This window comes from Gordonia sesuvii (genome assembly GCF_036350415.1).
Taxonomy (GTDB): Bacteria; Actinomycetota; Actinomycetes; order Mycobacteriales; family Mycobacteriaceae; genus Gordonia; species Gordonia sesuvii.
Window position 1 is genome coordinate 864,477 of sequence record NZ_JAZDUF010000001.1, and the last position, 230,686, is coordinate 1,095,162.

Annotated in this window: 213 protein-coding genes and 2 pseudogenes (2 of these 215 only partly in view); 88 read left to right on the forward strand and 127 right to left on the reverse strand. The window is 65.0% G+C overall.

Annotated elements, in window-relative coordinates; translation table 11 throughout:
* The 4 genes in view from VZC37_RS04000 to VZC37_RS04015 are tightly spaced (at most 17 nt apart) and all read left to right on the forward strand, a layout consistent with a single transcriptional unit that may run on beyond the window.
* Positions 1 to 652, forward strand: partial view of a phosphotransferase family protein gene (locus VZC37_RS04000; RefSeq protein WP_330431108.1) — the 3' portion only. Its footprint begins 368 nt before the window's first position; only the last 652 of its 1,020 coding nucleotides appear in the window; its start codon lies off the left edge, out of view; it ends in the stop codon at positions 650 to 652.
* On the forward strand, positions 649 to 1,431 hold the full coding sequence (locus tag VZC37_RS04005; protein ID WP_330431109.1) for an enoyl-CoA hydratase/isomerase family protein: 783 nt from the start codon (positions 649 to 651) through the stop codon (positions 1,429 to 1,431). Before VZC37_RS04000 ends, VZC37_RS04005 begins: the two co-directional genes overlap by 4 nt.
* A 7-nt stretch (positions 1,432 to 1,438) precedes the next feature.
* Positions 1,439 to 2,413: an NADPH:quinone oxidoreductase family protein gene (locus VZC37_RS04010; RefSeq protein WP_330431702.1), complete on the forward strand. Its 975-nt coding sequence runs from the start codon at positions 1,439 to 1,441 to the stop codon at positions 2,411 to 2,413.
* Between the two features lie 17 nt (positions 2,414 to 2,430).
* A complete protein-coding gene (locus VZC37_RS04015) occupies positions 2,431 to 3,135 on the forward strand; it encodes an SDR family oxidoreductase (protein ID WP_330431110.1) in 705 nt (234 codons plus the stop codon).
* A 116-nt stretch (positions 3,136 to 3,251) separates the two neighbouring features.
* Here the strand turns inward: VZC37_RS04015 and VZC37_RS04020 are convergent, their stop codons facing one another.
* Together VZC37_RS04020 and VZC37_RS04025 are read right to left on the reverse strand one after the other, a co-directional pair.
* Entirely contained in the window at positions 3,252 to 3,869 is a 618-nt protein-coding gene (locus VZC37_RS04020) for a hypothetical protein (protein WP_330431738.1), read from the reverse strand.
* Entirely contained in the window at positions 3,764 to 4,381 is a 618-nt protein-coding gene (locus VZC37_RS04025; RefSeq protein WP_330431111.1) for a TetR/AcrR family transcriptional regulator, read from the reverse strand. The genes VZC37_RS04020 and VZC37_RS04025 overlap by 106 nt, the downstream gene beginning before the upstream one ends.
* Positions 4,382 to 4,587: 206 nt before the next feature.
* Between VZC37_RS04025 and VZC37_RS04030 the strand changes: the two genes are divergently transcribed.
* Both VZC37_RS04030 and VZC37_RS04035 read left to right on the forward strand, forming a co-directional pair.
* The gene (locus VZC37_RS04030) at positions 4,588 to 5,490 is read left to right on the forward strand and encodes an LLM class F420-dependent oxidoreductase (RefSeq protein WP_330431112.1); all 903 of its coding nucleotides are present in this window, start codon (positions 4,588 to 4,590) and stop codon (positions 5,488 to 5,490) included.
* Positions 5,491 to 5,505: 15 nt separating this feature from the next.
* A complete protein-coding gene (locus tag VZC37_RS04035) occupies positions 5,506 to 6,390 on the forward strand; it encodes an SDR family NAD(P)-dependent oxidoreductase (protein WP_330431113.1) in 885 nt (294 codons plus the stop codon).
* A gap of 4 nt (positions 6,391 to 6,394) precedes the next feature.
* Here the strand turns inward: VZC37_RS04035 and VZC37_RS04040 are convergent, their stop codons facing one another.
* The 13 genes from VZC37_RS04040 to VZC37_RS04100 all read right to left on the reverse strand — a co-directional run bounded on the left by VZC37_RS04040 (position 6,395) and on the right by VZC37_RS04100 (position 20,036).
* Positions 6,395 to 7,894 carry an AMP-binding protein gene (locus VZC37_RS04040; RefSeq protein ID WP_330431114.1) on the reverse strand — a complete coding sequence of 500 codons (1,500 nt, stop codon included), beginning with the start codon at positions 7,892 to 7,894 and terminating at the stop codon, positions 6,395 to 6,397.
* 91 nt (positions 7,895 to 7,985) lie between these two features.
* Positions 7,986 to 9,134 (reverse strand): acyl-CoA dehydrogenase family protein, encoded by a 1,149-nt coding sequence (locus VZC37_RS04045; protein WP_330431115.1) that lies wholly within the window; start codon positions 9,132 to 9,134, stop codon positions 7,986 to 7,988.
* A 13-nt stretch (positions 9,135 to 9,147) separates the two neighbouring features.
* Complete coding sequence (locus VZC37_RS04050; RefSeq protein WP_330431116.1) at positions 9,148 to 10,293, reverse strand: thiolase family protein; 1,146 nt, start codon at positions 10,291 to 10,293, stop codon at positions 9,148 to 9,150.
* Between the two features lie 83 nt (positions 10,294 to 10,376).
* Positions 10,377 to 11,189: an enoyl-CoA hydratase/isomerase family protein gene (locus VZC37_RS04055; RefSeq protein WP_330431117.1), complete on the reverse strand. Its 813-nt coding sequence runs from the start codon at positions 11,187 to 11,189 to the stop codon at positions 10,377 to 10,379.
* The gene (locus VZC37_RS04060) at positions 11,186 to 12,397 is read right to left on the reverse strand and encodes a CaiB/BaiF CoA transferase family protein (RefSeq protein ID WP_330431118.1); all 1,212 of its coding nucleotides are present in this window, start codon (positions 12,395 to 12,397) and stop codon (positions 11,186 to 11,188) included. Before VZC37_RS04060 ends, VZC37_RS04055 begins: the two co-directional genes overlap by 4 nt.
* The gene (locus tag VZC37_RS04065; protein ID WP_330431119.1) at positions 12,397 to 13,158 is read right to left on the reverse strand and encodes an SDR family NAD(P)-dependent oxidoreductase; all 762 of its coding nucleotides are present in this window, start codon (positions 13,156 to 13,158) and stop codon (positions 12,397 to 12,399) included. Before VZC37_RS04065 ends, VZC37_RS04060 begins: the two co-directional genes overlap by 1 nt.
* Positions 13,158 to 14,336 (reverse strand): acyl-CoA dehydrogenase family protein, encoded by a 1,179-nt coding sequence (locus tag VZC37_RS04070; protein WP_330431120.1) that lies wholly within the window; start codon positions 14,334 to 14,336, stop codon positions 13,158 to 13,160. Before VZC37_RS04070 ends, VZC37_RS04065 begins: the two co-directional genes overlap by 1 nt.
* Positions 14,337 to 14,411: 75 nt before the next feature.
* Entirely contained in the window at positions 14,412 to 14,729 is a 318-nt protein-coding gene (locus VZC37_RS04075; protein WP_330431121.1) for a hypothetical protein, read from the reverse strand.
* A complete protein-coding gene (locus VZC37_RS04080) occupies positions 14,695 to 15,114 on the reverse strand; it encodes a hypothetical protein (RefSeq protein WP_330431122.1) in 420 nt (139 codons plus the stop codon). The genes VZC37_RS04075 and VZC37_RS04080 overlap by 35 nt, the downstream gene beginning before the upstream one ends.
* Positions 15,111 to 15,821 (reverse strand): ABC transporter ATP-binding protein, encoded by a 711-nt coding sequence (locus VZC37_RS04085; protein WP_330431123.1) that lies wholly within the window; start codon positions 15,819 to 15,821, stop codon positions 15,111 to 15,113. The genes VZC37_RS04080 and VZC37_RS04085 overlap by 4 nt, the downstream gene beginning before the upstream one ends.
* Entirely contained in the window at positions 15,818 to 16,531 is a 714-nt protein-coding gene (locus tag VZC37_RS04090; protein WP_330431124.1) for an ABC transporter ATP-binding protein, read from the reverse strand. The genes VZC37_RS04085 and VZC37_RS04090 overlap by 4 nt, the downstream gene beginning before the upstream one ends.
* A complete protein-coding gene (locus VZC37_RS04095) occupies positions 16,509 to 18,650 on the reverse strand; it encodes a branched-chain amino acid ABC transporter permease (RefSeq protein WP_330431125.1) in 2,142 nt (713 codons plus the stop codon). Before VZC37_RS04095 ends, VZC37_RS04090 begins: the two co-directional genes overlap by 23 nt.
* Positions 18,651 to 20,036, reverse strand: coding sequence for an ABC transporter substrate-binding protein (locus VZC37_RS04100; RefSeq protein WP_330431126.1), 1,386 nt, complete (start codon positions 20,034 to 20,036; stop codon positions 18,651 to 18,653).
* Between the two features lie 354 nt (positions 20,037 to 20,390).
* Between VZC37_RS04100 and VZC37_RS04105 the strand changes: the two genes are divergently transcribed.
* The 7 genes from VZC37_RS04105 to VZC37_RS04135 are packed head-to-tail and all read left to right on the forward strand — an operon-like array spanning position 20,391 to position 26,080.
* Positions 20,391 to 20,939 (forward strand): carboxymuconolactone decarboxylase family protein, encoded by a 549-nt coding sequence (locus tag VZC37_RS04105; protein ID WP_330431127.1) that lies wholly within the window; start codon positions 20,391 to 20,393, stop codon positions 20,937 to 20,939.
* Positions 20,940 to 20,943: 4 nt separating this feature from the next.
* Positions 20,944 to 22,215 carry an aromatic ring-hydroxylating oxygenase subunit alpha gene (locus tag VZC37_RS04110; protein ID WP_330431128.1) on the forward strand — a complete coding sequence of 424 codons (1,272 nt, stop codon included), beginning with the start codon at positions 20,944 to 20,946 and terminating at the stop codon, positions 22,213 to 22,215.
* A complete protein-coding gene (locus tag VZC37_RS04115) occupies positions 22,196 to 22,522 on the forward strand; it encodes a hypothetical protein (protein WP_330431129.1) in 327 nt (108 codons plus the stop codon). Before VZC37_RS04110 ends, VZC37_RS04115 begins: the two co-directional genes overlap by 20 nt.
* Complete coding sequence (locus VZC37_RS04120) at positions 22,522 to 23,733, forward strand: metal-dependent hydrolase family protein (RefSeq protein ID WP_330431130.1); 1,212 nt, start codon at positions 22,522 to 22,524, stop codon at positions 23,731 to 23,733. Before VZC37_RS04115 ends, VZC37_RS04120 begins: the two co-directional genes overlap by 1 nt.
* Positions 23,720 to 24,151 carry a nuclear transport factor 2 family protein gene (locus tag VZC37_RS04125; RefSeq protein ID WP_330431131.1) on the forward strand — a complete coding sequence of 144 codons (432 nt, stop codon included), beginning with the start codon at positions 23,720 to 23,722 and terminating at the stop codon, positions 24,149 to 24,151. Before VZC37_RS04120 ends, VZC37_RS04125 begins: the two co-directional genes overlap by 14 nt.
* A gap of 53 nt (positions 24,152 to 24,204) precedes the next feature.
* The gene (locus VZC37_RS04130; RefSeq protein WP_330431132.1) at positions 24,205 to 25,302 is read left to right on the forward strand and encodes an acyl-CoA dehydrogenase family protein; all 1,098 of its coding nucleotides are present in this window, start codon (positions 24,205 to 24,207) and stop codon (positions 25,300 to 25,302) included.
* Positions 25,295 to 26,080 carry an acyl-CoA dehydrogenase family protein gene (locus VZC37_RS04135; RefSeq protein WP_330431133.1) on the forward strand — a complete coding sequence of 262 codons (786 nt, stop codon included), beginning with the start codon at positions 25,295 to 25,297 and terminating at the stop codon, positions 26,078 to 26,080. The genes VZC37_RS04130 and VZC37_RS04135 overlap by 8 nt, the downstream gene beginning before the upstream one ends.
* 222 nt (positions 26,081 to 26,302) lie before the next feature.
* On the opposite strand, the gene VZC37_RS04140 is transcribed toward VZC37_RS04135, so the two are convergent.
* The 4 genes from VZC37_RS04140 to VZC37_RS04155 all read right to left on the reverse strand — a co-directional run bounded on the left by VZC37_RS04140 (position 26,303) and on the right by VZC37_RS04155 (position 29,992).
* Positions 26,303 to 26,815 carry an MTB12 C-terminal domain-containing protein gene (locus tag VZC37_RS04140; RefSeq protein WP_330431134.1) on the reverse strand — a complete coding sequence of 171 codons (513 nt, stop codon included), beginning with the start codon at positions 26,813 to 26,815 and terminating at the stop codon, positions 26,303 to 26,305.
* A gap of 206 nt (positions 26,816 to 27,021) precedes the next feature.
* Positions 27,022 to 27,801 carry an enoyl-CoA hydratase gene (locus VZC37_RS04145; protein WP_330431135.1) on the reverse strand — a complete coding sequence of 260 codons (780 nt, stop codon included), beginning with the start codon at positions 27,799 to 27,801 and terminating at the stop codon, positions 27,022 to 27,024.
* 30 nt (positions 27,802 to 27,831) lie between these two features.
* Positions 27,832 to 29,007, reverse strand: coding sequence for an acyl-CoA dehydrogenase family protein (locus VZC37_RS04150; RefSeq protein ID WP_330431136.1), 1,176 nt, complete (start codon positions 29,005 to 29,007; stop codon positions 27,832 to 27,834).
* Complete coding sequence (locus VZC37_RS04155; protein WP_330431137.1) at positions 28,991 to 29,992, reverse strand: acyl-CoA dehydrogenase family protein; 1,002 nt, start codon at positions 29,990 to 29,992, stop codon at positions 28,991 to 28,993. The genes VZC37_RS04150 and VZC37_RS04155 overlap by 17 nt, the downstream gene beginning before the upstream one ends.
* A gap of 197 nt (positions 29,993 to 30,189) precedes the next feature.
* Between VZC37_RS04155 and VZC37_RS04160 the strand changes: the two genes are divergently transcribed.
* The 3 genes from VZC37_RS04160 (at position 30,190) to VZC37_RS04170 (ending at position 32,837) form a co-directional block, all read left to right on the forward strand.
* The gene (locus tag VZC37_RS04160) at positions 30,190 to 30,846 is read left to right on the forward strand and encodes a TetR/AcrR family transcriptional regulator (RefSeq protein ID WP_330431138.1); all 657 of its coding nucleotides are present in this window, start codon (positions 30,190 to 30,192) and stop codon (positions 30,844 to 30,846) included.
* Positions 30,847 to 31,041: 195 nt separating this feature from the next.
* Complete coding sequence (locus tag VZC37_RS04165) at positions 31,042 to 31,764, forward strand: acyl-CoA thioesterase (protein ID WP_330431139.1); 723 nt, start codon at positions 31,042 to 31,044, stop codon at positions 31,762 to 31,764.
* Positions 31,761 to 32,837 carry an NAD(P)H-dependent amine dehydrogenase family protein gene (locus VZC37_RS04170; protein ID WP_330431140.1) on the forward strand — a complete coding sequence of 359 codons (1,077 nt, stop codon included), beginning with the start codon at positions 31,761 to 31,763 and terminating at the stop codon, positions 32,835 to 32,837. The genes VZC37_RS04165 and VZC37_RS04170 overlap by 4 nt, the downstream gene beginning before the upstream one ends.
* A gap of 24 nt (positions 32,838 to 32,861) precedes the next feature.
* Here the strand turns inward: VZC37_RS04170 and meaB are convergent, their stop codons facing one another.
* The 3 genes from meaB to VZC37_RS04185 are packed head-to-tail and all read right to left on the reverse strand — an operon-like array spanning position 32,862 to position 36,355.
* Complete coding sequence (meaB, locus tag VZC37_RS04175) at positions 32,862 to 33,758, reverse strand: methylmalonyl Co-A mutase-associated GTPase MeaB (protein ID WP_330431141.1); 897 nt, start codon at positions 33,756 to 33,758, stop codon at positions 32,862 to 32,864.
* On the reverse strand, positions 33,751 to 34,890 hold the full coding sequence (locus tag VZC37_RS04180; protein ID WP_330431142.1) for a thiolase family protein: 1,140 nt from the start codon (positions 34,888 to 34,890) through the stop codon (positions 33,751 to 33,753). Before VZC37_RS04180 ends, meaB begins: the two co-directional genes overlap by 8 nt.
* Complete coding sequence (locus tag VZC37_RS04185; RefSeq protein ID WP_330431143.1) at positions 34,883 to 36,355, reverse strand: class I adenylate-forming enzyme family protein; 1,473 nt, start codon at positions 36,353 to 36,355, stop codon at positions 34,883 to 34,885. The genes VZC37_RS04180 and VZC37_RS04185 overlap by 8 nt, the downstream gene beginning before the upstream one ends.
* A gap of 52 nt (positions 36,356 to 36,407) precedes the next feature.
* On the opposite strand from VZC37_RS04185, the gene VZC37_RS04190 reads away from it, so the two are divergent.
* Both VZC37_RS04190 and VZC37_RS04195 read left to right on the forward strand, forming a co-directional pair.
* On the forward strand, positions 36,408 to 37,169 hold the full coding sequence (locus VZC37_RS04190; RefSeq protein ID WP_330431144.1) for an SDR family oxidoreductase: 762 nt from the start codon (positions 36,408 to 36,410) through the stop codon (positions 37,167 to 37,169).
* Positions 37,166 to 37,921: an SDR family NAD(P)-dependent oxidoreductase gene (locus VZC37_RS04195; RefSeq protein ID WP_330431145.1), complete on the forward strand. Its 756-nt coding sequence runs from the start codon at positions 37,166 to 37,168 to the stop codon at positions 37,919 to 37,921. The genes VZC37_RS04190 and VZC37_RS04195 overlap by 4 nt, the downstream gene beginning before the upstream one ends.
* Before the next feature lie 76 nt (positions 37,922 to 37,997).
* On the opposite strand, the gene VZC37_RS04200 is transcribed toward VZC37_RS04195, so the two are convergent.
* Genes VZC37_RS04200 through VZC37_RS04215 form a run of 4 tightly spaced genes read right to left on the reverse strand, consistent with a single transcriptional unit; the run spans position 37,998 to position 42,128 of the window.
* A complete protein-coding gene (locus VZC37_RS04200) occupies positions 37,998 to 38,765 on the reverse strand; it encodes an enoyl-CoA hydratase/isomerase family protein (protein ID WP_330431146.1) in 768 nt (255 codons plus the stop codon).
* A gap of 1 nt (position 38,766) precedes the next feature.
* Positions 38,767 to 39,852 carry an acyl-CoA dehydrogenase family protein gene (locus VZC37_RS04205; RefSeq protein ID WP_330431147.1) on the reverse strand — a complete coding sequence of 362 codons (1,086 nt, stop codon included), beginning with the start codon at positions 39,850 to 39,852 and terminating at the stop codon, positions 38,767 to 38,769.
* A complete protein-coding gene (locus VZC37_RS04210; RefSeq protein ID WP_330431148.1) occupies positions 39,839 to 40,744 on the reverse strand; it encodes an acyl-CoA dehydrogenase family protein in 906 nt (301 codons plus the stop codon). The genes VZC37_RS04205 and VZC37_RS04210 overlap by 14 nt, the downstream gene beginning before the upstream one ends.
* Positions 40,722 to 42,128 (reverse strand): class I adenylate-forming enzyme family protein, encoded by a 1,407-nt coding sequence (locus VZC37_RS04215; RefSeq protein ID WP_330431149.1) that lies wholly within the window; start codon positions 42,126 to 42,128, stop codon positions 40,722 to 40,724. Before VZC37_RS04215 ends, VZC37_RS04210 begins: the two co-directional genes overlap by 23 nt.
* A gap of 161 nt (positions 42,129 to 42,289) precedes the next feature.
* Here VZC37_RS04215 and VZC37_RS04220 point away from each other — a divergent pair, with 161 nt between their 5' ends.
* Together VZC37_RS04220 and VZC37_RS04225 are read left to right on the forward strand one after the other, a co-directional pair.
* Positions 42,290 to 43,330: a ferredoxin--NADP reductase gene (locus tag VZC37_RS04220; protein ID WP_330431150.1), complete on the forward strand. Its 1,041-nt coding sequence runs from the start codon at positions 42,290 to 42,292 to the stop codon at positions 43,328 to 43,330.
* Between the two features lie 85 nt (positions 43,331 to 43,415).
* Positions 43,416 to 43,730, forward strand: coding sequence for a hypothetical protein (locus VZC37_RS04225; protein WP_330431151.1), 315 nt, complete (start codon positions 43,416 to 43,418; stop codon positions 43,728 to 43,730).
* On the opposite strand, the gene VZC37_RS04230 is transcribed toward VZC37_RS04225, so the two are convergent.
* The 5 genes from VZC37_RS04230 to VZC37_RS04250 all read right to left on the reverse strand — a co-directional run bounded on the left by VZC37_RS04230 (position 43,714) and on the right by VZC37_RS04250 (position 50,502).
* Entirely contained in the window at positions 43,714 to 45,594 is a 1,881-nt protein-coding gene (locus VZC37_RS04230; RefSeq protein WP_330431152.1) for an HNH endonuclease signature motif containing protein, read from the reverse strand. The two genes, VZC37_RS04225 and VZC37_RS04230, sit on opposite strands and share 17 nt — an antisense overlap.
* Positions 45,595 to 46,250: 656 nt before the next feature.
* Positions 46,251 to 47,306 carry a CaiB/BaiF CoA transferase family protein gene (locus VZC37_RS04235; protein WP_330431153.1) on the reverse strand — a complete coding sequence of 352 codons (1,056 nt, stop codon included), beginning with the start codon at positions 47,304 to 47,306 and terminating at the stop codon, positions 46,251 to 46,253.
* On the reverse strand, positions 47,303 to 48,259 hold the full coding sequence (locus VZC37_RS04240; RefSeq protein ID WP_330431154.1) for an LLM class F420-dependent oxidoreductase: 957 nt from the start codon (positions 48,257 to 48,259) through the stop codon (positions 47,303 to 47,305). The genes VZC37_RS04235 and VZC37_RS04240 overlap by 4 nt, the downstream gene beginning before the upstream one ends.
* A 258-nt stretch (positions 48,260 to 48,517) precedes the next feature.
* A complete protein-coding gene (locus VZC37_RS04245; protein WP_330431155.1) occupies positions 48,518 to 48,925 on the reverse strand; it encodes a cobalamin B12-binding domain-containing protein in 408 nt (135 codons plus the stop codon).
* Positions 48,925 to 50,502: a methylmalonyl-CoA mutase family protein gene (locus VZC37_RS04250; protein WP_330431156.1), complete on the reverse strand. Its 1,578-nt coding sequence runs from the start codon at positions 50,500 to 50,502 to the stop codon at positions 48,925 to 48,927. The genes VZC37_RS04245 and VZC37_RS04250 overlap by 1 nt, the downstream gene beginning before the upstream one ends.
* A gap of 163 nt (positions 50,503 to 50,665) precedes the next feature.
* Here VZC37_RS04250 and VZC37_RS04255 point away from each other — a divergent pair, with 163 nt between their 5' ends.
* Both VZC37_RS04255 and VZC37_RS04260 read left to right on the forward strand, forming a co-directional pair.
* Entirely contained in the window at positions 50,666 to 51,388 is a 723-nt protein-coding gene (locus VZC37_RS04255; RefSeq protein WP_330431157.1) for a metal-dependent transcriptional regulator, read from the forward strand.
* Between the two features lie 49 nt (positions 51,389 to 51,437).
* Positions 51,438 to 52,700 (forward strand): amidohydrolase family protein, encoded by a 1,263-nt coding sequence (locus VZC37_RS04260; RefSeq protein WP_330431158.1) that lies wholly within the window; start codon positions 51,438 to 51,440, stop codon positions 52,698 to 52,700.
* Positions 52,701 to 52,949: 249 nt separating this feature from the next.
* Here VZC37_RS04260 and VZC37_RS04265 read toward each other — a convergent pair whose 3' ends face one another.
* Positions 52,950 to 54,029, reverse strand: a complete 1,080-nt coding sequence (locus tag VZC37_RS04265; protein ID WP_330431159.1) for an NAD(P)H-dependent amine dehydrogenase family protein — start codon at positions 54,027 to 54,029, stop codon at positions 52,950 to 52,952.
* A gap of 138 nt (positions 54,030 to 54,167) precedes the next feature.
* Here VZC37_RS04265 and VZC37_RS04270 point away from each other — a divergent pair, with 138 nt between their 5' ends.
* A complete protein-coding gene (locus VZC37_RS04270; RefSeq protein WP_330431160.1) occupies positions 54,168 to 55,025 on the forward strand; it encodes a glycerophosphodiester phosphodiesterase in 858 nt (285 codons plus the stop codon).
* A 76-nt stretch (positions 55,026 to 55,101) separates the two neighbouring features.
* On the opposite strand, the gene purL is transcribed toward VZC37_RS04270, so the two are convergent.
* Positions 55,102 to 57,390: a phosphoribosylformylglycinamidine synthase subunit PurL gene (gene purL, locus VZC37_RS04275; RefSeq protein WP_330431161.1), complete on the reverse strand. Its 2,289-nt coding sequence runs from the start codon at positions 57,388 to 57,390 to the stop codon at positions 55,102 to 55,104.
* A gap of 144 nt (positions 57,391 to 57,534) precedes the next feature.
* On the opposite strand from purL, the gene eccA reads away from it, so the two are divergent.
* Positions 57,535 to 59,316 carry a type VII secretion AAA-ATPase EccA gene (gene eccA, locus VZC37_RS04280; RefSeq protein ID WP_330431162.1) on the forward strand — a complete coding sequence of 594 codons (1,782 nt, stop codon included), beginning with the start codon at positions 57,535 to 57,537 and terminating at the stop codon, positions 59,314 to 59,316.
* Between the two features lie 315 nt (positions 59,317 to 59,631).
* Here eccA and VZC37_RS04285 read toward each other — a convergent pair whose 3' ends face one another.
* Genes VZC37_RS04285 through cysD form a run of 3 tightly spaced genes read right to left on the reverse strand, consistent with a single transcriptional unit; the run spans position 59,632 to position 63,184 of the window.
* Positions 59,632 to 60,390 carry a 3'(2'),5'-bisphosphate nucleotidase CysQ gene (locus VZC37_RS04285; RefSeq protein WP_330431163.1) on the reverse strand — a complete coding sequence of 253 codons (759 nt, stop codon included), beginning with the start codon at positions 60,388 to 60,390 and terminating at the stop codon, positions 59,632 to 59,634.
* Between the two features lie 8 nt (positions 60,391 to 60,398).
* Positions 60,399 to 62,237 (reverse strand): adenylyl-sulfate kinase, encoded by a 1,839-nt coding sequence (cysC, locus tag VZC37_RS04290; protein ID WP_330431164.1) that lies wholly within the window; start codon positions 62,235 to 62,237, stop codon positions 60,399 to 60,401.
* Entirely contained in the window at positions 62,237 to 63,184 is a 948-nt protein-coding gene (gene cysD, locus VZC37_RS04295) for a sulfate adenylyltransferase subunit CysD (RefSeq protein WP_330431165.1), read from the reverse strand. Before cysD ends, cysC begins: the two co-directional genes overlap by 1 nt.
* A gap of 46 nt (positions 63,185 to 63,230) precedes the next feature.
* Here cysD and VZC37_RS04300 point away from each other — a divergent pair, with 46 nt between their 5' ends.
* The 5 genes from VZC37_RS04300 (at position 63,231) to VZC37_RS04320 (ending at position 68,461) form a co-directional block, all read left to right on the forward strand.
* Positions 63,231 to 64,169: an IclR family transcriptional regulator gene (locus VZC37_RS04300; protein ID WP_330431166.1), complete on the forward strand. Its 939-nt coding sequence runs from the start codon at positions 63,231 to 63,233 to the stop codon at positions 64,167 to 64,169.
* A 124-nt stretch (positions 64,170 to 64,293) separates the two neighbouring features.
* A complete protein-coding gene (locus VZC37_RS04305) occupies positions 64,294 to 65,226 on the forward strand; it encodes an enoyl-CoA hydratase (RefSeq protein WP_330431167.1) in 933 nt (310 codons plus the stop codon).
* Position 65,227: 1 nt separating this feature from the next.
* Positions 65,228 to 66,394 carry an acyl-CoA dehydrogenase family protein gene (locus VZC37_RS04310; protein ID WP_330431168.1) on the forward strand — a complete coding sequence of 389 codons (1,167 nt, stop codon included), beginning with the start codon at positions 65,228 to 65,230 and terminating at the stop codon, positions 66,392 to 66,394.
* 4 nt (positions 66,395 to 66,398) lie between these two features.
* Positions 66,399 to 67,364, forward strand: coding sequence for an acyl-CoA dehydrogenase (locus tag VZC37_RS04315; RefSeq protein ID WP_330431169.1), 966 nt, complete (start codon positions 66,399 to 66,401; stop codon positions 67,362 to 67,364).
* 5 nt (positions 67,365 to 67,369) lie between these two features.
* Positions 67,370 to 68,461 (forward strand): acyl-CoA dehydrogenase family protein, encoded by a 1,092-nt coding sequence (locus VZC37_RS04320; protein WP_330431170.1) that lies wholly within the window; start codon positions 67,370 to 67,372, stop codon positions 68,459 to 68,461.
* A 14-nt stretch (positions 68,462 to 68,475) separates the two neighbouring features.
* Here the strand turns inward: VZC37_RS04320 and VZC37_RS04325 are convergent, their stop codons facing one another.
* Complete coding sequence (locus VZC37_RS04325; protein ID WP_330431171.1) at positions 68,476 to 69,099, reverse strand: TetR family transcriptional regulator; 624 nt, start codon at positions 69,097 to 69,099, stop codon at positions 68,476 to 68,478.
* Positions 69,100 to 69,216: 117 nt separating this feature from the next.
* Between VZC37_RS04325 and VZC37_RS04330 the strand changes: the two genes are divergently transcribed.
* Complete coding sequence (locus VZC37_RS04330; protein WP_330431172.1) at positions 69,217 to 70,755, forward strand: MDR family MFS transporter; 1,539 nt, start codon at positions 69,217 to 69,219, stop codon at positions 70,753 to 70,755.
* Here VZC37_RS04330 and VZC37_RS04335 read toward each other — a convergent pair.
* Genes VZC37_RS04335 through VZC37_RS04345 form a run of 3 tightly spaced genes read right to left on the reverse strand, consistent with a single transcriptional unit; the run spans position 70,699 to position 72,352 of the window.
* Positions 70,699 to 71,307 (reverse strand): TetR/AcrR family transcriptional regulator, encoded by a 609-nt coding sequence (locus VZC37_RS04335; RefSeq protein ID WP_330431173.1) that lies wholly within the window; start codon positions 71,305 to 71,307, stop codon positions 70,699 to 70,701. The two genes, VZC37_RS04330 and VZC37_RS04335, sit on opposite strands and share 57 nt — an antisense overlap.
* Entirely contained in the window at positions 71,267 to 71,974 is a 708-nt protein-coding gene (locus tag VZC37_RS04340) for a hypothetical protein (RefSeq protein ID WP_330431174.1), read from the reverse strand. The genes VZC37_RS04335 and VZC37_RS04340 overlap by 41 nt, the downstream gene beginning before the upstream one ends.
* 6 nt (positions 71,975 to 71,980) lie before the next feature.
* Positions 71,981 to 72,352, reverse strand: a complete 372-nt coding sequence (locus VZC37_RS04345; RefSeq protein ID WP_330431176.1) for a hypothetical protein — start codon at positions 72,350 to 72,352, stop codon at positions 71,981 to 71,983.
* A 757-nt stretch (positions 72,353 to 73,109) separates the two neighbouring features.
* On the opposite strand from VZC37_RS04345, the gene VZC37_RS04350 reads away from it, so the two are divergent.
* Positions 73,110 to 73,793: a helix-turn-helix domain-containing protein gene (locus tag VZC37_RS04350; protein WP_330431178.1), complete on the forward strand. Its 684-nt coding sequence runs from the start codon at positions 73,110 to 73,112 to the stop codon at positions 73,791 to 73,793.
* A gap of 30 nt (positions 73,794 to 73,823) precedes the next feature.
* Here the strand turns inward: VZC37_RS04350 and VZC37_RS04355 are convergent, their stop codons facing one another.
* Complete coding sequence (locus VZC37_RS04355) at positions 73,824 to 75,290, reverse strand: MFS transporter (RefSeq protein WP_330431179.1); 1,467 nt, start codon at positions 75,288 to 75,290, stop codon at positions 73,824 to 73,826.
* Between the two features lie 61 nt (positions 75,291 to 75,351).
* Here VZC37_RS04355 and VZC37_RS04360 point away from each other — a divergent pair, with 61 nt between their 5' ends.
* Positions 75,352 to 75,990 (forward strand): TetR/AcrR family transcriptional regulator, encoded by a 639-nt coding sequence (locus VZC37_RS04360; protein ID WP_330431180.1) that lies wholly within the window; start codon positions 75,352 to 75,354, stop codon positions 75,988 to 75,990.
* Positions 75,991 to 75,999: 9 nt separating this feature from the next.
* Positions 76,000 to 76,842 carry a sulfurtransferase gene (locus VZC37_RS04365; RefSeq protein WP_330431181.1) on the forward strand — a complete coding sequence of 281 codons (843 nt, stop codon included), beginning with the start codon at positions 76,000 to 76,002 and terminating at the stop codon, positions 76,840 to 76,842.
* A gap of 53 nt (positions 76,843 to 76,895) precedes the next feature.
* On the opposite strand, the gene VZC37_RS04370 is transcribed toward VZC37_RS04365, so the two are convergent.
* The 7 genes from VZC37_RS04370 to hsaA form a co-directional block, all read right to left on the reverse strand.
* Positions 76,896 to 77,516 carry a TMEM175 family protein gene (locus tag VZC37_RS04370; RefSeq protein WP_330431182.1) on the reverse strand — a complete coding sequence of 207 codons (621 nt, stop codon included), beginning with the start codon at positions 77,514 to 77,516 and terminating at the stop codon, positions 76,896 to 76,898.
* A gap of 49 nt (positions 77,517 to 77,565) precedes the next feature.
* The gene (locus tag VZC37_RS04375) at positions 77,566 to 78,711 is read right to left on the reverse strand and encodes a sulfotransferase family protein (protein WP_330431183.1); all 1,146 of its coding nucleotides are present in this window, start codon (positions 78,709 to 78,711) and stop codon (positions 77,566 to 77,568) included.
* Complete coding sequence (locus VZC37_RS04380) at positions 78,704 to 79,492, reverse strand: SDR family oxidoreductase (protein ID WP_330431184.1); 789 nt, start codon at positions 79,490 to 79,492, stop codon at positions 78,704 to 78,706. The genes VZC37_RS04375 and VZC37_RS04380 overlap by 8 nt, the downstream gene beginning before the upstream one ends.
* Positions 79,489 to 80,703, reverse strand: a complete 1,215-nt coding sequence (locus tag VZC37_RS04385; RefSeq protein WP_330431185.1) for a hypothetical protein — start codon at positions 80,701 to 80,703, stop codon at positions 79,489 to 79,491. The genes VZC37_RS04380 and VZC37_RS04385 overlap by 4 nt, the downstream gene beginning before the upstream one ends.
* Before the next feature lie 8 nt (positions 80,704 to 80,711).
* Positions 80,712 to 81,284 (reverse strand): 3-hydroxy-9,10-secoandrosta-1,3,5(10)-triene-9,17-dione monooxygenase reductase subunit, encoded by a 573-nt coding sequence (gene hsaB / locus VZC37_RS04390; protein ID WP_330431186.1) that lies wholly within the window; start codon positions 81,282 to 81,284, stop codon positions 80,712 to 80,714.
* A gap of 1 nt (position 81,285) precedes the next feature.
* A complete protein-coding gene (gene hsaC, locus VZC37_RS04395) occupies positions 81,286 to 82,194 on the reverse strand; it encodes an iron-dependent extradiol dioxygenase HsaC (protein ID WP_330431187.1) in 909 nt (302 codons plus the stop codon).
* A 180-nt stretch (positions 82,195 to 82,374) separates the two neighbouring features.
* Positions 82,375 to 83,565: a 3-hydroxy-9,10-secoandrosta-1,3,5(10)-triene-9,17-dione monooxygenase oxygenase subunit gene (hsaA, locus tag VZC37_RS04400; protein ID WP_330431188.1), complete on the reverse strand. Its 1,191-nt coding sequence runs from the start codon at positions 83,563 to 83,565 to the stop codon at positions 82,375 to 82,377.
* 235 nt (positions 83,566 to 83,800) lie between these two features.
* Between hsaA and VZC37_RS04405 the strand changes: the two genes are divergently transcribed.
* From VZC37_RS04405 to VZC37_RS04415, 3 genes are all read left to right on the forward strand, one after another.
* Positions 83,801 to 85,015, forward strand: coding sequence for a 3-ketosteroid-9-alpha-monooxygenase, oxygenase component (locus VZC37_RS04405; protein ID WP_330431189.1), 1,215 nt, complete (start codon positions 83,801 to 83,803; stop codon positions 85,013 to 85,015).
* A gap of 2 nt (positions 85,016 to 85,017) precedes the next feature.
* On the forward strand, positions 85,018 to 85,398 hold the full coding sequence (locus VZC37_RS04410) for a hypothetical protein (RefSeq protein ID WP_330431190.1): 381 nt from the start codon (positions 85,018 to 85,020) through the stop codon (positions 85,396 to 85,398).
* Between the two features lie 123 nt (positions 85,399 to 85,521).
* Entirely contained in the window at positions 85,522 to 86,034 is a 513-nt protein-coding gene (locus VZC37_RS04415; protein ID WP_330431191.1) for a C40 family peptidase, read from the forward strand.
* On the opposite strand, the gene VZC37_RS04420 is transcribed toward VZC37_RS04415, so the two are convergent.
* Together VZC37_RS04420 and VZC37_RS04425 are read right to left on the reverse strand one after the other, a co-directional pair.
* Positions 86,009 to 86,533 (reverse strand): hypothetical protein, encoded by a 525-nt coding sequence (locus VZC37_RS04420; protein ID WP_330431192.1) that lies wholly within the window; start codon positions 86,531 to 86,533, stop codon positions 86,009 to 86,011. The genes VZC37_RS04415 and VZC37_RS04420 overlap by 26 nt on opposite strands.
* Positions 86,530 to 87,135 (reverse strand): TIGR03086 family metal-binding protein, encoded by a 606-nt coding sequence (locus VZC37_RS04425; protein ID WP_330431193.1) that lies wholly within the window; start codon positions 87,133 to 87,135, stop codon positions 86,530 to 86,532. Before VZC37_RS04425 ends, VZC37_RS04420 begins: the two co-directional genes overlap by 4 nt.
* A gap of 159 nt (positions 87,136 to 87,294) precedes the next feature.
* Between VZC37_RS04425 and VZC37_RS04430 the strand changes: the two genes are divergently transcribed.
* Both VZC37_RS04430 and VZC37_RS04435 read left to right on the forward strand, forming a co-directional pair.
* The gene (locus VZC37_RS04430; RefSeq protein WP_330431194.1) at positions 87,295 to 88,095 is read left to right on the forward strand and encodes a VOC family protein; all 801 of its coding nucleotides are present in this window, start codon (positions 87,295 to 87,297) and stop codon (positions 88,093 to 88,095) included.
* A 167-nt stretch (positions 88,096 to 88,262) separates the two neighbouring features.
* Positions 88,263 to 89,189: a hypothetical protein gene (locus VZC37_RS04435; RefSeq protein ID WP_330431195.1), complete on the forward strand. Its 927-nt coding sequence runs from the start codon at positions 88,263 to 88,265 to the stop codon at positions 89,187 to 89,189.
* Between the two features lie 131 nt (positions 89,190 to 89,320).
* Here VZC37_RS04435 and dmpG (VZC37_RS04440) read toward each other — a convergent pair whose 3' ends face one another.
* From dmpG (VZC37_RS04440) to VZC37_RS04455, 4 genes are all read right to left on the reverse strand, one after another.
* Positions 89,321 to 90,397 (reverse strand): 4-hydroxy-2-oxovalerate aldolase, encoded by a 1,077-nt coding sequence (gene dmpG, locus VZC37_RS04440; protein WP_330431196.1) that lies wholly within the window; start codon positions 90,395 to 90,397, stop codon positions 89,321 to 89,323.
* Positions 90,394 to 91,299: an acetaldehyde dehydrogenase (acetylating) gene (locus VZC37_RS04445; RefSeq protein WP_330431197.1), complete on the reverse strand. Its 906-nt coding sequence runs from the start codon at positions 91,297 to 91,299 to the stop codon at positions 90,394 to 90,396. The genes dmpG (VZC37_RS04440) and VZC37_RS04445 overlap by 4 nt, the downstream gene beginning before the upstream one ends.
* Before the next feature lie 348 nt (positions 91,300 to 91,647).
* Entirely contained in the window at positions 91,648 to 92,436 is a 789-nt protein-coding gene (locus VZC37_RS04450) for a 2-keto-4-pentenoate hydratase (RefSeq protein ID WP_330431198.1), read from the reverse strand.
* Positions 92,437 to 92,557: 121 nt separating this feature from the next.
* On the reverse strand, positions 92,558 to 94,846 hold the full coding sequence (locus VZC37_RS04455) for a DUF3376 domain-containing protein (protein ID WP_330431199.1): 2,289 nt from the start codon (positions 94,844 to 94,846) through the stop codon (positions 92,558 to 92,560).
* Between the two features lie 235 nt (positions 94,847 to 95,081).
* On the opposite strand from VZC37_RS04455, the gene kstD reads away from it, so the two are divergent.
* Together kstD and VZC37_RS04465 are read left to right on the forward strand one after the other, a co-directional pair.
* The gene (gene kstD, locus VZC37_RS04460) at positions 95,082 to 96,833 is read left to right on the forward strand and encodes a 3-oxosteroid 1-dehydrogenase (protein WP_330431703.1); all 1,752 of its coding nucleotides are present in this window, start codon (positions 95,082 to 95,084) and stop codon (positions 96,831 to 96,833) included.
* A gap of 5 nt (positions 96,834 to 96,838) precedes the next feature.
* Positions 96,839 to 97,699, forward strand: a complete 861-nt coding sequence (locus VZC37_RS04465; RefSeq protein WP_330431200.1) for a MaoC/PaaZ C-terminal domain-containing protein — start codon at positions 96,839 to 96,841, stop codon at positions 97,697 to 97,699.
* A gap of 12 nt (positions 97,700 to 97,711) precedes the next feature.
* On the opposite strand, the gene VZC37_RS04470 is transcribed toward VZC37_RS04465, so the two are convergent.
* Positions 97,712 to 98,404 (reverse strand): SDR family NAD(P)-dependent oxidoreductase, encoded by a 693-nt coding sequence (locus tag VZC37_RS04470; protein WP_330431201.1) that lies wholly within the window; start codon positions 98,402 to 98,404, stop codon positions 97,712 to 97,714.
* Between the two features lie 98 nt (positions 98,405 to 98,502).
* Between VZC37_RS04470 and VZC37_RS04475 the strand changes: the two genes are divergently transcribed.
* Positions 98,503 to 100,026, forward strand: coding sequence for an ANL family adenylate-forming protein (locus VZC37_RS04475; RefSeq protein ID WP_330431202.1), 1,524 nt, complete (start codon positions 98,503 to 98,505; stop codon positions 100,024 to 100,026).
* A gap of 85 nt (positions 100,027 to 100,111) precedes the next feature.
* On the opposite strand, the gene VZC37_RS04480 is transcribed toward VZC37_RS04475, so the two are convergent.
* Complete coding sequence (locus VZC37_RS04480) at positions 100,112 to 101,734, reverse strand: AMP-binding protein (RefSeq protein ID WP_330431203.1); 1,623 nt, start codon at positions 101,732 to 101,734, stop codon at positions 100,112 to 100,114.
* Between the two features lie 238 nt (positions 101,735 to 101,972).
* Here VZC37_RS04480 and VZC37_RS04485 point away from each other — a divergent pair, with 238 nt between their 5' ends.
* The 5 genes from VZC37_RS04485 (at position 101,973) to VZC37_RS04505 (ending at position 108,233) form a co-directional block, all read left to right on the forward strand.
* Complete coding sequence (locus tag VZC37_RS04485) at positions 101,973 to 103,199, forward strand: amidohydrolase family protein (RefSeq protein ID WP_330431204.1); 1,227 nt, start codon at positions 101,973 to 101,975, stop codon at positions 103,197 to 103,199.
* 61 nt (positions 103,200 to 103,260) lie between these two features.
* Positions 103,261 to 103,473: a hypothetical protein gene (locus VZC37_RS04490; protein ID WP_330431205.1), complete on the forward strand. Its 213-nt coding sequence runs from the start codon at positions 103,261 to 103,263 to the stop codon at positions 103,471 to 103,473.
* A 49-nt stretch (positions 103,474 to 103,522) separates the two neighbouring features.
* Positions 103,523 to 105,025 carry an acyl-CoA carboxylase subunit beta gene (locus VZC37_RS04495; RefSeq protein WP_330431206.1) on the forward strand — a complete coding sequence of 501 codons (1,503 nt, stop codon included), beginning with the start codon at positions 103,523 to 103,525 and terminating at the stop codon, positions 105,023 to 105,025.
* Positions 105,026 to 105,124: 99 nt separating this feature from the next.
* A complete protein-coding gene (locus VZC37_RS04500; RefSeq protein WP_330431207.1) occupies positions 105,125 to 106,429 on the forward strand; it encodes an amidohydrolase family protein in 1,305 nt (434 codons plus the stop codon).
* A gap of 133 nt (positions 106,430 to 106,562) precedes the next feature.
* A complete protein-coding gene (locus VZC37_RS04505) occupies positions 106,563 to 108,233 on the forward strand; it encodes a thiolase C-terminal domain-containing protein (protein ID WP_330431208.1) in 1,671 nt (556 codons plus the stop codon).
* A gap of 12 nt (positions 108,234 to 108,245) precedes the next feature.
* On the opposite strand, the gene VZC37_RS04510 is transcribed toward VZC37_RS04505, so the two are convergent.
* Positions 108,246 to 109,298 carry an LLM class F420-dependent oxidoreductase gene (locus VZC37_RS04510; protein WP_431309347.1) on the reverse strand — a complete coding sequence of 351 codons (1,053 nt, stop codon included), beginning with the start codon at positions 109,296 to 109,298 and terminating at the stop codon, positions 108,246 to 108,248.
* A 114-nt stretch (positions 109,299 to 109,412) separates the two neighbouring features.
* Between VZC37_RS04510 and VZC37_RS04515 the strand changes: the two genes are divergently transcribed.
* Both VZC37_RS04515 and VZC37_RS04520 read left to right on the forward strand, forming a co-directional pair.
* Positions 109,413 to 110,420, forward strand: coding sequence for a Rieske 2Fe-2S domain-containing protein (locus VZC37_RS04515; protein WP_330431210.1), 1,008 nt, complete (start codon positions 109,413 to 109,415; stop codon positions 110,418 to 110,420).
* Complete coding sequence (locus tag VZC37_RS04520; RefSeq protein WP_330431211.1) at positions 110,417 to 111,043, forward strand: cysteine hydrolase family protein; 627 nt, start codon at positions 110,417 to 110,419, stop codon at positions 111,041 to 111,043. The genes VZC37_RS04515 and VZC37_RS04520 overlap by 4 nt, the downstream gene beginning before the upstream one ends.
* Here VZC37_RS04520 and VZC37_RS04525 read toward each other — a convergent pair.
* The 6 genes and pseudogenes from VZC37_RS04525 to VZC37_RS04550 all read right to left on the reverse strand — a co-directional run bounded on the left by VZC37_RS04525 (position 111,026) and on the right by VZC37_RS04550 (position 117,740).
* The gene (locus VZC37_RS04525; RefSeq protein ID WP_330431212.1) at positions 111,026 to 111,328 is read right to left on the reverse strand and encodes a hypothetical protein; all 303 of its coding nucleotides are present in this window, start codon (positions 111,326 to 111,328) and stop codon (positions 111,026 to 111,028) included. The genes VZC37_RS04520 and VZC37_RS04525 overlap by 18 nt on opposite strands.
* Before the next feature lie 14 nt (positions 111,329 to 111,342).
* Positions 111,343 to 112,857 (reverse strand): class I adenylate-forming enzyme family protein, encoded by a 1,515-nt coding sequence (locus VZC37_RS04530; protein WP_330431213.1) that lies wholly within the window; start codon positions 112,855 to 112,857, stop codon positions 111,343 to 111,345.
* A complete protein-coding gene (locus VZC37_RS04535) occupies positions 112,857 to 114,347 on the reverse strand; it encodes a coniferyl aldehyde dehydrogenase (protein WP_330431704.1) in 1,491 nt (496 codons plus the stop codon). Before VZC37_RS04535 ends, VZC37_RS04530 begins: the two co-directional genes overlap by 1 nt.
* 64 nt (positions 114,348 to 114,411) lie before the next feature.
* Positions 114,412 to 115,242, reverse strand: a pseudogene (locus VZC37_RS04540) (NAD(P)-dependent oxidoreductase); the annotation flags it as partial.
* A gap of 37 nt (positions 115,243 to 115,279) precedes the next feature.
* Positions 115,280 to 116,128, reverse strand: coding sequence for a mycofactocin-coupled SDR family oxidoreductase (locus VZC37_RS04545; protein WP_330431214.1), 849 nt, complete (start codon positions 116,126 to 116,128; stop codon positions 115,280 to 115,282).
* 67 nt (positions 116,129 to 116,195) lie between these two features.
* Positions 116,196 to 117,740: an aldehyde dehydrogenase family protein gene (locus VZC37_RS04550; RefSeq protein ID WP_330431215.1), complete on the reverse strand. Its 1,545-nt coding sequence runs from the start codon at positions 117,738 to 117,740 to the stop codon at positions 116,196 to 116,198.
* Between the two features lie 111 nt (positions 117,741 to 117,851).
* Between VZC37_RS04550 and VZC37_RS04555 the strand changes: the two genes are divergently transcribed.
* Complete coding sequence (locus VZC37_RS04555; RefSeq protein WP_330431216.1) at positions 117,852 to 119,072, forward strand: CaiB/BaiF CoA transferase family protein; 1,221 nt, start codon at positions 117,852 to 117,854, stop codon at positions 119,070 to 119,072.
* 58 nt (positions 119,073 to 119,130) lie between these two features.
* On the opposite strand, the gene VZC37_RS04560 is transcribed toward VZC37_RS04555, so the two are convergent.
* The 8 genes from VZC37_RS04560 to VZC37_RS04595 all read right to left on the reverse strand — a co-directional run bounded on the left by VZC37_RS04560 (position 119,131) and on the right by VZC37_RS04595 (position 129,545).
* Complete coding sequence (locus tag VZC37_RS04560) at positions 119,131 to 120,390, reverse strand: ABC transporter substrate-binding protein (RefSeq protein WP_330431217.1); 1,260 nt, start codon at positions 120,388 to 120,390, stop codon at positions 119,131 to 119,133.
* Positions 120,391 to 120,489: 99 nt separating this feature from the next.
* Positions 120,490 to 121,206, reverse strand: coding sequence for an ABC transporter ATP-binding protein (locus tag VZC37_RS04565; RefSeq protein ID WP_330431218.1), 717 nt, complete (start codon positions 121,204 to 121,206; stop codon positions 120,490 to 120,492).
* Positions 121,203 to 123,989 carry a branched-chain amino acid ABC transporter permease/ATP-binding protein gene (locus VZC37_RS04570; protein WP_330431219.1) on the reverse strand — a complete coding sequence of 929 codons (2,787 nt, stop codon included), beginning with the start codon at positions 123,987 to 123,989 and terminating at the stop codon, positions 121,203 to 121,205. Before VZC37_RS04570 ends, VZC37_RS04565 begins: the two co-directional genes overlap by 4 nt.
* Positions 123,990 to 124,219: 230 nt before the next feature.
* On the reverse strand, positions 124,220 to 125,410 hold the full coding sequence (locus tag VZC37_RS04575) for an acyl-CoA dehydrogenase family protein (protein ID WP_330431220.1): 1,191 nt from the start codon (positions 125,408 to 125,410) through the stop codon (positions 124,220 to 124,222).
* Positions 125,411 to 125,428: 18 nt separating this feature from the next.
* Positions 125,429 to 126,514, reverse strand: coding sequence for an acyl-CoA dehydrogenase family protein (locus VZC37_RS04580; RefSeq protein ID WP_330431221.1), 1,086 nt, complete (start codon positions 126,512 to 126,514; stop codon positions 125,429 to 125,431).
* Between the two features lies 1 nt (position 126,515).
* Positions 126,516 to 127,349, reverse strand: coding sequence for an amidohydrolase family protein (locus VZC37_RS04585; protein WP_330431222.1), 834 nt, complete (start codon positions 127,347 to 127,349; stop codon positions 126,516 to 126,518).
* Positions 127,350 to 127,430: 81 nt separating this feature from the next.
* Entirely contained in the window at positions 127,431 to 128,636 is a 1,206-nt protein-coding gene (locus tag VZC37_RS04590; RefSeq protein WP_330431223.1) for an amidohydrolase family protein, read from the reverse strand.
* A 69-nt stretch (positions 128,637 to 128,705) separates the two neighbouring features.
* A complete protein-coding gene (locus VZC37_RS04595) occupies positions 128,706 to 129,545 on the reverse strand; it encodes an enoyl-CoA hydratase (protein ID WP_330431224.1) in 840 nt (279 codons plus the stop codon).
* A gap of 278 nt (positions 129,546 to 129,823) precedes the next feature.
* Between VZC37_RS04595 and VZC37_RS04600 the strand changes: the two genes are divergently transcribed.
* The 5 genes from VZC37_RS04600 (at position 129,824) to VZC37_RS04620 (ending at position 134,805) form a co-directional block, all read left to right on the forward strand.
* On the forward strand, positions 129,824 to 130,555 hold the full coding sequence (locus tag VZC37_RS04600) for a TetR/AcrR family transcriptional regulator (protein WP_330431225.1): 732 nt from the start codon (positions 129,824 to 129,826) through the stop codon (positions 130,553 to 130,555).
* Between the two features lie 53 nt (positions 130,556 to 130,608).
* Positions 130,609 to 131,373, forward strand: coding sequence for an enoyl-CoA hydratase-related protein (locus tag VZC37_RS04605; RefSeq protein WP_330431226.1), 765 nt, complete (start codon positions 130,609 to 130,611; stop codon positions 131,371 to 131,373).
* Positions 131,374 to 131,495: 122 nt separating this feature from the next.
* Complete coding sequence (locus tag VZC37_RS04610; protein ID WP_330431227.1) at positions 131,496 to 133,184, forward strand: acyl-CoA synthetase; 1,689 nt, start codon at positions 131,496 to 131,498, stop codon at positions 133,182 to 133,184.
* Positions 133,185 to 133,226: 42 nt separating this feature from the next.
* Positions 133,227 to 133,655, forward strand: coding sequence for a Zn-ribbon domain-containing OB-fold protein (locus VZC37_RS04615; protein WP_330431228.1), 429 nt, complete (start codon positions 133,227 to 133,229; stop codon positions 133,653 to 133,655).
* A 4-nt stretch (positions 133,656 to 133,659) separates the two neighbouring features.
* Positions 133,660 to 134,805: a thiolase family protein gene (locus VZC37_RS04620; protein ID WP_330431229.1), complete on the forward strand. Its 1,146-nt coding sequence runs from the start codon at positions 133,660 to 133,662 to the stop codon at positions 134,803 to 134,805.
* An 86-nt stretch (positions 134,806 to 134,891) separates the two neighbouring features.
* On the opposite strand, the gene VZC37_RS04625 is transcribed toward VZC37_RS04620, so the two are convergent.
* Entirely contained in the window at positions 134,892 to 136,097 is a 1,206-nt protein-coding gene (locus tag VZC37_RS04625; protein WP_330431230.1) for a cytochrome P450, read from the reverse strand.
* Between the two features lie 168 nt (positions 136,098 to 136,265).
* Between VZC37_RS04625 and VZC37_RS04630 the strand changes: the two genes are divergently transcribed.
* Positions 136,266 to 137,051, forward strand: a complete 786-nt coding sequence (locus VZC37_RS04630; RefSeq protein ID WP_330431231.1) for a coniferyl-alcohol dehydrogenase — start codon at positions 136,266 to 136,268, stop codon at positions 137,049 to 137,051.
* Between the two features lie 79 nt (positions 137,052 to 137,130).
* Here the strand turns inward: VZC37_RS04630 and VZC37_RS04635 are convergent, their stop codons facing one another.
* The 7 genes from VZC37_RS04635 to VZC37_RS04665 form a co-directional block, all read right to left on the reverse strand.
* A complete protein-coding gene (locus tag VZC37_RS04635) occupies positions 137,131 to 137,925 on the reverse strand; it encodes an SDR family NAD(P)-dependent oxidoreductase (protein WP_330431232.1) in 795 nt (264 codons plus the stop codon).
* A gap of 15 nt (positions 137,926 to 137,940) precedes the next feature.
* Positions 137,941 to 138,711 carry an SDR family oxidoreductase gene (locus tag VZC37_RS04640; RefSeq protein ID WP_330431233.1) on the reverse strand — a complete coding sequence of 257 codons (771 nt, stop codon included), beginning with the start codon at positions 138,709 to 138,711 and terminating at the stop codon, positions 137,941 to 137,943.
* A 67-nt stretch (positions 138,712 to 138,778) separates the two neighbouring features.
* Complete coding sequence (locus VZC37_RS04645; protein WP_330431234.1) at positions 138,779 to 139,540, reverse strand: crotonase/enoyl-CoA hydratase family protein; 762 nt, start codon at positions 139,538 to 139,540, stop codon at positions 138,779 to 138,781.
* 9 nt (positions 139,541 to 139,549) lie between these two features.
* Positions 139,550 to 140,737 carry a thiolase family protein gene (locus tag VZC37_RS04650; protein ID WP_330431235.1) on the reverse strand — a complete coding sequence of 396 codons (1,188 nt, stop codon included), beginning with the start codon at positions 140,735 to 140,737 and terminating at the stop codon, positions 139,550 to 139,552.
* A gap of 129 nt (positions 140,738 to 140,866) precedes the next feature.
* Entirely contained in the window at positions 140,867 to 141,772 is a 906-nt protein-coding gene (locus tag VZC37_RS04655; protein ID WP_330431236.1) for an enoyl-CoA hydratase/isomerase family protein, read from the reverse strand.
* A gap of 16 nt (positions 141,773 to 141,788) precedes the next feature.
* Positions 141,789 to 142,985 (reverse strand): CaiB/BaiF CoA transferase family protein, encoded by a 1,197-nt coding sequence (locus VZC37_RS04660; protein ID WP_330431237.1) that lies wholly within the window; start codon positions 142,983 to 142,985, stop codon positions 141,789 to 141,791.
* A complete protein-coding gene (locus tag VZC37_RS04665) occupies positions 142,985 to 143,680 on the reverse strand; it encodes a hotdog family protein (protein WP_330431238.1) in 696 nt (231 codons plus the stop codon). Before VZC37_RS04665 ends, VZC37_RS04660 begins: the two co-directional genes overlap by 1 nt.
* A gap of 122 nt (positions 143,681 to 143,802) precedes the next feature.
* Here VZC37_RS04665 and VZC37_RS04670 point away from each other — a divergent pair, with 122 nt between their 5' ends.
* The 7 genes from VZC37_RS04670 to VZC37_RS04700 are packed head-to-tail and all read left to right on the forward strand — an operon-like array spanning position 143,803 to position 150,990.
* On the forward strand, positions 143,803 to 144,621 hold the full coding sequence (locus VZC37_RS04670) for an enoyl-CoA hydratase/isomerase family protein (protein WP_330431239.1): 819 nt from the start codon (positions 143,803 to 143,805) through the stop codon (positions 144,619 to 144,621).
* A 57-nt stretch (positions 144,622 to 144,678) separates the two neighbouring features.
* Positions 144,679 to 145,482 (forward strand): enoyl-CoA hydratase/isomerase family protein, encoded by an 804-nt coding sequence (locus VZC37_RS04675; RefSeq protein WP_330431240.1) that lies wholly within the window; start codon positions 144,679 to 144,681, stop codon positions 145,480 to 145,482.
* Positions 145,473 to 146,276, forward strand: a complete 804-nt coding sequence (locus VZC37_RS04680) for an enoyl-CoA hydratase/isomerase family protein (RefSeq protein WP_431309348.1) — start codon at positions 145,473 to 145,475, stop codon at positions 146,274 to 146,276. The genes VZC37_RS04675 and VZC37_RS04680 overlap by 10 nt, the downstream gene beginning before the upstream one ends.
* The gene (locus VZC37_RS04685) at positions 146,276 to 147,811 is read left to right on the forward strand and encodes a class I adenylate-forming enzyme family protein (protein ID WP_330431242.1); all 1,536 of its coding nucleotides are present in this window, start codon (positions 146,276 to 146,278) and stop codon (positions 147,809 to 147,811) included. Before VZC37_RS04680 ends, VZC37_RS04685 begins: the two co-directional genes overlap by 1 nt.
* Complete coding sequence (locus VZC37_RS04690) at positions 147,804 to 149,426, forward strand: class I adenylate-forming enzyme family protein (RefSeq protein ID WP_330431243.1); 1,623 nt, start codon at positions 147,804 to 147,806, stop codon at positions 149,424 to 149,426. Before VZC37_RS04685 ends, VZC37_RS04690 begins: the two co-directional genes overlap by 8 nt.
* A gap of 23 nt (positions 149,427 to 149,449) precedes the next feature.
* A complete protein-coding gene (locus VZC37_RS04695) occupies positions 149,450 to 150,577 on the forward strand; it encodes an NDMA-dependent alcohol dehydrogenase (RefSeq protein WP_330431705.1) in 1,128 nt (375 codons plus the stop codon).
* Positions 150,574 to 150,990 (forward strand): PaaI family thioesterase, encoded by a 417-nt coding sequence (locus VZC37_RS04700; protein ID WP_330431244.1) that lies wholly within the window; start codon positions 150,574 to 150,576, stop codon positions 150,988 to 150,990. The genes VZC37_RS04695 and VZC37_RS04700 overlap by 4 nt, the downstream gene beginning before the upstream one ends.
* Before the next feature lie 57 nt (positions 150,991 to 151,047).
* On the opposite strand, the gene VZC37_RS04705 is transcribed toward VZC37_RS04700, so the two are convergent.
* From VZC37_RS04705 to VZC37_RS04720, 4 genes are read right to left on the reverse strand one after another with little or no spacing between them, the layout of a single operon-like run.
* Positions 151,048 to 151,986: an alpha/beta hydrolase gene (locus VZC37_RS04705; RefSeq protein WP_330431245.1), complete on the reverse strand. Its 939-nt coding sequence runs from the start codon at positions 151,984 to 151,986 to the stop codon at positions 151,048 to 151,050.
* Complete coding sequence (locus VZC37_RS04710; RefSeq protein WP_330431246.1) at positions 151,983 to 153,359, reverse strand: flavin-containing monooxygenase; 1,377 nt, start codon at positions 153,357 to 153,359, stop codon at positions 151,983 to 151,985. Before VZC37_RS04710 ends, VZC37_RS04705 begins: the two co-directional genes overlap by 4 nt.
* Complete coding sequence (locus VZC37_RS04715; protein WP_330431247.1) at positions 153,359 to 154,456, reverse strand: phosphotransferase family protein; 1,098 nt, start codon at positions 154,454 to 154,456, stop codon at positions 153,359 to 153,361. The genes VZC37_RS04710 and VZC37_RS04715 overlap by 1 nt, the downstream gene beginning before the upstream one ends.
* 46 nt (positions 154,457 to 154,502) lie before the next feature.
* Positions 154,503 to 155,228, reverse strand: coding sequence for an SDR family NAD(P)-dependent oxidoreductase (locus tag VZC37_RS04720; protein ID WP_330431248.1), 726 nt, complete (start codon positions 155,226 to 155,228; stop codon positions 154,503 to 154,505).
* Positions 155,229 to 155,398: 170 nt separating this feature from the next.
* Between VZC37_RS04720 and VZC37_RS04725 the strand changes: the two genes are divergently transcribed.
* From VZC37_RS04725 to VZC37_RS04775, 11 genes are all read left to right on the forward strand, one after another.
* Positions 155,399 to 156,325, forward strand: coding sequence for a TIGR03619 family F420-dependent LLM class oxidoreductase (locus tag VZC37_RS04725; protein WP_330431249.1), 927 nt, complete (start codon positions 155,399 to 155,401; stop codon positions 156,323 to 156,325).
* Between the two features lie 372 nt (positions 156,326 to 156,697).
* Positions 156,698 to 157,432 (forward strand): MlaE family ABC transporter permease, encoded by a 735-nt coding sequence (locus VZC37_RS04730; protein ID WP_431309349.1) that lies wholly within the window; start codon positions 156,698 to 156,700, stop codon positions 157,430 to 157,432.
* A 2-nt stretch (positions 157,433 to 157,434) separates the two neighbouring features.
* Entirely contained in the window at positions 157,435 to 158,295 is an 861-nt protein-coding gene (locus VZC37_RS04735) for an MlaE family ABC transporter permease (RefSeq protein WP_330431251.1), read from the forward strand.
* A 4-nt stretch (positions 158,296 to 158,299) separates the two neighbouring features.
* Positions 158,300 to 159,346: an MlaD family protein gene (locus VZC37_RS04740; RefSeq protein WP_330431252.1), complete on the forward strand. Its 1,047-nt coding sequence runs from the start codon at positions 158,300 to 158,302 to the stop codon at positions 159,344 to 159,346.
* A gap of 17 nt (positions 159,347 to 159,363) precedes the next feature.
* The gene (locus VZC37_RS04745; RefSeq protein ID WP_330431253.1) at positions 159,364 to 160,344 is read left to right on the forward strand and encodes an MlaD family protein; all 981 of its coding nucleotides are present in this window, start codon (positions 159,364 to 159,366) and stop codon (positions 160,342 to 160,344) included.
* A 74-nt stretch (positions 160,345 to 160,418) separates the two neighbouring features.
* Complete coding sequence (locus VZC37_RS04750; RefSeq protein WP_330431254.1) at positions 160,419 to 161,303, forward strand: MlaD family protein; 885 nt, start codon at positions 160,419 to 160,421, stop codon at positions 161,301 to 161,303.
* Entirely contained in the window at positions 161,297 to 162,391 is a 1,095-nt protein-coding gene (locus VZC37_RS04755; protein ID WP_330431255.1) for an MlaD family protein, read from the forward strand. Before VZC37_RS04750 ends, VZC37_RS04755 begins: the two co-directional genes overlap by 7 nt.
* Before the next feature lie 53 nt (positions 162,392 to 162,444).
* A complete protein-coding gene (locus tag VZC37_RS04760; RefSeq protein ID WP_330431256.1) occupies positions 162,445 to 163,455 on the forward strand; it encodes an MlaD family protein in 1,011 nt (336 codons plus the stop codon).
* Complete coding sequence (locus VZC37_RS04765; RefSeq protein WP_330431257.1) at positions 163,452 to 164,429, forward strand: MlaD family protein; 978 nt, start codon at positions 163,452 to 163,454, stop codon at positions 164,427 to 164,429. Before VZC37_RS04760 ends, VZC37_RS04765 begins: the two co-directional genes overlap by 4 nt.
* Positions 164,430 to 164,436: 7 nt before the next feature.
* On the forward strand, positions 164,437 to 165,099 hold the full coding sequence (locus VZC37_RS04770) for a hypothetical protein (protein ID WP_330431258.1): 663 nt from the start codon (positions 164,437 to 164,439) through the stop codon (positions 165,097 to 165,099).
* A 137-nt stretch (positions 165,100 to 165,236) separates the two neighbouring features.
* Positions 165,237 to 166,628, forward strand: a complete 1,392-nt coding sequence (locus VZC37_RS04775) for an MFS transporter (RefSeq protein ID WP_330431259.1) — start codon at positions 165,237 to 165,239, stop codon at positions 166,626 to 166,628.
* Between the two features lie 65 nt (positions 166,629 to 166,693).
* Here the strand turns inward: VZC37_RS04775 and VZC37_RS04780 are convergent, their stop codons facing one another.
* Both VZC37_RS04780 and VZC37_RS04785 read right to left on the reverse strand, forming a co-directional pair.
* Entirely contained in the window at positions 166,694 to 167,476 is a 783-nt protein-coding gene (locus VZC37_RS04780) for an SDR family NAD(P)-dependent oxidoreductase (protein WP_330431260.1), read from the reverse strand.
* Between the two features lie 43 nt (positions 167,477 to 167,519).
* On the reverse strand, positions 167,520 to 169,259 hold the full coding sequence (locus tag VZC37_RS04785) for a class I adenylate-forming enzyme family protein (RefSeq protein WP_330431261.1): 1,740 nt from the start codon (positions 169,257 to 169,259) through the stop codon (positions 167,520 to 167,522).
* Between the two features lie 131 nt (positions 169,260 to 169,390).
* Here VZC37_RS04785 and VZC37_RS04790 point away from each other — a divergent pair, with 131 nt between their 5' ends.
* Positions 169,391 to 169,582, forward strand: coding sequence for a ferredoxin (locus VZC37_RS04790; RefSeq protein WP_330431262.1), 192 nt, complete (start codon positions 169,391 to 169,393; stop codon positions 169,580 to 169,582).
* A 185-nt stretch (positions 169,583 to 169,767) separates the two neighbouring features.
* A complete protein-coding gene (locus VZC37_RS04795; RefSeq protein WP_330431263.1) occupies positions 169,768 to 170,631 on the forward strand; it encodes a TetR/AcrR family transcriptional regulator in 864 nt (287 codons plus the stop codon).
* A 54-nt stretch (positions 170,632 to 170,685) separates the two neighbouring features.
* Here the strand turns inward: VZC37_RS04795 and VZC37_RS04800 are convergent, their stop codons facing one another.
* Positions 170,686 to 171,921, reverse strand: coding sequence for a cytochrome P450 (locus tag VZC37_RS04800; RefSeq protein WP_330431264.1), 1,236 nt, complete (start codon positions 171,919 to 171,921; stop codon positions 170,686 to 170,688).
* Positions 171,922 to 172,016: 95 nt separating this feature from the next.
* Positions 172,017 to 172,415, reverse strand: a complete 399-nt coding sequence (locus tag VZC37_RS04805; RefSeq protein ID WP_330431265.1) for a pyridoxamine 5'-phosphate oxidase family protein — start codon at positions 172,413 to 172,415, stop codon at positions 172,017 to 172,019.
* A gap of 149 nt (positions 172,416 to 172,564) precedes the next feature.
* On the opposite strand from VZC37_RS04805, the gene VZC37_RS04810 reads away from it, so the two are divergent.
* Both VZC37_RS04810 and VZC37_RS04815 read left to right on the forward strand, forming a co-directional pair.
* The gene (locus tag VZC37_RS04810; RefSeq protein WP_330431266.1) at positions 172,565 to 173,179 is read left to right on the forward strand and encodes a dihydrofolate reductase family protein; all 615 of its coding nucleotides are present in this window, start codon (positions 172,565 to 172,567) and stop codon (positions 173,177 to 173,179) included.
* Between the two features lie 110 nt (positions 173,180 to 173,289).
* Positions 173,290 to 173,721: a DUF6918 family protein gene (locus VZC37_RS04815; RefSeq protein WP_330431267.1), complete on the forward strand. Its 432-nt coding sequence runs from the start codon at positions 173,290 to 173,292 to the stop codon at positions 173,719 to 173,721.
* 31 nt (positions 173,722 to 173,752) lie between these two features.
* On the opposite strand, the gene VZC37_RS04820 is transcribed toward VZC37_RS04815, so the two are convergent.
* Positions 173,753 to 173,893, reverse strand: coding sequence for a hypothetical protein (locus VZC37_RS04820; protein WP_330431268.1), 141 nt, complete (start codon positions 173,891 to 173,893; stop codon positions 173,753 to 173,755).
* Between the two features lie 173 nt (positions 173,894 to 174,066).
* Between VZC37_RS04820 and VZC37_RS04825 the strand changes: the two genes are divergently transcribed.
* Entirely contained in the window at positions 174,067 to 175,728 is a 1,662-nt protein-coding gene (locus tag VZC37_RS04825) for an MFS transporter (protein WP_431309317.1), read from the forward strand.
* A 158-nt stretch (positions 175,729 to 175,886) separates the two neighbouring features.
* Here VZC37_RS04825 and VZC37_RS04830 read toward each other — a convergent pair whose 3' ends face one another.
* The 7 genes from VZC37_RS04830 to VZC37_RS04860 all read right to left on the reverse strand — a co-directional run bounded on the left by VZC37_RS04830 (position 175,887) and on the right by VZC37_RS04860 (position 184,997).
* The gene (locus tag VZC37_RS04830; protein WP_330431269.1) at positions 175,887 to 177,530 is read right to left on the reverse strand and encodes an AMP-binding protein; all 1,644 of its coding nucleotides are present in this window, start codon (positions 177,528 to 177,530) and stop codon (positions 175,887 to 175,889) included.
* Positions 177,531 to 177,569: 39 nt separating this feature from the next.
* Positions 177,570 to 178,748 (reverse strand): lipid-transfer protein, encoded by a 1,179-nt coding sequence (locus tag VZC37_RS04835; protein WP_330431270.1) that lies wholly within the window; start codon positions 178,746 to 178,748, stop codon positions 177,570 to 177,572.
* Entirely contained in the window at positions 178,748 to 179,161 is a 414-nt protein-coding gene (locus VZC37_RS04840; RefSeq protein ID WP_330431271.1) for a hotdog family protein, read from the reverse strand. The genes VZC37_RS04835 and VZC37_RS04840 overlap by 1 nt, the downstream gene beginning before the upstream one ends.
* The gene (locus VZC37_RS04845; RefSeq protein WP_330431272.1) at positions 179,158 to 180,171 is read right to left on the reverse strand and encodes a bifunctional MaoC family dehydratase N-terminal/OB-fold nucleic acid binding domain-containing protein; all 1,014 of its coding nucleotides are present in this window, start codon (positions 180,169 to 180,171) and stop codon (positions 179,158 to 179,160) included. The genes VZC37_RS04840 and VZC37_RS04845 overlap by 4 nt, the downstream gene beginning before the upstream one ends.
* Before the next feature lie 265 nt (positions 180,172 to 180,436).
* The gene (locus tag VZC37_RS04850; protein ID WP_330431273.1) at positions 180,437 to 181,600 is read right to left on the reverse strand and encodes an acyl-CoA dehydrogenase family protein; all 1,164 of its coding nucleotides are present in this window, start codon (positions 181,598 to 181,600) and stop codon (positions 180,437 to 180,439) included.
* Entirely contained in the window at positions 181,590 to 182,702 is a 1,113-nt protein-coding gene (locus VZC37_RS04855; RefSeq protein ID WP_330431274.1) for an acyl-CoA dehydrogenase family protein, read from the reverse strand. Before VZC37_RS04855 ends, VZC37_RS04850 begins: the two co-directional genes overlap by 11 nt.
* A gap of 117 nt (positions 182,703 to 182,819) precedes the next feature.
* Positions 182,820 to 184,997, reverse strand: coding sequence for an acyl-CoA dehydrogenase (locus tag VZC37_RS04860; protein ID WP_330431275.1), 2,178 nt, complete (start codon positions 184,995 to 184,997; stop codon positions 182,820 to 182,822).
* A gap of 118 nt (positions 184,998 to 185,115) precedes the next feature.
* Between VZC37_RS04860 and kstR the strand changes: the two genes are divergently transcribed.
* Positions 185,116 to 185,763, forward strand: a complete 648-nt coding sequence (gene kstR / locus VZC37_RS04865; protein ID WP_330431276.1) for a cholesterol catabolism transcriptional regulator KstR — start codon at positions 185,116 to 185,118, stop codon at positions 185,761 to 185,763.
* A 268-nt stretch (positions 185,764 to 186,031) separates the two neighbouring features.
* On the opposite strand, the gene VZC37_RS04870 is transcribed toward kstR, so the two are convergent.
* On the reverse strand, positions 186,032 to 187,027 hold the full coding sequence (locus VZC37_RS04870; RefSeq protein ID WP_431309318.1) for an alpha/beta hydrolase: 996 nt from the start codon (positions 187,025 to 187,027) through the stop codon (positions 186,032 to 186,034).
* Positions 187,028 to 187,258: 231 nt separating this feature from the next.
* Positions 187,259 to 188,569 carry an NADH:flavin oxidoreductase gene (locus VZC37_RS04875; RefSeq protein ID WP_330431277.1) on the reverse strand — a complete coding sequence of 437 codons (1,311 nt, stop codon included), beginning with the start codon at positions 188,567 to 188,569 and terminating at the stop codon, positions 187,259 to 187,261.
* Between the two features lie 170 nt (positions 188,570 to 188,739).
* On the opposite strand from VZC37_RS04875, the gene VZC37_RS04880 reads away from it, so the two are divergent.
* Both VZC37_RS04880 and VZC37_RS04885 read left to right on the forward strand, forming a co-directional pair.
* Positions 188,740 to 190,116 (forward strand): alpha/beta fold hydrolase, encoded by a 1,377-nt coding sequence (locus VZC37_RS04880; protein WP_330431278.1) that lies wholly within the window; start codon positions 188,740 to 188,742, stop codon positions 190,114 to 190,116.
* Positions 190,117 to 190,351: 235 nt separating this feature from the next.
* Positions 190,352 to 191,635 carry an MFS transporter gene (locus VZC37_RS04885; RefSeq protein ID WP_431309350.1) on the forward strand — a complete coding sequence of 428 codons (1,284 nt, stop codon included), beginning with the start codon at positions 190,352 to 190,354 and terminating at the stop codon, positions 191,633 to 191,635.
* A gap of 262 nt (positions 191,636 to 191,897) precedes the next feature.
* Here VZC37_RS04885 and VZC37_RS04890 read toward each other — a convergent pair whose 3' ends face one another.
* The 14 genes from VZC37_RS04890 to VZC37_RS04950 form a co-directional block, all read right to left on the reverse strand.
* Positions 191,898 to 192,725, reverse strand: a complete 828-nt coding sequence (locus VZC37_RS04890; protein WP_330431708.1) for a MaoC/PaaZ C-terminal domain-containing protein — start codon at positions 192,723 to 192,725, stop codon at positions 191,898 to 191,900.
* 133 nt (positions 192,726 to 192,858) lie between these two features.
* Positions 192,859 to 193,428 (reverse strand): PaaI family thioesterase, encoded by a 570-nt coding sequence (locus VZC37_RS04895; protein WP_330431280.1) that lies wholly within the window; start codon positions 193,426 to 193,428, stop codon positions 192,859 to 192,861.
* 48 nt (positions 193,429 to 193,476) lie between these two features.
* A complete protein-coding gene (locus tag VZC37_RS04900; RefSeq protein WP_330431281.1) occupies positions 193,477 to 195,096 on the reverse strand; it encodes an AMP-binding protein in 1,620 nt (539 codons plus the stop codon).
* A gap of 103 nt (positions 195,097 to 195,199) precedes the next feature.
* Positions 195,200 to 196,747, reverse strand: coding sequence for an FAD-binding protein (locus VZC37_RS04905; RefSeq protein ID WP_330431282.1), 1,548 nt, complete (start codon positions 196,745 to 196,747; stop codon positions 195,200 to 195,202).
* A 104-nt stretch (positions 196,748 to 196,851) separates the two neighbouring features.
* Complete coding sequence (locus tag VZC37_RS04910; RefSeq protein ID WP_330431283.1) at positions 196,852 to 197,763, reverse strand: VOC family protein; 912 nt, start codon at positions 197,761 to 197,763, stop codon at positions 196,852 to 196,854.
* Positions 197,764 to 197,854: 91 nt separating this feature from the next.
* On the reverse strand, positions 197,855 to 198,157 hold the full coding sequence (locus tag VZC37_RS04915; RefSeq protein WP_330431284.1) for an antibiotic biosynthesis monooxygenase family protein: 303 nt from the start codon (positions 198,155 to 198,157) through the stop codon (positions 197,855 to 197,857).
* Between the two features lie 90 nt (positions 198,158 to 198,247).
* Positions 198,248 to 199,462, reverse strand: a complete 1,215-nt coding sequence (locus VZC37_RS04920; RefSeq protein WP_330431285.1) for a cytochrome P450 — start codon at positions 199,460 to 199,462, stop codon at positions 198,248 to 198,250.
* A gap of 106 nt (positions 199,463 to 199,568) precedes the next feature.
* A complete protein-coding gene (locus tag VZC37_RS04925) occupies positions 199,569 to 199,994 on the reverse strand; it encodes a nuclear transport factor 2 family protein (protein WP_330431286.1) in 426 nt (141 codons plus the stop codon).
* A gap of 147 nt (positions 199,995 to 200,141) precedes the next feature.
* Complete coding sequence (locus VZC37_RS04930; RefSeq protein WP_330431287.1) at positions 200,142 to 200,405, reverse strand: hypothetical protein; 264 nt, start codon at positions 200,403 to 200,405, stop codon at positions 200,142 to 200,144.
* A gap of 21 nt (positions 200,406 to 200,426) precedes the next feature.
* Positions 200,427 to 201,593 carry a 3-ketosteroid-9-alpha-monooxygenase, oxygenase component gene (locus tag VZC37_RS04935; RefSeq protein WP_330431288.1) on the reverse strand — a complete coding sequence of 389 codons (1,167 nt, stop codon included), beginning with the start codon at positions 201,591 to 201,593 and terminating at the stop codon, positions 200,427 to 200,429.
* A 109-nt stretch (positions 201,594 to 201,702) separates the two neighbouring features.
* A complete protein-coding gene (locus VZC37_RS24675) occupies positions 201,703 to 202,182 on the reverse strand; it encodes a Zn-ribbon domain-containing OB-fold protein (protein ID WP_431309319.1) in 480 nt (159 codons plus the stop codon).
* The gene (locus tag VZC37_RS04940) at positions 202,182 to 203,315 is read right to left on the reverse strand and encodes a thiolase family protein (protein ID WP_330431289.1); all 1,134 of its coding nucleotides are present in this window, start codon (positions 203,313 to 203,315) and stop codon (positions 202,182 to 202,184) included. Before VZC37_RS04940 ends, VZC37_RS24675 begins: the two co-directional genes overlap by 1 nt.
* 95 nt (positions 203,316 to 203,410) lie before the next feature.
* A complete protein-coding gene (locus VZC37_RS04945) occupies positions 203,411 to 204,598 on the reverse strand; it encodes an alpha/beta fold hydrolase (protein WP_330431290.1) in 1,188 nt (395 codons plus the stop codon).
* A 495-nt stretch (positions 204,599 to 205,093) separates the two neighbouring features.
* Positions 205,094 to 206,473, reverse strand: coding sequence for an MFS transporter (locus VZC37_RS04950; protein ID WP_431309351.1), 1,380 nt, complete (start codon positions 206,471 to 206,473; stop codon positions 205,094 to 205,096).
* A 382-nt stretch (positions 206,474 to 206,855) separates the two neighbouring features.
* Here VZC37_RS04950 and VZC37_RS04955 point away from each other — a divergent pair, with 382 nt between their 5' ends.
* Positions 206,856 to 207,605 (forward strand): PadR family transcriptional regulator, encoded by a 750-nt coding sequence (locus VZC37_RS04955; RefSeq protein ID WP_330431291.1) that lies wholly within the window; start codon positions 206,856 to 206,858, stop codon positions 207,603 to 207,605.
* A gap of 173 nt (positions 207,606 to 207,778) precedes the next feature.
* Here the strand turns inward: VZC37_RS04955 and VZC37_RS04960 are convergent, their stop codons facing one another.
* On the reverse strand, positions 207,779 to 208,513 hold the full coding sequence (locus VZC37_RS04960) for an FAD-binding protein (protein ID WP_330431292.1): 735 nt from the start codon (positions 208,511 to 208,513) through the stop codon (positions 207,779 to 207,781).
* An 85-nt stretch (positions 208,514 to 208,598) separates the two neighbouring features.
* On the opposite strand from VZC37_RS04960, the gene VZC37_RS04965 reads away from it, so the two are divergent.
* Complete coding sequence (locus VZC37_RS04965) at positions 208,599 to 208,916, forward strand: transposase (protein WP_330430959.1); 318 nt, start codon at positions 208,599 to 208,601, stop codon at positions 208,914 to 208,916.
* Complete coding sequence (locus VZC37_RS04970) at positions 208,913 to 209,806, forward strand: IS3 family transposase (protein WP_330431293.1); 894 nt, start codon at positions 208,913 to 208,915, stop codon at positions 209,804 to 209,806. The genes VZC37_RS04965 and VZC37_RS04970 overlap by 4 nt, the downstream gene beginning before the upstream one ends.
* A 14-nt stretch (positions 209,807 to 209,820) precedes the next feature.
* Here VZC37_RS04970 and VZC37_RS04975 read toward each other — a convergent pair whose 3' ends face one another.
* The 8 genes from VZC37_RS04975 to VZC37_RS05010 form a co-directional block, all read right to left on the reverse strand.
* The gene (locus VZC37_RS04975) at positions 209,821 to 210,567 is read right to left on the reverse strand and encodes an FAD-dependent oxidoreductase (protein WP_330431294.1); all 747 of its coding nucleotides are present in this window, start codon (positions 210,565 to 210,567) and stop codon (positions 209,821 to 209,823) included.
* Between the two features lie 90 nt (positions 210,568 to 210,657).
* Positions 210,658 to 211,836 (reverse strand): NAD(P)/FAD-dependent oxidoreductase, encoded by a 1,179-nt coding sequence (locus VZC37_RS04980; protein ID WP_330431295.1) that lies wholly within the window; start codon positions 211,834 to 211,836, stop codon positions 210,658 to 210,660.
* Positions 211,837 to 211,878: 42 nt separating this feature from the next.
* The gene (locus VZC37_RS04985; RefSeq protein ID WP_330431296.1) at positions 211,879 to 212,073 is read right to left on the reverse strand and encodes a ferredoxin; all 195 of its coding nucleotides are present in this window, start codon (positions 212,071 to 212,073) and stop codon (positions 211,879 to 211,881) included.
* A 152-nt stretch (positions 212,074 to 212,225) separates the two neighbouring features.
* Complete coding sequence (locus VZC37_RS04990; protein WP_330431297.1) at positions 212,226 to 212,969, reverse strand: SDR family NAD(P)-dependent oxidoreductase; 744 nt, start codon at positions 212,967 to 212,969, stop codon at positions 212,226 to 212,228.
* A gap of 165 nt (positions 212,970 to 213,134) precedes the next feature.
* Positions 213,135 to 214,181, reverse strand: coding sequence for a 4-hydroxy-2-oxovalerate aldolase (gene dmpG, locus VZC37_RS04995; protein WP_330431298.1), 1,047 nt, complete (start codon positions 214,179 to 214,181; stop codon positions 213,135 to 213,137).
* Positions 214,178 to 215,137: an acetaldehyde dehydrogenase (acetylating) gene (locus tag VZC37_RS05000; protein WP_330431299.1), complete on the reverse strand. Its 960-nt coding sequence runs from the start codon at positions 215,135 to 215,137 to the stop codon at positions 214,178 to 214,180. Before VZC37_RS05000 ends, dmpG (VZC37_RS04995) begins: the two co-directional genes overlap by 4 nt.
* Positions 215,138 to 215,161: 24 nt before the next feature.
* Positions 215,162 to 215,956, reverse strand: a complete 795-nt coding sequence (locus tag VZC37_RS05005; protein WP_330431300.1) for a 2-keto-4-pentenoate hydratase — start codon at positions 215,954 to 215,956, stop codon at positions 215,162 to 215,164.
* Positions 215,957 to 216,045: 89 nt separating this feature from the next.
* Entirely contained in the window at positions 216,046 to 217,188 is a 1,143-nt protein-coding gene (locus tag VZC37_RS05010) for a ferredoxin--NADP reductase (RefSeq protein WP_330431301.1), read from the reverse strand.
* Positions 217,189 to 217,605: 417 nt separating this feature from the next.
* Between VZC37_RS05010 and VZC37_RS05015 the strand changes: the two genes are divergently transcribed.
* The 3 genes from VZC37_RS05015 to VZC37_RS05025 all read left to right on the forward strand — a co-directional run bounded on the left by VZC37_RS05015 (position 217,606) and on the right by VZC37_RS05025 (position 221,609).
* Positions 217,606 to 218,472, forward strand: a complete 867-nt coding sequence (locus tag VZC37_RS05015) for an alpha/beta fold hydrolase (protein WP_330431710.1) — start codon at positions 217,606 to 217,608, stop codon at positions 218,470 to 218,472.
* 77 nt (positions 218,473 to 218,549) lie between these two features.
* Entirely contained in the window at positions 218,550 to 219,728 is a 1,179-nt protein-coding gene (locus VZC37_RS05020; protein ID WP_330431302.1) for an acyl-CoA dehydrogenase family protein, read from the forward strand.
* A 171-nt stretch (positions 219,729 to 219,899) separates the two neighbouring features.
* Complete coding sequence (locus VZC37_RS05025) at positions 219,900 to 221,609, forward strand: 3-ketosteroid-delta-1-dehydrogenase (protein ID WP_330431303.1); 1,710 nt, start codon at positions 219,900 to 219,902, stop codon at positions 221,607 to 221,609.
* Between the two features lie 258 nt (positions 221,610 to 221,867).
* On the opposite strand, the pseudogene sucB reads toward VZC37_RS05025, so the two are convergent.
* The 6 genes and pseudogenes from sucB to VZC37_RS05055 all read right to left on the reverse strand — a co-directional run.
* Positions 221,868 to 223,175 (reverse strand): annotated as a pseudogene (gene sucB / locus VZC37_RS05030) (2-oxoglutarate dehydrogenase, E2 component, dihydrolipoamide succinyltransferase); the annotation flags it as partial.
* Between the two features lie 195 nt (positions 223,176 to 223,370).
* Positions 223,371 to 224,246: an amidohydrolase family protein gene (locus tag VZC37_RS05035; RefSeq protein ID WP_330431304.1), complete on the reverse strand. Its 876-nt coding sequence runs from the start codon at positions 224,244 to 224,246 to the stop codon at positions 223,371 to 223,373.
* Positions 224,240 to 225,220, reverse strand: a complete 981-nt coding sequence (locus VZC37_RS05040; protein ID WP_330431305.1) for a Gfo/Idh/MocA family protein — start codon at positions 225,218 to 225,220, stop codon at positions 224,240 to 224,242. The genes VZC37_RS05035 and VZC37_RS05040 overlap by 7 nt, the downstream gene beginning before the upstream one ends.
* 45 nt (positions 225,221 to 225,265) lie before the next feature.
* Complete coding sequence (locus tag VZC37_RS05045) at positions 225,266 to 226,435, reverse strand: mandelate racemase/muconate lactonizing enzyme family protein (protein WP_330431306.1); 1,170 nt, start codon at positions 226,433 to 226,435, stop codon at positions 225,266 to 225,268.
* Position 226,436: 1 nt separating this feature from the next.
* Entirely contained in the window at positions 226,437 to 227,258 is an 822-nt protein-coding gene (locus VZC37_RS05050; protein WP_330431307.1) for an SDR family oxidoreductase, read from the reverse strand.
* 26 nt (positions 227,259 to 227,284) lie between these two features.
* Positions 227,285 to 229,282 (reverse strand): alpha-ketoacid dehydrogenase subunit alpha/beta, encoded by a 1,998-nt coding sequence (locus VZC37_RS05055; RefSeq protein WP_330431308.1) that lies wholly within the window; start codon positions 229,280 to 229,282, stop codon positions 227,285 to 227,287.
* A 496-nt stretch (positions 229,283 to 229,778) separates the two neighbouring features.
* On the opposite strand from VZC37_RS05055, the gene VZC37_RS05060 reads away from it, so the two are divergent.
* The gene (locus VZC37_RS05060; protein WP_330431309.1) at positions 229,779 to 229,970 is read left to right on the forward strand and encodes a hypothetical protein; all 192 of its coding nucleotides are present in this window, start codon (positions 229,779 to 229,781) and stop codon (positions 229,968 to 229,970) included.
* A 140-nt stretch (positions 229,971 to 230,110) separates the two neighbouring features.
* On the opposite strand, the gene VZC37_RS05065 is transcribed toward VZC37_RS05060, so the two are convergent.
* On the reverse strand, positions 230,111 to 230,686 hold the end of the coding sequence (locus VZC37_RS05065; RefSeq protein WP_330431310.1) for an alpha-amylase family protein. It continues 1,545 nt past the right edge of the window; the window shows 576 of its 2,121 coding nt (coding positions 1,546-2,121); its start codon lies beyond the right edge, outside the window; the stop codon is at positions 230,111 to 230,113.

The window sequence follows — 230,686 nt, forward strand, 5'->3', positions numbered from 1 at the left end:
GCTCCGGCCGCAACTCGGTTACCAACTCGCCGAGGGCATCGCACTGTTGTCCAAAGTGGACTGGCGCGCCAAGGGACTCGACGATCTGGGCCGGCCCGAAGGGTTCCACGAGCGCCAGGTGGGCCGGTGGACGTCGTTCTTCGAGCGCATCAAGGGGCGCGACCTCGACGGTATGGATGTCGCCACCCGCTGGCTGCAGGACAATCGTCCGATCGACTACGTCCCCGGTCTCATGCACGGCGACTACCAGTTCGCCAATGTCATGTTCCGCGAGGGAAATCCGGCCCGCATGGCCGCCATCGTCGACTGGGAGATGGGAACGGTCGGCGACCCCAAACTCGACCTCGCCTGGATGGTGCAGGGCTGGCCGGAGGACACCTCGGCCGAGGCCGCGTCGACCTCCAGTTACGTCGACCTGCGGGGGATGCCCTCCCGGGATCAGATGGTGCAGCACTACGCCGAGGTGTCGGGTCGTCAGGTCGACGACCTCGACTACTACCTGGTACTCGCGAAGTGGAAACTGGCGATCGTGCTGGAGCGAGGATTCCAGCGTGCCGGCGACGACCACAAGCTGCAGGCGTTCGGCAGCATCGTTCCCGATCTCATGGCCTCGGCCGCCGAGCTCGCCGAGTCCACGGAGTACCGGTCATGACCACGGCGACCGACGAACTCGTCCACGACCGGCGCGGCGACGCCCTCGTACTGACGCTCAATCGTCCGGATGCATCAAATGCACTCACCGGCAGCCTCATCCGATCCATCGGCGATGCGGTGACCGCGGCCGAGGCAGATCCCGACACCCGGGTCATCGTGCTCACCGCCAGCGGCGACCGGGCCTTCTGTGCGGGCATGGACCTGCGGGCGTTCTCCGAGGGCGGCGACATCGGCAGCGGGAGCGACCCGTCGACGGAGGCCTACTACCGACTGACCCGTGGCGAGAGCACGATCCCGGTCATCGCGGCGGTCAACGGCGCCGCCATCGGGGGTGGTCTCGAACTCCTCCTCGGGTGTGATCTCATCGTCGCATCACGGAAGGCCCGATTCGGGCTCCCCGAGGCCAGGCGTGGGCTCTTCCCGGGCGGGGGCGGAACCAACATCGGTACCCGCATTCCACTCAACGCCGCCCTCGAGATGACCATGACCGGCGAGTTCATCAGTGCGCAAAGAGGTTACGAGCTTGGACTGGTGAACGCGGTGGTGGATGCCGATGATCTACCGGCAGCGGCAATCGATTACGCGGGCCGGGTCAGCGGCAGTGCTCCGTTGAGCCTCACCGCGTGTAAGGAACTCGTCCGGCTGGCGGTGACCGACCCGGCACGCGTCGACGATCGGCTCTCGCACTGGCAGTCCGTGGTCTTCAGCAGCGAGGACGCCGTCGAGGGCGCGACGGCGTTCATGCAGAAACGCGACCCGCAGTGGAAGGGCCGGTGAGGTGCCGATCCACGCCGCTGTCTGTGCGAGTCACGGCCCGCCGGAGAACGTCTCCCTACAGCAGCTCCCGACACCGGTGGTCGGGCCCGGCCAGGTTCGCGTCCGGGTCGACTACGCGGCCGTCAACTTCCCCGACGTCCTCGTGGTCGCAAACGAGTACCAGGTCAAGGTCCCGACGCCGTTCGTTCCCGGAAGCGAGTACGCCGGGGTCGTGACCGAAGTGGGCGGCGAAGGCACCGGTTTCTCGGTCGGCGACCGAGTGATGGGGACCGGGCTCTTCGGCGCCTTCGCCGATGAGGTGGTGGCCGAGACGCGTTCCCTGCACCACATACCGGCCGGTATCGACGCGCGTCTCGCAGCGGCTGCCGGTGTCGCGTACCGCACCGCGTACCATTCGCTGCGCTCGGTGGCGCGGATTGAACCGGGTGATCCGGTCGTGGTTCTCGGCGCCGGCAGCGGTGTGGGCCTCGCCGCGGTAGCGCTGGGGGCTGCGCTGGGAGCAGAGGTGATCGCCGTCGCGTCGTCGGACGAGAAGCTCGCCGCCGCAGAACGCTGCGGCGCGACCGGCCTGATCAATCACCGGGCGACCGATCTCCGTGCTGCACTCAAGACTTCCCTCGCCAACAGCGCGGCTGCGGTGATCGATCCGGTCGGTGGGGCACTGTCGGAGCCGGCACTGCGCTCCCTGCGCCGCGGCGGACGCTTCGTGACGATCGGTTTCGCATCCGGCGAGATCCCGCGAATCCCCCTGAATCTTGTTCTGGTCAAGGGAATTCAGATCCTCGGTTTCCAGTTCGGTGACATCGAGCCGGACGAGTTCACCCGAAACGAAAGCGAACTGCGCCATCTCATCGGCTCTGGCGAGGTGATACCCCACGTCGGCGCGGAATACGCCCTCGCCGACGCAGCACAAGCCCTCCGAGTCGTCGCCGACGGCCGCGCAGTCGGGAAGGTCCTCCTCCGGGCCGGAGGTACGACGTGACCAGGCATGGAGAACAGATGACCACAGCTGTGATCACCGGCGCGGCTGGCGGCATCGGCGCCGCCATCGCGCACCGTTTGTCGACGCGCGGCACACGCTGCGTCGTGGTCGACCGCAACCCGATTGTCGAGCAGGTGGCCGAGAACATCGGCGGGACTGCCGTGGTCGGGGATCTCGCCGACCCGGCGACGTCCGAAACCGCGGTCGCCAGGGCCGGCGAGCGGGTTGACCATCTCGTACTGAACGCCGGGATGAACTGCACGGAGAAGGATCTGGCGACGTTGGACCCGGACCGCTATCACACCGTCGTCGCGATCAACCAGCACGCGGTCGTGTGGGGCCTGCGCGCGGGCTTGCCGGTGATGCGGCGCCAAGGCCACGGATCCATCGTCATCACGGCGTCACTGGCAGCTCTGCACGGTGTCGAACAGGATGTCGTCTACACCATGACCAAGCATGCGGTGATCGGCCTCGTGCGTGCGTCGTGGCGGCCACTTGCGCGCGAGGGCATCGCACTCAACGCGATCTGCCCCGGTCTCGTCGACACTCCCCTGACTGCGCCCGCACGAGAACGCTTCACCCAAGCCGGAATTCAGATGCTCACCGCAGACCGGGTGGCCGAAGCAGCGGTGGGCCTACTCCACGGCGACAGATCCGGGGTCGAACTGGTCATTCGACCGGGACAGGACCCGATGCCCTACGTCACCAACCCAGTCCCCTGATCTCGCCCTGAAGCGGCCACACGCCGACGGTATCCGGTGGACGACAGGCGGACTACCGCACCGATCGCATCTGCTGTTCGCCGGATCGAGGATCGAGGAACCCGCCAACAGCCGGTTCAGCTCGCCGGGACGAGATCGATGTTCGGCGGCGTCGTCGCCTGATCGGCTGCGCTCCGGAACGACTCCACGTTGGTCACGGTCGCCGGGTCGATGTGGGCCGCCGCAAATGCACGGCGCTTGAAAGCCTTTGCGGCAACGCTCAATCGGTGCGACATCGGCAGACAGCGATGGTCCAGCTCCGACGGCAGGTCGTCGCCCCACAGTTTGACGTCGAGGAGATGCTGATCAATCGAAACCATCGTCGCCGAACGCAACCGCTCCTCTGCGGCGAACACCTTTCCGGAGACCACCACCGCTTGCGGCCACGGGCCGATGGTGCGGTGATCGAGCGAATCGCGCGACGACAGCGAGCTGCTCAGATCGAACAGCGGAGCGCCGAGGATCTCGAGGGGGCGGGTGTCGCCGCCCTCGGCGACATGGACCGAGACATCCCAGCCGGCCATCGACTGGTCGAAGAGCAGTCCGCCGGCATACTCGATGGCCTCCAGCGGGTCCGCGGCGATGACCGCTAGGCGGTAGCGGAGGGGACGTCGTCGCGCGACAGCTCGCGCCCTAGTGACCTCGCGTACTCCCGGAATACGCGTACCAGTGGAATTGACGGGTCCAGCAGCCATGATGTTTCCATTCCATTGATGAATGCGATGACTTCCACGGCCTTGTCGGCCGCGTCCAGGTCGGAACGGAAACGCCCATCACGCTGACCGCGCCGGATGCCCTCGGCGACGGTCTCCAGCGCTGCGTGATAGCGGAACAACAGACGATCATGCAGTGGTGTATCCGGATCGAGGTTCTCCGCCTGCAGGACGGTGAACATGCGAACCTGATCCGGCGAGCGCTCGAAGCGCAGCGCGACGTTCTCCAGTTGCTCGAGAAGGTCGCCCTCGCGATCCGCGTGCCTGTCGTCATCGTCGTCGCGGAGCTCCAACACTGCGTGGAGCAACTGCGCCTTCGACTCGAAATGATGCAGGAGTCCCGCAGGCGTCACGCCTGCCTCTGCCGCGATCTGGGCCAAGCTCGTATTTCGCCATCCATTGCGGCCCAGCAGTCGCTGAGCCACCTCGAGGATCCGCCGCTTGCGCTCCTCACCCTTGGTGAGCAACGCATCGTACGGGCGAGTTCCAGTCACCTGTTTTGCCACCACTTGCTTCGTAAACCTGTCGTCGGGGAGCTGTCCCGAACCAACCTAGTGAACACATAGTAGGTAGGTTTGCGTGCTGTGACAAGGGTCTCATTTATCAATAATTGGTGGCGAGGTCACAACCCCGCGGCCATCCGTATTCCCACCAACGAGAATCATACTTCTGAATGAGGAAGTGCTATTCTCGCACCACAATGCGATTCATCTACCACTACCCGGAGACCACCGGTCCCGACGGCGATCTCTTCGCCGCTGGTGGGCTATATGAGGTAGCCGCCGCCGTCGAGCACGCCGGCTTCGATGCCTTCTCGCTCAGCGAGCATCCCGCACCCGGAGCTCGTTGGCTCGCGTCTGGCGGCCACCAGACCGTCGACCCGTTCGTCGCGCTGGGGTTCATCGCCGCGGCAACACGGCGTCTGAAGCTGCTGACCCACCTGACAGTCGCGCCCTACCGAAATCCGATGTTGCTGGCCAAGGCTGCTTCCACGCTCGACAACCTCTCGGGGGGCCGACTGATCCTCGGCCTCGGTACCGGCTATCAGAAAAGCGAGTTCCATGCACTCGGGGTCGACTTCTCCGAGCGCAACGTCCTGTTCGACGAGACGCTCGACGTTCTGCCGCTGCACTTCAGCGGCGAACAGTTCAGTTACGAAGGAACCCATTTCAGCGCGCGAGATGTGATGTGCCGTCCCCGTCCTGTCCAGAACCCGATCCCGATCTGGATCGGCGGCAACTCCCGGCTCACCCGCCGACGGGTCGCGCAGCGCGCGCACGGCTGGATGCCGATGACCGGTGGTGCTCAGTTGAGTTCCACGGCCCGGACACCGATGCTCGGTGCCGGCGGGGAACTCGGCGACGCCATCGCGGAGTTGCGAGCGTCCGCCGATGCCGCCGGTCGTACCGAACCGATCGATGTTCTCTACTCGTATCAGGAACCAGAGATGGCCGACCCCGCAGCGGATCCCGACCGGCATCGAGATGCCTTTGCCCAACTGGAGAAAGCCGGAGTCACCTGGATCGTGGTCTCCAGCGGTACCACGAGTCCGTCAGCGACGGCCGACTGGCTCGGCGCCTTCGGCTCCACCTACCTGTCCTGAGCGATCGGTGATCGCATGAGCTGGTTCGACGACCGGAGCGGACTGAACGGCGCCGTAGCGGTGATCACCGGCGGCGCCGGTGGACTCGGCGAGGCCATCTCTCTCGATCTGGCCGCCAACGGGGTGACGCCGGCGGTGATCGACATCGACGGCACAGCAGTCCAAGCGTTGCGCGCCAGATTCACAAAGCGCCATGTGGACGGCCTCGTGCACAACGCCGACGCACGCGACCCACAGGCCCTCGATGATCTTTTCACCGCGGCTGTCGACCGCTGGGGCCGCATCGACATCCTGGTCAACATCGTCGGCGGGACCTTCCGCGCCCCCTTCGCCGACAGCACTCCCAAGGGTTGGGATGCGCTCCTCCGCACCAATTTCCACCACGTCCTGCACGCCTGCTCACTGGCCATTCCCCTGATGCAGGCAGGCGGTCGCGGCGGCAGCATCATCAACATCACCACGATCGAGGCTCATCGCGCGGCTCCCGGCTTCGCGGTGTACGCCGCCGCAAAGGCGGCGGTCGAACAGTTCTCGCGAACACTGGCGGTCGAGGTCGCACCCGATCGGATCCGCGTCAACAATGTGGCTCCGGACTTCGTGCCCACGCCGAATCTCGAGAAGTTCTCACACGGTGTGACCCCCGCGATGGCCACACCGACCGGCGCCCGCGTCGCGATCCCGATGGGACGCGTCGGTGAGGTGTCCGACGTCTCGAACGCGGCGGTCTTTCTCGCCTCCGGCTTGTCGAGTTACATCACCGGCACCACCCTGCATCCCGACGGCGGCACGCTGGCGTCCTCGGGGTGGTTCAACTGGCCCGAGAGCGGGTGGGCCAACTACGCACCCACCGGCGTTCTGGAACAGCTGGGTTCGGAAGCTGCAGGCGCACCTGACATGTAGGGAGCTATTCGCCGCCCGCCCTGGCGACGAGCTCACGGACCCGATGCTTCTGCACCTTGCCCGACGGAGTGCGCGGGAAGTCGTCGACCTCGTGGATCTCCTCCGGCCACTTCTGCCGAGCGACACCAGTCGCATCGAAATGCTTCCGCACCTCGTCGATGGTGGGCATGAGATGACCACTGCGAAGACGCACCACTGCCGCGACACGCTCACCGAGTCGCACGTCCGGAGCGGACACGACGACCGCGTCCGCGACTGCGGGCAGGGTCAGGAGCACTTCCTCCACGGCGGCGGCACTCACGTTCTCCCCGCCACGAATAATCATGTCGGACTTGCGATCCACGATAGTGAGATAGCCATCGGCGTCCAGCACACCGATATCTCCGGTGTGGTACCAGCCCTCGTCTTCGAAGACTTCGGCCGTCAACGTCGTGTCCGTGTATCCGAGACAAAGGTCCGGGCCTCGAGTCAGTATCTCACCGTCCTCACCGAGTCGTATCTCGACCCCGAGCCGGGGCGTCCCATCGGTACTCAGTCTCTTTTCCTCCGGCGCAGAGATTTTGGTCCCGGTGACGGACGGATGTTCCGTGCTGCCATAGGCTCGGGTGGCCGTGATGCCCAGATCGGTGAGGCGCCGGGTGAACGCGGCCGGAATGGTCGATCCACCGAGTCCGATGTACTTCAGGTACCTCAGGTGATCCCTGCGGAAGTCGGGGTGATCGAGCAGACTCGTCACGAAGTATGTCGGGCCACCCCCGAAGCCGACCCCATCCGAGTCCATCAGGCCGATCACCAGTTTCGGATCCCATTCATCGCACAGATCAACGGGCGTGCCGTCCAGAACAGGGACCAGAAAGGCCGTCAACATCCCCATGAAGTGACCGACCGGCAGTGCGTTGAGCTGCCTGCCCCGATCCGTTTGATAGTTCGCAATCTGCTGGCGCGTCTCGAAACCGAGGGTCTGATGGGTGTGCACCACGCCCTTGGGGTCGCTCGTCGTCCCTGACGTATGCGCGATCAGGGCCGCCTGACCGGGATCCACGTCGAGCACGTCACACAGCGGCTCGTCGTCGAGCAGTTCGTCGAAACCACCGCCGACCACGCCAACGATCGGTACGCCCGCACTCACCGTCGGGTCGTAGGTCATCCGCCCGAAACTCTCGGCGGTGATGAACACTCTCGGGCGTGCATCCGCGAGGATGAACGCCACCTCTTTCGGGCCGTAGAAGTGCACGATGGGAACCACTACGGTGCCCAGAATCGATGCGGCCCAGAAGGTCGCGGCCGCCTCCATCCAGTTGGGCAACTGGAAGGCGATGACGTCGCCCGGCCTCACACCACGCGCGTGTAGGCCCGCCGCCAGGCGACGGGCGACGACCTCGACGTCGGCGAGAGTCCCAGAATACGGCCGTGTCTTCGAGTGCACATGAAACCCGAGGGCGCCATGCTCGTGCAATCCGCGCCCCAGCACCGTCCCGAGCGACTCGTCGGTCCACCACCCCATCGCCACGTAGTGTTGCCGGAGGTCCTCAGGAATCGATCGAACCGGTACCGCACCATTCACATGGACCCCCTTCACGACGGACCTCGAGGATTCACAACCCCAATGATTTGGCGATGATGGTCCGCATGACCTCACTCGTACCGGCATAGATCCGGGCAACCCGCGCATCGGTGTAGAGCCGTGCGATCGGATACTCCATCATGTAACCGTAGCCACCGAAGAGCTGTAGGCAGCGATCAACGGCGCGGGCCTGCATCTCCGTGCAGAACAGCTTCACTCGCGCGGCGTCAGCGCCGGACAACTCTCCATCCACCAGTTCGAGGACGGCCAGGTCGAGCATCGACTGAGCCGCCTCCACCTCGGCAGATATCGACGCGAGTTCGAACTTCGTGTTCTGGAATCCGGAGACCGGCTTGCCGAAAGCCTTGCGTTCCTTCACATAGTCGATCGTCGCCGTCAGCGCGGCACGCGCCTGCGCGACCGATCCCGCAGCGACGGTCATCCGTTCCTGGGGCAGGTTGCTGCCCAGATACCCGAAGGCGACCCCCTCGTCACCGAGGCGGTTCGCCGCCGGCACCCGGACATCGGTGAACGAGAGCTCCACGGTGTCCTGGACCTTGCAGCCCATCTTGTCCAGCACCCGGCCCCGTTCGAAACCCTCCATGCCGTCCTCGACGACGAGCAAACTCAGTCCGGCACGACGGTTCTCCGGATCGGTCGAGGTTCGCGCGACGACGATGACCAGATCGGCCAACAACCCGCCCGTGATGAAGGTCTTCGCCCCGTTCAGGACGTAGTGATCGCCGTCGCGGACGGCGGTACTGGTCATGCCGGCCAGATCGGAGCCGGTACCGGGCTCGGTCATCGCGATAGCGGTCAGCAAGTTACCCGCGGCCATCCCCGGGAACCAACGCCCCCGCTGCTCCGCGTTGGCGTAACGCAGGAAGTAGGGCAGGATCACGTCGAGTTGGGTACGGACAGTCGACAGCGTGACCAGGGCGCGGGCGGCCTCCTCCTGCAGGATCACGTTGTATCGGAAGTCCTCCTGGCCCGCTCCCCCGTACTCCTCCGGTATCGCCATCCCGAGGACGCCGAGCTCACCGAGCCGAGTGAAGACCTCGCGGGGCATCTGCCCGGCCTTCTCCCACTTGGGATAATCGCCCGCGACCTCTTTGGTCACGAAGTCACGTACCAGTGCGCGAAACGACTCGTGGTCGTCGTGGTAGACCCCACGTCGCATATCTGTTGTCCTCTCAGGAGATCAGTTCGACGAGGGTCGCGTTGGCTGTGCCGCCGCCTTCGCACATCGTCTGCAGTCCGAATCGGATGTCGTTGTCGCGCATGTGGTTGATCATCCGGGTCATCAGGATCGCGCCCGACCCGCCGAGGGGGTGGCCGAGCGCGATGGCGCCGCCGAGCGGATTGACTCGATCCGGATGCGCGCCGGTCTCGGCGAGCCACGCGAGGGGCACCGAGGCGAATGCCTCGTTGACCTCGAAGGTGCCGACATCACCCACCGCGACACCGGCCTTCGCGAGCACCTTCTCCGTCGCCGGGATAGGGCCGGTCAACATCAGGATCGGATCGGCGCCGGCAACGGCCCCAGCGACGTAACGCGCGATGGGCGCCAGTCCCAACTCGCGGGCGCGATCGGCTGTCATGACCAGCAGGGCCGCCGCTCCGTCGGAGATCTGGGACGAGTTGCCCGCGTGGATCACCCCGTCGTCGCGAAAGGCCGGTTTCAGGCCCGCCAGCTTCTCCACGGTGCTGCCACGACGAACACCCTCGTCCACCGCGATGTCCCCCGCGTCCGTCTGCACCGCGACGATCTGCTCGGTGAACGCACCCCGGTCGATCGCCGCTGCAGCGAGTTCATGGGAACGAACCGCATACTCGTCGAGCGCCGTCCGCGACAACCCCCATTTCTCGGCGATGAGCTCGGCCGAAATCCCCTGGTTGAACGAGAAGTCCTCGTATCGGGCAAGTACTTTCGGTCCGTACGGCATGCCGGTCGAGCGAGCCGACCCCAACGGCACCCGGCTCATCACCTCGACGCCACCGGCGACCACGACATCCTGCTGCCCCGACATGACCGCCTGGGCGGCGAAGTCCAGTGCCTGCTGGCTCGAACCGCACGCACGGTTGATGGTGGTGCCGGGGATCGACTCGGGCCATCCGGCCGCGAGAACGGCATAGCGGCCGATGTTGCTCGATTGATCGCCGACCTGTGACACGCATCCCCACACCACGTCGTCGACGATCGCCGGGTCGATCCCGCTGCGGCGCGCCAATTCCCGCAGGACCACGGCGGACAGATCCGCGGCATGCATGTCCGACAATCCGCCGTTGCGTTTGCCCACAGCGGTGCGGACGGCTTCGACGATGACCACTTCACGCATGTGCGTTGTCTCCGTTCTGGCATGGTATGCCCGGATGGTTGTGCTGGCTTGGTTGTGCTGGTTGGTATTTCGTGATTCCGGCGTCACGCGGTGCCGGGCGGCGACACCGCCCACCGACCGGTGAACACCGGGTCGGTCTTGCGGGCGAATGCCGCGTATGCCTCGGCGGAGTCGGATGTGCCGAAGTTGATCACCTGCGCTCGGGACTCGCCGGCGAGTGCTTCGCGCAGCGTGGCATCGACACCCTCGTTGAGCAGCGATTTGATCTGCGCCAACGCCACCGGTGGGCCGGCGGCGAGGCGATTCGACTGCTCGTCGACAAACGTGTCGATGTCGTCCGCATCGACCACCCAGGTGACGAGTCCGAGCGCGAGCGCCTCGTCGGCGTCGATCATGTCGGCTAGCAGCGCAAGCCGTTTCGCCTGCTGCAGCCCGACCAGCCGGGTCAGCAGCCACGAACCTCCGAGATCCATCGACAAGCCTCGTCGCGCAAAGATCTGACAGAACCTGGCGTCCGGTGTCGCCACGACCAGGTCGCAGCCGAGCGCGAGATTCCAGCCCGCGCCGACTGCTGTTCCGGAGACCTTGGCAATCGTCGGAATGGTCAAGTCGTGCAGGGCCATCGCGACATCGGCGAGGATCCGCATCTTGTCACTGGGGTGCCGGGAATCCGGTTTCGAGATGTCCGCGCCCGAGCAGAACGATCCGTCGGCGCCGGTCAGGATCAGCGCGCGGATGCGTCCCGAACGGGCCGTCTCGACGAGGATGTCGCGCAGTGCACACCAGGCCGGCCAGTCCAGGGCATTCTTGCGTTCCGGCCGGTTCAGGGTCACGGTCCGGACTCCGGTGTCGCTGTCGGAGAAGATCACTCCGGCGTCACCGCCCGACGCGGTCATCGTTCGAACGCGGGGCCGACTGCACCCCGGGTTCGTAGATCGGCGATGTCCTCGGGGTCCAGTCCCACGCCTGCCAGAATCGCATCGGTGTGCTCGCCCAACCCGGGGATCGCGCCCATCCGAGGCTCGAAGCCGTCGATGACCGGTGGCGGGAGTATCGCCGGGATCGGTCCGTTCGGTGTGTCGACCGAACGCCAGCGGTCGCGTTCGGCGAGGTGCGGATGTGCGATCACGTCGCTGGGCCGGTTGAATCGCGCATTCCCGATTCCGGCGTCGTCCGCAGCCTTCTGGATGTCGAGCAGGTCATGCCGGCTGCACCATTCGTTGAGCACGGTGTCGAGGACGTCCCGGTGTTCGACGCGTGCGGAGTTGGAGGTGAACCGGGGATCGGTGGCGAGATCGTCGCGCTGCAGGATCTCGGTCGCCAGGCGTTGCCACTCACGGTCATTGGTGGTGCCCAACACGACGGTCTGCCCGTCTGCTGTCGGATACGCCCCGTAGGGCGCGACGGCCGGAGATCCCATGCCGCGCGGCTCCTGATCGACGCCGGTGCGGCCGGTGTAGTTGAGCGCATAGCCCATCAGGTCGGTCATCGTGTCGAACAGGCTGACGGCAACCGCACCGCCCCGTGATTCCCCTCGTCCACGTGCCACCAGGAGGGACAGGATCGAGATCGCCGAATAGAGGCCTGAACAGACGTCGGCCATCGGAGGGCCCGGCTTGGCGGGCGCATCCGGCCCGCCGGTGATCGCGCATGCACCCGATTCCGCCTGAGCGAGGAGGTCGTAGGCCCGCTTGTGGGACAGCGGTCCGCCGGCACCGTATCCGTCGATCTCGACGGCGATCAGGTCCGGATGCCGCTGCGCCAGATCGGCCGGCGTGATGCCCAACTTGCGTGTGGACCCGGGGGCGAGATTGGAGACAACCACATCGGCGGCCGCGAGGAGACGATGCAGGACATCGAGCCCCGCCTCGTGCTTGAGGTCAAGGGTGATCGATTCCTTGCCGCGGTTGACCCAGACGAAGTGGGCTGCCATACCGTTGACGACGTCGTCGTAGTGGCGCGCGAAGTCGCCACCCCTCGGGTTCTCCACCTTGATCACCCGCGCACCCAGATCTGCCAGCGTCCGCGTGCACATGGGAGCAGACACCGCCTGCTCCAGGGCGACGACGGTGATTCCGGCGAGCGGCCCCGCAGGGTTGTTCATCACATCACCATACCGCCGTCGACGGGCAGCACCTGCCCCGTCACAAAGGACGCGGCATCGGACGCGAGGAAGACGAATGCCCCTGCGACCTCAGCAGGTTCGGCCCAGCGACGCAACGGGATCCGATTGAGCATGGTGGGCGCGAATCTCTCGTCGGTGCGGATCGTCTCGGTCATCGGCGTCGCCGCCAACGGCGCGATGGCGTTCACGAGGATGTTCTTGCGGGCGAGCTCTCGCGCCAGCGACTTGGTGAGGCCGATGATGCCGGCCTTGGCCGCCGAATAGTTCACCTGCCCCAGGGTTCCGGTGATCCCGGCCGATGAGGTCACGTTGATGATGCGCCCCCGACCGTCAGTGGCCAGGTACGGCAGGGCGGCCTGCGAGGCGTTGAAGGCACCCATGAGATGGATGTCGAGCATCCGTCGGATGCTGTCCTGGCTGGTGTCGCCGAACATGGCCGGCGCCGTCACTCCCGCGTTGTTGACGACGATGTGCACCGCGCCGTCACCCAACCCTGCCGCACGCCCCATCACCGCGTCGGCCGCGTCGCGGTCGCTGACGTCGAACGCCATGCTGTCGGCCTTGCCGCCGTCGACGGCGATGCGCTCGGCAACCGTTGCCGCCGCCGTTCCGTCGATGTCGGTCACCATCACGATCGCCCCGGCGGCGGCCAATGCCGTGGCCACCGCCGACCCGATGCCGCCGGCCGCGCCGGTCACCACCGCCGAACGGCCTGTGAGATCGAACAGATCGTTGGTCATCAGTAGCTCCTCGGCAGTCCCAAAGTGTGTGATCCCAGGAAGTTCAGGATCATTTCCTGGCTGATCGGGGCGATGCGCATCACGCGCGCCTCCCGGAAGTAGCGGCCCACGTTGTACTCCTCGGAGTACCCCATGCCGCCGTGCGTCTGCAGCGCCCGGTCGGCGGCAGTGAAACCGGCCTCGGCGCACAGGTATTTCGCGGTGTTGGCCTCACGGCCACAGGGCTTTCCGTGGTCGTACAGCCAGGTGGCCTTGCGCAACACCAGTTCCGCGGCATCCAGGTGTGCCAGCGAATCGGCGAGCGGGAACTGGATACCCTGATTCATGCCGATCGGTCGATCGAAGACCTCACGCTGCTTCGCGTAGGTCACCGCACGGTCGAGCGCCACCCGGCCGATGCCCAGAGCCTCGGCAGCGATGAGCATCCGCTCCGGATTCAGACCGTCCAGCAGATACTTGAACCCCATCCCCTCCTCGCCGACCCGGTCTTCCTCGGGAACGTACAGGTCGTCGATGAAGACCTCGTTGGACGTGACCGCATTGCGGCCCATCTTCTTGATCGGCCGGACGTCGACTCGGTCCCGGTCGATGTCGGTGAGGAACAGTGTCATCCCGTCGGTCTTCTTCTCGACCTCGTCGTACGGGGTCGTGCGGGTGAGCAGAAGGATCTTCTCCGACTCGACGGCCTTGGAGATCCAGACCTTTCGACCGTTGACGACATACCCGTCACCCTTGCGCCGCGCCGAGGTGGTGATCCTCGACGTGTCCAGGCCGGCACCGGGTTCGGTCACCCCGAAACACACGTGCAGGTCACCGGCGGCGACACGAGCCAGTGTTCGCTTCTTGAGTTCTTCGGAACCGTGCACCACCACCGGCTGCATCCCGAAGATCGACAGGTGGATGGCGGTTGCGGCGTTCATCGCCCCACCTGAACGGGCAACCTCCTCGAGCAGGATCGAGGCCTCGGTGATGCCCAGGCCATGCCCGCCGTACTCTTCCGGGATCGTCATACCCAGCCACCCGCCGTCGGCGATGGCCCGGTAGAACTCTGTCGGGAACTCGTGGGCGAGATCCTTCTCCATCCAATAGTGGTCGTCGAATCGGCCCGCCAGTTCGGCGACCGATTTGCGGATCAGCTCCTGATCCTCGGTCAGCTCGAAACTCATCCCCTCGGTCATGTACACCTTCCTGTCACTCATCACGGACGCGGCGTCGCACCGGCCCTCGCCGAGAGCCGGTGCGACCTGAAGGAATCAATCCGATGCCGGAAGTGCCTTTGCCGACTTGAGTTCCATCACGGTGCCGTCACACGTCAGCACTCCCGACCCCGACGACGTACACAGCAGTTCGACCGTCCCGTCGGCATTGACGTAGCGCTTACCGATCAACGTGCCGGGGTCGGCACCGTCCTTCGGTGGCTGGGTCACGGACTTCGCGGGCTGCAGCGGTGTGTCACCGCAGACGATGTCGGATGTCCCGTCGGCCGGCGCCGACACCACCACCACCTTCGTGGTGCATGCCGAGCACGCCAGTTGCTCACCCGCGCGCAATTGCGGCACTTTCGTGGTCATCGATGTTCTCCTCCCTGGTATCGGTGGTGTGCTTGCCCGTGGTCTGGGAGACCGGACGGACCTGCTCGCCGAATCCGGCGAGATCGAACGACTGCCGGGCCAGCCAGAACCGCAGGAAGTTGGTCAGCGAGTAGCGCAGGAACACTGCAGAGCCCACGACCGCCACGGAGATGCCCGTCAACGCGATGATCAAGGCGTCGCGCTGGACCAGCGGGTCGGATGTGTTGTGCGACATTAGATATGCAACGACACCCAGTGCTATCCCGAGAACCATCGCCGCGATCCCGAGGCGAACCCAGAGTTGGGACCTCGCAGCAGCGGGATCCGGGATCTTCAGCTTCTCCAGTTCCTCGGTGAAGCGTTGTGCGCGATCGGATGTGGTCATGTGGAACTCCCTAGGTAGAGGTTTGCGAGCTCTTTTCTCAGCGATTCTCCCGGCGGCCCGTCGTACTCGACCTGGCCACGCACCATCACCGCCGCGTGATCGGCCATGTCCAGTACCGCCGAGGCGAACTGCTCGACGACCAGGACCGCGACACCGTCACGGGCGATCTGGGCGACCTGCTCGTACAGCCTTTCCACCACGAGCGGGGCCAACCCCATCGAGAGCTCGTCGAGCAGCAGAACCGCGGGATCGGTTGCGAGGCCGCGGGTGAGGGCGAGCATCTGCTGTTCGCCACCGGACAGTGTGCCCGCGGTCTGCGACGCCCGCTCGGACAGGATCGGGAACCTCGAGAATGCCAGATCCTCGATCTCTTCCCGCGACTTCCCGGTGAACGTCATCATCCAGAGGTTCTCCCGGACGGTCAGATTCGGGAACACTCCGCGGCCTTCTGGGATGAGGCAGACACCCGCCCTCGCGGCGTCGCGCGGGCCGATCCCGGTGACATCCCGGCCGCCGTACAGGATGCGACCCGAATCCACCGGGTGGACCCCGCCGGCAACCTTCTGCGTCGTGGTCTTCCCCGCGCCGTTGGGGCCGAGGAGAGCGACGACCTGGCCCGCGCGAACACTGATGTCGACGCCGCGCAGTGCCGAGATGCCATCGTATCCCGCTCGGACATCACGTAATTCGAGCAATGGTGGAATCATGATGTCCCCAGATAGGCGTCGAGGACCGCGGAGTGTTGCCGCACCGCGTCCGGTGGACCGGAGGTGATGATCGACCCGAGGTCGAGAACGTGCACGACGTCGCAGACGTTCATCACCAGTTCCATGTCGTGCTCGACCAGCAGGATAGCGACGCCGTCGGCGGCCACCTTGCGCAGGATCCCGGCGAATCTCTCGGTCTCCTCGGCGTCCTGGCCGGCGGCCGGTTCGTCGAGCAGGATGATGTCCGGCCGGGTGGTGAGCGCGCGTGCGACCTCGACCTGCCGGCCGACGCCGGTCGGCAGCGAGTCCGCGAGCCGGTCGGCGTACTTCTCCAACTGTGCGCTCTCGATCACACCGTCGACCAGCTTCCCCGCCTGACGACGACCACGGCTCATCTCCGCGGCGACCAGCAGGTTGTCACGAACACTCAAGCGCCCGAACAGCTCCAATCCCTGGAAGGTCCGTGCCATACCGCGCTTGGCTCGCTGGGCCGGACCGAGCCGGGTGATGTTCTCATCGCCGAGACGGACCGAGCCGGAACTCGGCCGCCGTAGTCCGCAGACCACGTCGAACAGGGTGCTCTTGCCGGCTCCGTTGGGTCCGATCAGCCCGGTGATGTGCCCCTGGCTCGCGGTGATGTGTACTCCGTCGAGCGCCTTGTGCGCCCCGAAAGTCACACTGACATCGTCAACTTCGAGTAGCGACTGCACGATCGAGCACCTCCTCATCCTCTGGTTGCCACGGTCGCGACACGCCCCACCACTCGACCGGGATCTCGACTTCTCGTTCTTCTGGCGGTGTGGTCTGCGAGCGCCGCTTCTTCCACATGGCGAACAACGGCGTGAGCAGACCGGCGGCGAGCATCACGAAGAAGAACACGTAGCCGTTGATCACATCGGACATCCGGAGCACCCAGGCGACCAGGGTCACCCCGACGAGTGTCGCCATCACCGCCGGATCGGCGAATGCGACGTTCCACTGCTTGCGCAGCTCGGCGATACCTCCTTCCTTGACCGCCTTGGCGCCGAAGGCGACACCGGCGATGGCAGGGAGCGCCTGCGAGACCTCACGCAGTGACGGCCAGAGCGCGCCGATCGCATGCAGGGGTCCCGCCAGTGCGGCGCCGGTGAAGATGCCGGTGCCGACTGCACCGAGGCCGGCGAGGACGGCGACGAGGAATATGGGGAGTCCGCTGATGAAGTTGAACTGATCCGGTGTGACCGAGCCCAGCTGCATCCCGTACAGGGCACCACCGAGTCCGGCGAGGGCCGAGCTGAAACCGAAGACGATCACCTTGCTGATCAACAGATTTCCGCCGAGCGTGGCGAACGCGGCCTCGCTGTCGCGCAACGCGATCAACCGCCGGCCCATCCTGCCGCGACGCATCGCCGCCACTCCGAGTGTGGCCAGCGCCAGGATGACCGCGGCGAAGACCGTCACCCGTTGCGGCGTGTCGAACGTGAACCCGAACAGGGAGGGCCCCAGGACCTCGATCGACCCCTGATCGAAGAACGAGATCTCGATGCCGAACAGTTCGAACCGCGGGAGCGTGAAGATCCACCGGTCGAAGATGACCGCGATCGCCGCGGTACCGAGCGCGAGGTAGACGCCGGACAGCCGGAGCGCCGGCACGGCGATGACCGCGCCGACGACACCCGCCACGACAGTGGCCATCACGATCGCCCACCACTGCCCTTCTCCGCCGAGCTGCGAGCACACGATGGCCCCGATCGCGGCCAGCGTGATCTGACACAACGAGATCTGGCCGGCGTATCCCGCCAACGGGACGTACGACAGTGCGATGAGACCCAGCGCGAAGATCTGGCCGTAGGAGATCAGGTCACTCTCGCTGAGCACCGTGGCGAGAATCAGGCCGCACCAGGCGATCGACGCCGCGAGGAAGATCGCTCCTCGCATGCTGGGTAACGGAACCGGGCTGAGCTGCCGGTCCCGCCCACGCAGGCGGCCGTGCGGGAAGGCCAGCAACACCAACAGCAGCAGGATGGCCGGCGCGGCGAGCCGGACGCCGATCAGGTACTGATTCTGCGGGAGGTACCCGGTGAGGTAGCTCTCCAGACACCCGACCACGATCGCACCGACGAAGGTCAACGGCAGGCTCTTCAGCCGGCCGAAGATCGCCGCCGCGTATGCACTGACGATCACCAGCGACAGCGAAGTCGCGTCCAGTGCCACGGTCGGCGCGATCAGCACACCGCCGATCGCGGCGAGCTCGATGCCGAGAATCCACGCAATCCGGTTGGCACGCAGCGGATCTGCTCCCGTCAACCCGACCAGGGAACGGTCGTCGACGGTCGCGCGCATCTCGGTCCCCGTGCGGGTCTGGAACAGCAGGACCCGCAGGCCGACGGCAACCAGGATGGCCACCAGCATGGTGAGTGCCTGATGCCAGGTGACCGTCGCCCCGGCGAGCTGGATCGGATCTCGGTCGGCGAAGAAGGTCGGGAGGGTGCGTGCCTCGTTCGGATCCCAGATCCATCGGACCATCGCGATCAGTCCGCTGAGCAATGCGACTGTCATGACCAGCTTCTCGGCCTCGCCGAGCGCCTGCGCGGGCCGCATGGCCATCTCGACGAGGTATCCGAACAGTGGGGCCATCACCCCCAGCACCACCACCAGCGATAGCCACACCGGCCAGCCCCAGCCGATGCTGAACTGCCAGTAGGTGAAAGCCGCGACCATACCTGCGGCACCGTGGGCGAAGTTGAACACACCTGTGGTGGTGTAGGTGACCACGAGGCCACCACTGATCACGGCGTAGATCGCCGCGGTGCTCAGCCCGACGATGCCGAAGGCCAGGAACTGGTCCATCTACTTCACGTCACCCATGCTCAAGCCGACGTCGGACAGCGTCATTCCGCTTCCGTACCGCGCCGTGTCGGCCATCTCCTTGACCGGGATGTCGCACCGGAAGGCGCCGTCATCCGGCTGGAAATCGGCTGCGACCCAACCGTCACCCGTGGCCTTCTCGACGTTGAAGCACGGTGACGGCGCGGCATCGGGAGCAAGGTTCTGCGCTGCCTGCAGGCCGCCCGCCGTCCATTCCGATTCCTGCGTCGCGGTGTCGTAGACACAGCTTCGCGTCAGGTCGTCCCCACAGCTGACAGCCGACTTCGCGAACAGCAGCCATGCCGAGAACGCTCGCACCGCCGGCATCGTGATCTCCGCGCCCGGCGCGTACTTTGCGTACAACTCCTTGAGCTGCTCCATCGCCTCGGCATCGGATTCCAGCGGCAGAACGCCACCCAGGTCGACCACATTGTTCTGGTAGTCGGCCGACGGACCGAGCAGGGGGATGAACTTCTCGCCGTATGCGTTGTTGTTCGCGTCAATCCAGTCGAGCTTGTAATTCATTCCGGTCAAAACGCTTTCGAGCTTTGCGAGCTGACTGTACTGCCCGTAGAAGATCAGGCCCTTCACACCCTTGTCCTTGATGGACTGGGCGTATGGAGTCCAGTCGGAGACCCCGGATGCGGGGTAGAGATCGTTGTATACGAAGGTGCCACCGGCCGCTTCGGTCGATTCGAGCTGCATGTCGCCGAGGACCTTGCTCACCGGCGAGTCGGCGTTGATGATGCCCACGGCATTTGCCGAGTCCGGGTAAGCCTCCTGCACCAGCCAGTAACGGAACTGGTAGTAGGGCATGTACCCGAATGTCTGTGACGGTGACGCCTGCACGATCAGGTCCGAGTCGAGTTCGGCCACCTGTGAGGTCTGCGCCGGGAAGTTCGGCAGCAAGCAGGTCAGTCGTTCCTTGGTGCCCAACGCATCGAGGGCGGCGCCGCCGCCCACCAGAGCGAAGTCCTCTTTGCACGCCTTCGTCATCTCCTGACGCACCGCCATGAACTTGGTGTCACGCACCGTGGCGGTCAGGGTCCGGCCGTTGATTCCGCCGTTGTCGTTGCACCAGGATGTGAAAACCTTGGCGGCGTCGCCGAACTCGGAGACCTTCGTGAACCCGACGTCGGAGAACGTGCCGACCTTGATCTCGGAATCGGTGACGCCCTGCGCCGACGCGCCACTCGCCGAGCCGTCGGTGCACACCTCGGACAGATCTCCGAAGGAACTCGAGACCGACGACTCGCCGCCCCCTTCGCCTCCCGTCGACTCGGTGCCGCCGCCTTCACGACCCCCGCACCCCGTGGCGACGAACGCGGTGATCACGACCGCTGCCGCGAGAATTCGTTGTGCTCTCACCTGTTTCTCCTCAATCACTTCTCCGGGGCTTCTCCAGGGCCGGCCCCGCCAGGTAGTCGAGTGCATCGTCAGACTTGCCGACCTGCACAGAGACGTGGGTCCGGCATCGCTGCTCTCGATAATGAGAAACTAGCTTCTCCTAAACGAAGAATCAACAGATTTCGGAGATCCAGGTCACATCGAGTCCGGCAAGTCGCCGTTCGACGTCGCACAACACGCCCGATCCCCGACACGCGCGCCGACGGCCGGGCATCGACGAAGCGACCAAATGAGGGCCAGACCATTGACTGGCGAAGCACTTCGTGAAAACGTAGTATCCGTGAATGAGAATACGATTCTCGGAAGGAGCTCAGGATGCGGCTGACGCCCTTGCCGGAAGAACGGTGGGACGACGACGTCGACGCCGCCTTGGCGGGCATGCTGCCGCGGCGGCGGCGCAACCCCCAGGGTGCGGGGAACGCACTGGCGACGCTCGTGCGGCATCCGGATCTCGTCCGCGCCTTCATGCCGTTCAACGTGCACCTGTTGTTCCGGTCCACCCTGTCGGACCGGATTCGCGAGATCACGATCCTGCGGGTCGCCGAGCTCAACGCATCGCCCTACGAGGTCGAGCACCACACCGGGATGGCGCTGGCCGCCGGCCTCACCCTCGAAGAGATCGACGACGCTCGCCGGGGCACGGCCGCAGATCCGCTGGAGCAGCACATCCTCGACGCCGTCGGCGAGCTCCACCGGGATCACGGAATCGGCGACGAGACCTGGGCCGCCCTCGGCGTCGACCTCGACGAGCGGCAACTGATGGATCTGGTGTTCACCGTCGGCGCCTACTCCACCCTGTCCATGGCATTCAACACGTTCGGCATCGAACCCGATCGCGAACTCCAGCCTGAGTACGAAAGGTAAACCGTTGGCACACTTCAAGAAACCCGAAGTCGGCAGTTGGACCGAGAGCTTCGACGGACTCGGCACCGAGCCCGTCGACTACACCGATTCCATCGACCCCGAGTTCTACGAGGCGGAACGGGAGGCCATCTTCCGCAAGACGTGGCTGCACGTCGGCCGAGTGGAGCGGCTCCCCAAGAAAGGCAGCTACTTCACCCGGGAACTCCCCGTCGTCAACACCTCGCTCATCATCGCGAAGGGCAAGGACGAGGTGATCCGGGCGTTCCACAACGTCTGCCGGCATCGCGGGAACAAGCTGGTGTGGGACGACTTCCCCAACGAGGAGACCTCCGGGACCTGCCGGCAGTTCACCTGCAAGTACCACGCGTGGCGATACGACCTGACCGGCGATCTCAGCTACGTCCAGCAAGAAGGTGAGTTCTTCGGTCTCGACAAGGACCAGTTCGGGCTCAAGACCGTCCGATGCGAGATCTGGGAAGGATTCATCTTCATCAATCTCGACCCGAACGCCGAGTCTCTCGCCGATTACCTCGGCGAGTACGGCAAGGGCATCGAGGGTTACCCGTTCCACGAGATGACCGAGGTGTACAGCTACCGCTCGGAGATCGGCAGCAACTGGAAGCTGTTCATCGACGCGTTCGCCGAGTTCTACCACGCGCCGGTGCTGCACCAGAAGCAGGCGGTCAAGGACGAAGCCGACAAGCTCATGAAGGTGGGCTTCGAGGCCCTGCACTACGACCTGCAGAGTCCGCACTCGATGATCTCCTCGTGGGGCGGCATGTCGCCGCCCAAGGACCTGAGCATGGTCAAGCCCATCGAACGCATCCTGCGCTCGGGCCTGTTCGGTCCGTGGGACCGGCCCGACATCGACGGGCTCGAGCCGTTGCCGCCGGCCATCAACCCGGCCGGTGCGGTGCCCTGGGGCGTCGACGAATTCGAGTTCTTCCCGAACATGTCGCTGCTCTTCTGGGCGCCGGGCTGGGTCATCACCTACCAGTACTGGCCGACGGCGGTGAACAAGCACATCTTCGAGGCGAACCTGTACTTCGTCCCGCCGACGACCGTCCGTGAGCGACTCGCCCAGGAACTCGCAGCTGTCACCTTCAAGGAGTACGCGCTGCAGGACGCGAACACCCTCGAGGCGACCCAGAAGATGCTCGAGACCCGAACCGTCACCGAATTCCCGCTCTGCGACCAGGAAGTCCTCCTGCGTCACCTGCACAAGATGGCCGTCGACTACGTGGAGGAGTACCGCAATGCCAAAGCTGCCAGCTGAATTCGCCGATCTGGAGAAGTACGCCGACTGGTGTCTGGCGACCGAGCCGGAGCGCTACGCCAAGCGGCTCGCGTCGAGTATGGACGAGATGCAGGAGTTCTACGATGCGGCGATGCCGCGCCTCGACGATGCCTGCGCCTTCGGCGACAAGTTCCCCCTGGACGATCTTCCCGACGACGTCCGCGCCCTGGTCCATCTGATGCAGTCGCTGGTCATGGTGTCGTTCCCGGTCGAGGTGTGGAAGCAGCCCCGTGTCCCCGACAGTGGCGCCGCCTGGGCCGATCTCATCCGCGAACCAGTGGTCTGATGATCACGATCAAGGCAGCAGGTCTCGTCGACGTCGACGCGGGCGAACTCGTCACACCGGGTATCGTGCGCGTCGACGGCGACCGGATCGTCGGGGTGGGTGGCCAACCCGACGGCGAGGTCATCGATCTCGGGGACCAGATCCTGCTTCCCGGGCTGATGGACATGGAGGTCAACCTCCTGATGGGCGGCCGGGGCGAACGTCCCGTCTACTCGACTGTGCAGGATGACCCGCCCACCCGAATGCTGCGGGCGGTCGGCAACGCGCGCCGTACACTGCGGGCCGGATTCACGACCGTCCGCAACCTGGGTCTGTTCGTCAAGACCGGTGGGTACCTGCTGGACGTCGCGCTCGGCCGAGCCATCGACAAAGGCTGGATCGACGGTCCGCGAATCGTGCCCGCGGGCCACGCAATCACGCCGACGGGCGGTCATCTCGATCCGACGATGTTCGCCGCGTTCGCACCCAACGTCCTCGACCTGACCCTCGAAGAGGGCATCGCCAACGGGGTCGACGAGGTCCGAAAGGCCGTGCGCTATCAGATCAAACACGGTGCGCAGCTCATCAAGGTGTGCGTCTCCGGTGGCGTCATGTCCCTCACCGGCGCACCCGGCGCGCAGCACTATTCGTTCGACGAACTGTGCGCCATCGTCGACGAGGCACATCGGCGCGGACTGCGCGTGGCGTCCCACACGCACGGCGCCGAAGCGGTCAAGGAGGCCGTACGTGCCGGGATCGACTGCATCGAACACGGTTTCCTGATGGACGACGAGGCGATCAAGATGCTCGTCGCCAACGACACCTTCCTGGTCCCCACAACTCGGCTCGCCGACGCGATGGACGTCTCGCACTCCCCGCCGGAACTGCAGGAGAAGGCGGCCGAGATGTTTCCCAAGGCCCGGATATCGGTGAAGAAGGCCTACGACGCCGGCGTCAAGATCGCGGTAGGCACAGATGCACCCGCGATCCCGCACGGCAAGAACGCGGACGAACTCGTGGCGCTCGTGGAGCGTGGGATGCCGGAATCCGCAGTGCTGCGGGCCGCCACCGCGACCGCGGCCGAACTCATCTGCGCGGACGATCGTGGTCGCCTGGCCGAGGGAATGCTCGCCGACATCATCGCCGTACCCGCAAACCCCTTGTCGGACATCACCGTGACACAGGATGTTCGCTTCGTGATGAAAGGCGGAAAAGTGTATGTCCGGAACTGACAGCTCCAGGACCGACGACATCATCGAACTCGAGCAACTGCTGGCCAAGTATGCCGTGACGATGACACGAGGCGACATCGACGGCGTCATCTCGGTGTTTACCCCCGACGGCACCTACAGCGCCTTCGGGGAGGTCTATCCGCTCGACCGTTTCCCTCAGCTCGTCGAGGCCGCACCGAAAGGTCTGTTCCTCACCGGAACACCATGGATCGACCTGGACGGCGACCGCGCGACCGGCACCCAGCCCCTCTGCTTCATCGATCACACCCAGCAGGACCAGCGGATCGGTTACTACGAGGACACCTACGTCCGAACCGACGACGGCTGGCGTCTGCAGACCCGGGCGATGACGTTCATCCGACGCAACGGTGAACACAACTCCGGTCGCCCGCATGCGATCTCATTCAATGGACAATGAGCAGAACAGGTTGAACAGCCCAGGTTGAACAGCAGGGAAATGAACAGTAGGGAATGAACACCGACCGATTCCGCGACGAGGTCCGGCACTGGCTCGACAGCCATGACCTGACCCCCGGGGACGACCACTCGTTCGACGCCCAGGTGGCCCAGCTCTCGCGCGTACGACGGGCTCTGTTCGATGCGGGCTGGATGCGTTACGGCTGGCCCGAAGAGGTCGGCGGACTCGGTGGCGCACCGATTCTCCGGGCAGTCCTCGGTGAGGAGGTCGCCACGAGGAACCTGGCCGAACCCGGCATCTATTCGATGATCGAAGTGCTCGCGCCGACCATGATCTCCTACGCGGCCCCCGAACTCGCAGCCGACATGGTCCCCCGGCTGCTGAACGGTGACGAACAATGGTGCCAAGGGTTCTCCGAACCCGGCTCGGGCAGTGACCTCGCATCCCTGACCACCCGGGCGGTACAGGCCGGCGACACGTGGATCATCAACGGGCAGAAGGTCTGGACAAGTCTCGCCCAGTTCGCGCAGCGGTGCGTGCTGCTCACGCGCACCGGGCCGGGTCATGACGGCATCACCGCCTTCTTCGTCGACATGGACACCCCCGGTATCACCGTGCGACCCCTGCGCACCCTGCACGGTGTCGACGAGTTCGCCGAGGTCTTCTTCGACGACGTCGTCGTGCCGGCGCACCGGATGCTCGGACGCCCCGGCGATGGTTGGCGTCTGGCGATGGATCTGCTTCCGCACGAGAGGTCGACGTGCTTCTGGCACCGCATCGCCTACCTGTTCTCCACGATGGACAAGTTGATCGGAGACGCCGAACAAGTGGACGACCTCCGGCTCGGCGAAGCGTATCTGGCCGCGCACACCGTTCGTTGTCGTTCGTACGCAACCCAACAACGGCTTGCCGCGGGTGCGGCGCTCGGACCCGAGACGTCCGTGGACAAGGTTCTCCTCGCTACCACCGAACAGCAGATCTTCGACACATACCGCGATCTCGTGCCCGGCGCGGTCGAGTGGGACGACGAGACCCTGCGATCGGAGTACCTGTACTCCCGGGCGGCGACGATCTACGGCGGCACGGCCGAGATCCAGCGCAACATCATCGCCCGCCGTCTGCTCCATCTGGGAAGAGGGGACAGTGGATAGCTCAGATCAGGAACTTCTGGCCGAGACGCTGCGCAAGGTGATGTCGACGAGCAGCGGGCCAGACCTCGACAAGAAGCTCGACGAGCTCGGCTGGCAGGAGATGCTGGCCGAGCACCCCGACGTCTCGATCTCGCTGGTGTTCCGACTGCTCGGCGAGACCGGTTCGCACAGTTCGGTTGTCAACGACGTGCTGCTGCGCGCCCACAATGGCGCGCCCGGCGAGTCGGTTTCGATGCCGTTCGCAAACGGCCGGTGGGTGCAGTGGTCGCGCGATCAGATCTGCTCGGTCGACACGGTGGACCCCGAACTGCCGCTGCACGAGGTCGCGACCGGTGACGACATACCTTGGGGCGCAGCGAGGGTCGCACTCGGATGGTGGCTGATCGGGTCGAGTCGGGCGATGTTGGAGCTCGCACGCACCCACGCGCTGGACCGCCAACAGTTCGGTCGTCCGATCGCCGCATTCCAGGCGGTGCGCCATCGCCTCGCCGAGGCCTACGTGGCCATCGAGGGCGCAGAGGCGACCCTGGCCGTCGCCGACGGCGAACTGGGCGCGATGCTCGCGAAGGCGGCCGCCGGCAAGGCCGCGTCGACCACCTCGCGACATGTGCAGCAGATTCTCGGTGGGATAGGTTTCACCGCCGAACACGCCTTCGCCGGACATGCGCGTCGTGTCCTCATGCTCGACGCACTTCTCGGAAGCAGCCGCGAACTGACCGGTGCAGCCGGCACGATGATCCGGAACGCCGGTCACGCACCGCGTCTCGTCGATCTCTGACCCCGCACCCCGGTCCCTGAGGAGGATCGGAGCGCTAGCGGAGATCCGTCACGAAGGGCCCTTCGTGACGCCACTCGCAAGCTCGCGGCTCCTCAGGGACCGAGTGGTCACCCCGCAAGCTCGCGGCCACCAGGGACCTCCCCTCTCATGACTTCGGGCCGGCCTCGATGGAGGCCGGCCCGAAGGAGATCCGCGGGGACACCCGTCGGTCACATCAATTCGTCACACGCAGTCCGGCACCCGGTCGGCACCGCCCTGCACTGCCAGCAGCGCACAGAAGGTGTCCGCCGAGACCTTCCAGGTTCCGTCCTCTTCCACCGCCTGCCCGGTCTGACCCGGCATCACAGGGTTGCCCTGCATCAGCAGGTCGTAGTTGACGTCTGCCATCCCCTCCTCGGTCACCGTGACACCGGTGACCGCGACCTCGGTCTGCGTCGCCTGCGGATCCTGGGTCATGCCCTGCAGGATCGGTTCGAAGGCCTGGCCGTTCTCGATCAGCGCCACGCGCTCGGCGGGTGGCGTCTTCCCGTTGAAGAACACCACAAAGGCGTCCGTGATCTCCTGGGTGGTGGCCTCGTCGGTAGTGGCTTCGGCGGCCGAGGTCGCCGCAGCCGAGCTGGTGCCGGCAGCCTCGGATCCGCCGGAGTCGTCGTCGCTACAGCCGGCCACGACCCCGACGATCAGGACTGCTCCGGCACACATGGCGGCGACCCGCCCCGTGAGGGTTCTGCGCATGATTGTTCCTTTCCCGTGGGCGACCGAAAAGCAGAGGCGCCCAGCAGATTCAAACGGAGGGATCGCCGGCATCGGTAGCCGGCGACCGAGATGATAATTACATTCTCACTTCAGAGAATACGACATACGAGAGTCGTTCACGTGGCGTTTTCGCAAATCCCGTCGCGCCGATCTCCCGGGCCTGCTGCCCACCCGGATCGAGCGATTCAGACCCGGCCCTTCATCTCGTCGAGTTGCGCGAGAATCGGGAACCCACTGACGCTCAGCGCATTTCCGTGGCCGGTCTGATGGATGTCGAACACCGACTGAATCGCGGCGTAGAAGCCCTGCACGTCGAGCGTCTGATTGACGGCCCGTTTGGCCTGGCGCAACGCGAATGGCGGCATCGCAGCGATCCTGCGCGCCATCTCCTCGGTGCGCGCGTCGAGTTCATCGCGGCCGACGACCAGGTTCACCATCCCCGTCTTCTCCGCTTCATCCGCGGTGACCGGCCGTCCGGTGAACAGGATCTCCTTCGCCTTGCGTGGTCCCAGTTCCCAAGTGTGCCCGTGGTATTCGACGCCACCGATACCCATCATCACCACCGGATCGGAGAACTTGGCGTCGTCGGCGGCGATGATCAGGTCACACGGCCAGCACAACAACAGCCCGCCGGCGATGCAACGGCCCTGAACGGCGGCGATGCTGGGCTTCGGTATGTTGCGCCACCGCAGGCTGTACTCCAGATACCGTCGCGACTCACCGTTGTAGATCAGTTCCAACGTGATCTTGTCCGGGCGCGGCTCACCACTGTTCAGGTCATGTCCCGACGAGAAGTGCTTGCCCTCGGCACGCAGGACGATCACACTCACGTCCGGGTCAGCGGCGGCAGCGGTCCAGGCGGCATCCAGTTCGTCGAGCAGCGCCGCGTTCTGCGCATTCGCCACCTCAGGTCGGTTGAGGGTGATTGTGGCGATCTTGTCCTTGACCTCGTACAGGATGTTCAACTTCGCCTCCGTGGTTGGGTCGGTGTTCGGTCAGCGCCTGGGTAGGCCGAGAACCCGCTCGGCGATGACATTCCGTTGGATCTCCGACGTGCCACCGGCGATGGTGTATCCGAAGCTGCGCGCATATCGTTCGAACCAACTCGCGTAGAGCATCTCGAGATCCATGTGGTGGTAGGGGGCCGTGAGACCCGGGTGAGCCAACCCGTCGCCGCCCGCCGCCGCCAATGCGTGCTCGGTGGCATTCTGGACCGCCTCGGATCCCAGGAGCTTGAGCACGGAGAGCGCGGGTACATCCTGCTCCCCGCGAGCGGCCCGGCCCAGGGCCTTCGATCCGAGCAAACGCAGCGCGTGCGAGTTCATGACGAGCGTGGCGTACCGGTCACGGTCCAGAACCGTTTCCGGCCGGTAGTCACGGAGCAGGTCCTCGAGTCGCTCGGCAAAACTGAGCCACAACAGGGTTCGCTCGTGCCCCAACGACCCGTTGGCGACGTGCCAGCCGCCGTTCAGCTCGCCGATCAGGTTTTCCTTGGGCACCCGGACGTCCTCGAAGAACACCTCGTTGAAGTCGAGGTCGGTGCGCTGCGAGATCGCGCCGAACGGTCTCCGGGTGACACCGGGTAGATCTGTCGGGATCAGAATTGCACTGATGCCCTTGTGTTTCGGCGCATCCGGGTCCGTTCGGACGAAGGTCAGCAGTACGTCGGCGTCATGCGCGCCGGATGTCCACACCTTCTGTCCGTTCACCACGAACTCGTCGCCTTCCAGGCGCGCCTTCGTGCGCAGTGACGCAAGGTCGGAACCCGCACCTGGCTCGCTCATCCCGAGCGACGCCGTGATCTCGGCACGGAGAATGCGAACGGCCCATCTGCTCTTCTGTTCGGGCGTGCCGAACGTCAGGAGCGATGCCGCGATGATGCCCAGGCCCTGCGGGTTGTAGCTGTGGTAGATCCGCCGGCGCGACAGCTCGACAAGATGGACGTACTGCTGCAGGATTCCGGCGTTGCGACCACCGAACTCAGGTGGATTGCCCGGCTGCAGCCATCCGTTGTCGAACTGAAGCCGTTGCCACTCCCGCGCCCAATCCGGGATGTCGGAACTGGATTTCGTCCGCCGAGCGGCCTGCGCCTCGGTCGGCAGATGTTCGTCGAGAAAGGCGACGAACTCGGCTCGGAACTCCTCGACGTCGCTGTCAAAGTTGAGTTGCACGGTACTCCTCGGTGATCAGTGCCCGATGCTCGTCGGATCCGCCGAGCATCAGCTCTCCCGCCTTGGCTCGCTTGAGCGGGAACTGCAGATCGTTCTCCCACGTGTAGCCCATCGCCCCGAACAGTTGGTAACCGTTGCGGAAGACGAGCGACTGGCATTCTCCGGCAGATGCTTTCGCCATCGACGCAGCCAGCATGAGGTCAGGGCCGTCGGTCGCGATGGTCAGCGCGCTGTAGTACGCGAGCGCCCGCGCACGTTCGATCGCCACGTGCATGTCGGCCGCCTTGTGCTTCACCGCCTGAAAGCTGCCGATCGCCACCCCGAACTGCTGTCGATTGGTGACATGTTCCAGGGCCAGGTCCAGAATTCGTTGCGCGGCGCCGACCATGGTGATGGACATTCCCATCAGGGCCGTCGCCCGCGCCCGGTCGACCCGGGGCTCCGGATTCCTGCGTGAATCGCTCACGCGTACGGATGGGAACGTCACATCGGCGACGTGGAGTAGCGGGTCGAAACACGGAGTCCGAGTGACGATCGCATCCGCCGCGGGCACCACGAACACCCCGGCAGCGGTCAGGACGGCGAACTGCGTGGCGCGGTCGCCGTCGAGCACCGACCTGCACGTACCGGAGAGCAGCCAACCGTCGTCGTCGAGTTGGGCCGTCACACCGGAGTACACGGCAGCACCGGGCTCCCCGGATTCCAGGAGGGCACCGGCAAGAGGCGCGCACTGCGTGGCTGTGGCCAGGAACGGCGTCGGGTCGGTCGCCGACCCCATCGCCTCGAGCGCGATCGCCAACTCCACCGCGTCGGCAGGCTCGACCAACTCCGTCCACCCCTGCTCGACGTAGGTTGCCCAGAGGGGCGACGCGTCGACTCCGTCGTCGACGACCTGGCGAATCCATGCCGGCGAGCACTCTTTCGCCAGCAGTTCCCGCACGGTCTTCCCCCAGAGCCGCTGGTCGGAATCAAACTCCACGAGCACTCCGCACACTCCTCTCGGCGTCACCGAGTCTCGTCGACCACCGCGGTCGATGAGACTGATCTATTCCAACAGTGAGAATAGCGTTCTCCGCAGATGAATGGAATACTTTCACTTTCCGAAGCCCCCTTCGCCGCAATGGGCGGTTCGCTCAGCTAAACTCGGCCTATGCATGTGCACCTCCGCGGGGAATCACGCCGATGACCAGCGCCAACGAAGAGCCCGCATGGAAGCAGCGGGCGGTCGAACGGTCCATCAAGACCGCGAAGCTACGCGCTGAGCAACGCGTGCAACGCTTCCTCGATGCCGCCCAGGCGATCATCACGGAGAAGGGCACGACCGAGTTCACCGTCCAGGAAGTCGTCGAGCGCTCCAAGCAGTCACTGCGCAGCTTCTACCTGCAATTCGACGGTAAGCACGAGTTGCTGCTGGCGCTCTTCGAGGACGCCCTGAGCAAGTCCGCCGAGCAGATCCGCGCGGCCGCAGCGACCGAGTCCGATCCGGTGGCCCGACTCCAGGTCGCGGTGTCGCTGCTGTTCGAGTTGTCCCGTCCGGACCCGAATGCCAAGCGGCCGTTGTTCAGTGACTTCGCACCACAGCTGCTCATCACCCACCCGACCGAGGTCAGGGTCGCGCACGCGCCGTTGATCGCATTACTCACCGAGTTCCTCACCGAGGCAGCCGAGGCGGACGAGCTCCGCGCCGACCTGCAACCACGCCGAGTCGCGGCGATGGTCATGCAGACCGTCATGTTCATCGCCCAATCCAGCGTCGCCACAGAGGATCCGGACAATCATCCGATCACCGCGGACGAGGTCTGGGAATTCTGCGCACAGGGGTTCGTCCGCCAGAGCTAACGCGAGAATGATGTTCTCATTTTCGTAATCTCCGATTACACTGCACGCATGGCCGCAGACTGGCGTGAGTTGTTATCCGTTCTCGAGTTGCGCGAATGCGTCCCGATCGGGGTAGGAGGCGGCGAGGCGCCGCCACGACCCAACCGGGCGGCACCTGGCCAGACCGCGGATGGGGTCTGTTTCCGGGGAGCCAACATGTCACTCCCCTACAAACGACTGTTCGGTGGACAACTGCTGGCCCAGTTCGTGGCGGCCGCAGCGATCGCCAGCCCCGACAAGACGATTCGGTCCCTCCACACCAACTTCATGCGTGAGGGTCTCGTCGATGAGGACGTCCACTACGAGGTGCACCACTGCCATCGAGGCCGATCCTTCGACACGCTCCAGGTCAGCGCCACCCAGACCGACAGGTCGATCGCCGTGGCGACTGTCGCGATGCATGTCCCCGATGGCGGCCCCGACGTGCAGACCCTGGACACGGTGCCGGATCTCCCCGGAGCCGACGATCAGCGGCAGATGAGTCTGCTGCCCTGGGAGGTCCGCTCGCACGACGATCTCGACGATCCGGCAAGTGGCCCACCTCATTACGAGATGTGGATGCGCACTCCCCCGGCCGACGACGACAGCGCGTATCCGTCGGTGGCCGCCTACGCGACCGACCTGACCGTGATCGGGACGGCACTTCGCGCACTCGACGGCTACAGCCAGGGCGGCAACGGCACTGCCTTTCACTCCGCGGTCACGTCGCACACCATGTGGTTCCACCGCCCGTTGCGCACCGACGACTGGCTGTTGATCCGGCAGGACAGCCCGATCATCGCCTCTGGTCGGTGTTACGGACGCGGCGACATGATCGCTCGAAACGGCGATCTCCTGGCCTCTTTCGCGCAGGAGGCTGTGGTGCGGATCCCGACATGACCGCTGTCGACCACGCGACATCCCGCACGGCGGACGAACCCAGAAGCGGACACCGGTGTGTCCAGTGGGCGACCGGGAACATCGGTTCCCGCGCGTTACGCGGCATCATCGGGCATCCGAGTCTGCAACTCGCCGGCGTGTACGTGACCTCTGCGGAGAAGGTCGGGGTCGACGCCGGTGTTCTCGCCGGGACGTCCACCACCGGGGTGACCGCAACCGACAGGATCGATGACATCATCGCCCTGCGTCCCGATTGTGTTCTCTACATGCCGGCGGTTCTCGACGTCGACGACGTCGAACGACTTCTCCGTTCCGGAATCAACGTCGTCACCACACGAGTCGAGTTCCACCGCCCTCGCAGCATGGATCCGGTGGTCCGCGAACGCATCGAACGGGCGTGCCGCGACGGCGGCGCGTCGATCCACTCGACCGGCAGCAGCCCCGGATTCATCACCGAGGCGCTCCCGATGACCCTCCTGTCGTTGCAGCGACATGTCGACGAGATCCGGATCGACGAGTACGCCGACCTGTCCGAGCGCAACTCACCGGATCTGTTGTTCGGGATCATGGGGTTCGGGCAGCACCCGGCCGCCTTCGACCAGGGCCGATTGGAGCATCTGCGCGCGAGCTTCGGTCCGTCGCTGCAACTCCTCGCCGAGTCCGTCGGATTGACCGTCGACACCATCGAGGTCTCCGGGGAGGTCGCCACCGTCGGGTCCGCGGTGTCGATCGCGGCAGGCATGCTCGAGTCCGGTACCGTCGGTGCCCAACGGATCACGGTGTGCGGCTGTGCGGATGGCCGCCCTGTCGTTCGCTTCCGACCGACCTGGTATTGCACCGAGCAACTCGATTCGAACTGGGATCTCCTGCCGACGGGCTGGCGAATCCGGGTGGACGGTGACGCGCCCCTCTCCGTCGACATCCGGATGCCCTTGGCCCCCGAGGATCTCGCCGAGACGACCCCCGGCTACACGGCCAATCGTGCGGTCAACGCCGTCGCCCACGTCTGTGCCGCACCACCGGGTATACGCACGAGTCTCGATCTGCCGCAGTTCGTCCCGGAGTTCGCCTGACCTCACCGATGACGGTCGGGTCGACTACCGCGGTATCACGAGGTGTTCGACGGCCGAATAGACGTCACACCGCCCGGTGACGACGTCGTCGACGACGTCGCCGAGCGCCGGATGGGTCCGCAGCCGTGTCATGGCCAGCGACAGGACCTGCGAACGCACTCGCGCGGTTCGGCGCGTCGCATCGTCGTCACGGCGGTGTCGGTCGATCGTGTCCACCAACTCGTCGATGCCCTCGGAGCGCGAGGCGACGAGCGTCAACACCGGTGCATGCGACTCCATCCGCAGGTCACGCACGGTTTGCTGGGCGCCGTCACGGTCGGCCTTGTTCACGACGAGGATGTCGGCCGCCTCGAGCAAACCCGCCTTCGCGGCCTGGACGGCGTCGCCCGCGCCGGGATTCAGAACGACGACAGTGGGATCCGCGATCGCGGACACCTCGACCTCGGACTGCCCGACACCCACCGTCTCGACGAGGACGATATCGTGCCCGAGCGCTTCGAGTAGCCGGATTGCTGCCGGCACCGCAGAGGTGAGGCCCCCGAGGTGTCCGCGGGTGGCCATCGACCGGATGAGTACATCGGGGTCATCGATGTGCTGGGTCATCCGGATACGGTCGCCGAGGAGCGCACCCCCGCTGTAGGGCGAGGTCGGGTCGACCGCGAGCACGGCCACCCGGGTGCCCCGTGCGCGGTAGGCGGCCACCAGGGCGGTGATCGTGGTCGATTTGCCCGCCCCCGGCGGTCCGGTGATGCCGATGACGGAGATGGTCCCGCGTGGGGGACCGATGGCTTCGAGTACCGATGCCCGGCCCTCGCCTTCCACATGGGTCAGCAGCCGTCCGGCCGCGCGTGCCGAGCCGCCGCGCGCGGCCGCCAACAACTCCCCGATCGGCCGGGCGTTCGTCGGCCGGTCGTCAGCCATGGACCTCGATGACCGTTGCCGATCCGAGTCCGCCGCCGGCGCACATCGATGCGACGCCGATTCCGCCTCCCCGCCTGCGGAGTTCGTAGACGAGAGTGGTGAGCATGCGGGCTCCGCTGGCGGCGACCGGATGCCCCAACGAACAGCCGCTGCCGCTGACATTCACCCGGTCGGGGTCGATGTCGAGCAGGCGCACGCATGCAAGACAGTTCGCGGCGAACGCTTCGTTGATCTCGAAGAGGTCGACGTCGGCGAGACCGAGGCCTGCTCGCTCCAGGGCCTTCGGAATCGCGGTCACCGGCGACAACCCGGTCCGTGCCGGATCGACACCCACCGACGCCCAGGACCGCACGGTGGCGAGTGCCGGCAGGCCGAGTTCGTCACTGGCCACGGCGAGCACCGCGGCCGCATCGTTGGCCCCGCAGGCGTTTCCGGCGGTGATGGAGAACCCGTCGATTTCCGGATGCAGCGGTTTGAGCGAGGCCAGCTTCTCGATGCTGGTGTCGCGGCGCGGATGTTCGTCGACCGAGAACAGACCGTGCACCGTCTTGATCGGCACGACCTCGTCGGCGAAGCGGCCTTCGTCGATCGCGGTGATGGCGTTGCGATGTGACCGCAGCGCCCACTCGTCCATCTCGGTGCGCGAGATCCCCGCCTCGACAGCGGCATTCCAGCCGACGGTGATGGACATGTCGCGGTTCGGCGCATCCGGCTGATTCGGGTGGGTCGGCGACATCCACGGGTCGATCCAGTCGTCGCCCACGCGGAACTTCGATTTCGGCGATGTGGATGCGGAGTTGACACCGCCGGCGAGGATCAACGTGTCCATCCCGGCGCGGATGCTACCGGCGGCCGTCTGCACGGCGGCCAGACCCGCAGCGCAGTGCCGGTTCACGGCCAACCCGGGCACCTCGCCGAGGCCTGCGGTGATCGCCGCGTGGCGTGCGATCACGCCGCCACCGTAGAGCCCCTCACCGAGGATGACGTCGTCGATCGGCGCCGAACCGAGATCCTCGACAACGGCCGCGACGGTGTGCTCGGCGAGATCGAATGCGTCGGTGTCGCGCAGCGTCCCCTTGAACGCGGTTCCGATCGGCGTACGCCGAGCGGCGACGATGACGGCTTCAGGCATTGTTCTTCTCCAGTTCTGGTGTCGTGTCCGAGGCTGTGAGGTCCGCCAAGAGCTTGCGACGAACCAGTTTTCCCGTCTCGGTGCGCGGGAGTTCGGTGGTGATGACTATGGAGTCGGGCGTCTTCGACGAACGCAGGCGAGCTTTCACCCAGGACCGGATCTCCTCGGGATCGCCGTCGCCGACGATCACCGCAACCAGACGCTGGCCCCATTCCGGGTCGGGGACACCGACAACCGCGGCCTCGCTGACCGCCGGGTGAGCAACGAGGACGTCTTCGATCTCGGCCGGGGCGATGTTCTCGCCCCCACGGATGATCGTGTCGTCGGCCCTGCCCTCGATGTAGAGGTAGCCATCGGCGTCGAGTCGGCCGAGGTCGCGGGTGGCGAACCAACCGCCGTCGTCGAGCACACTGCGATCGCCGTACTCACCCGAGATCTGGTCACCACGCACGTAGACGAGGCCGTCCTGCCCAGGAGGAAGGAGCGCGCCCCTCTCGTCGCGGATCTCGACGTCGATCCCCGGCAACGCACGGCCGACGGAGCCGAGCCGCGCACGTACCGCGGGATCGGATGATGCTGCGGCGCTGCGATGATCGTCCGGAGCCAGCACGGCGATCGACGAGGCGGTCTCGGTGAGGCCGTAGGCGTTGACGAATCCCGTCTCCGGCAACACCTCGAGCGCACGTTCGATCACCGGCCGCGGAGTCCGCGCGCCGCCGTAGGCGAGACTAGCCAGCGAGGGGATGCCGCCGCCGTCCTCGGCGAGGACGTCGACCACACGTGCGAGCATCGTCGGCACGAGCATGGCATGGGTCACCGACTCCTCCCGCACCGTGTCGATCCACTGCCGGGCGTCGAAACTGCTCGCATAGACGACCCGGCGTCCCGTGTAGAGATTCGACATCAGGTTCGTGAGACCGGCGATGTGATATGGCGGAACAGCGATGAGCGTTGCGTCATCCACTGCAGCGGAGGCGAACTCGAGAGTGTTCAGCACATATGCCATGAGATGCCGATGGCGCAGGACCGCAGCCTTGGGTTCCGAGGTCGTGCCACTGGTGTAGATCACCACCGCGATCGCGTCCGGGTCGGTGAGGTCGCCGTCGAGATCCTCGTCCGCCGGATCGGGTCGATCGTCGAGTTCGGCGATCCACCCGTCGACATCCGCCGACCGCAGGATTCGCGCCCCGTCGTGTTTGGCTTCCAGAGCGGTGAGAGCAGCGTCCCCGAGCCGGTAGTTCAGCGGCACGAACGGGATTCCGGCGTAGACGGCGCCGAACAGGGCCACCGGATAGGCGAGGTGGTTGACCCCTTCATAGACGATGGCGGTCGCACCACGAACCGAATCAGCAGCCCTGCGTGCCAGTCGCTGCAGCTCGGACGCCGTGACGGAGCGTTTGCCCGACGTCACGACCAATCGGTCGTCGAGGCTTGACGCCATATCGAGAATCATGGTGATGTTCATGAGAACATTATTCTCTCAGAGTGAGAGCACAAGTTGCAAGAAGGGAGATCTCATGGAGATCAGAGGGAGCTCTGCGGTCGTCGTCGGTGGCGCCGGGGGCCTGGGCGAGGCGACCGTGCGACGCCTCCATGCCGCAGGCGCCCACGTGGTGATCGCCGACCTCGCGGATGAGAAGGGCAAGGAACTCGAGGCCGAGCTCGGGGTGCGCTACGTGCGCACCGACGCAACGGTCACCGAAGACGTCAACGCCGCGATCGCGGAGGCCGAGGAGAAGGGTCCGTTCCGGATCTCGGTCGACACGCATGGTGGTCCCGCGTCGGGTGGCCGCCTCGTCGGCAAGGACGGCAGCCCACTCGATCTCGACGGCTTCCGCACCACCATCGACGTCTATCTGACCGGCGTCTTCAATGTGATGCGATTGTCGGCGGCCGCCATCGCACGTCAGGAGGCCGGCGAGACAGGCCGTGGCGTCATCGTGAACACCGCCTCGATCGCCGCGTACGAGGGGCAGATCGGTCAGCTCCCCTATTCTGCCGCCAAAGGCGGTGTGGTCGGCATGACGCTCGTCGCGGCCCGCGACCTGTCGCCACTCGGTATCCGCGTGGTGACGATCGCGCCCGGGACGTTCAACACACCGGCCTACGGGAAGCATGCCGACATGCTCGAAGAGCATTGGGGCAAGCAGGTTCCGTGGCCCAAGCGGATGGGCCAGTCGCCGGAGTACGCGGCGCTCGTCGAGCACATCTGCAGCAACGACTACCTCAACGGCGAGGTGATCCGCCTCGACGGCGCCCTGCGGTTCCCACCGAAGTGAGCGGCCCGCTCGACGGGCAGGTCGCCTTCGTCGCCGGGGCCAGCCGCGGTATCGGCGCCGCCATCGCCACCGCGCTGGCCTCGGCGGGCGCCGCCGTCGCGGTCGCCGCCCGGACCGAGACCGAAACCCGGGTTCCGGGAACGATTCACACCGTCGCCGACGGCATCAACCGCGGCGGTGGTGTCGCGCTGCCGGTGGTGTGTGACGTGACCGACGAGGGGTCGGTCACGGCTGCTGTCGACGATGTGGTCCGCGAACTCGGTGGCATCGACATCGTCGTCGCCAATGCGGGGGTCCTGTGGCTCGGCCCGGTGGAGACCACGCCCGTCAAGCGCTGGCAGCTGTGTCTCGACGTCAATCTCACCGGCACCTTCCTGGCGACGAAGGCGGCCATCCCGCATCTGCGGGCGCGGGGCGGCGGTTCGCTCATCGCGGTCACCACGAGCGGGGTCGGCATGCTCGATCGCGGTTCGAACGCCTATTGGGTGTCGAAGGCTGCGGTGGAACGTCTCTATCTCGGCCTGGCACAGGATCTTCGCGCCGACGACATCGCGGTGAACTGTCTGAGTCCGTCGCGGGTGGTCCTCACCGAGGGCTGGCAGGCGGCCGGCGGTGGGCGGGAGATCCCACCGGACATGGTGGAGCCGCCGGAGACGATGGGCGCCGCGGCGGTTCAGCTCGCCACTCAGCGCGCCGACGGTATCACCGGCACGGTACAGCGATCCGAACAGCTCCTCGCACAGGTCATCTGAGTTTCGAATGCGGTAGCGGTGCCGCCCGGTCCTGAGAGGGATCGACCGGGCGGCACCGCGCCCCGCGGGGAGCCGATCAGCTCTTCGGTGCGGTCAGCCGGGCGATGGTCGCCCGGAAGTCCTCGGTCTGGAACGACTGGTCCTCGGCGACATTCGCGTAGTCGAGGCTGGCCAGCACGGCCCGCTCCAGATGGATGTTCAGCATCCGCTTGGTGGACTCGACCGCCTGCTGCGGCAGTTCCATCATCTTCTTCGCACAGGCGATCGCCTCGCTGAGCGGGTCGTCGACGACGTGGTTGGCGAGGCCGAGCGACACGGCGCGTTCGGCGTCGATGCGGGTGCCGGTGAGTGCGAACTCCTTGGCCTGCAACAGACTGATGTGCAGCGGCCAGGTGAGCGGTCCCCCGTCTGCGGCGACGAGGCCCACCTGCACATGCGGATCGGCAAGGTAGGCAGTCGGATTCATGTACACCATGTCGCTGAGCGCCACGAGGCTGCAGCCCAGCCCCACCGCCGGGCCGTTGACGGCCGCGATCACCGGCACCCGGCAACGCGCCATACCCAGGACCAGTTCACGACCGTGCCGGATGGTCTTGGCGCGCAGCGCGGAGTCGCCGCCGAGCGCCTTGAGATAGCCGAAGTCGCCGCCGGCGGAGAAGGCCTTTCCGTTGCCGGTCAGCACGGCGGCGCGGACCTCCTGATCCTCGCTGAGCCTCGTCCACAGCTCGGCGAGTCCGGAGTGCAGCGGGTCGTTGACCGCGTTCAGCGCCTCCGGCCGGTTGAGGGAGATGATCCGCAGCGCGCCCTCAGCTGCGACGTCGATCTCCTCGGGCATCCCGTACATGTCACACTCCCAATCCGAGCAGTCTCGATGCGATGATGTTCTTCTGGATCTGCGAGGTCCCGCCCATCACGCTCTGGGCGCGGCTGTAGAGATACGAACCGAACAGTTCGGGATCGCGGGTGCCGCCTGCCGACAGCGCCGCGTGGCCGACCGACTGATCCACCCAGGTCATCAGCAGTTTGTCGAGCGACCCCTCCGACGTGTGCGACAACCCGTCGAGCTGCTCGGACAGGCGACGCCGCACGTGCAGCCGCAGCATCTCGGTCTGTACGGCGGCCCAGGCGATCTCGTCGGAGTGCTCGTCGGAGCGGGCGGCGAGGTGCCGGACCAGTTTGCCGTAGCGCGCGACGTACCCGAGGGTGGACGGTTCGCGTTCGTGGCCGACCACCGTCATCGCCAGCGGCCATCCCTCACCCGGGGCGCCGACCATCTGATCGGCCGGCACCCGCGCACCGTCGAAGGCCACCTGACCGAACTCGGTGGTGATGCCGCTGATCATTTTCAGAGGTCGCTGTTCGATGCCGGGTTGATCCATGGAGACGATGAACGCGGAGATGCCGCGGTGACGCGGCGCCTCGGAGTCGGTGCGGGCCAACAGCAGACACCAGTCGGCGACGTCGGAATAGCTCGTCCAGATCTTGTGCCCGTTGATGACGTACTCGTCGCCCTCGAGGGTCGCGGTGGTGCGCAACGACGCGAGGTCCGAGCCGGCGCCGGGCTCGGAGAAACCCTGGCACCAGCGTTCGGTCCCGTTGATCATGCCCGGCAGGAAGCGTTGCTGCAGTTCGGTGCTCGCATGCCGGCCGAGGCCGTGCAGCAGGTAGCCCAGGCTGGGACGCGGTGGGGCGGCGGCACGGGCCAGTTCCTCGTCGAGGATCACGTCGTAGACGGCGGGAAGGTCCTGGCCACCGAACTCGGCCGGCCAGGACAGCCCGAAGAAGCCGGCACCGTAGAGCGCCTGATGCCATTCACCTTGGCGTTCCCAGTACTCGTCACCCGATGTCGGGAAGTCACTCGCGTTGTCGGCCAGCCACGTTCGCAGCCGATCGCGGAATGCGGCTTCGTCGGCGGAATCACGGTAGTCCAATGTTGATCTCCTTCAGGCTCACCGGGAGCGTCTCGGTCGCCACCAGCACTCGTCGCAGGTACACGTGGGCCAGGCATTCCCAGGTGTTGCCGATGCCGCCGTGGACCTGGATCGCGTTCTCACACACGGTTCGGGCGGCGCGTGCGGCATAGAGCTTGGCCATCCGCGCGGCGTTCTCGGCCACGTCAGGCTCGAGTTCGTCGACGGCCCAGGCGGCGTGCCGCACGATGCTCGTGGTCCCCTCCAGCAGGGCGAGGCTGTCGGCGAGCATGTGGGCGATCGCCTGATACGAGCCGATCGGCTTGCCGTACTGTTCGCGGATCTTCGCGTAGTCGCAGGCCAGTGCGTGCGCACCGCGGGCGGCGCCGAGCATGTCTGCGGCCGTGGTCGCGAGCACGAGCACGCGCCACCGGCGGGCATGTTCCTCGGACAGGACACCGATAGGCTCATCATCCAGTACGGCAACGGGTTTGGCCATGCGGGTGAGGTCGGGAGAGGCGACCGCGGCGCCCGCGCTGCCGGATCGCACACGGCGATCGTCGAGCGTCATCACCCGCTCGTAGCCGTCGGAATCCAAGGCAATCGAGTCGATCGCCACGGTGGCCGGCACCTCGTCGTCGAAGTGCCGGGCGAGATCGTCGGCGAGGATGGGCCCGAGGAAGGCCGCGTCGACGAGGCCGCGGCCGAACTCCTCGGCGACTATCGCCACCTCGACGCCTGATGCGCCGTCGGAGCGCAACCGGCACCATCCGGTCCGGCCGATCGCCGCCCTCAGCCGTTCGCGGCGGGCCGCGTCGTCGAGGTCGGCCACCGAGCCCGGCCCGAGATCGTCCGCGAGCTTGGCAGCGGCGTCACGCAGCAACGCCTGTTCACTTGTCAGCCGGACATCCATGGTTCTCCTTCAACACTCGACGCAGCACCTTCCCGGAGGGCAGACGCGGGATGTCGTCGACGACGACGATCTCGCTGGGACATTTGTAGGTGGCCAGCCGCTCGGCGACGGCCTCGATCAGTTCGTCGTCGGCGGCGGGGCCGCTCAGCGCGACGGCCGCCACGATCCGCTCACCGATGACGCTGTCGGGCACGCCGAACACCGCGCAGTCGGCGACCGCGGGATGCGTGTGCAGCACCGACTCGACCTCGGCGGGCGCGACCTGGAAGCCGCGGGTCTTGATCATCTCCTTGGACCGGTCGGTCAGGAAGATCCAACCGTCGTCATCGACGTATCCGACGTCGCCCGTGCGGTACCAACCGTCATCGAAGGCCTCGTGATTGGCATCGGGCGGGAGGTAGCCCGTCATCAGCGATGGGGCGCGCAGCTGGATCTCACCTGGAGCACCCAGCGGCACAGGACTTCCCGTGTCGAGATCGACAATTCTCAGCTCGACCCCGGGCACGGTCTTGCCGACACTGTCGAGCCGCGGCCCGTCGAGCGGATTGCAGGCGATGACCGGTATCTCGCTGGCACCGTAGGCCGGGACCCACTCCACCCCGGTGCGCCTGGTGACCGTATCGGCCACGCTGTGCGTCACCGGTGTGGCGCCCCACATGATGTAGCGCAGCGAGGACAGGTCAAATGTCTCGAGGGCGGGATGCGACGCGATGGCGAGCGCGATGGGCGCGACCGCCATCTCGATGGTGATGCGGTCCTCGGCGATGCGGCGCAGCAGCAGATCGAGATCGAAGCGCCGTTCGAGGCGGATTCGGGCGCCGACATCCATCGCGGTGACGATGTTGAGCAGACCGAGAATGTGCGATGGCGGGGTCACCACCTGGATGCGATCCGCCGAGGTCATCTGCAGCGCATCGCGCCAGTGCACGATCGCGGCACGCAGTGAGCGGTGTGAATGCCGCACCGCCTTGGGCATACCCGTGGTGCCCGAGCTGAAGACCAGGACCGCGTCGGCTTCGGGATCGGGTTCGGACGACCGGACCGGTTCCGGCGACGGAGTGACCGGCTCGTCGAGGTCCAGCATCGGGGCCAACGAGGCGAGTACAGGGCTGTCGCCGACGCCGATCGTCGCCTCGGAGACCGCGAGCGCATGCCGCACCTCCGTGGCCTTCCATGCCGGACTGATCAGCACGACCGCTGCGCCCAGCTGCCAGATCGCATAGGTCGCCGCCACGAACTCGGGGCGGTTCGACGACATCAACGCGACACGTGCACCCGCTTCCACGCCGTGGGCGGAGAGGCTGCGCGCATAGCCGTTGACCAGCGCGTCGATCTGCGACCGCGTGTACTCACGATCGTCGAAGACCAGCGCCGCCTCGGCCACCTGCCACCTCGATCCTGGTCCACCGGTCGCCGGCGACCGTCTCCGCACACCCTTGAGAAGTTGATCCGTTCAATGAGAGAATATAATTCTCATCTAGACAGAATTGCAATGCCCGACACTGATACCGTCATCCGTGACCGGACCGTTGAGAGGAACCAATCGTGGCCAGACCCCCGCTGTTCCAGCGAGCCACCGTGACCCGGGTCGTCAAGGAGACCGACGACGCGCGGACGTTCACGCTCGAACCGGAGTCAGGCCCGTTGAGTTATCGCGCCGGACAGTTCTGCACGTTCCGGGTGACCGTCGAGGGCGAGGTCCTCTACCGCTCGTACTCGATGTCGAGCGCGCCCGAGTCCGACTCCGAACTCACCACCACGGTCAAGCGGGTTCCGGGCGGTCGGGTGTCAAACTGGATTCTGGACAACGTCGGCGAGGGTGATGTGCTGGAGATGACGCGCGCCGCCGGCACGTTCTGTCTGCAGGCCACCGATGTCCCGCTACTCGGTTTCAGTGGGGGCAGCGGCGTGACTCCGGTTCTGTCCCTCACCAAGAGCGCGCTGGCCACCACCGACCGGCCGGTTCGCCTGCTGTGTGCGGACCGTGATCGCGAGTCGATCATCTTCGAGACCGCGATGGCCGAGCTGCAACGTCAGTACCCCGACCGGTTCTCGGTGGTGCGCAGCCTCGACGACGACGGCGGCTTCCTGACCGAGGCCGCGGTGCGCGAGTTCGTCGGTGACGACACCCACGCGGACAGCTATGTGTGCGGGCCCGAACCGTTCATGGCGCTCGTCGAGTCGGCGTTGACGGGGTCCGGGACCGTGTTTGTCGAGCGGTTCGGTACGGCCGCACCGATACCGGACGCCGATGCGGAGGATGCCGCGGAGTCCGCCGCACCCGCCGACGAGATGCCGGAGGCAGATGATGCGGGCAGCCTCACGATCAAGCTCGGCCGCAAGAAGATCACTGTGCCCCGCGTCCCCGGCGAGACCATCCTCGAGGCGGCGCGGCGCGGTGGGCTGACGCCACCCTTCTCCTGCGAGGCCGGCAACTGCGCGACGTGTATCGCCCATCTCGACGAGGGCACGGCGACGATGCGCGTCAATGATGCCCTCGAGGACGACGAGATCGAAGACGGATATGTCCTCACCTGCCAGGGTGTTCCGGACACGCCGAATACCGTCGTCGATTACGAAGACTGACGTTTCGGCCAACACGTTTCACCCGAATATCGTTTCACTGCATCATATTTCAACCCGTATCACCGTTGATCAGGAGGAAGTAGCCATGGCCAAGGGCGCACTGCTCGTCGAGAGTCATCCGAGTTCACCGGACCGCGCGGACGAGTTCGTCACGTGGTACCGGGAGGTCCACATGCCGGAGGTGCTCGCCCTCGACGGATTCGTGTCGGCTCGGCAATTGACGCCGATCGACGGCACCGGCCCGTATGTGTCGATCTACGAGATCGACTGCGACGACATCGGCGGGGCCGCCAAGGCCCTGTTCGCGGCGGCACGCAACGGCACGTTCACCATGTCCGACTCCATGCAGATGGACCCGCCGCCGGCGATGCGATTCCTCGAGGTCACCGCGGGTAGGTGATGATCGTCTCGCCGGTGCGCAGGTTACGCCAGGTGATGGTGCGGTCGGTGTGCATGGTGGGTATCCAGCCGCCGTCGTGCTTGCGGCGGTGGTCGGGTCGGCAGAGCGGTGCGAAGTTGAAGGGCACGCTCCAGCCGCCGGCCAGTGGGTCGGCATGGTTGAACTTCACCAGGTGGTCGAGCTCGCACTCGTGCGATGGTCGGCTGCAGTAGGGGTAGCGGCAGCGTCGATCCAGGTAGGTGATCTCGGCACGCATCCGGTCGGGTGGTCGATAGATGAGCGCGCCGGGTGGTGGGATGTCGAATCCGCCGTGTCCGGTGGGGTCGATGGGTGGTGCCAGGGCTCGATCGCCGATGACGATCAGTCGGCTGGCCGGTTTCGGGGTCGCGACGGTGGGGACGGTGATGATCTTCGCCTGCGGGGCGAGTCTCTCGGCGTGGGCGGGATCTATGGCGCCGTAGCCCTGCAGTCGGGTGGGTTCGACGCCGGTGGGGTCGTGCAGGAGAGTCCAGGCCGGTGGGGTCGGGAGGTCGGCGGGCGCTCGGTCGGGGGCTGGCCGTCCGGTGCTGTCGGTGTCGTCGTCAGCGTTGCCGGTGTCGTCAGCGGTGCCGGTGTCGTCAGCGGTGCCGGCGTCGGTCTCGCTGCCGGTCTCGGTTGTGTCGTCATCGTCGGTGCTGTCGACGTCGGCGGTGTCATGGTCCTCGGCGGATGCGGCCGGCTCGGCGTCGGTGGGATCGGTGTCGGTGGGCGCGGTGATGGACGCGCTGCTCGGCGACCGACCATTCTCGTCGTCACCGTCGCTCGGGTCGATCTCACGGCCGGTGCTTTCGGCTGTCTCCGGGTGGGTCTGACTCGCTACATTGCCGCCGGCGGTGGGCGCCGCCGTCTTCCGCTTGCCGCGCCTGGCGCGGACTTGTCCTGCGGTGCAGGTGTCCTCGCCGCATTCACACGCCAGGCTGGCGCCGGGGATGCCGACGATCTCACCGAACGCGAGGATGCGTTGGCGGCCGAGGGTGCGTGGGTCGCTTTTACACACGCGTGCGGCGACGAGCTTGGTGATGCGGTCGCGTAGATGCACGCCGTGCTCGGCAGGCATGCAGGCATCGAGGTTCATGTGCCCGCCGGCTTCGTTGCTGAAGGTGATGTTCTCGAACGCTTCGGCGATCGCATCCCGGGATTCGGCAGCACCGTCGGGGTCGAGGCTGATGACCGCGTCGGCGAGGTCGTCCCGCAGGGCGGTGTCGGTGGAGGCCCGGTTTCCCAGCTCCAGGGCGAGGTCTTCGAAGCTGACTGGCCCATCCTGGTCGGGTTGTGGTTCTGGTTGCACCTCGGCATCCGGGTCGGTGTCGTCGGCCTCGTCGTCTTCGTCGAGGAGGTCGTCGAGGGTCGGATCGGTCGGCTCGTCAGCCGGCTCAGCGGCGTCGGTGTCAGTGGTGTCGGGGTCGGGGAGTTGGTCGCGCAGATCGCCTTTGGGCGCGATGTCGGCGGCATGCACCATCACCGACATGCGGTGGGTGCTGAACTCGCCGGCCAGATAGGCCATCCGAATCTTCGGATACTCCTGCAGGGAGGCGCCGAGTGAGTACCATTCGCCGGCTTTGGTTTTGTTGATCCGCAATGCCAGGGAGATCTCCCCGACCGCGGTGTTGCGGGCGGTTTGGCCGAAGATCATGCGGTGGCGGCCGTCGGCTCCGAACAGTCGCTCGTTGTAGGCGCTTTCGCCGATGTGGTAGGCCATCAGCAAGGCGCGTGCTTCGGCTTGTCGACTCAACCGCAACGCATCCCGCGCGAACGCCCCCAAACCCTCAGCACCCACCGACGACAACAGGCTGTCGTCGGCTGCGGGGTCGGTGTAGGTGAACACGCTAGGCCTTTCGTGAGTGGGAGGTGCTGTGCGGGAATGGGACTGATATCAGAGTATCGGGTGGGTCTGACAGTTTCGGTTGCTGATCCAGTGCCTGTGGACAACAGGCTATTGCTGCGGCTTCTATTTGACTTCAGGATATCGGTTGGGTGTGACAAGAACTGTGGTGCAGTCAGATTGGTGGGTGCCGGAGGTCTCGATAACGTCCTCGCCTAGCGGCTCGGACTACTCGACCAACGAGTGGGGTGCGGCTCGGACTACTCGACCAGCGGACGGCGTGCGCTCGGACTACTCGACCAACGGTGGGCGGAGCTGCGGGATCGGTGTAGGTGAACACGCCAGGCCTTTCGCGGGTGGGAGATGCTGTGCGGGAACGGGACTGATATCAGAATATCGGGTACGTCCGACACGTTTGGCGGGTCAGCGGCGGCCTGTGGATAACGCAGAGTCTGAGCTATCGATTGCGTTCAGGATATCGGGTGTGTGTGACACGTTCGGTGGTGCAGGATGATTCGCTCGTTCCGGAGGTCTCGATAACGTCCTCGCCTAGCGGCTCGGACTACTCGACCAGCGGACGGCGTGCGCTCGGACTACTCGACCAACGGATGGGGGTGCGGCTCGGACTACTCGACCAACGGTTGAAATCGCGGCTCGGACTACTCGACCAACGAGTGGGGAGTCGGCATCTCGCCCAGCATCGGCGCCGGACGGTACCGAGGAACGTAGTCGGACACCGCGATCGGACAGCGGACGGTCCTGGCTCCGCCCGCCTCCACGACCACCTCCGGCGTCTCCGCCAAGGCTTCTGGAAGGGTCCGCACCGCGGCGACCGGAACGCCCAGTGGCTTCAGCCGCTTCTCCCAGTTCTCGGCGGTGTCGGTTGCGAGCGTCGAGGTCACCACGGAGAGGACTTCCTCGCGTCGCTGCGCGCGTTCGGCCATCTGCCAGAACCCGTCGATGCCCGCCTCGGTCGCGAATGAGCGCCAGAACCCGTCGTGGGTGATGAACAAGGCGATGTGACCATCGGACGTCGGGAACATCTGGGCCGGTACATAGTACGAGTGTGCACCGCCGGCCCGCCGCACCGGAGAGACGCCGTCGTTGAGGTACGCGGATGCATGATAGTTCAACTGCGACAGCATGACATCGCGCAAGGACACGTCGATCTGTCCCCCGCGTCCCGAGATGATCTGCGCCAGGAGGCCGAGGGCCGCGGTGAGACCGGTGGAGTTGTCCGCCGACGAATAGCCCGGCAGTACAGGCGGACCCGCCGGATCACCGGTCAGGGCAGCGACGCCGGTGGCGGCCTGGATCACGTAGTCGAAGGCCGGGTCGTCACCCGCATTCAGTCCGTAGCCGGTGATCGCCACGCAGACGATCTTCTCGTTGTACTTCCGTAGTGCGTCATACGTGAGCCCCAGTCGGTGGATGGCCGACGGCTTCAGATTGACCAGCAGTGCGTCGGCGTCCGCCACGAGTTCGCCGAGAACACGCCGGCCGTCGTCGACCGTGAGATCCAGACACATACTGCGCTTCCCGCGATTCAGACTGGCGAAGTAGGCGTCACTGACCTGGCGGGATATCTCGCCTGTGGTCGGCTCGATCTTGATCACCTCGGCACCGAGATCGGCCAGCGTCATGGTGGCGTAAGGCCCAGCCAGCATTGTCCCCACCTCGAGGATGCGGATGCCGGACAGCGGACCCTCGGTCACCTCAACTCCTTCGCCAGCTCTGCCATGACCTCGCGCGTACGGTACTTCGAGGCGACCAATTCGTCGCGCGTGTCTCCGATGGGCAGCAGCCGCATGGAGATGTCGGTGACACCGGCCTTCTCGAAGTCCCGCAGGCGGGCAAGAATGGCGTCCTCGTCTCCCGCGACACACAGATCGCCGACGTCGCGGGCATCACCGCGCTCGAGCAGCTTTTGATAGTTGGGCGAGAACTCCGCTTCGGCGAGAATTCGGTTCGCCCGGGACCGCGCCTCATCTACTTCCGTAGGGCGACAGAGGCATACGGGAACACCCGCGACGATGCGGGGCGCCGGCCGACCGACGCCGTCGGCAGCTTTGTTGATGCTCGGTGCGATGTGCTCGGCGATGGCCCGCTCATCAGCCATCCACAGGATCGTGCCGTCCGCCCGCTCCCCGGCCAGGCGCAACATCACGGGCCCCAGGGCCGCGAGGAACACCGGCATCGGTGCGACCGGACCCAGTTCGAGTGGGTTGTGCACCGTGAACGAATCGTTCTCGACGTCCACCGGACCTGGGCCGTGCAAGGCCTGGTCGAGTACATCGAGATAGTCGCGGGTGTATCGCGCCGGCTTCTCGTAGGGAATGCCGAGCATGTCCTGCACGATCCAGTGATGCGATGGGCCGAGTCCGAGAGCGAGACGTCCGGCCGATGCCGCGTGCGCAGACAGTGCCTGGCGCGCAAGTGCGATCGGGTGTTGCGCCTGCAGGGGCACAACGGCGGTGCCGAGCTCGATCCGGCTGGTACGTGCGCCCATCAAGGCGATGGTGATGAGGGCGTCGAAGTCCGTCGGGACCTGAGGAATCCATGCCGTGTCCATCCCGGCGGACTCGGCCCACTCGATGTCCTTCATCATCCGACCGACCTTGCGCGCGGAATCACCACGTTCTGGACCGATCATCACGCCGACGCGCATGCTGCCTCCGATATTTCAGGTTCGTGAGCTGTGAATGCTGTTATGTGGCCCTTCGTGACGCTCGCAAGCTCGCTCCTCAGGGACCGGGTGGTGACGCTCGCTCCTCAGGGACCAGGGTGAGAGTCCGCCGATCCCTGAGGAGGGCCGGAGCCTGCGGAGGCCCGTCACGAAGGGTCGCCCTTCGTGACGCTCGCAAGCTCGCTCCTCAGGGACCGGGGTGACAATCGCAAGCTCGCTCCTCAGGGACCGGACGGCGTCTCACGACTCAGACGGCACGGTCACGCCCGTGAGCGCACGGACCTCGGTCACCAGCGCCTCCAGCGGGGTTCCGGTCGGGAAGACTGCTGCCGCACCGGCGTCGAGAAGTTTCTTGACGTCGCCCTGCGGAATCGTCCCACCGACGACGACCCCGATGTCCCCCGCGTCGGCGGCCCGTAGCGCGTCGATGGTCCGCGTCGTCAGGGCGACATGGGCCCCCGACAGGATGCTCAGGCCCACCACCGAGACGTCCTCGTGCAACGCGATCGAGACGATGTCCTCGATCTTCTGCCGGATACCGGTGTAGATGACCTCGAATCCGGCGTCGCGCAACGTGCGCGCGACGATCTTGGCACCGCGGTCATGTCCGTCCAGCCCCGGCTTGGCGACCAGAATCCGGGCGGTCATCAGAACACCACCGGCTGGGAGAACTCGCCCCAGACATCCTTGAGAGCCGAAACCATCTCGCCCACCGTGCAATAGGCCTTGCAACAGTCGATCAGTGGATGCATCAGATTCTCGTCCCCTTCCGCTGCGCGGGACAGTGTCGCCAGCGTCGTCGCCACCGCGCCGGCGTCGCGCTCCGCCTTCACCTTTGCCAGGCGTTTCAACTGCAGTTCCCTACCCTCGGCGTCGAGTTCGTAGGTGGCGATCTCCGGAGGCTCCTCCTGCGAGGTGAACCGGTTGACCCCGACGACCGGACGGTCGCCCGCCTCGATCTCCTGATGGATTCGATAGGCCTCGTCGGCGATCAAACCCTGCAGATACCCGTCCTCGATGGCACGCACCATGCCGCCGTGATTCTCGAGATCCGACATGATCTCGACGATGCGCTCCTCGGTGGCATCGGTCAGCGCCTCCACGAAATACGAGCCGCCGAGTGGATCGGCGACCCTGGTCACGCCGGTCTCCATGGCGAGAATCTGCTGCGTCCGCAGCGCCAGGGTGGCCGACTCCTCACTCGGCAACGCGAAGGGCTCGTCCCATGCGGCGGTGAACATCGACTGCACCCCGCCGAGGACCGATGCCATCGCCTCGTAGGCGACACGCACCAGATTGTTCTGCGCCTGCGGCGCATACAGCGATGCACCTCCGGCGACGCAGCCGAACCGGAACATCGACGCCTTGTCCGACGTCGCGCCATAGCGCTCGCGGACGATGGTCGCCCAACGTCGCCGTCCTGCGCGGTATTTCGCGATCTCCTCGAAGAAGTCACCGTGGGTGTAGAAGAAGAACGAGATCTGCGGCGCGAACTTGTCGATCGACATGCGCCCTCGCTCCACGACGGTGTCGCAGTAGGTCACGCCGTCGGCGAGGGTGAAAGCCATCTCCTGCACCGCATTCGCGCCCGCATCGCGGAAGTGGGCTCCCGCCACCGAGATCGCATTGAACCGCGGAACCTCGGCAGCGCAGAACTCGATGGTGTCGGCGATCAACCGCAGGGACGGCTCCGGCGGCCAGATCCAGGTCCCGCGGGAGGCGTATTCCTTGAGGATGTCGTTCTGAATGGTGCCGGTCAGCTTTTCGCGCGGCACCCCTTTTCGCTCCGCTGCCGCAACGTAGAGGGCGAGCAGTATTGCCGCGGTTCCGTTGATCGTGAAGCTGGTGCTGATCTTGTCCAGCGGGATGCCGTCGAAGAGGATCTCGGCGTCGGCGAGGGTGTCCACGGCGCATCCGACCCGGCCGACCTCCTCGGTGACCTCGGGATCATCGGAGTCGTATCCGCACTGTGTGGGGAGATCGAGCGCGACCGACAGACCGGTTCCACCTTGGTCGAGCAGGTACCGGTACCGACGGTTGGATTCCTCGGCGGTCCCGAACCCCGAGTACTGACGAAACGTCCACAACCGACCCCGGTAGCCCGTCGGGAAGTTGCCGCGTGTGAACGGATACTCCCCCGGGTTCGGCGGCGTGGTCGGCCGATCGGCCGGTCCGTAAGAACTCTCCAACGGGATGCCGGATGCGGTTTCAGTCGTGTAGTCCATCAGCGGATACGTTACTTCCATTTTTGGAGAATGCCAATACCGCTCTCTGCGAACCATTAGTCGGCTCGTGGCCGATCGGGACCCACAGTCCCTGCAGTTCCGATGGTCCGACCATCCGGAGAACAAGATTCTCATCACAGGAGATCAGTGTTACGCTCCTCACATGAGCGTCGAGATCTCCATGGCACCTGAACCGAACGCATCGATCCTCACCGACCTGTCGACGTCGTCGTGCGACTACCTGACCGCCATCTGGAAAGCCGGCGAGTGGGCGGCCGCCAAGGTGACGACATCGACGGTTGCCGATCAGCTCGGCGTCGCGCCGTCGACGGCATCGGCCGGCCTGCGTCGACTCGCCGAGCGCGGGTTGGTGATTCACGAGCGCTACGGATCAGTTCAACTGACCGCCCTCGGCACGACCGTCGCGCTGGCGGTCATCCGACGGCAGCGGCTGTTCGAGACGTTCCTGGTCCGGGAACTCGGCTACGGATGGCACGAAGTTCACGACGATGCCGTGGCCCTGGCGCACGCCGCATCCGACCGAGCCGTCGACCATATCGACGCGCGACTCGGCCACCCGACGCGCGATCCGCACGGCGATCCGATCCCGGACGCCCACGGCGTGCTTCCACCCCTGGAGCTCACCCGGCTGGCCGAATGCTCGGTCGGTGACGTGGGTGTGATCGCGAGGATCGATGACTCCGACCCGGACATGCTCGAGTACTTCGATCAGGTGGACCTGAATCTCGACGCCGTCGTCACCGTCGGAGTGATGCGCCCGTTCGCGGGAACCATGTCGATCTCGACGCTTGAGGGAAGCACCGACATCGTGCTCGGCGACGTTGCCGCACGCTCGATCTGGATCACCCGGCGCGATCACCCATGACGGCGCCGACCCGCACACCCGCCCCAGCCCCGCGACGAAGGAGACGAGGATGAACATTGACGACCTTGTGCTGATCAGCATCGACGACCACGTCGTCGAACCGCCGGATATGTTCTTGCGCCACGTACCCGACAAGTACCGCGACGACGCGCCGGTCGTGGTCACCGACGACAAGGGCGTGGACCAGTGGATCTACATGGGCAAGCAGGCCGGCGTCAGCGGCCTCAATGCGGTGGTCTCCTGGCCCGCCGAGGAGTGGGGTCGCGATCCTGCAGGTTTCGCCGAGATGCGACCCGGGGTCTACAACGTCCATGAGCGCGTGCGGGACATGAGCCGCAACGGGATCTGGGCCTCGATGTGTTTCCCCACCTTCGCCGGATTCTCCGCGCGCCACCTCAATCAGCACCAGAGCGACATCACCCTCGTGATGGTGTCGGCCTACAACGACTGGCACATCGATGAATGGGCGGGCGCCTACCCCGACCGCTTCATCCCGTTGGCCCTGCTGCCCACTTGGAACGTCGAAGCGATGTGTGCCGAGATTCGACGGGTGGCAGCCAAGGGTTGTCGCGCGGTGACCATGCCCGAACTCCCTCACCTCGAGGGACTGCCGAGCTACCACAACATGGACTACTGGGGACCGGTGTTCGAAACCCTCTCCGACACAGGCGTGGTGATGTGCTTGCACATCGGCACCGGATTCGGCGCGCTCAACCTGGCCAAGGACTCGACGATCGACAGCCTGATGGTCCTGGCGAGCCAGATCTCCGCACTCGCCGCGCAGGATCTGCTCTGGGGACCGGCGATGCGTTCCTATCCTGATCTCAAGTTCGCCTTCTCCGAAGGCGGGATCGGCTGGATACCTTTCTATCTCGACAGGAGTGACCGCCACTACACGAACCAGAAGTGGCTACGCCGCGACTTCGGCGACAAGCTACCCAGCGAGGTCTTCCGCGACCACTCGCTGGCCTGCTACGTCACCGACAAGACTTCGCTGCTGCTGCGCCACGAGATCGGCATCGACAACATCGCCTGGGAATGCGACTACCCGCACTCCGATTGCTTCTGGCCGGACGCGCCGGAACAGATGCTGAGCGAACTGCAGAACGTGGGCGCCGACGACACGGACATCAACAAGATCTCCTGGGAGAACTCGGCTCGCTTCTTCAATTGGAACCCTCTCGACAACCACACACGCGACGAGATCACTGTGGGTGCACTGCGACGCTCGGCGGCCGACGTCGATGTGTCGATCCGCTCGCGCGACGAGTGGAAGCGGCGCTACAACGAGAAGAACATGGCAAAGGCGTGACACCACCCGTTGATTGAGTAGCGACGAGCGAGCTTGCGAGCCCGACGCGTCAAACTGCTGATTGAGTAGCGACGAGCGAGCCTGCGAGCCCGACGCGTATCGAAATCCCCTCTGCCAATTCAGTATCGACGAGTCAGCTCGGAGGTCTCGATACATCACTCGCTGCCGCTCGCGACTACTCGACCAGCGGAAGGGGAGTCGCTCCTCACCGCTCGCGACTACTCGACCAGCGGAAGGTCGAAATCCCCGTCACGCCCCCGCCACGAGCCCCCGACCACTCACCGGAGGCAGATCCAGCGCTGTCACCAGTCCGGGTTTCGCATCCACCACGGCGGCAACGGAATTGACCAACCGCATCGCGGTGACGATCATGCCGGACACGTTGTGGTCGCCGTTCTCGCCGTGGTGGGTGAACTCGACCTTCATCTCGGGTTCGCCGGAGACCAGGATGCGGTAGCAGCCGTCCCCCTCGTTCGGCGTCGGCCAGTCAGGGCATTGGTCGGGGTGGGTGCGGGTGTAGTGCTCGAGCACCACTCTGTCGACCCCGTTGACCTGGCCGACCACCTCGAAGTGCAAGGCGGCCATGCTCCCCTGGGGGATCTCGACCGAGACCGTGGAGTAATCGCGTTCTGCCGGAACACGATCGAAGCGTTCCACCAGAGGCTCGTCGAGGGTCAGCCCCAGACCTGCGGCGACCTGACGGACCACGCTGCCCCACCCCATCGAGAGCACCCCCGGATGCAGCAGCATCGGGGTCTCGTCCATCGACTGGCCGAAACCGAAGATCGTCTTCATCACCACCGGCTGGTAGTAGGTGGAGTAGTCGGCGATCTCGAGACACCGGACCTCGTCGATCCGCTGCGACAGGCTCGTCATGGCCAGCGGCAGCACGTCATTGGCGAATCCCGGGTCGATCCCGTTCACGTGAAGGCTGGCATTGCCCGTGCGGCCGGCCGCCTCGATTCGCTCGATCAGGTCCCGGTCGAGGATGCCCTGCGGGAACTGCAACAGCACGGGGCCACTGGACACGACGTTGATCCCGGCCTCGACGAAGGCGATCAGATCGTCGATCGCTTCGAAGATCCGGTCATCGGTCATCGCCGTGTGCACGATGCAGTCCGGATTCAGCGCGAGGAGCGCATCGCGATCGTTCGTCGCCGTCACACCCAGTTCTCGGCCGAGTCCGGCCAGCTCACCGGCGTCGCGCCCGACCTTCGCCGGATCGGACACCCATACCCCGACGAGCTCCAGGTCCGGGCGGGCATCAATTCCCGCGATGGCATGCTTCCCGACGGTTCCGGTCGACCACTCGACCACACGAAGTGTCATGTGCCCAAACTAGAACATGTTGCAGTTTCGGGTGTGCGGTTTCGTGCGGACGCCGGCACGCGACATCACCCGATCCAGCGCCCGATTCTGAACCGCACCGATGCCTCCCGTTCATTCACCCGGCGTAGCGTCACGTCGATGCAGACCGATCCGTCTACGGCTTTCACGGTGCCACCGGTCGAGGTGATCCACGAGGGTCACAAGACCTCGATCAAGTGGCATCGCGCGCGGCGTCGGCCCGACGACCCGCCGTTCACGTCGCGGCGCATCGTCGAGGGCATGACGGTGGGGGCCAGCGTCGAGATCGACCTGGTGGTCCACGGCGAAAACGGATTCGCCGTCCTGCACGATCTCGACCTCGGGCACGCCACCACCGGTCGCGGCCGGGTCTCCACAGCGACAGCCGAGCAACTGCGCGCCCTGCGTATCCGCGACAACGACGGCGCCCCGGTGGACGAGCCGGTCCTTCTACTCGACGATCTCCCTGAACTGCTCGCGGAGCACGACGTCCACCCCGATGCCCTACTCCAGCTGGACTTCAAACAGGACGCCACTGCCCTCGACGACCTGACGGTGCGCAATTTTGCCGCCGCGGTCGCACCGATGGCATCGAGTTCGATCCTCTCGTGCGGGGTCGCCGAGGCCGTTCGGACACTGACCGATGCGGTACCCGGCATCCGAATCGGCTACGACCCCTGCCATCACGGCGCCCTTCGCCGGGTGTTGCGGTCGGAGGATTTCGACGGGTTCGTCCGCCGCGCGATCACCGCATCGCCGCACGCCGAGATGGTCTATCTGGAACGTCGCCTGATCCTCGAGGCGGACCGCCGTGGGTTCGACATGGTCGGCGTGTTCCACACCCACGACCGGAGGGTGGACGCGTACACGATCTCCGGCATCGACGCGGACTCGATCCGGCAGGCCCGCCGCCTCATCGAGCTACGGGTCGATCAGATCACCACCGACGATGCCGAGGGGCTCGTCGCCGCATTGTGACTGGTTCCGGCCGCAGTTTCGGACTCTGGCCGCAGTTCCCGCTCCAAGCCGGAACCTGAAACTGCGGCCAAAAGTGTCAGCCGAACAGCTGCGGCAGCGTGCCCTCGTGCGTGGCGCGGAGCTCGGCAAGGGTGACCTCGAAGTGGTCCTGCACCGTCACCGAGTCACTGCCCTGATCCACCACGCCGATCCGCGTCCACGGCATCCCACGCGCGTCGAGCATCGAGCTGAAACGCGATTCCTCGGTGCGCGGCACGGCGACGATGGCACGCCCGGCGGACTCGGAGAACAGCCACACGAAGGGGTCTGCACCTTCGGGAAGCAGGATGCGGCAACCGGTTTCACCGGCCAGCGCCGATTCGACGACGGCCTGGAACAGGCCGCCCTCGGACAGATCGTGGGCGGCCGAGACCAGCCCGTCGCGCGAGGCGGCGACCATGATCTCGGCAAGCAGCCGTTCATGGGCGAGGTCGACCTGCGGCGGCACACCACCGAGGTGATCGTGGGCGACCTGCGACCAGATGGAGCCGTCGAACTCGTCGCGGGTCTCGCCGAGCAGAATCAGCGTCTCCCCCGGCTCGGTGCCGAAACCTGTCGGCACCCGACGATGGACGTCGTCGATGATGCCGAGCACACCGACCACCGGTGTCGGCAGGATCGCCGTCGACCCGGTCTGGTTATAGAAGCTGACGTTACCGCCGGTCACCGGGATGCCGAGTTCGGCGCACCCGTCGGCGAGGCCACGGACCGCCTGCTGGAACTGCCACATCACGGCGGGATCCTCGGGTGACCCGAAGTTGAGGCAGTTGGTGACGGCCTTGGGCGACGCCCCCGACACGGCGACGTTGCGGTAGGCCTCGGCGAGCGCGAGCTGCGCCCCCCGATAGGGATCGAGATAGGTGTAGCGGCCCGATGCGTCGGTGGCGAGCGCGATGCCTCGTCCGGAGTTCTCGTCGATGCGGACCATGCCCGAGTCGGCGTGCTCGGCGAGCACGGTGTTCCCGCGCACGTAGCGGTCGTACTGCTCGGTGATGAACTTGCGGCTACACAGGGCGGGCGACGCGAGCAGCTCGAGCGCGGTCGCGCGCAGTTCGTCGGCCGTGGCGGGCCGCGACAGATCCGCGGTGGTCGACCCGATGACACCGTCCTGCCAGTCCGGACGGGCGACCGGGCGCTCGTAGACGGGGCCCTCGTGGGCAACGGTGCGTGGCGGCACGTCGACGACGGTCTCGCCATCCCAGGTGATGACCAGGCGCTCTCCGTCGGTGACCTCTCCGATCACGGTGGCCAGCACATCCCACTTCTTGCACACGGCCAGGAATGCGTCGACGTTCTCCGGCGTCACGACCGCGCACATGCGCTCCTGCGACTCGCTGGAGAGCACCTCGGCCGGGGTCATGCCCTCGGCGCGCATCGGCACCTTCTCCAGGTCGATGTGCATGCCGCCGTCGCCGGCCGCGGCCAGCTCCGACGTCGCACAGGACAGTCCGGCGCCGCCGAGATCCTGGATGCCGACGACGAGGCCTGCGTGATAGAGCTCGAGGCAGCACTCGATGAGCACCTTCTCGGTGAACGGATCGCCCACCTGCACGCTGGGCAGCTTCTTCCGATTCGGACCAGAATTGTCGCCGTCGTCGTCAAAGGTCTCCGACGCCAGCACGGACACACCACCAATGCCGTCGAGACCGGTGCGCGCGCCGAACAGGATGATCTTGTTGCCCGCACCCGACGCGAACGCGAGGTGCAGGTCTTCGGTGCGCAGGACGCCCGCACACAGCGCGTTGACCAGCGGATTACCCGCATAGCTCGCGTCAAAGACGGTCTCGCCGCCGACGTTGGGCAGGCCCAGCGAGTTGCCGTAGCCGCCGACGCCGCGGACCACGCCGTCGACGACCCGGCGGGTGTCGGGGGCATCGGCCGGCCCGAAGCGCAGCTGGTCCATCACCGCGATCGGTCGGGCGCCCATGGCCATGATGTCGCGGACGATGCCACCGACGCCGGTCGCGGCACCCTGGTAGGGCTCCACGTAGCTGGGGTGATTGTGCGATTCGACCTTGAAGGTCACCGCCCATCCGTCGCCAATGTCGACGACGCCGGCGTTCTCGCCGATCCCGGCGAGCATGCTCGCGCGCATCTCCTCGGTGGTGGTCTCACCGAAGTAGCGCAGATGCACCTTCGACGACTTGTAGCTGCAGTGCTCCGACCACATCACCGAGTACATCGCGAGTTCGGCGTCCGTCGGACGTCGACCGAGGATCTCCTTGATCCGCGTGTACTCGTCGTCCTTCAGTCCGAGCTCACGGAACGGCTGCGGTTGGTCGGGGCTGCCGGCAGCGGCTGAAACGGTATCCACCTGCGCACTCACTCTGACGAGTGTAGGTCAGTCGACGATGCGGGCGCGTGCGGGCGTGACCGGCGACACCGCTACGCTGAGCACCTGACACCGGCAGGTCGCGCACCACGCTTTCCTGCACGGAGCCATGCAGGAAAGCACGGACTGGGGGACCCGATGGCTGACGTCCGCAAAGCGAGGCAGTTGTTCGAGCTCGGGGTGTTGTCGTTGGGCATCGCCGTCGAAGGCCAGGAGCCGATCAACAACCCTCAACAGGCGACCAAGGCCTTCACCCGAGCCAGCGAATGGGACCCGTCGATGGCCGACGCTTGGCTCGGCCGACTGGTGTGCGGCGAGGAGACCGACGAGGTGTTGCTCGCGCTCTACCGGAACCGGTCCGGTATCGGCCATGAGCAGCGACGTCTCGGGTTGCCCGCACGCACGTTGTCCGGTCGCTGGACGGTCGCACACATCAACTACCCGATGACCGATGCGACCGAGGCCGCTGCCGCCTACGCGGCGTCGTTGACCCGCGGTCAGGACTACGCCGGCGCACAAGAGGTTCTCGACGAGATCCCGGCGGCGCATCGGACCTCGATCGTCGAGTTCGTCCAGGCGTTCCTCTACGTGTCGACACAGAGGTGGCCCGATGTGCTCACCGCGCTCCGACGGTCGGACCGATGGAACGACACGTTTCTGCAGGCCGCGGCCGACAACATGGTCGGCATGGCGTGCGTGCAGATGGGGATGTTCGGCGAGGGCATCCGGCGGTTGCAGAACGTGATCGACGGGCCGATCCCGGCGCTGGCCACTCATGCGATGTTCCTGCATGGTCTCGCGTTACGCGAGCAAGGCCAAGAAGACAAGGCCCGCACGATGTTCGAGCAGGCCTACGCCCGCGATCCGAACTCGCCGGCCGGTCAGGCGTTGAAGTCGCCGACCTACCGCTTGGTCATCACATCGCCAGACCAGATCGCCGAGCGCCGTGACCCGTGGGATCCAAACTCCGTCGACGACCCGACGGAATCCCTGGTCTCGGAAACCGCCGATCACCCCGAGATGGCGGAGATGGTCACCGACGCTCAGCGCGAACTCTCCGACCAGATCGGCCTCGAATCGGTGAAAGAGCAGGTGGCGAAACTCCAGTCGGCCGCGACGCTGGCAAAGGTGCGCGCCGACCGTGGCCTGAACACGGCGGCCCGCAGCCTGCATCTGGCCTTCACCGGTCCGCCCGGGACCGGCAAGACGACAGTCGCGCGGATCGTCGCCAAGATCTACTGCGGCCTCGGATTCATCAAGACCGACAAGGTGATCGAGGCGACGCGACGTGACCTGGTGGGTGAACACCTCGGCTCCACCGCCCCCAAGACGTCGGCGGTGATCGATTCCGCGATGGACGGTGTGCTGTTCATCGACGAGGCCTACACGCTCATCCAGCAAGGACTCTCCGGCGGCGACGCATTCGGCAAGGAGGCCGTCGACACCCTGCTGGCCCGCATGGAAGACGACCGGGATCGCCTCGTGGTGATCATCGCGGGCTACGATTCCGAGATCGACCGTCTGCTGTCCTCCAACGACGGTCTCGCGTCCCGCTTCGCCAGGCGTGTCCGCTTCGAGTCCTACACCCCCGACGAACTCGCGCGTATCGGCGACTTCATCGCTCGTAGGCGCGACTCCCTGCTCACGCCCGAATCCGTGTCAATGCTCGAGCAGGCGTGTACGCCGCTGTATCACGATGTGCGCGAGGGACCCTCGGGTCTCCGGCGAGCCAGCGACGTCGCGGGCAACGGACGATTCATCCGCAACATCGTCGAGGCGGCTGAGGAGGAACGCGAGTATCGGCTGTCGACGTCTCCTGATCTCGCGGCGCTCTCCGAGGACGAACTGATGCGTATCGAGGTCGACGACGTCCGCACCGCCCTCCGCAATGTCCTTGCCGGACTCCAGCGCTCACCCTGACCGTTCGCCCCTCCGCTGATCGAGATCCCCTCCGCTGATCGGTCCCCCTCCGCTGATCGAGTAGCCCGGAGCGCTAGCGGAGGGCGTATCGAGATCCGGCGCACCAGGTTTCGATACGCGATGGGCTCGCAAGCTCGCACAACGCTACTCAACCAGCGGTTGAGTCACCAGGTTTCGATACGCGATGGGCTCGCAAGCTCGCACAACGCTACTCAACCAGCGGTTGAATCACCAGGTTTCGATACGCGGTGGGCTCGCAAGCTCGCACACCGCTACTCAACCAGCGGTAGCCTACTCTTCCAGCGTCGTGGGGCGCTAGGACGCAGCGGTCACGCCGAGAATCGCGTCACGCAATTCCGGTCGGCAGATGATCAGATCCGGCAGATAGGTGTCGTCCTGGTTGTAGACCAGTTCGCTGCCGTCGATCCGCCCGCACCACAGCCCCTTCGCCGCGGCGACGGCGACCGGAGCCGCCGAATCCCATTCATACTGTCCGCCGGCATGCACGTAGGCGTCCGCCTCGCCGCGCACCACCGCCATCGCCTTCGCACCTGCCGAGCCCATCGGCAACACCTCCCCGCCGACAGCGTCGGCGACAGCCTGCGAAAAGTCCGGTGCGCGTGAGGCACTCACCACCACTCGGGGATGCTCGCCCCTCGGGGACGCCGCCAGTCCGGTCACCGGGCTCACGGGTTCGGAGTCGTCGACATAAGTGATGCCGAGCGCAGGCAGCGCCACCGCCCCCGCGATCAGCCCCCGGTCGGCGTGCCACAATGCGACGTGCACCGCCCAGTCGGCGTGATCGTCGGTTCCGTACTCCCGTGTGCCGTCCACCGGATCGACGATCCACACCCGTTGCGCGTCGAGTCGGCGCTTGTCGTCGGCGGACTCCTCGGAGAGCACGGAGTCGTCGGGCCGTTCGGCCGCCAGCCGCGCCAGCAGCAGGTCGTTGGATCGCCGGTCGCCCTCCGCGCCGAGTTCCTTTCCACGCAAGCCGCTCTCGGCTCGGATGTCCATCAGCAGTCGACCTGCCGCGGTGGCGAGGTCACCGGCGAGGTCCCGATCGTCCGACACGCTGTCTCCTACAGTCCCAGGTTGCGGATGACCGATTCGGCCACCTCGGCGGGTGAGCCATCCGATGGTGTCACGACGATGTCGGGGTCGGCGGGACGTTCGTACGGCGAGTCGATTCCGGTGAACTGGCTGATCTCGCCGCGCCGCGCTTTCGCATAGAGCCCCTTCGGGTCTCGCTGCTCACACATCTCGAGCGGTGTGTCGATGAAGATCTCGTAGAACGGCAGCCGCCGTTCGGCATGGATCTCCCGTGCACGCTGGCGTTCCTCGGCGAACGGGCTGATCAGCGAGACGATGGCGATTGCCCCGGCATCGGCGAACAGCGCCGCCACCTCACTGGTTCGGCGGATGTTCTCGCGACGGTCGTCGTCGGAGAACCCGAGGTCGGCGTTGAGCCCATGGCGAAGGTTGTCGCCGTCCATCAGATAGGCGGGTCGACTCTCTGCCACCATCCGTCGCTCGAGTTCAACGGCCAGCGACGACTTCCCGGACCCGGACAACCCGGTCAACCAGATGGTCGCTCCCTGGTGGGTGCGCTGTTCGCGTGTCACCTTGGTGGTCTGCCACACCACATGGCTGTCCTTGCTCACCGGTGCCGTGATCATCCCGGCCGCGACGGTCTTGTTGGTCGCCTCGTCGATCAGGATGAAGCTTCCGGTCTCCCGGTTCTTCCGATAGGCGTCGAACATGACCGGCTGTTGGGCATGCAACGTGATTCGGGCGATCTCGTTGAGCTCCAACGTTTTCGCTTCTTCATCGCGATGCAGGGTGTTCACGTCCAGCCGGTAGTTCAGACCGCTGATCTGAGCGCGGGTGGCGCGTGTTCCACACATCATCGCGTAGCGGTTCCCCGGCCGCAGCTCGGTGTCGTCGGAGAACCAGCACACCATGGCGTCGAGGTCGCGGCCGACGAACGGCCGGTTGTTCGGGCGTGCCAACATGTCGCCGCGCATGATGTCGATCTCGTCGGCGAGCTCCATCGAGACCGCCATCGACGCGAAGGCCTCGTCCACCGGATCGCCGCCGGGGCCCCAGATCTCGGTGATGGTGGTGCTGAACCCGCTGGGCAGGACAACCACCTCGTCGCCGCGGGAAAACACGCCGCCCGCGACCGTCCCGGCGTAGGCGCGGTGGTCGGCGCCATCGCTGCGTTGTGGGCGGATCACGTACTGCACCGGCATCCGCGCATCGATGAGATTGCGGTCCGACGCGATGTAGACGTTCTCCAGGTGATTGAGGAGCGGACGACCCTCGTACCACGGCATGTTCACCGACTGGTCGACGACATTGTCGCCCTGCAGCGCCGACAACGGGATGAAGGTGAGGTCGGTGACATTGAGTTTCGCGGCGAAAGCGATGAAGTCGTCACAGATCTCGTCGAATCGCTCCTGCGACCAGTCGACGAGATCCATCTTGTTCACACAGATCGTGAGGTGGGGAATCCCGAGCAACGACGACAGGAACGCATGCCGCTTGGTCTGTTCCAGCACGCCTTTCCGGGCGTCGACGAGGATCATCGCCAGATCAGCTGTCGACGCCCCGGTCACCATGTTGCGGGTGTACTGCACATGCCCCGGGGTGTCGGCAATGATGAACTTGCGTCTGGGCGTCGAGAAGTAGCGGTAGGCGACATCGATGGTGATGCCCTGCTCCCGCTCCGCGCGCAGGCCGTCGGTCAACAGGGCCAGGTTGGCGTACTCGTCGCCACGCTCGGCGCTGGTGCGTTCGATGGATTCGAGCTGATCGGTGAAGATCGTCTTCGAGTCGAACAGCAGTCGACCGATCAAGGTCGACTTCCCGTCGTCGACCGAGCCGGCGGTGGCCAACCGCAACAGTTCCTTGGGCATCAGAAGTAGCCCTCCTTCTTGCGGTCTTCCATGCCTGCCTCGGAGATACGGTCGTCGGCGCGGGTGGCGCCCCGCTCGGTCACGCGGGTGATCGCGATCTCGTCGATCACCTTGTCGATGGTGTCCGCGGTGGACTGGACGCACCCGGTACACGTCGCGTCGCCGACCGTACGGAACCGCACCATCTCCACATGCGACGCCTCACCCGGATACTGCTGTAGGAAGCGGGTTTTCGCGAGCAGCATCCCGTCGCGCGGGATCACCTCACGTTCATGCGCGTAGTAGATGGGCGGCAGTTCGATGTTCTCGGCGCCGATGTACTGCCAGATGTCGAGCTCGGTCCAGTTGCTCAGCGGGAACACCCGGATGTGTTCACCCTTGTGGTGGCGGCCGTTGTAGAGCTGCCACAGTTCGGGGCGCTGCGCGCGCGGGTCCCAGGCGCCGAACTCGTCCCGGAAACTGAACACCCGCTCTTTGGCCCGCGCCTTTTCCTCGTCGCGTCGCGCTCCGCCGAACACCGCGTCGAACCGGTTCTCCTGGATACCGCGCAACAACGCCGTCGTCTGCAGGCGATTTCGACTCGCCCCGGGACCCGTGTCCTCCACAACCCGGCCGGCGTCGATGTCGTCCTGGACCGAACTCACCACCAGGCGCACACCGGTCGTCGCGACCACCTTGTCGCGATAGTCGATCACTTCGTCGAAGTTGTGGCCGGTGTCGACATGCATCAACGGGAACGGCACCGGCGCCGGCCAGAACGCCTTCTGCGCGAGATGAAACATGACCACCGAGTCCTTGCCGCCGGAGAACAACAGGACCGGCCGCTCGAAGGTCGCGGCCACCTCACGCATGATGTGCACCGACTCGGCCTCGAGTGCCTCGAGGTGGGTCAACTCGTATCCGTGATGCGCGCGCCGATCTTTTGCACCCGTTGCGCTCGGAACCATTCGAACTCCTTGACATGTCGAATACTCGACACTAAGCATTGACTATGTGACACAGACCGTAGGTGAGTCGGCGGACGCGCGTCAACAACCCGCGCGCGCGTCGGGCCCACCCCACGACCGGTCCTCACATTCTCCCCCGACGAGTCGCGTCATCCGCATCATCGAACTCCTGGCGAGCCCCGAGCAGCCACCTCTGCCGCTCGCCGACATCGTCCGGCGGACGGGACTGTCCAGGGCCACCGCCCATGCGATCGTCGGCGAACTGGTCGACCACGGCTGGGTGCTGCGCGACGGAAAAACCGGTGCGTACACCGTCGGACCGGCGTTCGCGGCCCTGGCACGAGCGACCGGTTCGGCCGACAACGTCGCCCGGTGGGCGAGCACATGCGCACGTGAACTGAGCGAACGATTCGACATGCCCGCGTTCGTCGCCCAGCGGATCGGGTCAGATCTGATCACGGTGACCGACCACGTCGTACCCGCACGAGTTCGTGACCGGGACGATTCACCGTGGTTTCGGCACGGCCGTCAGGTCCGCCTCCGGCCACCGATCTGCCGTGAGTTCATCGCTTATGAATCGGTCGAGTCCCAGGCCGCATGGATCGCGCAGGCCCCGGACACGATCCGCGCGCGCTTGCGGACGGTGCTGGACGCGGTTTCCGAGCGTGGGTACTCCATCGAGCGGATGACCGACGACCACGTCGCGATGATCGAGGCGTTGGGTACATTGGACAGCGTGTCCGATCGGCTTCGAGCGCGGGTGGGCGACCTGCTGACGGAGTTGTCGGCGATCGATTACCTGCCTGCCGAACTCGAGGGCCATGTGGCGGCGGTGACCATCGGCGCCCCGATCTTCGACTCGTCGGGGCTGGTTGTCGCGTCGATTGTTGTATGCCCAAACACGACGTTGCCGGCCGCCGACCTGCGCCATCTGGCCGAACAGACGCGCGCGGCCGCGAGTTCGATCTCGACCCGACTGCGGTGACGCGCGTGTGCAAGTCGAACTGACTGAAAACAGCGGCGGGTCCGCCTGCCCGCATTGCCAGGCGATCAACGCCGCCGACCTGGCCCGACTACCAACCAAGCACTTGCTAGGTTAGGCTCGTCGCATGAGCGATGCCGTCATCCCACCCGCCCTCGGTCCCGACGACCTCGGTCCGGAGTCGTCGCCGGTCGCCTACGAGGTCGGCGGCCCCGAGGGCGCCGTCGCGTACGTGACGCTCAACCGTCCCGAGTACCGCAACGCGCAGAACTCGGTGATGACCTATTCGCTCGATGCGGCGTTCCGCAAGGCCGTCGACGACACCGCGGTGAAGGTCATCGTGCTGCGGGCCAACGGCAAGCACTTCTCGGCCGGTCACGACATCGGCACGCCGGAGCGCGACTTCGACACCTACTACGACAACGTCGCGGTTCTGCACTGGGATCACACCGACAAGTCCGGCGCCGATCAACGCCTCGCCCGCGAGATGGAGGTGTACATGGGGATGTGTCGCCGGTGGCGGGAGATCCCCAAGCCGGTCATCGCGCAGGTGCACGGCGCGTGCATCGCGGGCGGCCTGATGCTCGCCTGGATCTGCGACTTCATCGTCGCTTCCGACGACGCCTTCTTCTCCGACCCGGTGGCGCGGATGGGCATCCCCGGCGTCGAGTACTTCGCGCATGCCTTCGCGCTCGGAACCCGGCGCGCCAAGGAGATCCTGTTCACGGGCGAACGTTTCACCGCCACCCAGGCCGCCGAATGGGGCATGGTCAACCACGTCGTCACCCGCGACGAGCTGGCCACCAAGGTGGACACGATCGCCGAGAAGATGGTCGCGATGCCGATGCAGGGGCTGTTCCTGTCGAAGAAGGCCGTCAACATCTGCGAGGACCAGATGGGTTTGCGCAATTCGATGGACTCAGTGTTCGGGTGGCATCACTTCGCCCATGCGGCCAATGCCGAGTCCGGTGGGGATTCGCTCGGCGGGATGGACGCCAAGTCGATGAAGGCTTCTTCGGGCAGTTCCAGCGGCGTCGGCTCCAATGGGAACGGGAGCTGACATGGATCTCTTCTTCGACGATGACGCCGAGCAGTTCCGTACCGAGGTACGCAGCTGGCTCGCCGACTATGTTCCCGCCCAGCCTCTTCCGTCGATGGACACGGCCGAGGGGTTCGAGGCGCACCGGGAGTGGGAACGCACGATGGCCGCCGACCGTATGTCGGTGGTGAGCTGGCCGGAGGAGTACGGCGGCCGTGATGTCGGCTTGCTGCATTGGGTGATCTTCGAAGAGGAGTACTACCGCTCGGGCGCGCCTGGGCGCGTCAGCCAGAACGGCATTTTCCTACTCGCACCAACGCTTTTCGAGCACGCGAACCCCGGTCAGCTCGCCCGCATCCTGCCTCGGATGGCCCGCGCCGACGACATCTGGGGACAGGCGTGGAGTGAGCCGGAGGCCGGTAGCGATCTCGCGTCGCTCCGGTCGACCGCGACCCGCACCGACGGCGGCTGGCTGTTGAACGGTCAGAAGACCTGGAGCTCCCGGTCGAGTTTCGCCGACTGGGCGTTCGGCCTTTTCCGCACGGACAAAGAGGCACAACGCCACCGCGGGCTGACCTACTTCATGTTCGACCTGCGCGCAGACGGGGTCACCGTCCGGCCGATCGAGCAGCTCGACGGCGAGGCCGGATTCGCCGAGCTGTTCCTCGAGGACGTCTTCGTCCCGGACGATCCGGCCAACCCGGGCGACAGTGGCGTCATCGGGACCGTCGATAACGGGTGGAAGGTCGCGATGAGCACCGCAGCCAATGAACGCGGCCTGTCACTGCGCTCACCCGGACGCTTCCTGGCCACCACGGACCGACTCATCGAACTCTGGAAACAGAACCGAGATGGCCTGTACACGACCGCGAATGTCGATGCCCGCGTGGCGGATGCATGGATCGGCGCACGGGCCTACGAGCTGTCCACCTACCAGACCGTGAGTCGGCTCGCGGCCGGCGGCCAGCTCGGCATGGAGTCGTCGATCAACAAGGTCTTCTGGTCGCAGTGGGACATCGCCGCCCACGAGACGGCACTCGACCTGCAGGGTGTCGACGCCGAGATCGACGACTCGTGGATGGACGGATATCTGTTCTCGTTGTCGGGACCGATCTACGCCGGCACCAACGAGATCCAGCGCAACGTGATCGCGGAACGGCTTCTCGGCCTGCCGCGTGGAGACAGGTGACACCATGGAATTCCTTCTCTCCGACGTCCATGACGATCTCGCGTCGACGGTCGACGCACTACTGACGAAGGCCGACATCCCGTCCCGCGCGCGGGCGTGGATCGCCGGTGACCACCAACCGGTCGCCCAGGTCATCTCGGCACTGGCGGAGACGGGCGTCAACGGACTACTCATCGACGAATCCTGCGGCGGCGCATCGGCCGGAGCGATCGAGATGGTCGTCGCGATGGAACAGATCGGCCGTCACGCGTTACCCGGACCGATCGTCGAGACGATCGCGGTGCTTCCGGTGCTGTTCCGTTCGGCCGGAGTGTCCGGGGACCGGGTCAGCACGCTCGCCGAGGGCGGAATCGCCACCGTTGCGATCCCGCCGGTCGCGCCACTCGCACCGATCGCGGAGACCTCATACGTGGTGCAGGACGGTGTGCTCAGCACAGCCACCGCCGGCGAGCTCGTCGCCACCGTCGACCCGTCGCGCATCCTCGCCGAACTATCCCCGGACACCGCGCTGGCCGACGACGTCGCCATCGATGATGCCATCGACATCGGAACCCTGGCGACGGCGGCGCAACTGCTCGGTTCGGCCGGCGCGATGCTCGCGCTGGCGGCCGACTATGCGCAGGCCCGCAAGCAATTCGGTCGTGCGATCGGCTCCTTCCAGGCGGTGAAGCACCATCTCGCCGATGTGGCGATCGCCATCGAGATGGCACGCCCGCTGGTGTATGCCGCCGCCCTCGGCATCGACGGGTTGGTGCCCGAGGACACCGATGTCCGGCGTGATGTCGCCGCGGCCAAGGTCGCCGCCGGCGATGCGGCCCACCTCGCGTCGCGACGTTCCCTGCAGGTGTTGGGCGCCATCGGGTACACCACCGAGCACGACCTGTCGTTGCATCTGACCAAGACCCGTGCCCTGCTCACGGCGTGGGGAACCCCCGCCGATCTGCGTCGACGCGTTCTGGAGTCGCTGTGACCGCCATGACCTCCACACCCGCCATCTCTGCCGAGGAACGCGAGGCGCTCGCCGACGCGATCCGCGAACTCGTCTCGCGCCGAGCCGATTCCGCGAGCGCGCGGGCAGCTATGCGATCCACACCTCGTCTGGATCGGAAGTTGTGGGACACCCTGTGCACGGAGATCGGCGTGGCATCGCTACCCATCCCGGAGACCTATGGCGGTGGCGGGGCGTCGTTCGTCGAAACCGCTGCGGTCCTCGAGGAACTCGGCCGTTCACTGAGCCCGGTACCGGTCTTCGCATCCGCGTTGGCGACGGCGGCGATCCTCATCGCGGATGACGAGACGACGAAGCGTGAGCTGCTGCCCTCGATCGCGTCGGGCGAACGCATCGCCACCGTCTGTTGGGCCGACGAGCGCGGCTGGACCGAACCCGGAGTGACCGCAGACGCCGGATTGCTTTCCGGCACAGCCGAGTACGTGCTGGATGCCGAGTGCGCCGACGTGCTGGTGGTGCTCGCCGGAGGTGGCGACACCATCACCGTGCACACCGTCGACACCGACGCCGACGGCATCACCGTCACTCCCCTGCCGGTTGTCGATCCCAGTCGCGCGCTCTCGCGCGTCACGTTCGACGAGACACCGGCGACCACGATCCCGTCGGGCCCGGACGTGCCTGGCAAGTTGCGTGCGCTGGCCCGGTCGCTCCTGGCCGCCGAACAGGTCGGGGGTGCCGGCGCCGCGCTGGATCTGACGGTCGACTACACCAAGTCGCGCAAGCAATTCGGGCGCACCATCGGTTCGTTCCAGGCCCTCAAGCACCGGATGGCCGACATGTACGCACTGGTCGAGACGTCACGGTCGATCGCGCGTGCGGCGGTGGCCGGCGTCGTCGCAGGATCGCCCGATGCGGCCGATCTGGCGGCTGCCGCCCACGTGCACTGTTCCGAGGCGTTCGCGCACGTGGCCGGCGAGGGTATCCAGCTGCACGGCGGAATCGGTATCACTGCCGAGCACGACATCTCGTTGTTCTTCAAGCGCGCGCACGGGAGCGCACAGCTGTTCGGTCAGCCCCATGAGGTCGTCGCGGACCTGGGGTCACGCGTTCTCGGCTGAGCGGGCCGCGGTACTCAGAGAGTCCGCATCCGGGCACACACATCGTCGTAGATCGCCAACAGTTCGTGTCCGGGCTCGTCCTCTGCGGTGTCGTCGGACTCGGCCCACTCCTCGAAGGCGCACTGCACCTCGAGGTTCGCGATCTCGATGACCATCCGGATGTGCACGCGACTGCGCGCCGATGTGCCCGTACCGAGCAGATCCGGGAGTTGCCGCGACTTGTCTGTGTATCGCCCCAAGGCCGCGCGACTGAGCGCCGGCGTCGCGAGTACGAGTTTCTGGATCCGCTTGAAGTTCGCGGCGACCTCGCTGCGCTGGTCATCGAAGCCTGCGATCACCGCCCGGTAGGCCGACTCTATGTCGGCGAGAGCGAAATGCTCGGGATCGACTGCGCGCAGGCACGCCTCGAGGGCTTCGTCGAAGCCGTAGAGATCGAACAGCACGCATTCTTCCTTGGTCGGGAAGTACCGGAAGAACGTCCGCGGGGAGACGCCGGCGGCAGCCGCGATCTCGTCGACCGTGGTGGCCTCGAATCCGTTCTCCTCGAACAGCTCCAGTGCGGCTTGTTGGATCTCGATGCGGGTGGCGTTCCGTCGCCGAGCCCGTAGGTCCCCGACCTGCTGCGACGTGTCGATCATGGCGGTCAGCGTAGCCGCTCCTGCTCGCGTCGCGCTTCACGTACTGCCAATATGGCAGTCAGTGACATCTAGGCTATGCTCGCTGTGTTTGCCGAAGAGCTGAGTGGGGAGTCGACTGTGAGCGAGGACGTGGCACTCGGTGGTTCCACCACCACCGAACGCACCGGGACGACGGCCGATCGGAGTGCCGTCGTGCTGATCGGACTGCTGCTGATCGCGGCGTTCGTCATGATCCTCAACGAGACGATCCTGAGCGTCGCACTGCCGACCCTCATGTCCGATCTCGACATCACCGCCGGGACCGCACAATGGTTGACCAGCGGTTTTCTGCTGACCATGGCCACTGTCATCCCGACCACCGGCTACATCCTGCAACGCTTCACGCTCCGGTCGGTCTACATCACGGCGATGTCGCTGTTCGCCGCCGGCACGTTGCTCGCAGCGCTCGCTCCCGGATTCGAGGTCCTGCTCACCGCGCGGGTCGTGCAGGCGAGCGGTACGGCGCTGATGGTCCCGCTGCTGATGACCACGATCCTCAACGTGATCCCCGAGCACTCCCGTGGCCGCACCATGGGTTTGGTCGCCATCGTCATCTCGGTCGCCCCCGCGGTCGGCCCGACGACATCCGGCCTGATCCTGCAATCCCTGAGTTGGCGGGCGATGTTCTGGATCGTGCTGCCCATCGCTGTCGGCGCACTGGTACTGGGCGGGCTCTTTGTCCGCAACGTCACCAAACCACGTCCGTCGCACCTCGACTTCATCTCGGTGCCGCTGTCGGCGCTCGGCTTCGGCGGCATCGTCTACGGCCTCAGCAGCATCGGCGAGTCGGCCGGCGGTCACGCGCCCGTCCCGCCGTGGGTTCCGCTGGTCGTCGGCGTGATCGCATTGGCCCTGTTCGTCGTCCGCCAGCTGAAACTCGCCGGCCGTGACCGGGCACTGCTCGACCTGCGCACCTTCGCCGTGGGCCCGTTCCGGCTGGCGATCATGATGATGGCCGGGTTCATGCTGACGCTGTTCGGCGCACTCATCATCCTCCCGCTGTATCTGCAGAACGTGCTGGGCAAGGACGTGCTCACGACGGGCCTCGTCCTGCTGCCGGGCGGCCTCGTGATGGGACTGCTCGCCCCCTTCGTCGGCGCCCTCTTCGACAAATTCGGCGCACGGCCGTTGGTGCTGCCCGGCACCGTCGCGGTCAGCGCCGGAACCTGGCTGCTCACCACCCTCGACGCGAACTCGTCGCTGTGGATGGTGATCGCCGCCCACGTCGTCCTCAGCACCGGTATCGCGTTCGGCCTGACACCGTTGATGACCTCGGCACTCGGGTCGCTGGCGCCGGAGCTGTACTCGCACGGCAGCGCGACCGTCAGCACCATCCAGCAGGTGGCCGGTGCCGCCGGTACCGCACTCTTCATCACCCTGATGACGCGCGGCACGGAGTCCGCCATCGCCGACGGCTCCGACCCGGTGCAGGCCGGTGCCGACGGCGTCCACACCGCGTTCCTGGTCGCGGGATGCCTGTCGATCGTCCTGATCGTCGCCGCCGTCCTGGTGCGCGGTCCGAAGCAGGCCACCATGGCCGGCGGCGCACCGGACGAACACTCACCCGGCTCGGTCGAGACCGAGGAAACGGCGGATCACCAGCCGAAGGGTGTCTGACTCGACCGCCGGGTCGAATCCCTCATCCCCGCAGCGAAGATAGAGCCCGTCGACGAACTGGATGATCCAGGTCGCCGCGACCTCGGGCGCGACATCGGTGTCCAGGTGGTCGATCGTGTCGGCCAGGAGCCGGTGGACGGCCATGTCGTCGGCCAGCATGGTCTGCGCCAGTCGTTCGTCAATCATCATCTGGGGCAACAGACATGCGACCATGCCGCCGGCCAGCGGATCTGCAAGATCGGCGGTCAGGACGTCGACGAGTGCCCAGAGCCGACGGCCCGGGTCCGACTCGTCGAGGCCGGCGAGGGTGTCCGCGCGACGGAGTGCGTCACGTTCGACGATCGCATGAAGGATGGCGCGTTTATCGGCGAAATAGTGGAACAGCGTGCCCGAACCCACACCGGCCGCCGCGCAGATGTCTTTCACCGACGTCGGCTCGAAGCCCTTGGTGGCGAACGCGACAGCGGCCCGGTCGAGGATCGCATCGCGTCGCTGCGCGTGACGGACCGGATCAACGGTCCGCATCGTCGCGCCCCGTGGATTGCTCGTCACCGTCGTCGACCACCTCGGCCGATCGCGCCTTTCGGCGACGCTGGCGGCGGGTTTCCAACACGGCCAGCGCCACCGAGATGGCAACCGGGACAATGATCCCGAACCATGGCGGCAGGTCGATGGTCATCGATGGCATCCACGCCTTGATCGCGTCGATCGGTGCGCGCAACCAGTACATCGGATTGAGGTACTGCATCCAGTCCGGCAGATCAACGCTCGGCAAAGTCACGTCGGGCAGGTCGATATCGGGGCTGTACCGCTCGACTATGGCGCGCACCAGCGCGCCGATGCCGAGTATCGCCACCACCGCACCGAGTGTGCTCGTGACAACGCGGCGTGCGGCGTAGACACCCGGATGCTTCTCACGGAACTGCCACAACCGATGCGCAGATGTCCCGTCCGGCGGTTCGAACCAGTCGCCCCCTATCATCTCGGCCCCGCCGCCGATCAACTCCGCACGCTTCACCTCGCGGCGCAGGCCGAACCGAATCCGGACCTTGACGTCGTCGGCCTCGATGTCCTTGGTGTCGAGCATCGAGCCGCTGACCTCACCGACCGTCGCACCATCGACGTGCAACGATGCCGTCGTGCTTTTCGGCCCACGGGATTCCACCACCGATAGTCGTCGACCTTCTTCGACGAGGACGTGCTCATTAGTGGAACGCACACTCCATTAATGCCACGCGACACCGCGGCGCACGACGTGCGTTACACCGATCGCCGCATAGCCGGCGGTGATCGCAATCAACGACAACGCGGCCCGTCTCGACACCTCCGGCCGTCGGCCCCAGACCAACCCGGCAACCGTGTCGGAGAGGTCGATCGCGAGTGAGAAGGTCTCCCATCTCCCCCGCTCGTGTTGTGCCGCAGTGAGATAGCCGGCTCCCATGGCGACCGCTCGGGCGCCATAGACCTGTGTCATGTACGCGAGTTCACTCGACGGTTCGCTGACCCCGACGGCCGCCGCGAAGCGTCGCGGTGCAAGAACCGACGCCACACCCAGCAGTATTCGACCACCGGCGAGTACCTTCATCCGGTCGTTCATCCCACCCCTCCGTACGTCACCGATCGTCTTCCGTCCGCCAGAACTCGGCCCGGAGCAGTTTCTCTGAGGCCTTCCGTCGGCGTGGCCCGCTGCCAGGGCCACTCTCGACTTCCAGCAGGTCGCGACGTCGGCTCGACGATCCGCATCAGGTGTGACTTTCCGTCGGTGACGATCAGAGAGCAGCCGGCCGGAAGACGCCGCGCCAGAGTCGAGTTCTGCCTGCTCGGGCGGCCGCACATACCGACCACCAGCGTCGTGATCCCGTGGTCGGCGGCGACACGGAGAAGCACACGAACCGGGCCACCTTGTTGGACAACGGAAACGACGTGACCCGCTCCATTGTGGCCGGCGATTTCTCTACCGCGTCGAACGACCTCGTCCACCACTGCCGAGTCGCTGAGCAGGTAGGAATCGCCTTTGAGGGCATCGGCATCCGCGGACCTCACGTTCGACCTCCGACGCACGCCCACCGCAGTGCACACCACAAGTTGCCCGGGACTCTCGCTTCGCCGCCCGGCAATGGCGATCAACGCATCCGCCGACGCACCTGATCCACTCCACCCCACCAACACCGGCCCCGGATCAACTGGGGCCGCGTCGAACCCGGCCAATCGTTGCCATGTGACTTTTCGCGACCTCAACTGCTCGACCATCGTGGCCTCCTTGTCACCATCGACGCTACATAACTTTTAGAAGTAAGTGCAACACTTTTCTTAGTGAACAATGCACAGACATCTCCTGCGCGTAGGATGGTGCGGTGACGCGGCGAAGCTATTACCAATTCTGTGGACTGTCCCGCGCACTGGACGTGGTCGGAGAGCGGTGGACGCTGCTCATCGTGCGCGAGTTGATGGCGGGTCCGAAGCGATACTCCGACCTGTCAGACGCGTTGACCGGCATCGGCACGAGCCTTCTGGCCACGCGGCTCAAACAACTCGAGTCGGACGACATCGTCAACCGCCGGTACCTGAGCCCACCCGCCGCCTCGACCGTCTACGAATTGACCGCAGCCGGACAGGAACTGGCGGATGCCATGGTGCCGTTGGCGATGTGGGGAGCACGACATCACGCGGTCGACGGGCGAACCGGCTCGGAGAAGTTCCGCGCCGACTGGGCCTTACTGTTCCTTGCACGCCTGGTCGACACCACCGACCTGTCAGGTGCCGACGACACCTACGAGTTCCGAGTCGACGACAGCACTGCGACGATGCGCGTCGACCGAGGACAGATCACCGTCACCCCGGGCAGCGCCGTCGACACGGCCAACGCCGCGGCGGACGCCGTGATTGTCACCGATTCGACGACGATGGCCGCCATCTCCGGAGGACGCCTCACCGTCGCCGACGCACTGGCGGGCGGCGCGGTCACCATCGACGGCTCACCGGCAAGCCTCGGTCCGATACTCGCCGCGATACAGGAGCGATTGCCCGCCCACCCCTGACTCCTGCGGGGGCGTCGTCGAGGGCACGTCTCAGACCGACGCGTCAGCCGCCGCCTTCGCGCGCCGCCGATGTCCGAACTCGTCGACGAGCCCCAATGCCAGCGCGACGGCCACCAGCAGTGTGGCCGTGGCGAGCCCGAACTCGAAAGCCCTCGACCAGTCGCCGGTGTCGCCGATCTGGGCGAAGAACACCGCCCCGACCAGGGCGATACCCGCGGCCGAACCGATCCGCTGACCGGTCTGCAGCACGCCCCCGGCGATACCCGCGCGCGTCACCGGCACCTCATCGAGGCTGATCGTGAGATTCGGCGAGATCACCAGGCCGGAACCGACACCGGCCACCAGGAGCGGCAGCGCGGTGGCGAATCCGACCGCATGGCCCGACGCGAGGTGCGCGGCCACGATGGTGCCGAGCATGCCGATCACTGCGCACACCAGGCCGACGATCACCAGCTGGCGACCGACTCGATGCACGATGTTGCCGCCGAACCTGGCGGCGATGGCCGAGCCGATGGCGAACGGGGTCAGTGCCAGTCCGGCCTGCAGCGCCGTGTATCCCAGCCCCTGCTGGACGTACAGGGTGTAGATGAAGAAGACGGTGGTGAAGCCGGCGAAGTAGACCAGTGCGATCAAGCATCCGATCGAGTAGGACCGAAGGGAGAACAGCGACAGATCGACGAGGGGCGGATGTCCGACCCGTTCCTGACGGCGTTCCCAGAACACGAAAGCCACCAGCAGAATCGCCGCGACGACGAGCAGCAACCACTTGGCGCTGCCCTCCCACTGTTCCTGCTGGACCATCGGGAGGAGCAGGGTGAACACGCCGCCGCCGAGCAGAAGGACGCCGGGCGGGTCGAAGGTTCCGCGGACCGGCTGCTTGAGCTCCGCCGGTCGCGCGGGCAACAGCTTCCACGCGGCGACGAAGGCAACCACACCGATGGGCACGTTCACGAAGAACACCCAGCGCCACCCGTGTTCGACACCGCCGACCTGGATCAGGAGGCCACCGAGCAATGGACCGACGGCCGTCGAGATCCCGATCGTGGCCGCGAACAGCCCGAACGCCTTGCCGCGCTCCGCACCGCGGAAGAGTAGTTGGATCAGGCCGGAGACCTGCGGGGTGAGGATGCCGCCGGCGACGCCCTGGATGAGCCGCCAGATCACCAGTGACAACGGGCCCTGCGCGAATCCGCACGCTGCCGATGACACCACGAACAGGGTGAGGCCGACCAAGAAGATGGTCTTGCGGCCGCGGGCGTCGCCGATCCGGCCGGACGGGATCAGGAACAGGCCGAAGGTGAGCGCGTAGCCGGAGACGACCCAGGAGAGGTCGGCGGCGGTGGCGCCGAGACCCTGTTCGATCGACGGCAGTGCGACGTTGACGATCGACACGTCGAGCAGGGTCATGAAGCCGACGATGAGGCAGACGCCCAGCGCCTTCCACCGCCGCGGGTCGGGCTGATAGGTGTCGTCGCTCCCGGTCAGTGCGCTCGCCATGCGGCCCCTTTCGGATAAGTCGTGACCACTCCAAAACGGAACAGACCTGTATCGTATTCCCATGGAGTCGCCCGCAGCACAGGTGCACGGCGCCGGTCGGCGACGCGACCCCGCCACGGACGTGGCCATCCGGGACGCGGTACTCGACAGCATCGCCGACGGCGCCACCCTGAGTGGGCTCTCCCTGGTCACCGTCGCTCGGCGCGCGGGTGTCTCCCGCAACAGCCTCTATCGCCGCTGGAGTTCCAAGGACGAGCTGTACCTGGACGTTCTCGACTCGATCAATCTCCCGCTGCCGGCCACTCGGGCGGAGACGACCCGGGACGGGATCATCGCGCTGTTGCGGGTGCTCGCCGAGCGCATCGTCGACCGCCGCGCGACCGCCATGGTGCGGGCGTTGACCGCCGAGGCCGGGCAGTTCCCCGATCTGCACCGACGCTACTTCGAAGAGGTGGTCGCGCCCCGGCGCCGGGCGTTGGTCGAGGTGCTGAACCGGGGGGTGGACCGCGGCGAGATCCGCCGCGATGTGGATGTGGAGTTCGTCGCGGAGCTGTTGGTGTCCCCGTTGCTGGCGCGGATGTCCGCCGGGGACATCGCGGACATCGACCCCCGGGCGATGAGCGTGCGCGTCGTCGACCTGGTCCTGACGGGCGCCGAGACCCGAGACGATGCACCCGGTGACGGCGACGCGCGTCGGTAGGCTCGAGTCATGACAACGCCACGCGTCATCAGCGCAGCCGACCTGCACGACCGGCTCGGCGAGCCCACGGTCCGCATCATCGACGCCACCGTGCACCTGAGCTTCGACGAACGTGGTGCGCATGTCGAGTCCGGTCGCGCCACCTATCTCGACGGCCATATCCCCGGCGCGGTGTTCGCCGACCAGATCGCCGACCTCGCCGACCCGAACGGCGACGCGCCCTTTGCCGCGGCCCCGTCGGACCGCTTCGCCGCAGCGGTGGGTGCGCTCGGTGTCGGCGACGACACGCAGGTCGTGGTCTACGACACCGTGAACGGCATCTGGGCCACGCGCCTGTGGTGGCAGTTCGGACTCGAGGGATTCGACGACGTCACCGTCCTCGACGGCGGACTCGCGGCGTGGGTCGGCGCCGGGTTCCCCACCGAAACCGGCGATGTCGACGTTCCCACCGCGTCGTTCACCTCCCGACGCCGCGCGGATCGGATCTACTCCACCTCCGACGTCGCCGCCTCCCTCGACGACCCATCGGTACTCCTGATCAACGCCCTCGACCGGGAATCCTTCGCCGCTGCCCGCATCCCCGGCAGCGTGAACGTCCCGTTCGGCGAGCTCGTCGACGAATCCGGACAGCTCAAGCCGATGGCGGAACTGCGCAGCATCTTCGAGTCGGTGGGGGCTCTTGACGAGTCAGTTCGCCCTGTCACCTATTGCGGGGGTGGAATCGCCGCCACCGCTGCCGCTTTCGCACTGCACGCCGCCGGACGAGACGGCACCGCCGTCTACGACGGATCGATGAATGCGTGGACCGCCGACCCGAACCGTCCGCTGGATTCCGACTCGACCACATCCTGAAGTGAATCCGCTGTCTCCTCGCCGAGATGAGCGGATTCGTCACCGGCGGCCGACTACCGCGCTCTGCGAAGTCTGCGCAGTAGTTGTTCGAGCGGTCCCGAGAAGAACAGCAATACCAGCGGCCAGACGCCCACCTTCGGAAAGGCGATGGCGATCGCCAGCGCGACGGCGAGCAGAACGCAGCTCGCCAACCCCGTTCGCTGGGCGATCCAGACACCGGTGTCGGCGTTGTCGTCGAGCAGCGCGGGATGCCGAGCGCCCCATTCGGTCATCGCGACCAGGGAGAGCACCGAGACCGCCAGGACACCGATGTACACCGCGTTGGCCCGTTCGATGTGGATGTTGTCCATCAGCGCGGTCGCGAAGGGCAGGACGACGATGGTCAGCAACCACAGGAAGTGCAGCTCGAACAGCGTGCGGTCGTAGGCGCGGAAGTTCTCCATCATGCGGTGATGATTACGCCACAGCACCCAGATCACGACGAAGCTGACGGCGAAGCTGACCAGCGCGGGCTGGTGGTCGCGCAACACTGCACCTATCGAGGTCGAATCGCGGATCTCGCCGGGGATCTCGGCCAGCGGCAGCACGAGCAGTGTGAGCGCGATCGCGACCACCGCATCAGAGAATGCGATCAGGCGACGGAAGCCCTCTTCTGTCTGCCGATACTCGGCCATGAGCTGAACAGTACGTCGAGCCGCCGCACGGCGTGTGGTGACGAACGGATCAGCGGGCGAATGCCTCTGCCACTGCCGCTTCGGTGAGACCGTAGTCGGCGAGGTCGTAGCGGTGCCGCGGCTTGCGATCACCCGAGGCGCTTTCGTCGTCCAGGGTGACCATCGCGGCGCGTGCGTCATCGGTGAGTTCCGCACCGAGCGCACCGTAAACCCGCTCGACGGTTCCGAACGGATCCCGTCGCAAGTCGGCGAAGTCGACATCCACGAACTGCGCCGGGTCGTAGTTGCGTCGCGCGGACTCGAACTCACGAAGTCCCCGCGACCACAGCTCGAGTTGTGTCCGGCCGATCGTGTCGCCCACGAACGTGCTCGACCATCCCGGCGTGGCGTTCTCCGCGAGACTGCACATCGACGCGATGATCGTCTCCGGCGGCCGGTGCGTTTGTACAACCAGAGCATCGGGATAGGTCGCCATCAGTGCGTCGAGGGCAAACATGTGGCTGGGGTTCTTCAGAACCCACCGTTTGTCGGGATCGTTCAGCCCGATCATCTGCAGGTTGCGCCGATGCCGCCGGTACGCCGGCGTCCAATCCTGCTGGGCGAGCCATTGCGAATAGGTCGGCAGGTAGGCCAACGACTCGTATGAGATCGACATGATGTTCTGCCGCAACAGCTGCCAGCACTCCTCGACCTCTGCGGCGGTCATGTAGTGCAGTCCCATGAACTCCGGGTTGTCGACGTGGTGCTGTTCGAGTCCGGCGTTGATCTGTTCGTACACGGGATTGGATTCCCATGACTCACGTGGGGGGCGCGGCTGCGGGAACTCGGCCAGCCACATCTCGAGTCCCTGATGTGCGGGGTCGGCGGTGAGTAGCCGGTGGAGGGCGGTGGTTCCGGTGCGTGGCAGCCCGGTGACGAAGATCGGCCGGGTGATCGGTACGTCGACGTAGCCGGGGTTGTTCTGCCACGATGACTCCGACAACAAGCGTGCGATGAGCGCGCCCTTGAGTAAGAACCGGAACATCTTGCTGCCGAGTTCGGTGAGGTCGGCGTCGCGGGCATACGACTCGAGCAGTACCTCGAGCGCCGGGAGGTAGTCCTGGTCGCCGAAGTCGTCGAGACCTGTTGCGCGGGTGGCCGCTTCGTGTAGATCGTCGACTGTCCCGACGTTGAGACGGGGCGCGGCGCTAGTCATGGTATTCGCCACAGTTGACGTCGAGGGTGTGCCCGGTGATGGCGCTGGCCATCGGTGATGCCAGGAAGACCACCGCCTCGGCGATCTCGTCCGGTTCCGGCAGCCGTTTGAGATCGGACTTGCTCGCCGTCTGCGCGTACACCTGTTCCGGGGTGATCTCGTACTTCTTGGCGACCTCGCCGAAGTACCACTTCAGCTGATCGTCCCAGATGTAGCCGGGTGCGACGGTGTTGATGCGGATGCCTTTGTCCCCCAGCTCGGTCGCCAGCGTCTGCGACATCGCCAGCAGCGCCGATTTTGCGAGCTTGTAGCTGCCGTAGCGGGGTTCGGAATGCCGGATGACCATGGAGTTGATGTTGACGATCGAGCCCTTCGCCTCGGCAAGTGACTCGGTGAACGCCTTGATCACCCGCAGTGTACCGAGCACGGTGAGGTCGATGCTCGCTGCGATGTGGTCGAAGTCGGTGCGCGCCAACGGTTTCATCGACGGCAGTGCGAACGCATTGTTGACGACGACGTCGACGCGACCGAACTCGGCGCGAGTGGCGTCGACGAGGGACTCCACGGCCGCGTCGTCGGTGATGTCGGTCGGGACGACAAAGGATGTGCCGCCGGCGGAATCGATCTCGGCGGCCACCTCCTTCAACCTCGATTCGGTCCGGGCAGCGAGGACCACCGTTGCGCCGGCCGCCGCCGCCCGCAGGCAGATCGATCGGCCCAGCCCGGGGCCGACTCCGGAGACGACGACGACCTTGTCGGCCAGCAGACCCGAGTTCGTCACAGCAACATCCTCTCCGCAAAAGCGCGTTGTCGGGCCGCGATCCGCGCCGACCACCCCACCTCGTCGACGGCATTGTCCGACAGATACGGAAGGTGTTGTGCGACATCGCCGATGTCGATGACCTGCGCACTCGGCCCCTGGTCGGGAGCTATCGCCTCGTCCGTTCGCTGCCAACGGAACTGCATGATCCCGGTGGTGCGGCCCGTGGTCTCGATCCAGTTCGCGACGCCCGGGTTCCGGCGCGAGACGACCATCCGGATCATGCCATCCGGATCGACCTGCGCCTGAGCGGAATTGAGGCTCGTCTGGTGGTTCACGTAATCCAGCGAGATGTACCACATGCTGCCGAGCTGGAAGCCCTGGTAGGGCGCATCGGATCTCGGGACCGTGATGATCATCGCCTCGTCGTCGGCGAGCCGGTAGTGACCCACAGACGAGTACTGTGTGGCCAGCCCACCAGGGGTGAGGCGCGGCGCGGTGAACGTGTTGACCGGCTCATCCAGATAGAACCACTTCGGGAAGTTGAACCATGTGTTGATCCGGGAGGTCAGCATCTTTGCGGCCGTGGCGTAGCGTCGGGTCACCCGCGTGAGGTCTGGCTCGTCGGGCGCGGTTCCCGCGGTGTCGACCCGCTCGATCGAGATGGTGCCCTTGCGCTGATTCCAGTCGCCGTACACCTCCCGCACCGACAGCATCGACGCTCCCTCGGCGAGCGTGAAGTAGTCGGCGCGCTTCTCGTCGATGGGTGGGCCGAAAGTGATCTCGAAGTTTCCGTTTCCGTCGATGGGGATGCGCCGATCGTCGAATGCGTCGTCGCCGCCGGGCACCGACGACGGCGTGTAGTCGCCGGTGAGGACCTGAAAGCTCAGATCGACCGTTTCGCCACGGCGACCGCGGACGACGTAGGTGCCGGTCGGCTCGAGATCGGCGTGGTAGTAGAGGGTGTCGGGATTGTCGAGCCCCATCTTGGTCATCGGCCCGGTCGACGTGATGAAGTTCGGGTGGCTCTTCTGCCGGGATCGAACGAGTTGCACGATCGCCGCGATACTGCCGGCAAGGTAGTCGTAGCCCTCGGCGAGATCCTGCTCGGACTCGACGAAGTCCGCTGACGCGATGAGCTTCTCGGCCTCGGCGATCGCGTCGGTGAATGGTCGGGTGACATCTGGTGGTGGCGTGACATCGGGTTGATTCTCGGTGGTCGCCCCGCTCATCGGTGAGCTCATAGCCAGGTGTCGCCTCCGGTCCAGGTGAGGAAGTTCTCCAGTTCGGCTTGCGCGGGCGTGACCCGTGGATGTTCGGTGGACAGGTACCCACCGCGGTAGAACAGCAACGGCTTGTCCTGCAACACTTCACCGAGGGTCAGTGCGCGACCGATGACGATGTGGTGGTCGCCGCCGTCGGTGACTCGTTCGACGTCGCACTCCACCCAGGTCAGGGCGTGCCGGATCACCGGAAGACCGGCCGGCGACGGATCCCAGGTCACGTGCCGGAACTTGTCGTCACCCGGTGCACCGAATGCGGCACTGACGTCCTGCTGACGGTTCGACAGAACGTTGACGCAGAACTTTCCGCTGTGCTCGATCACCTTCCAACTCCGCGAGGTCTTCTTCGGACAGAAGAGCACCAGCGGCGGATCGAGCGACAACGCTGCGAACGATTGACAGGCGAATCCGGCCGGCGCACCGCCGTCGTCGATGGTCGTGATGACGGTGACGCCCGTGCAGAACTGGCCCATGGCGGTGCGGAACTGTCGGGTGTCGAAATCTGCGGAACCGTAGGGGGTGCGGGTCATCTCACTTGAATCCGACACTGAAGTCATGCCCCCACAGACTCACCGCCGTACTCTCCCGGGCGATCCAGTCGTCGTCCTTGACAGTTCGTCCTTCGCAACCGAACTCGACATCGAACCCGCCCGGGGTCTTCATGTAGAACGAGAGCATCAGGTCGTTGACGTGTCGGCCCAGCGTGGCCGACATCTTCACCTTCTTGCGCAGTGCTCGATCAAGGCACAGCCCGACGTCGTCGGAGTTCTCCACCTCCACCATCAGATGCACGATTCCGGTGCTGTTGGGAATCGGCAGGAACGCCAGTGAGTGGTGGCGGGGATTGCAGCCGAGGAACCTCAGCCACGGGGACTCGTCGCCCTCTTCGCGGCCGACGGCTTGCGGGGGGAGCCGCATGGAGTCGCGCAGGCTGAATCCGAGGACATCACGGTAGAACGCCAGCGCGGCCTTGTCGTCGTCACATGTGAGGACGACATGCCCGAGGCCCTGTTCGTCGGTGACGAACCTGTGCCCGTAAGGGCTCACCACACGGCGATGCTCCAGTGCGACACCGTGGAACACCTCCAGGGTGTTGCCCGCCGGGTCGTCGAACACGACCATCTCGACGACGCGACGATCGGCCAGTTCCTCGTCCTTGGCCTCGCGGAAGACCACTCCCGCCCGGGACAGGCGATCGCGCACATCCTGCAGGGCTTCGGCGTTGGCGCATTCCCAACCGGAGACCTGCAGTCGGTCGTGCTCCCCGGGGACGATGACCAGCCGTGCCGGGAAATCGTCCATCCGCAGGTACAACGCACCCTCGGTGAGTCCGGCTCCCTCGATCATGCCGAGGACCTTGAGCCCATACTGACGCCACGCGTCCACGTCGGTGGCCTCGATCCTCATGTACCCGAGGGATCGGATCGGGCTGTCACTCATGTGTTCTCACTCCTCATAGTTTGCGTCGCGTGGGGCGAGCGCGCACCTACCCCGATCCCTGAGGAACGAGGCGCTAGCCGAGTGTCACGAAGGGCGCCCCTTCGTGACAGTCCTCCGCTAGCGCTCCGGACCTCCTCAGGGATCGGAACAGAAGCCCAGTGGCGAATGCTCACCGCGAACTCACACCATCGTGTCGCCGATGGGAATCCCGAACTCGCCGTTGCCGAATGCGACATAGGCACGCTCCGGATCGTTTGCCGCATGGACGCGGCCGGCGTGGGCGTCGCGCCAGAAGCGCTGGATCGGCGAGTCGTTGTTCAGCGCTCCGGCGCCCGAGTTCTCGAAGAGACTGTCGATCGACGCGATGGCCCGACCGGTGGCGCGCACCTGATCCCTTCGTGCGGCGAGGCGCAGTTCCATCGGGATCTCCTCGCCGGCGAGGATGAGGTCGTACTCGGCCTGCAGATTGCCCGCGAGCTGACGCCATGCGGCGTCGATGTCGCTGGCGGCGCCGGCGATGCGCACCTTGGCAAACGGATCGTCCTTGCTCTTCTCACCGGCGTACGCTGCTCGCACACGCTTGCCCTGATGTTCGACGTGCGCCTGGTACGCGCCGTAGGCCATACCGACGATCGGTGTCGCGATGGTGCTGGGATGGATGGTCCCCCAGGGCATCTTGTAGACCGGCGCGGTGTTCTGCTCGAGCCCCGGGCTCTGGTACGCACCCATGGTGCGCATGCTCAGCACGCGATGCTGCGGGACGAAGACGTCCTTGACCTCGAGGGTGTTGGACCCGGTTCCCTTGAGACCCACCACGTGCCACACATCTTTGATCGTGTAGTCCTCGCGCGGCAGCAGATACGTGACGAAGTCGACCGGCTTGCCACGCTTGAGGACGGGACCGCCCACGAACGTCCAGTCCGCGGTCTCGCAGCCCGAGGAGAAGGCCCAGTTCCCGTTGACCTTGTAGCCACCCTCGACGACCTCGCCCACACCCATGGGTGCATACGAGGACGAGATCCGGACGTTGGTGTCCTTGCCCCACACGTCCTCCTGCGCCTGCTGGTCGAAGAGCGCGAGGTGCCAGTTGTGGATGCCGATGATGCCGGAGACCCAACCCGTGGAACCACACGCCGAAGCGATGCGGCGTACCGCTTCGTAGAAGGTGACGGGGTCGACCTGGTAGCCACCCCATTGTTCGGGTTGCATCAGCTTGAAGAATCCCGCGCCCTCGAGGCTCGAGACGGTCTCGTCCGGGATGCGCCGCAGATCTTCGGTCTGCTGCGCACGCTGTTCGATCTCCGGCAGAAGAGCGTTGATCTTCTCCAGGACCTGCTCGGCCGCCTCGCTCCGCTGTGGCTGTGCTGGCATCTCGCCCGCTCCTACTCGTTGCTCGACGGCCTCTCGGCCGTCCCTGGTTCTCATCTGATCTTGAGATTAGAACACGTTCTCATTTATGTCGAGCACTGGGACTTTGTGCCCATTTCCTGGTCCGATCATCACCGAGTGGCTCGATCGACTCGCCATTTTTGTAACATGTTCTAGTATTGGGAGTGAGCCGATTCGCACCGAACGAGCGAATCACGCGCCAGAACAGGAGTAACGGATGTCAGCGACGCCTCAGACGACCATCGGCACCACGGCCCCCGCCGGTGACGACGTCGACGTGCGTGAGATCGACACCGGGGCGCCGCCCGAGCGGTTCGCGCGCGGTTGGCACTGCCTGGGCCTCGTCTCGGATTTCACCGACGGCAAGCCTCACTCGGTACACATCTTCGGCACCAAGCTGGTGGTGTGGGCCGATTCGAAGGGCGAGGTCAACGTCCTCGATGCGTACTGCCGCCACATGGGCGGCGATCTCTCGCAGGGCAGCGTCAAGGACGACAACGTCGCGTGCCCGTTCCACGGGTGGCAGTGGAAGGGCAACGGTCGATGCGCCGGCGTGCCGTACGCCAAGCGCAATCCGAAGCTCGCGAAGACACGCGCGTGGCCGACGATGACCCGCAATGGCCAGGTGTTCGTCTACAACGACCCCGAGGGCAATCCGCCGCCGGAGGAGTGCATCATCCCCGAGCTCGACGAGTTCGGTTCGGATGAATGGACGCCCTGGACGTGGAACCGCATCGTCATCGAGGGCTCGAACTGCCGCGAGATCATCGACAACGTCGTCGACATGGCGCACTTCTACTACGTGCACTTCGCCCTGCCGGACTACTTCAAGAACGTCTTCGAGGGCGAGGTCGCCGCGCAGTACATGAACTCGCACGGCCGGCCGGATGTCACGTTGGGCACCAACTACGGCGACAGCCGGCTGGAATCGATTGCCGCGTACTACGGCCCGGCCTACATGCTGAATCCGATGGTGCAGTACTACGGCGGATTCGCGGTGGAGACCGTCCTCACCAACTGCCACTACCCGATCGACTCGAACTCGTTCGTGCTGATGTACGGCGTCATGGCCAAGGTGCCCGAGGGCCTCACCTCCGAGCAGGCCGCGAAGATGGCGAAGAAGATCACCGCGGGCGTCGAGGTCGGGTTCCTCCAGGACGTCGAGATCTGGAAGAACAAGACCCGCATCGACAATCCGCTGCTCGTCGAAGAGGACGGGCCCGTCTACCAACTGCGGCGTTGGTACGACCAGTTCTACGTCGACAAGGCCGAGGTCACCGAAGAGATGACCCAGCGTTTCGAGTACGAGATCGACACCTCGAAGGCACTGGAGAGCTGGGGCGTGGAAATCGAGGAGAACCTGCGGCGACAGAAAGAGGAAGCCGACACCGAGGCGGACGACACCACGGCGTCGGAGAAGGCCGAGGTCTGACGATGACGCGCGCTCGGGTGGACGGCTGGGCGAAGGCTCCCGACTTCCACGGCGACCCCGAGCGGCGCGCTGCCGTGGATGCGGCCACCGAACGCGACCGCGAGCATTACCTGCGGGGCGGGATGCGGGAGATCGAGTGCCGGTCGTGTCACGCCTGCGTGCTCGTCAAAAAGACCAGCGCGTTTCACACCAGCGTGCAGTGGACCGCGGATGCCCGGACGCGGTGCAACCACCTCGAGCGCGCCGATGACTCCGGAAAGGCGCTACTGCCCGGAGCCATGATGCCGACCTGTCCGCGGTTGTCGGCGAGCATCGACCACGGCGTTGCCGAGGGAATCATCCCGTCGGAGTCACCGGAGTCCGATCCAGACGGCTATTGGTGACTGGTGTCGTACGGATGGGGGACAAATCCATACGGCTGGTGAATAGTCTTCACTTCCGTCACTTCTTCACCACACTCAATCGAAACTTGAGACAAGTGGAGCAACGTCCGTCACTGTGGTGACATGTTCGCTCTTCGACGCCGCGTGGTCGGCGCAGTGTGCGCTGTCGCCCTCGCCACCGGTGTCGCCGTCGGCTCGGTAGGGCCCGCCGTCGCCGACACGGGTTCCGCCGGTTCCGCAGGTTCGTCGGGGTCGGCAGACCTTCATCTTCCGGTGCCCACCCCGGCGGGGATGCAGGCGCTGTCGGCGGCGATGAGCCAAATCGGCCGGCCGTACCAGTGGGGCGGCACCGGACCGTGGTCATGGGACTGCTCGGGTCTGGTGCAGTGGGCGTTCTCGACAGCCGGCGTCAAGGTCCCGCGTGTGAGTCAGCAACAGCAATACGCGGGGCGGGCCATCCCGTTCTCTGCACTCGCGCCCGGCGACATCATCATCTTCTATCGCGACGCGAGTCACGTCGGGATCTACGCCGGATTCGGCCAGGTGTTCAACGCCTACGGCCCGAACGGCGCACCGATCGGCTTCACCCCGCTGAACCATTGGTCCTACATCAAGACGATCCGTCGGCTGGGGTGATCGCCGCGGCCACCACAAGGCCGATCAGCGCGATCCCGACGAACAACACGCCGAGCAGCCCGTAGCCGACGTCGATGAGGGGTGACTCGACTCGTACCGCGTCTTGCACCCGCTGATCGAACAGGTGGGCGCCCGGGTCGGCAAGTGTCGGGATCGCCACCGCGAGCGCACCGATCGCGCATAACCCAACGATGACGACTGCCGGCCATCGCAGGGCCGGACGCCACCACGCGACGAGCGCCACGACGGCGATCAGCGCGCCGAGGACCACCGTCCACAGACCGGGTCGCATCGTGTGCTCTTCCAGGAACGCCACATCCTCAGGGGCCGCCCCGGGCACGCGCACCCGGCCGAGGCCGGTGATGGACGGTTGCACGCCGGCATCCGACACACCCCACGGCACCAGACTGAACGCGACGAGCAGCAGGCCGGCGACCGCGGCGATCGGCCAGGTGAATCGCCGGACCGTCGCGCGTGCACGATCGGTTCCGTCGCTCATTCCTCCAGGGTGCCATGCGGCCAGAACGGATCGCGGCCGGTCAGACCGGCGAGCCGGTCGACGAGCGCGGCGTCGGCGGGCACCTCCACCACCGGCCCGAACATGCCGTCGCGCTCACTCTGCGGCTGCGGCGGGTAGTGAAAGTCGAAGACGGCCGCGAGGACCTCGTCGGGGAGGGCATAGGCGACCCGGATGCTGCGCGCGACGTCCCAGCCGTGCAGCACCAGTTCGGACAGCGCGACCATGCCCAAGACCTCGGCGGGGAGGTCGACACCGCCGGCCTGGCTCATCCCCTCCCAGGCCGACTGATTGTCCCAGGCGTCGGCCAGGTCTCCGACGTGGCGCCGCAGGTCGTCTCGCCAGTTCGCGGGCAACTCGGCCTGCGAAGGCTCGGGCGGTGTGGATGTCAAGGGCCCGAACTCTTTTCGAGCGGCGGCGGCGAACGCCTGGGCGAGGCCGTCGACATGGCCGAGGAGCGCGGCGAGATCCATGTCGCATGGTGTCGGCCGGTCGAGCATGTCGTCGGTGATGGTCGCGGTCATCGCCAGCATCTCATCGGCGGCGGTCGCGATCTGACGGGCCTGGGTGACGTCGGTGGGCATGTGACTGCCTTTCGGTCGGCGGGTTCACTCGCAGGTGTAGACAGGTTGGCCGACTGTTTTTCATCGGTGTGCCCGTTCGGCGCACGTCACCGATGACTTTCGGCCACGCTTGATGTCAGCAGTGGTGACCGATCCCCAACCCTGTTGAAAGGACTCGCGATGAGCGACTACTCGGCGCCGGTGGGCGCACCGATCTGGTTCGACCTGATGAGCAGTGACCCTGACAAGGCCGCCGAGTTCTACGGCGCGATCTTCGGCTGGGAAGCCGAGGAGGCCAATGCCGATTTCGGCGGCTACCGGAACTTCCTCAAGAACGGCAAACGTGTGGCCGGCTGCGGTCCGGTCATGGACCCCGCAGGCCCGTCCGACGTCTGGTCGGTGTACCTGCACACCACCGACCCGGCCGCCACCGTTCTGGCCGTCGAGAAGGCCGGCGGTTCGATGATGGTTCCGCCGATGGACGTCGGTGACATGGGCACGATGATGGTCGCCACCGACAGTGCGGGTGCGGTGATCGGGTGGTGGAAACCCAACACCCATCCGGGCTTCCTCGAGTGGGGCACCCATGGCACCCCCTACTGGTTCGAATGCCAGAGCAAGGACTACAAGAAGTCCATCGAGTTCTACACCGACGTCATCGGTGCCCGCGTCGAGCAGGTCGGTACCGGCGGCGACCCGGACACGGTCGGTCCCGACTTCTACGGCCAGGTCTTCGTCGGCGAGGACTCGTACTCCGGAATCATGGATGCGTCCAAGCTGTTTCCGGCCGAGGTGCCGTCGTTCTGGCAGGTATACATCACCGTCGACGATGTGGCCGCGACCGTGAAGCAGGTCGAGTCGCTCGGGGGTGGGGTGATGATGGCCGGTGAGGAAACCCCCTACGGCACACTCGCTGCCGTCACCGACCCGTTCGGTGCGGTGTTCTGCCTTGGGCATCCGCCGGCGGGGTGGGACGGCTGACGTCGGGCTCGGCGCGGTTCACGCGGGTCGGCTCGGGTGACGCGGGCCGGCTCGGTTCACGCGGGTTGTCGACAGCCCGCGTGACCTGATTCGGCCCGCGTAACGGTTGGCCGCCGGCACCCGAAAAGTCGTGGGCACCGATTGTGGCGCTGCTGCGTCCAACAGTCATGACCCGATTCCCGACAGATCGTCACGGCCTGATCCACCGCTCCGCTGTCCTCGCCGCGCATTTCTCCGAGGAGGATTACCGACGCGCCATCCGGAAGAAGGAGATCGTCCCCGTCGGTCGAGGCGTGTGCGTCGCGGCCGGCGAGCGCACTGCCCGCGAGTGGTACAAGCTCAGGGTCATCGCGGCGGCGGTCACTAGCGAAGTCGCTCCGACGCTGAGCCATCAGTCTGCCGCGGCCATCCACGGGCTGGAGATGCTGAAACCCGCGCTCCGGCGGGTTCATATGATCACCGGCAGCCCAAATGGTGGCTACCGTACGAGCACCCAGCATCGGCACGTCGGCACCTTGCGTCCCGATGAAATCGTCGACGTTGACGGTTTCCACGTCACCTCGATCGAGCGAACGGCCGTCGACGTCGCGTGTACGAGCACGATGGGCTTCGCCGGCGCACTTGCAATTTTCGACTCCGCGCTTCGCAATGGTGCTGATCGTGAAGTGATGGCCAGAATGCTCCGCGGCAGGCGACGTGGAGCCCAGCAGGCGCGGCGGGCCCTTCATCATGCCGACGGGCTGTCCGAGAACCCCGGTGAATCGTGGGGACGCGCACAGATGATCGAAGCGGGCCTCCCGATCCCTCGGCTCCAACATGAGTTCCGCGACGACGACGGCACTCTCATCGCCCGCACCGACTACGACTGGGATGGGCGCCTGGTGGGCGAGTTCGACGGCAGGGTCAAGTACGAGAAGCACTTGCGGCCCGGCGAATCCACCGCCGACGCCGTCATCCGTGAGAAGGCCCGGGAGGATGCACTGCGTCACCGCCGAATCCAGGTGGTGCGCTGGACGTGGGCCGATCTCGAGGCAGGAAGGGTCGTCGACATGATCCGGGAATGGCTGACTCATCTGGCCATCTCGGCCGCCTGAGGCGGGACGTCGACTCCGGAAACGCGGGTCGGCTCGGAACCCGCGGGTCGGCTCGGGCCACGCGGGTTGTCGACGGCCCGCGTGAGCCGAATTGACCCGCGTGACCAGTGACAGCCCGCGTGGACGAAGCGTCAGACCCCGGCGTTGGCGTCCTGCTTCTTCTTGAGTTCCAGCGCGATGTCGATGAGCTGGTCTTCCTGTCCACCAACGAGTTTGCGACTACCGGCCTCGAGCAGGATCTCGGCGGCCGAGACGTTGTAGCGTTCGGCGTGGCCCTCGGCGTGCTTGAGGAAGCTCGAGTAGCAGCCGGCGTAGCCCATCATCATCGCCGAGCGATCCACCAGGCATTCCGACGGCATGGCCGGACGCACCACGTCCTGGGCGGCGTCGGCGATCTTCATGAAATCCACCCCGGTGGTGATACCCAACTTGTCGCACACACCCACGAACGCCTCGGTCGGTGTGTTGCCGGCACCGGCACCGAACCGGCGGATCGACCCGTCGATCTGCTGCGCGCCGGCACGAATCGCGTTGATGGAGTTGGCCACCGCGATGTCGAGGTTCTCGTGGCCGTGGAAGCCGATCTGCGCATCATCGCCGAGTTCGGCTCGGAGCGCCTGTACCCGATAGGTGACGTCCTCGAGGACCAGCGCGCCTGCGGAGTCGACGACGTACACGCACTGGCAGCCGGCGTCGGCCATGATGCGGGCCTGTTCGGCCAGCTTCTCCGGCGGTTGCGAATGGCTCATCATCAGGAATCCGACTGTCTCCAACCCGAGGTCGCGGGCGAGCCCGAAGTGCTGGATCGACACGTCGGCCTCGGTGCAGTGGGTGGCGATGCGGCAGATCTGCCCACCGTTGTCCTGCGCGGCCCGGATGTCGTCCTTGGTGCCGAGTCCGGGCAGCATCAGGAACGCGATCTTGGCCTGCTTCGCGGTCTCCGCGGCAGCCTTGATCAGTTGCTGCTCCGGGGTCTTGGAGAATCCGTAGTTGAACGACGACCCACCGAGTCCGTCGCCGTGGGTCACCTCGATCACCGGCACACCCGACGCGTCGAGCGCGCCCACGATGTCACGCACCTCCTGTTCGGTGAACTGGTGACGCTTGTGGTGGCTACCGTCGCGCAACGACGAATCGGTGATCCGGATGTCGAGCGTGTCGGAGTACTTGCGTGCGTTCGCCATCAGGTCTGTGGTGGCAGTGCTCATGCCGATGCTCCCAACTTGGTCTTCGCGATCTCTTCGCCGACCTTGGTGGCGGCGGCGGTCATGATGTCGAGGTTGCCCGAGTACGGCGGCAGGAAATCGCCGGCGCCTTCGACCTCGACGAAGATCGACACCCGGGCGTGGCCGCCGTTGATGGCCGAGGGCGGATCGAACTGCGGGTCCTGCAGCAGCCGATAGCCCGGCACGTACGACTGGATCTCTTTCTCACGCTTGTGGATCGACTCGGCGATAGCGTCGGTGTCGGCGTCCTCGGGGATGGCACAGAAGATGGTGTCGCGCATGATCATCGGCGGGTCGGCCGGATTGAGGATGATGATCGCCTTGCCACGCACGGCACCACCGATGGTCTCGATCCCCTTCGACGTCGTCTTGGTGAATTCGTCGATGTTGGCGCGGGTGCCCGGCCCGGCCGACACCGACGCGACCGAGGCAACGATCTCGGCGTAGGGCACTGGCACCACCGACGACACCGCATGCACCATCGGAATCGTCGCCTGCCCACCACAGGTGATCATGTTTGTGTTCGGTGCGTCGAGGTGTTCACGCAGATTGGCCGGCGGGACCACTGCGGGCCCGACCGCCGCGGGAGTCAGGTCGACAGCGGTGATCCCGGCCGCCTCGTACTTCGGCGCATACTCACGATGCACATAGGCCGAGGTGGCCTCGAAGATCAGATCGGGCTTGTCCGACGACCCCAGCAGCTCGTCGGCACCCCCACTCATCGTGATCAGCCCGTGGTCGGCGGCTCGCTTCATACCCTCCGAGTCGGCGTCGATACCGACCATCCAGCGGGGCTCGATGACCTCGGATCGTTGCAGCTTGTACATCAGGTCGGTGCCGATGTTGCCCGACCCGATGATTGCTGCGGTCAGCTTGGCTGGCATTTACAACTCCTCTCGTTGGTTTATGTCCCGGTTCCTGAGGAGGCCCGGAGCTTGCGGAGGGCCGTCACCCCGGTTCCTGAGGAGGCCCGGAACTTGCGGAGGGCCGTCACCCCGGTTCCTGAGGAGGCCCGGAACTTGCGGAGGGCCGTCACCCCGGTTCCTGAGGAGGCCCGGAGCTTGCGGAGGGCCGTCACGAAGGACCGGCCCTTCGTGACGCTCGCAAGCTCGCTCCTCAGGGACCGGAAAGACTGACGCTCGCTCCTCAGGGACCGGAAAGACTGACGCTCGGGCCTCAGGGACCGGAAAGACTGACGCTCGCAAAGTCGCTCCTCAGAGACCGAACAGACGCTAATCGAAGTCCAGGGTGACCGACCCGAGACCGGCGAATTCGGCCACGAAGTGATCACCCGAAACGATGTCAATGGCCCGTGTCGCGGTTCCCGGCAGGATGACGTCGCCCTTCTTGAGCCGCACCCCGAACGAATCGACCTTGCGCGCCAACCACGACACCGCATTCAGCGGATGCCCCAGCACCGCCGACGAATTACCCTTCGCGACGATCTCCCCATTACGGTGCAACACCGCATCGATGTCGCCTGTGTCGATCTCGCTGATCGGGACGCGCTGCTGCCCCAGAATCCAGCCGCACGATGACGCGTTGTCGGCAATCGTGTCGCACAACGTGATCTTCCAATCGGTGATGCGCGAGTCGATCAGTTCGATCGACGGCACCACCCATTCGACCGCATCGATGACGTCGTCGTTGGTGCAGCCCGCACCGGGCAGATCCTTGCCGAGGATGAATCCGACCTCGACCTCCACCCGCGGGAAGCACAGCTTCTTCGCGTCGATCGGCGCCGACTCGAAGTACTGCATCTCGTCGAGCAGATGCCCGTAGTCCGGCTCGTCGACGTTCATCATCTTCTGCATGGCCTCGGACGCCAGGCCCACCTTGTGCCCGGCGACCTTCGCGCCGGCGTCCAAGCGCTTGCGAATGTTGATCAGCTGGATCTCGTACGCGTCGACGACATCGAGGTCGGCATACGTGTCCGTGGGTCGATCAATTGCCACCGCGGAGCGTTCCGCGTCCCACAGGTCAGCCGCGATCTTCTCGCGAATTGCCTGGTCGACCGCCATTTTCTCCCCAATCGAGTCGAGTGAACATGTTCTAGTTTAGAACATGTTCCAGGTTGGCGACATGGGGTTCTCGTGCCCTTCGGTCAGCCGGTACTCGACTGGTTGACGACGAGGTCGGACTTCATCGGCCGACGATACGACCCACGAACCGCCCCACAGACCTCCGCGCGCCGTCCCACCGACTCTTGACTGCCACGGCGGGGCCCAGCACCTTGAGACTGGCCATGGGCGCGAATCGAACGTACTGCACCCATGTCGGGATGCCGGCCTTCTCCAGGGTCGAATCCACACTCTTGAGCAGATCCCCGAGCGCCTTCTTGCCTTCGTTCCGATGCCACATGTCAAACAGGCCCGCAGCCGTCATCGATCGCGACGTTGTGGTGCTCGAGATGATCTGGTCAAGAGTGGACTTCTCGTCCGCCAGAATCTCCTCGACGAGTCGCCTTTTGGCGGACTCGACGTCACCCGGTTCGGCGTCTCGCATCAGATGGCTGACCATCATCTCCACGCAATCGAGACGACCCCAACGCCAATCGTGGGTGCGACCGTTCCGACTCGCAAAGGCACCGAAGTTCCCCCACTGCTCGCCGTAGAGCTTCCCTTTCGGCCAAACCATCTCCGGTTCGCCGGTCCCCGAACCGGAATCAGGCGGCGACACCGTATCGACGGGGAACCCGAGCGGCCGTGGTGCCGCAGGGGTCATGTGGACGTACCGGAATCGGGGCGTGTCGAATTCGGCGCCACCCCAATTGAAACTGCAGTAGAGCACCTCGAGAGCGACGAGCAGTTCGGCGACATCGATCGCCTGACCACCCTCGCCCACCGGCATGAACGGGGCCGCAGCAGTGCGGATCGCACCCATCACCTCACTCAGCGCGGATTCGCTGGCTTGGTAGAACTTCTCCAACTGCTCGATCTGCCACTGGATGAGATCGGGCTCCGGCCCGGACATGTCGTCGGGCACCTTGATCACCTCATCACGCTGAGAGGTCAGGACGGTGACGAGTCGTCGCGCCGTGGCAATCGCGCTTCGCAGTTCGGTCAGATCGTCGCCTCCGCCGAGCCCGGCGTCCGAGACGGCCCGCCCGAACCAGCGCAGCCCACGTGCGGCCGTCGGTACACCCCAGGTCCAGACGTCCCCAACCCCAATGGAATCCGGAATTCCCGGCAGTTCCTCGGGCGTCAGGGTCGGCGGCGACGCGGGCGCGAGGGTGACGCGCCCACCGCGACGCGCCCGCGACATCACTCGTTCCGCCGCCTCTGCGCGTGACAGCCGGTATTGGGCCATCAGGCACTCGGCGGCGGTCATGAGCTGTGGCGCGTCCACCCGGGTGTTGTCTCCGGCATTCTCTCCTTGGCCGAACAGCAGGTTGCGCAGGACCGTGTGCGGCTGCGACACCGACAGATTCATCGTCGTGAAGGCGTCTTCCAGGCGGTCGTGATCGAGGCGCTGATCCGGCTGGCGGAAGGCGTCGAGGACACCCCCGAGGATCGTCTTCAGGTTCGGCATCGGCCCCGGCTCCGACACCGTCTGAGCGGACGTATCTTTCGCGCCGGGAGTCACGTAGACGACGACCCGTTCCTGCGGCGCGGTGATGGGGCGCTCCAGTAAGGCGTCGAGGAGCGGTTCGAACGGCGCGTTGTCGAGCACGCCGCCGTCCACTAGCCATCGCCGATCCCGGATCGGCCCGTCGGCGCCGCGTAGGGCGAGCTCGGCGGTTTCGGCGACCGGGTCGAAAGCCACCGGGAACGAGGCCGTGGCCCGCATGGCGGTCGCGAGTGGTTCGACCGTCGCGAAGTGGCAGATGTCGCTGACGCCCGGTGGTTGTCGGCGGCGCTCGAACTTGTACACCCGTCGACCGTCCCGCACGCCGACGGTCTCACCTCCGGCGATTTCCCGTGTCGTCACGGCTGCGTCGAGGGCCGTGGCGGTCATGAGCAGAACACAATCGTCGCCGCGGTCGGCGTGTACGGGCTGCTGGTCGTCCGAGCACGGCGTGATCACACCCTCGAGGACGTCGTCGATCCTTCCCTTGAAGAACGCGCCGTCGAGGACCGACGTCGCGTTCTCCGGATTGTTGTGGATGAGCGCGTCCTTTTCGAGCGACGCCGCTTCAAGCCACACCTCGTTCAACATGTGCGGCATACGGGTGCCATGCGCGATCGCCGTCGCGAGCACGGCGCCGTTGAGTCCGCCTGCGCTGGTTCCGGCGATCAGGTCGATGACGACTCGCCGGTCCAGTTTCTCGGGCCCGAGCAGGTCCGACCATGCTGCAGAAACTCCACCACCCCGCGACGCCTCCCTCAGCCGGTTCAACTCGTGCACCACGCCACCGATCCACACGGCGAGGCTGACGCCGCCGTTGAGCACGAGGGCGATGCGGAGTTCAGATTGCGCGGTATCGGTCATGGCTACGCTCCCGGCCAGGTTGGTCCGACGACCTTCTGACACCCATTACACGCAGGTTCGACGGGCAATTCCCCGAAACCACGAAGCAGGGTTCGCCGCGCTCATTCGATCGGACGACCCGACGCCCCGAGCGAGGCGCAGAGACCATCACCCAACACCTCTGGCGCCCCATTTCTATAACATGTTCTAATTCTAGGGAGAACACGTTCCACCCGTGGCGCATGAAGGGACCCCGATGGCCGGCGCGACCGAACCGACAGACCAGACCACTTCCACCCCGGAGACCAGCGCGGAAACCTACGACGTGATCGTGGTAGGCGCCGGTGCCGCCGGACTCAGCGCGGCCATCACCGCGGCCGCGAGTGGCCAGAAGACCGTCATCATCGAAAAGTCCCCGTACTGGGGTGGCTCGACGTCACGGTCGGGTGGCGGCGTCTGGATTCCCAACAACTCGGTGCTCAAGCGCGACGGCGTGGACGACACCGTGGAGAAGGCACGCGAGTACGTGCACGCGATCATCGGCGAACACGCGCCCGCGGAGAAGATCGACGCCTACATCGATCGCGGCCCCGAGGCGCTCGATTTCTTGATGAAGCATGCGCCGCTCGACCTCGAGTGGGTCAAGAACTATTCCGACTACTACCCCGAGGCACCCGGCGGCCGACTGGCCGGGCGGTCGGTGGAGCCGCGTCCGTTCGACGCCCGAGCACTCGGCGACGACCTGAAGACACTGCACCCGCAGTACACCAAGGCGCCGCTCAACATGGTGGTGCTGCAGTCGGACTACCGCTGGCTCAACACCGGCATGCGGCATTGGCGAGGCCCGGCGCGGATGGCCAAGGTCGGCGCCCGCTTCTTCTGGGCTCGTTCCCGCGGCAAGAAGCTGATTGCGATGGGCGCCGCGCTGGCAGCGGAGTTGCTGCTGGGGGTGCGGAAACTCGGTGTGCCGCTGAAGCTCAACACCGGCCTGGCCGACCTGCTCACCGACGACGGCCGGGTTGTCGGCGTGCTGGCGGAATCCGAGGGCACCCAGTTCCCGATCCACGCCCGCCACGGCGTGATCCTCGCCTGCGGCGGCTTCGAGCACAACGCGGAGATGCGGCAGAAGTACCAGCGCGAGCCGATCGGCTCGGACTGGACCACCGGCGCACCGTCCAACACCGGTGACGGCATCACCGCGGGACTCAAAGTCGGTGCAGCCGTGTCGCTGATGGACGACTCGTGGTGGGGTCCGACGATCCCGCTGCCCCGCGGGCCGTGGTTCGCGCTCTCGGAGCGCGCGGTGCCCGGCACGTTCATGGTCAACGAACGCGGCGAGCGGTTCATGAACGAGTCGCTGCCGTACGTCGAAGCCGTCCATCAGATGTACGGCGGCGACTTCGGCCAGGGCGAGGGCCCCGGCGAGAACGTACCGTCGTGGCTGATCATGGACCAGACCTGTCGCAACCGGTATCTGTTCGCGGGAGTCAATGCGCGCCAACCCCTTCCGAAGAAATGGTTCGAGGCAGGCGTCGTCGTCAAGGCCGACTCGATTCGCGGACTCGCCGACAAGATCGGTGTGCCGGCCGACGCGCTCGCGAACACCACCGAACGGTTCAACGGCTTCTCCCGGTCCGGGGTGGACGCCGACTTCGGCCGCGGCACAAGCGGGTACGACCATTACTACGGCGACATCACCAACAAACCGAACCCGAGCCTCGGCGCACTCACCAAGGCGCCGTTCTACGCGGTCAAGATGGTGCCGGGCGATCTCGGCACCAAGGGCGGTATCGACACCGATGCCGCCGGACGCGCGCTGCGGCCCGACGGATCGATCATCGACGGCCTCTACGCCGCGGGTAACACCAGCGCACCGGTGATGGGACACACCTACGCCGGCCCCGGCGCAACCATCGGCCCCGCACTCGTTTTCGGCTACCTCGCCGCTCTCGATACCGCGTCGAAAGCCACGTCCACCCCATCCACCTCGACCAGCACAGGAGTCTGATCACCGTGCCCATCGATCCCGCCGTCGCCGTCGGTGCCGAACTCCCCGAGGTCAGTTTCGAGTGGTCGGCCTCCGACGTCGCCCTGTACCACCTCGCGGTCGGCGCGGCCGCCGACCCGATGGATGCGGCCGGGTTGGCCTACGTCGACGACGTCTCACCAAAGGTCTTGCCGTCGTTCGCCACCGTCGCCGCCTCATTCCATGCGATCGAACCGCCCCGGGTGTCCTTCCCGGGCATCGACGTAGACCTAGCGAAGGTGGTGCACGGCAGTCAGCAGGTGACCGCGCACGGTCCGCTGCCGGCGAGCGGGAAAGCAACCACCCGGACCACAATCGCCGAGGTGCAGGACAAGGGGTCGGCGGCGGTGATCATCCAGGAGAAGACCACGGTCGACGACACCGGGAACACCCTGTGGACGGAACGTTCGTCGATCTTCGCCAAGGGTGAGGGCGGTTTCGGTGGACAACGCGGCTCGTCCACCAAGGTGACCTACCCCGATCGTGAACCGGACCAGCGACTCTCGGTGCCCACGCTTGCTCAGCAGGCACTGCTGTATCGCCTGTGTGGCGATCGCAACCCACTGCACTCCGATCCGACGTTCGCCGCGAATGCTGGATTTCCCCGCCCAATCCTGCACGGACTCTGCACCTACGGCACCGTGTGCCGCGCCGTGGTCGACTCCGTCCTCGGCGGGGACGTCTCGGCGGTGACCGACTTCTCGGCAACGTTCGCAGGCGTCGTCTTCCCCGGCGAGACGCTCGACATCCAGATCTGGGAGTCCGACGGTCGCTTTCTCGTCGCGGCCGCGGTCGCCGACCGCGACAATGCACCCGCCCTCGGGAACGTGGTGCTGTCCACCCACTGACGGTTCCGTCGACTACCCGACGCCGGGCACCGGCACCTGCGCGCCCGTCACCGCCTCGGACGCATCCGAGACGAGGAACGAGACGGTCTTCGCGATCGACGCGGGTGACACCCAGCCCTTGTGTGACGACTCGGGCTGCGACTCCCGGTTTCCCGGCGTATCGATCACGGACGGCAGGATCGCATTGGCACGAACACCGTCGTCCTTGTACTCGGCCGCAAGTGCACTGACGAACGCCCACACCGCCGCTTTCGACGTGACATATCCAGCGGCACCCGCAAACGGCGCGAAGGCCGCCTTCGCCGACACCCCGACGATCGAGCCGCCCCCGGCGGCGACCATGCTCGGTAGGGCCGCCTGACTGAGCAGGTACAGCGGGCGCAGATTCAGCCGCATCAACCGTTCGAACTCATCGATCGGCGTACGATCCACGCGCTCACCCATCGCGAATCCGCCGACCAGGTTGACCACGGCCCGCACCGGCGAGTTCGCCTCTGCGCCGGCAACGTCGACGACATGCCGCGTGTCCGCCTCGTCGAAGAGATCGGCCTTGACCACGGCCAGCGCGGACGTGTCGGGAAGTCGGTCGAGTTCCTCTTCGACGATCCACGGCACCACCACGCGCCACCCGTCGTCGAGCAGTCGCCGGGTGACCGCCGAACCCAGGCCACCGGCACCTCCCGACACGATCGCGGTCTGCCCCATCAGCTTCCACCCTTCCAACGAGATGCTTCAACGATTACAGTAACTCTTTCAGTATGCTCGATACGGCAAGGCTTCGCCACGATCGACAAGGGGTGACCATGAACCGGTCGGACACAGCCGAACACGACCGCACCGACCCGCGCGGCGACTCAGACTTCGCGGACCAGCTTCGTGTGCACCTCGCCGGTTACGGCGAACTGCCCTTCATCGAGTTCGAGCGACAATGGTATTCGGGCGATCAGGTGATGCGCTTGATCGAGGACCTGATGCAGGTGCTCGACCACGCGGGTATTCCGGACACGGCGCCCATCGGCATGGTGGCCCGCAATCGGCTTCCGCATGCAGCCGCCACGCTCGGATTGATCGCGGCTCGGCGAAAGGTCGCGATGATCTACTCCTACCAGTCGGCGCAGTCGATCGCCCGTGACATCGAGAACCTCGGGCTCGCCGCCGTGATCGCCGACCGAGACGATTGGTCGGACACCACCCTGAACGCGGCGCGACACGTCGGTGCGGCTGCGATTGCGGTGACGACCACACCGCTGTCCGCCGAACCGCTCGTCGACCCGGCGGTCCCGTGTCAGGCGCCCGGTGTCCACATGGATGAGCCCGGCCTGTCCATCCTGTCCAGCGGGACGACCGGACCACCCAAGAGGCTCCCACTTCGCGTCGACATCCTGCGCCATACCGTCACCTCCATGACGATGGGAGCGACCGGCGGTCGTGACGATCCACCAGAACTCGTGTATTGGCCGTTCGGGAGTGTCGGGATCTGTCAATTGCTGGCCGCGCCATTCCTCGACAAGCGAATGGTGTTGCTGGAGAAGTTCTCGGTGGCAGAATGGGTTCGAGCGATCAAGACCTACGGGATCAAGCGGGCCGGCGTCCAACCCGCCCTGTTGCGGATGATTCTCGATGCCGACGTCCCGACAGAGGATCTGGCGTCTCTCGAATCCCTGCCCGGAGGTTCCGGCCCTCTCGAGCCCGAGCTGCGCGAAGAGTTCGAGTCGAAGTACGGGATTCCGCTGATGTGGGCCTACGGCGCAACGGAGTTCGCCGGCTCCGTGTGCGCATGGACCCCCGACGACCACCGTCGGTACGGAGCGCACAAGCCGCGCAGCGTCGGACGTCCGCTGCCCGGTGTCCGAGTACGCGTCGTGGATCAGGACACGGGCGAGCAGTTGCCCACCGACGAGATCGGTTACCTGGAAGGACAGGTCGACGTCATCGGACCGGACTGGATACGCACGACCGATCTCGCGTCGATCGATGCAGACGGATTCGTGTACATCCACGGCCGCGGCGATGGCGCAATCAATCGCGGCGGATTCAAGATCCTCCCCGAGTCGGTTCGCGCCGAACTACTCCGTCATCCCACGATCCTCGACGCCGCCGTCGTCGGCATTGACGATCGCAGGCTGGGACAGGTACCGGTTGCCGCCGTCGAACTCCGCTCGGCCGGCGATCCCCCGTCGGAGGACGAACTGAAGCAGCTGGTGCGCGACGCGCTGCCCAGTCACCATGTGCCGGTGTCGATCCGCATCGTCGATGCTCTGCCACGCAACGCGGCGTGGAAGGTCAAGAGCGCCGAAGTTGCAGCGCTGTGGACGGCAACGCATTGATGCCGAACACCCACCTGCGCAGCGCCTTTTGCGGAGGCTGCGCGGAGTGCAACTGAGAGCCCGATCGAGACGTATCAGGCACGCATCAGGCGACTGTCATCGTGTCGGTCCGCGACGTAATCGACGAGGCCCACCGGTAGTCGGCCTTGCCGTTGGCCAGACGCTGGACCTTGTCGACGACGATGATCTCCTTTGGCACTTTGAAGCGCGCGAGGTGCGCAGCCGTGTGTGCCCGGAGCTCGTCGACAGTCAGCTCGCTGTCTGTATCGAGCGCCACCACCGCAGCGATCTCGTTGCCCCAGCGTTCGCTCACCCGTCCGACCACGAGCGCGTCGACCACGGCCGGATGACCGCGCAGGACCCCCTCCACCTCTTCGACGAAGATCTTCTCTCCGCCACTGTTGACGACGAGGGAGTCACGCCCATGCAACCGGAGCGACCCGTCGGACTCGAGGCGTGCACGGTCGCCAGGGATCGACACACGTTCACCGTCTATCTCGGGAAATGTGTGCTGGGTCGCTTCGGGATCCTCGAAGTAGCCCAGAGGCACCCGGCCCGTGCGCGCGATCCATCCGAGTTCGGTGTCACCGGCCTGCAGGAACCGGGCACGATCCTCGGAGACCACGCGCCCGCTCGGATGCATGACGAAAGTCTCCGCGGGCGCATCGGTCATCGTCGGGCTCGTCGCCATGCCGCCCGTCTCGGAGGATCCGAAAGTATCGAGGATCACGATGTGCGGCAACAGCTCCAACAGCGCCGACTTGTGGCGCGCGTTGATCGCGGCACCACCACTGCCGATTCCGATCAGGCTCGACAGGTCGTACTCTCGCGATCGGAGTTCGGTCACCAGCGGGCCGGCATACGCGTCGCCAACGATCGTCAGGATGCGCGCCTGCTCGCGTTCCGCGGTCTCGAGAACCGACCTGGGATCGTACTTCTCCCGATTGTCATAGATCACCGCGGTACGCCCGGCCACCACCGCACTCAACGCCGTCGAGATCCCGGCGGCGTGCATCAGGGGGGACACCGAGAAGAAGGCTTCACCCGAATCGGGAACAGCCTCGACAAGCGCCTCGACGGACTCGTGCTCCATCCCGGTCATCGTGGAGATGTACGCGTCTGCTTGCCGCCACAAAACGCCCTTGGGTAGTCCGGTGGTCCCGCCTGTACACACCATGATGAGATCGTCAGGCGACGCCACGACCGGGTCCACGTCACCGCCGTCGGCCAACACGTCGTCCAGCGACACCGAACCTGGGACGTCCGCGCCTGCGGCATCATCGATCCTGATGATCACGTCCACACTCGGGGGGAGGGACGCCTCCACGATGAGGTGGGCCAGAGAGCGGTGAAAGATCACACCGGACGGCTGTACATGGTCGAGTAGCGCCCGGATCTCACGCGGCGAGTAGTGGTGATTGATATTGACCGGGACCACCCGCGCTCGCAGGCATCCGACGAATGCGTCGATGTATTGGTCGTTGTGCATGATTAGGGCGACGCGGTCCTGCCCGCACTCCCAGCGATTCAGGTCGGCGCGGTCCGTATGCGCACCCAGGCCGCGCGATCCCAGGTACCCCGCCAGACTTCTTGTCAGATGAGACGATTCGGCGAACGTGGTGCGTCGCGATCCGCAGACGGTCATATCCCGGTCGGGCACAGCTCGCGCGATCGCGTCCAGAATCTCGCCGACGGTCCATTCCTTCACTGCTACCTCCCGGACATCGTCCCGTACTGTTGGCACAACAGTATCAGTCACCAGGGGCCATCCGCGCTGGAATCGAGCTGCCGCCGTGGCCGCCCGGGGCCGATATGGGCATCAGCCAGGCGCCCAGACCGAGAGAGAATAATTACTGTTGCACTTACTGTTGACATTATTGTCAAGCAATGCGAGGCTCAGATTCAGCTGACAGTAGCGCAATCCGGCTATGCGAAGGAGTAGACCCATGGCCCGGCCCGACGCGCCGATCTTCGACGCCGACTCCCACATGTACGAGACGGCCGAGGCCCTGACCAAGTACCTGCCCGACCGCTACCGGCAGGCCGTTCAGTACGTGCAGATCGGACGTCATACCCGGATCGCCATCAACGGGACGATCACCGACTTCATCCCGAACCCCACGTTTGAGCGGGTCGCCGCCCCCGGCGCGCACGAGAAGTTCTTCGCCGGCGAAAACACCGAAGGTCTGACCCTGCGCGAGATGCAGGGCAAGGCGATCGAGGCGCCGGCCGCGACCCGTAACCCGGAGGATCGTGTCGCCGAACTCGACCGACAAGGCGTGCGGGAGTGCCTGAACTATCCGACACTGGCAAGCCTGGTCGAACACTCCGCCGCCGATGATCCCGAACTCACCCTCGCCATCGTCCACGCCCTGAACCGATGGATGCTCGAGCACTGGACCTACGCCTACGACGACCGGGTGTTCTCCACGCCCGTCATCAACTGCGCCGAGGTGGACGGCGCTCGGCGCGAACTCGAGTACATTCTCGATCACGGCGCGAAGGTCGCGCTCATCAAGCCGGCTCCCGTCAAGGGTTTGCACGGGTGGCGCTCACCCGCCCTACCGGAATTCGATCCCTTCTGGCGTGACGTCGAGGCATCGGGCCTCCCGATCGTGCTGCACGCCAGCCAACCTCCGCTCGACGAGTACGTCAACAGATGGGAACCACCGAACACCAAGAACTTCATGGCGATGAGCTCGTTCCGCTGGCTGGCCCTCGGACACCGCGAGATCTCCGACATGATCGGCAGCCTCATCTGCCACGGCACCTTGACCCGCTTCCCGCGTCTACGGATCGCCAGCGTCGAGAACGGCAGCTCGTGGATACATCCGCTCTTCCACGATCTGGCCGATCTCACCAAGAAGATGCCGCAGAACTTTCCCGAGGACCCGCTGGAGGTCTTCCGCCGGAACATCTGGGTCAGTCCGTTCTGGGAGGGCTCGGTGTCCGACGTCGTGGAGACGGTCGGTTGGGACAAGGTGATGTTCGGCTCGGACTATCCGCACCCGGAAGGGCTGCCCGAACCAAAGGGATTCTGGAAGTACGCCGAGGGCATGGACGACAGGCGAACCTGGGATTTCATGGGTGACAACGCTCGTCGCTTCATGGGGTTGCCGATCGCGAACCCGGACCCGGAGGCGGTTAATCCGCCGGCGCTGGCGACGGCGTGACAGACCCCGCGCCCACGGCCAACGCCGGCGCCACGACGGCCGCACCGGAAAGAGCTCGGACATGACCAAGAACGAAGCACTCAGAGAAGTCGACTCGCACCTCAGCAGCCTGAGCTCTGCGGCACATTCGAAACTGTCCATGCCCGAGGTCAAGATACGCCGCAGACAACTTCACGTCTGGCGAGCGCGAATCGACTCCACGCACGACGGCGACCGGATTCTGGACGAGATCATCGATGAGATCTACGAATCCGATCCGATCCGACGGAGATAGCACCCGGGTAGACCACATACATCCACAACGCTTTGAGGCTCAGGAGGCAATGCCGGTGACGTATGCGGACAGTTGGACCGAGACGCTGGGCGACTTGGAGAAGCGACGACATGTGTCCTGGGGGATGGGTGGTCCGGAGCGCCTGGAGAAGCATCACGCGAAGGGCAAACTCGACGCGCGGGCACGCATCGATTATCTACTGGACCCGGGAACGTTCCAAGAATTCGGCACCCTGGTAGGGGGAGACATCGCGGCCGACGCGATCGTCACCGGTACGGGCGAGATAGACGGCAGACCCGTTCTCGTCGGCGCCGAGGACTTCACGACCGTCGCCGGAACCATCGCACCGGGAAGCAACTCCAAGAGGTATCGACTGGCCGAACTGGCCCTGCGCACGAAAACGCCGATGATCATCCTGCTCGAAGGTGCGGGGTTCCGTCCCACCGGCGACCACTACGGTCGCACGCCGACCGACCTTCTCGCCCAGGCCCGCTGCTCCGGCAAGATACCGATGGTCTCCGCTGTGCTGGGGCCTTCCGCCGGACACGGCGCACTGGTCTCACCGGTCTGCGACTTCTCCGTGATGAGCCCCCACGGCGCAATCTTCACCGCCGGCCCTCCCGTCGTGAAGCAGTCGACCGGCGAGGAGATCTCAAAGGAAGACCTTGGCGGCCCCGACATCGCGCTTGCAAGCGGCGTCGTCCACAACGTCACCGACGACGACGAGACGGCACTCGACGCCATCCGCCGCTACCTCTCGTACTTCCCGTCGAGCGCGTGGTCGTATCCACCGTCTCGGCGACCGGACGACTCGTGCGAACCCCGCGAGACGCCCGAACTGCTCGACATCATCTCCCGGGACAACAAGTATGTCTACGATGCGCGAGACGTTCTCGACGTGGTCTTCGATCGACCGGATTGGTTCGAGGTGCAACCGGAGTTCGGGCCGGCGATCATCTGTGCCCTCGCCCATCTGGGCGGCCATCCGGTCGCCGTGGTCGCGAATCAACCGCTCGTGCTGGCGGGGTCGATCGATGCCGACGCGGCCGACAAGGCGGCACATTTCATCACTGTGGCCGACTCGTTCCATCTGCCGCTGATCTTCCTGACGGACAACCCCGGCATGCTCCCGGGCAGCGGTTCCGAACAGGGTGGCGTCCTGCGTAGCGGCGCCAGGATGTTCGCCGCCCAGACCGCTGCCACGACACTCAAACTCCATGTCACCCTTCGCAAGGCATTTGGATTCGGGTCGATGGTCATGTCGCTGTTGGGTTTCGACGATCAAATAGCGACTTTCGCCTATCCGGGCGCGACGATGGGCGCGATGGGTGCGGCCGCCATGGGGCAGGCGACCAAGGCCGGTGAGGACTTTGCGACGGTGCTGCGGGAGATGGAACTGGCCGCCTCCTACAGTTCGGCCGAACACATGGGCTTCGACGAGATGATCGATCCGCGGGAAACACGCAACGTGCTGCTCACCGCGCTCCGGCGTGGTCTGTACTCACGTCAGGCAGCCCCTGAGCCGGTCTGCCGCACGACCATCACCCCCTAGGGCGCGGACGATGGGTCTCCTTCGAATTCTGCCATCGCAGACATCCTAAAATGCCATATGGTAAGACCTACAGTATAGTTCCCAGAAAGGAGCGCCGAGGTGGACAAGAATGACATGATCCTGGTCAGCGTCGACGACCACATCATCGAGCCGCCGGATATGTTCGCGAACTACCTGCCGGCCAAATACGCCGACGACGCCCCCCGCCTGGTTCACATGGACAACGGCGCCGACATGTGGAAGTTCCGCGACCGCATCATCCCCAACGTGGCGCTCAACGCTGTCGCAGGCCGGCCCAAGGAAGAGTACGGGCTGGAGCCCGAAGGTCTCGACGAGATCCGACCCGGCTGCTACAACGTCGACGAGCGCGTCAAGGACATGAACGCCGGCGGCGTACTCGCGCAGATGAACTTCCCGTCGTTTCCCGGATTCGCCGCACGTCTGTTCGCCACCGAAGATGCCGACTTCTCACTGGCGCTGGTCCAGGCCTACAACGACTGGCACATCGAGGAGTGGTGCGGCGCTTACCCCGGGCGCTTCATCCCGATGGCGCTGCCGGTGATCTGGGACGCCGAGCTCTGCGCGCAGGAAGTGCGTCGCGTCGCGAAGAAGGGCGTGCATTCACTGACGTTCACCGAGAACCCGGCGGCCCTGGGATATCCGAGTTTCCACGACGACTATTGGGAACCGCTGTGGAAGGCGCTGGTGGACACCAATACCGTGCTGTGTGTGCACATCGGGTCGTCCGGCCGGCTGTCGATTCCCGCCACCGATTCGCCTCCGGATGTGATGATCACACTTCAGCCGATGAACATCGTGTCCGCGGCCGCCGACCTGCTGTGGTCGAAGCCGGTGAAGAAGTACAAGGACCTCAAGATCGCCCTGTCCGAAGGTGGAACCGGGTGGATTCCGTACTTCCTCGAGCGCGTGGACCGCACCTTCGACATGCACGCGACGTGGACACTCCAGGACTTCGGCGGAAAGCTGCCCAGCGAGGTGTTCCGAGAGCATTTCCTCACGTGCTTCATCAGCGATCCGCTCGGTGTCAAACTTCGTCACAAGATCGGCATCGACAACATCTCGTGGGAGATGGACTATCCGCACAGCGATTCGATGTGGCCCGGCGCGCCCGAGGAACTCGGCGGGGTCTTCGACGACGAGCAGGTGCCCGACGACGAGATCGACAAGATGACACATCTCAATGCGATGGACTGGTTCTCTTTCGAACCGTTCAAGCATGTGCCCCGAGAGAAGGCAACTGTCGGCGCGTTGCGGGCCGCATCGGCCGATCACGATGTCACCATCCGGGCGCTCAGCAAGCACGAGTCGAACGCGCAGGACAAGCTCGCCGCCTGGGAGCAGCAGATCAAGGCCGCGACTGGCCACACTCGCGCCAAGAAGTGACATTCTGACGCGAACCAACCCACCGCAGAACGTCGGATGCGGCCGGAACGGAGAAGCACCCCGTCCGGCCGCATCTGCTGTCTGACGAGATGACCGGTACCGCAGTCCACGACAACCGCGAAGGAACCGCACGATGACCGGACCCGCCGACCACGTCCTCCCGCTGGTGCTGCCCGAGACCGAGTTCTACTGGACGTCGGGCGAGGACGGTCACCTCCGGATCCAGGAGTGCGTGTCGTGTGAGGCGCTGATTCATCCGCCCAAGCCGGTGTGTCCGGAGTGCCGGGCGGACAAGACACGGACGCGGGTCGTCTCGGGATGCGGAATCCTGTTCGGCTACACCGTGAACGAGCGATTCTCACTCCCCGGACTGCCGCCACCCTACGTGGTCGCCGAGATCGCACTCGACGAGGACCCGCGGGTGCGACTCACCACCAGACTTGTCGATTGCCCGATCGATGACATCCGGTTGGGTATTCCGGTCGAGGTGACCTTCGAACACCACGACGACGTTTGGCTGCCGCTGTTCCGGCCGCGCAGCACCGATACCGAGATCCGCGAGTTACCCGCCGACACCATCGCCCCCGCCGACTATCGCCACCATGTCCGTCCGATGGCCACGTCCGAGAAGTTCGAGGACAAGGCGATCATCAGCGGCGTCGGCGCGTCGGAGATCGGCCGCCGACTCATGCGTGAGCCGCTGTCACTCACGGTCGAGGCGTGCCGGCGGGCGATCGAGGATGCCGGACTCACCTTCGCCGACATCGACGGGCTGTCCACCTATCCGTCGGGGGGTCCCGACGGCGGCTACGCCGAAGGCGGGGTGACAGCTCTCGAGTCTGCGCTACGACTTCGCCCCACCTGGCACAACGGCGGCGGCGAGACCTTCGGTCCGGGCGGATCGGTGATCGCGGCGATGATGGCGGTGGCCACCGGACTCGCCCGCCACGTGCTCTGCTTCCGCACCGTCTGGCAGTCCACCTACGACGAGTTGATCCGACAAGGGCGGCTACCGGCGCCGTCCATCAAACGGGTCGGCGGTCTCATGGGGTGGTCAATGCCGTTCGGTGGCGTATCTGCCGCGCACACACTGGCCCAGACCGCGCACCGCCACTTCCACGCCTACGGTACGACGCGGGAGACGCTCGGCTGGATCGCCCTGAACCAGCGCGCCAACGCCGCGCTGAACTCCACTGCGGTCTACCGCGACCCGCTGACGATGGACGACTACCTCGCGGCGCGGACCATCACTACCCCGTTCGGACTACTCGATTGCGACGTGCCGTGCGATGCCGCGGTCGCCGTCATCGTCTCCGCGGCCGATACCGCTGCCGATCTCCCGAAACCGCCGGTGCGGGTGGAAGCCGTCGGGACCCAGTTGATCGAAAAACTCGACTGGGACCAGAGCACGTCCACCCACGAGCCTCAGGTGCTCGGCCCGGCCGCGCATCTGTGGACCCGCACCGACCTGCGGCCGGCCGACGTGGACATCGCCGAGCTCTACGACGGGTTCACCTTCAATTGCCTGTCGTGGATCGAGGCGCTCGGCTTCTGCGAGATCGGCGAGGGCAAGGACTTCGTCGACCGCGGACGGAATATCGCCCGTGACGGCCTGCTGCCCCTCAACACGCACGGTGGTCAGCTGTCACACGGACGCACCCACGGAATGGGACTCTTGCACGAGGCCATCACGCAGCTGCGCGGTGAGGCCGGGTACCGACAGATCCCCGACGCGCGGGTCGGCGTCGTCAGCAGCGGCGGCCTCACGCCGAGTGGTGTGATGCTACTGCGATCTGATACGTGACGGCCTGTATACCTAGGCCGGTTCCCGAATTGCCGCTGCCCGAAGATCGTCGACGATCCGCACCCTCGCCTCCCCGGAAAGGTTCTCGGGCAGAGCCGGGATCACGCGGTCGACCACACCGACGCAACGCTCCGTCAACCCCGCTGCGACCCGGTCCACGGGTGCGACGACCGCGAAGGTCGACAAGATGTCGTCGGTGATCAGCTCACCCATCGCCGTCCAGTCGCCACGGAGCGACAGTTCATGCAGCCGGCCCTGCAGATCGTCCCACCCGTGCACCTCGAGCACCTTTCGGTAGGCGGGCGTCGATCCGTAGAAGGCGATTCGGCGACGTGTGGTCGCCGCCGCCTCCGCCAGGTCCTCCTCGGTCTCCCCGGTCACCACGAACACCGGTGACGTCAACTGGAACTCGGATCGGTCACGTCCGGAGGCGCCGATGCCGCGTTGCAATGTCGGCGTCGTCACCTCTTCCAGAAATCGTCGCGTGGTGAACGGATGGGTCAGCAACCCGTCGCCGACCTCGCCGCACATCTCTGTCATCCTCTCGCCTACTGCCGCCAGGAAGATCCTGGGCATCGGATGCGGTGACGGGTCCGGAGTGAACATCGGCGTCATGATCTTGTGCGTGTAGAAGCGGCCCTCGAACCGCAACCTCGTGCCCTCATGCCATGAAGTCCAGATGGCCCGCACCGCCTCCACGAACTCCCGCAGCCGTTCGGTCGGCTCGCTCCACGGCATCCCGAAACGTTTCTCGATGTGCGGTTTGACCTGAGTCCCGAGTCCGAGGTTGAACCGTCCCTGTGAGAAAGCCTGGAGGTCCCACGCGAGGTTTGCCACCGACATCGGGTTGCGGGCGAAGGCGACCGCGATATTGGTGCCCAGCTCGATCCGAGAAGTGTGCTCGGCGGCCAGGGTGAGCGCAAGGAACGGGTCATGGTTGGTCTCCCCTGCCCAGCACCCGTCAAATCCTCGATGCTCCAGCACTCGTGCCGCTTCTGGTACGGATGCGAGACCACCCGCCACTCCGGAGTCGATCTGCAGCCGTCCGGCCATGGACGCCTCCATCTCCATCGTGCTTCTCCTCCTCTTGATCTGTATTACAGTAACAGCAACAGTAATAAGCACAACCTCAGCCCGGCGTCATGTCTGTCGACGCCCACGATCTCGCGGGGGCGACAAATGGAAGTACCGTTCACATGGAAGGTCACCGGTTGGTTTGTGATCGGCTGGTCGCCGGAGTTCCCGTCCGGCGAGACGAAGCCGCTGCGATACTTCGGTGAGGACCTCGTCGCCTACCGCGACGACTCGGGTGAGATCCACGTGATGACCGGGCATTGCAAACACCTCGGGGCGCATCTCGGGCATGGCGGCAAGGTCGTGGGGGACTGTGTCGAGTGCCCGTTCCACGGATGGCGTTGGGGCCCAGACGGCTCCAATCGCTACATTCCTTACGAGCCCGACCGACCCAACCAGCTCCTCAAGCTCCGCGTGTATCCGGTCGTCGAACAGCACGGCATCGTTTTCATGTGGTATCAGCCCGACGGCAAACCGCCCCAGTGGGAACTTCCGGACATCTTCACGAAGTTCCCCGAGATCACCGCCGGCCCCGAGGAGTACTACCGCATCTACCCGGAGTTCTCCCGACGCGCGGAGCGCGAGCCCGTACATCCTCAGATCGTCGCCGAGAACGGCCCGGACAGTTCACATTTCCGCTATGTGCACGGTGCGAGCGTCACACCCGTGTGCCTCGACTGGAAAGCTGTGGACAACGAGTGGCAATTCCTCACCGGCTGGCCGGACGTGACGAGTGACGACCCCGACAAGATGTCGCTACGTATCCACAGTCACTTCTCCGGCCTCGGCTACGCAGTCAGCGCATTCGAGGGGGCACAGAATCACCGGCTCATCTTCGCGTGCACTCCCGTCGACGACGGATATTCCGACCTCTTCTACTCGATCTGGTGGCCGAAGCGCACCGGTGACGAATCCGACATACCCCCCGAGGACATCCGCGCCAAGGTCGAGAGCCGATTTCTGGTGACGGTGTTCGAGGATCTCGACATCTGGCGGTATCAGAAGTACGTGGAGCGGCCGCCCCTGGCCCGGATAGATGCGAAACCCTATATGGCGCTGCGCCGCTGGGCCACTCAGTTCTACGACGTCGAGCCGGTGGCGTCGAACGGGTGAACAACACGTTGGGCGGGCTGGTCGACCCGCAGCACACGGCGATCGTCACACAGGAATGTCAGGGCGCGGTCGTCGGCCCAGAGGCAGGTCTGAAATCACTGGCGGACGAGGCACGCCGCGAGGCGCTGCCCAACATCGGCAGACTCCTCACGGCGGCCCGTACCGCCGGTGTACCGGTCGTCCATTGCCTGGTGCAACGACGCGATGACGGTGCCGGTTCCAATCACAACGCCAGGTTGTTCTCGGTGGGCCGCGACCAGGTGTCGATCGCGCCGGGCAGCCCGGGTGCGTCGTTGTTGCCCGAACTCGGGCCTGAATCGTCCGACGTGGTTCTCACACGCCTGCACGGGATCGGCCCGATGGGCGGCACCGATCTGGACGCGGTCCTGCGCAACCTCGGCGTGAGAACGATCGTCGCAGTGGGTGTCTCGCTCAACGTCGCGATCCCGAATCTGGTCATGGACGCGGTCAATGCCGCCTACCGAGTGGTTCTCCCCTGCGACGCGGTCGCCGGAGTGCCGGCCGAGTACGGCGAGGCGGTCATCCGCAACACGCTGTCATTGCTCGCAACGATCACGTCGACCGACGAGTTGTTGGGTACCTGGTCAGTCGCTGGCGGGTAACGCCTTTGACTCCTTGAGATGCAGCGGCACCTCACCGACGGACAACGAACCCGCACCGGCTTTGGTGACCAGCACCTCGGCTCCGGCGTCGTCCACATAGCGCTTGCCCATCGTCACGCCGTCGGCGAATCGCTCGTCGAGGTTCACCCCGTCCGCCTTGGCGCCGCCGACCTCCACCATCCCGGCACCTCCACACCGCAGGTCGGACAATGACTCCGCCGCGCTGATCACGATGACCTGAGTGCCACACACCTGGCTCTCCAGCCGGGTTCCAGCCTTGAACATCCACTACTCCTTTGCTATTCGGCCCGTGCGGGTCCGAGTTCCTCCACCAGGACACGTCTGAGCAGTTTGCCGGTCGGGGTGGCCGGCAGCTCGTCGCGGAACACGACGCGATCGGGTGTCCGAGAGCCGCGCAGTCGTTCTCGGGTGTAACCACGAATTTCTTCCGGATCGGGCGTTGCGCCGGCGGCGGGCACGATCACCGCGACGATCGCCTGGCCCCATTCGGAATCTTCGACACCGATCACGGCAACCGAACGAACCTGCGGATGCTCGACGAGAACATCTTCGAGTTCGGCGGGCGCGATGTTCTCGCCGCCACGGATGATGGTGTCGTCCGATCGGCCGCCGATATAGAGATACCCGTCGGCGTCGAGCTCGGCGATGTCTCGGGTCGGAAACCAACCGTCCGTATCCAGCACGGACCCGACGTCGGAGTACTTCTGCGACACCTGAGCTCCGCGGATGAAGAGCTCACCCGAGACGCCGGGCCGCACCACATTGCCGTCGTCATCGCGGATCTGCAACTCGACACCCGGCACCGGCCGGCCAACCGACGTCAGTCGACGGGCGACGGTCGAATCGGCGCTGTCGCGCGCGGCGCGATGATCCTCCGGGGTGAGAACCGCAATGGTCGAGCTCGTCTCGGTGAGGCCGTAGGCGTTGACCAGTCCGACGTCAGGCAGTAGGTCCATGGTCTTGCGGACCAGTGGTAGCGGCACCTTCGACCCGCCGTAGGCCAATGTGCGCAGGCTGGGCAGTTCCCGCCGGCCGGACTCGAGAGCCGAGACGATCCGATCCAGCATGGTCGGAACCACGGTGGCGTTGGTGATCGCCTCGTCCCGCACAAGCTCCAGCCAGCGCTCCGGATCGAACTGGCGCAGGTACACGAGACGCCTGCCGGCATAGATGTTCGACAGCGCCGCACCCACTCCGGCGATATGGTACGGCGGCACCGCGATCAGCACCGCATCGTCGGGATCGGCCGACGCGAACTCGACGGTGCCCATCACGTAGCTCGTGAGATTCGCGTGCGTGAGCTCGACCGCCTTGGGCCGCGAGGTCGTGCCGGAGGTGAAGAGCACCACCGCGATGTCGTCGGGATCGATGTCAGGCCGTGCGCGGTCGGCATCGGCGGTCGTTGCGACCTGCGTGAGCGTTGGCAGCAGCGTCGACGAGTCGAGCACCTCTCGCCCGGTGTCGCGGAGCGCGTCGACGTAGTCGGGGTCCGCGACGATCAGCGGGTCGGGGAGCCGTTCGATCAACTCGCGCAACGCCGATGGCCCCAAACGGTAGTTCAACGGGGTGAAGGCCCGACCCGCCCGCGCAGAGGCGAAGAGCAGCAGGGGCAACATGATCCCGCCGGTGCCCACATAGACGACGTGGCCCGCCCCGGAGGCGGCGATCTGTTCGGCGCCCTCATCGGCCCGGGCCGCGATCTCGGCGACGGTGGCGCGAGTGTCGCCGGAGACCACGGCCACCCGATCCGGATCGGTGGACGCCGACATCTCCAGCAGCAGCGAAATGCTCATCACTTCACCTCGGTGGTCGTCGTACCGTGGACAACGGCGCCGGGCAGCCGACCATCACCACCCAGGCGACGGTGTGTGCGGCGGCGCGCGACGCGCACCATCATGCGCATCGTCCTCTGAGTGCCGCGGCCGAACGGCGCCGCGGCACTCGAGGTGGTCACGCTGAACGGCAGGTCGGAGCCGACCACCGTGCGGTGATGGCTGAAGGCGTCGAAACCCGCCTTCCCGTGGTAGGCGCCCATCCCGCTGTTGCCCACCCCGCCGAACGGCGCTGCCGAGGGCAGCATGTGCAGGCCGAACTCGTTGCGCGCGACGCCACCACTGCGCGTGTGCTTCACGTAGTGCTGGAAGTCTTTTCGGTCCGGGCCGAACCAGTACGTCACGAGTGGGGCGGGGCGGTCGTTGACATAGTCGATGACATCGGTGAGTCGTCGATACGTCCGGATCACCAAGACGGGCCCGAAGATCTCCTCGTGTGCGATCCGCATACGGTCGTCGACCTCCCGCACGATCGTCGGTTGGATCTTTCGGGAGACCGGGTCCGGGAGGTCTTCTCCGGGCGGACTCACCGGTTCCACCACGGCACCGTGCCGGCGCGCGTCCTCCACAAGCCCGACGACGCGCTCGAAGTTCTTGTGGTCCACACTGGCCGGGTACTCGGGATCGGCGATCACCGAGGGAAACGCCGCCGCCAGAGTCGACTTGGCCGCGGACACGAACTCGTCCACTTGGGATTCGGGGACGAAGACATAATCCGGACAGATGCACACCTGGCCGCCATTGACCATCCGACCCGAAGCGATACGCGATGCCGCCCGCTTGATGTCGGCATCAGGTCCGACGACCACGGGGTTCTTCCCGCCGAGCTCGAGGGTCACCGGCACCAGATTCGCGGATGCGGCGCGTGCGACCAGCTTTCCCACGGCCGGTGAACCGGTGAAGAAGAGATGATCGAAGGGCAGTGCCGAGAATTCCGCCGCCGCGCCCACATCGCCGGTGATCACTACCAGCTCGGTCGGGTCGAAGTACGCTGCGGCAAGCGATTTCATGAGTTCCGCGGTGGTCGCCGTGATCTCCGACATCTTGATCATGACGCGGTTGCCGGCGGCGAAGGCCGCGACTGCCGGAACGATCACCAGATGAATCGGGAAGTTCCAGGGACCGATGATGCCCACCACGCCCAGCGGGCAGGGGACGACTTCGGAGCGGATTCCGGCCATCCGGCCGGCGCGCAGGATGGTGCTCGTGCGCATCCACTTGGCGACGTTGGACCGCGTGTGTTCGACCTGCGCGATCGAGCCTACGATCTCGGTCGACAAGGTGCCGGTCCTCGATTTGCTGCCGAAGTCCTCGACCAGCGCGTCGATCAGGGCATCGGCGTTGTCCACCATCAGCGCGACCAGGCGATCGATGCGGTTACGCCGCGTGGCCGCATCCGGCGGACCTTCAGCCAGGAACGATCGGCGCTGCCCCTCGAGCAACCCCAGCATGTGATCGCGGTGCGCGGCCGGCGCGCTGTCGATCGATTCTCCGACGGTGCTCATCAGCGTCCCCTCATGACAGGTCGAGCGGGCCGTCGTCGACGACCGACCGCAGCCAACCCAGGTCGACACCTGCGTCCTCCGCCGCCACCACGCACGCGGCGACATCCTTCCGGAGGAACGGCGAGGCCACCTTGGAGAATGTCGCGACGTCGCCGAGGAGCTGGACCGACGCGAGCGCGTGACTCCGCCCGCTGGAGACCGCGATCGCCGACAGCAGTTCCTCGACACCGATCCCCAGTCGGTCGCCGATCTCCACCGACGCGGCGACCAGCTGTGCGTTGGCCGCGAACAGGATGTTGTTGACCAGCTTCAGGTTCAACGCACTACCCAGGGCACCCGTGCGTAGAATCGGGTTCGCATACGCCGCGAGGACCGGTTCCACACGCTGCGCGGCATCATCGTCGCCGCCGAGGAGAACGGTGAGCTTGCCGGCATCGATATCGGTCGCCGCACCGCTGACCGGCGCGTCGAGGATCGTCGGACCCTGCGGGTACTCGGCCACCAGCTTCTCAAGGGTGCTCACGTTGCCGGTCGTATGCGTGACCACCACGCTGCCGGGTCGGGAGTTCGACATGAAGCCGTCGGCTCCACCCGCCAGGTCGACCAGCTGCGTATCGGAGAACAGACACACGATCAGGATGTCGGCGGCCGAAGCCACCTCGGCGACAGAGTCCACCAGGCGAGCACCCGCTTGCGACATCCGATCGCGCACCTCGTCGCGTCGCGCGTAGAGCATGACGTCGTGCCCGGCCCCGAGCAGACGTCGAACCATCGGCTCACCCATCTGACCGGCACCGACGAATCCGATGGCCTGCGACATCGACCTCACCCCACCTTTCGTTCGTTGCCACGACCTGCAGCTGTGCTCGCCACGCCGCTCATCCCTTCCAGGGCACTGACTTCACGTACCCGCCGGCGTCGATGCGCAACTGCGATCCGGTGATGTAGCGTGCCGAATCGCTGGCCAGGAAGACCACCGCCTCGGAGACGTCACTGGGCTCGATGTAGGGCACCCGCATGGCCTGCATCGCCGGGAAGGCGACCTCGGCCTCCTCCCGTGTGGGGTGTTCGAGGTCGGGCCGGAAGACCTTGTACATGCCCTCGTTGTGCAGCATGTCCGTGTTCACATTCGTGGGATGTACCGCGTTGATCCGGATGTTCTTCTTGGCCAGTTGCACCGCGAGGTCGTTGACGTAGCGCGCCACCATCTGCTTGGCCAGACTGTAGGCCGACCCCCCGGGCCCCTGATTGGTGGCGCTGCCCAACTGTGCGGCCAGCGAGCCGGTCGCGATGATCGAAGCGCCCTCACCGAGATGCGGGAGACTGCCCTGGATCACGTTGAACACGCCGGCGAGGTCGGTGTCGATGGTGTCCGACCAGGACAGCAGGGTCTGACCCTTGCCCATGGGGCAGATGCCCGCATTGGCCACCACGATGTCGAGGCGCCCGAGCCGATTCACGCCCTCCGATATGGCATTCCACACTGCGCTGCGCTCGCGCACGTCGGCGACCACGGTGTGCACCCGCACGCCTTCCTTCTCGATGAATCGGGCGGTCTCCTCGAGATCCTCCGGTCGCGCCAGCGGGTAGGTGTTTCCCTCGAGGTCCGCGCAGAGATCGAGTGCGATGATGTCAGCGCCCTCGGCCGCCAGGCTGACCGCATGCGAACGTCCCTGTCCGCGGGCCGCCCCCGAGACGATCGCCACCTTGTTGTCGAGCTTTCCCATCTGGTGATGCCTTTCTGTGTCTGGCGGATTCTGTTTCGCCGCTGATCAACTCGGGGGTCGTACCCGGTCAGGAGCCGGTGCGCGGCAGCCTGACCCCGATGGTCTTCGTCTCCAGGTACTGGGCGAACCCCTCGATACCGCATTGCCTGCCGACTCCGCTGTTCTTATATCCGCCGAACGGCGCGTCGGCGCCGTAGAACATCCCTCCGTTGACACCCAGGGCACCTGTCCGGATCCGTCGCGCGATCCCCAGTCCGCGCTCGTTGCTCGCCGACAGGATTGACCCGGCGAGTCCAAAAGCACTGTCGTTCGCGATCCTGACCGCATCGTCGTCATCAGTGAACGGCATGATCACGAGTACCGGACCGAAGATCTCGTGCTGGGCGATGGCTGCAGAGTTGTCGACACCGGTGATGACGGTCGGTGCCACGAAATGTCCGCGCTGCAGGTGAGCCGGAAGGTCCGGCGGTTCGAGGCCGCCGGTGCAGAACTCGGCGCCGTCGCTCCGGGCCTGCCGCAGAGCCGCCAGAATCCGCTCCTTCTGCGCCGCGCTGATCACCGGCCCGACGAACGTGTTCGGATCGGCCGGGTCCCCAACCGGAAGCATCTGGTACGCCGCGGCCACGTTCGCCACGACCTCGTCGAACAGCGAATGATGTACCAGCAAGCGACTGTTGACCGCGCAGGCCTGTCCTGCGTGCGAACATGCTCCCACCGCCCCCATGGTGACCTTGGACGGGTCCGCGTCGTCGAGCACGATCATCGCTGACTTGCCGCCGAGTTCGAGGAAGGTCCGCTTCATCGTGGCGGCACCGGACTGCATGAGTCGGCGACCGACGGCGGTCGAGCCGGTGAACGAGACCAGGTCGACTCGGGGGTCCATGGCGAGCAGCCCTGCCACCTCGTTGTCCGGTGTGGTCACGACATTGACCACGCCGGCGGGAAAGTCCGTCTTCTCCGCGATCAGGCGACCCAGGCGCGCAGCGTTCCACGGCGTGTTCGGGTCCGGCTTGAGCACAACGGTATTGCCCGAAGCCAACGCCGGTCCGAGCTTGTTGAGGATGACCTCGATGGGATAGTTCGACGGCGTGATCGCGGCAACCACACCGGCCGGCTCCTTCACGACCGTTCGTGCGTTCCGTGCACCGAACAGCCCATCGCCGTCGAGGGCACGCTCCCACTCGAAATCGTCGATCAACGACGTCGGGTAACTCAGCGCCCCGGCCAGCGGCCAGTCCAGTTGCGCGTCCGAGGTGGACATCAGCGGACACCCGACCTCCGCGACGAGTTCCTCCCGGAGATCCTCCTTCTCGGATTCGATCGCTGACTGGAACTGGTCGAGACAGCGCTTTCTGAGCTGGCGATTCGTCGACCAATCGGTCTCGTCGAATGCGCGTCGGGCCGCTCCGATCGCACGGTTCATGTCCTCGGCCCCTGCCGCTGCGGCCGTACCCAGCACCAAGCCTGTTGCCGGGCTGAGATTGTCGTACACCGCCGCGTCGGTGGCCGAGACCAGCGCTCCCCCGATCAGGAGTCTTGACTCTGCCCTGCTCGCCGCGCGACGACCCAGTTCGACGCTCGCCGCCTCCGCACGTTCCACGACTTCGCTCACACGTTCTCCTGATCTACGCGCATCTCCGGACGTCCGGACCGGATGACTAACTGTAATTCTTACAGTAATATCTCTCACACTCTAGTGCCAAACTTTGTGGAGGGAGCACCGATGCCCGAATTGCTCAGCGGTGTGGTCGTGGTAGAGCTGGCGTCATGGACGTATGTGCCCAGCGCAGGGGTGATTCTGCGCGACTGGGGCGCAGACGTCGTCAAGATCGAGGATACGAAAGGCGGCGATCCATGCCGCTACCTGACGGTCGGCGGCCTCGACCCTGCCGATTCGCGTGTCAAGGCCAACTTCATGATGGAGATCGGCAATCACGGCAAGCGCAGTATCGCCATGGACATCAAGACGGCAGAAGGCCTCGAGATCTTCGGCAAGCTGATCGCGAAGGCCGATGTCTTTCTGACCAACTGGCTGCCGGGACAACTCGATCGAGCGGGACTGTCGATCGAGAAGATCCGTTCCTACAACCCGGACGTGATCGTTGCGCGCGGAAGCGGGCAGGGTCCCCAGGGGCCGGACCGTGACAAAGGCGGGTTCGACGGCTCGTCGTACACCGCCCGTGCCGGCGTGGCCGCGGGTCTGTCACCCTCGAACGCCGACTTCCCGTTTGCGCAGAGCCCCGCATTCGGGGACCTGCAGGGCGGGAGCACTCTGGCCGGCGGCATCGCTGCGGCCTTGTTCGCACGCGAACGCACCGGGCGCCCCGCCGTCGTGGACGGATCGTTGCTGGCCCAAGGCATGTGGGCCATGGCCCCGGACATCTCGGCCGCCGACTACCACGGCATCGAGCGTATTCCACCCTATGCATTCGGTGAGGCGCCGAACCCGGCGGTCAACCGATACAAGACCCGCGACGGGCGGTGGGTTCAGCTCATGTTCCTCCAGGCGGACAGGTACTGGAAGGGTTTCTGCGAACGCATCGGGCGTCCGGAGCTGGGTGTCGACGAGCGGTTCACTCCGCTGGCCAACCTCACGCGCAACAGGGACGAGGCAACGAAGATCCTCCGTGAGATCTTTGCCGAACGCGATCTCGGGGAGTGGCAGAAGATTCTCGCCGACGAACCGGGTGTGTGGGAGACCATCCAGACTCCCGAGGAAGTACTCGACGACCCGCAGGCCGCCGCCAACGGATACCTCATGAGCGTCTCCGACCAAGACGGCAACATCTACCGGACCGTGCCCGCTCCGATCCAGTTCGACGGTGCGACTGCGAGCTCCGCCCGGTCACCGGAACACGGCGAACACACCGAGGAGATACTCTCCGAGCTCGGTATGAGTTGGGACGACATCATCGCCGCGAAGGTCTCGGGCGCCGTCCTCTGACGAAGATCGACCACAGCAGTCAGCCCCGGATCGATATCGATCCGGGGCTGACTGGCACCTACCTCAGGCCCCGGGGGGGCGTGAAGAGCGGTCCGATGTCGATGGTTTCCACATCGACGACCGTGCCGTCCTCCTCTGCGGTACCCAGCAGCGAGGCCTCGCTGCAGATGTTCGGTGCGATCGCGACCGGCCTGCTGCCACACTCGAATTCTCCGCCCGCCTTGAGCGGGAGGACCTTCGGCTCGGGCATCCCGGTCACCTGCGCGGCGACGGATCCACGATCGACTTCCCCCGTCATCCCCTCGAGCGCACGCTGGAAAGCGATCAGCGACTGGTACGCGGCCGCACCGTCCTCGGCCCCTTCGGCCCCGTACTTTGCAAGTACGGCTTCGAAGACCTTGGTCTCCTCGGCTTCCGGATCGAGCGAGCGCGACTGGCTCACCTTGATCCCCTCGTAACCGCCCGGGATCTGGGAAGCCACATCGCTGTTGCCGATGCACTGACTGACCGTGGTCACCGGGGCGTCGACGTTCAGCGTGCGCATCGCCTTGAATGCGGTGGCACAGAAGCTCTCGTTACCGAGCACGTGGAACATTCCGTCACCGTTGTCCAGAGCCGCCTGGATCTGCGGGGTCACGTCCGGAGTCCCCAGCGGCACGGCGATCAGATCCATCTCCACGCCCGCGTTGCCGAATGCCATCGGACCGATCGCCTTGATCGGTCCGGTCGCGATCGGTGCGTCCATGGTCAGGATGGCCACTTTGTCGATGCCGTTCTCCTTGGCGTAGTAAGCGGGAACGCCCACCAGCCCGGACAAACTGTTGTTCAGCACTGCTGTGTGCGGGGAGCCGAGAGTCGGCTGCCCCCCACCGGACGAGTCCAAGAAGAGCATGCCGGCCGGAGACGTGACCGCGGTGGTGGTATCCGGATTCGACGGGTCGCCGGAGATGACGGCCACTGCGTCGGACGCGACCGCCTCGTTCGCACATTCGCGGGCGAGACTGACCTGCGCCTTGTCCTCACAGACGGTCAATGCCAGCGGTCGACCGTTGATCCCGCCCAGATGGTCGTTGATGTAGGCGACGGTGGCCTCGGCCACCTTCGTCTCCTGCGTATAGGCGATGCCCTGCTCGCCGGTGGTCTGGAACACGATCGGGACCGGCTCCCCAGTGGCCTGATTGGTAGCGCCCAATACGGATTCGTCGGGCGTGGCGTCGGACGCCGAGTCGCCTTCGTCGGTGGAACATCCCGCGGCAACGAGCGCGACCGCGATTGCGGCACAGGGCAGCAGTGCCCATCGCCGGTGTGAAGCCTTCACGTCATGATCTCCTTGATGCTGAGTGGAATCGGCAGACGCCGAGGAATACGGCGCGAGCGGATCGGGCGGCGTGGACCATCGATCCGGGCAGGCCGGTGGTCAACTCGTTGCGTGCGCGGGCTCACCTCCGAAGTAGGCCTGGCGAAGTCGGTCCGGATACCGCCGCAGATCACGGGCAGACCCGCGTAGGGTGACCTCCCCATGAACCAGGACAAGCGCATCGTCGGCGACCTCCAGTGCGAGCCGCACGTGCTGCTCCACCAGAACGACCGTGGCGCCGCTGGTGTCGGCGATCCGACGAACCATCGGCAGTAGGGATTCCACGATCACCGGCGCCAGCCCCATGCTCAGCTCGTCGATCAACAGAACAGACGGCTTCTGCACGAGTGCCCGTGCGACGGCCAGCATCTGTTGCTCGCCACCGGACAGCGAACCGGCCGCCCCTTTCCAGCGGGCTTCGAGGGCGGGGAACAGTTCTTGTACGTCGGCATCGGACATCCCGCCACGCCGACGGGCGATCGAGACGTTGTCCGCAACCGTCAGTCCGGTGAACAACGCGCGGTTGTCAGGTACCAGAACGACACCTGACCTATTGGCGCGCAAAGGATTTCCGCTCGACAACGCATTCCCGTCGACAGCGACCTCGCCGCCGAGTCGCGGCAGCAAACCGGCAAGGGTCAGCATGAGCGTGGATTTTCCTGCGCCGTTGGGCCCCAGCACCGCGAGCACCGTACCGTCGGGGGCATCGATGTCGAGGTCGCGCACGACGGGCACCTTCGCACGTCCGGCAACCAGCCCGCGCACCGTGAGACTCATCCGATCACCCCTTCGGTCGTGACCGCCGGTCGTCGATGCGGACTCGCTTCCTCGGGAGGCGTGTCGTCGGTGTGGGCTCCGAGGTAGGCGTCGGCCACCGCCGAGTCCGCACGGATCTGCGCAGGGGTTCCACCGGCGAGAATCCGTCCGAAGTTCAGCACCTCGATGCGGTCGCAGATGGCGAGCACCAAACTCATGTCGTGCTCGACCAACAGAATGGTGACGCCGGTGTCCCGGATGCGCTCGAGTCGCTCCCCCAGCCACGCGCTCTCGACGGAATCCAGGCCACCGGCGGGTTCGTCGAGCATCAACACCCTCGGTCGACCGGCCAGAGCCCGCGCGATGGACACCAGTTGCCGTTGTCCCTGCGACAGTTCACCTGCCGGTATCTCGCCGACCTCGGCGAGTCCGACGGTCGCGAGGACCTCGTCCAGATCCGCCTCGTGTGCAAGGGCCGACACGCCCTGCCCGGAGAGTCCGACCAGGAGGTTCTCCCGCACACTGAGGTCTTCGTAGAGTTCGATCGCCTGGAAGGTGCGTCCGAGTCCCGCGCGGATGCGACGGTGCGACCGCTGTCCACCGAGATCGTCGCCGCCGAGTGTGATGACGCCGGACGAGCGAACAAACCCGCTGACCGCGTCGATGAGAGTGGTTTTGCCCGCTCCGTTGGGGCCGATCAGCCCGACGATCGCCCCCGAGGGCACCGAGATCGTCACGTCGTCCACCGCCACGACTCCGCCGTAGCGGACGGTGACGTTCTGCAGCGCCAGGACCGTCTCCCCCATCGTGGCAGGGCGCGGACCCCGCAGCTGCCCGGGTTCCGCGACCGCGGAGCCCATACCCCGTTCGGTCCCGTTGCGACGGCGCCTGCGGGCCATCGCGGCGTGCACCGGGCCGACGATCCCTTCAGGGTTGAACAAGACCATCACGACCAGCGCGAGACCCACGATCACCTGGTAATACTCAGTGCCGCCGAACAACTGATCGAGAACAAGATAGAAGACCGCGCCGGTACCGAGCAGCCCACTGAGGACGCCGCCCGAGATGGAGGTCACTCCGGCGAGGTAGACCGTCGCGAAGAATGTGACGCCGAGGATCACTGTGAACGGTTGGAATGACACGTTGGTCTGCTGGTAGGCGAACAAGCACCCACCCAGGCCGGCGATGAATGATCCGATCCCGAACGCCAGCAGCTTGATCCGCACCACGTCGACACCCGAGGCAGCGGCCGAACGCTCGTTGGCACGGACCGCCAGCATCTGTGTGCCCAGTTGACTCCGCCGCAGAAGCGCCACGCCGAGGCCGACGGCGACCACGACGACCAGGCACAGCAGACCGAACTGCACGCGCGGATAGGCGCCGCCCGAACCGATCCCCAGGTCGAGGCCGAACAGACCCGGCGCCGGGACGTCGACACCGGCGGCGCCGACAAACGCGTCGTTGCGAAACCAGATCGCCTCGATCGTGTAGGCCATGGTCAGTGTCACGACGGCCACGATCAACCCTCGGACGCGCAGCGCGGGAAGCCCGACGACCACACCGATCACGGTCGCGATGACAGCTGCGAGCAACGGGGCAAGAGGGAACGGCACACCCCAGTCCGCGGTGATCGGACCGACGAGGAACGCGCCGGCCCCAGCAATCGTCAACTGCGCGAGCGAAACCTGCCCGGCGTAACCGGTGACGACGACCTGGGACAAACCGATCACAGCCAGGATGAGACTGGTGATGACCGCTGCTCGCCAGTCCCCGTCGGCGACGGTCAGCACGACGATCACGAGCACGGAGGGGACCGCACAACCGAGCACGATCCGCCGCGGGGACGGTGCTGTACCCAATTCGGAGACGATCACCGAACCTCGCGACGGCAGCGGTCGCGCCCAGGCCACCAGAACCACCAGCACGATCACCAGCGGCACCAACTCGACGAGGCCCGTGGAGGGCAACCAATCGTAGACGCGGGGAAGATACGTCGCCTCGGACTGCAACATCCCGATCGCGAGTCCGGCACCCGCGGCGGCGAGAATCGACGAGAACCTGCCGATGATCGCCGCCGCCAGTGCCGGCACCACGAACAGCGTGTACGCCATCGGTGTGAGCGGCACGATCGGGGAGATCAGGATCCCGGCAAGCCCCGCCACGGCCGAGCCGATTATCCAGTTGGTCGCCGCGATTCGATCCGGTGACAGGCCGCTGACGAAGGCACCTTCCTCGGTCTCGGCGGAGGCTCTGGTGAGGAGACCGAAGCGGGTGAAGCGGTATGCCCCCGCCAAGGCGACGGCGATGACGGCGATGGTCAGCGCGAACAAAACCCGGTCCTGCGGGACTCGAATGGACCCGATTTCCCAGATGTCGACGGGAAATATGGCGTCGACGCCGACCGGATTGGCACCGACCTGTGCGGCGGTGGCCGCCGCGAAGAGGATCATCACACCGATCGAGGCCACCGCGCGCGCCACCGGTGGTGCCGTGCGTAGCGGGCGGAAGACGACCAGATACAGTGCCAGGCCGAGCAACCCACAGATGGCCACAGCTGCCACCGCGGCGATGACGAAGCCGGGATCGCCACCCAGGTCGATGGACTGGGGCAGCCCTGGTATCAACAGGACCAGTTCGCCCTCCCGCAGGAACGCGTAGATGTATGCGCCGGTCAGTGCGATCGAGCCCGTTGCGAAGTTGATGACCCCGGAGCTGCGGTAGACGATGACGAGCGCAAGAGCGAGTGCGGCGAACACGCCGCCCGCACCGAGGCCGAGTAGGAGGAACTGCAAATGATCGGACACAGGGTCGGACCCTTCGAGAGAAAGCGGACTACCGCGCATCGTCGACACCGGCGGGTGATCTAGATCACGGTAGATAGCACTGTATATCCAATAGTTGGTCATTCAGTAGCGTTTTCGCGAATGCATCGTTCTTGTCACGCACACCAACCGCCCGCCCTCGATGAGGCCCCGGACAGCGCGACGAGGCCCCACCGGAAGTGCCGGCAGGACCTCGTCGGGAGGGACGTCGCCTACTTCGTCTGCGCCACCCGTGCATAACTCGGACGACCGAGTCCGAGCGCGTGCTGGGCGATCATGTTCCGGAACACCTCGAGCGTGCCGCCGTAGATCCCGCACAGCGGCGCCCAGCGGAACAGATACTCACTCGCGCCGTCGTCGCCCGCACCCGGCGACTCGGTCGGCAGCACCGACGACGAGCCGACGATGTCCATGAGTTCCGGGGCGACGTCGCGCATCGTCTGCGCGATGGCGACGCGCCCGTACATGTTGGGCGTGGCCAACGCGGCCTCGACACGGGCCACGCTGTGTCCGAGGCGTTGCGACACCGAGCCGTCGTCGATCCGCCGCCGGCTGTCGGGGCCGGCGGCGGTCACCAGCTCGGCCACCTTGTCGATGGTGGTCGCCATGAACGAGCCCTGGTGCTGGAGGATCGAGACATCATCGAGCCCATCGGAGTTCGGTGCCGACACACCATGCTCGGTGTCCAGAGGGCCGCGCAGCACGGTCCACCCCTCGTTCACCTCACCGAGCCGATACGTGTCCGAGACCCGGACATTGCTGTAGTAGACGATGTTGGTCCGGTCGCCGTCTACCGTCCACAACGGCTGGATCTCGATCCCCGGGGAGTCGAGCGGCACCAGGAACATCGTCAGGCTCTTGTGCTTCTTCGCGTGAGGATCGGTGTTGGTGATGAGAAAGGTGTACTGGCAGTTGTGTGCTCCCGTGGTGAACATCTTGGAGCCGTTGATCACCCAGTCATCCCCCTCGCGCACCGCGCGTGTCTTACAGGTCGCCACGTCCGAACCTCCGTCCGGCTCGGTGTACCCGAGACAGAGACGCACCTCACCGGTGAACACCTTCGGCAGCACTTCGTCGCGCAGTTCCGCGGAGCCGTAGTTCTCGACCGATCGGGCCACGATCGACGTGGTGCCCCAGGTCACCCAAGGAACATGTGCCCGACGCCGCTCCAGCGCCCACAGACGCCTGCGGACACGGTCGAACCCTCCATCGTCCGCGGTCCGGTACTCGCGTTCCAGATATCCGGCCGCGCCCATCGCCAGGTGTACGGCCTCGTCGAAGTTGTCCCCGGTCTCCCTGTCCCGGCGACGGACATCGTCAGTGACATGGGAGTCGAGGAACCCCCTGATCTCGTCGAGGAAATCCTGTTCATCTGCGTTGAGCTCGACTCGTGAGAAGTCCATCTGTTCTGTTCCTCCCCTTCAGACCGCGGCTGCTTCGGCGAGTGCAGTGACCGGCTCGTCGCGTCGGACGACGCTTCTGGCCACGTGACTCGCTGTCGCGGCCGTGTCGCCTCCGGCAAGTGGCCAACCCCGGGCACGCACCAGGTAGGACGTCCCCGCCGCCTCCTTCGACACTCCGAGGCCGCCTTGGACATGCACCGCCATCGTGGCCGCCTTCGACGCCTCCTCGCTCATGAAGACGAAAGCGGCGCCGGCCAGCTCGGGCCGCACATCCGGTTCGTAGTCGAGAAACCAGGCCGCCTTGCGTGCCAGGGCCCGGCCTCCCTCCACGGAGATCGCCATGTTGGCGAGCGGGTGCGAGATCCCCTGCAACGCCGAGATGGCGACACCGAAGGTGTATCGATTCGTCGCGAACTCCGAAGCGATCCGCATCGTCTGCTCGACCAGACCGACGAGCGCCGACGCGGTGAGCAGACGCCACTCATCAGCTGCACGCTGGTACTCCGAGAGGGCCGCCGGTCCACTGCCGAGGATCACCCGATCGGCGACCGCCGAAGGTTCGATCCACGCCATCGGCAACCGGGCGAGGTTGTCCACCCTCGGAGGCTTCTCGGCGAGGAACAGCAAGACGACCTCGTCGCCCTCGCGCAGCACCACGGCGTCGGCGACCGCACCGGCGCCGATCAGTCGGGTACCGGAGTTGCGGTCGAGGTGCGCATCGAATCCGAGGATGGCCTTACCGGTCACGAAATCCTGCATCCGAGAGTCGTCCGAGGTGAGCGCTCCGAGCCGACCGAGGAGCCGGGCCGCGCTCACGTGATCGATCCACGGCACGGGGGCGAGCCACCGCCCGATCTCCTCGGCCACCAAGGTCAGATCGACCAAGGTCGCGCCGTCTCCGCCGACCTCTGTCGGCAGCGCCATCGTGGTGGCCCCGGTGTCACACAACCGCTCCCAGAGTTTCCCGTCCATCCCGGTCGCCTCGGCGGCCCGGACGACCTCGATGGTCGAGTACGTCGCGAAGAACTTCGCATAGGCGGTCTGCAGGTCGGCCTGATCGGCCGACAGGCTGTAGTCTTCCCTGCGCAATTCATAACGATCCATGTCACAGCTCCTGTTCGGTGAAGAAGAAGTCTTGAGCATTGCCGTAGAGGTAGTCGTCGAGGACGTCGTCGGGCAGGTCCAGCGCCTGCGCCTCGGGAACCACCCTTCGCTGGGCCAGCACCGGCCAATCGGACCCGAAGATGATCTTCTTCGGTCCGCGGGTGCGCATGTAATGCAACAGGCTCTCGGGCAGACGCTTCGGTGACCATGCCGATGTCATCAGCCGAAGGTTCGGGTACTTGAGCAATAACCGGACGGCGACGTCCCACCAGGGATCGGCGCCGTGGATCATGCAGAGCTTCAGTTCCGGGAACCGGACACAGACCCGGTCGAGGTGGATGGGGTTCTGCACCTCGCCGGGAATCGGCGGTCCCGGTATACCTGTGTTGACGCACAGCGGAAGGTCGAGTTCGGCGCATTTGGCGTAGAGCGGATAGTAGACGGCATCGGTGGGCGGATACTGCCCGTCGCCCCAGAAGCTGGGGCCGACGGCAGCGTAGGAGACCGGAAGATCATCGACGACTGCGGCCAACTCACGCAGCGACGCCACCGGACGCAGCAGGTTCACCCCACCCATGGCGAGCGAGAACCGTTCCGGACGCGCTTCGACGAACTTGCGGGCGGTGACCGAAGGTGAGGTCAGATTGTCCATCAGGATCGCCCGGCGAACGCCCTGCTCGTCCATCTCGTCGAGCAGTTCGGCCATGTCGACGGCTCCGAACATCGACTTGGCGCCCTTGAAGTAGTTGTCTCGCACTGCGAGCATCCACCCTGGTTGTTGCTCCGTCTCGCCGAAGTGGACGTTGACAAGACAGTCGATCACTTTGCGCGGCATGTACACTCCGATTCTCTGCGAACGCCGGGCGAGTCGTACCCGGCCGGCCCCGTCCTCCGGCCGGATACGGGTGGGTGGATGTCAGCGGGCCGAGTGCACCGATACTCCCAAAAGGTCGAGCGCGTTCTCGCGCATGACCTTTCGGATCTCGGCATCACTACTGAGGCCGGCGAGGTCCTTGACGTAGGAGGTGGGGTCCTCGAGACCTTCACCATGCGGCCAGTCCGATCCGAACAGGATGCGATCGGTGCCGATGGTGTTCGCGAGATGCTTCACGTCCTCCTCGTAGTAGGGCGCGATCCACACATGCTCCTTGAGTTCGTCGACCGGGTTGTCGGCGAAGGACTTCGGGTACTGGTTGGCGAGCTTGTGCAGACGTTTGATGAGACGGTGAACCCACTCGGAACCGTTCTCGATGCTCGCCACCCGCAGCTTCGGGTGCCGGACGAACACCCCGTGGACGATCAATGAGGCGATGGTGTCGTGTATTGCCCGGTCGTCGACGACGACCTTGTCGAACGGGTCGGTCGTCCCGAAACCCTCGAAGTTCTCTTTACCGCCCCACATCGCCGCGATCTGCAGATAGCCGCTGTCACCGAGATGGAAGGCGACAGGGACGCCGGCTTCGGCCAGCCGTGCCCACACGGGGTCGTGACTCGGATGGCCCAGCGAGCGCGGCTTGGAGGTTCCGGGCACAGGTGCCGGTCGCATGTGGACGAGCTTCGCACCCCGACCGAGAACGAAGTCCACCTCGGCGAGCGCCGCTTCGGGATCGGCCAGCGAGATCATCGGGGCGGTGTAGATCCTGTGGTCCGGACGATCGAAACCCCAGTCCTCGTCGAGCCAGAGGTTGAACGCGTGCAGCGAGGCCATCGTGGCCGGGATGTCCTTCTTCAGCGCCTCTTCCACTCCGCACCCGAATGTCGGGAACATGAAGATCGACTCGAGTTCCTGGTTCTCGAGCACCTTGATGCGGGCATCGCGGTTCTGATACTCGGGCCTGAGCCCAAGTTCTTCGACCTTCATCAACGACGCCGGGTCGACTCCGTCAGGGATCTGACCGCGGAACATCAGATCGAGGCAGCCGGGCTCTATGATCGGATCGAACGTCGGATTAGGGATGAACCGGTTGACCCGCTCCCCCATGACGGCCACGGTGTGCTTGCCGTCCCGCAGCATCCGGACACCCCGTTGCCGGAACTCCTTGGGGAGGTGTCGGGTGAACGCATCAAGCGATTCGTAGTAGTGATTGTCGACGTCAATCGAGAGATATCCGAGTTCGTTCATGGTGTCCTCCGGTGGGCGGATCGTCTGCGGTCGGTGGGTGGATGTGGTCAGCGCCGTCGCCGTCAGCACTCACGCCAACGGCGGGAACCGGGGGGGCCGCTTCTCGAGGAACGCGGTGATCCCTTCGATCACATCGGGCCGGGCCAAAGACTCGGCCATGAGTTCCTCCGCACGCGCGGTCGCCTCGTCCATCCCTCCCTCCGCGTCGATGGTGAGCTGAGCCTTGATCTGCGCCAACGAAGCCGGCGAACAGTTCGCGGCGAGGCCCTCGGCATAGGACACCGCTTGGGCCAGAAGATCTTCCGAGGCAACCACCCCTGTGACGAGACCGAGATCGCGCGCCTCCTCGGCCCGAAAAGTGCGTCCACTCAACAGCAACTCGCGTGCCACGCCCGGACCCGCGACCCGGGGCAGGATCCAGGAGATCCCGTGCTCGGCGATCAGGCCCCGGCGCGCGAACGGCGCCGCGAACTTGGTTCCGGCGGCGGCGAATCGTACGTCGCACATCAGTGCATGTGTGAATCCGATCCCCACACAGGCACCGTTGATGGCCGCGATCACAGGCTTGCGGAGGTCCATCAGGAAGTGGGGCGGCCGGTCACCGATCACCGCGCCGACGTCGACCGGGTCTCCATCGGCCAGCGTGTTCGCTCCGCTCACCGACCCCATGTCTGCGCCGGCACAGAAGGCTCGACCGCGTCCGGTGATCACGATGGCGCGGACGTCAGGATTCGCATCGGCACGGTCGATGCGAACGTAGAACTCGGTGGCGATGTCGGCCGCCCAGGTGTTGAGCCGCTCCGGGCGGTTGAGTGACAGTACTGCGACGCCACCGGAGGTGATCTCACAGAGAACCGCGCTATCGTCGACCTCTCCCACACGGGCGGTCTCGCCCTCCGCAAGACTCACCGCGGCTCCTGTCCGGCGGGTGCGGACGTGTTCATCGGCTGCACCTCCCTCGCTGCGAAATCGGGACGTTGATACGTCTACTGTATACCTATCGGTAGAGCGTTCTGCAACAGATTCGGCCGCTCCCACAACCGAGAGATCACGGTTTCGGCATGTGCGTTTACGGTATTGGTTACCGTAATAGTCCCGGCTTGGACCGGACGGATATGGACGTCGCCGATGCAGATCCTGCTGCAGCCAAAGCGCCTGGCGGCGGCAGGCCGACGAGAGGTGAGACGATGGCCAAGAAGGTCGCAGGGCGTAAACGGCAGCGGCGCGAACGGGGGTCGATCGATCCCGACGACATCATCGCCGGCGCCTTCGAACTCGCCGAGCAGGTCTCGGTGGACAACCTGAGCATGCCGGTGCTGGGCAAGTACCTCGGCGTCGGGGTCACCAGCATCTACTGGTACTTCCGCAAGAAGGACGACCTCCTGAACGCGATGACCGATCGTGCGCTACGCGAGTATCTGTTGGCGGTACCGATTACCGAGTCCGACCACTGGCGAGAATCCCTCACACAGTACGCCCGGACGATGCGGCAAACATTCCTGCGGAATCCGATTCTGGTGGACCTGATATTGATCCGAGCCACGCTGAGCCCACGGTATTCCGAGCTCGGAGCGAAACACATCGAGGGGCTGGTCGCACGGCTCGTCGATGCCGGCCTCACCGTGGACGACGCGTTCGCGACGTTTTCCGCCCTGCAGTTGCATCTCCATGGCTCGATCGTGCTGACCCGGCTCCACGAGAAGGGCAAGGCGGCCGATCCCGCGGCTCGCACGTACTACGAAGACCTCACCATCTCACCGGAATCGACACCCATTCTCGCCGAGGCGGCGGCGCTCGGGTATACGGGCGGGGCACCCGATGACCACAACTTCGAGTTCGGGATGAAGTGCATTCTGGATCACGCCGAACGACTGATCGGGCCGTCGGCGGTGACAAGGACACCGCGCGGGGCGGCGTGACATCCCCGCACCGGCGATTGGTCATCCGAAGCACCTGACATCTTGGAGACCCCGTGTCCGTACTCGTAGACCAACATTCCGCGGTCCTCACCGTCACACTGAATCGCCCCGACCGTCACAACACGCTCGACGGCGCGGCCATGGGAGCCCTCGGCCGGGTGTTCACCGAGGCCGAGTTCGACGATGGCGTCGCAGCAATCGTGCTCACCGCTGCAGGCGAGAAGTCCTTCTGCGCGGGAATGGATCTGCGCGCCTTCGCCGAGCGAGGAACGACCCCACGCCAGCAGGACGGACCAGGGCTCGATGTCCTCCTGTCACGCGACTATCCCAAGCCCGTGGTGGCTGCGGTCAACGGCAGGGCCCTGGGGGTGGGTTTCGAGCTGGTACTGGCGAGCGACCTGGTGGTCGCCGCCGACCACGCGACCTTTGCCCTTCCCGAGGTCCGGCGCGGCCTGGTCGCGGCGGGCGGTGGGATCACCCGATTGCCCACCCGCATCCCGATGGCGATCGCTCTGGAGATGGGGTTGACCGGAGCGTCGATCGACGCAGCTCGGGCGTTCGAACTGGGTCTGGTCAACCGGATCACGCCCGGGCCCGCCGCGATCTCCGAAGCGGAGCGTCTGGCTGCCGCGGTCGCTGCGAATGCCCCTCTCGCCGTGCGTTTCACCAAGAAGTACATGCGCCGGTCCGGCGCTGCCGACACGCTGCACAGCGATATCGACCGGACCGAACTCGAGAATCTCCTCACGAGTGAGGACGCTCACGAGGGCGCTACAGCCTTCGCCGAGCGACGGCCACCGGTGTGGTCAGGGCGGTGACCCACCGCTCCAGCACCGCCAGAAGTTCCCTCCAAACACTATCGAAAGTCTTGCCGAATTACTTACAGTTACTATGACCGCATGAACGTGCAAAGCTGATGACCACAGTCCGAGGAGCAGACGTGCCCGAGCCCACACCCACCACTCCGACAGCCACTGCGACCCGCGAATTCACGGTTCCCGAGGTGGCCGACGCAGTCGCCGCGGCGGCTCCTGACCGCGAGCTCGTCATCTTCCGCGATCGGCACCTGACCGTCGGTCAAGTCGCGGACCGTTCCAAGCGCGTGGCCGCGTATCTGCACAGCAAGGGGCTCGGCGCTCACACCGAACGGGCGGATCTGGCCGGCCATGAGGTCGGACAGGACCTTCTCGGTATCTACGCCCACAACGGCAACGAGTACATCGAGACCATGCTCGGTGCGTTCCGCGCCCGTGTCGCGCCATTCAATGTCAACTACCGGTATGTCAAGAGCGAACTGGTGTACCTACTGTCGGACTCCGGCGCGACGGCGTTGGTGTACCACGCAGCCTTCGCACCACAACTCGCGGAGGTGTTGCCCGAGCTCCCAGATCTGCGGGTGCTGATCCAGATCGCCGACGATTCCGGCAATCCGCTTCTCGACGGTGCCGTCGACTACGAAGAGGTCATCGCGACAACCACACCGGATCCCCTGCCGGTCACACCGTCTCCCGACGACCTGTACGTGCTTTACACCGGCGGAACCACGGGGATGCCCAAGGGCGTGCTGTGGCGCCAGCACGACATCTACATGGCAGGCGGCGGCGGTCGTGACGTCTACACCGGAGAGGTGACGACCTCGCTCGAACAGGTGACCGCACGGGTGAAAGACGGTGGCGGACTGAAGGTCTTTGTCCTACCGCCGCTCATCCACGGCGCTGCGCAATGGGCGATCATGATCGCGTTGACCTCCGGGCAGACGGTGGTGCTGTCACCGGTTGCCGATCGCCTCGACGCAGTCGCGGTCGCCGAGACCGTCGAGCGGGAGAAGCCGATGGTGTTGATGCTCGTCGGCGACGCGATCGCTCGGCCCCTGCTCGCCGAGTTCGAGCGTGGCGGACACGACATCTCGTCCATTGCAGTCATTGCCAACGGCGGAGCGGTCCTGTCTCCCTCGGTAAAAGAGCGGCTGCTCGCGATCCTGCCGAACGCCATCGTCATCGACGGGGTCGGGTCGTCGGAAACCGGCGCCCAGATGACGCACATCTCGACGACGGGTGCGGTGTCGACGGGCACCTTCAACCCCGGTTCCAACACCTGCGTCCTCACCGAGGACCTCGATACCGTGGCCGAACCCGGACATGATGACCTCGGATGGCTCGCGCAACGGGGATTCGTACCCCTCGGGTACAAAGGCGACCCGGACAAGACCGCGCGGACCTTCCCGGTCGTGGCCGGAGAGCGGTTCTCATTACCCGGCGACCGCGCACAACACCTCGCGGACGGCGCCATCCATCTCTTCGGCCGGGACTCGGTGACGATCAACTCAGGTGGGGAGAAGATCTTCGTCGAGGAAGTGGAGATGGCGCTCGCATCGCACCCCGCCGTCGGCGATGTGCTGGTCGCCGGTCGGCCGAGCGAGACATGGGGCGAGGCGGTGGTGGCGATCGTCGAGTTGGCCGACGGAGCCGCGGCGACGGCAGAGCAACTCATCGACCATGCCGCCCAATCGATTGCGCGTTACAAGCTCCCCAAGACCGTTCTGTTCCGCCCCGCCATCCAACGGAGTCCGGTCGGCAAGGCGGACTACCGCTGGGCACGCGAACAGGCTGCCGGTTCGGGTACCGACTGAGCGACCGGCGGAGCAGGAATCCACAACCGTGAGGAAGAACAGATGCAACGAATGATCGCGCCAGAGATCGCGACCTGGCCAGAGACCGACCCGCACCTACTCGGCAGCGTCTGCAGTAGCTGCAGCGCAACAGTTTTCCCGGTACAGGACCTCTGCCCGCGGTGCAGCCGGCCGGACATGAACGATGTCGAACTGCCACGTCGGGGAACCGTCGTCGCGTGGACGACCCAGGGCTTCCTCCCCGGTGCGCCGTACCTGGGTGACGAGTCCCCCAAGACCTTCACCCCATTCGGGGTGGGTCTCGTGCAACTCGGCGACATCATCCGGGTCGAGGCGCGTCTCACCGAGAACGACCCGGCCAAGCTGAAGTTCGGGATGGACGTCGAGCTCACGATGATCCCTCTCGGTACCGATCCCGAAGGCCATGAGGTTCTCACCTTCGCCTTCCAGCCAGTCGACGCACAGGAGTGAGCTCATGAACGACGTAGCCATCATCGGAGTCGGAATCCACCCGTTCGGCCGGTTCGAGGGCAAGACCGCCATGCAGATGGGGACCGATGCCATTCGCGCCGCACTCGCCGATGCCGGACTCGAATGGAAGGAGATCCAGTTCGCAGTCGGCGGTAGCTGGGAGGTCGCCAACCCGGACGCGATCGTCGGTCTGATGGGGCTGACAGGTATCCCGTTCACGAACGTCTTCAACGCCTGCGCCACCGGGGCAAGCGTCACCGAGACGTGCGCTGACTCGATCCGTTTGGGCAAGCATGACATCGGGATCGCAATCGGCCTCGACAAGCACCCACGGGGCGCCTTCACCGTCGATCCGACCCTCGTCGGCATGCCCAAATGGTATGGCGAGAACGGCCAGTACCTGACGACCCAGTTCTTCGGCATGAAAGCCAATCGTTACCTCAACGACCACGACATCTCGCGGGAGACACTGGCGAAAGTTGCCGCCAAGAACTATCGCAACGGGGCACTGAACCCGAATGCGTTCCGCCGCAAGCCGTTATCCGAACAGGAAATCCTCGACGCCCCGATACTCAATTACCCGTTGACCCACTACATGTTCTGCGCGCCGGACGAGGGCGCTGCCGCGGTGATCATGTGCCGAGCCGACATCGCCCACCGGTTCACGTCGAAGCCCGTCTACGTGCGTGCAGTGGAGGTCCGGACACGGACGTATGGGGCGTACGAGGTGAATACCACATTCGCGCCGGTCGACGAGGTCGCGTCCCCCTCCGTGTTCGCCTCGCGAGCCGCATTCGAATCGGCAGGGGTCTCACCGGAGGAGATCGACGTCATCCAGCTCCAGGACACCGACGCCGGTGCCGAGGTCATCCACATGGCCGAAGCCGGTTTCTGCGCCGACGGCGACCAGGAGAAGCTGATCGCCGACGGCGCGACCGAGATCGGGGGATCCATGCCGGTCAACACAGATGGTGGCCTGATCGCCAACGGCGAGCCCATCGGCGCCTCCGGTCTACGACAGCTGCACGAACTCGTACACCAGCTTCGTGGTACCGCCGGAGATCGCCAGGTCGCGGGCGAGCCGAAGGCCGGTTTCGCTCTGCTGTACGGCGCCCCGGGCACGGCCGGGGCAACCGTCGTCACAACCTGACCCCTTGCACACGGAGCCCCACCGGGGTCCACAGAGGGCAGCCGGTACGTCGGCTGCCCTCTGTTGTTGCGTTCTTCTCTTCTGGCCTACCGTCGAACTCTCACCGGCACATGCTCGTAGCCGGCCACATTCTGCATGTTCACCCGGGTGCAGTTCTCGACATCCACCTCGAACTCCGGCATGAAGTCGAGGATTCGGTCGAGCGCGATCGCGCTCTCCATGCGCGCCAGCGCTGCACCGAGGCAGCTGTGGATGCCGAGACCGAATGCGAGGTTCTGCGCCTCCGACCTGTCGCGGTCGATGTCGAAAGTGTCGGCATCGGTGAAGGCTTCCGGGTCGCGGTTGGCCGAGCCCAGCATGAGGAACACCGGTTTACCCGCCGGAATCGTCACGCCGTGCAGCGTGACCTCTTTCATCGAGTACCGGACGTTGTATTGGTTCGGCGACTCGAACCGGAGCAGTTCCTCGACCGCGTCGGGGATCTTGCCGCGGTCCTCCTGCAACTTCTTCCACTGATCCGGGAAGCGCGCGAAGGTCACCGGCGCACCGCCGATCAGCTTGGCCACGGTCTCGGCACCCGCGCCTCCCAACAGGGAGGCGAACATAGCGATCTCCATGTTGCTCAACGTCGGCGGCTCGTCGTCATCGCGTTCGATCTCCGCCTGGGTCAGCTTGCTGATCATGTCGTCGACCGGGTCCTTGCGCCGCAGGGCGGTCAGACCATAGTAGAAGCGCGCGAGTTCGACGACCGCGTTATACCCGACGTCGGACATCTCCATCTGTCCCACCTCGCGTTGGAGCAGATCATCGGTCCACAACCGGACCTGTGTGCGCGACTCCTCCGGTACGCCCAGCATGCGCGAGATGATCTCGATCGGGAACAGCGCGGAGAAGTCCGCGACCATGTCGAAACCATCCGGGTTCACCTGTGCCAGAAAGCGGTCGATCTGCTCGGCTGCCATGTCGTGCAACTCGGCGATGGCTCGGGGCGTGAACACCTTGCTCACCAGCCTGCGCATGTGGCGGTGCTCCGGCGGGTCGAGGACAATGATCGATTTGTGCGGTGGGATCTGACCCTCTCGCACCGTCGCGAGGTCGATCCCGCGTGCCGAGGAGTACGTGTCGAAGTCGCGATACGCGGGAGCGACGTCCTCGTGCCGGCTCAGGGCGTAGAAGTCGTACTCCTCGCTGTAATAGACCGGAGCCTCCTCCCGCATGCGACGGTAGATGTCGTAAGGACCGTCGAAGAACTCCCGCGAGAACGGGTCGAACACCAGCTTCGTGTTGGTCACTGCATCCTCCTGTTGGCGCCCTTGCCGATAGGACGGCCGCGGAACTTACTGTAAGCCATACTATAGTGCATACTCGATGGTTGTCGAAACAGTCGGCAGTCCCATACAGTCGGATTCACCGTAACGTCCATCACCCCTTCATCCGGTCCACGAGTAGACGGAGAGATCATGAAATCAGCGCAACGCAAGGTCATCGTCGTAGGAGCAGGCTCCGGCATCGGGGCAGCCACTGCGGCGAGGTTCCACGACAGGGGCGATCACGTCTTGGCTGTCGACATCAAGCCAAATCAGACTCCGGCAACCGAACATCGCCAGGTCGACCTCCGCGACGCGGAATCGATCCGCGAACTTGTCGACTCGATCGGTTCCGGCTGGGACGTGCTGGCCCATGTGGCGGGGGTTCCGGGCACCGCGGCCGACGCCGACGTGCTGCGGATCAACTACCTCGGAATGCGACTGATGGCCGAAGGCGTGTTGCCTCTGTTCAATCCGGGCGGCGCCATCGTCGCTGTCGCATCGACGGCGGGAATGGGCTGGGTACAACGTCTCGCCGACCTGGAGGGCCTGCTCGCCGCCACCGACGCCGAAGCCGTGGACAGCTGGCTGGCCGGCCAAGAGCCTGGATATCCCGTGTACAACACGTCGAAAGAAGCGGTGCTGATCTACACCAAGCGACTCTCGGGTCCGGCGTGGACGAAGTACGGGGTCCGCGTGAACACCGTCAGCCCAGGCCCCGTGGAGACCCCGATTCTCACCGATTTCGAGAAATCGATGGGCAAGGACACGCTCGAGATGGTGCGCGCCGCCGTCGGGCGACACGGCAAGGTCGACGACATCGTGCCCGCCATCGAGTTCCTCGGCTCGCCCGAAGCCCGCTGGATGAACGGGCAGAATCTCGAAGTGGACGGGGGATTCCTCGCCTCCATGGTCGCAGGTCCGCCGATCCAACTCTGATCCCTGCAACGAGTGTCCGCCGACTTCCCATAGTGGGTATGGTCGACGGATTCGTGGGTGAGGTCGGCAGGGCGCCGGATCAGGTGAAGTCGGAGCCACCGTCGACGTTGATGTTGGCCCCGGTCATGTACGAGTTGCGACGAGACGCCAGGAACGCGACCACCGGACCGATCTCCTCCGGCAGACCTGCCCGTGGGAGATGTGCAGGATGACCGAAATGTTCAGTGATCGCCGACATCAACGCGTACGGATCTGCGGTGTCCACGCCCACCGAACGTGCCCAGGCGATCAGGGAGTCCGACGCCACGCTGCCCGGTGACACCACGTTCACCATGATCTCGTCCGCAGCGAGTTGCAGCGACAAGTTCTTCGAGAGGCTCGTGACCATCGACTTGGCGGCGGTATAGGCAGCGAGGGACACCGTTTGTCGCTGTGTTGAACTCGCCGAGAAGTTGACGATCCTGGCCCACCCGGCCTTGCGCAGCAACGGGAGCGCGGCACGGACGCAGTGGACGATGCCGAGTACACCGTCCTCGAAGGCGACCCTCCACTGGTCATCGGTGAGATCCTCGACGGTCCCTCGCACGTCGGGGCCGACGGCATTCACCAGGACATTCACTTCACCCCACCGAGAGCGGAGGTCGGCGAACACCTCTGCCACCTGGGCATCGTCGCGGACGTCCACTTGGTGCCCGACCGGATCCGGACTGCCGCGACGACCGAGGTCATCCACCGTCTCGTCGAGATCTCGTCGCGTCCGGGCCAGGACCGCGACGCGTGCACCGTCGTCTGCGAAGCAACGGGCGGCGGCGCGGCCCATGCCTCGACCACCGCCCGCCACGACCACCGCGGCTCCGGCCAGTCCCAGATCCATCTGCGGCTGCGCCTTTCAGCGCGGTGCGAAGCGCTGGGCGCCATCGATCCGGACGACTTCACCGTTCATGTAGGTGTTCTCGAGCAGATACTGGGCCAGGCCCGCGAACTCATCCGGGCTACCGAGACGTTTCGGGAACGGGATGTTGGCCGCGAACTTGTCCAGGGCCTCGTCCCCGAGCATCTCCAGGAGTGGAGTGCGCATGGTGCCGGGGGCAATGCTATTGAGGCGGATGGCAACCGAGCTGAGGTCACGCGCCCCGGTCAGCGTCAATGAGATGACACCGCCCTTGGCCGCCGAGTACGCGGATTGCCCCATCTGGCCCTCGTAGCCGGCGATCGAACTCGTCATCACTATCGCACCACGTTCCCCGTTCGCCTTCTTGTCCTGCGCGGCCAGCTTTGCCGCGGTCAGTCGGAGCACGTTGAACGTGCCGACGAGATAGAGCGAGAGGGTGTCGGTGAATCCCTTGCTGGTGTGGGGGGTGCCATCCCGGTTGACGACCTTCTCCAGTACGCCGGTCCCCCCGTGGGCGATAACGGCATACCGAAGAGTGCCCAGCTCATCGGCTTTGGCGAGGGCGGCATTCACCGAGTCGTCGTCGAGAACATCGGTGCGCACATACACGGCCTTGTTACCCAACTCATCGGCCAGTTTCTGCGCCGGTGCGTCATTCACGTCGGCGATGACGACTGCAGCCCCCTCGGCATGCAACTTGCGAACGGTCGCGGCTCCCAGCCCTCCGGCACCACCGGTGACCAGAACGACTTCACCCTCAAATGACATTGATCTCTCCTCAGCAGGATGGTGATACTCGAATATGTCCACTCACACTCAGCCCCGTGGACGCCGGTCAGGTACCGCTCCAATTGGGCCTGCGCTTCTCTGCGAAGGCGGCTGCACCTTCCTGTGCATCCTTGGACGCGAAGACCGGCACGATCGTCTCGATCAGCTTCTGCCACTTCTCGTCTTCGCTCCAGCTCCGCGACTTCGCGATGACCTCCTTGGTCGCGGCGATGGCCAGCGGACCGTTCTCGGTGATCCGTTCGGCCAGCGCGATCGCCCCGTCCAGAGCATCGCCATCCTCGGTGAGTACATTGATGAGGCCATAACGCTCACCCTGGTCGGCGGTGAACCTATCACCCGTCAACGCGAGTTCGAGCGCCTTCTGATACGGAATCCGTTCGGGCAGACGGAACAAGCCACCCGCTCCGGCCACCAGACCCCGCTTCACCTCGGGGATGCCGAACTTCGCCGAGCGTCCGGCAACGATCAGGTCGGCCGCGAGGACCATCTCGGTACCACCCGCCAGCGCGTACCCCTCGACAGCGGCGATGATCGGCTTCACCGGTGGCCGTTCGGTGAATCCCATCCCCCGGCCTTCGATCGCGACCACCTCACCGGCCGCAAACGCCTTCAAATCCATCCCGGCACTGAAGTTTCCACCGGAGCCGGTGATGATCCCGACCGACAGGCCCGGATCCTCGTCCAGTTGGTCGACGGCGTCGGCGATGGCCTGGCTGGCGGCACGGTTGATGGCATTCCGCGCCTGCGGCCGGTTGATGGTGATGATCAGGATGCGCCCACGGCGCTCGAGTTCCACCTCGTCGGACATGATTTCCTCTCAGCCTTTGACCTCGATGACGACAGCGCCACCCTGGCCACCGCCGGCGCACATCGCGGCGACACCGATTCCGCCGCCGCGCCGTTTCAGTTCGTAGATCAGGGTCGTCACCATCCGGGCGCCAGATGCCGCGATCGGGTGCCCCAGGCTGCAGCCGCTGCCGGAGACGTTGACCAGGTCCTCGTCGATGCCGTGCTCGCGGCAGGCCGCGATCGGGACCGACGCGAACGCTTCGTTGATCTCCCACAGCGCGACGTCGGAGACCTCGAGTCCCGCACGCTCGAGTGCTGGTCCGATGACCTTCACCGCGCCGAGACCACAATCACGGGGCGGGACTCCGACCGATGCCCATGCGCGAACAGATGCCATGGCGTCGAGACCGTGTGCCGACGCGTACTCGTCGTTGACAACGGTGACCGCAGCGGCCGCATCGTTCATCCCGCTGCTGTTTCCGGCGGTGATCGAGAAGCCATCGATCTCCGGATGCAGCACCGGAAGTGATGCGAGCTTCTCCATCGACGTCCCTCGCCGCGGAAACTCGTCGACGGTGAAGTCGACCATCGAGCCGTCCGGGAGCTGCACCTTCAGAGGCATTATCTCGTCGACGAATCTGCCCTCATCGATGGCCGCTATGGCACGCTCGTGTGAACGGACCGCCCATGCGTCCATTTCCTCCCGGGAGATCCCCACCCTCTGCGCGGTGTTCCAGCCGACGGTGATCGCCATGTCCATCGTCGGCGCATCAGGGGTCTCGGGGTGGCTCGGGGGGATCCAGGGCTCGGTGAAAGTCATCTCGCCGCCGGGCGTGGGCACACGCCATTTCATCAGCGGACCCGTCGACAGGGACTGCACCCCGCCGGCGACAACGACGTTCTCCATGCCCGAACCGACCTGGGCCGCGGCGTTTCCGATGGCCGTCAGGCTGCCCGCGCAGTGACGGCTCACCGCCTGGCCGGGAACATCATCCATGCCGCTGGCTACGGCGGCGTACCGGGCCACGTCGCCACCGCCGTAATTGGTCTCGGCGAAGATGACGTCGTTCACGTCCGATGGGTCGACGCCCGATCGCCGAATGACCTCGGGGAGAATCGCCGTGGCGAGTTGTTCGGTTGGGGTGTTGACGAGCGTTCCTTTGAAGGAGCGCCCGATAGCCGTACGGGTGGCGCCGACGATGACGGGTGCGGACATCTGGTTACGACCTCACATGGACGGGCTGCGATCGCAGCGGGGTGGTACTCGGATGGGCCTCACGGCAGACCATATCATTTACCGTAATTACAACAGTATATGCTTCCGGTCACTTTTTCTGCCCCCTTCTCAAGACCTGTCCGGCTCCGGTACGTGGAAGTGTTCGTCGCGGAGTCGAAACGCCTCCTTCGTCCCGTGCTCGGCGCGCGTCTTGACGAAATTGAACTCTCCGGCCGAGAACTGCAGGTTGGTGCCGAACGCGTGGAACAGATAGCTCGCCACCTCTTCGCCCTGGTAGGCCTGACTCTGTTCGACGAGCCGAAATGCCTCCTTGGCGATGACAACACCGTCGGCGGGCATCTTGGCCGCCTTCTCGGCCCAGTAGCGCGCCCGGTCCTGGACGTCGGCTCGGTCACAGGTCTCGGTGAACACACCGAGATGCTCGACGGACGCAGCGTCGACGATGTCGCCGGTCAACAGGAGACGGCGTGCCAGCACCGGTCCCAGGCGGTGGAAGAACATGTGTAGGCTGCCGAGCGCAGGGCCGAGGAATCTGGTGGCCGGCATTCCTATTCGCGTATCGCGGGCGATCACCGAGATATCGGTCATCAGCGCCATCTCGAATCCGCCGCCCAGCGCGTAGCCACTGACCTCACCGACGGTGACCTTCGGGAACCCGAGGAACTCGTGATAGAAGTCGAATGTCTTGCGGTCCACTATCAGTCGTCGCCGTTGGCTGGGCCGGCTCCGAGCGCGCGCATCATCACCGGCGGATCCATTGCGTTCGCCGCCGTACCAGCCGTAAGCGTTGTTCATGTTGGCACCGGTACTGAAGACACCGTCCGAACCGCGGAGCAGGACAACGGTGATGTCGTCGTCCTCGACGACGATGTCGAGGCATCGCGCGATGTCGTCGCGCATTGCCTTGTCATAGGAATTGCGCTGTCCTGGATTGTTGAATGTGATGGTCGCGATCCGGCTGTCTTTGTCGAGATCGAACAACACCCGGTTGTCGGCGCCATTGGCGTCGGCCATGGTGATTCCTTTCTGCTCAAGCTGTCTGACTGATGTCGGCAATGCCCAGTTCGGCGAGGACGCGCTCGTTGTCGGCGCCGAGATCCGGGATGGGCCCCAGCGCCACATCCCAGGCCGAACTGGAGGCAGGCGGCAGCATCGACGGCACAACGCCGACCGGTGAATCGACCTCGACCCATCGGCCGCGCGCAACCAGTTGTGGATGATCGACGAGGTCGGCAACCGAGTTGATCTTTGCGCAGGCGAGTCCGGCGTCGAGCAGCACCTTCTCGGCCTCTGCGAAGTCGAGTTCCGAGAGCCTGCCCGCAACCATTCCGTCAACCTCGGCCCGGTTCTCGACACGCGCACCGTTGGTGGCGAATCGAGGATCTTCGGCGAGGTCCTCCCGCCCCAGTACCAACCGCGCCAGACGAATCCATTCGCGATCGTTCTGCACGCTCACCGCGATCCGGCTGCCGTCGGCGAGTCGATAGGCGTCGTATGGGGCGATCGCCGGATGGCTCATGCCGGTGACCATCTGCGGCACCGACCCGTGCCGAGCCACCGTCACCGGGTAGCCCATCCACTCGGCGACCGCGTCGAGCATGCTCACCTCGAGGACACATCCGCGTCCCGTCCGTTCGCGCGCGAGGAGCGCGGTGAGCACGGACGAGTATGCATAGCAACCGGCGGCGATGTCGGCGATCGCGATACCCGGTTTGATCGGTTCGTCCATCGTCCCGGTCACCGACACGACCGCGGCCTCGCTCTGGATCAACAGGTCATACGCGCGTCGGGAGTCATAGGGTCCGCCGGTTCCATAACCGGAGATCTCGCAGACGATCAGGCGCGGGTGGGTTTCGCTGAGTTCGGTGGCACCGAATCCGAGATCGGCTGCCGCACCGGGCGCCAGATTGTGGAGGAAGACATCGGCACGTGCGAGCAACGCATCCAAGACCCACTTGCCATGTGGCGACTTGACGTCGCACGCCAGTGACTCCTTGGTGCGGTTGAGCCAGGTGAAGTGTGCGCCCAACCCGCTGGCCAACGTGTCGAATCCGCGTGCGAAGTCGCCGCCGTCGAGCCGCTCGATCTTGATCACGCGAGCACCTTGATCAGCCATGTGACGGGTGGCGAACGGCCCCGCGACCGCCTGCTCCATCGCGACCACGAGGACGCCCTCGAGCGGACGGGGGCCCCGCGGTGTGCCGTTGTCGGCGGCCTCGTCCGTCATCACGCCGGTCCCCGCCGTCGACCGAAATCGCGGGCGGCCAGTTGTTCGGCCGACATCGCGACCGAATCCAGCTCGCCGGAGCACACAACGTGTCCGTCCAGCAGCACCCGCGCGGTGGAGCGGAGCCCGCGCGCCGTCTCTTCCCTGGTGATGTCGAAGTCGAGACTGGTGAGCAGTGGCGTCGGGCGCCGGTAGGACATGGTGAGTGTGCGGGTCTTGCCGGCGCTACCCACGGCACAGTTGTGGTGCTGGACGACGCAGTCGATGAACGAGGCCAGCACACCTCCGTGGACAAGGCCCGGTGGCCCCTCGAACACGACCGGAAAGTGCACCTCACCTCGAGCGTGATCCGGCTCGATCCGCTCGAAGCAGTACTCCGGGAAGGTGGGATTGAACGACCCGGGGTCGAATGCGTGGTCGAGGTACACGCGCTGGTCGTCGGTCTGGTCGGGACCGAATCGGGGCCGTGGATCGCGCGGTGCCGCGAGCACGAGGTCGTCCTCCCACGAAGCGAGCGCAGCGATCATCGCGTCGACCGTGGGATGCTCGTGCTCCAGCGAGACGAGCAGTCCGGCCATGCGCCGCAGGGCCGCCGCGGCCGTACGTGTCTGCGGGAGGGGGTCCTCGCCGAATCGCAATGCCGGAGGGCGGCCGTCGATGGTCCCTGCCACGGTCGAGTGCTCGTCCTGCACCATCTGCCCTCTTCTCCTGCGGTTCCTGTTCCGCCTGTCGACATTCCTTGCTAGGTTGTGTGAACCTTAACGGTAGGACCTACCGTATAGTTAACAGTATTGCTGCGAAAGGTGTGGTTACAACGGTGACCGGGAACGTCGGTGCAACAGGACGAACAGGCGCTGTACACGTGGAGCGAGACGCCGCAGTCCTGCGCCTGTGCCTGGACCGGCCCGCCGCACGCAACGCGATGACGCCGGACATGGTCGAGACCGTGGTCCACGCTCTCACCGCGGCAGCCTCCGACGACTCGCTGCGCGCAGTTCACATCACCGGCAGCGGGTCGGACTTCTGCGGCGGTGCGGACTGGGTGGCCACCAACAGCGGCGACCGCCGCCCGCGGTCCGGGGACCTCGTCCGCCGTATCCCGCACACGGCACACCGGATCATCGAGCTCGTGGCCGACATACACCTGCCGGTGGTGTGCTCGGTTCGCGGTTGGGCCGTCGGTCTCGGTTGCAATCTCGCCTTGGTCGCCGACTTCACGGTCGCCGCCGACGACGCCGTGTTCTGGGAACCGTTCACGGCACGAGGATTCAGCCCCGACTCCGGCTCCACCTGGCTGCTGCCCCGGCTGGTCGGTGTCGCCCGTGCGCGACGGATGCTCCTGCTGGGCGAGAAGGTCGCGGCCCCGGAGGCGGCCGACTGGGGGTTGATACACGACTGCGTTGCGGCCGACGACCTCGACGCCGCCGCGGGCGAGCTCGTCGACCGGCTCGCCGACGGGCCCACGGTCGCATTGGGATTCGCCAAGGACGCGATCAACCACAGCCATGGCGGGTCCCTCGCGGAAGCGATGCACTCGGAACTGCGCGCTCTGGAGATTTCCTGCCGTACCCACGATTTCAAGGAGGGCCTCGCGGCATTCCGAGAACGCCGGGCCCCCGGATTCAGCGGACGCTGACCACACGATCCCCACCGGCCCACGAAGTCGGCAGGCCTTCGACGAAAGGGAATACGGATGTCGTTCGACACGATCAAATACGAAGTCGACGGTCATACCGCCACGGTCACGTTGAACCGTCCCGATGCGCTCAACGCGTTGAGTCCGCACATGATCACGGAGTTGCGTTCCGCCTACGCCGCGGCGGAGAACGACGACCAGGTCTGGACGCTCATCGTCACCGGGAGCGGGCGCGCCTTCTGCACGGGTGCCGATGTCAAGGAGATCCCTGGCGACGGAAAGGTGGTCAATGAACGGCCATACCTGTCGACATATGAGCAGTGGGAGGCACCACAGGAGGGCACTCCCCCGTTTCGGACGACGGCGAAGCCGGTCATCGCGGCCATCAACGGGATCTGTTGTGGCGCCGGCCTCGACTGGGTCACCACGTGCGACATCGTCATCGCCTCCGACAAGGCGACGTTCTTCGATCCGCACGTCAGCATCGGGCTCGTGGCCGGCCGGGAAGTGGTCCGGCTCGCCCGCGTGCTACCCCGATCCGTCGCGTTGCGAATGGCGCTGATGGGAAAGCACGAACGCATGAGCGCCGACCGCGCACTCGATCTCGGCATGGTCAGCGAGGTCGTGGAACACGATCAGCTCGTCGAACGAGCCCATGCGATCGCCGACATCGTGAACAGCAACGCCCCGTTGGCCGTTCGCGGTACTCGCCTGGCCATACTCAAGGGTCTCGATCTCCCGCTTCACGAGGCGGAGATGCTGGCGGAGTCCTTCCGGGAACGGGTGACGCGGACCGAGGACGCACTCGAGGGTCCCCGCGCGTTCGTCGAGAAGCGCCCGGCGCAATGGCAATGCCGATGACCTCCGCCACCGAATCAACGGACTTCGAGACGATCGTGCTCGACGTCGATGAAGACACGCGCGTCGCCACGATCACCCTCAACCGGCCGCACCGGCTCAACGCCTTCGATCGGACGATGTGTCATGAGATGCAGCGCGCCTGGCATCTCCTCAAGTTCGACGACAAGGTGCATGCGGTCGTGCTGCGCGCCGCGGGCGACCGGGCATTCAGTGCCGGCCTCGACGTGAAACAGTCGTACGGACAGCCGGACAACATCTGGAATCACGAGGATCCGGGTGAGTTGTTGAGTCCGAAGTGGCAGAAGATGTGGAAGCCGGTCGTGTGCGCCGTCCAAGGCATGTGCACCGCCGGAGCCCTCTACTTCGTGAACGAGGCCGACGTGGTGATCTGCTCGACACAGGCGACGTTCTTCGACTCGCACGTCACCGCTGGTCTGGTGTCGGCCCTCGAACCCATCGGTCTCATGCGACGGATCGGGCTCGGCGAGACATTGCGGATCGCGTTGATGGGAAACGACGAACGCGTCGGTCCGGAGACCGCGCTGAGGATCGGTCTCGTGTCGGAGATCACCGAACCCGACGCACTCTGGGCCAGAGCTCACGAGATCGCGACTGCCATCGCGGCCAACCCACCGACGGCGACGCAGGGCACGGTGAAGGCCATCTGGGAGTCCCTGGACAAGCCCTACCGGGCCGCGATGGACCAGGGGTTGATCTACACGCGCCTCGGCAATCCGATCGCCAAGTCCGAACTGACGAGTGCACCACAGTTATCGACTCCCAGGAACCGCTGATGACCGAACCGCTGATGACCGAACCCGGACTCATCGACGCCAGGACACACCGACTCGCACGTCGCATCTCCGACGTGCTGGCCATCGACCCGGGGGCCGGTGCGATCGAGTTCGATGGTCGATGGACCTCGTGGGGCCAGATCGCCGGGTTCGCCACGCAGATCAAGGAACTGGTCGGCGAGCACGGCGGCGACGCACCCCAGGTGGGCATTCTCCTGCGCAACACTCCGGTGCAGGTCGCCACGTTCCTGGGCGTTCTGCTCTCCGGCGGGTGTGTGGTGGCGATCAACCCCTCCCGCGGTGATTCCCGCACCCGCGAGGACATTCGGAATCTGACCCTCCCGATCGTCATCGGCACAGCGGACGACCTGTCGAACCTGGTCGAGGAGCAATCGACGACCGTCGTCACGATCGCCGATGTCGCCACCGCTCCCGTCGTCACGACAGCAGCCGCGTCATCCGGCGTTCCGGACCAGTCGCCTCCGGGAGTCGCGATACGCATGCTCACCAGCGGGACCACCGGGCCGCCGAAGCGGATCGATCTCACCTACGACATGCTCGCCCACAGCGTGCTCGGTACCGAATCCGACGACAGGACTCCCCAGACCCTGAGTTCGGGAGTGGCCATCGTCAACGCGCCGCTCGTGCACATCGGTGGCGTGTTCCGCACGCTCCAATGCATAGTCGCCGCACGCCCGTACGTTCTGCTGCCGAGATTCGACCTCGATTCCTGGGCCGACGCCGTGCGCCTGTATCGGCCACGCGCGGTGTCGCTCGTTCCGACCGCGGTGCGCATGGTGCTGCACTCCGAGCTGTCCCGCGATGACCTCGCGAGCATTCGTGTGGTCACCTCGGGAACCGCACCGCTGTCTGCAGAAGACGCGGACGCGTTCACGGCGAAATTCGGTATCCCGGTACTCACGTCCTATGCCGCAACTGAATTCGGAGGTGGCGTTGCTGGATGGACACTCGACGACCATCGACTGTACTGGACGGCCAAGCGGGGCAGCGTGGGACGGGCGAACCCGGGGGCGCAGATGCGGGTCGTCGACGACTCCGGTGAGGACGTGGGCCCGGATCGAGTGGGCCTTCTCGAAGTCAGACCTGCCCAGCTCGGTCCCGGGGCGGACTGGGTGGCCACGACCGACCTGGCCCGCATCGATGCCGACGGATTTCTCTGGATCCTCGGCCGCGCCGATCAGGCGATCATTCGTGGCGGGTTCAAGGTGATCCCCGAAGACGTGCGGGCGGCTCTGGAGAGCCATCCGTCGGTGGAGGGATGCGCGATCATCGGACTGCCCGACCAGCGGCTCGGTGCCGCCCCGGTTGCGATGGTCGAACTCCGGACCGGCTCGACGGCGACACCCGACGACCTTGTCGAGTATCTGTCGGACCGGCTCGCTCGCTATGAGATCCCGACCCGCTTCGACATCGTCGACGCGATTCCCCGGACCCCGTCGGGCAAGGCGGACCTCGGCGAGGTGCACAGGTATTTCGAGACAGGACATTTCGATAACGGAGGCGATGATGTCTGAGTCACCGCAGGTGACCATCGCGTCACTGATCCGCGAACAGGCGATCGCGCACCCCGACAAACCGATGGTGATCGACCCTACGGAACGGGTGAGCTATCGAGAGCTCGACGAGTCCACCCGGATGCTCGCGGCCACGTTCGTCGAAGCCGGTATCGGCCCGGGCACGCGGGTCGGGCTGATCATGCCCAACAATGCCCGCTGGGTACAGATCGCGCTTGCAGTGACCCGGATCGGTGCGGTCATCGTCCCATTCAGCACGCTGTTGACCGGCCGCGAATTGGCCGCGCAGCTCAAGGTGTCGGGCGTCGCGCACCTGATCTCCGTCGAGGAGTTCCGCGGGCACCGGTACCTCGACGAACTCTCGGCCGCGCTGGGGACACCGACACTGCTTCCTGGAGGCGTCACCAACCCGGAGGTGCCCGCATTGCGCCGGATATGGTCTCCGGCAACGGTGTTCCGCGCGCAGCGTTTTCCGGAGACTCGCACGGTGGTGGACGCATTGGCAAAGACTGTCACCCCCGACGCGACGATGGCGATCATCTTCACCTCCGGAAGCAGCGGAGCCCCCAAGGGCGTCGTGCACTCTCACCGCAGCGCCCTGGGCGCCGTGGCCGCAGGGCTCCCGGACCGACTTATCGATTCGCAGACTCGTCTCTACCTGCCCATGCCGTTCTTCTGGGTCGGTGGCTTCGGCTCCGGGATCGTGTCGGCTTTGCTCGCCGGCGCGACGCTGGTCACCGAAGAGGTTCCCGAAGCCGAATCCACCCTGCGCCTACTCGAGAGGGAACGCGTCACCCACTTCAGAGGCTGGCCGGACCAAGCGGTTGCGCTGGCCCACACAGCAGCGAAGATCGATGCGGACCTGTCCTCGCTACAGGTGGGCAGCCTCGAAGCGCTGTTGCCCCTTGCCGAACGTTCGCAACCGGGTGCCCGCGCCAATCTGTTCGGCATGACCGAATCCTTCGGCCCGTACTGCGGATATCCTGCCGACACCGACATGCCCCGGTCTGCGTGGGGAAGTTGCGGGAAGCCCTTCCACAGCATGGAGGTCAGGATCGCGGACCCGGAGTCTGCTCTGCCGCTCCCGGACGGCGCCACGGGCGAGATCCTGCTGCGCGGACCTCATGTCCTGCGCGGGATCTGCCAGCGCGGTCGGGAGGAGGTCTTCACCGCAGACGGTTTCTACCCCACCGGCGACCTCGGCCACCTCGACGATGGCTTTCTCTTCTACCACGGCCGCTCCGACGACATGGTGAAGATCAGCGGCGCCACCGTGTACCCGAGTGAGGTCGCGGCGGCTCTGAAGTCCATCGAGGGGATCGACAACGCATTCGTCACCCACATCGACGGCGCGTCCGGACCCCAGGTTGGTGCCGTGGTGGTCTCGCGATCCGGGTTCACCACCGGGCAGCTCCGCTCGGCGGCGCGCCAGGTGCTGAGTTCTTTCAAGGTGCCCACCGTTTGGCTGGTGCTCGATTCCGACGACGAGATCCCCCGCGGGGGCACTGGCAAGGTGAAGGCAGGCGATCTCCGAAAGCTGCTCTGCTGTAAGGGAAGTCAGTCACGCGTTGCCATCCCGGCCGCCGCCGGGACCGAAAAGTCGGAGGTGTCATGAGTAGAGACGTGAAGTCCGGCGTGATCCGGACCCGGGGGGCGGTCATCCGGCAGGCAGGTCAACCATGGTCGATCGAGGAGATCGAGATCGGTGAACCCCGTAAGGGTGAGGTGCTGGTGCAATTGGAGGCGTCGGGTCTATGTCACTCCGATCATCACGTGGTCGCCGGCGACGTCCCCGACGCCCGTTTCCCGATCCTCGGCGGGCATGAAGGTGCAGGTGTCGTGATCGGCGTCGGTGCCGGCGTAGAGGATTTCGCGATCGGCGACCATGTGGTGATGTCGTTCATTCCCTCCTGCGGAAAGTGCCGATCGTGCCAGTCGGGCAACCGCAACCTGTGCGACGTGGAGGCCAACCTGCTGGGTGGGCGGGCCATCGCCGACGGGCAGTTCCGCGTTCAGGCCAGCGGAGAGGGGGTCCATCCGATGTCGCTGCTCGGGACGTTCGCGCCCTACGCCGTGGTCCACCAGACCTCCGTGGTGAAGATCGATCCCTCCATACCCTTTGAGATCGCCTGTCTGGTGGGCTGCGGCGTGACGACCGGTTATGGCGCGGCCGTGCACACCGCTGACATCCGGCCGGGCGACGACGTCGCGGTGATCGGGGCGGGCGCCGTCGGGTCGGCGGCACTGCAGGGCGCGCTGCTCTCGGGTGCCCGACGGGTGTTCGTCATCGATCCCGATGAGTGGAAGCGGGAGCAGGCACAGAAATTCGGCGCAACGGAGACGTTCTCGACGCTGGAAGCAGCCGCTTCGGCCATCTCGGAGCTGACGGCGGGACGAATGTGCAAGACAGTCCTGGTCACCGTCAGCAGATGCGATGGTCGCGAAGTGGAGTCGTGGCTGCAGCTCACTGCGAAGAACGGAACCTGCGTCGTCGCCGGGATGGGAAGCGTCACCGCCAGCGAGGCCACACTCAATCTCTCACTGCTGTCCATGACCCAGAAGAACCTGCGGGGCAGCGTCTTCGGTGGCGGAAATCCACACCTTGACATCCCTGAGACCTTGGCTTTGTACAAGCTGGGCGATCTCCGTATCGACGACATGGTGACGCGGGAATATCGGCTCGACCAGATCAACGAGGGCTACCACGACATGGTCGAGGGCCGAAACCTTCGTGGAGTCATCAGATTCACGGATGCGGACCGTTGAGCACATCGAGCCCGGCGCCGGCGGCCGGCATCCACGAACTGTTCGCACAGATCGGGTTCGGTGAGGCCCGTCGGGAGGGCGACGAGCTCGTTGTCGAACTACCCGCCGCGCCACACGTGGTGAACACACGCGGAGGCATTCAAGGTGGCCTGATCGCCACCCTGATCGACGTGGTGGCCGGTCAGCACGTCGTCGACGGGCGCGCCCCGGATGACGGAGCGGTCACCTCGGACATGAACATCCGATATCTGCGACCCGTGACCGCCGGTTCCGCGCATGCCAGATCGAGAATCATCCACGACGGACGTCGTTCGGTGGTCGTGCAGGTCGACGTATACGCCACGGACTCGATGAAGTTGGCCGCCGTCGCAACCGTCAACTTCGCCAACGTCAACCCAGAGCGCCGTAGGTGAACTGCTCCCGGTTCTTCCCAGGCATTCTGATCCTCCCCCTTTGCATTTGGCGGACGATCACAATCCCGGGGGGTGAACGGTTCGAGCGTCGGTATCGGCGAGCGCGCGTATCAAGAATGCGACCTGGTCGTCGACGACATGGTCGAACCAGTCATGATGCGGCCACACGTCGAAATGGTCACACGGATAGTGATGAACCTGCGCTCGGCCCAGGACGGCTGTCTTCGCCATGACATGCGGCGAGAAGTACCGGTCGAAATCGGCTATCTGGACCAGGAGTCGGCACCTGAGTCGCCTGGCCGCATCGGTCGTCCGCACTCCCGCGATCTCCAAGCCCACCGACGTATCGATCTCGTTCCGCCAGGACGGTCCGGCGATGGCCAGGTAGCTCTCGTACGCTCCCGGGGCGGTCATCGCACCGTCGGTTCCCGGTGGTCCGACGATCGGCATGGTGATGGGCCGCGCGCCGCTCGATACCCGCAGGCGGCTGCGCAGCCCGGAGAACAACCACCGCAGCGGCGTCATCAGTTCGCGCAGTCCTCTGGTCGCCGTGGCGGCACCGGCTGCGTTGGTCATCGGCGTCAGGGCGATCACGGCGGCGACGTTGCCGTCGTCGGCCGCCACCCGCATCACGTGTCCACCGGACAACGACGAACCCCATAGGACCACACGATCGGGATCGACCCCGGCTGTCGACCTCGCCGCGTCCACCGCCGACTGGTAGTCCTCGATCTGTCGCCTGATCGAGATCGATTGTCGTGGGGAACCAGCCGACCGCCCGAAGCCGCGATAGTCGAACGCCAACACGTCGAGACCGGCGGCTCGAAAGCGTTCGGCGAACGGTTCGAGGCCGGAGTCCTTGGTGCCCCCGAATCCGTGAGCCATCACCACGATCGGTCGGCCCGCGGCACTCGCGAGCCGCTCGTCGTGCGCGGTGAAATACCACGCCTCGCACAGATCGGTACCGCTGGCAAACGTCCTATCGGTGCGCGTCATCGGATGTCCTGCAATGGTCGGGACGTCGGGGCCTGTGTGGTGAATCCGCGGACCGCCGCGCGTTTGGCCCCGAGCGGTAGCTCACGAGTTCTGATGTCGTGCTCGTACACGAAGTAGTCCACCTGTTGGGTGTGGCGTGGGCTCTCGGTGGTGTGGCCGTTGTGTAGTTGCTGGTCGGAGTCGATGATCCGCTCCATCTCGTCGATGGGCGGAAGATCGTATCTGCCCACCGCGTAGGCGGCCACCACTCTCGACTGACACTCGACGAAGGGGAACAGCGTGGGAACCGACTGGGCGAATCCGACGAACGCCAGGTTGTCGATACCGGGCTTGAAGATCCGCTTGTACAACCGGATGTGGTTGCCGGGTGCGCTGACGAACTCCGGGTCGAAGAACGGGAAAGTGATGTCGTAGCCGGTCGCATAGACGATCACGTCGAACGAACTGCTGGTGCCGTCTTCGAAGTACACCGTGTCACCGTCGAGACGCGAGACATTGGGCTTGGGTGTGACGTCTCCCGACCCCAGACGCAGTGGCAACTCGACGGACTGGGTCGGGTGGGCCTCGAACAATTTGTGATTCGCCGGTGGGAGGCCGTAGAGCGTGGGGTCGGTGCCCATCAGCGGCATCATCATCTGCAATGCCTTGCGCTGGAGCCCCAACGGGAGATGGGGCGTGGTACGCCAATATGCGTCGCCCGGTCTCCCCGCGATGTACTTCGGCACTATCCATGCGCTGGATCGTGTCGACAGGGTCACCGCGTTGTCGAGCGATTTCGATGAGAGTTCCACGGTGATGTCGGCCGCGCTGTTGCCGATCCCGACGACCAGGATTCGCTTTCCGCTGAGATCGAGCGGTGTACGCGGATCGATGTAGTCGTGCGAGTGGATGGTTTGTCCGGCGAAGTCCCCGGGGAACTCTGCAAAGCGCGGGTCCCAATGGTGCCCGTTGGCCACCACCAGGAAGTCGAACTCCCGGTCGTCTCCCCTCTGGTCCCGGACGCACCAGCGCCCGTCGGTCGTCCGGGCGGCGTGCTGCACGCCGTTGCCGAACTCGATGTTGTCGAGCAGTCCAAACGCCGCCGCATAGTCGTCCAGGTATGCCTTGATCTCGGAGTGATGCGGGAAGTCCGGATAATGCTCGGGCATCGGGAAGTCCTTGAAAGACAACCGATGTCTCGATGTGTCTATGTGCAGCGATCGGTACGCGCTGCTGTGACCGTTGGGGTTGCCGAACGCCCAGTTGCCACCTATGCGATCAGACGATTCGAATGTCGTATAGGGAACACCGTAGTCTCCCAGCATCTTTCCGGTGGTGAGCCCACTGATCCCGGCTCCGATGATCGCGGCGTGCCGCAATGCTCTCTCCACCATCACTCCTCAGGATGTGTCGGGGCACCGACGAGCGCCAGCGTCTCCAGGTCACGAATCGCTGCGCAGCCACGTCGGATCATGGTCACGAACATCTCGGATCCCCGGTCGGTCGCGGTGGCGGTGGCGACTGCGATGCAGGGAATCAGAAGCGACTGGATCATTCCCAGCCGGTAGTGCTCCCAACACTGACTGCGCGAATAGTCGGTTACTCCCCCAGCGAGGAGTTCGTCGTGGTAACTATCGACCAGTCGACGCTCGACCGTCCGCCGAACCCCTATCTCGACGCTGGTTCCGATGAAATAGGCGAGGTCGCGCGTCGGCAGCCCCAGGCCGAGCGTCTGCCAATCGACCACCGCCAGACTCTTCCCATCCTGATGGAACAGGAGATTGTCGAGGCGGAAGTCTCCGTGCAACAGCGTGAACGGAGCCGGTTCGGACAACAGCCAATCGGTGACTGCATTCATCGTCGCTGCGAGTGTCTCGTGGTCCTCGGGCGCGAGTTCGGCACCGACGACCGCCAGCGCGGGGTCAACACTCATCTTCGCGAAGTCACCGAGCCCCCGCTTGGCGGCATCATCACGAAGATTGAACGCGAGGCCATCAAAATCGCGCCACACCGGATCGTTCCACGTCGGCGCATGCAACCCGGCGAGCGCACGGACCGCGAGCACCGCCGCATCCAGTTGGCATCCGGCGAGTTGGTCGCCCTGCGCCGCTCCGACCTGATCGGCGAGGACCAGGACGAAGTCGGATGCGTCGGCACTGACGTCCACGTGATAGCACTCCGGCGCCGGAACGGCGACGAGCTCGTTCACCGCCGAATAGAAGGCACACTCGCTGCGGTAGCCGAACGTCACCGAGTTGCGCACGGACTCGTCGGCGGCAGGAAGTTTCACCACAAAGGTGTCCGGAAGACCAACGGGTCGGTGCGCGTAGGTCGGGGTGACCCGAAAAGTGGCCCCCACCTGTCCCGTTCCGATCGACTCCACCGTCAGCGCGGTCATCTCCACGCGATGACCGTGGCCACCTAGGACGTGCGAGAGCCATTCCCCGCTGAGATCTTCGGGCCCGCGAGGGATCGAGGTCACCGTGTCCATGAGAGCGTTCTCCGGTCACGGTGAGACCATGGGATGAGCCGTCTCATCACAAGTTTCCTCTCGTCAGGGATGGATGCGCCGCTCGCTGTTCGGCGAGAAAGCGCTCCGCGAGTCGCTGCAGGAGCGCCGGCGACAAACGATGGAGCGCCCAGCCGAGCCGGACCCGACGGGGTACGACGAGGAGCGCCTTGTTGCGCACGACCGATCTCAACGCTGCGTCGGCAAGCCGGTCCGCCGGGTAGAAGCCACCACCGCCCTGGCCCATCCGATAGAATTCGCGACCGTCGACCCCACCGACCCAGCCCTTGTCCAGCAGCGGCGTCTCCACCGCCCCGGGACAGAGCGCGGTGACGCCCACGCCGTGAGCGGCTGCCTCGGAACGCAAGGCCAACGACAGACCGACGACCGCATGCTTGGACATCACGTAACTGGCGAGTCGGCCGGCGGCCATCAAACCCGCCGCGGACGCCGTGTTCACGATGTGCCCGCCACGGCGACGGACCATGTGCGGGTATGCCGCAGCGACACCATGCACGACTCCTCGGACGTTGACGTCGATGATCGCGTTCCACTGCTCCGGCGAAAGCAACTCGGTGTCACCTCCGAGGACAATCCCTGCGTTGTCGAACATGAGATCGAGTCGGCCTGCGGAATCCACCACATCGTCCACTGTTTCCTGTACGGCCGCGGCGTCCGTGACACCGGTCACGATGGCCTGCTTCCCGGCGAGCTCTCGGAGTTCGGCCACCGTTCCCCCTGTGATCAACGTCATCGCGTTGCGGCTGTATCGCGCCAACTGTAATACATACCGCAATATTTTCGGCACAATTGGCCGAAGCGACCTGAGCCTTCCGTGGCGACAAGGCGGGAACGAATGGCCTGGCCCAAATGCTGAAACATCGACCGCACATCGCCCATCCGGGCGTGCAAGAGGGGGAGAACATGACACAGACCGCCCCGATGCGTTTCGTCCTCGAGTATCCGAGTGAGTTGCCGGCCGCGCCCGACGAGTTCCTGCATCCGAAGGTGATCCGAGATGTCGTCGCACAAGCGGAGGACTCGCGGTTCGCCGGCGTCGCACTGAGCGACCATCCCGCACCGTCGGTCAAGTGGCGCGCCAACGGCGGTCACGAGACGCTCGACCCCGTTGCCGCGCTGAGCTTCATGGCCGGCGTGAGCAGCGAGATCGCGCTGCTCACGAACCTGTACGTCCTGCCGTTCCGCAACCCTTACGTGACGGCGAAGGCACTCGGCAGCCTCGACCTCATCTCGGGCGGCCGGCTGATCGCGGGAGTCGGCGCAGGCTATCTGCGTTCGGAGTTCTCCGCAGTCGGAGTCGACTTCGAACGCAGAGCAGCGCTGCTCGACGAGTCGCTCGAAGCAGTTCGCTCCATTTGGACCGACCCCGAAATGCCCGTTCACGGCAACGGTTTCGGCGCGATCGGCCCAGTGTCGGCACAGCGTCCGACGCAGCGCCCCCACCCGCCGATCTGGATCGGCGGCAACAGCCGAGCGGCGATTCGACGAGTCGTCGAACACGGGCAGGGATGGATGCCGCTGATCACCGGCGAGGCAATGGCGTCGGCGATCCGCACCGCAACCATCTCGACGCCCGATCAGTTCTCCGACGAGCTGGCGGTACTCCGGAAGCGACTGGCCGACGCGGGACGAGACCCGGAGTCGATCGACGTGCAGGTGGTCTGTCCGCCGACAGATCTGAGCGACGCCGCGTCTGTACGAGGCGCGCGAGACTTCCTCGCCGACCTCGGTCGCCGGGGAGCCACCTGGGTGGTGATCCACGCGGACGGCTCGAGCCCGCGGGCCGCCCTGAGCTACATCAGACGGTTCGGCGAGATGTTCATCGAGTGACAACGAAGCCCCATTAGATACCCGCCGACAGCACTTGGACAGATGTACCGAAAGCTCTACCGCAAACCCTTCGGTTAGTGGTACGGTTCACACCCGACGGTGAATGTGACGACACGCGGAGTGGTACTACCCGCATGAACAGCCCGATCACGCACGTCGATGGGTCGCGCGGAGCACCACAGCAAGCGGAGGGGATGGATGGCCACCACAGACCTCGGACCGCAGCCTCCGCTCCACACGTCGAACGAGTCGGCCGTCGATGGAGACGAACTCCGCGATGCCCGGCAGGACAAGTTCGTACTGCCGGTCACCCAGCCGGCCCGCCGCGGTCGCATCGCGACCAGTATCGACACCTTCGGCCGCGCCACCCGCATGGCTGTGTCCACGGTGACCGTGGGCTTCGACGACCTCGTCCACGGACGGTTTCAATGGCGGGAAACGCTTCGCCAAGCGTGGTTCATCGTGTCGGTCACGGCGATTCCCGGCATCCTGATGGCGATTCCGTTCGGGGTCATCGTGTCGGCACAGGTCGGCAATCTCGTATATCAACTCGGCGCGAACTCCTTGATCGGCGCGGCCGGAGGAACCGGCGTCATCAAACAGGGCGCCCCCGTGGCAACCGGATTGTTACTGGGCGGTGCCGGTGCGGCAGCCATCGCCGCGGATCTGGGAGCTCGAACGATTCGCGAAGAAGTCGACGCGATGCGGGTCATGGGAGTCGACCCGATCAGCCGATTGGTCGTGCCGCGGGTCGTGGCCACGCTGATCGTCGCGCCGCTGCTGAACATCCTGATCGTCGCGGTCGGCATCGTCGCCGGCTACGTCGTCGCCGTGTCGTTTCTCGGTGTCGCTCCGGGCAGTTACTGGATGTCGTTCGGCGCCTTCACTTCCGACGTCGATGTCTGGGTATCGTTGATCAAATCCTGGGTTTTCGGGTTCCTGGTGGTGGTGATCGCGTGCCAACGCGGGCTCGAGGCGCGCGGTGGACCGCGGGGCGTCGCCGACGGCGTCAATGCCGCCGTGGTCCTCTCCGTCGTCGCCACCATGGTTGCCAACACCGCGATCACGCAGGTCGTCGCCATGTTCTTCCCGATGAGAATCGGGTGAGAATGGCTTCCCCCTATTCACCGAAGCCCCTGCGGCCCTTGGCGTGGGTGTCACGTCGCATCCGACTCGGCACAACGCTCGACACGATCGGATATGCGATCGCGTTCTTCTGGCAGGCGCTCGCGTCGATACCTTTCACATTGCGACATTATCGGCCGCAGACGATGCGGACGATAACCGACATGACTTGGGGCCGAGGATCACTCATCGTCGGCGGCGGGACCGTCGTGCTCATGGCGGTACTCGGTGCCGCGGTGGGCGCATCCATCGGAATCGAGGCCTACACCGCTCTCAATCTGGTGTCGCTCGGCCCACTCAGCGGAGTCATCTCCGCGTTTGCGAACACGCGTGAAATGGCGCCGATTGCTGCGGGTGTCGGCTTCGCCGCACAGGCAGGCTGTCGGATGACCGCGGAGATCGGCTCCATGCGGATCTCCGAGGAGATCGATGCCATCGAAGCGCTCGGTGTGCGCTCGGTCGGCTTCGTCGTGACCACACGCGTCATCGCCGGGGTGGTGGCGATGGTTCCGACCTTCTTGGTCGCGCTCATCATCGGCTACTTCTCGGCGCAAGTGATCGTGACGACGTTCCACCAGGAGGCAAGCGGCGTCTACAACCACTACTTCTCCCAGTTCGTGAGCGGATGGGACATCATTGCGGCGGTCATCAAGGTGTTCATCTTCACTGTCGCAGTGATCTTGATCCATTGCTATCAGGGCTTTTTCGCAACCGGCGGCCCAGAAGGGGTGGGGGCCGCCTCCGGGCGCGCGATCCGGGCCAGCCTGGTCGTGATCATCGCCTTGGACATGGTCGCCACCATCGCACTCTGGGGATTCAAGTCCCCGTTGACCTTCACCGGATGATCACATGGCCAAACACATTCTCGTCGGCGTCAACACAGAGCAGCACAGTGCCCGGGTACTCGGCATCGCGTTCGTTCTGGTGGCTGTGCTCGCCATCGCCGCGTGGCGGGTACTGCCCGACTCCGACGAACCCGGTCCGGGCGACCTTCGAATCACTCTGATCACCGAAACCATCGGCGCCGGAATCGAAACCGGCACCGAGGTCTGGCGTCACGGGGTCAAGGTGGGGTCGGTGAGGACCATCGAGCGACGCGATGACGAGCAGTTCCTGACCATCGACCTCGCCGCCGAGGACGTGCGCGGGCTCACCGAACAGATGTCGATCGACTTTGCTCCGGCGAACCTGTTCGGTATCACCCAGATCTCGCTGCGCGATGCGGTCGAGGCGAATGCGGCCGAGTTCCCGTTGCGTAATGGAGCCACGATCGACCTGACCGGCGCCCAGCGGGGTCGGGTCGACGATGCCACCATGTCGACGATGCTGGAGGGTCTCGGCGCGCTTACCGACCGGGTACTCACGCCGCAGTTCACGGAGCTTGTGGACAAGGTGGCAAGAAACTCCAAGGAGTTCACCCCGATGATCCAGATGATCGTCGGGGTCAGCGCCACGGTGTGGCGGACGCAGGAGGTGCCATTCTCTCCCATCCTGCGCGGTTTCGGCGAAGGATTCAAAGGGGCTCCGCCAACCCTGTCCGGGATTCTTCACCTACTCGACGTCGTCTACAAACAGCCCTATCTCAAGTCTCCGGAGAATCGCGAGAGATTCGACGCGACCACAGGGATGCTGGCGAACGGGCTCATCCCGGGGGTGGCAGAGATGCTCCGCGACATCCGTCCCTACTATCACGACCTCGCGCAGCTCCCGCCGCCGATGCTCAACGCGTTTGCACACAGCGTCGGAACTCCGAGCGTCACCGCGGGTGATCTGCGCACACTGCTCGACAGACTCTCCCGCAGCTTCCGTGATTCACCAGCGGGGCCGGTGCTCAGGCTCGCACTGGCTCTGGATCTCACGCCTTCTGCGCACGGCGGAACGGGGCCCGGCAGGTGAGGTCCACAGCAGGGCTGGTGGTGCGGCTTGGAATCTTCGCGACGGTGATGATCGTCGTACTCTTCGCGGTGCTGCGAACCATCGAGCGTCCGGTCGAGGGTGACGGCACCGAGTACCACGCGATGTTCACTGATGCGAGCGGGCTTTACGCCGGCGACGACGTCCGCGAGTTCGGCGTCGCGGTCGGCAAGGTCGAAGCCGTGACATTGCAGGGAGCTCAGGCGAGGGTCACCTTCACCGCCGATCGCACCCGGCCCATCGACGAGGATGCGACGCTCGCCATCCGCTACCAGAACCTCACGGGGCAGCGATATCTCGACGTCCAGCCGCCCGAGGAGCCGGCAGCCCCGGTCCCGGCCGGTTTTGTCGTCGCCACCGACCAGACCATCCCGTCCTTCGACATCACGACTCTGTTCAACGGACTTCAGCCGGTACTCGCCGACCTGTCGCCGGACGAACTGAACAAGTTCGCCGGGAGCATCCTCTCCGTGGTTCAGGGCGACGGGAACGGAATCGGCCCTGCGCTCGACGCGATCGGGCGCCTCGGCGAGTACGCACAGGATCGCCAGCAAGTCATCTCCACCCTCGTCCGGAATCTACGAGACATCTCGGATCGCATCGGCGGAAAGTCGGCCAACCTGGTCACCCTCCTCACCCAGCTCACCGCCCTGTTCGTCAGCCTTCAAGAAAAGCTTCCCGGGCTGATCGACTTCGCCAATCAGATCCCGCCTGTGCTGGATCCGCTCGACGATCTGATGCACCAGATCGGCCTGACCGGCGATCCCAATCAACCACTCGATGAACTGATCAGACGTACGTTCCCGGAACCGGAACGTTCTGTCGAGGTCCTCCGCCGACTACCGGGACTGCTGCAGTCGCTGGCAGCAGTGGTGCCCGACTCAGGGCAGTACACCTGTCGCCACGGGGCCGCGGAGACGAGTCCACAGATTCAGGTGCTGCTGCAGGCCGAGAGGATCACGGTATGCAAAGCAGGGTGAGATCCAGGACGCGTGACGATTCACGGCGGAGGTTCGGCAGTACCGAATTCCGTTGGGGAATCGTGGGTTTCTCCGTGCTTGCGATCATTGGACTCGTCGTCGCACTCGCTTCGATCGTCGAGGTCGATTCCACGACATACAAAGCCGAGGTGACCGATGCGGGATTCCTGAAGACAGGCGACGAAGTACGGGTGGCGGGCATCAAGGTGGGCACGGTGTCCGATCTGGTTTTGCACGGCGATCACGTCTCGGTTCGTTTCACGGTCGACGACCACGTCCACGTGGGCGACGCATCGACGCTGTCGGTGCGAATGCTGACTGTCGTCGGCGGCTACTACCTCGCAGTTCTTCCGATGGGCACGGAACCGCTGGGAGAATCGACGATTCCCGCTTCCAGGGTGCAACTCCCGTACTCGCTGCCCGCCCTCTTTCAGGACGCGGCGGACCCGATCGCCGACATCGACGGCAATCCGATGCGGGAAGCACTCGCCGAGATCCGTCAGTCCAGCGGCGGGCGACCGGACTCGATTCGTCACGCCGTCGGCGCGGTGGAATCGATCGTGAACATCCTCGACCGGCAGAATCGCGACATCTCCCGGACGTTGGCAGTGTCCGACGAGTACATTCGCACCCTGAACGACACCAAATCAGTTCTCCGACAGTTCATCACCTCATCGAACATTCTGGAGGACCTCGCCGAACAGTCTCTGACACAGGTCGGCAAGGCACTCGGCACCGTCGCGAGGCTCCTCGCTCGGCTGACCCCCGTATCTGAGCATTGGCGCAGCACCTTCCTGCCGATGGCCCGGTCGTTGTCTGACTCGATCCCACCGCTGCAGCAATTGCACGGGGAGCTGACAGCGCTTCTGGAAGCGGTCACCACCCTCGGCGATTCCCTGCGCCCGCTCGGCGAAGGGGTCCCCAAGATCTGCGTTCCCACACAGGATCGACCATGCTGACAGGACCCCGGAATCTACTCTCCCGCCGCACTGTGGCAGTGGCCACGGTGGCGGTGGTCGGTGCGCTGGCCGTGAGCGGGTACACATTCACCCTGCGCCCGGCGGACATGCATTCCTACTGCGCTCTCATGCCCGACAGCATCGGCCTCTACGAGAAGAACCACGTCAGCGTTCTCGGCATGCCGATCGGTGCCGTCACCTCGATCAGGCCCGAGGGCACGGCGGTACGGATCGACTTCGAGATCGATGCCGACCGAAGACTACCCACGGATGTCGGCGCCACCACCGTCGCCCGCACTCTGATGGCCGATCGCGAACTCACCCTGATCGGAAACGAACCGGCAATGGATGCGCCTACATGGGATTCGCAACGGTGTATCACCAAAACCGCCACGCCGAAGTCCATCAGCGAGACCCTCGCAGCATTCTCCGAACTGTCAGAGGAGCTGAACGGCGATCCGCGGACCCAGGATCTGTCGCGCGCCCTCGCGGAGATGGAGAAGGGCACCAGTGGCACCGGTGACGACATCAACCGCATCATCCTGGGACTCGGACGCGCATTGGACTCACCAGACGCGGCCATCGGGCGCCTGGGCAACATCCTCACCGACGTATCCGACCTCAGCGACAGCGTCGCCGGCGGCTGGGCGGACATCAAGAAGCTGCTCACTCGGTTCCCGGCGACGATGGTGGGCGTCAACCAGTTCATCATCGGTCCGTCGGTCGAAACCATTGCCCGACTGCGCTATGTGCTCCCGATGTTCAACGACATCACCACCATGTTCGGCGGACGAATCGTGCACAGCCTGGAAGCGAATGCGAATCTGCCCCAACTCATCAACGCTCAGGTCGGATCGCTCCGCGAGGCGATCGGCATGATTCCGGTCTTCGACGCAGCCTTTCGTAGCGTGACCGACCCGGATACCGGGGCCGCTGCACTGACATACGCCGCTCCCGCGGCGCCTGTGCCTTCCGCGGTCGGGGCTGAGATCTGCCGCAGTCTTGGCCGGGCCGAACAACCGGACTGCACCACGCCGGCGCCACTGACCACGCTGATACCGCTGCTCTTGGGATCGGAACAATCATGATTTCCCGAACACGCAGGGGTTTGGCGACCAGATCGACGGTCAGCTGCATCGCAATGGTGATCGCACTGTGCATCGCGGTTTCCGGATGCACGGCGGGATTCTCACAGATTCCCACGGCGGACAGCACCGACGACACCTACTCGATCCGTATGGAGTTCGAGAATGTCCTCAATTTGCCCGATGGTGCCGCGGTGCTGTCCGACGGCACCGAGGTGGGGTCGCTGACATCGGTGGTCATCGACGAAGGCGGATACGTCGTCGCCGAAGCCGCGATCGACGACGGGGTCCGCCTCTCTGCCGACACCCGTGCAACCCTCGAGCAGGCGGCGCCACTGGCCGACGTCCGTGTCGCGCTCACCACGCCCGACGAAGCCGGCGCCCAACAGCTTCAACCGGGCGATACGATCCCACTCGCCCAGACCGAACAGGCGCCCCAGATCGAGGACACGTTGGCCCAACTCGCCACCGCGGTCGGACAGGGCACCTTCACCAACTTCATGACAACGGTCCGGCAGATGAACAAGGCGTTCCCGAACGACCCCGAAGTGACCCGGAAGATCTTCGACGTTCTCGGTACGAACTTCGAGGATCTCGCCGCGAATCAGGATTCGTTGAGCGCCGTGCTCGACGGGCTCACCGCGACCACCAAGACGATCAAGCGCGAGGAGGACGTCATCGGTCCCCTGCTCACCCCTGAGGGAGCTCAGCACACCACCGACGCGATGACATCGACCCTCTCCATCGTCTTCATGATGACCAACCTCGGGATGATCGCACCGCCCGCCCAGTGGGTCGCTCCCATGGTGCAGTCCATGGACAACACCGCCCGCGCAATAGTCCCCGTCCTGTTCGCCGGAAACCCGATCGACACGAGCCGTCCGTCCAATGCCCGCAAGTTGATCGAGCTGCTCGACGAGAAGATCATCCCGTTCGCAACGGCAGGTCCGAAAGTGGACATCACTCAGGTCGAGGTCACCGGCGCCGGGCCGCCATTGAGATTGCGGACCGGTGAGCGCAGGCAGCAGATCATCACCGTGATGCGGATGATCGGAATGATCCGATGAGGCCGAGTGCGCCTGTGATATCCCTGGCCGCGATTGTCGCCGTGCTTCTCGGATCGATCGTCTACCTGTGCGCCGGCGTGCTCGATGTGAACCCGACGCGCCAAGAGAACTCCGCCACCGTCCTCTTGCCCGATTCGGCCGGACTGGCCGTCGGTTCGCCGGTCCTGTTGACCGGCTACGAGATCGGCGAGGTGACAGAGCTGCGATCCGGCGACACCGGCGCATCGGCAACGATCCTCTACCGCGACGATTTCCGGATACCGACGGACAGCGCCTTGGCGGTCCAGACTCTGTCCGCACTCGGCGAACCGTACCTCGAGTTCACTCCGGAAGCCCCCGGAGGGCCTTATCTGGCCGACGGTGAGGTGATCCGAACCAGCCCGGACGAGGCACCGACATCCATCTCCCAGACCGCGACCGACGCGGTGGCCCTGCTTCGGCAAATGGACCCGGACGTGATCTCGCGACTCGTCGGCACCTTCAGCACGGCCCTTGCCGACACCGACCCGGTTATCCCGCAACTCGGTCGGTCCACCCAACTCCTGGCGGTGACCGTGCTGTCGCGACTTCCGAACCTGGCCCAACTCCTCGAGGCCGTTCAGTCGATGGGCCGAGATGTGGACTGGATGGGCCCCACGTTGCGCGCCAACGGCCCGGCCTGGAACTCGGTCGGGGGCAGGGTCATCGAGCCGCTCGATCGGGAGATGGCCAATCTAGCCGAGACACGACCGCCCTCCGCGTACACCACCGGTGACGGGCTCGTGCCCTTCCTCGACGATCTCAAGGCCACCCTGGTCCGCCTCGGACCGAGCCTGCAACCGCTCGGGCCCATGCTGCAACCGCTGGTCACCAAGGCCGCCCCGGGGATCGCGCAACTCGACATCGGGGAACTCGTCGCCCAGGCTGTCCGGATGGTCGGCTCCGACAATGCCCTTCGGTTCCATATCGACATAACCCAACCCGCAGGAAAGTGAGGACCCGATGAAATCATCAGTCGACGACAAGGTCGATCAGGCGGAGGAGACCGTCATCGCGGAAGAGGCCGACAGCACAGCCAACCCGACCTCGCCGCCGTCATCCGCCGATGTCATCGCCAACGCACACGAAGAGCCGACCAAACAGAAGCGCCAACTGTCGATTTCGCTGTCGACCGCACTGATTGCCATCGTGATCACAGCGCTTCTCGTCGCCGTCACCGTACTGGCGTTCCTCTATGCCGGCACGCGGTCGGACTTGGCCGCCGACCGCGCTTCTGCAGCAGACCGGGCCACTGCCGAGAAGATCGCCTCCGACTACGCGGTCGGCGCCGCAACCACCGATTATCAGGATCTCGAAGGATGGTTCGAGCGGCTGCGCGGCAATACGACACCACAGTTGGCGGCCAAGTTCGACGCGACCGCGTCACAGCTGCAACAGATCCTGGTTCCACTGAACTGGGTGTCCAAGGCCAGCCCGGTGGCCGCGACCGTTTCGTCGGAGAACGGCGGCGTGTACAAGGTCAACGCCTTCGTGAACGTCAACTCGACGAGTAAGCAGGCACCGGAAGGAGTCACCACGACGGTGACGTACGACATCACCGTCGATGAGAACGCAGACTGGCAGATCAGTGATGTGGGTGGACTCGATGGCATCGTTCCCAATTAGTAGCGGTTGTGTTTGCCGCGCATCGGGCGATTCGGAAAGAACGGTATGACGTACCGTATGTGCAACGGTAATGTTGCCTGACAACGTCGGCGCCGATCCGGTGTCGGCAGACCAGCGGCGTCGCTAGGAGCTGTCCCATGGATCGATCTGCATCAACCCCGGTCGACGGCACTCCCGTCCCCGGGGGCATTCCACCGAGCGCGAAGCGGGCGGCCGTCGCCGGCTTCGCCGGCACCTTTGTCGAGTATTACGACTTCGCGCTCTACGGGGTTCTCACGGTGTACTTCGCACCGCTGTTCTTCCCGGCCGACAACGACGCGGTCTCGCTGCTCGTCGGCCTCGCGGTGTTCGGTGCGGGGTTCGTCGCACGGCCGCTCGGTGGAATCCTTTTCGGTCGCATCGGGGACCGTCGGGGCAGGCGCACCGCACTCATGGCTACGGTGATCCTGATGGGCGCGTGTTCGGCCTGCATCGGGCTGCTTCCGACCTACGAGACGCTCGGGATCGTCGCGCCTCTCATGCTCGCTCTCCTCCGCGTGGGGCAGGGCCTGTCGGCCGGCGCGGAGATGCTCGGTTCGGTGACCTTCGCGATCGAATCGTCGCCGCCGGAACGCCGCGGCCTCCTCTCCTCCCTGACACCCTGGGGCGCGGGGCTGGGCGGCTCGAGCGGCGCGGTTCTCGCTGCGATGCTGACGGTGCTGGTCTCCAGCGACGTGATGACCGAATATGGATGGCGCATACCGTTTCTGATCGCCGCTCCGCTGACTCTCGTTGCGCTCTTCATCCGTCGTCGCGTCGAGGACTCCCCAGAGTTCCTCGCGATGGTCGAGAACCGGGAGATCGTCGCATCACCGCTACGCGAGACTCTGACGCGACATTGGCGCCCGATGCTCATCGCCGGTGGGGTCGCCATCGGGGTGAACGGAGCCGCTGGTGTCGCACAATGGTTCGCGGTCTACCTCGCCGGCAACCGCGATCTCGCCGTCGGCATGGTGATGATCACCTACGCGACGTCGATGGTGATCGGGGCGCTGTGGCATCCCCTGTCTGGATGGATCTCGGACCGATACGGCCAGCTGCGCTGGCTCGCGGTTCTGCTCGTCTCGTTCCTCGTCGCGTCCGGGCCGATATTCTGGCTTCTGTCGAGCACCGATAACGCGTTGCTGTTGCTGGCCGGGATGACCTGTTACCTGACCCTCACGAACTTGGTCATGGCCCCAGGGTTCAGTTACATCGCAACCCTGTTCCCGGCACCCGTGCGTTACACCGGGTCGACCTTCGGACAGAACATCGGGACGGTGTTGGGTGGCGGGCTCGCGCCACTCGTATGCGGGTCGTTGCTGATGGCCACAGGTTCGGTTGTGGGGCCTGTCATCTGGATCGTCGGAGTGAGCATCGTCGGCCTGATCGCCATCGTCGTGGCGCGGGTGTTCCCGAGGTTTGTGGGCGGCGAACCCACGCCGGGGGACACTGCAGAGGCGCGTGAAGCCCTGCCGCGCGGGCCCCAACCCGTTTCGGACCGGCCATGAGGCCCGTCGGCCTACGCTCTGCCCCTCCATGCCCCAACGGCTGTCGCGCTCTTGGCGCTGCGGGATCAGAGTGCAAACGAGTAGCCGCCGTTCACCGGGATCGTCTGGCCGGTGATCCACTCACCGTGTTGCCCGGCGAGTAGTAAGGCGAGATGAGATACATCGTCAGGAGTGCCCGGGCGCCGGATCACGTAGTCCCGCAGAACCTTCTGCGCCATCTCGGATTCTGGTTCGGCCCAGAGACCGTCGGCGAGAGGCGTGTGCATGGTTCCCAGAGCAATGCAGTTGGCTGTCACGCCGTGCCGCCCGCCCTCGATCGCGACCGATCGGCTGAATCCGGCCGCACCTGCTTTCGCCGCAGCGTATGCTGCGCAGTTCTGGTCTCCGGTTCGACCGGCGTCGGAGATCATCGTGATGATCCTCCCCCAACCGCGTGCGGCCATGCCGCCCATCACGGCCCGCGTACAGTGCATCACCCCGAACAGGTTGACGGCGAAGAACGGTTCCCAATCGGCCGGGGTGGTGTCGGCGAACGTGTGCCCCACGGTGAACGGGAAGGCACCTGCATTGCCCGCATTGTTGACCAGGACGTCCACCGCACCAGTTCCGGTCAAAGCTTCGTTCACGGCTTCGAAGTCCGTCACATCGAAGACCAGGGCGCTCGCCTGCCCGCCCGCCGCGACGATGTCGTCGGCGACGGCTGACGCACGGTCGTGCCGGAGGTCGTTCACCAGGACTTCGGCACCGCTCTCGGCGAACACCTTCGCCAGACCCTGACCGACGCCTTGGCCGGCACCGGTGACCACCACCCGCTTCCCCACCAGCGTCGTCTCGGCTGAAGTCACCATGTCTCCCTATGTTCTCTCCACCGCCCGAAGCGGAGGGGTCCGCTCATGACACCCGAAGGCGTTCCACGGCATCCGGGTTCGAAGCGACCACATCCTTCAACTGCTTCTTCGCGACCTTGCCCGTCGCCGAGCGTGGAACGTCGTCGGCGACGTACATCGCCTCGGGACACTTGAAGGTCGCCAGCCGCTCGGCGGCGAAAGCACGTACGTCGGCCAGCTGGGGCCGCGCGCCCGGGCGCGGGACGATCACCACGCAGACCCGCTCACCCATCGTCGGATCCACGATCCCCACCGCCGCCACATCCAGCACGGACGGGTGTTCGTACAGAACACTTTCCAGCTCCGCACAGTAGATGTTCTCACCGCCACGGATGATGACATCCTTGACACGGTCGACGACGTACACGAAACCGTCGTCGTCGATATAACCGAGGTCGCCCGTACGAAACCAGCCGTCCACGAACGACTCCGCGGTCGCCTCCGGATTGTTCCAGTACCCGCGGGCGGTCTGCGGTGAGCGGATGCACAACTGACCGAGCTCCCCCACCCCCACCAACTCCCCGCCACTCGCCTCGACACGCAGTTCCGCCGTCATGTTGAGACGGCCCACACTGTCGAGATTCTCCAGGTAATCGGTTCCGACGTTGGCGGTCACCGAGGACGTGGTCTCGGTGGCTCCGTACCCGTTGAAGAGCTGAGTCGTCTCGCCGAGCGCGTCGACCACCAATCGCGGCAACTCGGCGGGCACGTTGGCCCCGCCCATCGAGAAGGTCGAGACGCGATCCGCGAAGGCGCGGATTCTCGGGTGCTCCAAGATCTCTCGCGCAATGGTCGGGACACCGCCCATGCCGGTGATCTGCTCATCCTCGACGATGCGCATCGCCTCCTCGACGTCCCATTTGCGCATGAGCACGGTCTTCGAACCAGTCACGGCCGCACCCAACACAGCAGCGAGGCCACCGATGTGAAACAGCGGCGTGGTCAGGATGCCCGCGTTCTGCGCCCCCGTCCCGCCCGGGGTCCGCCCGTTCAGGATCATCTCGCGCACTGCCATGAACATCATGTTCCACGTGTTCGTGATGGTGCCACGGTGTGTCGTGACCACACCTTTCGGCCGGCCGGTCGTCCCGGAGGTGAACAGGATCGCGAAGACGTCGTCGGGATTCGACTCCGCATACTCCGCAGCCGGGAGCGGCGCTGTTCGCGTCAGGTCGCCGAAAAGTGTGCCGCCACCGGAATCGGCGCCCGGACCGCGCACCTCGACGATCGGTGTCCGAACGTTGCCGGTCTCCCGGATCCGCTGCACGCGTTCATTGTCCGCGACAACGACCCGCGGCTCGCATTCGTCGAGCGCACGCACAAGTTCACTACCTCGCCACCACGCATTGAGTGGGACGAAGACCGCGCCCAACAACGCCGACGCCCACATCGTGACGACGAACTCCGGCAGGTTCCGCATCGCCACCACCACCCGGTCGCCCCGCCCTACGCCGTACAACTCACGGAGACTGCGCGCGAGGCTGCCGGCCTGGCTCCGAAGCTCGGAGTAGGTCAGTCGCGTGTCTTCGAACACCAGGTACGTCTTGTCGTCGTGCGCGGCGGCGATCCCGAAGAGATCGACAAGAGTACGCGGTGCCCGGACGAATGACCGAACCGGGACCCCGTCGATCTCGATGTGTTCGATCTCGAACGCACCTTCCGGACCGACCAGTACGGCCAAGCGTTCGTCATCCTCATGCCCACCGACGAAAGTGGTCTGCTCTGCGACTGGTCCGATGGTCATCACGCACTCCTTGGGGCAGGCGAGTGGGGCGTGCGGTGCTACGGTAAAGCTTACGGTAACATCGAAGCGCCCACCCGTGAGCGTTTTCGAGCCCAATCACGGGTCCGGGTACCGAGCTGGGAAGGAAGCACATGAGAATCGCTCTGGACGCGAGTCGGTGCGTGGGCCATGGGATCTGCGAGGCCGGCCTCCCCGACGTGTTCGAGGTGACCGACGACGGTTACGCCGAGATCGATGACGAAGCCGCCGCACACGCCCCCGCCGCAGATCTCCGGAACGCGGCCCTCAATTGTCCGTCGGCAGCCCTCACCGTCGAGGACTGACCTACCCCCGACCCCACCGGGCGGGACCGACGACCACAGTGCCGACGCACAGTGGCGTCGAACCGTGCTGCGTTCCGGTATGCGCTACAGTGACGGCAAAGCGGCGTGTCCGGACGGGATCTGGCGATACACGAGTGGCCCTCGACGTCGCGCGTTACGAGATGCGAGGAAGGTGGTCTGGGAGAATGCCACGCAAGGACGACACCCCGAAGCGGGAGAGGCGCGAGCGCGGCTCCATCGATCCCCAGGAGATCATCAACGGTGCCTTCGAACTCGCCGAAGAGGTGGGTGTCGACAATCTGAGCATGCCGCTGCTCGGGAAGCATCTCGGCGTCGGGGTGACCAGCATCTACTGGTACTTCCGCAAGAAGGACGATCTACTCAACGAGATGACCGACCGTGCGCTCGAGCGTTATGGGCTCGCAGCAGCCCTGGAACCGACGACAGGTGACTGGCGCGCCCGTCTGCATGAGCACGCGGCCCGGATGCGCGACGTGTTCACAGCGAGTCCGATTCTGGTCGATCTCGTGCTGATCAGGTCATCTTTGAGTCCCCGCAACGCGGCGTTGGGCGCCAGAGAGATCGAGCGGATCGTGCAGGACCTGATGTCAGAGGGACTGTCCCTCGAGGACGCCTACGACAGCTATTCTGCAGTGCAATTGCACGTCCGCGGAACGATCGTGCTCGAGCGTCTGCACGAGAAGAGCAAGTCCGAGGATGCGGCCGCGCAGGCCTACTACGAGAACCTGATCGTCACACCCGAAAAGACCCCGCTGTTGGCTCAGGCCGCAGCATTGGGACGGGTCGGTGGCGCACCGGACCAACGCAACTTCGAGTACGGCCTCAACTGCATTCTCGATCACATCGCCGAGCTCATCAGAGCGGCGAATCAGAAGCGGAGCGGCAAGGGGCCTGCGAAGAAGGCCGCCGCCAAGGCACCGGCCAGGAAAACGCCCGCCAAGAAGTCGCCGGCCAGGTCCGCAGCCAAGAAAACGACCTCCACGAAGAAGTCTGGTTCTCGAACCCGGGTGGGAACCACCGGCACCTGACGGTCACCCACCCCAGCACGAACGGGACTGATGACGTGCCGCCCCGTCCGGTGATCACCGCATCGCGTACCGGATCGGGAGGTGCTTGAGGCCCCCGACGAATGTGGTTGCGGAGAGTTCGGGTTCGCCTGCCAGCGAGACCGATTCGAGTCTCGGCAGGAGTTCGTTGTAGAAGCTGCAGATCTCCATACGCGCGAGTGGTGCGCCGAGACAGAAGTGCACACCGAACCCGAAGGCGACATGCCGGTTCATCTCACGCCCGACATCGAATCGAAACGGCTCGTCGAACGCGTCTTCATCCCGGTTTCCGGATACGTAGGAGAGAAGTAGTGAGTCCCCTGCCGCGATGGGGACACCGCCGACCTGGGTGTCCGCCGTCGCCGTGCGCATGAACGCTTTGACGGGGGTCACCCACCGGATCATCTCCTCGGCGGCTGCGGGCAACAGGTCGAGGTCGTCGGTGAGGCGACGCCGCTGACCGGGGTGCTCGACGAGTGCTCGCATGCCACCGGAGATGCTGGAGGTGGTCGTGTCGTGGCCGGCGGTCGCTATGAGCGCGTAGTAGGAGACGACGTCGATGTCGCTCAGCGGCTCGCCGTCCACGACGGCATTGGCGATGGTCGAGGCCATGTCATCGGTCGGGCGCTCACGCCGTTGCGCGGCAAGCTTTGTGAAGTACTCGAACATCTCCAGCAGGGCGCTCAACTGATCGTCGGGGTCGGCACTCCGCGCGTACTCCGAGTCCTCGAAGCCCACGAGTTCCTGGGTGAGTTGCAACATCCGCGGAAAGTCGGCCTCGGGGACGCCGAGCAGCGACATGATGACGTAGAGCGGAAAGTTGACGGCGACCTCCTGCACGAAGTCACACTCACCCCCGGCCGATGCCAGTTTGTCGACATAGATTCGCGCCAGATCGTCGATCCGCGAATGCATTGTCTTGAGCGTCTTGGGCCGGAACCAGTTCAGCGCCACTGCGCGCATCTTCTTGTGTTCGGGATCGTCCATATGGATCAACGTGCGGATCTGGACGGCCGCCTGGAGTTCCTCCTGCTGGGCCGTCATCAGCACGGGGCGCGGCGAGTTGGTGAAGACGTCGTTGGCCCGTTCGACCGCCATGATGTCCTCGTGCCGAGTGATCGCCCAGAACGGGTTGTATCCGGGCGTCTCCACCCGCGCGACCGGTGACGACGCACGCAGTCGGGCAAGAGCCGCGTGGAGACGGTCTTCGTCGGCGTACGCCGACGGGTCTGCGACCGCCGCGGCCGCCTCGTGAATGGTGGGCGCGCTCATCAACGGCTCCTTTGTCGATGCGTGGAGAAGGTCTGTCCAGTTAGTTCTACGGTATATGCAACAGTATAGACAAGTTCCAGGGGGAGCGAACCGACTCAGCCACACCTGGCCGTGAAACCGGTGGCGTCGAGAATCATCACGACCCGGTCGTCGACGTCCTGAGGAAGCTGCGGATCGTCGACGCCGTAGCGGTCGTCGAGGGTTCCATAGAACGAGCCATTGCGATCTTCTTCGACGGTCACCAGCCAACCGCGCACTTCCAAAGATCTCGAGGGGAGTTCGGGATCGGTGATCATGAAGGAGTAGTTGGGATTGGCTTGCAGGCTCACGAACTTCCTGCGCGGGATGGTCTGACTCATCCGGAGGTGCGCCCCATCCCAGGTGAAGCGCATCGGCGACAGGCTGGGCGAACCATCCGGACGGACAGTGCCGAGAACTCCGACGATCGGCCTTTCCAGGAGGTCTTCGTACCCAGGGGGGATTCGGGAGATCATGCACCTCACCTTAGGGCAAAAACGGGCGTTCCCGAAAGCGATACGGTATGAACCCCAGTTCGGCGCCGGAGTTCCCCGCGTAGCAGGCCCGATCATGCGGCGGGCTGACGGACCGATGACTTCAGACGACGGTCCGGGTCTGTACTGACATGACCCGGATCATCGCCGACATATCCATGTCCCTCGACGGCTTCGTCACCGGACCCGACCCGGGGCCGGACAACGGTCTGGGCACCGGCGGAGAAGCACTGCACACCTGGGCGTTCTCCGACGATCCCGACGAGCGCAGCCTCCTCGCCGAGATGACCAAACGGTCGGGAGCGGTCGTCCTCGGTCGCCGGTTGTTCGACGTGGTCGACGGACCGGGCGGCTGGGACGACGAGATCGGCTACGGCGCCCGAGAGGTCGGTAAACCGTCCTTCGTCGTCGTCACCGGATCACCGCCGGAGTCCGTACGTCTCACCGAGCTCGACTGGACGTTCGTCACCACCGGCATCGAGGATGCCGTAGCCACGGCACGTGAGCGAGCCGAGGCGGCGTCACGCGCCCGCGGCGAGGACCTCGACGTCATCGTGATGGGTGGTGGCGCCACCGTCGGTTCGGCGCTCGCCGCAGGACTGGTCGACATCCTCTCGCTGCACCTCGCCCCAGTGGTACTCGGTTCGGGCACGCCGTTGTTCGTCGACGGTGTGCCATGCACGCTCGCACAGCGCAGCGTCACACCCACGTCGACGGCGACCCACCTGGTCTACGACGTGATCTGATTACCTGTGCGGCGGGTGACTTCCCGTTCCGCCGAACCGGACAGTAGTCTCGACGCGGACAAACCGCCGTCGAACTCCGCCCGCACCGGGCGATCCCGCGAGGAGACCTGATGAGTGATTCGCTGCAGTCCCTGCTCGACACCGACCGCCCTGCGGTGGTCGCGGATTTGGTCGGGGTGATCGACGCCGAGGTCGCAGATCAGAAGGGGCTCAGTGGAGCGGCCGTCAAGACCGCCTACGCGGCCGCACAGAAGGTCAAGCCGGGTGTGGTGTCGTCGGCGACGAATCTGATGCTGCCCGACTTCTTGACGGCGTTGCAGCCGTTCTGGGACGCAAAGCCTGCCGGGGTGGCGTTCGCCGATCATCTCGCCGCGAACAGCGATGCGGCCGCCGAGGCGTTGCTGACGGTGTCCGACGATCAGGTCTCCACCGCGAAGCCGGCCCTGGCGAAGGCGTACAACTCGCTGCGCGGCAAGGCCAAAGGATATGTCGTCGCGGCCCTCCCACGGGTCGGGGCCGCCATCGAGAAGCACGCCGCCTGAGGTCAGCAGGCGGCTCCCGGTCTCGGCCGGTTCAGGCCGCCGAGGTCACAATGAGGAGCAGGCCGACGACGAGCGCGATCAACGCGCCCAGCATCGACAGCACACGCCAAACGTGAACGCGGGCCGGTGAGTAGTCGGTACGTTGTGATGAGGCGACTTGTGGTGACGCCATGACTCCCACTTTCGGTTGTCCGGGTCAACGCTGACCTGCAGGACGGCGATCACCGGTCTTGTTACTGCAGTGATAAATGTGTCACATGTTTCACTCAGTCCCGACTCACCGTCGCCGCGTGTTTTGATCACAAAAAGGCAACACCTGCACTCCAGACCTGATGAGGTGGGGCAATGCGTATGAAGCTGTCGTCGGTCGACCTGCGTTCGGTCTGGCTGGTCACCATCGCCTGCGCCGCAGTGAGCATGGTGGTAGCGGCCATGGCCGCACTCAACACAGCCCTACCGGCGATCGCGCTCGACATCGGTGCCGACGCCGGCCAGATGACCTGGATCGTCGACGGCTACACGCTTGCGTTGGCTGCGCTCCTACTGCCGGCCGGCGCGATCGGCGACCGGCTGGGGCGACGCGGTGTGCTGGTCGCCGGCCTCGCTGTCTTCGGCGTGGCATCGTTGCTCGCCATCTGGGTCTCCGATCCCACCCAACTGATCGCGACGCGCTGTCTCGCGGGTGCCGGTGCGGCCCTGATCATGCCGTCGACTCTTTCGCTGATCACCTCCGGCGTCCCGGAGTCCCGACGCGCCCTGGCGATCAGCATCTGGGCGGCGGTCGCCGGCGGGGGTGCCATCGCGGGATTCCTGGTCACCGGCATCCTGCTCGAGTTCTTCTCATGGCACTCGATATTCGTCACCTTCGCGGCGTCATCCGCGCTGACGGCGGTCGTCTGCCTCACCATCGGAACCTCGCGAGACCGTAATCCCGGCGCATTCGACTACCTCGGTAGCATCTCCTCGATCCTCGCGGTCACCGGCATCGTGTTCGGTCTACTCGAGGCGCCGCACCGCGGGTGGGACGATCCGCTCATACTCATCTGCCTCGTCGGAGGCGCCGTGCTCATCGGCGTGTTCGTCCTGATTGAACTACGCCTCCAGTCCCCACTGCTCGACATCCATCTGTTCCGTAATCGCGCATTCAGCTCGGGGACCTTGTCGGTGGCACTACAGTTTCTCGGTTCCTTCGGCTTGTTCTATCTGCTGCTCCAGCAATTGCAACTCGTGTTCGGGTACTCGGCGTTACAATCCGCGCTGGCACTCCTTCCCTTTGTCGTCGGGGTCGGGGTTTTTTCACTCGTCGGGAATTACCTGGCGGTGCGGTTTCATTCCGTGAAGTACTTCATCAGCGGCGGGGTATTGCTGGCTGGTTCCGGGATTGTCCTCATGGGCGCGATTGACTACGACGACTATTGGTCGGTGGCTTGGATTCTCGGCCTGTTCGCGACCGGAATCGGGTTGTCGAATGCCCCCTCCACCACGGCCATCATGTCGAACACCCCGTTGGACAAACAGGGTGTCGGCTCTGCTGTCAACGACACCGCTCGCGAGGTAGGCGCCGCAATCGGAATCGCGCTGGCAGGCAGTATCGTCGCGGCGGGCTGGTCGTCGCGCATCGATCCAGTTGCCGATGCCACGCGTGCGGATCTGATCGCGGCAGGAGAGCAACAGGTCTCAGCCGGCGACGAGGCAGGGGGCCAGATGCTGATTGCACAGGCCGATAGGGTCTCCGACGCCGTTCGCCAATCCCTCGCAGAGGCCACCGCCGTCGCCGACCGAGTCGAAAGCCAGGCGCCGGCACTCGCCGAACGCATCCTCGACGGTGCACAAGACGCCTTCATGGGGCCGTTGAGTCAGACCTACATCGTTCTCGGCAGCGTGGTGGCCGCCGGCTCGATACTGCTGTTCTGGCTGACGCCGCTGCGCATGGTCGACAAGCCGCCCGAGTCCGCACCGGACGAGATGGGAGACGAGGTGTCTGTCGGACCGACGAACGACGACTGATGGTCGCGCGGCGAAGGAGCGGGCCGTCCCCCCGACCCCTGAGGAGCCCGCGACGAAGGAGCGGGCGTCACGAAGGGGCCCTTCGTGACGTGTCCTCGCAGGCTCGGCCGCTCCTCAGGGACCAAGTTAGAGCTCCTCAGGGACCAAGTTGGACCCGATCAGCTTGCCGCGCCGGCCTTCTCCCCCGCCTCGGCCGCGGTGTTCTTCGCCCACTTGTAGTCGGCCTTGCCCGCGGGGGTGCGCTTGACCTCGTCGACGAACACCACCGTCCGCGGGACCTTGTAGCCCGCAAGCGATTCGCGGCAGTGGGCGCCGATCTCGTCGATCGACGGCTCCACGGCACCGTCGGCAACCGCCACCACCGCGGCCACCCGCTGTCCGTACTTGGCGTCGGGCACCGGAACCACGAGCGCGTCGGCGATGGCCGGGTGAGCGTGCAGCACCGCTTCCACCTCCTCGGCGTACACCTTCTCGCCCCCGGTGTTGATGCATTGTGAACCGCGGCCGAGGAATACGATGGTGCCGTCCGCCTCGACCGTGCCCATGTCCCCGAGGATCGAGATGCGCGTGCCGTCGGGCAGAGTGGGGAATGTCTTGGCCGTCTTCGCCTCGTCCTTGTAGTAGCCGAGCGGCACGTTGCCGATCCGGGCGATGTAGCCGACGTCGCCCGATCCCGGCTCGATCTTGTTCAGTCGCTCGTCGACGACCATCATCTTGTCGGTCGGCGGCACGCGGAGGTTGCCGTTCTCGTCCATCAGAATCTCGCCGTCATTGCCGGACTCGGAGGCGCCGAAGTTGTCGCGCAGCACCAGTTCCGGCTTGACGGCCAGAAAGCGCTCGCGGACGTGCTGCGACCAGATCGCGCCACCGGAGGTGACCGAGAACAGCGATGAGAGGTCGACCTCCCCCTTGCGGCGCTCGAACTCCTCCACCAACGGCATACCCATCGCGTCGCCGACGATCAGGATGATCTGCACCTGCTCCTTCTCCACCTCCGACACGATGGCCGCCGGCTTGAAGTCCCGCTGGATCACCAGCCGCCCACCGAGCGTGAAGAAGGTGAACAGCGAGTACGACGCGGCACCGTGCATCAACGGCGCGGCCAACAGGAAGGCGATGGACGGGAAATCCTTGACGGCAGTGCCGATCTCGGCGAGATCCTTGCGCGCGTCGCCATACGGATTACCACCCGACAGCGGCTTGCGGAAGAAGTCGTCGTGCTGCCACATGACTCCCTTCGGGTAGCCGGTGGTGCCGCCGGTGTAAAGCAGATACAGTTCCTCGCCGTTGCGGTCCTCGAAGTCGCGTTCGGTCGACTTCGACTCGGAGTCGGCGAACGAGACGATCTGCACGGTGCGGCCGTCGGGGAGGTCGGCGGCCGCGGCGGTCAGCTCGTCGGCGACATCACCGATCACGAACACCGCACGCACCGTGGAAAGTTCGGGAAGCAACGCGGCGACGCTGCGCTGATGTTCGGGTAGTTCGACGATGATCGCGCGGGAGTCCGAGTTGTCGAAGATGTAGTGGAGTTCGGGATTGGTGTAGCGGTAGTTTATGTTGACCGGCACCGCTCGGACCTTCAGCAGCCCCAACAGGCTGGTGACGTGCTCGACACTGTTCTTCAGGAACAGCGACACGTTGTCGAATGCGCCTATTCCAGCACCCGACAGCATGTGCGCGACCTGATTGGCGAGACTGTCGAGTTCGGCATAACTGATCTGCCTGCCCTCGTAGCTCAACGCGATGCGCTCGGGTACGGAATCGGCGACGGTCTCGAAAACGTCGGCCAGATTGAACTTCATCATCTCTCCTTGCTGAAAGCCGTGGGGTGAGCTGCCATGTCAACTGGATCGGGTGAGGACGAGACCGCTGGTCGGGACACCGGTACCGGCCGTGACCACCACACGCTGTGCGCCATCAACCTGATTGACCGACGCGCCACGCAATTGGCGGACCGCTTCCGCGATGCCGTTCATCCCGTGGATGTAGGCCTCGCCCAGCTGACCGCCGTGGGTGTTGAGGGGAAGACGCCCACCAACCTCGAGCGCCCCGGGTTCGCGCACAAGCTCTTTCGCCTCTCCCCTCGGACAGAAGCCGAGCTCTTCGACCTGCATCAGCGTGTAGGGCGTGAAGTGGTCGTAGAGAATCGCGAGATCCATGTCCGACGGTCCGAGCCCGGACTGCTGCCACAGTTGCCGGCCGACGAGGCCCATCTCCGGCAGACCCGGTAGGTCGTCGCGGTAGTAGCTGGACATGATGAACTGGTCGTCGGCGCTGCCGGCGGCGGCGGCCGAGATCACCGCAGGGGTGTGGGGTAGGTCTTTCGCCCGCTCTGCAGACACCACCACGATCGCGACTCCGCCGTCGGACTCCTGACAGCAGTCGAGTAGATGCAGTGGCTCGGCGATGTACCGCGAGTTCTGGTGATCGTCGAGGGTGATCGGCTTGCCATGGAAGAAGGCGTTCGGGTTGGCGGCTGCGTGCTTGCGGTCCACCACCGCGATACGGCCGAAATCCTCACTGGTGGCGCCGTACTCGTACATGTAGCGCTGCGCGACCATGGCCACGAACGCGGCCGGTGTGGACAGGCCGTGCGGATAGGAGAACGCGTTGTCGGTACCCGACGAGTTCTCCTGATTCGCCACCGCGCTGTTGACCTGGCCGAACCGCAGGCCGGACCGTTCGTTGAAGGCACGGTAAGCGACGACGACATCGGCGACGCCGGTGGCCACCGCCATCGCCGCCTGCTGCACGGTGGCACACGCAGCGCCGCCGCCATAGTGAATCCGCGAGAAGTACGTCATCTCCTTCACCCCGACCGCACGCGCGACGGCGATCTCGGCGTTGGTGTCCATGGTGAAGGTGACCAGACCGTCCACATCGGCGGGCGTGAGCCCGGCATCGGCGATGGCTGCGGACACACATTCTGCGGCCAGCCGCAGTTCACTGCGCCCGGAGTCCTTGGAGAACTCGGTGGCGCCGATTCCGGCGATGGCCGCTTTTCCGGAGAGTCCGCCCATCACACGGCTCCGTCGATGGTCAGGGTCACGGTCGAGATCACGTGCTTGCCCAGCGAATTGGTGCCGGTCACGGCCACGGTGATGACGTCGTCGGAGATGTCGGTGACCTCGCCGGTGTAGGTGACCGAGTCATAGGCGTACCAGGGCACGCCGAGTTTGAGGTTGATCGATCGGATTCGTGCGGTCGGGCCTGCCCAATCGGTGACGAAGCGCTCCACCAGTCCGGTGTCGGTGAGGATGTTGACGAAGATGTCCTTGGAACCCTTGGCCTGGGCGAGATCCCGGTCATGATGGACATCTTGGAAGTCGCGGGTGGCCAGCGCGGTGGCGACGACGAACGTGGGGCTCGCGTCGACGGTCAGTGTCGGCAGTGTGTCGGCGACCCGAACAGGTTGCGGTGCAACGATGGTCACTTCTCCCCTTTCGGATCGGCCGGTGTCCACGCGTACAACGTCCAGGCGTCGGCGCCCGACTCCTCGTCGGATAGAAAGTCGAGGAATGTCACCTGCACCGGCAGCCCGATGCGGACCTCGGCGGGGTCGATGCCACGCAGTTCGCCGAGCATACGGACGCCCTCGTCGAGTTCTACGAGCGCCACCACGAACGGCAGCTGCCGGCCGGGAACCTTCGGCGCGTGGTGGACGACGTAGCTGAAAACAGTTCCCTGCCCGGTGGATACGACGTAGTCGGTGTCCGGCACCGACCCGTCTGCCAGGCGCGGTTTCCAGGTCGCGGGGATCGGCGGGTGCCGCAAGGTACCGTCGTCGACCTGTTGGATGCGCAGTTCGTGCGCCGCGACGCCTTCCCAGAAGAACGCGGTGTCGCGTGAGACGCTCGGCTTCAGCATGCGGGTCGGGTCGAGATCGTCCGGTACCGGGGCAGGCTCGGTGGTCCTCGGCTTCTCGGATTTCTCCGGCGGCCGGAATTTGAGGATGCGGAAGGACATCTCGGCGACGACCTCGTCGTCGACCGACCACACGTTGCGTGTCGTGAAGAACCACCCCTCCCCCAGGGCGGTGTTCTTGGGGCCGACCACGTCGACGAGTTCCGCCGAGAGCGACACCGCTTCGCCCGGTCGGGTATAGCGGTGATACACGGTGTCGCAGTTGGTCGCGACGACCGAGGTGTAGCCGGCCTCGTCGAACAGTGCGGTGGCGCGGCCCAGCGGGTCGTCGGCGGTCCGCTGCCCGTTCAGGCCCCGCATGGTCCAGACCTGCGCCATCGCCGGGGGTGCGACGATCCCGGGATGTCCGGCTGCGCGGGCGGCGTCGTCGTCGACGTAGATGGGGTTGTCGTCACCCATCGCCTCGACCCAGTTGTGGATCATGGGTTGGTTGATCGGGTCACGACCCGTGACGGGCGCGCTCGGCCCGTCGGCCTTGATGGCGTCGGCGGCGGCGAGGATGTCGGTGGGTGTGCTCATCGAGTGATCCTGTCGGTGTGCGGGGTCTCGATACGCCGCTCGCCTAGCGGCTCGCGGCTACTCGACCAGCGGAAGGAAGCTGCCGTCCCTCCCCCGCCGACGAAGGAGCGTGCGTCACGAAGGCCCTTCGTGACGCTTCCTCGCGAGCTCGGAAGCTCCTCAGGGACCGATAAACTCCCGCATCCTCGCAAGAGGACCCCTCCCGCTGATCGAGTAGCCGACGAGCGGCAGCGAGGAGGCGTATCGAGATCCCCCGCCACACCCCTCATCGTTTCGCCCTCGGCAATCCGAGTCCGGCGGTGGCGATCATGTCGCGCATCACTTCGTTGACGCCCCCACCGAAGGTGATCACCACGTTGCGCTTCTGCTGCACGTCGAGCCAGTCCACCAGCGCCGCCGTCTGCGGGTCGGTGAAATCGCCGTAGCGGCCGACGATGTCGTTGATCAGGCGGCAGACATGTTGCAGGCGTTCGGTGGAGAACACCTTGGTGGCCGCGGCGTCGGCCATCGAGATCGACTCGCCCGTGGACGCGACCTGCCAGTTGAGGAGTTCGTTGATCCGGGCGTAGGCCTCGATCTCCGCCAGGGCGCGCCGTACATCGGTGTGCTTGGCAATGACCGTCCCGTCCGCGCCCGGCTGTTGCGCCCAGGCACGGATGCGGGCCGCGAGCCCGTCGATACGGCCGGCGGGGCCGAGCATCACGCGTTCGTGATTGAGTTGGGTGGTGATGAGCTTCCAGCCATCGCCTTCGTTGCCGACCCGCATCGACACCGGCACCTTCACGTCGTTGTAGTACGTCGCGTTCACGTGGTGAGCACCGTCGGCGGTGATGATCGGCGTCCAACTGAACCCGGGGTCGCGGGTGTCGACGATGAGAATCGATATGCCCTTGTGCTTGGGCGCATCCTTGTCGGTCCGGACGGCCAGCCAGATGTAGTCGGCGTCGTGCCCGCCCGTGGTGAAGATCTTCTGGCCGTTGACCACATAGTGGTCGCCGTCGAGTACGGCGCTGGTGGTGAGCGATGCGAGGTCGGTGCCCGCCTCGGGTTCGGTGTAGCCGATCGCGAAGTGAACCTCGCCGGCGAGGATGTCGGGCAGGAACTGTCGCTTCAACTCATCGGTGCCGTGTTCCTGCAGTGTGGGGCCGACCGTCTGCAGTGTGACCGACGGGAGTGGTACGTCCGCGCGGACCGCCTCGTTGGTGAAGATCTGCTGCTCGATCTGACCGAACCCCTTGCCCCCGTATTCCTTCGGCCATCCGACACCGAGCCATCCGTCCGTTCCCATCTGACGGATCACCTTGCGGTAGGTCGCGCCGTGCCGTTCGGTGAGCATCACCTTCGCGTCTTCGGGACTGATCAGTCCGGCGAAGTACTCCCGCAGTTCGGCACGCAGCGCCTTCTGTTCCGGGGTGAGATCAATGAACATGTGTCGCCTGCCCTTTCGGGTCGAGCCGCGCATCGGATTCGTCGGCGATCTCGTCGAGCCGGGCGTCGGGCCCGCCGATCAGCCGTGCGAGATCCTTGGCGATCGAGAAATAGCGATGCAGCGGATAGGTCACGTCGACCCCGATCCCGCCGTGCAGATGAGTCATCGTCCGCAAGGTCGCCGGCACCTCGGCGGCGAGCCAATAGCCCGCGACTCCGAGATCCTGTGCGGCGTCGAGGCCTTCTGACATCCGCCAGGCTGCAGCGGTGGTCACGAGATTCAACGACCGCTCGATGACGTAGATGTCGGCGAGCTGCTGCCCGACCGCCTGGAACAAGGCGATCGGTTTGCCGAACTGCTCACGCTGTGTCACGTGGTCGGCGGTCAGACGCGCGGCACCGGCCACCAGACCGTCGCCGTAGGCGGCCAGTACCAAGCGGTACAGGTCTCGCGCAATCGTCCCGTCGGTGGCCAGGACATCGGCGTCATCGACGGCCACACCGTCCAGACGGACGGTGTACTCGCCCCACCCACTTGACGCCGGAGTCCGCACGACAGTCACGCCGGGCGCATCCATTGCGACCATCGCGACACCGTCGTCGGTGACGATCAATAGCGCAGCCGAACCCTCGGCGTGCAGTACGCCGGTCTTGGTTCCCGTCACCTGGCCGTCGCGGATCGTGGTGCGGGGTGTGGTCGTCAGTGCGTCACCGTGCTCACCGATGGCAACCGCGCACCACCCGCCCGAGGCGAGCGCCTGGGCCCACTTGGTGCGGGCCTCGGCAGACGCGTGCCGCAGGGCCAGCGCTGCCGTGAGCGTCCCGAGCGCCGGTGTGACCGCAGCCGATTCGCCCATCCGGCGTAGCAGCGGGAGGAGGTCGACGACCGCGACGTCGTCGCCGTCCACCTCGGCGGGCAGGGGCAGGGCCATCAGCCCGGCGTCGGTGATCGACCTCCACAGCGCGTCGTCGAAACCGCCTCGATGCCCGGTGCCCGGATCGCGTCGACCGAACGTGTCCTCCCAGTCCGGCTGATGCCGGGCGAAGACCTCCGCGGCGGCGTCGGCAACCGCTACTGCCGTGTCGTCGAGGGCAAAGTCCACCCCACTGCCTCCTCGCCAAATTAGAACTTGTTCTAGTTGTATCAGATCGGTCGACAGCCGTGGGCGTTATGGCCTCTCAACAGCCGATTCGGGGAGGATTGGCGAGCGGAAGAGCGCTCATCCGCGTGGCAAACCGAGAATCCGTTCAGCGGCTGCGGTTCGCAGGATCTGGGTGGTACCGCCGGCGATGGAGAGACACCGGTTCTGCAGGAACAGGTCCGATGCCTCGCCACCCACAACCGCGTCGACACCACGCAGGTCGAAAGCGAACTCCGGGACCGCCTGGCGGTGTTGGACACCGATCAGCTTCCGCACGCTCGACAGCGCTCCCGGGTCATGTCCTTCGAGGCGCCGGGTGACCGCGCGGGCGTCGATGACGCGTCCGACATGCGCTTCCGCGACGAGCCTGCCGAGCGCAGCCAGCTCGTGCGGCTCGAGCGGCCGGTCCATGCCGTCGATCTGACGGAGAAGTGCGTCCATCTCCTTGCCGAGGCCGGAACCGCCCATCGCGACCCGTTCGTTGGCGAGGGTGGTGCGGGCCAGTCGCCAGCCGCCGTTCACCTCGCCGACCACGCAGTCGTCGGGGATCACTACGTCATCGAGGAACACCTCGTTGAAGTTCGCTCGTCCGGTCAGTTCACGCAGCGGACGGATGTCGATGCCGGGTGAACGCATGTCGACCAGGAAGTAGGTGATGCCCTTGTGCTTGGGCGCGTCCGGATCGGTCCGTGCCAGGCAGACGCCCCAGTCGGCGTTGTGTGCCTGCGAGGTCCAGATCTTCTGCCCCTGCAGGCGCCAGCCGCCGTCGACGCGGGTGGCCTTGGTCCGCAGGGCGGCGAGGTCCGAGCCCGCCTCGGGTTCGCTGAACAACTGGCACCAGACGATGCCGCCGGCGAGCGTGGGCAGGACGAAGCGTTCCCGCTGGTCATCGGTGCCGTGCTCGAGAATGGTCGGGATGGCCCACGCACCGATCACCAGGTCCGGCCGCTCGACGCCGGCGCGGTCGAACTCGGCGTCGATGAGCAGCTGCAGAGCCGGCTCTGCGGCGAGCCCGTACGGTCGCGGCCAGTGCGGCATCAGATAGCCCGACTCGGCCAGTTCCGCACGCCGCCGGGATGGGTCGAGTGCGGCGATCGCGTCCACCGCGGTCCGGATCTCGTCGCGCCGCTCCTCCACTGCGGACAGGTCGATCCGGAAGTCGCGCCGAACCCCGGCCATGCCGAGCCGCGCCAGTTCACGCGCCGCCGGCGCACCCTGACCGAGCGTGGCGCGCGCGGTCATGGCGGCGCGCAGATAGAGGTGCGCGTCGTGTTCGTAGGTGAAGCCGATGCCGCCGAGGATCTGCACGCAGTCCTTGGCGTTGGCGATCGCGGCGTCGGCGGCGACCACGTCGGCGGCGCACCGGCTGACCACGAGTTGTTCGAGCACCCCCACGTCCTCGGGCGCGGACAGACGTTCGTCCACGGCGCGCGCCAGATCCCACGCGACTGCGGTGAGTTCCTCACTGCGGCAGAGCATGTCCGCGCAGATGTGTTTGATCGCCTGGAACGACCCGATGAGGACGCCGAATTGGGTGCGGACCTTGGCGTAGTCGACGGCGGTGTCGAGCGACCACCGGGCGATGCCGCTCTGGTAGGCCGCGGTCACCGCGGACAGCACGCCGGCGACGAGATCCCCGTCGGGCAGGTGGATCAGGTCGGACGGCTCGACATCTGACACGCGTACCCGGGACACGGATTCGAGGCCGCTGATGACCGCTTCGGCGACGACGTCGACGGAGCCACACCCCGGTGGCAGCAGTGTCCAACCGATGCCGTCATCGTCGACTCGCACAGGGATGAGCAGCGCGCAGTCGTCGACGTGGCCGGGCACCACCCCCACCTCGAGCACCCCGTCGTGCATGGTGACGGCGTCGCCACCCGCGACGACGGGGGCGGCCACCGCGAGTTCTCCGGCGACGATCCGGGCGAGCAGCTCGGGGGCACGATTGTCGTCGGCGCGCGAGAGTCCGAGCGCGGCCGCGACCGTCGGTGCGAGTGGCCCCGGGACCAGCCCGACGCCGCATTGTTCGACCATCGCGGCTACGTCGAGGAACGTCGCACCGAAGCCGCCCTGGTCCTCCGGGAGCGCCCCGGCGAAGACGCCGAACTCGGCGAGCTGCGCCCACAGCCCGGTCCACTGGTCGGTCGGCTTGTCGATGTCGGCCCGAACGAGCTCGGTGGTGGCGACGCTGCGCGCCCAGGTAGCGATCGCGTCACAGACGGCGATCTGTTCGGTTGACGTGGCGATTGTCACGTGATTCCTCTGTATGTCAAGTTGTGACGGGCAATTAGAACCTGTTCTAATATGCCATGTGTGCCTGCAGTCCGGTAGGCACCGTGGTGACCGATCACGTGAGGATGTCTTCGAGCACATGGCACGATCTGCAGCGGCCAAGGCCCCCGTCGATCCGGCGGCCACTCCCGCGCCGACGACCGGTACCGAGAGCGGCTCGACCGCGCAGCGGGAGCGGCGTCGCCGCATCCTCGATGCCACACTCGCGCTTGCCTCCAAGGGCGGCTACGACGCCGTGCAGATGCGCACCGTCGCGGACAAGGCGGACGTCGCCGTCGGTACCTTGTATCGCTACTTCCCGTCGAAGGTGCACCTGCTCGTCACTGCGCTCGCGCGCGAGTTCGAACGAGTCGAGTCGCGGGTGGATCGGTCACAACTGCGCGGCGACAACGCAATCGAACGCTTGCGTCACGTGCTCGACATGATCACCTACGCCATGCAGCGCGATCCCCTGCTCACCGAGGCGATGACCCGAGCATTCATGTTCGCCGACGCGTCGGCCACCGCGGAGGTCGATCAGGTCGCCGGCATCATCGACCGACTGCTCGCCGGTGCCATGGTCGACGACGGTGAGCCCGGCGAGGAGGACCTCGCCATCGCCCGCGTCATCTCCGACGTGTGGATGTCGAACCTGGTGCAGTGGTTGACCCGTCGCGCATCGGCGACCGACGTCACCAACCGGCTCGAACTGACCGTGCGACTGCTGTTGAAGGATCGGTTGGAGTAGGGGCTTAGCAGAGGGCCCGCCCAAGCCGCCGATCGAGTGTCCAACCCGCAGATCGAGTAGGGACCGAGCTTGCGAGGACCCGTATCGAGATCGACCAGCGGTAGGTAGACGGCCGCCGGTTGAGAGGTCTCGATACGCCCTCGCCTAGCGGCTCGGGCTACTCGACCAGCGGTAGTAGCGATCGAGTAGGGACCGAGCTTGCGAGGACCCGTCCAACCCGCCGATCGAGTAGGGACCGAGCTTGCGAGGACCCGTATCGAGATCACCCCTACCGGTTCAGATCCGCCTCGATCATCGGCCAGGTACGCCGTAGGTCGGACTCCCAGTACTCCCAGGAATGCGTTCCGGTCGGTCGAGAGATCACCTTCATCGGGACGCGAAGCGCTCGCATCCGGGCCGCCATGTCGTTCGTGCACTGATTGACCGCGGCCTCGATGACGCCGCCGAGCACCATCTGGTTGGCGAGGACGAGCGGATTACCCTGTACCAGGCGGGCATTCATCTGGTCGTAGGGACCGGGCAGACCAGTGCCGGCCGTCATGTAGACCTTGGTGCTGCGCAGTTTCGCGGCATGGATGAAAGGATCGTTGTCCCGCCAGCCCTGGCCGCCGACCGGGCCCCACATGTTCTCGAGGTTGCCGCCGCCCCGATCGGCCACCACCACCCGGATGTAGGCCTGCCCGAGCGGATCACTGGTGCGGGCGCATCCGCTGTAGGCGGCCGCCGACCGATACAGCTTGGGTGCGGCGATCGCGAGATTGAGCACAGAGGTTCCCGCCATCGAGATGCCCGCGACGGCATTCACCTTCGTGGTCTCGAACTCCTTGTCGATCAACGGCGGGAGCTCTTTGGTCAGGAAGGTCTGCCACTTGTTGCGCCCGAGCACCGGATCGTCGCGGCGCCAGTCGGTGTAGTAGGAGAAGGCGCCGCCGATCGGCGTCACGACGTTGACGTTCTTGTCCGCGAAGAACTTCACGTAGTCGGTCTTCGCGGCCCAGGTCGCCGAATCCTCGCCGCCGCCCGCTCCGTTGAGGAGGTAGAAGGTCGGGCGGGGTTTGCTGGTGTCGCGGGGCCGCAGCACGTTGATCGGGATCATCTTCTGCATGGACGCCGACCAGACGACGAGGGTCGCCTGCTGATTGCCGTCGTGGATGACCGCGTCGATCCTGGAGACGGCAGGGTCAGGCTCGGGGGCGGCCGACGCTACTGCCGCACCCATCGTGAACGTGATGGCCGCAGCTGTCACGGCCGCCACAGACGCCATCCATCGACGTCCCCCGAAACCGGTCACGAGTCGTCCCTTCAGCCTCACAAGTCACATTTGTCACAAACGGTATCGTTGATCTGCTCAACCAACACCATCAGCGGGCATCTCGTTAGGGACTTGTGACTCGCAGCCACCACCCGCATACGACAACACCACACCGCAAGACGAGCGAGGTGGTGTTGTCCAGGCGATTTCCGTCAGCGTTGATCGAACGCCAACTCGGGGCGGTCAGCGCGCCGACACCGACGCGGCGCTCACGCTCACGCTCGCGCTCGCGCTCGCGCTCGACGAGCCAACACTGTGCGGACCTTCGGCCGGCACCAGCGGGAGGTCGGAAGCAACAGCACCATAGCGTTGTTCCGGATCGAGCACACAATGAGTCTTGCCGAACACCGTGGCCATGCACTTGTTGTTGTGCGTGCAGCGGCTGACCTTTCGCGGATCGGTTGCGATCTGATTGATCAAGTCGGGCTCGCGCAACAGGGCCCGGCCGATCGCCATGAAGTCGAATCCTTCGTCGACGCCGGTCATCAGCGCCTCGTGCGAGGTGATTCCTCCGAGCAGGATCAGCTTGGTGTTCTTCATCACGGGAACGAACTGGCGCGCGGCGGGGAGCATGTACAGATCTTCGTACGGATAGTCGCCGAGCAGCTTCTTTCCTGCGACACGCAAGGCGAGCCTGACGTGCCGCGGCATGATTGCAGCCATCTCGTTTACCGGGACGTCGCCACGAAAGAGGTAGAGCGGCTTGACCAGCGACGACCCCTGAGTGAGCTCCAAGGCGTCGAGCGTCGCGTCGTCGTCGAGTAGCTGCGCAGTTCGGAGGGCTTCATCAACCCAGATGCTTCCCGGCAGCCCATCGTCCATGTTGAGCTTGGCGATGACGGCGACACGATCGCCGATGGCTTGCCGCACCTCGGACGCGATTTCCCGCACCAGTCGCGACCGGTTGTCGATGTCTCCGCCGTATTCGTCCGTCCGCCGGTTGACCAACGGGCTCAAGAACGAACTCGGCAGATAGAGATGTCCAAAATGCAACTCCACGGCATCGAATCCGGAGTCGGCCGCGACCTGCGCCGCATGACAGAACTGGTCGATGACATCGCGGATGTCAGTGCGACTCATCTCCCTGGTGAACTCCATCGACATCGGGTTCACGAACTTGCTCGGGCCCATGGCCTGGACACCCGTGATGCGCTTGGTGGCCACAATCCCGGCATGTCCGAGCTGCGCCGAGATCGCCGCTCCACTTTCATGCACGGCGTCAGTGAGCTTGCGCAGGCCGGGTTTCGCGGCCTCACTCATCACAATCTGCCCCGGAGCGCTCGCGCCGGTTGGCGCCACACAACAGTAGGCCACCGTCGTCATACCGACGCCCCCGTCAGCGAACTGACGGTGGAACTCGATGAGATCGTCGGTGACGAGACCGTCAGGCGATCTTCCCTCGGACGTAGCCGCTTTGATGATGCGGTTTCGGAGTGAAACGGGACCTAGGGTGGTCGGCTCGTAAGGGCTGGGGCGTACGTCTTTGCGACTCATCGGTGCAGTGTCACAAGTCACACCAGGGGCGACAACCGGCGCTCCCCCTCAGTGGAATTTCCGGATGGGGCGGTGGCCGGCTTTCCGACGAAGCACTCGCGTGGTCTTCCCGTTGGCCGGGAACGAATCTGTCCAACTCGTCGCCGGCGATTCAACCTCCATACCGAGCCATGGCGCCGGCACCCCAGCCCGGCAACGCCCACCAGGCGGCTCGTCCCCATTCGGCTTCAAACGCGCCGGTGTCCAGCATCAATGAATGGAGCAGAACGACGATGTTCTCTGTCGACAGTACGAACACATCCTTGACCGAGGATCGAGCTTTCAATATCGCGACCAAGTTCCTCACCGGCGTGATCAGACTCGATGTCGAAGAAGAGCACTTCGAGGTTCTCATTGATTCAGGAATCTTCATCAAGTTCTCACAAGTGGATGCCGATCACCCCGCCGACATCGTCTTCAGCGGGAGTCGCGAAGCGTGGACGAATGTCCTCGCGAGGAAGCGTCCGCCCGGCTATCAGGGAATTCTCTACAACGACGGCCGCAGTGGAATTTCCTACACGGCCGACACCGTGACCATGGGCGCGTTCTCAAGGGCAATTCTGGAGATGGAGCGCGTTCTCCGAGATGAATTCACCGGCCGACAGCAAGTGGCGATTCCGCATGAGGTTGATCGGGATTTCGATGCGTCCGTCGGCCGCTATGTGTACCTTCGGGTACAAGGGGTGCAATATCGGGTCTACTTCGAAGAGTCAGGCACTGGGTCGGTGCCTCTTCTTTTCCAGCACTCCGCGGGGGCAGACGGCCGACAAGCCCGCCGTTTTCTCGAGGACCCGGAGATGCAGAAGCGGTTCAGAATGATCAGTTACGACCTGCCGTTCCACGGTAAATCCCTTCCGCCGGAATCGCAGCGCTGGTGGGAGACCGAGTTCAAGCTCACCCGAGAGTTCCTGTTGGAGTTCATTCTTGGACTGTGTTCAAAACTCGACATCGATCGTGCCGCGTTCATCGGAAGCGCCATCGGAGGTCTCCTCGCGTTGGATCTGGCCTATTTTCACCCTGACACTTTCCGGGCGGTGATCGCATTGAACGCCAGCTCCAAACCGTACTTCGAAGAAAAGCACCGGGACAAGCTCTCGACATACTCCGATCCACGGATCGGAAACCAATGGACATCAAGCCAGATGGTCGCCAACATGGCATCCACAACACCCGAGGCGGACCGACGGGAGGGCGGATGGGTCTACAGCCAAGCAGGTCAAGACGCGACGGAAGGCGCCCTCAACTACTACGCCAACAGCTACGACTTGAGCGCGTCGCAGATTGCCGCAATCGATACATCAAAGACATCCGTTTACCTGTTCACCGGTGAAGATGACTTCATGGGAACGGAGTACGGAACCGACAGTTTGGCCGCCGAAGTCCCGGGACTTCGCTATGAAAAGCTTCGACATCTGGGCCATTTCGGTGTCGCCGAGAACGCACCGCAGTTGAAAGAAGATCTGTGGCCCACCCTGCTCGAGATCTGCGCATCACCGCGATTTGCGTGACGCCGCACTCGTCGCCCGGCAGACAATTTTCCGAGTCTGGTTTGAGGACCGGATTTCCGGGCCGACGCCGCGAGTCAATATTCAACGATTGCAATGACTGACCAAGCGTTGTTTGGTTTTCCCATGCCGCGAAGGAGCATTCTTCACCGTGACAGAATCTGAGACCCAGACAGACGAGACTCCCGTCGCACAACCCGCCTCCGAGAGGGTCGGTCAGCGGAGTTCCCCGAGCGTGGTGCGTGTGGCCGTATCCAGTTTTCTCGGTACCGCTATCGAGTACTACGATTTCTTGCTGTACAGCACAATGGCCGCTCTTGTTTTTGGCTCTCTGTTCTTTCCTGAGTCGGGTAGCGGCGGGGTCGCCACGATCGCGGCTTTCGGAACGCTCGCCGCGGGGTATGTTGCGCGACCGATCGGTGGCCTTCTGTTCGGTCACTACGGCGATCGGCTGGGACGAAAGAGAACGCTGGTCGCCTCGATGATGCTGATGGGGGTTGCCAGCACGCTGATCGGCGTTCTGCCCGGCTATGATTCCATCGGAATCGCCGCACCTGCCCTGTTGATCCTGCTACGCACCGTTCAGGGCATCGCAGTGGGTGGAGAGTACGGGGGCGCTGCCCTGATGATCATCGAACACGCGGGTGCTCGTAGGCGCGGAAGTTGGGTGGGGATAATGCAGATGGGCTCCTCGATCGGGAGCCTGGCGGCTACGGGAGCCATTGCGCTGGTGACACTGTTACCGGAGGACGATTTCGAATCCTGGGGATGGCGGATCCCGTTCATGGTCAGCGCGGCGCTCCTGATCATCGGCCTCTATGTCCGTCTCAGTGTTACCGAGAGCCCCATCTTCAAAGAGGCGGAAGCCAAGGAAAGGCAACAATCGGCGCATTCCGTCCCGGCTTTGGAAATACTCAAGAATCAAAAGAAGCCGCTCATATTGGCATGCGCAGTAGGCATCGGCCCCTTCGCCCTGACCGCACTGATAAGTTCGTACATGATCGCCTACGGCACCGAAGTCGGATTCAGTCGTTCCGAGGTCATACAGGCCATGCTGATGGTGAACATAATGTCCACGTTCACGATCCCTGCATTCTCTGCTCTTTCAGATTTTGCGGGTCGCAAACCTGTGGTGGTCAGCGGCGCCGTGGGCGCGGTCTTGTGGGCATGGCCGATGTACGCCATGGCGGGTAGCGGGTCGGTCTGGATGTTGACTGTTGGGATGATGATCGGACAAGTGGTCCAAAACCTCATGTACTCACCGCTGGCATCAATGTTCTCAGAAATGTTCAGTACCGAAGTCAGGTATACGGGTGTGTCCATGGGTTATCAGATGGCGAGTCTGCTGGGTGCAGGATTCACCCCGATGCTCGCAGCGACGCTGGTGCTGGCAACCGGCGGCTCGAGTCTTCCTCTGATCCTCATCATGGTCACTGCCGCCTGTGTCACCCTGGTTGCGCTGACGATGCTCCGAGAACCGCGGGGGGTCGATCTCGTGGGCTCGATCAGCCCGACGAAATGACCAGCGTTCCACTATCGAACTGCACTGCGTGCTCGGCTACGCCACGTGAGTGGCGTAGCCGAGGCCGGCCGGCGACGTGTCGGAGTTATCGATCGGCTCCTACATCGCTACCCGAGTAACGTCGGGTCACGACTGTGTTGAAGCCAGCATCCATCGAACTGGTCTGAGCGGCAATCGGATACGGTGCTGACATTGCCAGCTTCACCCCATCGGTGGTGGTCTCCGAGTCTCGCCGACATCACAGACATCGATCTGCGATTCGCTACCGTCCATACTCCTGCACTTCCGATGCATAGACGGCGCGGCCACCATCGATGGCTCGGCCGCGGTCGGTGCCGACCACAAACGCACCACCCTGCCAGAGTTGGATCGAGACGGTCTCGCCCGGAAAGACAGCGGAGCTGAACCGGCCTTCCATCTCGATCAGCGACGCAGGGTGGCAGCCGCGCATCCGGGCGATCTGCACAGCCGCATGACCAAGGGTCGAGAGGCCGTGGAGAATGGGCCGGGGCTGACCGATTGCGGCCGCGGCCGCAGGGTCGATGTGTATGTGGTGCCGGTCGCCGGTGAGTCGATACAGCGCGGCCGCGTTCGGCGCGATGGGAAACCGACCGACGAGATCAGGTTCGCCGACGACGGCCTCAGGCCGGCCGGGACCGCGATCTCCACCGAACCCTCCGATGCCGGGCGCGAAGATCGACCAGGTGGCTGTGAAGTACTCACAGTGCGCGGCCACGTCGAACACCGCAGCACTCCCCTTGTCCCACACGGCTTCGACCGATGCGGTTATGTCCGTACAGCCTTCAGGTGGAAGTCGACGATGCATGGCGAGCGTCTGAGATCCATGGACGGCGCTCGCCGTGTCCCATGCTCCCCTCGCCCCCAAGGCATCCGGTGCCCATTGCGCGAGGGTGAGCGCGAACGTCGGCAACACCTGAAGGTCGCGCTCGAAAACCAGGTCGAGCTGGTCTGCCTCGATCCCCAGGGACAGCGCATACAGGATGGCGTCTTTATCCGTCCACGCGATGCTTCGGCAACCGAGCTCGCGCCCTACCCATGCAGCGGCGTCCGATCGCTGTTCTCCGACCATCGATTTCTCCCACTCGTCTCTCAGTGTGCGCACGCGCCGGCGCATCGACTCGTCGCCGTCCACCTTCTCCGTGAACGATTGTCGGTGGCCACTCGAGGTGCACAGAGCAGCCACAACGGACTGACCGGCCTCGTCACCGTTCGACCCGGACCAGGACAGCGGTCGCTTCAACTGTCGTCTTGCCGTCACTTACCAGCGAGCCGGACACGATCACCTTGCGGTCATGGACTTCTTCGAGCACGGCCTCAACAGTCAGCGGTGTGTGTAGGAGAGTTGGCTTCCTGAAATTGATTGTGAGGCCGGCCGTCACGTTGCGGAGGCCGTGAAATTGGGCGAGGCTGGTGACCAGTGCGTCGATCAGCACCACCGAGATGCCGCCATGCAGTAGGCCGGTGGGCCCTTCGTAGAGTTCGTTCAGCCCCTCCGGCAACTCAGCAGACCCCTTGATCCCATCGAATCGCATCTCCAGGTGGGGCAGTACGACATTCCATCGCTGCCACGAGTACGCCTCCATCCCGACGGCATCGTCGTAGGTTATGCGCGGCACACGTTCGTGTTCGATGGCCCTGAGCAGAGCTTCGACGGAACGCAGGCGATCTGCCGCCTCCGTCAACGCCGCGTCATCTACCCCTGTTCGCCCTATTGCGTCGACCAGAGCACGCCCGGCTTCGACGAGACGTGCACGCGCGTCATCGTTTTCCACGTAACCCCCACAAGGCAGCATCCGGCCGATGGCCGCCGGCGATACGTGTCACGAGACCGGGTCGCAAATACGCGCGCGCAGGCTGTCTTTGAGCACCTTGCCGGTGGCATTGCGCGGCAGTTCGGTCCCGATGGTGAAGCCACGCGGCACCTTGAAGTTCGCGAGATGTTCGGAGCAGAACGCCTGTAGCTCCACGACCTCTGGTTCGGCTCCGGGTACCGGAACCACGAATGCGTGTCCGACGCTGCCCAGCCGCACATCCGGCACTCCGACGACCGCGGCCTCGGCGATTTTCGGATGGGTGCTCAGAGTTTGCTCCACCTCGGCTGGATAGACATTGAAGCCGCCGACGATGAACATGTCTTTGATTCGTCCTGTGAGCGTCACGCACCCGTGCTGATCTACCCGGCCGACGTCTCCGGTGTGGAGCCAGCCTTCCGGATCAATCGATGCCGCAGTCGCTTCCGGGTCGTCGAAGTAGCCCATCATGACGCTTTCGCCACGGATGAGAATCTCTCCATCCTCTCCGGGCGGTAAGCTCTCGCCGGTGGAGCCGGCGATACGCACCTCGAGGCCAGACACCGGCGGTCCGGTCGTTTCGGCGATGTGATCGAGGTCCTCGTTCGCACGCGAGAGGGTCACGACCGGACACTCGGTGAGCCCATAGGCCTGCGCGACGGTGTCGAAACCCAGTATCTCCCGCATCTCCCGGAAGAGCACGTCGGGAACCGTTGTGGCTCCTGCGATCGAGAATCGCAGGGCGCTGGTGTCGAATTCAGATCTCCGCGGATGATTGATCAACGTGGTGAAGATGGTCGGAGGGCCGGGCAGGACAGTGATCCGTTCACGCTCGATCATTGCCAACAACTCGACAGGCTCGAACACCTGCACCGGATAGATGGCGGTGCCCGATAACAGCGAACAGACGATCCCGGCCTTGTACCCGAAGCTGTGAAAGAACGGATTCACGACGGCGTAACGATCGGTTGGCGAGAGTTGAGCTCCGCGTGCCCAGTCTGCAGCGACCCGGATCGTCTGTCGGTGGGCGCTCATGACGCCCTTCGGGGCACCCGTGGTCCCGGACGTGTACAGGATGTCGGCGACCGTGTCCGCGGTGACGGCACTGACGGCTGCGCGCAAGGCGGACTCATCGGTGCGGGCGGAAAGCTGCAAGAAGTCCCGCCAACTCATCGCCGCGTCATGATCGCCATCAAGATCGATGACGGTATGGAGGTCGGTAAGTCCGGCGATACGCCCGCACTCCACGCTTTCTCCGGTGTCAATCAACATCGCGAGGTAGTCGGTTCCGAGAAACTCGTTGGCCACGATGAGGGCGGATGCACGAGACCGACGCAAGATGGCGCGGGCTTCCGAACCGCGATACCTGGTGTTCAGCGGAACAACTGAGGCTCCGATCAGTTGGGCGCCCAGAAGCGCGACCACATATTCGGATCGGTTCGGGACCCAGAGGGCGACTCGGTCACCCAGCCGGACTCCGCACGCCAGCAGTGCTCTCGCAACGGTTCGCGCGATTTCGTCGAGTTGGGAGTAGGTGAGTCGACTGTCCTCGTCGACCACAGCCGGTTGATCTCCGTGATTACGTACGGCTTTCGACAGAAGTTCGGGGATGGTCGCGGGCAGTTCCGTGAGCTCCGTGGTCACAGGCACACCCCATCGTTCGCCGGCCCGCCAGAGTTGACGTGGAGAAGATGCACTCCCGTGCGGTCGATGATCCCACTCGTCGATCTTGTGGCGAAAGCGACTTCCCCCGTCATTCTCGCATACCCTCCGCCATGTTCTTCGCCGCGAGGTGGGCGAACAGCATACTTGTACCGATCGGATTGCCGCCTCCCGGATAGACTCGTCCGCTAGGAGCCGCCATGGTGTTTCCGGTGGCGTGCAGACCGTCGATGGCGGACCCCGCCACGTTGATGACCCGGCCTGCGGTGTCGGTCCGCAGTCCGCCCTTGGTACCGAGGTCCGAAAGGCCGAACGCGGCTGCGTGGAAAGGGCCTTCGGCTATCGGCACCAACGGCTTCTCGTCGTTGCTGAACGACCTGTCGTAGACTTCCTCGCCGCGTCCGTAATCCGCGTCCTCACCATCGCGAACATGCGTGTTGTACCTCGCCACGGTGGCGGCCAGCGCCGCGGCCGGAACGCCGATGAGGTCCGCGAGTTCTTCGAGGCTGTCTGCCGTGTGCCACAAACCGGCGCGACGGTACTCGTCGGAAGCGGAGAAGGAAACATTCGTGGCTTGAACGGGCGGGTTCTCACCCGAGCGGTTGTCGTAGACCAACCAAAACGGCAACGTCATCGTGTCAGTGTTGACCAGTTCGATCACCTGACGGCCCAGAATGTCATAGGGCGCAGACTCATTGACGAAACGCTCACCGGCATTGTTGACGAATATTCCGGCCGTCACCCCGAGCGCGAACGCCGACCTGCCGTCCGGATGCGTCAGTCCCGGCGACCACCAGGCTTGGTCCATGAGGTCTGTGTCGGCACCCACATCCACAGCCGCCTGCAAGGCTTTGCCCAGGTTTCCCCTGGGCCCCATGGAATCCTGAGCAGCGCCCGGTACTCCATACTTCTCGCGAAGGACCTGATTCCGCTCGAAGCCACCGGCGGCCAGCAGAACGCCACGGCGAACCGCGATGGCCGATCGAACGCCATCGCGTTCTACGATCGCGCCGGTTACCCGGTTGTCTTCCACAACCAGCTCAACGAGTTCGGTGTTGAGCTGCATCGATGCATGCGGATACTTGGCCATGGCGGACAGAAAACGTCCGATGAGTGCACGCCCGCCGATGAGCGTATCCGGCAGCGGGGCACCCAGACGTTCGGTGTCGAGGGGCCCCCGGATCACCTGGTGCAGGTCGCCGACCTCGGATGCGGGCAACGGCGCCGGCATGATGTGCCGTAATCCATCGAGGCGGGCGTTGGGGTCGCTGCCGAAGTAGTCGGGCCATGGCAGAGAAACGAAGGTCAGCCACTCGTCACTCTCGAGGTACTCGATCAGCGGCGCGCCTCCTCGCACATACGCATCCTGAAGCGCCCGGGGCGACGCGTCGCCCACCACCGAGTGGTAATACGCCAGTGCAGATTCGATGGTGTCGTCGGACCCCGCGCGCTGTGACACAGGATTGCACGGGAACCATGATCCGCCGCCGCCCGACAGCGACGTCGTGCCTCCGAACTTGTCGGTGGCCTCGATCAGAATGACTTCCAGGCCCTCACGCGCGGCAGTGTACGCTCCGCACACGCCGCCACCGCCGGACCCGACAACTAACGTGTCGCAGGTCTCGTCCCAGTCGACCATCTGGCCATTCACCTTTCGCTCAACGATTCGTATGACGGACGAACCCGTCGGACATACCCGGAGTGCCACTCACTGACGAGATCAGTTCGCGGAGGACCAGCCCGCTAGGGCACCAACGCTTCTGGAGCATCGCCCACCCAGTCGTGTCCCCAGTAGCTGTCGGCCGTGATCTCTTCGGACGAGTACGAGTCCTGGTCCACCAGCAATCCACCGGTGCCGAACTCGATATCCCATCCACCTGGCGCGCGAACATAGAAGGACACCATCTTGTCGTTCGTGTGCCGTCCCAGCGTTGTCGTGAGCGAGAATCCGGCGGCTTTGATCCGGTCGTACGCCTCGCCGACCGCATCCAGTTCGGTCACCTCGACCATGACGTGCACGAGGCCCGGATCACGTTGCCCTGGAGCAGGCGCGATCGCCAGGCTGTGATGCCGCGGATTGACGCCCATGAACTGGAATCGCACAACATCTCCGGTCTCCGAGGGTAACCGGAACGAACCGCGCGGATAGAATCCCAGCACCTCGGAGTAGAAGTCGAACGCTTCACCGGGGTCGGATGCGGGAATGACCACGTGACCGAGACCCTGATTCCCGGTCACAAACGTCGCCCCGTGTGGTGTCACTACCGGACTGTGGTCGAGCACCGCGCCATAGAAGATCTCGACCGTGGCGCCGGTCGGATCGCAGAAGCTGATACCGGCTACGATCTGACGAGCATCCAGTTCGGCCTGGGTCAGCTCCCGCGTTTCGACAGATGCCTTCTCCAAACGCTCCCGGACGCGCGCAAGCGCGAGCGAATCCGCTACCTCCCAACCGACTTCGGTCACCCTATCCGCGTCACCCGGGACAACAGCGATCCGATGGCTGCGCTCGTCGACTCGCAAGTAGAGGGCATCAGCGTCAGGCCCCGAACCCTCCGCGAATCCCAGTGCGTCAAGCGCGAACTCCCTCCAACGATCGATATGGGTGGTCTGCACGCGCACGTATCCCAGTGCTTTCACATCGCGCTCGGTCATCGTTTCTCCTACTCACGTTCTCTACTGGTCATCGATTGGACGGCACACAGGCCGGACCCTGAAGAGGTGCTCGGGTCGATAGGTTCTCGCCTCACTCGGCCGAGACGTGAAAGTGCGCGAATGACGGAGCCTCCTCGAAGCAGCGCTCGATCGGAGATCGATAGGCGGCGAACCGCTCCGACTCTCGGAACTCCAGATGCTCGGCGACGCTGCCCCACCTGATCAGGAAGTGAGGGCGAGCCGGAGTCTCTATGCCTGCCAGGTAGTGCGCCTCGAAGCATCCCGGAGACCCTCGAAGCACATCGAGTGCGTCGCGGACACCGTGCTCGAACTCCGTCAGCTCGGCCTCGTGGATCGCCAGCGAAACGATCTCCCAGACCTGACCGTCCTTCATCGCCGACCTCCGTCCTCGCCGGTTCCGACACAGTGCTCGTCAGCGCCACCGCATGCACGTGCACGAACTGTTCGATGAACTCTGCTCATGTCACCACCGGACCTGCAAACTCTCCAGACCCAGAATGGTTGCGTCGGCAACTACCTCGACGTCCGCTTCCGGAACGGCGAGCTCGAGAGTCGGAATCTTCGCGAACAATGTCCCGAACACTTCCTGGAGCTCCATCCGCGCAAGGGGTGAGCCGAGACAGAGATGAATCCCGAAACCGAACGTCATATGCCGACGCGCGCCCTTACGCGTGATGTCGAATACGTCGGGTTCTGCGAAAACCGCATCGTCACGGTTGACCGCGTCCTGAGAAACAATGACCCCGTCACCGGCAGATATTTCCTGGTCGCCGATCAGCACGTCTTCGGTGGCCACCCTCCTGCGCCCGGTGTGGGTCACCGCGGTGGTCCGTAGAATCTCTTCCACCGCATTGCCGGCCAGTGACGGGTCATTTCGCAAGAGCGCCAACTGGTCCGGATTGGTCAGTAGGGCGAATGTCCCCATCGCCATCGTGTGAGCTGTCGTGTCGAAGCCGCCCGTGATGAGTGCCTGAATGAGGTCCAAAAGCTCCTCGCGTGTCACCAAGCCCGGTTCGAGCGCGTTCCTCACCAAGCGACCGATCACGTCGTCACTCGGCGTGCGCTCACGGTAGGCGAGGAAATCGTCAACGTAGGCCTGATAGGCCCTGGCTGCGGCCGATGCCTGATCCGTCGGCACCGAGCCAACCGGTCCGAGACACTGAGTAATCCAGTCCAGGAAGCGACCCCGGTCTTGATGCGGCATACCCAACACTTCGAACATGACATGGCCCGGGATCCGGAACGCCACCTCGCTGACGAAGTCGCCCGACGACTTTCCGCTGACGAATTCATCGAGCGTCTGAGCCACCACGCGGGTCACCATCTCGCGGTAGCCGTTGACGCGACTCACGGAGAACTCCTCGGTCAGCACCCCGCGAAGACGCGTGTGCTTGGGTGGGTCCTGCGTGAACAGAAACCGGCCGACCAGTAAGTCCGTGTTTCCACCACGGCGGGGAAAACCATCCGCAGCAGGATTTGACGAGAACCTGCCTGCATCACCAAGTACCGAGACAGCGTCGCGGTACCGGGTCACCAGCCACGGGTCGCGGTCACGACCCAAACCGAGCCGGTTCAGCGGCTCCTCATCTCTCCGTCTCGCGTACTCGCCCGAAGGCCGCATCGGACACCGAGAGTCTCTGGGAAACGGATAAGTCTCGACTACTTCGTTGAATGACATGGTTATCAGGCTTCGCGTAGTTGTGTGGGGTGACACCGATGGACGCTGGTCGCAGTCATCTCCGAGAGACCGTGTCCGGCCGACCACGTGCTCGTCCCGACGGCCATCACCGAACCACCCCGATCGTTCGATGTGCCAGCAACCAGGCACCTCTCTCGAATACGAATCGATCGTGATACGTCCCGCTCTGGACCAGCTTCGGCACCTTGCCCAAGCCGGTGAGAAAATGCCAGTAGGCGGTGGATAGCGCCTCGTCCTCGTTCTCTCCAGGCGACACCGAGATATTGGTTACCACATGCATACTCGCCGTACCCGGACCTTGCAGGCCGCTCTCACGACGCTCCCGTGCACCGGCGAGCACGGCTTCGATTCCCTTACGCTCTTGCGCGGGAAGGGACACTGCGGGCGCATCCGGCAAGACCCACACGACGTCGTCCGTGAGGAGATCTGCGTATTCCTGCATTGACCCGAAGTCCGCAGCGTAGGCGATGCGCGCCAGCGCATTGGAGATCTCCACCGATACGGTGGACACAGTAGCTACCCTCACGGGGACGACCGACCTTTCGTAACTTTTCTGACTGTTGACGCCGTGAAAGCCGTGGAGGCTCCCGCAGACCTGTCGGCAGCGAGATCACCGCTCGAACTTGACTGTGACAGGGGTGCCACGCTTTTCACGACCTCAGTGGATGCGCCCGGGCGTCGGATAGCTTCGCGACGAGATCGGAATCGTTCCGGCGTCCGCGAGGCGATCAATCGTCGCTCGTAGCATCGAGCACGTACGCTGCACCTTGCCCGGAGAACCGTCCGCACAGTCCCGTTGTTGCGCAAAGACCCTGCACGCGGAGCTGTCCGGATCGATCCACTGGATACTGGTGTGCTCCGGGCTGTACTTCTCGACCAGCACGCGGTTGCTGCAGCTGTCACAGCTGACTTCATCGAGCATGGCTACCTCTCCCCTCGATGATCACGCGCTCGAGGGGTTCAGCGACGCAGCGTCATACACTCTGCCGGCGGCGACGTTGTCTGCCACTTCCCTGGTCCACGACTCGACGGCGCGGGTGGTGTCGATCTCGAACTCGAACCGATTGGTCATGTCGTCGGCGATGTCGTCGACGTCGACATAGAACTGCTGATACCACCGACGAAGCTGATAGACCGGACCGTCTTCCTCGCACAGGAGTGGATTGTCGATCTTTGCTTTGTTCTTCCAGATCTCGACGTCCTGCAGAAACCCGGTTCCGATGGCGGCCGAAGCACCTTCTGCCATGGCAGCCGCCTCCTCGTCGGAGAAACCCGAGGGCTTTCTCGCAATGACACCCCACTGCAGCACAAAGGAGTTGCTGTCCACTGGATAGTGGCAATTGATCAGAAACATACCCGGCTCCTGGTCCTGCGTCGGGGCATGCCAATTCACCATGTAGGAGGGCCCGTAGTAGGTCGCGTCAGACCAGTCCTCGGCGTCGCCATCGTAAAAACTTCCGGTGGAGATGTCGGCGCGACCCTTGGAGATCGAGTACTGCGCCGCGATGTGTCCTTCGAAAACGTTCTTGAAGTAGACCGGAAACGCGAAATGCACATAGAAGAAATGTGCCATGTCCACCACATTGTCGATGATCTCACGGCAGTGGGATCCGGTGATGGTCAGTCGATTCCACGTCCAATCGGTGAACTCACCCGTCGAGTACTCGGCGATCTCGGGGATATCCTGCTCCGCTATCGGCGGACGGCCCTGAGGGTCGTGCCAGACGAAGAGCAGGCCATGCAGCTGCGTGGTCGTCCACGACCGGGTCTTGGCAAGTGGCGGGACTCGCCGGCCGTAGGGGATGTTCTTGCATCGCCCATTGCCGCCCCATTCCCATCCATGAAACGGACAGGCGATGGTATCGCCCTTCACGGTGCCGTCTGCCAGATTTCCGCCGAGGTGGCGACAGTAACCGTCCAGGATCTTCAGATCCCCCTTCGAATCGGCGAAGACAACGAGGCGGGTACCAAACGCTTCGACCGCATGCGGTTTGCCGTCCGCGAACTCCTTCGCCGGGCCGAGGCAATGCCATCCCCGCGCGAACCGGGTGGGGTTACTTTCGGCCTCGATATCCCTGACCTCGTTGGCTGCTGTCGAGGTAACCGACATATGCACTCTCCTTGCCGCTGCGGGACGTGTGTGACCCGTCTAATACAACGCTGGTTTCAGCGGGAACCCAATACAGACTCCCACTGGATGGAAACTGCTGTCAGACAGGTCATATGGCGCTGGGACGACCCGTCTCGGGCGGGTGTGCGACCGACCGATCCGTCGCGGGCCGGAAGCGCGGAAGCGAGATGTTCTCGTCAATCTGCTCGAAGACGACTTCGAGTCGCATGCCGAGATAGAGCTCGGTTGCGCGCGCGTCCACAACGTTGCTCGTCAGGTACGGCCCCTCGTCCAGTTGGACGCCTGCGACTATGTACGGAATCTCGTCGACGAAAGCGGGATGCAGGGCAGTTTCGTAGACAGCCCAACTCCACACGCACCCGTTGCCGGAAACAGATCTCCAATCGAGATGAGCAGACAGGCATTCCGGGCACCGTGACGCAGCCGGCCACAAGACGTATCCACAGTCCGCGCAGTGTTGAAACTCCAACCTACCGGCGTGCGCTGCAGTCCAGAAGGGAGCTGCCAGTGAATCGAACTTCGGGAGCGGCCGCTCCTCCCCGGCTGCCTCACCGTACATACTGCTCATCAGTCGACCCCGTAGATGGTCGCAGCGGCCTTGATCGGGCCTGCCGTAGAGCAGTGGATCGCGGTTTGCGCGTCCGGCACTTGGCGATCGCCGATGCCCCCACGCAATTGACGCACGACCTCGACGGTGTGCAACCAACCCCACATATAGCTCTCGGCCAGATGTCCGCCCCCGGTGTTGACTGGCAGCGAACCGCCTGGACTGGTGTGGCCCTCGGCTATGAATGGCAGAGCGTCGCCCTCCCCGACGAAACCGAAGTGTTCAAGCATCTGCATGGTCCACACACTCGAGGGGTCCTGGATCGACACGATGTCGATGTCACGGGGGCCGACCTTTGCCTTGGAATAGACCTGTTCCGCAACGGTCCTGATCCAGGGACGGTCGAGCTGGTCCCTGTTCTGGTATCCGCGAAGCGCCGCTATCTCACTCATGCCGAGTAGGCGCACGGGCTTGTTCGGAAAGTCTCCGGCACGTTCGCCACGTGTGAGTATGAGCGCGACCCCACCATCATCGAATGGTGCGATGTCGAGCTTTCGGATGGGATTGACGTGATAGGGCTGGTCCATGTACTGATCGATCGTGATCTCGTCGCGCCGCAGCGCGAGCGGATTCAGTGACGCCCACTTTCGTTGCGCCACAGTCACCGCACCGAGTTGCTCTTCGGTGACGCCGAACCGTTCGCGATGGCGTTGGAACATCAACGCGGACATGAACCCGATTCCGTCGATCGCGCCGAACACCGAATCGGGTTGAAGTCGACCGGCGAATCCCGAGTCCCCGGTCATGGTGCCTTGAACTGTTCCGTAGGTGAGTGCAACCGTCGACGCGAGTCCGGCCGAGATTGCCATGGCGGCCAGGTGAATCGAGAAGTTGCACGTTCCGTAGTCGAGAGTGGCACTGTAGGCGGGATTGATGCCCAGGATCTGCCCCAAGGTCGTGTCTATGCCGTCACCGGGGTAGCCGATGAGCGACTGGCAGGTAACCAATCCGTCGACACGACCCTTGTCGATCCCGGCATCCGCCAACGCGTCCTCGAAGGCATCGGCCGCAAGGTCGTTTCCGCTACGCCCAGGGTGTCGCCCTTGACGGCTCACGCCGACACCGACGACTGCCACCTCACCTGAATACGACACGGCAAGTCCTTTCACCAACGGATATCGATATCCCGAGTTCGGGTTGACACCCGGCCGTTACGGGAACGACGCGATTCACATTCCCGAGTAGAAGTTCACGAACCCGCCAATCCCGCAGTCTGGCGTGCAGAGAGATCGGCGACCACTTCATCCAAGATCGGAGTGATCTGCGCGCAGAAACCCACCGGATCATCGGACATCATGAAATGCCCGAGCCCCTCGAGCACTCGATAATGTGCCCCGTCGATGTTGTCGGCAATGGCCCGTGCACCTCCCTGGACACCTTCGCGCGCGGTGGGGTCGTATTCGCCGGCAAGCACCCACAGTGGCGACACCGTCGTATCGATGAGATGACCATCCTCGCGCAGATCATGGCCGAGACTCATGTAGTCGTTGTCGCCGCGGTAGACCCCCGGCCCACCCGAGGAGTAGATCCAGTACGTCTCCCGCCGCAACACCTCAGGTGCAACAGGCGAGGTTGCCGCCATCACGAACGCACCGAAGTATTCGGGCCAGATCCGCGGATGATGGAAGAGGTAGTTCCTGATCGACGTCAGGGCGGACGACTCGTACCAGCCGTTGATCGACACCAGCGCCCGGAACTTCGAGCCATGGTGGGCAGCGAGGTCGGTCGCCAGTTGGCCACCGACCGAACATCCCATGAAAATCGGACGGTCCAGCCCGATCGCGTCACTGATGGCAACGACCCGATCCATCAGGTCTTCTTTGGAAACGGCGTATTCGCTTTCCCACCACGGAAACCCGTCGGCCGGGGGGAGCGACTTCCCATGGTACGGAAGGTCGAAAGCGATCATGCGGAATCGCTTCTGCAGTTCGGGGTTGGCCAGCACGTTGCGCCATTGACGAGAGTCTGTGCCCGCAGTGGCCTGTAACAGCAGGGGAATACTGCCGTGGCCTGCTTCTTCATAGTAGACGCGATAGGTGACTCCGTGGACCTTCACCCGAACGTAGCGCCCGACAGCGTTATCCGTCTCCGGCCACGGGTCGCCGGAATCAACAGGCTCGGACACCGGCGGACCACTGTGCAGCTCCCTCAACAGCTGCCCGAAGCGGAGGATGGCCGGCGCGAACGGACCGACTGTGTCGACGACCTCCCCCTTCACGACCACACCGGAACTGAAGGACAAGACGTTGACATGATACGGCGGCGGGACGGCGGACAACGTCTTCTCCCAGCTCTCCTCGGTACCGCTCAGGACCACGTCGGCCGGACCGTCACCTGCCGCGGTGAACGATCGAACGATGCCCTGGGTGATGACCACGTCGTACGCCCTGTCGCCGATCTCGAGACGAAGAGTCCCTTGCTCCCAGTACTGGGATTTCCAGCGGAACTCCGCATCACCGTTGACGTGCGCGATCAGACCGTCAGCATCGAACTCGATCACCTTGGCATCTCCAATCTATGAGTGTTTATCGGACATTCAGCGGTGGCGAATCGGGGACCGAACGTCGGCGACTGGCTCCCGAATCTGGTCTCCATTCCGGACCGAAACCCACGGCTGCGGCGCCGGCCGAGAAACGCGGATCATTGCGGCTCCGAAAAGATCCGGGAGGCACAATCGTGTGGTATCGCTCGACGCAACGGTGCCGGCCGTTCCGCGACCGGCGATCTCGGGACAGCCGCGTCCGGCGGACCGGCGGCGGACGTCCTCGCACTTCGCTGGAGTCTTCCAAATAGGAAGTGTATCACCAGACAGCCCTTCTGTGAAGTGGCACACAGACCGATCTACGGTCGCAGCGCGCCACTGATCGAGGGATCATCTAAGTCGCGCCTCAGCGTGCCGATACGGGATGGCACTTGTGATCGCCGTTGCCGCCGCGGCAATGCCCGCGGCAACCCAGAAGGCGGTCCTGAAGCTCGACTCGCCGGGAACCGTGGCCCCGGCCCCGATGTCGATCGCTGACGTCGCCAGCAACGTGGTCAGTATCGCCGACGCTGTCGAGGTTCCTGCCGAACGCATGAGGGCATTCAGACTATTGGCCGCTGCGGTCTGGTCCCCGGGCGCGACGGCCATGATGAGGGAGGGCATCGCGGCGTATGACATACCGATCCCTGAACTGACGACGATCAACGCGATCGCCACCTGCCATACCTCCGTCAGGAAAATCGTTAGTCCCACATAGCCACCCATGATCATCACCGCACCGACCATCAGAGTGGACCGAGGTCCGACGACCACGATGAGACGCCCGGAGATCGGCGCGAACGCCATCATCGCGAGTCCGGCGGGAGCCATGATCAACCCGGTCGCAAACAAGTCCTGCCCCAGTCCGTCAACAATCCCGGGCATGTCGGGCACTTGGAGCAGCTGCGGCGTTGCCAACGTGCTGAACATCATGGCGCATCCGATCAAGAACGAGGCGCAGTTGGTCAACAGAATGACCGGCTGCGACGACGTTCGTAGATCTACCAAAGGACTTGCAAGCCTGAGCTCCAACCAGATCCACAGCCCCAGGACGATCCCGCCGGTCACGCCGAGAAACACCGTCATGGGACTGGTCCAACCCCACACAGCACCCTTGGTAACCGTCAGCAGAATGCAGATCAGCGCAACGCTGAGGCCTACGGCGCCACAGATATCGAAACCCCCGGATGCTCTCACGCCCGATTCAGGGACGACCTTCACCATCAACGCGAGCACGACGGTCGCGAGAGCCGCCGAGCACCAGAACAGCGCATGCCAGTCGAAGTTCTGTGCGATCCATGCGGATACCGGCAGACCTACTGCACCACCCACACCCATCGTTGCCGACAGCAGCGCGACGGATCTCGATAGGCGGCGCACGTCCAGGCAATCCCGCATCAGGCTGATCCCGCACGGGATCAGCCCCATGGCGACGCCCTGGAAACCCCGTCCGATGACCATCGCCAAGAGGTCGTCGGTGAGCGCGCACAACACAGAGCCCGCGATCATCCCGCAGATACAACCGAGCATCACGGCCCGTTTGCCGAACAGGTCTGCCAGGCGGCCGGCAATCGGCATGGCCACCGCCGCCGCGACCAGGGTGGCCGTGACGACCCACGAGCTGTTGTCTCTCGTGGTACCCAGATAATTCGGAAGTTCAGCGATGATCGGGACGATCAGGGTCTGCATCACCGACGCGAGGAGGCCGCCCAGCGAAAGGACGGCCACCACCCACCGTTGGCGCGACGCGGTCAGGGCAGGGCTCTGCTGTCCTATTTGACCGCCGACTGACAACACCTCAGAAACTCCCACCATTCGACGAAGGTGATGCACGACAAGATCCCGATCACCGTTCGCCTCGGCCGGCCTGTGCCGTGGTGTGTCCCCCTGGGGAGCTCGTGCACTCGGGAGCGCTCAACAGCAACGTATCGACTGACGAGTTCACTTGCGCTGCTTGCTCCCGGTGAGCGGGAACCAGCGGGCGTTCGACCGATCGACATGCGGTGATCCGTGCGATCTCAATGCCGCCGCTGCCGTCGTGCGGCAGGCCTGCGGCATGCAGCGGCTGACGTGCCGCCGACAGTGCTGGTCGACGGATTGATAACATCGCCAGATGGCACGTCCCGAGTTCAGGAAACCCGAGGAGCTCCCCGCCACCAGCTGGACCGTACTGGCTCTGTTGACCTTCTCCGACGAGATGACCGGGACAGACATCAAGAGACTGGCTGACTGGGCGGTCAGCTTCTTCTATTGGAGTCCCTCGACCAGTCAGGTATATCTCGAGCTGAAGAACCTCGAGCGCTACGGTTACGTGGAGTCCAAAGAGGTGGCCGTTCACAAGCAGCGAAGCAAGCGCACCTACTCGCTGACACCAGCCGGCGCGGAGGCGATCAGACTCTGGCTCGCGCACAGCAATGTCGAGCCTTACGTGATGAAACACGGTTCGATGCTCCAGGTGTGGATGGCCGGCATGACCGAGCCAGACCGCGTCCGCGCCATCTGGCAGGAGCACATCGACTACATCGAGGGCAAGCTCGCGTCCGCCAAGCTCGCGGCTCGGCTCGACAACGATGAACCAGCGTGGTCCTTCAGCCAGCTCGCCCTGCGATGGTCCGTCCGGCACTATCAGACCGAACTCGACTTGGCCAAAGAGTTCGCTGTCGAGATCGAGCGGTCGATCCGCGAAACCGCCGACACTCCGATCAACGACTCTCGTGGCCTCCGCCGTGCCAGCTCGCCGGAACGCCTCGCCGAGCTCGCCGCCGTACTCAGCGGCGAGCAGCCCGGCCCTACTCGGTCGTCCACTGTTGAGTCACAACAAGATCCAGAGCCGAGTGCGTCCAGAAGAGACGGCGCTACATAGCGGCAGCGGTGCTCGAGCGCGGCCGTGGGTTCAGCGACCTACACCTGCCTGGCCGTGACCACAGCACCGAACAGTTCCACCGGCGAACAGTTCTCTGCGATCGCCCGACTGTCCGGTTGACCCCATGGCCGGTTCGGTGACCGCGACGTTGGAAAGAGTTGGCAGAGATCGGGTTATCGATCAGAGGTGGTTGCCGCAACCCGGCCGGCTCGACGCCCGAAAAAGGTTCCGTCGCCAAGAGAAGTGCCGCTGACGTAACCCCATGAATGGAGCCCTGAGGTGCTCCTGCCCGCCGCGAAAAGCCCCGGGATCGGCCGGCCATCGTGGTCGATCACGCGACCATCGATGTCGACCTCCAACCCACCGAGTGAGAACACCGCAGCAGAGCTCCCCGGATCACCACCCTCGGGCGGGACGAAACCCTTCTGGACATCAATGGCGGCGAACGGCGGTTGCAGCGGGCGAAGCCACGTGGGGCTCTTGTGAAAGTACGGATCCTCCCCGTTCTCCGCGTGGGAGTTGTACTGCGTCACGGTGCTCTCGAGTGAGCCGGGTGGCATGCCCGTCAACATTTCCAGCTCGGTGAGCGTTTCAGCCATATGAGTTGGTTGAGTGCCCCACCGCTCTACCTCCGGGACCTCTTCGAAAGCTTGCTCATCAACGATCACCCAAACCTTGAGGTCGTGCTTGAAGAGCGCGGCTTGGCCGAGGAGGCCTGGGTAGACGTCTTCGTTGATGAAGCGCTGCCCGTGGGAGTTCACGACCATCCCACGCACCATGAGCCCCGGCACGGCCGCGATCCCGACCTGCCCCGCAGACATGTGCCGTACCGCGGCACCGACGGCTTGAGCCATCTGAATCCCGGTTCCGTTGTCGTTTCCGCCAGAGCACGTCCCAAGGCCGACCAACTGCGGACTGTGCCGATTGAACCTCCCCAGTTTGAGTGGACACCTGAGATAGCGGGGCGAAGGGTCCTGCTGGGAGGATGTCTACATGTCCAGGACGCGTCGGTCGTTTACGCCTGAGTTCAAGGCGGAGGCTGCTCGTCGGGTGATCGATGGGGGCCGGCCGGTCACCGAGGTTGCGCGTGAACTCAACGTGCATGAGAACTTGTTGGGCAGATGGGTGCGCGCTGAGCGGATGCGCGATGGTGTCGCCGACGAGGTGCGCAACGCCCCACCGGATCGGGACTTGTCGGCTGGTGAGCGCGCGGAGTTGACTCGGTTACGCGCGGAGCTGGCCGAGAAGGATCGTGATCTGGCGTTCCTGAAAAAAGTATCGGCGTACTTTGCGGCGCAGCAACATCGGTGAGCAAATTCGAGCTCATTGCTGCGGAGTGCGCCGACCACGACATCACGAAACTCACGGAACTGCTGGGTGTTTCACGGTCCGGATTCTACGCGTGGGTGGATCGGCAGCGGCGTGCGGAGTTGACACCGCGCCAGCAGCGCCGCCGGGATCTGGAGGTGAAGATCCTCGCCCATTGGCAGGCTTCGGCGCGTACCTACGGTTCACCGAGGATTACGGCCGATCTGCATGCCGAGGGTGTCGCGGTCTCGGAGAACACCGTCGCCAAGATCATGGCCGAGATGGGTATCGAGGGCATCAGCCCACGCACGTTCAAGGTCAAGACCACCGAGGTCGATCCGACGGCGGCGTTCCCGCCCGACCGGGTCGGGCGGGTGTTCGACCAGGGCGGCATCGACCTGATCTGGACTTCCGACATCACCTACCTGACCTGCGGTGAAGGCGACGCGTATCTGTGTGCGATCCGTGACGAGCACTCGCGTCGGGTGCTGGGCTGGTCGTTGGCCGATCACATGCGTACCGAGCTGGTCGAGGCGGCCGTGGACGCTGCGGTGTTCACCCGTGGCGGGTCGGTGGCCGGCACCATCCTGCACAGCGACAGGGGCAGTCAGTACACCAGCCACGACATGGCCGCCGCATGCGGTAAGCATGGCTTGCGGCGCTCGATGGGCGCGACAGGGATCTGCTGGGACAACGCCGGCGCCGAGTCGCTGTGGTCGACCGTCAAGCACGAGTACTACAAGCGACACGCGTTCACTACGTACGCGAATCTTACTGCAGGACTTGACAATTACATCAGATTCTACAATCATGACAGGAGGCACAGTTCGCTGGGGATGATCTCGCCTATCGACTTCGAGATCACGTCACTGACAAGTCAGCAATCAAGCTAACCGTGTCCACTTTTTCAGGGGAGCCCCAGATCCACCATCTCGCGGTTGTCGATGAATCCACCAGCAGTGACGATCACCGCCTTACGTGCGAGAAAGGCCAGATCCTCTCCGTACCGACGAGCCAGGACGCCCTTGACGGCACCGTCCTCGCCGACGATCAGTCTCGTTGCTCGCGTGTACTCGTGGATCTCGACGCCGGCATCTTCGACAGCGGAGGTCAGGCACTCCATGAGTACCTTCCCGCCGAACCCCTCGGACTGCACCCTATGGCCCCGGGGTGCCGGCGTGGCGATCCGGTCGTATGGCCAGCTGTTCTCACCCAGCCACATCAATCCGTCGTCGGTCGGCGGCACCCACGTGGGCGAACTCCAGAGTGTCTCCTTGAACGGGACACCTTGAGAAACAAGCCAATCGAAATGCTCAATGCTGCCGTGGCAGTATGCGTGGATCTTTTCGCGGTCCGGGTCCGGGCCCAGAGCCGCACACAGGTACTCCTCCATACTGCCGGGGTCATCGTCGAATCCACAAGCCTTCTGCAGGGCGGTTCCTCCGCCGAGGTACAACTCACCACCCGACAAAGCGGACGAGCCACCGGGCCCCGCCCACTCGATTACCGTCACCGACGATCCCTGCTCGGTCGCACCCAAAGCGGCAGCTGCTCCTGCACAACCCAATCCGACAACGATGATGTCCGAGTCAGCGCTCTCACCATCGACATCGCTGATCAAGATCGGACGGACTGTGGGGTGGTTCATACTCATAGCGGCAACAGTGGTGGAGGCCGGATCGACGATCGAGTCCAATTCCCAGACAACGGGACGGGGACAGATCGTTTGCGTCTGTGCACAGCCCTACACGCTGGACGTGACCAGTTCTGCGGGACTGCCGATCTCGCGTGACGCCAATCGAGTCTCTTTGGGCATGTTCGCGCCTATCACGCCCACGATCACGCCCTCGGAGACATACCTCGCGACGAACTTCCGCGCATCGAGTGAGCCGGCAACGACTTCCAGATCCGCGGCGGGTGCCCGGTGGCCGAAAGACTGTAACCGTAGATCGTATTGATCGGACCAGAAGTACGGGAGCGGGTCGAATGGCGTGCTCCGCGAGTGCGCAATCGATCGAGCAACATGCTGGGCATGTTCCACGGCGTGGAGGCGATGTTCGACGCGAACCCGTCGCGCCAGCCGCGCACTCACCCAGGATGCAACGTCGCCCACTCCCCAAACTCTCGGGGCGGCCTGCGAATAGGCGTCGCACTCAATCCCATTGCCAAGGCCGATCCCGGTCCCGAACAGCCATTCCGTGTTCGGTACCGAACCCACACCCACTATGACGACGTCAGCCTCCACCGACGAACCGTCCGTCAACGCCAATTCGGACGGCCCCCCGTGCACATCGTCGATGCCGAGCACTCCGACCCCGCTATGCAGGCAGACACCGTGCGATCGATGCAACTCGGTGATCATATGTGCCAGGGAAGTTCCGATCGCCCCGACGAGCGGCGCCTCGCTCCTGTCGATGAGTTCGACGTCCAAACCTTGGGACACGCAGGTCGCCGCCACCTCGCACCCGACGAAACCGGCACCGACGATCGCGACTCGTGACGCACTCGACAGAGCGGTACGCAGACGGGACGCGTCATCGAGTGTCCGTAGCGTGTGAACACGCTTTGCCGCAATGTTTTCCGGAAGGTACGGACGGACGCCGGTCGCGATCACCAGATCGTCGAATGGCAATTCGACACCGTCATCGAGCACGACCGTGCGGGAATCGAGCCGTAACGAACGTGCCGTCCGTCCGAGATACAAATCGGCCTCGAGGGCGCCGATCGCCGACTCCGACCTCAGCGCCAGCTTCTCCGCCGGCCAGGCACCGAGAAGGTACTGCTTCGACAGTGGTGGGCGGTCATACGGCATGTGGTCGTCAGAGTCGACCAGGGCGATTCTGCCGGTAAATCCCTCGCGCCGAAGCGCTTCCGCAGTGCTCAGCCCAGCCGCCGATGCTCCAACAATGACAACCGACTTCACTTCACTCCTCCGAGCTGAGTTCTGCCCGTCGAGGCACGCGACCTACTCCTCGACTGTGATGACCGCGGACGGACACATGCTTGCCGCCAACCTCACCGCATCGTGCTCTTCGGCAGCAGGTTCGCGTTGCAAGACAACGACAACCCCGTCCTCGTCGCCCTGGTCGAATATGGCGGGCGCTACGGCAGCGCAGCTTCCCGCTGCGATACACCGGTCACGATCTACGGTGATATGCATTGTAAGCTCCTGTTGAATCAGTTGTGACGTACGTACCGAGGTACTCTGCCAACCTGACCGGACTGACACGACTCACACTCCCGCCAGTCGGGAATCCCGGCCCACCCGGCTCGTCCGGGAACTCCAGGCGACGAGGCCCGGTAGTCCCGCACTCACACGCCGTAGCCCCCGTCGACGTCCAACTTCTGTCCACTGATGAAGCCCGCACGATCAGAGGCAAGAAAGGCCACGGCCTCCGCCACGTCACACGCGCGGCCGAACCGTCGCAACGGAATGTTCTGCTTTGCGACCTCGAGCGCACGCTCGTCGAGCTCACCCGAGGAAATCAGCCGCTCCGCCATGCCATCGGTCAGCATTCCGGGGCCGACGCTATTGAAGCGGATGCCGTAGCGACCTTCTTCTGCGGCCAGAGCCCGAATCAGTGACTCAACAGCAGCTTTGGGGCCGGCCGACATACCGTCCCGAACCGGGAACCGCGAGGTGGCGGCAGTGGTGACAGCCACCACGGACCCACCGGATCGCCGCAGTGCCGGCAGGGCCGCGGACATCAGGTTGAAGAACGTCTTCACCTCGGCATCCACGGCTTCGCCGAACCGGGCGGGCCCGGCCTTGGACAGGTGGACCATAGGGACGTGTGGACCTGCAGCGTGGACCACGGTGTGGATGCCACCGAACTCGCTCGCCACATCATCCACGTATGAAGCGGTTTCGTCAGGGTCAGCTAATGCCACCGAGTCGAATCGGACCGAAACACCGAGTTTCGAGAGCTCTTCGGACTGCCTCTTGGCGACTTCGCTACGTCGGTGGTAGGTGAATGCAATGTGCATACCTGCCGTCGCCAGCCTGTGACAGATCGCGGCACCGAGGCCACCGCTGCCACCCGTCACGAGCGCCACCCCTGATCCGGCGTTTGATGAATTCACAACCAACTCCCATAGTGTGCAGAACAGTGGCCTGACGCACCGCGCTCAGACCGTGACAGCATGCCCGGATCGCTAGTGGCACAAGGCATATAAGCGCAAGTCACCTTCGCATGAGGCCGAGCAAGCAGATAGACGAGCTCAATCATCTCGCGCTGCGAGAAGGTTCAACGCGATGTCAACGATGAGATCCTCCTGACCACCGACCAGTCCTCGTTCCCCGACAGCGAGCAGTATTGATCGTGTGTCGAGCCCGTACTGCTGTGCCGCCGCTTCGGCGTGCCGAAGGAAGCTCGAGTACACCCCTGCGTAACCGAGTGTCAGAGTCTCGCGGTCAACCTGCACAGGCCGATCCTGCAGGGGCCGCACGATGTCGTCGGCCGCGTCCTGCAAACCGAACAGATCGCATCCGTGTTTCCAGCCCTCGATGTCGGCCACGGCAATGAAGGGTTCGATGGGACAGTTGCCGGCACCGGCCCCGTGCCCGGCCAGAGATGCATCGACGCGCGTGACCCCCTCTTCGACTGCGACCACCGAATTGGCGACAGACAGCGACAGATTCTGGTGAGCATGAATGCCGATCTGGGTATCGGCGTCGAGCACCTCGCGGTATGCCCGCACCCGCTCACGCACGCCGTCCATTGTCAATCGGCCACCAGAATCAGTCACGTACACGCAATGTGCTCCGTATGACTCCATCAGCTTCGCCTGCGCGGCGAGCTGTTCCGGTTCCGCGAGATGCGACATCATCAAGAAGCCGGAGACGTCCATGCCGAGATCGCGAGCCTTGTCGATGTGCTGGGCTGAGACGTCGGCTTCGGTGCAATGCGTCGCAACGCGCACCGAGGTGACGCCCAACTTGTGGGCGTACTCCAACTCGGCCACCGTACCCACACCTGGCAGAAGCAGGGTTGTGAGCTTCGCCCGGTGTACAGCCGATGCCGCAGCCTCGATCCACTCCCAATCGGTATTGCTCCCGGGACCGTATGTCAGGCTGTGTCCGGCCAAGCCGTCACCATGGGTGACCTCGATGGCGTCGACGCCGGCTGCGTCGAGCGCACCCGCGATTCGGGCAACGCTTTCAGGTGATATCCGATGCCGGGTGGCATGCATCCCATCCCGGAGCGTGACGTCCTGGATGTACAGCGGCGCCCCATCAGCGGCGAACGAACGGCTGCTCTCCCTCATCGCGCCACCTCCACATCCGATGTGGCAAACATGGATTCCGCGACCCTCTCGGCCACCTGAAGCGCCGCCGACGTCATGATGTCGAGATTGCCCGCGTATGCGGGAAGATAGTGCGCGGCACCCTCCACCTCGAGAAACACCGAGACCTTCCACAAGTCGGAGCCCACGTCGGCCCCTCCGGTCAAGGTCCTGAACGATTCACCGGCACCGAGTTCGGTGAACTGCACTTCCTGCTTGAGTCGGTAGCCCGGAACATAGCCGGACACCTTGTCGACCATGTCGGCCACCGACGCCCGGATAACTTCCCGATCTGGGCTGGTGACGAGTGCGAGTACCGTGTCCCGCATGATCAGTGGCGGATCGGCGGGATTCAGGATGATGATCGCCTTGCCATGAGCGGCCCCGCCGACCTGCACGATGGCCTGCGAGGTCGTCTCGGTGAACTCGTCAATGTTTGCTCGAGTTCCCGGGCCGGCCGATTTGGACGCGATCGAGGCAACGATTTCGGCGTAATGAACGGGAGTGATCGCCGAGATCGCCGCGACGATCGGAATCGTTGCCTGACCACCACATGTCACCATGTTCACGTCGGGCTCGCCGAGGTGCTCATCGAGGTTCACTGCCGGGACCACATAGGGACCGATAGCGGCCGGCGTGAGATCGATGAGGCGCTTTCCGTGTGGGCGCAGCGCCTTTTCATTCTCGACATGCGCCTTCGCCGAGGTGGAATCGAAGATTATCTCGATCTCGTCGAATTCCGGATGCTTGATCAGTCCCTGCACTCCGGTGTCGACGGTATCGATACCCAACCGGCGAGCTCGTGCCAGCCCATCCGAGGCGGGATCGATACCGACGAGGACAGCGATCTCGATATTCTCCGCGATCCGTTTGATCTTGATGAGCAGATCAGTCCCGATGTTGCCGGATCCGATGATCGCAGCTTTTGTTTTTCGCATATTTCTGCTTTCCATACAGGGGCGTCATTCACTGAAGACTGCGGACACAGACCCCACACCAGAGATCGTTGCGACGTAGGCCGCGCCCGGCCTGACCGGGGCGAGCGGGCCCAGTGATCCGGAGAGAATCAGATCACCTTCGAGCAACGGCGAACCGTAGGAGCGCGCGGTGTTTGCCAACCATGCCAACGCGTTCCACGGGCTGCCGAGACAATCGGCTCCCGTCCCCCTCGAGACCTCCACCCCGTCCTCCGTCAACATCATCTCGACAGTCTCGAGATCCGGGAGTTCCGCACCAGCTCCGAGGCGCGATCCGAGAACGTACAAGCCCGACGATGCGTTGTCTGCGACCGTGTCCGTGATCTCGATGTCCCAATCGGCCACCCTGCTATCGACGATCTCGAACGCGGCGATCACGTCGGCGACATAGCTCGGGGCGTCGTGAGCAGTGAGGGGTTCCCTGACATCACGTGCCAGAGTGAATGCGACTTCCGCTTCGATGCGTGGCTGGAGTAAACGGCCCCAGGGTATCTCAGTCTCGTCTGTGCAATCCATGTCATCCAGCAGGAAACCGAAATCGGGCTGGTCCACCCCGAGCTGGGACTGAACCGCACGAGATGTCAGGCCGATCTTGCGTCCAACGACTCGCCTGCCGGCAGCCATCGCCGATCCGAGGTTGGCCGATTGAACTCGGTATGCCGCAGCGATATCCACACTTCCGATCAGGTCACGGATGGGCGCACACGGCTTCCGGGAACGGGAAGCCGACGCGAGTCGGTCCGCAGCGACGGCGATCGCCCCAGCTTCTGTCGTTGTCATAAGCGAAACCTAGCCAGCACCGTTCTCGGCGCACAGGATGAATCCCACGAGGCGGAATCGTGCGATCTTCGTCACGGCCGGTCAACGCGTCAGAACTCGATTCGGACGGTGTCGGTGACCGGCCGTGCCCGACATCCCAGTATGTAGCCGCTTGCGACGTCTTCCTCGTCCAGCGCCGCCGCTTTGTCCATCTCGACATCGCCGGCGACCAATGAGCATGCACACGAGCCACATTCGCCCTCGCCGCAGGAGTAGGGTACATCCAGCCCCTTGTCGAGCATGACCTCGACAAGCGTCCGATTGCGAGGCCACTGGAGTTCATGCTCCTCACCATCGAGGGCGACCACGAGTTGACTGGTCCTCGAGCTGTTCGCCGACTCGCCCACCGCGACTTCCGCTGGGGCGAAGGGATTTCCTGTGAGAGAGAGGAATTCCTCGGAATGAACCTTCTCGGGAGCAAAGCCCCGCGCTTTCAACGCGTCTTTGACGATTGCCATGAAAGGTTGCGGGCCGCAGAGGTAAGCCTCGAATCCGGAGTACGGCTCGACCAGCGAGGCCATCTGCCTCACATCGAATCGCCCCTGCAGCTCAGCAAGAAGATGGACAACCACGAGCCGATCAGGATGATCCTCCGCGAGAAACTGCAGTTCCCTGGCAAAGATCACCGATCGACTCGATCGGTTGGCATAGACCACCACGATCTTGCCTGTCCCCTCGACCAGGGCCGACTTGACGATCGAGATGATGGGGGTGATGCCGCTCCCCGCAGCGAACAGAAGCATGTCCCGGTCGAGGTCGGCGGGTACAAACCGCCCGGCAGGCGGAAGCACGTGAAGCGTCTCACCGCCCCTGATCGTGTCGCACATCCAGTTCGAACCGTATCCCGCCACGGCACGCTTCACCGTGAACTTCAGCTCGCTGTCCGTGTGGGGCGAGCTCGCCAACGAGTAGCATCGTGCGATGCCGCCGTCGCCCTCCGTCGGAATGTGCACAGTCAAGAACTGCCCGGGCGCATAGGCGAAGTTCGACCGCTGCTCCACGGGAACGTCGAGTACGAATGACCGCGCATCGTCCGTCTCCTCGATGACCTTGGAGACCCTGAGCGCTATACCCCGCGATGGTGAGTCCGCGGGAACCGACTCGACCGCCGGACCTTCGTCCTGGCCACAGTCGTCATACGACGCCCGAGCCTCGGCCGATGAGGGACTCGAATCCACAGTGTCAGGCATCATTGATCTTCCCTTCTGGCAGACGCGGCAGGGATGGCCCGTTCCGGGCGCCGACCGAAGCGGCCGGCCGCGAGCCGGAACGGCCCACCGATATGCCGTCGGAGCCGGCGAACGACGCATCCCTACCCGGTCCACACTGGCCTAGTCGCCGGGTAAATGTCCGAGTGTCTCTGGGCACGTGTGGAACTCAAGCTCTCATGGATGATCCTGGCGTACATGGGGTCCGGCCGCCGCCCTCGATGGTCGGTCTGCAAACGAGGGCACCCACAGCCCCTCCGTTCCATGATTTCGCTCGCACCATCAAACGCGCGGGCCGAGCGGCTGCCAACTACTACTCCCACTGGGTGGAAACGTCGATCGTTCCCATTGGTCGGGAGCAGGTGTCGCACTGGCCCGTGCGCACTGGGAACCTCCATATCCATGACAGCTACCAAAGGTGCCACGCGTGACCTGATCGACTTGCCGACAGAGGCAGGGGTGCTGCGCTACTACGACATCGGCGACGGCCCACCGCTACTGCTCCTTCACGGTTCCGGACCGGGCGTCACCGGGTGGCGGAACTATCGTGGAGTTGTCGACAGCCTCGCGTCCAGATTCCGCTGCCTGATTCTCGAGTTCCCCGGCTTCGGGGTGAGCGATCCGGGACCCGGGCACCCGATGGCCATGGCGGCGTCTTCGGTGACCCAGTTCCTCGATGGGTTGGCGCTGGACAAAGTCGATGTCATCGGCAATTCGCTCGGTGGTGCGATTGCGCTGCAATCCGCGATTGCAGCACCAGAACGCATCGACCGCATCGTGACCATCGGTGGGATCGGCCGGAGTCTTCTGACTCCAGCGCCAAGTGAGGGAATTCGCCTCTTGATGCAGTTCACCGACAATCCCAGCCGTGAATCGCTCGTCCGTTGGCTCGACGCCATGGTTCACGACCCCGGATTGATCACCGATGAGCTCATCGAGGAGCGTTGGCAACTGGCCACCGATCCCACCACACTTGACATCGCTCGCCGTATGTACAGCAGTGAGGCGATGGCGCAGATGATGAACGCGGCCAAGAGCTCACAGATGACTCCGTATTGGGCACAACTCGGCCGCATCACATCACCGGTCTTGGCGACCTGGGGTCGCGAAGACCGGGTGAGCCCACTCGACATGTCACTCATTGCCCTCTCGGACATCCCGAACTGCGAGCTTCACGTTCTCCCCGGTTGCGGACACTGGGCGATGATCGAGGCGAGGAACAGCTGGCTGAGGGTTGTCACGGAATTCCTGACTCGCGACCGACCCTGACATGAATCGCCGTCAATCCGCGATTCACTTCGCGCACTGAATCCAACTCGAGATCGCAACAGAAAGTGGACATCATCATGACAGACCCGTTGAGTAACGTGCTCCAGTTCGCGGACGAGATCCGTGAGCAGGCCGTGGAGGGGGAACGAATCACCCGGCTGACCGATACCAACGCGAAGCGCATACGCGAGGCCGGCGTGATCCGCATGCTTCAGCCGAAGGAGTTCGGCGGACTGGAGTCGACTCCGCGCGAATTCGCCGAGACCGTAATGGGAATCGGAGCCGTCGACGGTTCAACCGGTTGGGTCAGCGGTATCGTGGGTGTCCATCCGTGGGCACTCGCCTTCTTCGACGACGACGCACAAAAGGATGTCTGGGGGCAGAACCCTGATGTCTGGATGGCCTCGCCCTACGCGCCCATGGGAGTTGCTCGTCCTGTCGAAGGCGGGTACCGACTCACAGGTCGCTGGCTCTTCTCGACCGGAAACGATCACTGCGATTGGGTCATGACGGCCGCGATGGTTGGTGACGACGACGGGAACCCGATCACGCCACCACGCTCGATCTATGTATTGGTACCCAAGAGCGACTACACCGTCGACCACGACAGCTGGAATGTCGTGGGGCTCCGCGGAACCGGTTCAAAAGACTTCAGCATCACCGATGCGTTCGTACCCTCGCACCGCACGATCGAGTCCAACAGCCTGCTGGAAGGGAACGCCTGGAAGGAGAAGGGGCGTGAGGAACCCCTGTACCGCTTTCCCTTCTCCTGTATTTTCCCGTTGGGTATCACCTCTTCCCTGATCGGAATCGCCGAGGGCACGTTGGCTTGCTATCTGAATGCCCAACGTGATCGGGTCGCCGTGTCCGGCGTCCCGATCAAGGACGACCCCTATGTCCTGTCCAACATCGGGGCCGCAGCTGCCGAGATCGCGGCCTCGCGCGCCGCGATGCTCGAGAACGTCGATCGGTTCTGGGACCTCACCAACGAGGGCAAGGAAGCGACCTTCGAGCAGCGCGCCGTCGGGCGCCGAACGCAGACCGCGGCCGCGTGGCGCGCGGTGCGGGCTGTCGACGAGATTTTCGCGCGGGCAGGCGGCAACTCCCTACAACTGTCGCTGCCGCTTCAGCGCTTTTGGCGTGACGCACATGCCGGACTGGCGCACGCCATCCACGTTCCGGGATCGATCTTCCACGCCTCCACGCTGACAGAGATGGGCGGCGACCCCCAAGGGCCGATGCGGATCATGATCTGACGACTGCTTCCGGTCGGGTTCGGCGAACGCGGAGACCGCCGGCCCCGGGCCTCAGTTCACCTACCGCCACAAGGCATCCGCGAAAATGCGATGAACGGTTTCGGCGAATCATTGCCCACGCATGGCGCCCGAACCCGCATGCGACCACACTACACGTGAAAGTGACCCACAATGGCTCTGAACAAACTACCTCCAAAGACGACCGCGAGGGATTGCACTGTCGACCTGCTGGTCGTCGGAAGCGGTACTGGGATGGCCAGTGCCCTCGCGGCCCACGAGCAGGGCCTGTCCGCACTGATCATCGAGAAGTCCGAGTACGTCGGCGGTTCCACGGCTCTGTCAGGAGGAGCGTTCTGGATTCCTGGTAATCCAGCGTTGGACGAGGCCTCCGACAGCGATGCCCTCACGCGCGCGAGACGCTACCTCCGTGCAGTTGTCGGGGACGACGCGCCCCCCGAGCTCAGCGACGCATTCCTCCGCAACGGCATTGCGACGGTCGAGATGCTCTTGCGCACAACGCCGATGAAGTTCGTCTGGGCCAAGGGCTACTCGGACTATCATCCGACCGAACCCGGGGGCAGGGATGAAGGTCGAACCTGTGAGTGCAAGCCGTACAACGCTCGCCGGCTGGGCAAGGAGCGAGCTCGGCTGCGATCGGGATCCATGAAGGCGCCCATCCCGATGCCGGTCACCGGCGCTGACTACAAGTGGATGAATCTCATGTTGAAGAAGCCGCTGAAAGCGGTGCCACGTATAGCATTACGTCTCATACAGGGTATCGGCGGAATGGCGATCGGCAGGGAGTACATCTCCGCCGGCCAAGCGCTCGTTGCCGGCATGTATACCGGCGTCCTCGAAGCAGGAATCCCGACGTGGACGGAAACCCGGCTGGTGCGACTGGTCACCACGGATGGAAAGGTCACGGGCGCGGTGGTCAGCCAGGATGGGACCGAGCACACCGTGACCACCCGACGCGGAGTTGTGCTCGCGGCAGGCGGATTCGATCATGAGATGGAACTTCGGCGGAAGTACCAGTCGGAGCGACTCGGTCAGAACATCAGCCTCGGCGCCGACACAAACACCGGTGACGCCATCGTCGTCGGCCAGGACGCCGGCGCCGCCATTGCACTCATGGACCAAGCATGGTGGTATCCGGCCGTGTCCCCGCTCCCCGATGCAGAGCCATTGCATCTCCTCGCCGAGCGATCCCTACCGGGCAGCTTCATCGTGGATCAGACCGGCCGCCGATTCATCAATGAGTCCGTCGACTACATGACCTTCGGTCAGCGCTGGCTGGAGAGGGACCGAGCAGGCGACCCTGTCGAGGAGATGTGGCTGGTATTCGATCAAGAGTATCGGGACAGCTACACCCTCACGGGACAGGTCTTCCCACGCCAGCCACTGCCCGATTCCTGGTACGAGAATGGAATCGCCTACACCGCGGCAACTCCGGAAGAGCTCGCACGCAAGGCGGGTCTGCCCGAAGCTGCGTTCAAGGAACAGTTCGAACGGTTCAACACGCAGGTCATCGCCGGGCGTGATGGCGACTTCGGTCGCGGCGAGAACGCGTACGACAACTACTACGGCGACCCGACAAACCGACCGAATCCCAATCTTCGTGCGCTCCAACCCGGCTCCCTCTACGCCGTGCGGATGACGTTGAGCGACCTGGGGACGTGTGGCGGCCTCCAGACCGACGCCAACGCGCGAGTGCTTCGAGAAGACGGCGCTGCGATTGAGGGACTGTATGCCGTGGGTAACACGTCGGCGAATGCGTTCGGCAAGACCTATCCAGGGGCTGGTGGAACGATCGGCCAGGGTTTGGTTTTCGGCTATGTCGCGGCACACCACGCAGCGTCACTTGCGCCGATCACGGCGTGAGTTGTTGCCGGCAATGAGACGAAGGGCGTCCCGAAACCCGGGACATCGGCGAGTCTGGCACGCGATCCGCGTCGATCCGGTCTCGGCTCCGTCGTAGTAGCCCGAACGACAACGCCTCGTCAAGGCGCCGTCGCCGAACTCGGCGACGGCGCCCCTGACGAGGCGTTTCTCACCATTCTGATGATTTTCGAACAGGCGACGCACGTATCGATGACTCCGTCCCCCAATTACCGCCGGTCGTCGTCGCGAGTGAGAACTTCAGGCCAGGGGGCCGAAATCCGCGTCCTCCAGCCGTCTCTTGACGGTGGTCATGAAACGTCCCGCATCGGCACCGTCGACGAGCTGATGGTCGTAGGTCAGCGGCAGGTACGCCATCGAACGGATACCGATGGCGTCGTGTCCGTCGGTGGTGACCACATGCGGCCGCTTCACGATTGCGCCCGTCCCCAGCATCGCCGCCTGCGGTGGCACCAGAATCGGAGTGTCGAAAAGCGCTCCCTGGGAACCGATGTTGGTGATGGTGAACGTGCCACCGGACAGTTCGTCCGGACCGAGGGTGCCTGCGCGGGCTCGGGCCGCCACGTCGGCGATCGCTCGCGCGAGGCCGGCGATGGACAGGTCACCGGCGTTGCGGACGACCGGCGAGAGCAGGCCCCGCTCGGTGTCCACTGCGATTCCGAGGTTGACCACCGAGTGGTAGGTGATCTCTTTGGTCTCCGCATGGTAGGACGCGTGGACGTTCGGGTGCACGGCCAGCGCGTCGATGACCGCACGCGCGAAGAACGGCATATACGTGAGGTTCACGCCCTCCCGTTCCCGGAACGAGTTCTTGATGCGGGTGCGGAGAGCAACCAGCTTGGTCAGATCGGCCTCGTGAACCTGGGTCAACTGCGCCGTGGTGCGCAGCGACTCCATCGTCTTGGCAGCAGTGATCTGCCGGATACGGCTGGCCTTTTCCACCCGTCCCGCCACTGTCGTGGTCGGACGCGTCGCAGGCACCGAGCGGGCGGGTCGATCCGCGGGAGGAGAGGCCACTGCAGCAGGTGCTTCTGCCGCAGCCGTCTCCGTCGCCGCGAGAACGTCGTCGCGTCGGATGCGGCCCCGTGGGCCCGTCCCTCGAACGGCGGCGAGATCGAGCCCGGCTTCCTTGGCCAGTCGTCGCACAAGTGGTGTCGCGTAGGGGTAGCCGAGCTGCTTGCGCGGCACGTCCGCCACAGGCGCGGTTGACACGGGAACCGATCGACCCTGGGCGGACTCCGCCACGCCGGGTGCACCCGGCGCACGCTCGGGGGAGTCCGCGCGATCTGGTGACGCCGTCGGCGCCGGTTGGCCGGTGGGTGGAGGGGAACCGACAGTAGCGAGATCACCACCGATCTCGACGACCGCGTCCTCGGGGGCGATGATCGTCACCAGCACACCTGCGAAGGGCGACGGGATCTCGGTGTCCACCTTGTCGGTCGAGACCTCGACCAACGGCTCGTCGACGTCGACTGTGTCTCCTTCGGCTTTCAGCCATCTGGTGACCGTACCCTCGGTGACGCTCTCACCCAGTTCGGGCATTCGGACAGAGTGGACCATTGTTACAACTCCTACGATGGTGCGGATCTGCAAGGCGGTGTGCAGAACCTACGAATGATCGGATGTCACGAAGCTCGCTGTCGGCGAGCACAATTGGGTTCCCCCGGAGGGTCCGTTGCCCCGGAACCCGGGGTGGGGCGAACCAGGGCGGGGCCCGCCCGCACAGGGCTACGGCGGTCGAGCTCAGCTCCGCGAGAGGGCGTCTGTCGAATCGAGTCGATATGCGCGCGAGCAGGTTCCGCCCCACACGTCGGCCCGCTCGACGGCGGCGAGGTTCGAGCTCACGGCCTCGAGGAGGTCGACGGTGTCGCCGTGTTTCATGGCCAACGTGCTCACCGGCCAGTCGGTACCCAGCATCGCCCGGGCGGGCGAGAACTCCTCCAGAACAAGGTCGATGTGGCGCTGAAACCTCTCCGCAGTTCGGACTCCGTCGACCTCCGTGGCCATTCCGGAGATCTTCATGTACGTGCCAGGGCGAGTCGCCAACGCGCGAATCGGTCCGACCCAGTCCGGGTCGAGGTGGTCGTAATCGGGTTTCGCGAGATGGTCGATCACCACCCGCAAGTCCGGGACTTTCTCGAGCGCGGTCAGTGCGTGCGGCAGATGCCGGGTGTACCCGAGGAAGTCCAGGACCAGGCCACGTTCCGACAACAGGTCAAGCGACTCGAGGACCGCCGGTTGCAGGACCCATCGGTCGTCGGGGATGTCCTGGATCATCGGTCGAATGCCCACGAGTAGTGGATGCTGCACGCGATCGAGCTGGTCTGCGACGTCGTCGGCGGCGAGGTCGACCCAGCCAACCACTCCGAGGATCTCTCCCCCGGAGCTGTCGGCAATGTCGAGGAGCCACAGGGTCTCCTCGACGGTCGGCGCGGCCTGCACGAGAACCGTGCCGTCGATGGACTCGTTCCCGTTGCAGGCCTTCAGATCGTCAAGCACGAAGGCCTGGTGCAGCGGCCCGTCCGGAGGCATCCACGGGTAGTCCCCGCGCACCGGATCCCACAGGTGGTGGTGCGAGTCGATGCGGCGCATGGGGGGCGCTGCCGCGCCGGTCACCATCGCGTGCCGCCGGTGTCCTCGCGGACGACGAATCGTCCCTCGGAGCGGGCCTGCTGAGCAGAGGCGATGACGCCGGCGGCGACGGCAGCATCCTCCATCGACGAGATCGGGATCTCGCGTCCTTCGATGGCTCGCGCGAAGGATTCGAGTTCGTTACGGTAACTCTCCTCGTACGGAACGAACGCTTCGTTGAGGGTTCCGAGGGGGCGCTTGAAGATGGCGGTGCGGAAGTCGACGGTGGCTGTCCCCTCGGTGCCGAGGAGCTTCACGACGAAACTCCATGGCGAGCTGCTGTAGTCGTCGACGCCGAACGTGCAGAACCCGTGCGCGGAGGCGCGGCCGTAGTCGAAGGTCATCCACGCCTGGTCTTCCTCCGTGTGGTGCTGCCAACCGTTCTCGGTGGCACCAGCGATCACTCGACGCGGCGCTCCGAGCAGTGCCAACGACAGGTAGGTGTGATGGATCATCACCTCTTCCATCACACCTGAGTAGTCCTTGGCAACCTCCTCGGGGTGCTTGATCACGTAGTTGATGAACAGGGCCCGGAGCTCACCGAGGTCGCCTGCGTCGACCAATCGCTTCATCCGGAAGAACTCCGGCAAGTATGCGTAGTTGTGGCCCGGCATTGCCACGACCCCGTGTCGCGCGGCGAGGTCGGCTGTCGCACGGATGTCGGCGGGATTCCGGCCGACCGGCTTCTCGATGAAGACGTGTTTGCCGGCGGCGATCGCCCGGTTCGCGATCTCGAGGTGCGAATCGACGTGGGTCAGGACGAGCAGCGCCTGGTTGTCCGGCGACGTGATCAGTTCGTCGACATCGTCGTAGTGGCGGACGCCCCATTCGACGGCACGCTTCTGGCTTCGATCCGCATCGATGTCGAAGACCCCGGTCATGTCGATGTCGGGAATCTCGCTGATTGCGTGGGCGTGTACGTCCGCGACGCGGCCCGCTCCGATGATTCCTACTGTGAGCATTGTCGTTCCTCGATCCGATGAGATGTCGTGCTGTAGATGGCCGCGTCAACGTGCATGGATGCCACCGTCCGCGGTACGAAGCGAACCCATGGAGCCGGGCGCTGTGAAAGCAGGCCCGTCCGTGAGATATCCGGGGGAAAGGTCGACGCCCAGTCCCGGGCGATCCGGGACCTCGAGCCAGCCGCCGTCGCGCGCGATCGGCTCTTTGAGCATCGCGCGCTGTGGACCGGTCTCGTCCAACGGACTCCATTCGAATGTCCCCACGTTGGGAACCGACGCGTAGAACTGCAGCGTCGCAGCTGTCAGATATGGCGTCTGGAAGTTGTGGGCGATGACGCGGCGGTGGCGGGCCTCGGCGAGTGCGGCGATCTTGACGCATGCGGTGAGGCCGCCCGCGGTGCCGACATCGGGTCGCAGGAAGTCTCCGACACCGGCTTCGAGGAGGTCCGCGAACTCGTAGATCGAGTCCTGCCGTTCGCCGGCGGCGATCGGCAACCGCACGCGGTCTCCGAGGCGGCCCCACTCCGAGATGCTGTCCGGCGGAAGCGCGTCCTCATAGAAGTAGATGTGGAACGGTGCCAGCGCATCGGCCAATGCGACGGACTCAGCGACGTCCATCTTGCGATGGATCTCGAGCGCGATGTCGACGTCCAGGCCGACCGCGGACCTGACCTCCGCCACCAGATCGACCGCCGCCTGGATACGACGGGCATGGCTCTGGGTGTGGAACCCGGCCTGCCCCTCGATCAGCGGATCAAACTTGACGGCGGTGAATCCCTCGGTCGCGTAGGCTTTCGCTTCCTCGACCAGGTCCTCGGGGGTGCTGCTCCCCGGCCACGCGTTCATCCCCAGCAGAGCGTGCGCTCTGACTCTGGTGCGGTGCCGTCCACCGAGCAGCTCGTAGGTGGGCACGTCGTACCTGCGCCCCTTGAGGTCCCAGAGCGCTATGTCCACGGCAGCGACCGTCGAGGTGAGTGCCCCACCACGGACCGGGGCGGTGCGGTACATCTCGAGCCAGAGGCGACTGATGTCATCCGGGTCCTGGCCGATCAGGACCGCGCGTAGCGGGTCGAGGACGGCGGACGTGACATGCGGGAAGCTGAAGTAGGCGCTCTGCCCCACGCCGGCGCTGCCGTCTTCGGCATGAACCTGGACGAAGCAGTACCGATCGACCAGGTGCGTCGTGACGTCTGCGATTCGTGTCTTATTCGGCATGTCACTGAACCTCGCTGCGGGACAGGGACGTGACCGACCGGTCGGCGCCGACGCAGCTACCCGTGAGGGACATGCCGGGAGCGCGCACGACATCGATCAGGGTGCTCGCGAAGTCTTCGGGCGACTGGTAGTTCCGCTCGCCGGCGACTTCACCGACGCTGCGCCCCTGGACCCGGGCGAGGTCCGGCATCAGGTACGACAGCATTCCTTCGCGGACATCCCCGGGGTACACGGAGACACAGGAGATCTGTTCGGCTTGGAGCGCAACGGACATCGACATCGTGAGGTGGTCGAGGGCGGCCTTGCTCGCGCCGTAGGCCGCCGAGTAGGGGCGCCCCATGGTCGCGCCGCGCGAGCTGATGTTCACGATGAGCCCGCGCCGCGCTACGTCGGTTACCGGCGCAGCGATCATGGTCTGCGCCACCGCCTGGCTGACGAGAAGCGCGCCCTCGACGTTGATCGAGAACACCTTTCGCCATGTCGCAAGCGGTAATTCGAGCAGTGGATCGGCGTGGATGAGGCCAGCACCGTTGACGAGCACGTCGATCGGGCCGAACCGGCCGGTCACCGTCGCGATCGCGGCCGCGACAGACCTCTCGTCCGTGACGTCGAGATGCACGTCCTGCACCCGGTCGTCGTATTCCGAGGCCAGCGAGCGAGTTCGTTCGACGTCGAGATCGCAGGCAGCGACGGATGCGCCGCACTCGTGCAGGGCCCGGACCACTGCGCTGCCGATTCCGCCGGCAGCCCCCGTGACGGCAACCACGACGCCGTCCAGGGGCGCCTCCCCTCCCGCGAGCACCGAGTCGAGGGTGGTGTCCATGACACTTTGCTCCAGATGGTCGAGCATCAGAACCGGGCCGTTTCACGGGCCGCGTCCACGATATCCGACACCTGAGGGATGACAGCATTCCTCAGCGACGGAGCGGACGCCATCCGAACGTCGGGGCTTCCGACCCGGCGGATCGGCGCGTCCAGTTCGGTGAAGAACTCACCGGCGATCCTGGCTGCGATCTCCGCACCAAAGCCCCCCGTCAGGTTGGCTTCGTGGGCCACGACGACTTTTCCGTGCGACTTCCGTACGGCCTCGCCGATCGAATCGAGGTCGAGCGGGGTCAGCCAGCGGAGGTCGAGCACGGCGGCGGCAATGCCTTCCTCCTCGAGTTGCTCGGCGGCCGCGAGGGCGTCGTTGACCATGCGACCCCAGCTCACGATGAGCACGTCGCTGCCCTCACGCCGCAGTCGGGCGCCGCCGACCGACTCCACGGGGGCGTCGACGTCGACGATGCCGGTCTCGAGGTACAGCTCGCGCGCCTCGATGATCACCACCGGGTCGTCGTCCGCCACCGCGGCACGCAACATGGCGTACGCGTCGTGCGGGGTTGTCGGCATGCCCACCTTGATGCCGGGTACGTGCGCCAGGATGGCCTCGAGGCTCTGCGCGTGCTGGGCACACGACCCCGGAGAAGCGCCCTGCTGCATGCGCACGACCATCGGTGCCGTCACCTCGCCGCGAGAGATGTAGCGGACGTTGGCGGCCTGGTTCAGTAGCTGGTCGAAGGCGACGTAGAGGAAGTCCATCCACATGATCTCGACGATGGGCCGCATGCCCTGCATGCTCGACCCCACCGCGGCACCGAGGATCGAGGCTTCCGCGATGGGGGTGTCGAAGACCCGCTCACCGAATTCTTTGCGCAGACCACGTGTCACACCGAAGGTGCCACCGGGAATGGCGATGTCCTCGCCGAAGGACAGTGCGTTGGGGCGCTCCCGCAGCTCGGTCGAGAGAGCACGGTTCGCGGCGAGACCGTACGCCAGGCTCTTGCCCTGCGTCGGCAGGGGCTTCGCGGCCTGCACGGGGGTGGCCGCGACGACGTGATCCACAGCCGTAGAGGGCTCGGGTGCCGGCGCGGCAAAGGCGTCGGCGCGCGCCTGCGCGACCACATCGCGGACCTCCTGCTCGAGTGCCTCAATGCCCGCCTCGGTGAGGATGCCCTCCTGCAGGATCCGGGCACGGGTGCGGGGCATCGCATCGCGCGAGCGGTGGGCCGCGTGGTCCTCGTCGCTGCGGTAGTGCTGGATGTCGGCGTTGTAGTGCCCGAGCAGCCGCGGCACAAGGACCTCGACGAAGGTAGGCCCTTCACCGCGCCGCGCGCGCTCAACGACCTCGCGCGCCAGCGACGCGATGGCTGCCACGTCGCCACCGTCGATCTGCACGGAGTGCATCCCGTAGCCACGAGCACGCTCGACGAGCGAGGTGTTCGGGACGGTGTCGGTGATCGGCGTCATCTCGGACCAGTAGTTGTTCTCGCAGACGAAGATCACCGGAAGCTTCCGCGCCACCGCGAAGACCAGAGCCTCGTGAGAGGCGCCCTGGTTGGTGGCGCCGTCACCGAAGGACACCACGGTCACGCCGTCGGTCTGCTGGTACGTCGCTGCCATCGCGACACCGTTCGCGATCGGCAGCCCGGCACCGACGATGCTGTTCTCACCCACGAAGCGGTACTTGGGTGCGGTGAGGTACGCGGAACCACCGCGACCGCCGTTGACACCTGTCGACCGCTGCATGATCTCGCCGAGCAACTGCTGCGGGGGTACACCGCAGGCGAGCGCCCAACCGTGTCCGCGGTAGGTCGCCAGAACTCGGTCCTCCTCACGCAGCGCTGACAGGAAGGCAACCGGCGGCACTTCCTGACCGACACAGACGTGGGTCGAACCCAGGAACGCCTCTTCACGCCGAAGTTCGAGCACCAGTTCCTCGAGGGTGCGGATGGTCAACATCTGCCGATAGGCGTCCACGAGGTCGAAGGTTCGCGTGGACTGACTGGCAATTTCTGTGATCGTCATTTTTCCCCAATCGTTTGGGAGTAACTTACGTGACGGGAGGCACATCAGTCAATGTCGAGAGCCGTATCGCACGCCTTTCCGCGTTTCACCTGCACACGGGTACTCAAATCCAGTTGTACACATCACACAATCGTTTGGGATGCGGTAACCTCGGTGCTGCTGCAGAAGCACATCGCCGTCCGTCCTCGATGTGGATCGGCGAGCGCAGCAGACAGCCGCCGAGAGCGCAATGGTTCGGGTTCCGTCCATACGGATGGCGAAGACCACATCGACTGCGGCGGCCATCCCCACCCCGGCATCGTCGCCGACGACTGACGGCCCCGCATCTGTCGACCTGCCACTCGAAGGAACTGCTATGTCGATCCACGGAACGCCTTCCACCGGAGGCGTATCGCCCGACGCCCGCAACCAGACGACGCCGAGACCACGCCCTGCCAGGCGGCCACCCGGGGCCTCCCCCTATCGACGGCGGCCTGCTTTCATACCCGGCCGGGCCATGCCCCAGGACTCAGTCGAGATCGTCGAGTTCGCGCTCACCTGGGCCCCGTACGGAATACCTCCTGCCGAGGCCTTCGTGACGTTTGGCCTTCCGCCCCAGAAGGTGCTCGACCGGATGTTGGCCGCGATCGAGAGGTTCGGCTGCGATCCGGAAACGCTTGCCCACCTCGCGAAGTCCTACAAGCGCTAGAGCGCATCGCCCGGCTCGACATTGTCGGGACGCCGACCAGGAACCGAGAAGTACGACAATGGGCCTCGGTACGAACGGGCGTGTCACCCGTCCGTGCCGAGGCCCTCTACGAGCTCAGAGGGATCAGCCTCCGGCGCGTCCTACTCGGCCGAGTACTCGACCAGGAACATGTCTGCGTACTCCACCGGCCCGGCAGCGAACGACACGGTGCCGTCGTTGCGGTCCACGGCAATCTCCTCGCCCGTCACCGCCCGCCGGACGGCCTTGATCTCGCGATCGGACTCGGGAACCGAGAAGGTGACCGGAGTCGGGATCGGCGGGCCGTCCTCCTGGTAGTTGAGGACCGCGATCATCATCCGGTGGTCCTCCGGTTGCTCGTATGCCTCGACCCACACGGTCGGGTGGGCATCCGCGGCGACGGCAAGGGGCTTGGTCAGCAGCCGTCGCACCAAGTGAACGAATGCGTCCGCGTTCTTGCCTGCCTTGAACTCGAGTGGCGCGACACTGTAAATCGCAGTGCCCTCGCCGAACCGGTTCTCGGTGACCGCCGGCATCGAGGTGTCGTCCCACGGCGGGTCGTTGTGGATGCTCGACCAACCGCCGCCCTCGAGCGACCCGGAGTCCGGATAGCCATACGGGAGAGTCAGTTTCGCGAGGGCTGTTGCCTCGTTCGCACCGGCCAGACGCGGGATGACGCAACCGGGCCGTGCGTAACC

Coding starts and splice junctions, on each gene's coding strand:
- VZC37_RS04005 (WP_330431109.1), top strand. CDS start 649: ATGACCACGGCGACCGACGAACTCGTCCACGACCGGCGCGGCGACGCC.
- VZC37_RS04015 (WP_330431110.1), top strand. CDS start 2,431: ATGACCACAGCTGTGATCACCGGCGCGGCTGGCGGCATCGGCGCCGCC.
- VZC37_RS04020 (WP_330431738.1), bottom strand. CDS start 3,869: ATGGCTGCTGGACCCGTCAATTCCACTGGTACGCGTATTCCGGGAGTA.
- VZC37_RS04030 (WP_330431112.1), top strand. CDS start 4,588: ATGCGATTCATCTACCACTACCCGGAGACCACCGGTCCCGACGGCGAT.
- VZC37_RS04035 (WP_330431113.1), top strand. CDS start 5,506: ATGAGCTGGTTCGACGACCGGAGCGGACTGAACGGCGCCGTAGCGGTG.
- VZC37_RS04040 (WP_330431114.1), bottom strand. CDS start 7,894: ATGGGGTGGTGGACCGACGAGTCGCTCGGGACGGTGCTGGGGCGCGGA.
- VZC37_RS04045 (WP_330431115.1), bottom strand. CDS start 9,134: ATGCGACGTGGGGTCTACCACGACGACCACGAGTCGTTTCGCGCACTG.
- VZC37_RS04050 (WP_330431116.1), bottom strand. CDS start 10,293: ATGCGTGAAGTGGTCATCGTCGAAGCCGTCCGCACCGCTGTGGGCAAA.
- VZC37_RS04055 (WP_330431117.1), bottom strand. CDS start 11,189: ATGACCGCGTCGGGCGGTGACGCCGGAGTGATCTTCTCCGACAGCGAC.
- VZC37_RS04060 (WP_330431118.1), bottom strand. CDS start 12,397: ATGAACAACCCTGCGGGGCCGCTCGCCGGAATCACCGTCGTCGCCCTG.
- VZC37_RS04065 (WP_330431119.1), bottom strand. CDS start 13,158: ATGACCAACGATCTGTTCGATCTCACAGGCCGTTCGGCGGTGGTGACC.
- VZC37_RS04070 (WP_330431120.1), bottom strand. CDS start 14,336: ATGACCGAGGGGATGAGTTTCGAGCTGACCGAGGATCAGGAGCTGATC.
- VZC37_RS04075 (WP_330431121.1), bottom strand. CDS start 14,729: ATGACCACGAAAGTGCCGCAATTGCGCGCGGGTGAGCAACTGGCGTGC.
- VZC37_RS04080 (WP_330431122.1), bottom strand. CDS start 15,114: ATGACCACATCCGATCGCGCACAACGCTTCACCGAGGAACTGGAGAAG.
- VZC37_RS04085 (WP_330431123.1), bottom strand. CDS start 15,821: ATGATTCCACCATTGCTCGAATTACGTGATGTCCGAGCGGGATACGAT.
- VZC37_RS04095 (WP_330431125.1), bottom strand. CDS start 18,650: ATGGACCAGTTCCTGGCCTTCGGCATCGTCGGGCTGAGCACCGCGGCG.
- VZC37_RS04105 (WP_330431127.1), top strand. CDS start 20,391: ATGCGGCTGACGCCCTTGCCGGAAGAACGGTGGGACGACGACGTCGAC.
- VZC37_RS04115 (WP_330431129.1), top strand. CDS start 22,196: ATGCCAAAGCTGCCAGCTGAATTCGCCGATCTGGAGAAGTACGCCGAC.
- VZC37_RS04120 (WP_330431130.1), top strand. CDS start 22,522: ATGATCACGATCAAGGCAGCAGGTCTCGTCGACGTCGACGCGGGCGAA.
- VZC37_RS04125 (WP_330431131.1), top strand. CDS start 23,720: ATGTCCGGAACTGACAGCTCCAGGACCGACGACATCATCGAACTCGAG.
- VZC37_RS04130 (WP_330431132.1), top strand. CDS start 24,205: ATGAACACCGACCGATTCCGCGACGAGGTCCGGCACTGGCTCGACAGC.
- VZC37_RS04140 (WP_330431134.1), bottom strand. CDS start 26,815: ATGCGCAGAACCCTCACGGGGCGGGTCGCCGCCATGTGTGCCGGAGCA.
- VZC37_RS04160 (WP_330431138.1), top strand. CDS start 30,190: ATGACCAGCGCCAACGAAGAGCCCGCATGGAAGCAGCGGGCGGTCGAA.
- VZC37_RS04165 (WP_330431139.1), top strand. CDS start 31,042: ATGTCACTCCCCTACAAACGACTGTTCGGTGGACAACTGCTGGCCCAG.
- VZC37_RS04170 (WP_330431140.1), top strand. CDS start 31,761: ATGACCGCTGTCGACCACGCGACATCCCGCACGGCGGACGAACCCAGA.
- meaB (WP_330431141.1), bottom strand. CDS start 33,758: ATGGCTGACGACCGGCCGACGAACGCCCGGCCGATCGGGGAGTTGTTG.
- VZC37_RS04180 (WP_330431142.1), bottom strand. CDS start 34,890: ATGCCTGAAGCCGTCATCGTCGCCGCTCGGCGTACGCCGATCGGAACC.
- VZC37_RS04185 (WP_330431143.1), bottom strand. CDS start 36,355: ATGAACATCACCATGATTCTCGATATGGCGTCAAGCCTCGACGACCGA.
- VZC37_RS04190 (WP_330431144.1), top strand. CDS start 36,408: ATGGAGATCAGAGGGAGCTCTGCGGTCGTCGTCGGTGGCGCCGGGGGC.
- VZC37_RS04200 (WP_330431146.1), bottom strand. CDS start 38,765: ATGTACGGGATGCCCGAGGAGATCGACGTCGCAGCTGAGGGCGCGCTG.
- VZC37_RS04210 (WP_330431148.1), bottom strand. CDS start 40,744: ATGGATGTCCGGCTGACAAGTGAACAGGCGTTGCTGCGTGACGCCGCT.
- VZC37_RS04225 (WP_330431151.1), top strand. CDS start 43,416: ATGGCCAAGGGCGCACTGCTCGTCGAGAGTCATCCGAGTTCACCGGAC.
- VZC37_RS04240 (WP_330431154.1), bottom strand. CDS start 48,259: ATGCGCGTCGGCGTGATGATCGGTCCAGAACGTGGTGATTCCGCGCGC.
- VZC37_RS04245 (WP_330431155.1), bottom strand. CDS start 48,925: ATGACCGCCCGGATTCTGGTCGCCAAGCCGGGGCTGGACGGACATGAC.
- VZC37_RS04250 (WP_330431156.1), bottom strand. CDS start 50,502: ATGGACTACACGACTGAAACCGCATCCGGCATCCCGTTGGAGAGTTCT.
- VZC37_RS04255 (WP_330431157.1), top strand. CDS start 50,666: ATGAGCGTCGAGATCTCCATGGCACCTGAACCGAACGCATCGATCCTC.
- VZC37_RS04260 (WP_330431158.1), top strand. CDS start 51,438: ATGAACATTGACGACCTTGTGCTGATCAGCATCGACGACCACGTCGTC.
- VZC37_RS04265 (WP_330431159.1), bottom strand. CDS start 54,029: ATGACACTTCGTGTGGTCGAGTGGTCGACCGGAACCGTCGGGAAGCAT.
- VZC37_RS04270 (WP_330431160.1), top strand. CDS start 54,168: ATGCAGACCGATCCGTCTACGGCTTTCACGGTGCCACCGGTCGAGGTG.
- eccA (WP_330431162.1), top strand. CDS start 57,535: ATGGCTGACGTCCGCAAAGCGAGGCAGTTGTTCGAGCTCGGGGTGTTG.
- cysC (WP_330431164.1), bottom strand. CDS start 62,237: ATGCCCAAGGAACTGTTGCGGTTGGCCACCGCCGGCTCGGTCGACGAC.
- cysD (WP_330431165.1), bottom strand. CDS start 63,184: ATGGTTCCGAGCGCAACGGGTGCAAAAGATCGGCGCGCGCATCACGGA.
- VZC37_RS04305 (WP_330431167.1), top strand. CDS start 64,294: ATGAGCGATGCCGTCATCCCACCCGCCCTCGGTCCCGACGACCTCGGT.
- VZC37_RS04310 (WP_330431168.1), top strand. CDS start 65,228: ATGGATCTCTTCTTCGACGATGACGCCGAGCAGTTCCGTACCGAGGTA.
- VZC37_RS04315 (WP_330431169.1), top strand. CDS start 66,399: ATGGAATTCCTTCTCTCCGACGTCCATGACGATCTCGCGTCGACGGTC.
- VZC37_RS04320 (WP_330431170.1), top strand. CDS start 67,370: ATGACCTCCACACCCGCCATCTCTGCCGAGGAACGCGAGGCGCTCGCC.
- VZC37_RS04325 (WP_330431171.1), bottom strand. CDS start 69,099: ATGATCGACACGTCGCAGCAGGTCGGGGACCTACGGGCTCGGCGACGG.
- VZC37_RS04345 (WP_330431176.1), bottom strand. CDS start 72,352: ATGAACGACCGGATGAAGGTACTCGCCGGTGGTCGAATACTGCTGGGT.
- VZC37_RS04355 (WP_330431179.1), bottom strand. CDS start 75,290: ATGGCGAGCGCACTGACCGGGAGCGACGACACCTATCAGCCCGACCCG.
- VZC37_RS04360 (WP_330431180.1), top strand. CDS start 75,352: ATGGAGTCGCCCGCAGCACAGGTGCACGGCGCCGGTCGGCGACGCGAC.
- VZC37_RS04365 (WP_330431181.1), top strand. CDS start 76,000: ATGACAACGCCACGCGTCATCAGCGCAGCCGACCTGCACGACCGGCTC.
- VZC37_RS04370 (WP_330431182.1), bottom strand. CDS start 77,516: ATGGCCGAGTATCGGCAGACAGAAGAGGGCTTCCGTCGCCTGATCGCA.
- VZC37_RS04375 (WP_330431183.1), bottom strand. CDS start 78,711: ATGACTAGCGCCGCGCCCCGTCTCAACGTCGGGACAGTCGACGATCTA.
- VZC37_RS04385 (WP_330431185.1), bottom strand. CDS start 80,703: ATGAGCGGGGCGACCACCGAGAATCAACCCGATGTCACGCCACCACCA.
- hsaB (WP_330431186.1), bottom strand. CDS start 81,284: ATGACCCGCACCCCCTACGGTTCCGCAGATTTCGACACCCGACAGTTC.
- hsaC (WP_330431187.1), bottom strand. CDS start 82,194: ATGAGTGACAGCCCGATCCGATCCCTCGGGTACATGAGGATCGAGGCC.
- hsaA (WP_330431188.1), bottom strand. CDS start 83,565: ATGCCAGCACAGCCACAGCGGAGCGAGGCGGCCGAGCAGGTCCTGGAG.
- VZC37_RS04405 (WP_330431189.1), top strand. CDS start 83,801: ATGTCAGCGACGCCTCAGACGACCATCGGCACCACGGCCCCCGCCGGT.
- VZC37_RS04410 (WP_330431190.1), top strand. CDS start 85,018: ATGACGCGCGCTCGGGTGGACGGCTGGGCGAAGGCTCCCGACTTCCAC.
- VZC37_RS04415 (WP_330431191.1), top strand. CDS start 85,522: ATGTTCGCTCTTCGACGCCGCGTGGTCGGCGCAGTGTGCGCTGTCGCC.
- VZC37_RS04420 (WP_330431192.1), bottom strand. CDS start 86,533: ATGAGCGACGGAACCGATCGTGCACGCGCGACGGTCCGGCGATTCACC.
- VZC37_RS04425 (WP_330431193.1), bottom strand. CDS start 87,135: ATGCCCACCGACGTCACCCAGGCCCGTCAGATCGCGACCGCCGCCGAT.
- VZC37_RS04430 (WP_330431194.1), top strand. CDS start 87,295: ATGAGCGACTACTCGGCGCCGGTGGGCGCACCGATCTGGTTCGACCTG.
- VZC37_RS04435 (WP_330431195.1), top strand. CDS start 88,263: ATGACCCGATTCCCGACAGATCGTCACGGCCTGATCCACCGCTCCGCT.
- dmpG (WP_330431196.1), bottom strand. CDS start 90,397: ATGAGCACTGCCACCACAGACCTGATGGCGAACGCACGCAAGTACTCC.
- VZC37_RS04445 (WP_330431197.1), bottom strand. CDS start 91,299: ATGCCAGCCAAGCTGACCGCAGCAATCATCGGGTCGGGCAACATCGGC.
- VZC37_RS04450 (WP_330431198.1), bottom strand. CDS start 92,436: ATGGCGGTCGACCAGGCAATTCGCGAGAAGATCGCGGCTGACCTGTGG.
- VZC37_RS04455 (WP_330431199.1), bottom strand. CDS start 94,846: ATGACCGATACCGCGCAATCTGAACTCCGCATCGCCCTCGTGCTCAAC.
- kstD (WP_330431703.1), top strand. CDS start 95,082: ATGGCCGGCGCGACCGAACCGACAGACCAGACCACTTCCACCCCGGAG.
- VZC37_RS04470 (WP_330431201.1), bottom strand. CDS start 98,404: ATGGGGCAGACCGCGATCGTGTCGGGAGGTGCCGGTGGCCTGGGTTCG.
- VZC37_RS04475 (WP_330431202.1), top strand. CDS start 98,503: ATGAACCGGTCGGACACAGCCGAACACGACCGCACCGACCCGCGCGGC.
- VZC37_RS04485 (WP_330431204.1), top strand. CDS start 101,973: ATGGCCCGGCCCGACGCGCCGATCTTCGACGCCGACTCCCACATGTAC.
- VZC37_RS04490 (WP_330431205.1), top strand. CDS start 103,261: ATGACCAAGAACGAAGCACTCAGAGAAGTCGACTCGCACCTCAGCAGC.
- VZC37_RS04495 (WP_330431206.1), top strand. CDS start 103,523: ATGCCGGTGACGTATGCGGACAGTTGGACCGAGACGCTGGGCGACTTG.
- VZC37_RS04505 (WP_330431208.1), top strand. CDS start 106,563: ATGACCGGACCCGCCGACCACGTCCTCCCGCTGGTGCTGCCCGAGACC.
- VZC37_RS04510 (WP_431309347.1), bottom strand. CDS start 109,298: ATGGAGGCGTCCATGGCCGGACGGCTGCAGATCGACTCCGGAGTGGCG.
- VZC37_RS04515 (WP_330431210.1), top strand. CDS start 109,413: ATGGAAGTACCGTTCACATGGAAGGTCACCGGTTGGTTTGTGATCGGC.
- VZC37_RS04525 (WP_330431212.1), bottom strand. CDS start 111,328: ATGTTCAAGGCTGGAACCCGGCTGGAGAGCCAGGTGTGTGGCACTCAG.
- VZC37_RS04530 (WP_330431213.1), bottom strand. CDS start 112,857: ATGAGCATTTCGCTGCTGCTGGAGATGTCGGCGTCCACCGATCCGGAT.
- VZC37_RS04535 (WP_330431704.1), bottom strand. CDS start 114,347: ATGCTGGGGTTGCTCGAGGGGCAGCGCCGATCGTTCCTGGCTGAAGGT.
- VZC37_RS04545 (WP_330431214.1), bottom strand. CDS start 116,128: ATGGGAAAGCTCGACAACAAGGTGGCGATCGTCTCGGGGGCGGCCCGC.
- VZC37_RS04555 (WP_330431216.1), top strand. CDS start 117,852: ATGCCCGAATTGCTCAGCGGTGTGGTCGTGGTAGAGCTGGCGTCATGG.
- VZC37_RS04565 (WP_330431218.1), bottom strand. CDS start 121,206: ATGAGTCTCACGGTGCGCGGGCTGGTTGCCGGACGTGCGAAGGTGCCC.
- VZC37_RS04575 (WP_330431220.1), bottom strand. CDS start 125,410: ATGGACTTCTCACGAGTCGAGCTCAACGCAGATGAACAGGATTTCCTC.
- VZC37_RS04580 (WP_330431221.1), bottom strand. CDS start 126,514: ATGGATCGTTATGAATTGCGCAGGGAAGACTACAGCCTGTCGGCCGAT.
- VZC37_RS04585 (WP_330431222.1), bottom strand. CDS start 127,349: ATGCCGCGCAAAGTGATCGACTGTCTTGTCAACGTCCACTTCGGCGAG.
- VZC37_RS04590 (WP_330431223.1), bottom strand. CDS start 128,636: ATGAACGAACTCGGATATCTCTCGATTGACGTCGACAATCACTACTAC.
- VZC37_RS04600 (WP_330431225.1), top strand. CDS start 129,824: ATGGCCAAGAAGGTCGCAGGGCGTAAACGGCAGCGGCGCGAACGGGGG.
- VZC37_RS04615 (WP_330431228.1), top strand. CDS start 133,227: ATGCAACGAATGATCGCGCCAGAGATCGCGACCTGGCCAGAGACCGAC.
- VZC37_RS04620 (WP_330431229.1), top strand. CDS start 133,660: ATGAACGACGTAGCCATCATCGGAGTCGGAATCCACCCGTTCGGCCGG.
- VZC37_RS04630 (WP_330431231.1), top strand. CDS start 136,266: ATGAAATCAGCGCAACGCAAGGTCATCGTCGTAGGAGCAGGCTCCGGC.
- VZC37_RS04635 (WP_330431232.1), bottom strand. CDS start 137,925: ATGGATCTGGGACTGGCCGGAGCCGCGGTGGTCGTGGCGGGCGGTGGT.
- VZC37_RS04640 (WP_330431233.1), bottom strand. CDS start 138,711: ATGTCATTTGAGGGTGAAGTCGTTCTGGTCACCGGTGGTGCCGGAGGG.
- VZC37_RS04645 (WP_330431234.1), bottom strand. CDS start 139,540: ATGTCCGACGAGGTGGAACTCGAGCGCCGTGGGCGCATCCTGATCATC.
- VZC37_RS04650 (WP_330431235.1), bottom strand. CDS start 140,737: ATGTCCGCACCCGTCATCGTCGGCGCCACCCGTACGGCTATCGGGCGC.
- VZC37_RS04655 (WP_330431236.1), bottom strand. CDS start 141,772: ATGGCCGACGCCAATGGCGCCGACAACCGGGTGTTGTTCGATCTCGAC.
- VZC37_RS04660 (WP_330431237.1), bottom strand. CDS start 142,985: ATGACGGACGAGGCCGCCGACAACGGCACACCGCGGGGCCCCCGTCCG.
- VZC37_RS04665 (WP_330431238.1), bottom strand. CDS start 143,680: ATGGTGCAGGACGAGCACTCGACCGTGGCAGGGACCATCGACGGCCGC.
- VZC37_RS04675 (WP_330431240.1), top strand. CDS start 144,679: ATGTCGTTCGACACGATCAAATACGAAGTCGACGGTCATACCGCCACG.
- VZC37_RS04680 (WP_431309348.1), top strand. CDS start 145,473: ATGCCGATGACCTCCGCCACCGAATCAACGGACTTCGAGACGATCGTG.
- VZC37_RS04685 (WP_330431242.1), top strand. CDS start 146,276: ATGACCGAACCGCTGATGACCGAACCCGGACTCATCGACGCCAGGACA.
- VZC37_RS04690 (WP_330431243.1), top strand. CDS start 147,804: ATGTCTGAGTCACCGCAGGTGACCATCGCGTCACTGATCCGCGAACAG.
- VZC37_RS04705 (WP_330431245.1), bottom strand. CDS start 151,986: ATGACGCGCACCGATAGGACGTTTGCCAGCGGTACCGATCTGTGCGAG.
- VZC37_RS04710 (WP_330431246.1), bottom strand. CDS start 153,359: ATGGTGGAGAGAGCATTGCGGCACGCCGCGATCATCGGAGCCGGGATC.
- VZC37_RS04715 (WP_330431247.1), bottom strand. CDS start 154,456: ATGGACACGGTGACCTCGATCCCTCGCGGGCCCGAAGATCTCAGCGGG.
- VZC37_RS04720 (WP_330431248.1), bottom strand. CDS start 155,228: ATGACGTTGATCACAGGGGGAACGGTGGCCGAACTCCGAGAGCTCGCC.
- VZC37_RS04725 (WP_330431249.1), top strand. CDS start 155,399: ATGACACAGACCGCCCCGATGCGTTTCGTCCTCGAGTATCCGAGTGAG.
- VZC37_RS04730 (WP_431309349.1), top strand. CDS start 156,698: ATGGCTGTGTCCACGGTGACCGTGGGCTTCGACGACCTCGTCCACGGA.
- VZC37_RS04735 (WP_330431251.1), top strand. CDS start 157,435: ATGGCTTCCCCCTATTCACCGAAGCCCCTGCGGCCCTTGGCGTGGGTG.
- VZC37_RS04740 (WP_330431252.1), top strand. CDS start 158,300: ATGGCCAAACACATTCTCGTCGGCGTCAACACAGAGCAGCACAGTGCC.
- VZC37_RS04755 (WP_330431255.1), top strand. CDS start 161,297: ATGCTGACAGGACCCCGGAATCTACTCTCCCGCCGCACTGTGGCAGTG.
- VZC37_RS04760 (WP_330431256.1), top strand. CDS start 162,445: ATGGTGATCGCACTGTGCATCGCGGTTTCCGGATGCACGGCGGGATTC.
- VZC37_RS04765 (WP_330431257.1), top strand. CDS start 163,452: ATGAGGCCGAGTGCGCCTGTGATATCCCTGGCCGCGATTGTCGCCGTG.
- VZC37_RS04770 (WP_330431258.1), top strand. CDS start 164,437: ATGAAATCATCAGTCGACGACAAGGTCGATCAGGCGGAGGAGACCGTC.
- VZC37_RS04775 (WP_330431259.1), top strand. CDS start 165,237: ATGGATCGATCTGCATCAACCCCGGTCGACGGCACTCCCGTCCCCGGG.
- VZC37_RS04780 (WP_330431260.1), bottom strand. CDS start 167,476: ATGGTGACTTCAGCCGAGACGACGCTGGTGGGGAAGCGGGTGGTGGTC.
- VZC37_RS04785 (WP_330431261.1), bottom strand. CDS start 169,259: ATGACCATCGGACCAGTCGCAGAGCAGACCACTTTCGTCGGTGGGCAT.
- VZC37_RS04790 (WP_330431262.1), top strand. CDS start 169,391: ATGAGAATCGCTCTGGACGCGAGTCGGTGCGTGGGCCATGGGATCTGC.
- VZC37_RS04795 (WP_330431263.1), top strand. CDS start 169,768: ATGCCACGCAAGGACGACACCCCGAAGCGGGAGAGGCGCGAGCGCGGC.
- VZC37_RS04800 (WP_330431264.1), bottom strand. CDS start 171,921: ATGAGCGCGCCCACCATTCACGAGGCGGCCGCGGCGGTCGCAGACCCG.
- VZC37_RS04805 (WP_330431265.1), bottom strand. CDS start 172,415: ATGATCTCCCGAATCCCCCCTGGGTACGAAGACCTCCTGGAAAGGCCG.
- VZC37_RS04810 (WP_330431266.1), top strand. CDS start 172,565: ATGACCCGGATCATCGCCGACATATCCATGTCCCTCGACGGCTTCGTC.
- VZC37_RS04815 (WP_330431267.1), top strand. CDS start 173,290: ATGAGTGATTCGCTGCAGTCCCTGCTCGACACCGACCGCCCTGCGGTG.
- VZC37_RS04820 (WP_330431268.1), bottom strand. CDS start 173,893: ATGGCGTCACCACAAGTCGCCTCATCACAACGTACCGACTACTCACCG.
- VZC37_RS04825 (WP_431309317.1), top strand. CDS start 174,067: ATGCGTATGAAGCTGTCGTCGGTCGACCTGCGTTCGGTCTGGCTGGTC.
- VZC37_RS04830 (WP_330431269.1), bottom strand. CDS start 177,530: ATGAAGTTCAATCTGGCCGACGTTTTCGAGACCGTCGCCGATTCCGTA.
- VZC37_RS04835 (WP_330431270.1), bottom strand. CDS start 178,748: ATGGGCGGACTCTCCGGAAAAGCGGCCATCGCCGGAATCGGCGCCACC.
- VZC37_RS04845 (WP_330431272.1), bottom strand. CDS start 180,171: ATGAGCACACCCACCGACATCCTCGCCGCCGCCGACGCCATCAAGGCC.
- VZC37_RS04850 (WP_330431273.1), bottom strand. CDS start 181,600: ATGTTCATTGATCTCACCCCGGAACAGAAGGCGCTGCGTGCCGAACTG.
- kstR (WP_330431276.1), top strand. CDS start 185,116: ATGGCACGATCTGCAGCGGCCAAGGCCCCCGTCGATCCGGCGGCCACT.
- VZC37_RS04870 (WP_431309318.1), bottom strand. CDS start 187,027: ATGGCGTCTGTGGCGGCCGTGACAGCTGCGGCCATCACGTTCACGATG.
- VZC37_RS04875 (WP_330431277.1), bottom strand. CDS start 188,569: ATGAGTCGCAAAGACGTACGCCCCAGCCCTTACGAGCCGACCACCCTA.
- VZC37_RS04880 (WP_330431278.1), top strand. CDS start 188,740: ATGGCGCCGGCACCCCAGCCCGGCAACGCCCACCAGGCGGCTCGTCCC.
- VZC37_RS04890 (WP_330431708.1), bottom strand. CDS start 192,725: ATGGTCGGAGAACAGCGATCGGACGCCGCTGCATGGGTAGGGCGCGAG.
- VZC37_RS04905 (WP_330431282.1), bottom strand. CDS start 196,747: ATGGTCGACTGGGACGAGACCTGCGACACGTTAGTTGTCGGGTCCGGC.
- VZC37_RS04910 (WP_330431283.1), bottom strand. CDS start 197,763: ATGACCGAGCGCGATGTGAAAGCACTGGGATACGTGCGCGTGCAGACC.
- VZC37_RS04915 (WP_330431284.1), bottom strand. CDS start 198,157: ATGAAGGACGGTCAGGTCTGGGAGATCGTTTCGCTGGCGATCCACGAG.
- VZC37_RS04920 (WP_330431285.1), bottom strand. CDS start 199,462: ATGTCATTCAACGAAGTAGTCGAGACTTATCCGTTTCCCAGAGACTCT.
- VZC37_RS04930 (WP_330431287.1), bottom strand. CDS start 200,405: ATGCTCGATGAAGTCAGCTGTGACAGCTGCAGCAACCGCGTGCTGGTC.
- VZC37_RS04935 (WP_330431288.1), bottom strand. CDS start 201,593: ATGTCGGTTACCTCGACAGCAGCCAACGAGGTCAGGGATATCGAGGCC.
- VZC37_RS24675 (WP_431309319.1), bottom strand. CDS start 202,182: ATGAGCAGTATGTACGGTGAGGCAGCCGGGGAGGAGCGGCCGCTCCCG.
- VZC37_RS04955 (WP_330431291.1), top strand. CDS start 206,856: ATGGCACGTCCCGAGTTCAGGAAACCCGAGGAGCTCCCCGCCACCAGC.
- VZC37_RS04965 (WP_330430959.1), top strand. CDS start 208,599: ATGTCCAGGACGCGTCGGTCGTTTACGCCTGAGTTCAAGGCGGAGGCT.
- VZC37_RS04975 (WP_330431294.1), bottom strand. CDS start 210,567: ATGAGTATGAACCACCCCACAGTCCGTCCGATCTTGATCAGCGATGTC.
- VZC37_RS04985 (WP_330431296.1), bottom strand. CDS start 212,073: ATGCATATCACCGTAGATCGTGACCGGTGTATCGCAGCGGGAAGCTGC.
- dmpG (WP_330431298.1), bottom strand. CDS start 214,181: ATGAGGGAGAGCAGCCGTTCGTTCGCCGCTGATGGGGCGCCGCTGTAC.
- VZC37_RS05000 (WP_330431299.1), bottom strand. CDS start 215,137: ATGCGAAAAACAAAAGCTGCGATCATCGGATCCGGCAACATCGGGACT.
- VZC37_RS05005 (WP_330431300.1), bottom strand. CDS start 215,956: ATGACAACGACAGAAGCTGGGGCGATCGCCGTCGCTGCGGACCGACTC.
- VZC37_RS05010 (WP_330431301.1), bottom strand. CDS start 217,188: ATGATGCCTGACACTGTGGATTCGAGTCCCTCATCGGCCGAGGCTCGG.
- VZC37_RS05015 (WP_330431710.1), top strand. CDS start 217,606: ATGACAGCTACCAAAGGTGCCACGCGTGACCTGATCGACTTGCCGACA.
- VZC37_RS05020 (WP_330431302.1), top strand. CDS start 218,550: ATGACAGACCCGTTGAGTAACGTGCTCCAGTTCGCGGACGAGATCCGT.
- VZC37_RS05025 (WP_330431303.1), top strand. CDS start 219,900: ATGGCTCTGAACAAACTACCTCCAAAGACGACCGCGAGGGATTGCACT.
- VZC37_RS05035 (WP_330431304.1), bottom strand. CDS start 224,246: ATGGTGACCGGCGCGGCAGCGCCCCCCATGCGCCGCATCGACTCGCAC.
- VZC37_RS05040 (WP_330431305.1), bottom strand. CDS start 225,220: ATGCTCACAGTAGGAATCATCGGAGCGGGCCGCGTCGCGGACGTACAC.
- VZC37_RS05045 (WP_330431306.1), bottom strand. CDS start 226,435: ATGCCGAATAAGACACGAATCGCAGACGTCACGACGCACCTGGTCGAT.
- VZC37_RS05050 (WP_330431307.1), bottom strand. CDS start 227,258: ATGGACACCACCCTCGACTCGGTGCTCGCGGGAGGGGAGGCGCCCCTG.
- VZC37_RS05055 (WP_330431308.1), bottom strand. CDS start 229,282: ATGACGATCACAGAAATTGCCAGTCAGTCCACGCGAACCTTCGACCTC.
- VZC37_RS05060 (WP_330431309.1), top strand. CDS start 229,779: ATGCCCCAGGACTCAGTCGAGATCGTCGAGTTCGCGCTCACCTGGGCC.